197 protein-coding genes, 3 tRNA genes and 2 pseudogenes are annotated in these 224735 nt (G+C 60.4%); 86 read left to right on the forward strand and 116 right to left on the reverse strand.

Going from position 1 to position 224735, the window contains the following annotated elements; translation table 11 throughout:
* Positions 1 to 533: 533 nt before the first annotated feature.
* A complete protein-coding gene (gene rhtA, locus CYD26_RS02545) occupies positions 534 to 1421 on the forward strand; it encodes a threonine/homoserine exporter RhtA (RefSeq protein WP_102051734.1) in 888 nt (295 codons plus the stop codon).
* 183 nt (positions 1422 to 1604) lie between these two features.
* Positions 1605 to 1886 carry a hypothetical protein gene (locus CYD26_RS02550; protein WP_065759932.1) on the forward strand — a complete coding sequence of 94 codons (282 nt, stop codon included), beginning with the start codon at positions 1605 to 1607 and terminating at the stop codon, positions 1884 to 1886.
* A 61-nt stretch (positions 1887 to 1947) separates the two neighbouring features.
* Here the strand turns inward: CYD26_RS02550 and CYD26_RS02555 are convergent, their stop codons facing one another.
* The 4 genes from CYD26_RS02555 to CYD26_RS02570 all read right to left on the reverse strand — a co-directional run bounded on the left by CYD26_RS02555 (position 1948) and on the right by CYD26_RS02570 (position 7628).
* Complete coding sequence (locus CYD26_RS02555) at positions 1948 to 3756, reverse strand: aminopeptidase P family protein (protein ID WP_102051735.1); 1809 nt, start codon at positions 3754 to 3756, stop codon at positions 1948 to 1950.
* A gap of 57 nt (positions 3757 to 3813) precedes the next feature.
* Positions 3814 to 4974: an aminotransferase class V-fold PLP-dependent enzyme gene (locus tag CYD26_RS02560; protein WP_102051736.1), complete on the reverse strand. Its 1161-nt coding sequence runs from the start codon at positions 4972 to 4974 to the stop codon at positions 3814 to 3816.
* A gap of 173 nt (positions 4975 to 5147) precedes the next feature.
* Positions 5148 to 6569: an FAD/NAD(P)-binding protein gene (locus tag CYD26_RS02565; protein ID WP_102051737.1), complete on the reverse strand. Its 1422-nt coding sequence runs from the start codon at positions 6567 to 6569 to the stop codon at positions 5148 to 5150.
* A gap of 78 nt (positions 6570 to 6647) precedes the next feature.
* Positions 6648 to 7628: a GlxA family transcriptional regulator gene (locus CYD26_RS02570; RefSeq protein ID WP_102051738.1), complete on the reverse strand. Its 981-nt coding sequence runs from the start codon at positions 7626 to 7628 to the stop codon at positions 6648 to 6650.
* A 106-nt stretch (positions 7629 to 7734) separates the two neighbouring features.
* Here CYD26_RS02570 and CYD26_RS02575 point away from each other — a divergent pair, with 106 nt between their 5' ends.
* Positions 7735 to 8292, forward strand: coding sequence for a cysteine hydrolase family protein (locus CYD26_RS02575; RefSeq protein ID WP_102051739.1), 558 nt, complete (start codon positions 7735 to 7737; stop codon positions 8290 to 8292).
* Between the two features lie 15 nt (positions 8293 to 8307).
* Here CYD26_RS02575 and CYD26_RS02580 read toward each other — a convergent pair whose 3' ends face one another.
* The gene (locus tag CYD26_RS02580) at positions 8308 to 8871 is read right to left on the reverse strand and encodes a helix-turn-helix domain-containing protein (RefSeq protein ID WP_102051740.1); all 564 of its coding nucleotides are present in this window, start codon (positions 8869 to 8871) and stop codon (positions 8308 to 8310) included.
* An 82-nt stretch (positions 8872 to 8953) separates the two neighbouring features.
* Between CYD26_RS02580 and CYD26_RS02585 the strand changes: the two genes are divergently transcribed.
* The 7 genes from CYD26_RS02585 (at position 8954) to CYD26_RS02615 (ending at position 16100) form a co-directional block, all read left to right on the forward strand.
* The gene (locus CYD26_RS02585; protein WP_102051741.1) at positions 8954 to 9895 is read left to right on the forward strand and encodes a DMT family transporter; all 942 of its coding nucleotides are present in this window, start codon (positions 8954 to 8956) and stop codon (positions 9893 to 9895) included.
* A 150-nt stretch (positions 9896 to 10045) separates the two neighbouring features.
* Positions 10046 to 12958 (forward strand): monovalent cation/H+ antiporter subunit A, encoded by a 2913-nt coding sequence (locus CYD26_RS02590; RefSeq protein WP_102051742.1) that lies wholly within the window; start codon positions 10046 to 10048, stop codon positions 12956 to 12958.
* Entirely contained in the window at positions 12958 to 13302 is a 345-nt protein-coding gene (locus CYD26_RS02595) for a Na+/H+ antiporter subunit C (RefSeq protein ID WP_065759923.1), read from the forward strand. Before CYD26_RS02590 ends, CYD26_RS02595 begins: the two co-directional genes overlap by 1 nt.
* Positions 13299 to 14978, forward strand: coding sequence for a monovalent cation/H+ antiporter subunit D (locus CYD26_RS02600; protein ID WP_102051743.1), 1680 nt, complete (start codon positions 13299 to 13301; stop codon positions 14976 to 14978). Before CYD26_RS02595 ends, CYD26_RS02600 begins: the two co-directional genes overlap by 4 nt.
* The gene (locus tag CYD26_RS02605; protein WP_065759921.1) at positions 14975 to 15463 is read left to right on the forward strand and encodes a Na+/H+ antiporter subunit E; all 489 of its coding nucleotides are present in this window, start codon (positions 14975 to 14977) and stop codon (positions 15461 to 15463) included. Before CYD26_RS02600 ends, CYD26_RS02605 begins: the two co-directional genes overlap by 4 nt.
* Positions 15460 to 15738 (forward strand): K+/H+ antiporter subunit F, encoded by a 279-nt coding sequence (locus CYD26_RS02610; protein ID WP_065759920.1) that lies wholly within the window; start codon positions 15460 to 15462, stop codon positions 15736 to 15738. Before CYD26_RS02605 ends, CYD26_RS02610 begins: the two co-directional genes overlap by 4 nt.
* On the forward strand, positions 15735 to 16100 hold the full coding sequence (locus CYD26_RS02615) for a Na+/H+ antiporter subunit G (RefSeq protein ID WP_099775315.1): 366 nt from the start codon (positions 15735 to 15737) through the stop codon (positions 16098 to 16100). The genes CYD26_RS02610 and CYD26_RS02615 overlap by 4 nt, the downstream gene beginning before the upstream one ends.
* A gap of 4 nt (positions 16101 to 16104) precedes the next feature.
* Here CYD26_RS02615 and CYD26_RS02620 read toward each other — a convergent pair whose 3' ends face one another.
* Together CYD26_RS02620 and CYD26_RS02625 are read right to left on the reverse strand one after the other, a co-directional pair.
* Complete coding sequence (locus tag CYD26_RS02620; RefSeq protein ID WP_102051744.1) at positions 16105 to 16314, reverse strand: hypothetical protein; 210 nt, start codon at positions 16312 to 16314, stop codon at positions 16105 to 16107.
* Positions 16311 to 16778, reverse strand: a complete 468-nt coding sequence (locus CYD26_RS02625; RefSeq protein ID WP_065759917.1) for a hypothetical protein — start codon at positions 16776 to 16778, stop codon at positions 16311 to 16313. The genes CYD26_RS02620 and CYD26_RS02625 overlap by 4 nt, the downstream gene beginning before the upstream one ends.
* Before the next feature lie 318 nt (positions 16779 to 17096).
* On the opposite strand from CYD26_RS02625, the gene CYD26_RS02630 reads away from it, so the two are divergent.
* Positions 17097 to 17300 (forward strand): hypothetical protein, encoded by a 204-nt coding sequence (locus CYD26_RS02630; RefSeq protein ID WP_099775316.1) that lies wholly within the window; start codon positions 17097 to 17099, stop codon positions 17298 to 17300.
* 10 nt (positions 17301 to 17310) lie between these two features.
* Here CYD26_RS02630 and CYD26_RS02635 read toward each other — a convergent pair whose 3' ends face one another.
* The 14 genes from CYD26_RS02635 to CYD26_RS02700 all read right to left on the reverse strand — a co-directional run bounded on the left by CYD26_RS02635 (position 17311) and on the right by CYD26_RS02700 (position 32790).
* Positions 17311 to 17526, reverse strand: coding sequence for a hypothetical protein (locus CYD26_RS02635; RefSeq protein ID WP_065759915.1), 216 nt, complete (start codon positions 17524 to 17526; stop codon positions 17311 to 17313).
* A 114-nt stretch (positions 17527 to 17640) separates the two neighbouring features.
* Entirely contained in the window at positions 17641 to 19251 is a 1611-nt protein-coding gene (locus tag CYD26_RS02640) for a methyl-accepting chemotaxis protein (RefSeq protein ID WP_065759914.1), read from the reverse strand.
* Positions 19252 to 19418: 167 nt separating this feature from the next.
* Positions 19419 to 19823 carry a TraR/DksA C4-type zinc finger protein gene (locus CYD26_RS02645; protein ID WP_065759913.1) on the reverse strand — a complete coding sequence of 135 codons (405 nt, stop codon included), beginning with the start codon at positions 19821 to 19823 and terminating at the stop codon, positions 19419 to 19421.
* Positions 19824 to 20158: 335 nt separating this feature from the next.
* The gene (locus tag CYD26_RS02650; protein WP_102051745.1) at positions 20159 to 21826 is read right to left on the reverse strand and encodes a NahK/ErcS family hybrid sensor histidine kinase/response regulator; all 1668 of its coding nucleotides are present in this window, start codon (positions 21824 to 21826) and stop codon (positions 20159 to 20161) included.
* Positions 21810 to 22973, reverse strand: a complete 1164-nt coding sequence (gene ercA, locus CYD26_RS02655; RefSeq protein ID WP_065759911.1) for an alcohol dehydrogenase-like regulatory protein ErcA — start codon at positions 22971 to 22973, stop codon at positions 21810 to 21812. The genes CYD26_RS02650 and ercA overlap by 17 nt, the downstream gene beginning before the upstream one ends.
* 129 nt (positions 22974 to 23102) lie before the next feature.
* Positions 23103 to 23174, reverse strand: a complete 72-nt coding sequence (gene pqqA / locus CYD26_RS02660) for a pyrroloquinoline quinone precursor peptide PqqA (RefSeq protein WP_009394664.1) — start codon at positions 23172 to 23174, stop codon at positions 23103 to 23105.
* 259 nt (positions 23175 to 23433) lie between these two features.
* Positions 23434 to 24954 (reverse strand): aldehyde dehydrogenase family protein, encoded by a 1521-nt coding sequence (locus tag CYD26_RS02665; protein WP_102051810.1) that lies wholly within the window; start codon positions 24952 to 24954, stop codon positions 23434 to 23436.
* 204 nt (positions 24955 to 25158) lie between these two features.
* Positions 25159 to 25932: an enoyl-CoA hydratase gene (locus CYD26_RS02670; protein ID WP_065759910.1), complete on the reverse strand. Its 774-nt coding sequence runs from the start codon at positions 25930 to 25932 to the stop codon at positions 25159 to 25161.
* Positions 25933 to 25946: 14 nt separating this feature from the next.
* Positions 25947 to 27074: an acyl-CoA dehydrogenase gene (locus CYD26_RS02675; protein ID WP_065759909.1), complete on the reverse strand. Its 1128-nt coding sequence runs from the start codon at positions 27072 to 27074 to the stop codon at positions 25947 to 25949.
* Positions 27075 to 27082: 8 nt separating this feature from the next.
* Positions 27083 to 28276 carry an acetyl-CoA C-acyltransferase gene (locus tag CYD26_RS02680; protein WP_102051746.1) on the reverse strand — a complete coding sequence of 398 codons (1194 nt, stop codon included), beginning with the start codon at positions 28274 to 28276 and terminating at the stop codon, positions 27083 to 27085.
* Between the two features lie 16 nt (positions 28277 to 28292).
* The gene (locus CYD26_RS02685) at positions 28293 to 29060 is read right to left on the reverse strand and encodes an SDR family NAD(P)-dependent oxidoreductase (protein ID WP_102051747.1); all 768 of its coding nucleotides are present in this window, start codon (positions 29058 to 29060) and stop codon (positions 28293 to 28295) included.
* A gap of 11 nt (positions 29061 to 29071) precedes the next feature.
* Positions 29072 to 30724: an acyl-CoA synthetase gene (locus tag CYD26_RS02690; RefSeq protein ID WP_065759906.1), complete on the reverse strand. Its 1653-nt coding sequence runs from the start codon at positions 30722 to 30724 to the stop codon at positions 29072 to 29074.
* A gap of 115 nt (positions 30725 to 30839) precedes the next feature.
* Complete coding sequence (locus tag CYD26_RS02695; RefSeq protein WP_065759905.1) at positions 30840 to 31856, reverse strand: AraC family transcriptional regulator; 1017 nt, start codon at positions 31854 to 31856, stop codon at positions 30840 to 30842.
* Positions 31857 to 31926: 70 nt separating this feature from the next.
* Positions 31927 to 32790, reverse strand: a complete 864-nt coding sequence (locus CYD26_RS02700) for a LysR substrate-binding domain-containing protein (protein ID WP_065759904.1) — start codon at positions 32788 to 32790, stop codon at positions 31927 to 31929.
* A 112-nt stretch (positions 32791 to 32902) separates the two neighbouring features.
* Here CYD26_RS02700 and CYD26_RS02705 point away from each other — a divergent pair, with 112 nt between their 5' ends.
* Positions 32903 to 34012, forward strand: a complete 1110-nt coding sequence (locus CYD26_RS02705; RefSeq protein WP_099775320.1) for a 2-aminoethylphosphonate--pyruvate transaminase — start codon at positions 32903 to 32905, stop codon at positions 34010 to 34012.
* Positions 34013 to 34060: 48 nt separating this feature from the next.
* Positions 34061 to 34888 (forward strand): phosphonoacetaldehyde hydrolase, encoded by an 828-nt coding sequence (phnX, locus tag CYD26_RS02710; protein WP_065759902.1) that lies wholly within the window; start codon positions 34061 to 34063, stop codon positions 34886 to 34888.
* Between the two features lie 38 nt (positions 34889 to 34926).
* Here phnX and CYD26_RS02715 read toward each other — a convergent pair whose 3' ends face one another.
* Positions 34927 to 35481, reverse strand: a complete 555-nt coding sequence (locus tag CYD26_RS02715) for an NADPH-dependent FMN reductase (RefSeq protein ID WP_065759901.1) — start codon at positions 35479 to 35481, stop codon at positions 34927 to 34929.
* 147 nt (positions 35482 to 35628) lie between these two features.
* Here CYD26_RS02715 and CYD26_RS02720 point away from each other — a divergent pair, with 147 nt between their 5' ends.
* A complete protein-coding gene (locus CYD26_RS02720; protein WP_065759900.1) occupies positions 35629 to 35847 on the forward strand; it encodes a hypothetical protein in 219 nt (72 codons plus the stop codon).
* Positions 35848 to 35853: 6 nt separating this feature from the next.
* Here the strand turns inward: CYD26_RS02720 and CYD26_RS02725 are convergent, their stop codons facing one another.
* The 4 genes from CYD26_RS02725 to CYD26_RS02740 form a co-directional block, all read right to left on the reverse strand.
* The gene (locus CYD26_RS02725; protein WP_102051748.1) at positions 35854 to 38109 is read right to left on the reverse strand and encodes an arginine/lysine/ornithine decarboxylase; all 2256 of its coding nucleotides are present in this window, start codon (positions 38107 to 38109) and stop codon (positions 35854 to 35856) included.
* Between the two features lie 85 nt (positions 38110 to 38194).
* Positions 38195 to 38938, reverse strand: a complete 744-nt coding sequence (gene dnaQ, locus CYD26_RS02730; protein WP_065759934.1) for a DNA polymerase III subunit epsilon — start codon at positions 38936 to 38938, stop codon at positions 38195 to 38197.
* 145 nt (positions 38939 to 39083) lie between these two features.
* Positions 39084 to 39530 carry a ribonuclease HI gene (rnhA, locus tag CYD26_RS02735; RefSeq protein ID WP_065759898.1) on the reverse strand — a complete coding sequence of 149 codons (447 nt, stop codon included), beginning with the start codon at positions 39528 to 39530 and terminating at the stop codon, positions 39084 to 39086.
* A 42-nt stretch (positions 39531 to 39572) separates the two neighbouring features.
* Positions 39573 to 40331 (reverse strand): methyltransferase domain-containing protein, encoded by a 759-nt coding sequence (locus tag CYD26_RS02740; RefSeq protein WP_065759897.1) that lies wholly within the window; start codon positions 40329 to 40331, stop codon positions 39573 to 39575.
* A gap of 82 nt (positions 40332 to 40413) precedes the next feature.
* Here CYD26_RS02740 and gloB point away from each other — a divergent pair, with 82 nt between their 5' ends.
* The 8 genes from gloB (at position 40414) to fabI (ending at position 51024) form a co-directional block, all read left to right on the forward strand.
* Positions 40414 to 41193: a hydroxyacylglutathione hydrolase gene (gloB, locus tag CYD26_RS02745; protein WP_099775321.1), complete on the forward strand. Its 780-nt coding sequence runs from the start codon at positions 40414 to 40416 to the stop codon at positions 41191 to 41193.
* Positions 41194 to 41292: 99 nt separating this feature from the next.
* A complete protein-coding gene (locus tag CYD26_RS02750) occupies positions 41293 to 42702 on the forward strand; it encodes a transglycosylase SLT domain-containing protein (RefSeq protein WP_102051749.1) in 1410 nt (469 codons plus the stop codon).
* 124 nt (positions 42703 to 42826) lie between these two features.
* Positions 42827 to 44656, forward strand: coding sequence for an extracellular solute-binding protein (locus CYD26_RS02755; protein ID WP_178081683.1), 1830 nt, complete (start codon positions 42827 to 42829; stop codon positions 44654 to 44656).
* Positions 44653 to 46503, forward strand: coding sequence for an extracellular solute-binding protein (locus CYD26_RS02760; RefSeq protein ID WP_102051750.1), 1851 nt, complete (start codon positions 44653 to 44655; stop codon positions 46501 to 46503). The genes CYD26_RS02755 and CYD26_RS02760 overlap by 4 nt, the downstream gene beginning before the upstream one ends.
* Position 46504: 1 nt before the next feature.
* Positions 46505 to 47578: a microcin C ABC transporter permease YejB gene (locus tag CYD26_RS02765; RefSeq protein ID WP_065761185.1), complete on the forward strand. Its 1074-nt coding sequence runs from the start codon at positions 46505 to 46507 to the stop codon at positions 47576 to 47578.
* 1 nt (position 47579) lies between these two features.
* A complete protein-coding gene (locus CYD26_RS02770; protein WP_102051751.1) occupies positions 47580 to 48599 on the forward strand; it encodes an ABC transporter permease in 1020 nt (339 codons plus the stop codon).
* 1 nt (position 48600) lies between these two features.
* Positions 48601 to 50211 carry an ABC transporter ATP-binding protein gene (locus CYD26_RS02775; protein ID WP_102051752.1) on the forward strand — a complete coding sequence of 537 codons (1611 nt, stop codon included), beginning with the start codon at positions 48601 to 48603 and terminating at the stop codon, positions 50209 to 50211.
* Positions 50212 to 50229: 18 nt separating this feature from the next.
* Positions 50230 to 51024: an enoyl-ACP reductase FabI gene (gene fabI / locus CYD26_RS02780; protein ID WP_099775323.1), complete on the forward strand. Its 795-nt coding sequence runs from the start codon at positions 50230 to 50232 to the stop codon at positions 51022 to 51024.
* 188 nt (positions 51025 to 51212) lie between these two features.
* Here fabI and CYD26_RS02785 read toward each other — a convergent pair whose 3' ends face one another.
* The 7 genes from CYD26_RS02785 to CYD26_RS02815 form a co-directional block, all read right to left on the reverse strand.
* Positions 51213 to 53084, reverse strand: a complete 1872-nt coding sequence (locus tag CYD26_RS02785; protein ID WP_099775324.1) for a SurA N-terminal domain-containing protein — start codon at positions 53082 to 53084, stop codon at positions 51213 to 51215.
* A gap of 231 nt (positions 53085 to 53315) precedes the next feature.
* Entirely contained in the window at positions 53316 to 53588 is a 273-nt protein-coding gene (locus CYD26_RS02790; protein WP_065761180.1) for an HU family DNA-binding protein, read from the reverse strand.
* A 145-nt stretch (positions 53589 to 53733) separates the two neighbouring features.
* Entirely contained in the window at positions 53734 to 56130 is a 2397-nt protein-coding gene (gene lon / locus CYD26_RS02795) for an endopeptidase La (RefSeq protein ID WP_102051753.1), read from the reverse strand.
* A gap of 151 nt (positions 56131 to 56281) precedes the next feature.
* A complete protein-coding gene (gene clpX, locus CYD26_RS02800) occupies positions 56282 to 57565 on the reverse strand; it encodes an ATP-dependent Clp protease ATP-binding subunit ClpX (RefSeq protein WP_065761178.1) in 1284 nt (427 codons plus the stop codon).
* A gap of 105 nt (positions 57566 to 57670) precedes the next feature.
* Complete coding sequence (gene clpP, locus CYD26_RS02805; RefSeq protein WP_065761177.1) at positions 57671 to 58312, reverse strand: ATP-dependent Clp endopeptidase proteolytic subunit ClpP; 642 nt, start codon at positions 58310 to 58312, stop codon at positions 57671 to 57673.
* 91 nt (positions 58313 to 58403) lie between these two features.
* On the reverse strand, positions 58404 to 59714 hold the full coding sequence (gene tig / locus CYD26_RS02810; RefSeq protein WP_102051754.1) for a trigger factor: 1311 nt from the start codon (positions 59712 to 59714) through the stop codon (positions 58404 to 58406).
* 252 nt (positions 59715 to 59966) lie between these two features.
* Complete coding sequence (locus CYD26_RS02815; RefSeq protein ID WP_099775325.1) at positions 59967 to 60272, reverse strand: DUF6388 family protein; 306 nt, start codon at positions 60270 to 60272, stop codon at positions 59967 to 59969.
* A gap of 319 nt (positions 60273 to 60591) precedes the next feature.
* Here CYD26_RS02815 and CYD26_RS02820 point away from each other — a divergent pair, with 319 nt between their 5' ends.
* Positions 60592 to 61134 (forward strand): Hsp20/alpha crystallin family protein, encoded by a 543-nt coding sequence (locus CYD26_RS02820; protein WP_065760262.1) that lies wholly within the window; start codon positions 60592 to 60594, stop codon positions 61132 to 61134.
* Between the two features lie 134 nt (positions 61135 to 61268).
* Positions 61269 to 61760, forward strand: a complete 492-nt coding sequence (locus tag CYD26_RS02825) for a BCAM0308 family protein (RefSeq protein WP_065760227.1) — start codon at positions 61269 to 61271, stop codon at positions 61758 to 61760.
* Between the two features lie 160 nt (positions 61761 to 61920).
* On the opposite strand, the gene CYD26_RS02830 is transcribed toward CYD26_RS02825, so the two are convergent.
* From CYD26_RS02830 to CYD26_RS02840, 3 genes are all read right to left on the reverse strand, one after another.
* A tRNA-Leu gene (locus CYD26_RS02830) sits at positions 61921 to 62005 on the reverse strand.
* 54 nt (positions 62006 to 62059) lie between these two features.
* Positions 62060 to 62135 (reverse strand) — tRNA-His (locus CYD26_RS02835).
* 41 nt (positions 62136 to 62176) lie between these two features.
* Positions 62177 to 62253, reverse strand: a tRNA-Arg gene (locus CYD26_RS02840).
* A gap of 285 nt (positions 62254 to 62538) precedes the next feature.
* On the opposite strand from CYD26_RS02840, the gene folD reads away from it, so the two are divergent.
* The 8 genes from folD (at position 62539) to CYD26_RS02880 (ending at position 69510) form a co-directional block, all read left to right on the forward strand.
* Entirely contained in the window at positions 62539 to 63393 is an 855-nt protein-coding gene (gene folD / locus CYD26_RS02845) for a bifunctional methylenetetrahydrofolate dehydrogenase/methenyltetrahydrofolate cyclohydrolase FolD (RefSeq protein ID WP_065761832.1), read from the forward strand.
* A 223-nt stretch (positions 63394 to 63616) separates the two neighbouring features.
* On the forward strand, positions 63617 to 64534 hold the full coding sequence (ctlX, locus tag CYD26_RS02850; RefSeq protein WP_065761831.1) for a citrulline utilization hydrolase CtlX: 918 nt from the start codon (positions 63617 to 63619) through the stop codon (positions 64532 to 64534).
* Positions 64535 to 64558: 24 nt separating this feature from the next.
* Positions 64559 to 65605: an ornithine cyclodeaminase gene (locus CYD26_RS02855; RefSeq protein WP_102051755.1), complete on the forward strand. Its 1047-nt coding sequence runs from the start codon at positions 64559 to 64561 to the stop codon at positions 65603 to 65605.
* Between the two features lie 257 nt (positions 65606 to 65862).
* Positions 65863 to 66642 carry an ABC transporter substrate-binding protein gene (locus CYD26_RS02860; protein ID WP_102051756.1) on the forward strand — a complete coding sequence of 260 codons (780 nt, stop codon included), beginning with the start codon at positions 65863 to 65865 and terminating at the stop codon, positions 66640 to 66642.
* Positions 66643 to 66710: 68 nt separating this feature from the next.
* A complete protein-coding gene (locus CYD26_RS02865; protein WP_102051757.1) occupies positions 66711 to 67436 on the forward strand; it encodes an ABC transporter permease in 726 nt (241 codons plus the stop codon).
* A complete protein-coding gene (locus tag CYD26_RS02870; protein ID WP_102051758.1) occupies positions 67433 to 68146 on the forward strand; it encodes an ABC transporter permease in 714 nt (237 codons plus the stop codon). The genes CYD26_RS02865 and CYD26_RS02870 overlap by 4 nt, the downstream gene beginning before the upstream one ends.
* Before the next feature lie 3 nt (positions 68147 to 68149).
* Positions 68150 to 69004 (forward strand): ABC transporter ATP-binding protein, encoded by an 855-nt coding sequence (locus CYD26_RS02875; protein WP_065760109.1) that lies wholly within the window; start codon positions 68150 to 68152, stop codon positions 69002 to 69004.
* 11 nt (positions 69005 to 69015) lie between these two features.
* The gene (locus tag CYD26_RS02880; protein WP_102051759.1) at positions 69016 to 69510 is read left to right on the forward strand and encodes an Lrp/AsnC family transcriptional regulator; all 495 of its coding nucleotides are present in this window, start codon (positions 69016 to 69018) and stop codon (positions 69508 to 69510) included.
* Between the two features lie 55 nt (positions 69511 to 69565).
* Here the strand turns inward: CYD26_RS02880 and CYD26_RS02885 are convergent, their stop codons facing one another.
* From CYD26_RS02885 to CYD26_RS25765, 3 genes and pseudogenes are all read right to left on the reverse strand, one after another.
* On the reverse strand, positions 69566 to 71269 hold the full coding sequence (locus tag CYD26_RS02885; RefSeq protein ID WP_102051760.1) for a bifunctional diguanylate cyclase/phosphodiesterase: 1704 nt from the start codon (positions 71267 to 71269) through the stop codon (positions 69566 to 69568).
* A gap of 22 nt (positions 71270 to 71291) precedes the next feature.
* Positions 71292 to 72416, reverse strand: coding sequence for a methyl-accepting chemotaxis protein (locus tag CYD26_RS02890; protein ID WP_371917178.1), 1125 nt, complete (start codon positions 72414 to 72416; stop codon positions 71292 to 71294).
* A gap of 159 nt (positions 72417 to 72575) precedes the next feature.
* A pseudogene (locus CYD26_RS25765) lies at positions 72576 to 72740 on the reverse strand (PAS domain-containing protein); the annotation flags it as partial.
* Positions 72741 to 73044: 304 nt separating this feature from the next.
* Between CYD26_RS25765 and CYD26_RS02895 the strand changes: the two are divergent.
* Positions 73045 to 73359: a helix-turn-helix domain-containing protein gene (locus CYD26_RS02895; RefSeq protein WP_099775367.1), complete on the forward strand. Its 315-nt coding sequence runs from the start codon at positions 73045 to 73047 to the stop codon at positions 73357 to 73359.
* A 119-nt stretch (positions 73360 to 73478) separates the two neighbouring features.
* Here CYD26_RS02895 and CYD26_RS02900 read toward each other — a convergent pair whose 3' ends face one another.
* On the reverse strand, positions 73479 to 74933 hold the full coding sequence (locus CYD26_RS02900; protein ID WP_102051762.1) for a TrkH family potassium uptake protein: 1455 nt from the start codon (positions 74931 to 74933) through the stop codon (positions 73479 to 73481).
* A gap of 36 nt (positions 74934 to 74969) precedes the next feature.
* Positions 74970 to 75236: a hypothetical protein gene (locus CYD26_RS02905; RefSeq protein ID WP_099775369.1), complete on the reverse strand. Its 267-nt coding sequence runs from the start codon at positions 75234 to 75236 to the stop codon at positions 74970 to 74972.
* Here CYD26_RS02905 and msuE (CYD26_RS02910) point away from each other — a divergent pair.
* From msuE (CYD26_RS02910) to CYD26_RS02920, 3 genes are read left to right on the forward strand one after another with little or no spacing between them, the layout of a single operon-like run.
* Entirely contained in the window at positions 75235 to 75798 is a 564-nt protein-coding gene (gene msuE, locus CYD26_RS02910) for an FMN reductase (protein ID WP_065760116.1), read from the forward strand. The genes CYD26_RS02905 and msuE (CYD26_RS02910) overlap by 2 nt on opposite strands.
* Before the next feature lie 9 nt (positions 75799 to 75807).
* Positions 75808 to 76962: an FMNH2-dependent alkanesulfonate monooxygenase gene (gene ssuD, locus CYD26_RS02915; RefSeq protein WP_102051763.1), complete on the forward strand. Its 1155-nt coding sequence runs from the start codon at positions 75808 to 75810 to the stop codon at positions 76960 to 76962.
* Between the two features lie 44 nt (positions 76963 to 77006).
* Positions 77007 to 78194, forward strand: coding sequence for an acyl-CoA dehydrogenase family protein (locus CYD26_RS02920; RefSeq protein ID WP_099775371.1), 1188 nt, complete (start codon positions 77007 to 77009; stop codon positions 78192 to 78194).
* Positions 78195 to 78316: 122 nt separating this feature from the next.
* Here the strand turns inward: CYD26_RS02920 and CYD26_RS02925 are convergent, their stop codons facing one another.
* The 7 genes from CYD26_RS02925 to msuE (CYD26_RS02955) all read right to left on the reverse strand — a co-directional run bounded on the left by CYD26_RS02925 (position 78317) and on the right by msuE (CYD26_RS02955) (position 85432).
* On the reverse strand, positions 78317 to 79642 hold the full coding sequence (locus tag CYD26_RS02925; RefSeq protein WP_102051764.1) for an ABC transporter substrate-binding protein: 1326 nt from the start codon (positions 79640 to 79642) through the stop codon (positions 78317 to 78319).
* A gap of 84 nt (positions 79643 to 79726) precedes the next feature.
* Positions 79727 to 80794: a branched-chain amino acid ABC transporter permease gene (locus CYD26_RS02930; protein ID WP_065760120.1), complete on the reverse strand. Its 1068-nt coding sequence runs from the start codon at positions 80792 to 80794 to the stop codon at positions 79727 to 79729.
* An 11-nt stretch (positions 80795 to 80805) separates the two neighbouring features.
* The gene (locus tag CYD26_RS02935) at positions 80806 to 81687 is read right to left on the reverse strand and encodes a branched-chain amino acid ABC transporter permease (protein WP_102051765.1); all 882 of its coding nucleotides are present in this window, start codon (positions 81685 to 81687) and stop codon (positions 80806 to 80808) included.
* 70 nt (positions 81688 to 81757) lie between these two features.
* On the reverse strand, positions 81758 to 82549 hold the full coding sequence (locus CYD26_RS02940) for an ABC transporter ATP-binding protein (protein ID WP_065760122.1): 792 nt from the start codon (positions 82547 to 82549) through the stop codon (positions 81758 to 81760).
* A gap of 15 nt (positions 82550 to 82564) precedes the next feature.
* The gene (locus tag CYD26_RS02945) at positions 82565 to 83731 is read right to left on the reverse strand and encodes an AMP-binding protein (RefSeq protein ID WP_102051766.1); all 1167 of its coding nucleotides are present in this window, start codon (positions 83729 to 83731) and stop codon (positions 82565 to 82567) included.
* 13 nt (positions 83732 to 83744) lie between these two features.
* Positions 83745 to 84836, reverse strand: coding sequence for a dimethylsulfone monooxygenase SfnG (gene sfnG, locus CYD26_RS02950; RefSeq protein ID WP_099775376.1), 1092 nt, complete (start codon positions 84834 to 84836; stop codon positions 83745 to 83747).
* 32 nt (positions 84837 to 84868) lie between these two features.
* Positions 84869 to 85432 carry an FMN reductase gene (gene msuE, locus CYD26_RS02955; RefSeq protein WP_102051767.1) on the reverse strand — a complete coding sequence of 188 codons (564 nt, stop codon included), beginning with the start codon at positions 85430 to 85432 and terminating at the stop codon, positions 84869 to 84871.
* A 402-nt stretch (positions 85433 to 85834) separates the two neighbouring features.
* On the opposite strand from msuE (CYD26_RS02955), the gene CYD26_RS02960 reads away from it, so the two are divergent.
* Positions 85835 to 87079: an acyl-CoA dehydrogenase family protein gene (locus tag CYD26_RS02960; protein ID WP_065760126.1), complete on the forward strand. Its 1245-nt coding sequence runs from the start codon at positions 85835 to 85837 to the stop codon at positions 87077 to 87079.
* Between the two features lie 68 nt (positions 87080 to 87147).
* Here the strand turns inward: CYD26_RS02960 and CYD26_RS02965 are convergent, their stop codons facing one another.
* Positions 87148 to 88554 carry an LLM class flavin-dependent oxidoreductase gene (locus tag CYD26_RS02965; protein ID WP_102051768.1) on the reverse strand — a complete coding sequence of 469 codons (1407 nt, stop codon included), beginning with the start codon at positions 88552 to 88554 and terminating at the stop codon, positions 87148 to 87150.
* A gap of 684 nt (positions 88555 to 89238) precedes the next feature.
* Between CYD26_RS02965 and CYD26_RS02970 the strand changes: the two genes are divergently transcribed.
* From CYD26_RS02970 to CYD26_RS02985, 4 genes are all read left to right on the forward strand, one after another.
* Positions 89239 to 89565 carry a DUF485 domain-containing protein gene (locus CYD26_RS02970; protein WP_065760128.1) on the forward strand — a complete coding sequence of 109 codons (327 nt, stop codon included), beginning with the start codon at positions 89239 to 89241 and terminating at the stop codon, positions 89563 to 89565.
* Complete coding sequence (locus CYD26_RS02975; protein WP_178081684.1) at positions 89562 to 91229, forward strand: cation acetate symporter; 1668 nt, start codon at positions 89562 to 89564, stop codon at positions 91227 to 91229. The genes CYD26_RS02970 and CYD26_RS02975 overlap by 4 nt, the downstream gene beginning before the upstream one ends.
* 108 nt (positions 91230 to 91337) lie before the next feature.
* Positions 91338 to 92603, forward strand: a complete 1266-nt coding sequence (locus CYD26_RS02980) for an OprD family porin (protein WP_102051769.1) — start codon at positions 91338 to 91340, stop codon at positions 92601 to 92603.
* Between the two features lie 160 nt (positions 92604 to 92763).
* Positions 92764 to 93549, forward strand: a complete 786-nt coding sequence (locus CYD26_RS02985; protein ID WP_065760131.1) for a sulfite exporter TauE/SafE family protein — start codon at positions 92764 to 92766, stop codon at positions 93547 to 93549.
* A 151-nt stretch (positions 93550 to 93700) separates the two neighbouring features.
* Here CYD26_RS02985 and CYD26_RS02990 read toward each other — a convergent pair whose 3' ends face one another.
* From CYD26_RS02990 to CYD26_RS03000, 3 genes are read right to left on the reverse strand one after another with little or no spacing between them, the layout of a single operon-like run.
* Positions 93701 to 95023, reverse strand: a complete 1323-nt coding sequence (locus CYD26_RS02990; protein WP_102051770.1) for a TRAP transporter large permease — start codon at positions 95021 to 95023, stop codon at positions 93701 to 93703.
* Complete coding sequence (locus CYD26_RS02995) at positions 95020 to 95553, reverse strand: TRAP transporter small permease (RefSeq protein WP_065761740.1); 534 nt, start codon at positions 95551 to 95553, stop codon at positions 95020 to 95022. Before CYD26_RS02995 ends, CYD26_RS02990 begins: the two co-directional genes overlap by 4 nt.
* 6 nt (positions 95554 to 95559) lie before the next feature.
* A complete protein-coding gene (locus CYD26_RS03000) occupies positions 95560 to 96579 on the reverse strand; it encodes a TRAP transporter substrate-binding protein (protein ID WP_102051771.1) in 1020 nt (339 codons plus the stop codon).
* 332 nt (positions 96580 to 96911) lie between these two features.
* Here CYD26_RS03000 and CYD26_RS03005 point away from each other — a divergent pair, with 332 nt between their 5' ends.
* On the forward strand, positions 96912 to 98171 hold the full coding sequence (locus CYD26_RS03005; protein ID WP_065761739.1) for an OprD family porin: 1260 nt from the start codon (positions 96912 to 96914) through the stop codon (positions 98169 to 98171).
* Positions 98172 to 98215: 44 nt separating this feature from the next.
* On the opposite strand, the gene hpaR is transcribed toward CYD26_RS03005, so the two are convergent.
* From hpaR to CYD26_RS03070, 13 genes are all read right to left on the reverse strand, one after another.
* The gene (gene hpaR, locus CYD26_RS03010; RefSeq protein WP_102051772.1) at positions 98216 to 98638 is read right to left on the reverse strand and encodes a homoprotocatechuate degradation operon regulator HpaR; all 423 of its coding nucleotides are present in this window, start codon (positions 98636 to 98638) and stop codon (positions 98216 to 98218) included.
* A gap of 98 nt (positions 98639 to 98736) precedes the next feature.
* Entirely contained in the window at positions 98737 to 100002 is a 1266-nt protein-coding gene (locus CYD26_RS03015; RefSeq protein WP_256587942.1) for a serine hydrolase, read from the reverse strand.
* Between the two features lie 351 nt (positions 100003 to 100353).
* Positions 100354 to 101829: a TolC family protein gene (locus CYD26_RS03020; protein WP_102051773.1), complete on the reverse strand. Its 1476-nt coding sequence runs from the start codon at positions 101827 to 101829 to the stop codon at positions 100354 to 100356.
* A 50-nt stretch (positions 101830 to 101879) separates the two neighbouring features.
* Positions 101880 to 109670, reverse strand: a complete 7791-nt coding sequence (locus CYD26_RS03025) for a DUF4347 domain-containing protein (RefSeq protein ID WP_102051774.1) — start codon at positions 109668 to 109670, stop codon at positions 101880 to 101882.
* A gap of 288 nt (positions 109671 to 109958) precedes the next feature.
* Positions 109959 to 110513, reverse strand: a complete 555-nt coding sequence (locus CYD26_RS03030; RefSeq protein WP_102051775.1) for a phage tail protein — start codon at positions 110511 to 110513, stop codon at positions 109959 to 109961.
* Between the two features lie 79 nt (positions 110514 to 110592).
* Positions 110593 to 111147: a phage tail protein gene (locus CYD26_RS03035; protein ID WP_102051776.1), complete on the reverse strand. Its 555-nt coding sequence runs from the start codon at positions 111145 to 111147 to the stop codon at positions 110593 to 110595.
* A 57-nt stretch (positions 111148 to 111204) separates the two neighbouring features.
* Positions 111205 to 111759: a phage tail protein gene (locus CYD26_RS03040; protein ID WP_102051777.1), complete on the reverse strand. Its 555-nt coding sequence runs from the start codon at positions 111757 to 111759 to the stop codon at positions 111205 to 111207.
* 107 nt (positions 111760 to 111866) lie between these two features.
* On the reverse strand, positions 111867 to 112193 hold the full coding sequence (locus tag CYD26_RS03045; RefSeq protein WP_102051778.1) for a hypothetical protein: 327 nt from the start codon (positions 112191 to 112193) through the stop codon (positions 111867 to 111869).
* The gene (locus CYD26_RS03050; protein ID WP_102051779.1) at positions 112190 to 112690 is read right to left on the reverse strand and encodes a GNAT family N-acetyltransferase; all 501 of its coding nucleotides are present in this window, start codon (positions 112688 to 112690) and stop codon (positions 112190 to 112192) included. The genes CYD26_RS03045 and CYD26_RS03050 overlap by 4 nt, the downstream gene beginning before the upstream one ends.
* Before the next feature lie 118 nt (positions 112691 to 112808).
* On the reverse strand, positions 112809 to 114908 hold the full coding sequence (locus CYD26_RS03055; RefSeq protein ID WP_102051780.1) for a site-2 protease family protein: 2100 nt from the start codon (positions 114906 to 114908) through the stop codon (positions 112809 to 112811).
* Positions 114905 to 116224 (reverse strand): efflux RND transporter periplasmic adaptor subunit, encoded by a 1320-nt coding sequence (locus CYD26_RS03060; RefSeq protein WP_102051781.1) that lies wholly within the window; start codon positions 116222 to 116224, stop codon positions 114905 to 114907. Before CYD26_RS03060 ends, CYD26_RS03055 begins: the two co-directional genes overlap by 4 nt.
* Entirely contained in the window at positions 116221 to 116982 is a 762-nt protein-coding gene (locus CYD26_RS03065; protein ID WP_102051782.1) for an efflux RND transporter periplasmic adaptor subunit, read from the reverse strand. Before CYD26_RS03065 ends, CYD26_RS03060 begins: the two co-directional genes overlap by 4 nt.
* Positions 116983 to 117272: 290 nt before the next feature.
* On the reverse strand, positions 117273 to 117569 hold the full coding sequence (locus CYD26_RS03070; protein ID WP_102051783.1) for a DUF3077 domain-containing protein: 297 nt from the start codon (positions 117567 to 117569) through the stop codon (positions 117273 to 117275).
* A gap of 630 nt (positions 117570 to 118199) precedes the next feature.
* Between CYD26_RS03070 and dusA the strand changes: the two genes are divergently transcribed.
* The 3 genes from dusA (at position 118200) to CYD26_RS03090 (ending at position 122257) form a co-directional block, all read left to right on the forward strand.
* On the forward strand, positions 118200 to 119201 hold the full coding sequence (gene dusA, locus CYD26_RS03080) for a tRNA dihydrouridine(20/20a) synthase DusA (RefSeq protein WP_102051785.1): 1002 nt from the start codon (positions 118200 to 118202) through the stop codon (positions 119199 to 119201).
* 124 nt (positions 119202 to 119325) lie between these two features.
* A complete protein-coding gene (gene tal, locus CYD26_RS03085) occupies positions 119326 to 120252 on the forward strand; it encodes a transaldolase (RefSeq protein ID WP_065758486.1) in 927 nt (308 codons plus the stop codon).
* Positions 120253 to 120337: 85 nt separating this feature from the next.
* Positions 120338 to 122257, forward strand: coding sequence for an alkaline phosphatase D family protein (locus CYD26_RS03090; RefSeq protein ID WP_102051786.1), 1920 nt, complete (start codon positions 120338 to 120340; stop codon positions 122255 to 122257).
* Positions 122258 to 122302: 45 nt separating this feature from the next.
* On the opposite strand, the gene rssC is transcribed toward CYD26_RS03090, so the two are convergent.
* Both rssC and rssB read right to left on the reverse strand, forming a co-directional pair.
* Entirely contained in the window at positions 122303 to 122785 is a 483-nt protein-coding gene (rssC, locus tag CYD26_RS03095) for an anti-sigma factor antagonist RssC (RefSeq protein ID WP_065758484.1), read from the reverse strand.
* On the reverse strand, positions 122782 to 123966 hold the full coding sequence (gene rssB / locus CYD26_RS03100) for a two-component system response regulator RssB (RefSeq protein ID WP_065758483.1): 1185 nt from the start codon (positions 123964 to 123966) through the stop codon (positions 122782 to 122784). The genes rssC and rssB overlap by 4 nt, the downstream gene beginning before the upstream one ends.
* 270 nt (positions 123967 to 124236) lie before the next feature.
* On the opposite strand from rssB, the gene CYD26_RS03105 reads away from it, so the two are divergent.
* Entirely contained in the window at positions 124237 to 124536 is a 300-nt protein-coding gene (locus CYD26_RS03105; protein ID WP_099775387.1) for a PilZ domain-containing protein, read from the forward strand.
* Positions 124537 to 124689: 153 nt separating this feature from the next.
* On the opposite strand, the gene CYD26_RS03110 is transcribed toward CYD26_RS03105, so the two are convergent.
* Positions 124690 to 125394 carry a VacJ family lipoprotein gene (locus tag CYD26_RS03110; protein ID WP_065758481.1) on the reverse strand — a complete coding sequence of 235 codons (705 nt, stop codon included), beginning with the start codon at positions 125392 to 125394 and terminating at the stop codon, positions 124690 to 124692.
* Positions 125395 to 125592: 198 nt separating this feature from the next.
* Between CYD26_RS03110 and CYD26_RS03115 the strand changes: the two genes are divergently transcribed.
* Positions 125593 to 126177, forward strand: coding sequence for a phosphonoacetaldehyde phosphonohydrolase-related protein (locus CYD26_RS03115; RefSeq protein WP_065758480.1), 585 nt, complete (start codon positions 125593 to 125595; stop codon positions 126175 to 126177).
* Between the two features lie 123 nt (positions 126178 to 126300).
* A complete protein-coding gene (locus CYD26_RS03120) occupies positions 126301 to 126564 on the forward strand; it encodes a DUF4404 family protein (protein WP_065758479.1) in 264 nt (87 codons plus the stop codon).
* Positions 126565 to 126606: 42 nt separating this feature from the next.
* Here the strand turns inward: CYD26_RS03120 and queF are convergent, their stop codons facing one another.
* Positions 126607 to 127437 (reverse strand): NADPH-dependent 7-cyano-7-deazaguanine reductase QueF, encoded by an 831-nt coding sequence (gene queF, locus CYD26_RS03125; protein ID WP_065758478.1) that lies wholly within the window; start codon positions 127435 to 127437, stop codon positions 126607 to 126609.
* A gap of 68 nt (positions 127438 to 127505) precedes the next feature.
* Entirely contained in the window at positions 127506 to 128030 is a 525-nt protein-coding gene (locus CYD26_RS03130) for a plastocyanin/azurin family copper-binding protein (protein WP_102051787.1), read from the reverse strand.
* 154 nt (positions 128031 to 128184) lie between these two features.
* Between CYD26_RS03130 and CYD26_RS03135 the strand changes: the two genes are divergently transcribed.
* Together CYD26_RS03135 and CYD26_RS03140 are read left to right on the forward strand one after the other, a co-directional pair.
* Positions 128185 to 128865, forward strand: coding sequence for a heavy metal response regulator transcription factor (locus CYD26_RS03135; RefSeq protein WP_065758476.1), 681 nt, complete (start codon positions 128185 to 128187; stop codon positions 128863 to 128865).
* Positions 128862 to 130214: a heavy metal sensor histidine kinase gene (locus CYD26_RS03140; protein ID WP_102051788.1), complete on the forward strand. Its 1353-nt coding sequence runs from the start codon at positions 128862 to 128864 to the stop codon at positions 130212 to 130214. Before CYD26_RS03135 ends, CYD26_RS03140 begins: the two co-directional genes overlap by 4 nt.
* 213 nt (positions 130215 to 130427) lie before the next feature.
* Here the strand turns inward: CYD26_RS03140 and CYD26_RS03145 are convergent, their stop codons facing one another.
* From CYD26_RS03145 to CYD26_RS03155, 3 genes are all read right to left on the reverse strand, one after another.
* Positions 130428 to 131672 (reverse strand): lipoprotein-releasing ABC transporter permease subunit, encoded by a 1245-nt coding sequence (locus CYD26_RS03145; protein ID WP_065758492.1) that lies wholly within the window; start codon positions 131670 to 131672, stop codon positions 130428 to 130430.
* A 72-nt stretch (positions 131673 to 131744) separates the two neighbouring features.
* Positions 131745 to 132428: a lipoprotein-releasing ABC transporter ATP-binding protein LolD gene (lolD, locus tag CYD26_RS03150; RefSeq protein WP_176717400.1), complete on the reverse strand. Its 684-nt coding sequence runs from the start codon at positions 132426 to 132428 to the stop codon at positions 131745 to 131747.
* A 7-nt stretch (positions 132429 to 132435) separates the two neighbouring features.
* Positions 132436 to 133686, reverse strand: coding sequence for a lipoprotein-releasing ABC transporter permease subunit (locus tag CYD26_RS03155; RefSeq protein WP_065758473.1), 1251 nt, complete (start codon positions 133684 to 133686; stop codon positions 132436 to 132438).
* Between the two features lie 94 nt (positions 133687 to 133780).
* Between CYD26_RS03155 and CYD26_RS03160 the strand changes: the two genes are divergently transcribed.
* The gene (locus tag CYD26_RS03160; RefSeq protein WP_065758472.1) at positions 133781 to 134368 is read left to right on the forward strand and encodes a PilZ domain-containing protein; all 588 of its coding nucleotides are present in this window, start codon (positions 133781 to 133783) and stop codon (positions 134366 to 134368) included.
* A gap of 29 nt (positions 134369 to 134397) precedes the next feature.
* Positions 134398 to 135120: a glycerophosphodiester phosphodiesterase gene (locus CYD26_RS03165; RefSeq protein ID WP_065758471.1), complete on the forward strand. Its 723-nt coding sequence runs from the start codon at positions 134398 to 134400 to the stop codon at positions 135118 to 135120.
* 42 nt (positions 135121 to 135162) lie between these two features.
* Here CYD26_RS03165 and sthA read toward each other — a convergent pair whose 3' ends face one another.
* The 3 genes from sthA to CYD26_RS03180 form a co-directional block, all read right to left on the reverse strand.
* The gene (gene sthA, locus CYD26_RS03170; RefSeq protein WP_065758470.1) at positions 135163 to 136557 is read right to left on the reverse strand and encodes a Si-specific NAD(P)(+) transhydrogenase; all 1395 of its coding nucleotides are present in this window, start codon (positions 136555 to 136557) and stop codon (positions 135163 to 135165) included.
* A gap of 180 nt (positions 136558 to 136737) precedes the next feature.
* A complete protein-coding gene (locus CYD26_RS03175; protein ID WP_102051789.1) occupies positions 136738 to 137748 on the reverse strand; it encodes an FAD:protein FMN transferase in 1011 nt (336 codons plus the stop codon).
* Between the two features lie 71 nt (positions 137749 to 137819).
* Complete coding sequence (locus tag CYD26_RS03180) at positions 137820 to 139283, reverse strand: glyceraldehyde-3-phosphate dehydrogenase (RefSeq protein WP_065758468.1); 1464 nt, start codon at positions 139281 to 139283, stop codon at positions 137820 to 137822.
* Positions 139284 to 139463: 180 nt separating this feature from the next.
* Here CYD26_RS03180 and mfd point away from each other — a divergent pair, with 180 nt between their 5' ends.
* From mfd to CYD26_RS03195, 3 genes are read left to right on the forward strand one after another with little or no spacing between them, the layout of a single operon-like run.
* Positions 139464 to 142913 carry a transcription-repair coupling factor gene (mfd, locus tag CYD26_RS03185; RefSeq protein WP_065758467.1) on the forward strand — a complete coding sequence of 1150 codons (3450 nt, stop codon included), beginning with the start codon at positions 139464 to 139466 and terminating at the stop codon, positions 142911 to 142913.
* Positions 142914 to 142922: 9 nt separating this feature from the next.
* Positions 142923 to 143450, forward strand: coding sequence for a CsiV family protein (locus CYD26_RS03190; protein ID WP_099775392.1), 528 nt, complete (start codon positions 142923 to 142925; stop codon positions 143448 to 143450).
* A gap of 1 nt (position 143451) precedes the next feature.
* On the forward strand, positions 143452 to 145758 hold the full coding sequence (locus CYD26_RS03195) for a DEAD/DEAH box helicase (protein WP_102051790.1): 2307 nt from the start codon (positions 143452 to 143454) through the stop codon (positions 145756 to 145758).
* Between the two features lie 57 nt (positions 145759 to 145815).
* Here the strand turns inward: CYD26_RS03195 and CYD26_RS03200 are convergent, their stop codons facing one another.
* From CYD26_RS03200 to CYD26_RS03215, 4 genes are read right to left on the reverse strand one after another with little or no spacing between them, the layout of a single operon-like run.
* Complete coding sequence (locus tag CYD26_RS03200; RefSeq protein ID WP_102051791.1) at positions 145816 to 146553, reverse strand: S-methyl-5'-thioinosine phosphorylase; 738 nt, start codon at positions 146551 to 146553, stop codon at positions 145816 to 145818.
* A 9-nt stretch (positions 146554 to 146562) separates the two neighbouring features.
* A complete protein-coding gene (gene nagZ, locus CYD26_RS03205) occupies positions 146563 to 147561 on the reverse strand; it encodes a beta-N-acetylhexosaminidase (protein ID WP_176717401.1) in 999 nt (332 codons plus the stop codon).
* Positions 147562 to 147583: 22 nt separating this feature from the next.
* On the reverse strand, positions 147584 to 148108 hold the full coding sequence (locus tag CYD26_RS03210; protein WP_102051792.1) for a L,D-transpeptidase: 525 nt from the start codon (positions 148106 to 148108) through the stop codon (positions 147584 to 147586).
* A 36-nt stretch (positions 148109 to 148144) separates the two neighbouring features.
* Entirely contained in the window at positions 148145 to 148858 is a 714-nt protein-coding gene (locus CYD26_RS03215) for a TetR/AcrR family transcriptional regulator (RefSeq protein WP_065758461.1), read from the reverse strand.
* Between the two features lie 253 nt (positions 148859 to 149111).
* On the opposite strand from CYD26_RS03215, the gene lexA reads away from it, so the two are divergent.
* Entirely contained in the window at positions 149112 to 149720 is a 609-nt protein-coding gene (gene lexA / locus CYD26_RS03220) for a transcriptional repressor LexA (protein WP_065758460.1), read from the forward strand.
* Between the two features lie 12 nt (positions 149721 to 149732).
* Positions 149733 to 150206 (forward strand): SOS-induced cell division inhibitor SulA, encoded by a 474-nt coding sequence (gene sulA / locus CYD26_RS03225; protein WP_065758459.1) that lies wholly within the window; start codon positions 149733 to 149735, stop codon positions 150204 to 150206.
* 64 nt (positions 150207 to 150270) lie between these two features.
* Here sulA and CYD26_RS03230 read toward each other — a convergent pair whose 3' ends face one another.
* From CYD26_RS03230 to CYD26_RS03265, 7 genes are all read right to left on the reverse strand, one after another.
* Positions 150271 to 150504 carry a hypothetical protein gene (locus CYD26_RS03230; protein ID WP_102051793.1) on the reverse strand — a complete coding sequence of 78 codons (234 nt, stop codon included), beginning with the start codon at positions 150502 to 150504 and terminating at the stop codon, positions 150271 to 150273.
* 50 nt (positions 150505 to 150554) lie between these two features.
* The gene (locus CYD26_RS03235; protein ID WP_065758457.1) at positions 150555 to 151076 is read right to left on the reverse strand and encodes a DUF6586 family protein; all 522 of its coding nucleotides are present in this window, start codon (positions 151074 to 151076) and stop codon (positions 150555 to 150557) included.
* Positions 151077 to 151217: 141 nt separating this feature from the next.
* On the reverse strand, positions 151218 to 153830 hold the full coding sequence (gene topA / locus CYD26_RS03240; protein WP_102051794.1) for a type I DNA topoisomerase: 2613 nt from the start codon (positions 153828 to 153830) through the stop codon (positions 151218 to 151220).
* 100 nt (positions 153831 to 153930) lie between these two features.
* A complete protein-coding gene (locus CYD26_RS03245) occupies positions 153931 to 154182 on the reverse strand; it encodes a DUF1653 domain-containing protein (protein ID WP_065758455.1) in 252 nt (83 codons plus the stop codon).
* A gap of 79 nt (positions 154183 to 154261) precedes the next feature.
* Positions 154262 to 155437, reverse strand: coding sequence for an acetyl-CoA C-acyltransferase FadA (gene fadA, locus CYD26_RS03250; protein ID WP_065758454.1), 1176 nt, complete (start codon positions 155435 to 155437; stop codon positions 154262 to 154264).
* A gap of 31 nt (positions 155438 to 155468) precedes the next feature.
* Positions 155469 to 157616, reverse strand: a complete 2148-nt coding sequence (fadB, locus tag CYD26_RS03255; protein ID WP_102051795.1) for a fatty acid oxidation complex subunit alpha FadB — start codon at positions 157614 to 157616, stop codon at positions 155469 to 155471.
* A gap of 509 nt (positions 157617 to 158125) precedes the next feature.
* Positions 158126 to 158563 (reverse strand): hypothetical protein, encoded by a 438-nt coding sequence (locus CYD26_RS03265; RefSeq protein ID WP_065758452.1) that lies wholly within the window; start codon positions 158561 to 158563, stop codon positions 158126 to 158128.
* Positions 158564 to 158673: 110 nt separating this feature from the next.
* Here CYD26_RS03265 and CYD26_RS03270 point away from each other — a divergent pair, with 110 nt between their 5' ends.
* Positions 158674 to 159117 carry a universal stress protein gene (locus CYD26_RS03270; RefSeq protein ID WP_065758451.1) on the forward strand — a complete coding sequence of 148 codons (444 nt, stop codon included), beginning with the start codon at positions 158674 to 158676 and terminating at the stop codon, positions 159115 to 159117.
* Between the two features lie 42 nt (positions 159118 to 159159).
* Here CYD26_RS03270 and CYD26_RS03275 read toward each other — a convergent pair whose 3' ends face one another.
* The gene (locus tag CYD26_RS03275; RefSeq protein WP_065758450.1) at positions 159160 to 161079 is read right to left on the reverse strand and encodes an ATP-binding cassette domain-containing protein; all 1920 of its coding nucleotides are present in this window, start codon (positions 161077 to 161079) and stop codon (positions 159160 to 159162) included.
* A 210-nt stretch (positions 161080 to 161289) separates the two neighbouring features.
* Between CYD26_RS03275 and CYD26_RS03280 the strand changes: the two genes are divergently transcribed.
* Complete coding sequence (locus CYD26_RS03280; RefSeq protein ID WP_065758449.1) at positions 161290 to 163218, forward strand: transglycosylase SLT domain-containing protein; 1929 nt, start codon at positions 161290 to 161292, stop codon at positions 163216 to 163218.
* Between the two features lie 76 nt (positions 163219 to 163294).
* Here the strand turns inward: CYD26_RS03280 and CYD26_RS03285 are convergent, their stop codons facing one another.
* On the reverse strand, positions 163295 to 164098 hold the full coding sequence (locus CYD26_RS03285) for an MOSC domain-containing protein (protein ID WP_065758448.1): 804 nt from the start codon (positions 164096 to 164098) through the stop codon (positions 163295 to 163297).
* Positions 164099 to 164174: 76 nt separating this feature from the next.
* Entirely contained in the window at positions 164175 to 165110 is a 936-nt protein-coding gene (locus CYD26_RS03290; protein ID WP_065758447.1) for a chemotaxis protein CheV, read from the reverse strand.
* Between the two features lie 379 nt (positions 165111 to 165489).
* Between CYD26_RS03290 and CYD26_RS03295 the strand changes: the two genes are divergently transcribed.
* The 5 genes from CYD26_RS03295 to CYD26_RS03315 all read left to right on the forward strand — a co-directional run bounded on the left by CYD26_RS03295 (position 165490) and on the right by CYD26_RS03315 (position 171157).
* On the forward strand, positions 165490 to 165912 hold the full coding sequence (locus CYD26_RS03295) for a hypothetical protein (RefSeq protein ID WP_065758446.1): 423 nt from the start codon (positions 165490 to 165492) through the stop codon (positions 165910 to 165912).
* A gap of 502 nt (positions 165913 to 166414) precedes the next feature.
* Complete coding sequence (locus CYD26_RS03300; protein WP_065758445.1) at positions 166415 to 167305, forward strand: sensor histidine kinase; 891 nt, start codon at positions 166415 to 166417, stop codon at positions 167303 to 167305.
* Positions 167302 to 167961: a response regulator transcription factor gene (locus tag CYD26_RS03305; RefSeq protein WP_065758444.1), complete on the forward strand. Its 660-nt coding sequence runs from the start codon at positions 167302 to 167304 to the stop codon at positions 167959 to 167961. Before CYD26_RS03300 ends, CYD26_RS03305 begins: the two co-directional genes overlap by 4 nt.
* Positions 167962 to 168391: 430 nt before the next feature.
* On the forward strand, positions 168392 to 169846 hold the full coding sequence (locus CYD26_RS03310; RefSeq protein ID WP_065758443.1) for a mannose-1-phosphate guanylyltransferase/mannose-6-phosphate isomerase: 1455 nt from the start codon (positions 168392 to 168394) through the stop codon (positions 169844 to 169846).
* Between the two features lie 63 nt (positions 169847 to 169909).
* On the forward strand, positions 169910 to 171157 hold the full coding sequence (locus tag CYD26_RS03315) for a glycosyltransferase family 4 protein (RefSeq protein WP_099775401.1): 1248 nt from the start codon (positions 169910 to 169912) through the stop codon (positions 171155 to 171157).
* Here CYD26_RS03315 and glp read toward each other — a convergent pair.
* A complete protein-coding gene (glp, locus tag CYD26_RS03320) occupies positions 171146 to 172333 on the reverse strand; it encodes a gephyrin-like molybdotransferase Glp (protein WP_178081685.1) in 1188 nt (395 codons plus the stop codon). The two genes, CYD26_RS03315 and glp, sit on opposite strands and share 12 nt — an antisense overlap.
* A 22-nt stretch (positions 172334 to 172355) precedes the next feature.
* Positions 172356 to 172895, reverse strand: coding sequence for a molybdenum cofactor biosynthesis protein B (gene moaB, locus CYD26_RS03325; RefSeq protein WP_065758441.1), 540 nt, complete (start codon positions 172893 to 172895; stop codon positions 172356 to 172358).
* A 186-nt stretch (positions 172896 to 173081) separates the two neighbouring features.
* Between moaB and CYD26_RS03330 the strand changes: the two genes are divergently transcribed.
* Together CYD26_RS03330 and CYD26_RS03335 are read left to right on the forward strand one after the other, a co-directional pair.
* The gene (locus CYD26_RS03330; RefSeq protein WP_065758440.1) at positions 173082 to 173303 is read left to right on the forward strand and encodes a YgdI/YgdR family lipoprotein; all 222 of its coding nucleotides are present in this window, start codon (positions 173082 to 173084) and stop codon (positions 173301 to 173303) included.
* Positions 173304 to 173406: 103 nt separating this feature from the next.
* Positions 173407 to 173781, forward strand: a complete 375-nt coding sequence (locus CYD26_RS03335; RefSeq protein ID WP_065758439.1) for a bacteriocin — start codon at positions 173407 to 173409, stop codon at positions 173779 to 173781.
* Positions 173782 to 173902: 121 nt separating this feature from the next.
* Here CYD26_RS03335 and mqo read toward each other — a convergent pair whose 3' ends face one another.
* From mqo to CYD26_RS03350, 4 genes and pseudogenes are all read right to left on the reverse strand, one after another.
* Positions 173903 to 175492: a malate dehydrogenase (quinone) gene (gene mqo / locus CYD26_RS03340; RefSeq protein WP_065758438.1), complete on the reverse strand. Its 1590-nt coding sequence runs from the start codon at positions 175490 to 175492 to the stop codon at positions 173903 to 173905.
* A gap of 397 nt (positions 175493 to 175889) precedes the next feature.
* Positions 175890 to 176657: a methyl-accepting chemotaxis protein gene (locus CYD26_RS25770; protein WP_371917179.1), complete on the reverse strand. Its 768-nt coding sequence runs from the start codon at positions 176655 to 176657 to the stop codon at positions 175890 to 175892.
* Between the two features lie 117 nt (positions 176658 to 176774).
* A pseudogene (locus CYD26_RS25775) lies at positions 176775 to 177584 on the reverse strand (HAMP domain-containing protein); the annotation flags it as partial.
* Between the two features lie 165 nt (positions 177585 to 177749).
* Complete coding sequence (locus CYD26_RS03350) at positions 177750 to 179543, reverse strand: ABC transporter transmembrane domain-containing protein (protein ID WP_102051798.1); 1794 nt, start codon at positions 179541 to 179543, stop codon at positions 177750 to 177752.
* 234 nt (positions 179544 to 179777) lie between these two features.
* Here CYD26_RS03350 and CYD26_RS25205 point away from each other — a divergent pair, with 234 nt between their 5' ends.
* Positions 179778 to 179948: a PA1571 family protein gene (locus CYD26_RS25205; RefSeq protein WP_176717399.1), complete on the forward strand. Its 171-nt coding sequence runs from the start codon at positions 179778 to 179780 to the stop codon at positions 179946 to 179948.
* A gap of 54 nt (positions 179949 to 180002) precedes the next feature.
* On the opposite strand, the gene pdxB is transcribed toward CYD26_RS25205, so the two are convergent.
* Positions 180003 to 181145, reverse strand: coding sequence for a 4-phosphoerythronate dehydrogenase PdxB (pdxB, locus tag CYD26_RS03355; protein WP_102051799.1), 1143 nt, complete (start codon positions 181143 to 181145; stop codon positions 180003 to 180005).
* A 141-nt stretch (positions 181146 to 181286) separates the two neighbouring features.
* Here pdxB and CYD26_RS03360 point away from each other — a divergent pair, with 141 nt between their 5' ends.
* The gene (locus CYD26_RS03360) at positions 181287 to 182675 is read left to right on the forward strand and encodes an MATE family efflux transporter (protein WP_065758434.1); all 1389 of its coding nucleotides are present in this window, start codon (positions 181287 to 181289) and stop codon (positions 182673 to 182675) included.
* On the opposite strand, the gene tusA is transcribed toward CYD26_RS03360, so the two are convergent.
* Positions 182672 to 182926 carry a sulfurtransferase TusA gene (tusA, locus tag CYD26_RS03365; RefSeq protein ID WP_065758433.1) on the reverse strand — a complete coding sequence of 85 codons (255 nt, stop codon included), beginning with the start codon at positions 182924 to 182926 and terminating at the stop codon, positions 182672 to 182674. The genes CYD26_RS03360 and tusA overlap by 4 nt on opposite strands.
* Before the next feature lie 70 nt (positions 182927 to 182996).
* Positions 182997 to 184061 carry a 23S rRNA (cytidine(2498)-2'-O)-methyltransferase RlmM gene (gene rlmM, locus CYD26_RS03370; RefSeq protein ID WP_102051800.1) on the reverse strand — a complete coding sequence of 355 codons (1065 nt, stop codon included), beginning with the start codon at positions 184059 to 184061 and terminating at the stop codon, positions 182997 to 182999.
* A 255-nt stretch (positions 184062 to 184316) separates the two neighbouring features.
* Here rlmM and acnA point away from each other — a divergent pair, with 255 nt between their 5' ends.
* The 3 genes from acnA to CYD26_RS03385 all read left to right on the forward strand — a co-directional run bounded on the left by acnA (position 184317) and on the right by CYD26_RS03385 (position 189667).
* A complete protein-coding gene (gene acnA / locus CYD26_RS03375; protein WP_102051801.1) occupies positions 184317 to 187001 on the forward strand; it encodes an aconitate hydratase AcnA in 2685 nt (894 codons plus the stop codon).
* 100 nt (positions 187002 to 187101) lie between these two features.
* Positions 187102 to 187896 (forward strand): CPBP family intramembrane glutamic endopeptidase, encoded by a 795-nt coding sequence (locus CYD26_RS03380; RefSeq protein WP_102051802.1) that lies wholly within the window; start codon positions 187102 to 187104, stop codon positions 187894 to 187896.
* A gap of 205 nt (positions 187897 to 188101) precedes the next feature.
* Entirely contained in the window at positions 188102 to 189667 is a 1566-nt protein-coding gene (locus CYD26_RS03385; protein WP_099775412.1) for a PAS domain-containing methyl-accepting chemotaxis protein, read from the forward strand.
* A gap of 44 nt (positions 189668 to 189711) precedes the next feature.
* Here CYD26_RS03385 and CYD26_RS03390 read toward each other — a convergent pair whose 3' ends face one another.
* The 4 genes from CYD26_RS03390 to CYD26_RS03405 form a co-directional block, all read right to left on the reverse strand.
* Positions 189712 to 190599 (reverse strand): pseudouridine synthase, encoded by an 888-nt coding sequence (locus tag CYD26_RS03390; protein WP_065761174.1) that lies wholly within the window; start codon positions 190597 to 190599, stop codon positions 189712 to 189714.
* Between the two features lie 50 nt (positions 190600 to 190649).
* On the reverse strand, positions 190650 to 190961 hold the full coding sequence (locus tag CYD26_RS03395) for a transcriptional regulator (RefSeq protein ID WP_065761171.1): 312 nt from the start codon (positions 190959 to 190961) through the stop codon (positions 190650 to 190652).
* A 91-nt stretch (positions 190962 to 191052) separates the two neighbouring features.
* On the reverse strand, positions 191053 to 191484 hold the full coding sequence (locus CYD26_RS03400) for a D-Ala-D-Ala carboxypeptidase family metallohydrolase (protein ID WP_102051803.1): 432 nt from the start codon (positions 191482 to 191484) through the stop codon (positions 191053 to 191055).
* A gap of 120 nt (positions 191485 to 191604) precedes the next feature.
* Positions 191605 to 191841, reverse strand: a complete 237-nt coding sequence (locus CYD26_RS03405) for a glutaredoxin family protein (RefSeq protein ID WP_065761169.1) — start codon at positions 191839 to 191841, stop codon at positions 191605 to 191607.
* Between the two features lie 176 nt (positions 191842 to 192017).
* On the opposite strand from CYD26_RS03405, the gene CYD26_RS03410 reads away from it, so the two are divergent.
* Entirely contained in the window at positions 192018 to 193976 is a 1959-nt protein-coding gene (locus tag CYD26_RS03410; RefSeq protein ID WP_099775414.1) for a monovalent cation:proton antiporter-2 (CPA2) family protein, read from the forward strand.
* A gap of 6 nt (positions 193977 to 193982) precedes the next feature.
* On the opposite strand, the gene CYD26_RS03415 is transcribed toward CYD26_RS03410, so the two are convergent.
* A complete protein-coding gene (locus CYD26_RS03415) occupies positions 193983 to 195191 on the reverse strand; it encodes an ammonium transporter (RefSeq protein ID WP_102051804.1) in 1209 nt (402 codons plus the stop codon).
* A 284-nt stretch (positions 195192 to 195475) separates the two neighbouring features.
* Here CYD26_RS03415 and CYD26_RS03420 point away from each other — a divergent pair, with 284 nt between their 5' ends.
* The 7 genes from CYD26_RS03420 (at position 195476) to CYD26_RS03450 (ending at position 203757) form a co-directional block, all read left to right on the forward strand.
* Entirely contained in the window at positions 195476 to 195790 is a 315-nt protein-coding gene (locus tag CYD26_RS03420) for a YqjD family protein (protein WP_065761166.1), read from the forward strand.
* Between the two features lie 11 nt (positions 195791 to 195801).
* Positions 195802 to 196176 (forward strand): phage holin family protein, encoded by a 375-nt coding sequence (locus CYD26_RS03425; protein WP_065761165.1) that lies wholly within the window; start codon positions 195802 to 195804, stop codon positions 196174 to 196176.
* A complete protein-coding gene (locus CYD26_RS03430; RefSeq protein WP_099775415.1) occupies positions 196173 to 196505 on the forward strand; it encodes a hypothetical protein in 333 nt (110 codons plus the stop codon). The genes CYD26_RS03425 and CYD26_RS03430 overlap by 4 nt, the downstream gene beginning before the upstream one ends.
* A gap of 88 nt (positions 196506 to 196593) precedes the next feature.
* Positions 196594 to 197757: an EAL domain-containing protein gene (locus CYD26_RS03435; protein WP_065761163.1), complete on the forward strand. Its 1164-nt coding sequence runs from the start codon at positions 196594 to 196596 to the stop codon at positions 197755 to 197757.
* Between the two features lie 72 nt (positions 197758 to 197829).
* Positions 197830 to 199161: a deoxyguanosinetriphosphate triphosphohydrolase gene (locus CYD26_RS03440; protein WP_099776744.1), complete on the forward strand. Its 1332-nt coding sequence runs from the start codon at positions 197830 to 197832 to the stop codon at positions 199159 to 199161.
* 310 nt (positions 199162 to 199471) lie between these two features.
* Entirely contained in the window at positions 199472 to 200098 is a 627-nt protein-coding gene (locus CYD26_RS03445) for a response regulator transcription factor (RefSeq protein WP_065761162.1), read from the forward strand.
* Between the two features lie 35 nt (positions 200099 to 200133).
* Positions 200134 to 203757, forward strand: coding sequence for a transporter substrate-binding domain-containing protein (locus CYD26_RS03450; RefSeq protein ID WP_371917180.1), 3624 nt, complete (start codon positions 200134 to 200136; stop codon positions 203755 to 203757).
* Positions 203758 to 203823: 66 nt separating this feature from the next.
* Here CYD26_RS03450 and CYD26_RS03455 read toward each other — a convergent pair whose 3' ends face one another.
* Positions 203824 to 204168 (reverse strand): YggL family protein, encoded by a 345-nt coding sequence (locus CYD26_RS03455; protein WP_065761161.1) that lies wholly within the window; start codon positions 204166 to 204168, stop codon positions 203824 to 203826.
* Positions 204169 to 204417: 249 nt separating this feature from the next.
* Between CYD26_RS03455 and dacB the strand changes: the two genes are divergently transcribed.
* Complete coding sequence (gene dacB, locus CYD26_RS03460) at positions 204418 to 205881, forward strand: D-alanyl-D-alanine carboxypeptidase/D-alanyl-D-alanine-endopeptidase (RefSeq protein WP_065761160.1); 1464 nt, start codon at positions 204418 to 204420, stop codon at positions 205879 to 205881.
* A gap of 134 nt (positions 205882 to 206015) precedes the next feature.
* Here the strand turns inward: dacB and rlmKL are convergent, their stop codons facing one another.
* Entirely contained in the window at positions 206016 to 208211 is a 2196-nt protein-coding gene (rlmKL, locus tag CYD26_RS03465) for a bifunctional 23S rRNA (guanine(2069)-N(7))-methyltransferase RlmK/23S rRNA (guanine(2445)-N(2))-methyltransferase RlmL (RefSeq protein ID WP_065761159.1), read from the reverse strand.
* A gap of 542 nt (positions 208212 to 208753) precedes the next feature.
* Here rlmKL and rmf point away from each other — a divergent pair.
* Positions 208754 to 208969 carry a ribosome modulation factor gene (gene rmf, locus CYD26_RS03475; RefSeq protein WP_010223328.1) on the forward strand — a complete coding sequence of 72 codons (216 nt, stop codon included), beginning with the start codon at positions 208754 to 208756 and terminating at the stop codon, positions 208967 to 208969.
* Positions 208970 to 209063: 94 nt separating this feature from the next.
* Here rmf and CYD26_RS03480 read toward each other — a convergent pair whose 3' ends face one another.
* Complete coding sequence (locus CYD26_RS03480; RefSeq protein WP_102051806.1) at positions 209064 to 210089, reverse strand: quinone-dependent dihydroorotate dehydrogenase; 1026 nt, start codon at positions 210087 to 210089, stop codon at positions 209064 to 209066.
* A gap of 159 nt (positions 210090 to 210248) precedes the next feature.
* On the opposite strand from CYD26_RS03480, the gene CYD26_RS03485 reads away from it, so the two are divergent.
* The 4 genes from CYD26_RS03485 (at position 210249) to CYD26_RS03500 (ending at position 215119) form a co-directional block, all read left to right on the forward strand.
* Positions 210249 to 211463 carry a CmpA/NrtA family ABC transporter substrate-binding protein gene (locus CYD26_RS03485; RefSeq protein ID WP_102051807.1) on the forward strand — a complete coding sequence of 405 codons (1215 nt, stop codon included), beginning with the start codon at positions 210249 to 210251 and terminating at the stop codon, positions 211461 to 211463.
* 14 nt (positions 211464 to 211477) lie between these two features.
* Positions 211478 to 212053, forward strand: a complete 576-nt coding sequence (locus tag CYD26_RS03490) for an ANTAR domain-containing response regulator (RefSeq protein ID WP_099775420.1) — start codon at positions 211478 to 211480, stop codon at positions 212051 to 212053.
* Positions 212054 to 212229: 176 nt separating this feature from the next.
* Positions 212230 to 213441, forward strand: coding sequence for a NarK/NasA family nitrate transporter (locus tag CYD26_RS03495; RefSeq protein ID WP_099775421.1), 1212 nt, complete (start codon positions 212230 to 212232; stop codon positions 213439 to 213441).
* Between the two features lie 7 nt (positions 213442 to 213448).
* Entirely contained in the window at positions 213449 to 215119 is a 1671-nt protein-coding gene (locus CYD26_RS03500; RefSeq protein ID WP_102051808.1) for a bifunctional protein-serine/threonine kinase/phosphatase, read from the forward strand.
* Positions 215120 to 215184: 65 nt separating this feature from the next.
* Here the strand turns inward: CYD26_RS03500 and CYD26_RS03505 are convergent, their stop codons facing one another.
* From CYD26_RS03505 to ppsA, 9 genes are all read right to left on the reverse strand, one after another.
* On the reverse strand, positions 215185 to 216219 hold the full coding sequence (locus CYD26_RS03505; RefSeq protein ID WP_102051809.1) for an OmpA family protein: 1035 nt from the start codon (positions 216217 to 216219) through the stop codon (positions 215185 to 215187).
* A 109-nt stretch (positions 216220 to 216328) separates the two neighbouring features.
* Positions 216329 to 216919: an RNA polymerase sigma factor SigX gene (sigX, locus tag CYD26_RS03510; protein ID WP_176717403.1), complete on the reverse strand. Its 591-nt coding sequence runs from the start codon at positions 216917 to 216919 to the stop codon at positions 216329 to 216331.
* Positions 216920 to 217007: 88 nt separating this feature from the next.
* On the reverse strand, positions 217008 to 217832 hold the full coding sequence (locus CYD26_RS03515; RefSeq protein ID WP_099775423.1) for a mechanosensitive ion channel domain-containing protein: 825 nt from the start codon (positions 217830 to 217832) through the stop codon (positions 217008 to 217010).
* A 2-nt stretch (positions 217833 to 217834) separates the two neighbouring features.
* Positions 217835 to 218089, reverse strand: coding sequence for a CrfX protein (locus CYD26_RS03520; RefSeq protein WP_176717402.1), 255 nt, complete (start codon positions 218087 to 218089; stop codon positions 217835 to 217837).
* 84 nt (positions 218090 to 218173) lie between these two features.
* Positions 218174 to 219169 (reverse strand): zinc transporter ZntB, encoded by a 996-nt coding sequence (locus CYD26_RS03525; protein WP_065758606.1) that lies wholly within the window; start codon positions 219167 to 219169, stop codon positions 218174 to 218176.
* Positions 219170 to 219196: 27 nt separating this feature from the next.
* The gene (rraA, locus tag CYD26_RS03530; protein ID WP_065758605.1) at positions 219197 to 219685 is read right to left on the reverse strand and encodes a ribonuclease E activity regulator RraA; all 489 of its coding nucleotides are present in this window, start codon (positions 219683 to 219685) and stop codon (positions 219197 to 219199) included.
* A 92-nt stretch (positions 219686 to 219777) separates the two neighbouring features.
* Positions 219778 to 220080, reverse strand: coding sequence for a Rieske (2Fe-2S) protein (locus tag CYD26_RS03535; RefSeq protein WP_099775424.1), 303 nt, complete (start codon positions 220078 to 220080; stop codon positions 219778 to 219780).
* A 49-nt stretch (positions 220081 to 220129) separates the two neighbouring features.
* Positions 220130 to 221125, reverse strand: a complete 996-nt coding sequence (locus tag CYD26_RS03540; RefSeq protein ID WP_099775425.1) for an alpha/beta fold hydrolase — start codon at positions 221123 to 221125, stop codon at positions 220130 to 220132.
* Between the two features lie 111 nt (positions 221126 to 221236).
* Complete coding sequence (ppsA, locus tag CYD26_RS03545; protein WP_065758602.1) at positions 221237 to 223615, reverse strand: phosphoenolpyruvate synthase; 2379 nt, start codon at positions 223613 to 223615, stop codon at positions 221237 to 221239.
* Positions 223616 to 223792: 177 nt separating this feature from the next.
* Here ppsA and CYD26_RS03550 point away from each other — a divergent pair, with 177 nt between their 5' ends.
* Positions 223793 to 224611, forward strand: coding sequence for a pyruvate, water dikinase regulatory protein (locus CYD26_RS03550; protein WP_065758614.1), 819 nt, complete (start codon positions 223793 to 223795; stop codon positions 224609 to 224611).
* Positions 224612 to 224735 lie beyond the last annotated feature (124 nt).

Consider the following 224735-nt stretch of genomic DNA (forward strand, 5'->3'; position numbering starts at 1 on the left):
TGTAGTCACTTGTGATGCTGATAATCTTTTTGACTATCAGTCTGATTTCACAAGCACCCACACGAATTGCTTGATTCGATTGTTAAAGAGCGGTTGGTTAAGAGCTTTTCGTCTCAACCGAGGCGCGCATTCTACGCTTTCCTCTGTCTCTGTCAAGCGTTTATTTTGAAGTTTTTCAGAATTTTCCGTTCAACTTCAACCACTTGACTCGCTTCGATCTCTCGTTAGCGGGAGGCGAATTCTACAGCGTTTCAACTCGCTGTCAACCACCTTTTTCACCGCTGCCGATCTATTCGACCGAAGCACTTCCAGCACCCTCGTTAAACATCTAACTCGTTGATTACCAAGGAGTTTTCCGTTTCGACTGCGCCGGAAGAGGTGCGCATTATAGAGAGATGAAACGAGGCGTCAAGCCGTATTATTGAAAACAACCGACAAAAGAAAGATGCGCACTATATTGCTCATTGGCAAAGGGTTCGCGCATCATACGACGACTCCCTCAGCCTATATATAGAAAGGACATCGTCCGCAGCATGAATGCCCAACCCCGCAGCCTGGCGACAACCCTCTTCCCCATTGCACTGCTAATGATTGCCATGGCCTCGATCCAGTCTGGCGCTTCACTGGCCAAGAGCCTGTTCCCCCTTATCGGGGCACAAGGCACGACCACACTGCGCCTGATATTCGCCAGCGTGATTATGCTGCTGTTGCTGCGCCCCTGGCGCGCCAAGCTAAACGCCAGCACACTCAAGACAGTGTTGATCTATGGCGCGGCACTGGGTGGCATGAACCTCCTCTTCTATATGTCGCTGCGCACCGTGCCGCTTGGCATCGCCGTAGCCCTGGAGTTCACCGGCCCTCTGGCGGTAGCGCTCTACGCATCACGGCGCGCGGTAGACTTCCTCTGGATTGGTCTTGCCGTGCTAGGTTTGGCGCTGCTTATCCCGGTGGGCCAGACAGGCACGGGCATCGATATGGTCGGTGCCTGCTATGCATTGGGGGCGGGCGTCTGCTGGGCACTCTATATTCTGTATGGCCAGAAAGCCGGCGCCGATAATGGCATTCAGACTGCCGCGCTGGGGGTGGTGATCGCCGCTTTCGTCGTAGCGCCTTTCGGCATTGCGCATGCAGGCACCGACTTGCTATCCCCTGCACTCATCCCCGTAGCACTTGGCGTCGCGATCCTCTCCACCGCCCTGCCCTACAGCCTGGAGATGGTGGCACTGACAAGAATGCCAGCCAAGACCTTTGGCACGCTCATGAGCATTGAGCCAGCTTTTGGCGCGCTTTCCGGCCTGCTGTTCCTCAATGAGGTGCTCAGCCTGACCCAGTGGCTGGCCATCGCGGCGATCATCACCGCGTCTGCTGGCGCCACACTGTCCTTGCGTAGAGAGCCGCAACCCTTGGTTGCCGCCGACTGACATGAGAAATACTTTCATCTAAATCGATGCAGGTCATTGTGTCGAATACCTGCGATCTTTAAGCTGTAACCTGACGCCAAGCTTGAAGTTTTTCATTTATCAGACAAGGATGCTGTAGGCGCCAGGAAGGATGCATTGGCTATGTAGACGGCTCGAAGGCTCGGGCACGCAGTAAGGACAGGAATGAAACGAATTTTGCTCATCCTAGCCATTTTGGCCATCGCAGGCTGTGCCGCGACCGCCAAGACAGAGGTCAAGCGCGGGAAAAAAGGGCTGCACATCAATTGTTCCGGCCTGTCGTCATCGTGGAGCAAGTGCTACAGCAAAGCCGAAAGCTCATGCGGCAGCAAAGGCTATAAAGTCCTCGCAAAATCTGGCGATGATGAAGGAGAGCCTGGGGATTTTGTCTTTGGCATAAACCCGGCGGGATACACCAGTCGCAGCATGATCGTGATCTGCCGCTGACCCGAACACGGTAGAAGACTACCCTCAGGCAACCTTCTACCGTTGCTGCACGACCAATCAATCAGATTGCCGCCGTGCGCACCTGCAACCATTGCAGCGCATCGCCTTCGAGCAAAGGCGACAATCGCTGACACACCTCGTCGTGATACGCGTTGAGCCACTGCCGCTCCTCGGCGCTCAGCAACTCAGGCAGCAAGCAACGCGTATCAATCGGGCACAACGTCAGGGTTTCAAATTCGAGGAAGTCACCAAACGCGCTCTTCCCCGACTCCCGATTGAACACCAGGTTCTCGATACGGACGCCCCACTGCCCTGGCCTGTAGGTTCCCGGTTCAATCGAGGTAATCATGCCCGCTTGCATTGCCGTCTGCGGGGCAGGCGCAGCCTGATAGGCAATGACCTGTGGGCCCTCGTGCACATTCATGAAGTAGCCAACGCCATGCCCAGTGCCATGCCCATAGTCGACATGCTCAGCCCAAAGTGGCGCCCGTGCAATGGCGTCGAGCAGGGGTGAAAGCACCCCACGCGGAAACCGCGCACGTGAAAGCGCAATCATACCCTTGAGTACGCGCGTGCAGTCCTGCTTCTGTTCGACGCTTGGCGAACCGATGGGCACCATCCGCGTAATGTCGGTGGTACCGCCCAGGTACTGTCCACCTGAGTCGATCAACAGCAGCCCATCCCCCTCGATTGTTGCATGGGATTCCTCGGTTGCCCGGTAATGCGGCATGGCACCATTACTGTTGAAGGCGGCAATCGTCGCAAAGCTGGGCGAGACGAAACCGGGGCGACGGGCTCGAGCCGCGCCCAGCTTTTCGTCAACGGTCACTTCCGTGATGCGCTCACGCCCCAACGCCGACTCGAACCAGGCAAAAAACTCGCACAACGCCGCGCCATCCTGCTCCATGGCCTGGCGGACGTGAGCCAGATCAGCTTCACTTTTGCGCGATTTGGCCAGGGTCGTCGGATTGATCTCCTCCACAAGCCGCACATCGTTGTTCAGGTTCGCCACAAGACCGAGAGTGACCTTGGCTGGATCAATCAACAACGAGCAGCCTGGGGCAATTTCGGCCAAAGCCGCACCTGCTGTGGTGTAGTCCCGCAAATGAACACCATCGGCTTCGAGCACCTGACGCAGGTTTTCGTCGACCTTGTTCAGGGCCACGAACAGGATTGCCTTCTCCTGGCTGACCAAGGCAAACGACACAAACACCGGGTTGTAAGAGACATCACTGCCGCGCAGGTTGAACAGCCAGGCAATGTCATCCAGCGTGGCGAGGAAATGCCAGTCGGCGCCACGCGCCTGAAGCGTCTGACGCAGGTTTTCCAACTTTTGCACCCGACTGACCGTCGCATACGGTGGCAGATGTGGGTAAACCGGGTTGGCTGGCAATGGCGGGCGCTCATCCCACACATCAAGCAACAAGTCTTTATCTGCCAACAACCGCACATTGCGCAGTTTGAGTCGCGCCTCCAGTTGCCGGGCTGATGCCAATGCCATGACCGTACCATCGACAGCAACTGCACCGCCCTCAGGCGCCTGCTCAGCGAGCCAGTCCAGCGGGCCGGGCTGACCGGGCAGCAACTTCATCAGCGCTATACCACTGCCACTCAACGCTTTTTCGGCCTGCTCCCAGTAGCGGCTATCCACCCAAAGACCAGCGAAATCCGCTGTGATGATCAGCGTCCCCACCGAGCCATGAAAACCGGAGAGCCACTGCCGTCCCTGCCAATACCCTGGCAGGTACTCGGAAAGATGCGGGTCGGCCGACGGCACCAACAGCGCATCGACACCTTCCCGGCTCATCACGTCGCGCATACGCGCCAAACGCGTCGTTACTGCCACCTGCGTTGAAGACTGACTGTTCATGCTGACTCCTGCTACCACGACATCCATTGGTCTTGGTCGCAGATAATGGAACAGCCCTCAGCCCTGGGCAACTGCCCAGAAGGGCGCTGCCTGCGATGAGGCCTTGATGGCCGCTGCAGCCTGGTCGATGTCGGCCTCACTGGTGTAGCGCCCCAGGCTCAGGCGAAGGGTTCGGCGCGCGGCTTGCTCGTCATGCCCAAGAGCGAGCAGCACATGGGACGCTGCACTGCTGGCTGAATTGCATGCAGACGTGGAGGAGAACGCCAATCGCGTGGCCAGAGCGTGCAGATCGACGCTATTGTCGGCGAAGGTCAGGCTCAACGTATGAGCAATGCGCTGCTGGGGGCTTCCGTTCAAGCCAAGCCCCGGCACGCCAGCCAACTGCTCCAGCAAGCGAGTGCGCAAGCGCCTGATTCGCGCAAGCTCCTCGTCAAACAGTTCGCCGGCCAACGCGAAGGCCGCGCCCATCGCAACGATTTGATGGGTCGCCAACGTTCCTGAGCGCAACCCACCCTCATGCCCGCCGCCATGCATTTGAGCCTGAAGCGCTGGGCAAGCACGCTCACCGACATACAATGCCCCGATACCTTTCGGACCGTAGACCTTATGCGCAGAGAAGGACACCAGATCCACCGGCCAACGCGCTAGGTCAATCTCGACCTTGCCGGCAGCCTGTGCAGCATCGACATGCAGGAATGCACCATGACCACGCACGTGTTCGCCAATGGCCTGCACATCGTTGAGCGTTCCCAGTTCGTTGTTGACCAGCATCAGCGAAACCAGAAAGGTGTCGTCTCGCAGCGCACCTGCAACGGCCTGCGGCGTAATGAGCCCTTGAGCATCCGGCGCCAGCCAGGTGACCTCGAACCCGGCCAGCTCAAGTTGCCTGACACTATCAAGCACAGCTTTGTGTTCGATCAGGCTGGTGATGATGTGCCCGCCACTGCGCCCTTGAGCCAGGCCCTTGAGCGCCAGGTTGTTCGACTCGGTAGCGCCGGACGTCCAGACGATCTGCTCGGGTTGAGCGCGCACCAGACTGGCAACCTGAGCACGCGCTCGCTCCACCGCCTGACGGGCCTGCTGCCCATAACAATGCGAACTGGACGCGGGGTTGCCAAAATTTCCAGATACGCCCAAACACTCGACCATCACCTGAATGACCCGCTCGTCGACAGGTGTCGTGGCGGCGTAGTCGAAATACAACGGTAGATTGCTCATAGGTCAAGCCCTTGCTTGGCGCCGCGCCGCTGCAGAGCGAGCACTACGCCAATCCTTCCTGGTAAGTTCACCCGGATAGTGCCTCAAGACCTCTTAGAACAATAAATTATTAATTATTATATTTATATTCCAATATTGGCATCACTGACACCTGACAGCAAACCTCAGTGAGGTCACATCGCCAAGCGCTGCGCCAAGGCTTTCGCCTGCAGCGCCACATCAGTGACAGCAGTACTTTCCCACCACATACCGCGCAACGGCGGCCCAATGGCGAACAAGCGCTCACTGGCATGCCCTTGAGCATCCAGCACAGCGCCGTCCGGGTTGGCAGCAATGCCAAGCGCCAGTGGCCCGGGCTGAACAAGGCCACGCGCCAGCAGGTTTTGCGGCAGGGGCCGATCAACACGGCGCCAATCGTATTCGATACCCATTGAATTGATCAGTGCCGCCCCCGTCACACGCGTCGTCGCCTGCTGACCGCGGAAACGCAAACGAATACCCACCGCCTCGCCCTCAACAGCGTCGACGCCTTGCCAAGAGGCAGCATGAATGCGCAAGCGCCCCTCGTCACGCAGACGTTGGAGCAATGCCGCGCCAGGCGGCGCTGAACGGTGGTGATGACTCTCCCACCAGGGCCGTACATGACGCACAAACTGGCGCCGCTCACGATCGCTGGCCTGGCTCCAGAGCCTGGCGATATGTTGTCGGACGGTATCCAGCGGCGCCTGCCAGTCGACACCCTGAGCAATCGCCAAGCGGCATTGTTCACGTACAGCTCGAAGCAGTTGGCGGGGGCTGCGCAAGCCAGGGTCAGTTGCCAGGAAGTCGACCCAGGTCGGGGGCTGCCGACGGACATGGGGTAGCAGGCCATGGCGGGAAAACACCTCGATAGGTCCCCGATGCCCAGCCTGCTGCAACGACACCAACGCATCGATCATGGTCAGGCCGGAGCCGATGATCAACACTCGCCCTTGAGGATCAAGCCCACGCATGGCCGAGACATCCCAAGGGTCAAGGGTGGTCTGCTCCAACGCCTCTGCACCAAGGCGCGGGGTACGTGCGGCAGTAAACATGCCCGTAGCCAGCACAGCGCGCTCAGCCCGCAGCCGGCGCCCGTCGGCACACTGTATAAGCACGCCCTCGTTGTCGACGTGCAGGTCGTCTACCTCGCTACGCAAGTGCTCGACTCTGGAGCCTGAACGCGCACCCATGACCTCAGCGTCAGCCAGACGTTGGCGCGCATAACAGCCGAACAGGCCACGGGGCGGAAACAACTCGGCAATCGGTACCTGTTGCTCGGCAGACTCAGGCCAACCGCCCTCCCGAATACACTGCGTAAGCCACTGGGTCAGGTCATCGGGGTTATCTGGGTCGACACTCATCCGCGCGGCATTGCCATTGAGGGTATGCCCTGGTTCAGTCGCACTGTAGGCCTCGCCACGACCAAGCTCGGGCCGAGGTTCAACGACGACGATACGTCGTTGACCAGGCTGGCGTAGCAGTTGCGCAGCAAGCATCGCGCCACTGAGGCCACCCCCAACAATGAGTACATCAATGACTGTATCCGGGTACGTCGCAGCGTATGGTGCGTGCATTCGCGTCTCCTTGCGCAATTATCTGGATGATAAGCGGCAAACGGCGGCAAACGCAGCCACACCGGTACTAAAGTAGGTTCATGCCGACGGCGCGCCAAAGCGCTTGCGATAGTCGCTCGGCGCCAACCCCATGACCTTGTGGAACACTTTGCGGAAAGCCCCAGGGTCTTGATACCCGACACCCCAGGCAATCTGCTCGACATTGCGATTGGTGAACTCCAGCATGCGACACGCGCGCCCGACGCGAACCTGCTGGCAGTACTCGGTCGGTTTCAACCCGGTAGCACGACGAAAACGGCGCAGAAAGGTACGCTCCTCAAGGCCGGCATAACCGGCCATCCCTTCGAGGCTGACATCCTTGGCGCCGGTGCCTTGCAACCAGTGCTGAACCTTGAGAATCGCTTCGTCTCCATGGTCCAGGCAGGGGCTGAAGACACTGCCTGGACGCTGCCCGGTCACCACCCGTTCCACGGCCAGAAACCGGGCGGTTTCCGTCGCCAATGTAGCCCCCAGAAAGCGCTCGACCAGGTTCAAACCCAGCTCGGTCCAGGCCATCAACCCTGCGGAAGTAATAATGTCGCCGTCATCCAGCAACGGCAAATGGGTCTCGACCTTCACCTGTGGAAACCGCTGAGCCAGGGATGGCGCAAAGTTCCAATGCGTGGTTGCCGGGCGGCCGTCGAGCAAGCCGCTTGCCGCAATAAAGAACACCCCGACGCATACCGACACCAGCACGGCGCCCTCACGGTGCCACTGCCTGAGGTCGCCACAGAACCGCTCAAGCAACTCAGGATCCGGCGCCTGGGTGAGGCTTGGCGGAATGATAATGGCGCGCGGCTGGTGAGCGCGCTGCGGATGCGTATCAAAGCTGACCGCCAGCCCTCCGCCATCGACCTCACACCAGTGAGTGACACGCAACAACGGCCGCTCCAGCGCGCCGAGCTCGACGGACATGCGATTCGCGACCGCCAGCAAGTCGGTAACACCCTGCACGGCCGCCATCTGCGCGCCCGGGTACACCAGAATGCCGATCTCCAGCGTGTCGCGTACGGTAGTCATTGTCAGTTTTTCCAGCCAATTTGTCGGTTGCGCCAATCTGCAAGCCTGTCGATCAAGCCTATAACTATCGCCACGTCACAACCACTCCCAGTACAAGGAAAGCGACATGACCCGACACGCGCTGATCGTCATTGATATTCAGAACGACTATTTTCCCGGCGGCAAATGGCCCCTCGACGGTGTCGAGGCTGCTGCCGATAACGCAGCACAGGTATTGGCAGCAGCGCGGGCCCGGAACGACCTGGTGGTTCACGTGCGCCATGAGTTCGAGTCCGCGGACGCACCGTTCTTCACGCCCGGCTCAGAGGGTGCTCAGATACATCCCAAGGCAGAAAACCAGGCAAATGAACCGGTGGTTCTCAAGCACAAGGTAAATGCCTTCCTGGATACCGAGCTCAAGGCACTGCTGGATGATCACCACGTCAGCGCCATTACCCTGGTCGGCAGCATGAGTCATATGTGCATCGACGCGGCAGCACGCGCGGCGGCCGACTTTGGCTACGCGACCACAGTCATTCACGATGCCTGCGCTACCCGCGCACTGGTGTTCAACGATATGACAGTACCCGCTGAGCAGGTGCATGCCGCCTATATGGCGTCGCTGGCATTCGGTTATGCGCAGGTCGTGTCGACAGCCGAATACCTCGACGCCCAACGCGACTGACCTACCGGGCAGCGCTCAGATCACGACATTGCGTACAAAGCGTACCGCCACCTCACCATCGTTGCGATAGACGTGCATCCGGTTGCTGGCGAAGGTAAAAAAATCGCCAGCGGCCAGGCTGTGTACCTGATCCTCGATCAACAAGGTCAGGCAACCTTCAAATACGTAGAGTTGCTCGCTCCACCCGTCAGCATCGGCCTCAGAGGGGTACACTTCGCCGGGCTCCAGGCGCCACTCCCACAACTCGACCTCGCGGCTGGCCGCAGAGCTGGCCAACAGAATCGCCTTGCTGCCCGGATGAACGCCCGTCCAGGCCAGTTCGTTGATTCGACTGGGATCGCGATTGTCCGGTGCCTGGATCAAATCGCTGAATGCGACATCAAGTGCTTCGGCTATTCGATCCAGTGTCGTCAGGCTGACGTTCTTTTCGCCAGCCTCGATGGCAACCAGCATGCGACGACTCACACCCGATTTTTCCGCCAGTGCAGTCTGGCTGAGGCCGGCAGCATGACGCAGGCGACGGATGTTCTGACTGACGTGCTGCAACACAGACGCCCTGTGATTCGAATCTTTGTGCACTATATTGCTCGCAGGTAGAGTGTGCGCAGTATACTGCCCACTTTGGCGCATTGTGCGTCGCCCATCATTCGTGTGCAAGACCATGACCTCAAGCGCCCCGCAACACGCGACCGTGACCTTCCGGCCAAGCAAAGCCGAGTGGGTACTGATCTTCATCACTGTCCTCTGGGGCGGCACTTTTCTGCTCGTGCACAAGGTGATGACCGTCAGTGGCCCGATGTTCTTCGTGGGCCTGCGTTTTGCGGCTGCCGCACTGTTCGTTGCCATGGTATCGGCCCGCTCGCTGTCCGGCCTGACCACCACCGAACTCAAGGCCGGCTTCTTGATTGGCGTCTCCATCATGCTTGGCTATGGCCTGCAGACAGTTGGCCTGCAAACCATCAGCAGCAGCCAATCGGCGTTTATCACAGCCTTGTATGTGCCATTCGTGCCCTTGCTTCAATGGGTGATTCTGGGCCGTCGCCCCGGGCTCATGCCAAGCATCGGCATCAGCCTGGCATTCATCGGGCTCATGCTGCTGGCAGGCCCGAACGGCCGTTCGTTGCAGTTCAGTCCCGGCGAGATCGCCACGGTGGTCAGCGCGGTCGCCATTGCAGCCGAGATCATTCTGATCAGCCGCTTTGCTGGCAAGGTCGATGTGCGCCGCGTCACTGTCGTACAACTGGCAACGGCCTCGGCCCTGTCATTCCTGATGATTGTTCCGACCCAGGAAGCATTGCCAGACTTTTCCTGGCTACTGGTGCTCAGCGCCGTCGGCCTGGGTGCGATGAGCGCAGCCATCCAGGTGGCAATGAACTGGGCACAGAAATCGGTTTCGCCTACCCGCGCCACCCTCATCTACGCGGGCGAACCCGTGTGGGGCGGCGTCTTCGGACGGCTGGCGGGAGAGCGCCTGCCGGGCGCCGCGCTGGTCGGTGCATTGCTCATCGTCATTGCGGTAGTGGTCAGCGAATTGAAGGTCAAACGTCGAGAGGAGAAGTCCGTCGAGGAAGAGGTACGCGAACAAGAGCGCGAACCGGGTTGAGGCAGCAGGCTTCACGCCATCCCTGAAAAAAACTGTTATAAAAAAATAGTTTAATGCACCGTTCTTGTAGGATTCTGCGACAGCTTGTGGGTTGGTGATCGACGGTCCGGCACGTATGATCCCTTACAAACTCCTGCAGATTAGAAACCCATGTCCTTGATAGTTCTGCTGCTTCTGCCATTCATCGGCAGCTGTCTGGCGGCTGTCCTGCCGCATAACGCGCGTAACAGTGAGTCACTACTGGCAGGTCTTGTTGCACTTGTCGGCACCGTACAGGTGGCGCTGCTGTACCCTCAGATTGCCGATGGCGGCATAATTCGCGAAGAAGTGCGCTGGCTACCCAGCCTTGGGCTGAACCTGGTCTTGCGCCTGGATGGCTTCGCCTGGTTGTTCTCCATGCTGGTGCTTGGCATCGGCACGCTGGTTTCGCTCTACGCCCGTTACTACATGTCCCCTCAGGACCCGGTGCCGCGCTTTTTCGCCTTTTTCCTGGCGTTCATGGGGGCCATGCTCGGCCTGGTGATTTCCGGCAACCTGATCCAGATCGTATTCTTCTGGGAACTGACCAGCCTGTTCTCCTTCCTGCTGATCGGTTACTGGCATCATCGCAGCGATGCACGACGCGGGGCCTATATGGCCTTGATGGTTACCGGAGCTGGCGGCCTGTGCCTGCTGGCAGGGGTGCTGCTGCTCGGCCATGTGGTCGGCAGCTACGACCTGGACACGGTGCTGGCTGCCGGTGATCAGATACGTAGCCATGCCCTCTACCCGGTACTGCTGCCCCTCATCCTGCTGGGCGCCCTGAGCAAAAGCGCACAATTCCCCTTCCACTTCTGGCTTCCCCATGCCATGGCAGCGCCGACGCCCGTATCGGCCTACCTGCACTCCGCTACCATGGTCAAAGCCGGGGTGTTCCTGCTCGCAAGGCTTTGGCCGGCGCTGGCAGGCAGCGAACAATGGTTCTGGATCGTCAGCGGCGCGGGCGCCTGCACCTTGCTGCTGGGCGCTTACACGGCGATGTTCCAGAATGACCTCAAGGGCCTGCTGGCCTATTCGACCATCAGCCACCTGGGCTTGATCACCCTGCTGCTCGGGCTTAACAGCCCATTGGCGGCCGTCGCGGCAGTGTTCCACATTCTCAATCATGCAACTTTCAAGGCCTCATTGTTCATGGCGGCCGGGATCATCGATCACGAGAGCGGCACCCGTGACATTCGCAAACTCAGCGGGCTGTTTCGCCTGATCCCCTTTACCGCGACGCTGGCCATGGTTGCCAGTGCTTCGATGGCTGGCGTGCCATTGCTCAACGGCTTTCTATCCAAGGAAATGTTCTTCGCCGAAACCGTGTTCATTTCCTCCACTGCCTGGGTCGAAACGACCCTGCCGGTCATCGCGACACTGGCCGGTACCTTCAGCGTGGCCTACGCCCTGCGCTTCACCGTGGATGTATTTTTCGGGCCGCAGGCCACCGACCTGCCCCACACGCCGCATGAGCCACCGCGCTGGATGCGTGCACCGGTCGAGCTCCTGGTACTGACCTGCCTGGTGGTGGGTATTTTTCCAGCCCAGTCCGTAGGCCCCCTGCTTGCTGCGGCCGCCTTGCCTGTAGTCGGCGGCACCCTGCCCGAATACAGCCTGGCAATCTGGCACGGCTGGAATGCACCACTGATCATGAGCCTGATTGCCATGGCGGGCGGCATCGTGCTGTACCTGTTGCTGCGCAACCAGTTCAAGCTCGGCCGCATTGCCCATCCACCCTTCATCGAGCATTTCAACGGCAAGCGACTGTTTGAACGCTGCCAAGTACTGCTGATGCGCATGGCCCGCCGCGCCGAGCGCCTGCTCACGACCCGACGCCTGCAAAAGCAGTTGTTCATGCTGGTACTGGCAGCGTTCCTCGCAGGCCTGCTGCCCATGCTGCACAGTGGCCTGAGTTGGGGTGATCGGCCGAAGATCCCGGGCTCAGGTGTATTCGTGGCCCTCTGGCTGATCGCAATTACCTGCGCCCTTGGTGCGGCCTGGCAAGCCAAGTATCACCGACTGGCCGCCCTGACCATGGTCAGCGTATGTGGCCTGATGACCTGTATCACCTTCGTCTGGTTCTCGGCACCCGACCTGGCGCTGACCCAACTGGTCGTGGAAGTGGTCACCACGATCCTGATCCTGCTGGGCCTGCGCTGGCTGCCACGCCGGATCGAGGGCGTCTCGCCCCTGGGCAGCCAGGAGCGTGCCCGCCTGCGACGCCTGCGCGACCTGGTACTGGCAGTGCTGGTCGGTACCGGCATGGCCCTTCTGTCCTACGCCATGCTGACCCGGCCTACCCCCAACGACATCTCCTCGTTCTACCTGAGCCGGGCACTGCCCGAGGGCGGTGGCAGCAACGTCGTCAACGTGATGCTGGTGGATTTCCGCGGCTTCGATACCTTGGGCGAAATCACCGTGCTGGTTGCCGTGGCACTCGCGGTGTTTGCCCTGCTGCGACGTTTCCGACCGCCACGCGAAAGTATCGAGTTACCCGCACAACAGCGTCTGCTGGCGCCGGACGTGGTCACCGACCTGGTCAACCCACGGCACGCCGCCGATACGGCACTGGGCTTCATGATGGTGCCCGCCGCCCTGGTTCGCCTGCTGCTGCCGATTGCCCTGGTGGTGTCGATGTACCTGTTCATGCGCGGGCACAACCAGCCGGGCGGCGGCTTCGTTGCCGGCCTGGTGATGTCGGTAGCCTTCATCCTCCAGTACATGGTCGCCGGCACCCAGTGGGTCGAAGCGCAAATGAGCCTGCGCCCGCTGCGCTGGATGGGCACCGGCCTGCTCTGCGCCACCCTCACCGGGGTGGGTGCAATGCTACTGGGCTACCCCTTCCTGACCACCCACACCGCCCACCTTCACCTGCCGGTGATCGGTGACTTGCATGTGGCCAGCGCACTGTTTTTCGATATCGGCGTGTTCACGGTCGTAGTCGGTTCAACCCTGCTGATCCTTACCGCGCTGGCGCACCAGTCGGTACGTAGCCATCGCCCCGGTGGCCACGTGAAAAACCCTCAACCAGGAGCCGCCTGATGGAAGAAGTCATTGCAATTGCCATCGGTGTACTCGCCGCCTCAGGTGTATGGCTGATACTGCGGCCACGGACCTTCCAGGTAGTGATGGGCCTGTGCCTGTTGTCCTATGGCGTCAACCTGTTCATCTTCAGTATGGGCAGCCTGTTCATTGGCAAGGAGCCGATCATCAAGGACGGCGTACCGCAGGACCTGTTCAACTACACCGACCCGCTGCCCCAAGCCCTGGTACTGACGGCAATCGTCATCAGCTTCGCCATGACCGCCTTGTTTCTGGTCGTACTGCTGGCGTCACGTGGCTTGACCGGCACTGACCACGTCGATGGCCGGGAGCCGAGTGAATGAATGCGATGAACCAACTGATCGTCGCCCCCATCCTGCTGCCTCTGATGACCGCAGCGCTGATGCTGCTGCTCGGCGAAAAGCGACGGCCACTCAAGGCCCGTATCAACCTGGTTTCAACCCTGCTTGGCCTGGGCATTTCCGTGGTGCTACTGGTGTGGGTACACACACAGGGGCATGCCAGTTCGATGGGTGTTTACCTGCCCGGGAACTGGCCCGCACCGTTCGGCATCGTGCTGGTAGTCGACCGCCTCGCGGCAATGATGCTGGTGTTGACCGGCATTGTCGGGCTTAGCGCGCTGCTCTACGCCATGGCCCGCTGGGACAGCGCCGGAGCCAGTTTCCATGCCCTCTTCCAGATCCAGCTGATGGGGCTGTACGGGGCCTTCCTGACGGCAGACCTGTTCAACCTGTTCGTCTTTTTCGAGGTGCTACTGGCGGCATCCTATGGCTTGATCCTGCACGGTTCGGGACGGGCACGGGTCAAGGCCGGCCTGCATTACATTGCCATCAACCTCGTCGCGTCATCGCTGTTCCTGATTGGCGCAGCGATGCTCTATGGCGTTACCGGCACCCTGAACATGGCCGACCTGGCGGTCAAGATCCCACTGGTGCCTGAGGCCGACCGAGGCTTGCTGCACGCTAGCGCCGCGATTCTGGCCATCGCCTTTCTGGCAAAGGCCGGCATCTGGCCGTTGAATTTCTGGCTGGTACCGGCGTACTCGGCAGCAAGCGCCCCCGTGGCCGCACTTTTCGCAATCATGACCAAGGTCGGCATCTACACCGTGTTGCGTCTCTGGACCTTGCTGTTTTCCGGGCAAGCCGGCGACTCTTCATTCTTCGGTGGTGAATGGCTGGTGTACGGCGGCCTCGCAACCCTGGGTTGTGCCGCACTGTTGATACTCGCCGCCCAGCGTCTTGAACGTATGGCCAGCCTGAGCATCCTGGTCTCGGCAGGTACGCTGCTGGCCGCGATAGGCTTCGGGCAACCCGCCCTGACCGCAGCGGCGCTGTTCTATCTGGTCAGCTCGACGCTGGCGCTGTGCGCACTGTTCCTGCTTGCGGAACTGATCGAACGCTCTCGTTCGGTCAACGAGATTCCGCTGGACGACGACGGCGACACCCTGCCGGCGCCACCCGAGCCACCCCAACTGCCCAAAGGCATCAACCTGGACGATGATCAGAAGGCCGTTGTCGGCCAAGTCATCCCCTGGGCCATGGCGTTTCTCGGCCTAAGCTTCATCGCCTGCGCCCTGCTGGTGATCGGCATGCCACCGCTATCGGGTTTCATCGGCAAACTGAACCTGATCAGCGCCCTGCTCAACCCGCAAGGCCTCGGCATCACGACCGAACAGCCGTTGCCGATGACCGGCTGGACACTGCTGGCACTGCTGGTGCTCTCGGGCCTGGCCTCACTGATTGCCCTGGCGCGCGTCGGTATCAAGCGCTTCTGGACACCACAGGAACGCCCTTCGCCAGTACTAAGGCGCCTGGAATGCCTGCCGATTGTTGCCCTGCTCGGCTTGTGCGTACTCCTCAGCATCCAGGCCGAGCCACTGTTACGCTACACGCAGGACACTGCGAACGGCCTGCAGAACCCGCAGCAGTACATTTCTGCGGTGTTCGCTACACGGCCAGTGGCAGGCCCGCTGGCTGTACCTGAGGAGGTGCAGCCATGAAGCGCCTGCTCCCTGCCCCTCTGATATCGCTGGCGCTGTGGTTGCTGTGGCTGGTATTGAACCTTTCGATAAGCCCCGGCAACCTGTTGCTGGGCGCGCTGCTTGGCGTGCTCGCACCGCTACTGATGGCCCCCCTGCGACCACAGTCAGTGAGCATTCGCAAACCTGCGACCATCGTACGCCTGATCCTGCGGGTTGGTCTGGATGTGCTGAGCTCCAACCTGCAAGTGGCTCGCAGTGTCCTGACTGCCGGCCAGCGCCCACCACGGTCGGCCTTCGTGCGCATTCCACTGGACTTGCGCGATGCTCACGGGCTAGCAGCCTTGTCGATGATCACAACGGTGGTCCCTGGCACCATCTGGTCGGAGCTGGCGCTGGACCGCAGTGTCTTGTTACTGCATGTCTTTGATCTGGACGACGAAACGCAATTCATCGAGCACTTCAAGCACACCTACGAACGCCCGCTGATGGAGATCTTCGAATGACAGGCCTGCTCGCCAACGCCATTCTCGCCAGCCTGTTCATTTTCGCCATGGCCATGGCCTTGACCTTGGTCAGGCTGTTCCGAGGCCCATCGGCGCAAGACCGGGTACTGGCGCTGGACTACCTGTACATCCTGGCCATGCTGATGATGCTGGTGCTGGGCATTCGCTACGCCAGTGATACCTACTTTGAAGGCGCGCTACTGATCGCGCTGTTCGGCTTTGTCGGCTCGTTCGCCCTGGCCAAATTCCTGCTGCGCGGTGAGGTGATCGAATGAGCGAGTTCAATGCATTGCCATTCTGGCTTGAACTGGCTACCGCGGCACTGCTGCTAACCGGCAGTGTGTTTGCCTTGATAGGCGCATTCGGCCTGCTGCGCATGAAGACGTTCTTTCAGCGCATGCACCCACCAGCCCTTGCCTCGACGCTGGGGACCTGGTGTGTGGCACTGGCCTCGATCCTGTACTTTTCCGGTCTCAAGCACATGCCGGTTCTACATGCCTGGCTGATCCCGATCCTGCTTTCGATTACCGTACCAGTCACCACACTGCTGCTGGCGCGAGCGGCACTTTTCCGCAAACGCATGGCGAATGAGCCTGTGCCGGAAGAGATCAGTAGCGGGCGCGACAGGGGTAACTGATAGATCACGTGCTAAGGCGTTGCAGCTCACGTCGAACCATCGAAGCAAACTCCGGCGGGCTTAGTTGGTAGAGTTGCGCGGCAACCCAATCAAGCCAGGCGGCCTTAAGTTGTGCACGCTGCGCAAGCCATTGTTCAGCCAATTCGCGCGCCTGCGCCTGGTGCTGCGCATGAAACTCGGCCCGACCATGCCGTTCAGTGCCGACATCCGTCATTCGCTGGCCTTGAAGGTCATCTCGCCCTTGCGCCACTTGGCCGCTTTGGCGGTGGCCGCCTTGAGAATCTTGCTCAAGCCTTCCTGCAGTTGTGCATGGGCCGCGAATATCAGCACCACACTCTGCCCTTCACGTAACACGATTCCGTTGCCGTCCGGGGTCGATACGAAGGCATAGTCGCCCAGACCATAAACCGTATGTTTGATGTCACGGAATCGAACTTCCAACTTACCGCCCTCACGACTGGGCAGTACCGCCGCGCGAAAGTGGTCGCCGACCTTTAACTCCAGACGCTGCTTGTCATCAACGACCAACGCCTCTTCAGTGTCGATTTCGGCCATGTAAAGGCCTTCGGCACTTTGTTCAGTGACATAGACAAAACGCGATTGAAACTGTTTGACCAGCTTGGCCCGAAGATCGCCCAGCACAAACAGGGCCTGCATATCCAGATTGCTGACTGCCAATGAAAAATTCCTCAACGACTGATCACGCCCCTGCCAACGCTGGCAGCAATGCCGCGCAATGGCCAAGGCACGTTGTTTTGAATGGCTAAGATAGTAGTGGTTTAGCGAATGATTATCCCGTGCAGATAAACACCCAAGCCTGAAGGAAAGTTAACTATTTCCTGCCGGCATAAGCCTTTTGGCGAATTCTCAGCAGATTTCCTCAATCAAGGAAGCTTTTTCTGACAGCAATATTGCATCAGACATGCGATAGCTGAAAGAACAGCCCCATCAGCGGGGGTGTCCTGGCAATCACTCATGCACTACAGGAAGCTGAATATGCACGAAAACACTGAATTCCGTCGAGAGGCCAACGCGTATTGTGGTGTAGAAAGTCGAAACCCTGCCAAGCCTCCCCGCTTCGTCGTGGTACCTGCAGGTATCGGATTCTTTCACATAACCGAGTACACCACCGGGCGGGTCAAAGGCTTTCGCCGTCAGCACACGGAAGCCTGCGCACTGGCGCGTGACCTTGAGCGCTGAAGGCGTGCACTCAGCAGGCGTGGCGAGCCGCACCCACCCTGGCAGCCTTGTTCAACTGATCCAGCCACGCGGCGCGGCATTCCTGAGCCTCGCTGCGGCTGGCAAAAGCGGTGCCTCGACGCTCGCCATTGACCAGCACCACCCAACATACTCGCTTGCCAAGTGCCTGCATCGATGCAGGCACACCAGAACCGATCATCACGGCTACATCGACCTTGCTATGCATGATTCCCTCCGGAACGTCATTAGCAAACTAACGATAGGGCCATGATAAAACCCGTTCCTCTCGGGAAAAAGCTATCGCCTGCATAGCAGTTTTACATCAGCCGCAACAAAACACTCAGCCCACAGCCGCCACCTGCGGCTTGTAACCCAGGCGAAAGCCACCCCAATGACGCCCATGAACCTCAATGGGCACAGACAGATCATGCATCAGCTCACCGGTATCGCGGGTGTAGGTCTGCAACAAAACAGCCTGTTGGTGGCTGCCACATCGAATGCCTGTCGGGTCATCGAACTTGCGCTTGCTGCGATTATGCGCAGTATCAAGCGCTTCATCGCCGGTCAATGGCTGATTGAACGCTGCGTTGTGCGTTGGCACATAACCCTGTTGCGTGCAGGCAATGGCAAACACCAAGCCTTCGTGCTCTTTCAGCAAAGGCTCCTGGATGGCCGGCAGAACCTGGTCAGTGTACTGGTCAAAGCGCGTGCGATAACGCACGGGCCGAGTACCGGGGATCGCCTGATAGTGCCGATCAAACAGATCATCCAGACTGATACGGCCTTGTGCGACATCGGCCTCAAACTGCCTGGCCATTTTCTGCGCCCCCTCGCGCGCCAGGTCGTAGATGCGCTGGTGATACTCGTCCAGGCCGACCTCAGCCAAGCGCTCACTGATGCTCTCGGCCTGCCCTTCCATTTGCACCGCAGCCTTGGCCAGTTGCCGGGTCTGTTGGTCGCTGACCTGCAGGTCGCTGCGCATTTGCTCGACAGCGCGGAACAGGCTGTCGAGTTGGCCCAGGTTGGTTTCTGTACCTTGGGCAATCTCGCTGATCTGCTGCTCTACGCCCGCGGCCAGCCCGGCAATGCTGTCGAGTTGCTCACCGGTGTGCTCCACCTGATCGACCCCCGTGTGCAGGTCATCGGACAACTCACGAATCTGCTCCACGACCTGGGCCGTGCGTTGCTGGATATCAGCAACCATCAGCCCGACCTCTTCAGTCGCCGTTGCCGTTCGCCCGGCCAAGCCGCGCACCTCATCGGCAACGACCGCAAACCCGCGCCCATGCTCACCGGCGCGAGCAGCCTCGATAGCCGCATTCAGGGCCAGCAAGTTGGTCTGACTGGCAATGGTGTGAATCACCAGGGTGACCCGCGCAATGTCTTCACTGCGCTGATGCAAGGCCTCGATCAACTCGCGACTCTCGCTGGCACGGGCACTCAACTGATGCATCCGCTGGATCGACTCTGCAAGCACCGAACGCCCGGCAGCACTGCTCTGGTGTGCTTCACGGGCGGCAGCCAAGGCCTGCTGGCTGAGGTGCGAGGTCGCTTGCTCAGTATCGATCATGACGTGTGCGCTACTGACAATCTGAGCGGCTGAAGCAAGTTGCGATTGCAGCTTGCCGGCCAGTTGCTTCACAGAAAATGCCACACCCGCTGCCGACAAGGCGTTATGACTGGTAGTTCGCGAAAGATCACGGGTCAGCTCAGTGAGCGGATCGACTGCCCGATGCACTTCATCCGGTTCGCGCCGGCGAAAACGCGGCAGCACCAGGGTCAACAAGGCCAGTGGCGCGCAGACATAGAACGACAGCCCGGCAAATGCCATCGCGGCCAACAGCACCAGCAGTACCAGACTTTGCAGCGCGACCCCCGCCCACCCCTGCCTGGCAATGGGTGAATGGCGCGGTGTTAGCATGGCCTCTGGCAGAGATCCTTCTCGCATCATGGTTCAAGCTCCATAGACACTGTCGTTTTTGTGACGCCATTAAACGCCACTATAAAGCCATTATCTATGCTTCCTTGGACCTAATACGACTGTGCTTGATACAGGACAAGAAACGCAAAGGCCCCGGGGTTTGATCCCTGGGGCCTTGAGCTACACCCGTACTGACGTCAGATCTGACGCTGGTGCTTGTCGATCTGCTCGTGGCGTTCTTGCGCTTCGATGCAGTACTTGGTGGTCGGGCTGATAAGCAGACGCTTCAGGCCGATTGGCTCACCACTGTCATCGCACCAGCCGAAGCTTTCGTCGGCAATTCGGCCCAGTGCCATCTCCAGCTGTGGCAGCAGGCGCTGATCACGTTCGATGGCGTTGACCAGCCAATGGCGCTCTTCTTCGACCGAGGCAGCGTCGGCAGGATCGGCAGGCGAGTCCAGGCTTTCAATGGCTACACGGCTCTGTTCGATACGCTCCTGGGTTTCGATCTTCATCGACTGCAACAAGTCGGTGAAGAAGGCCAGTTGCTCGGCATTCATGTAGTCATCGGCCGGCATGGCCAGCAACTTTTCCTTTGTCATTGATTTCTCTATAAAAAATACGTGCATTAAGGCGAATCGGGTGCTGCTCGCGACGAGCGCGCTCAGCGGAATTCTTCAAGCACCATCCGGCACTCAATTTACAGGGGGCGGCAGTCTAAGGCCGAGATTCGTACTCAGCAACATAAAAGACAGTGGATGCACCCGAAAAAACCAAGGGTCATACTCACCTGATGGCCCGAGAGCGCAGGCTTTATAGCAAATAAAAGGGCTAGCCGGCGTACTGCAAGAGACAAACGGCAGCACCCGCCCCCGGCTCCCGGGAACCAACCGTTCAGATACTGTAACAATTTCTTGTGCATTCACGTGAATGCACACTACCCCAACAACTGACTCAACACTGCACGCAACTTGCCCGGTTTCACCGGTTTGCTCAACAACGGAGCCCCAAGGCGCTGCATCGCCAGACGGCTCTGATCGCTACGATCAGCAGTGATCATCACCGCGGCAATCGGCCGCCCAAAGTGCGCCCGCAGGTCCATGACCACATCACAGCCTGTTGTTCCGTGGTCGAGGTGGTAGTCCGCCAGGATCAGCTCCGGCTCACGCCCCTGAAGCACCTCCAGCGCGCTCTCACGGTCTGTAGCAGTCAGCACCTCACACCCCCACTGGCCAAGCAACGAGGCCATGCTCTGGAGAATGCTCAGCTCGTTGTCCAGCACCAGCAAACGGCGCCCCGGCAATGGATTGCCGATACTGGGTTGCGGCAACACGGCTGCCGCCGGTGGGCGTGGCAAATCGTGGGTCAGCGGTACATCAATGCTGAACACCGAGCCGCGCCCCGGCCAGGAACGCACACGCACCTGGCAGTCGAGTATGCGGGCAATACGCTCGACAATCGCCAACCCCAGGCCAACCCCCTTGCGATCAGCCGCACGACCAACGTCGAGCTGATTGAACTCCAGAAAAATCGACTCCAGGCGATCGGCTGCAATCCCCCTACCGCTATCCCACACCTCAAGTCGCAGGTAATGACCACATCGCCTGGCCCCCAACAACACACGTCCGTGCTCGGTGTATCGGCAGGCATTGCTGAGGAAGTTGCGCAGGATCCGCGTCAACAAGCGCAAATCGGTATGAATCACCCGCTGACCGCTACGCACCCGCAAGCTCAGCCCTGCCGCCTCCGCTACCGGCTGGAACTCCGACGCCAATGGGGCCAACACCTCATCGAGGCTATACAGGTCAAGGTCCGGCTTGATCGCGGCCTGGTCCAGCCGGGAGATATCGAGCAAATCGGTAAGCAGGTCTTCGGCGCCTTCCAGCGCCTGATGAGCGCGTTCGACCAACACCTGCTCGGTGGCCGGTAGAGGTCGCTCACGCAAGGTAGAAATCAGCAGCCGCGCCGCATTCAATGGTTGCAACAGGTCATGGCTGGCCGCAGCCAGATACTTGTCCTTGCTACGGTTGGCGGCCTGGGCCGCATCGCGAGCCTCAATCAATTCATTGGTACGCTCGGTGACGCGCTGCTCCAGTTCATCGTTGAGCTGTTGCATGCGCTCTTGAGCCTGCTTGCGCTCGGTAATATCGGCAACAAAGCCCTCCACCAGGCCCTCTTCATCCGGTCGACGCAGCAGGTTCATCAGCACGTCGATACTGCTGCCATCACGGCGACGCAACTGTGTCTCATAGCCCAGCAAGGCGCCGTCGCGCTGCAACACCTGGGTAATTTGCAACAGCTCCGTCGGCCCACCGACAAACAAATGCCCTCCCAGGTCTCTGCGAGCAAACAACACAGCCTGAGGGTCCGAGTAACCCAGCATACGTGCCAATGCCGGGTTCGCGGCACGCAGGCCATCGTCCAGGCTGGCCTGAAAAATCCCGTGTACCGCGTGCTCGAACAGCCACTTGTAACGATTGCGCTCGGCCTCCAGCTCCTCCAGCCGCACGGCCAACTCCGGGTAGTGGCTCTTGCGAACGGTGTGGTTGCTCAGCCCTAACAGCCCGGCAAGGGCATCGGCCCGAGGTTCAGAGGGCCTCGCCATACACCACCTCGACATCACGCAAGCTCGAGGCACGCGGGTTGGTCAGAATGCATGGATCATCCATGGCATGCTGCGACAGGAACGGGATATCCGACAGGCCAACACCGTGCAGGCCAAGGGTTTCATGGAAGCCCACCGCATGCTTGAGGGCAATCAGGTGCTCAACCAGCCGCTGGCGAATCTGGTTGTGGTTCAAACCGCGGCAATCAATACCGAGGGTCTCGGCGATCACTTTGAAACGCTCGGGGGCGGCGCTGTAGTTGAAGGCCACGACGTGCTCAACCAACACCGCATTGCACAAGCCATGCGGCAGGTCGAGAAAACCGCCCAGGCTATGGGACATGGCATGTACCGCCCCCAGGATGGCGTTGGAAAACGCCAACCCGGCCTGCATGCTGCCCAACATGATCTTCTCGCGCAGGGCGATATCGCCGGGGTTGGCGATCATCTGCACCAGGTGGCCGTTGATCAGGCGCATCGCTTCCAGGGCATGGGGATCGGTCAGCGGCCCGTGGCCGGTAGAGACAAAAGCCTCGATGGCATGCACCAACGCATCGATACCGGTGCAGGCGGAAAGGAATGGGTCCATGCTCAGGGTGGTTTCCGGGTCGATCAACGACACATCCGGCACCACTGCCTTGCTGACGATGGAGAATTTCATCCGTTCTTGCTGGTTGGAAATGATCACGAACTGCGAGACATCCGCCGAGGTGCCGGCCGTGGTCGGGATCAGGATCAGCGGCGGGCTCGGCACGCGAATGGTATCGACCCCTTCAAATTCCAGAATATGCCGCCCATGCGCGACCACGATGCCAATGCCCTTGGCGCAATCCATTGGGCTACCGCCACCGACGGCGACAATCACATCACACTGCTCACTGCGGTAACGCTCAGCGCCGGCCATGACCTCCTCGACCCGAGGATTGGGCGACACGTCACTGTACAGGCAGTACTCAATGCCTTGCTCACGCAGGCTGGCTTCGATATCAGCCACCCACCCCGCCACGATCACCCCAGGGTCGCTGACCAGCAACACCTTGCGTGCGCCAAAGGTCTTGGCGTAGTTGGCCACATGGTGCCGACAGCCGGCGCCGAAGATGATTTCCGGGGAGACGAACTTACGCAACTGGCTCAGGTTCGGGCTCATGCAACGCCTTCTTGTTTTTTTTAAGATAGCGCCAGCCTAAAGCATCGGACCGGGATTGCAATCAGACCGTCAAGGTCGTCGAAGATAAGCCGCGCCGGTCACTGCAACCAGTGACCGGCGGGAGAAGGATCAACGGTTGGCGAAGTACATCGTCACTTCAAAACCAATACGCAGATCAGTGAACGCAGGCTTTTTCCACATAGCTCGATCCTCTTCTAGCACCACAGGATTGCGGTGATTTCATTAAACACTTGCCCTGCAAACCACGCCTCCTACTTTGGGAGCAAATGGCGCAGCGCTTTGGTGCCATACCCTCAACAAGCCCTTCAGATACGCCGCGCACACGCGAGCGCCCTGCCAAGGGCAGATCCCGTCAAGCGAGCACTGAGTGGAGCACAAAAAAGCAGCCGCTGAACACTGACAGAAATGCCAGGTATCCAGCGGCTGAAAGGGACGTGAATTAGAAGAAGCCCAGCGGATTGATGTCGTAGCTCACCAGCAGGTTCTTGGTCTGCTGGTAATGGTCGAGCATCATTTTGTGGGTTTCACGGCCAACGCCAGACTTCTTGTAACCACCAAATGCGGCATGGGCCGGGTACAGGTGGTAGCAGTTGGTCCACACGCGACCGGCCTTGATCGCGCGGCCCATGCGGTAGGCACGGTTGATGTCACGGGTCCAGACGCCAGCACCGAGGCCAAACTCGGTGTCGTTGGCAATCGCCAGGGCTTCGGCCTCGTCCTTGAAGGTGGTCACACCAACGACAGGGCCGAAGATTTCTTCCTGGAACACCCGCATGCCATTGTGCCCCTTGAGCAGGGTCGGCTGGATGTAATAGCCCTGGGACAAATCACCGGCCAGACGCTCGCGGTCACCACCGGTGAGCACCTCGGCGCCTTCTTCGCGGGCGACCTGCATGTAGGAGAGGATCTTTTCGTACTGCTGTTCTGAAGCCTGGGCGCCGACCATGGTTTCGGTGTCCAGCGGATTGCCGCGTTTGATCTGGCCGATCTTCTTCATCACCGCGACCATGAAGGGCTCGTAGATCGACTCCTGAACCAACGCCCGTGATGGGCAGGTGCAGACTTCACCCTGGTTGAAGAACGCCAGCACCAGGCCTTCGGCAGCCTTTTCGATGAATGCAGGTTCGGCCTGCATGATGTCCTCGAAGAAAATGTTCGGCGATTTCCCGCCCAGTTCCACTGTAGACGGAATGATGTTTTCGGCAGCACATTTGAGAATGTGCGAGCCCACAGGGGTGGAGCCGGTGAAGGCGATCTTGGCGATGCGCTTGCTGGTGGCCAGGGCCTCACCCGCTTCACGGCCAAACCCCTGAACGATGTTCAACACGCCCGGTGGCAACAGGTCGCCAACCAGCTCGGCCAGCACTGTAATCGACAGCGGCGTCTGCTCAGCAGGCTTGAGCACGATGCAGTTACCGGCGGCCAGCGCTGGCGCGAGCTTCCAGGCCGCCATCAGCAGCGGAAAGTTCCACGGGATGATCTGCCCGACCACACCCAACGGCTCGTGGAAATGGTAAGCCGTCGTAGTGTCATTGATCTCGGCGGCGCCACCCTCCTGAGCACGGATGCAGCCGGCAAAGTAACGGAAATGGTCAGCGGCCAAGGGTACGTCGGCATTCAGGGTTTCACGGATGGCCTTGCCATTGTCCCAGGTTTCGCTGATGGCAAGCACTTCCAGGTGCTGCTCGATACGGTCGGCAATCTGCAGCAGAATCCGCGAGCGGTCCTGCACCGAGGTTCGCCCCCAGGCATCGGCAGCGGCATGGGCCGCGTCCAGGGCACGGTCGATGTCGGCCGCATTGGAGCGAGGAAACTCCGCAATCAGTTGGCCATTGACCGGCGAGCTGTTGCTGAAGTACTGGCCGCTCAACGGCGCAACGAACTCACCGCCGATGTAGTTGCCATAACGGGGCTTGAAACTGACAAGGGCATCTGGGGTGCCGGGTGCTGCGTAAATCATGCGCAAACCTCTGCTGATCGAGGCCTGCCGAAGGGCAGGCAGTGGTTCGATCTTAGCCAGCAGGTCGATAGCCGCGAATGAGCCGTTGGCAGCGGGCGGCTCATTATTTGGTAGTAGGTCTGGGAGGCGTCGTAGCACCTTGGCAAGGCCTGGCTCCCACCGCCCAATGTGTGCGGAAGCAGGCCTTGCCGGCGAGTTGGTGCCTTAACGGTCCTTGAACTGTGCTTCGCGCTTGGCGATGAAAGCCGCCATGCCTTCTTTCTGGTCTTCAGTGGCGAAGGCAGCATGGAACACGCGACGCTCGAAGCGCACACCTTCGGTGAGGTTGACTTCAAAGGCGCGGTTGACGCTTTCCTTGACCATCATGGTCATCGGGATCGATTTGCTGGCGATAACGGCAGCGACCTTCAGCGCTTCGTCGAGCAACTCCGCCTGAGGTACGACACGGGCAACCAGCCCCGCACGCTCGGCCTCTTCAGCGCCCATCAGGCGACCGGTCAGGCACAGTTCCATAGCCTTGGCCTTGCCTACGGCGCGCGTCAGGCGCTGCGTACCGCCCATGCCCGGCAGCACACCCAGGTTGATTTCCGGCTGGCCGAACTTGGCGTTGTCAGCGGCAAGGATGAAGTCGCACATCATCGCCAATTCACAACCGCCACCCAAGGCGAAACCGGAGACGGCAGCAATGATCGGCTTGCGGCGATTGGCGATACGGTCAGCGTCGCTGAACAGGTCATCGACGTAGATCTGCGGGTAACGCAGGTCGGCCATTTCCTTGATATCGGCACCGGCAGCAAAGGCCTTCTGGGAGCCGGTAAGCACCACGCAGCCGATGTTCGGGTCGCGTTCGAGCTGGTCCAGCGCCTGGTTGATCTCACTCACGATCTGCGCGTTCAGGGCATTGAGCGCCTGCGGCCGATTGAGGGTGATCAGACCGACCTTGTCACGGATGTCCAACAGGATGGTTTCGTACGTCATGCAAACGGCTCCCTTCAAAGATTACGCGCAATGACCATGCGCTGAATGTCGCTGGTGCCTTCGTAGATCTGGCAAACCCGCACATCGCGGTAGATCCGCTCCAGCGGGAAGTCGCTCAGATAGCCATAACCGCCCAGGGTCTGCAAGGCATCGGAGCAGACCTTCTCGGCCATTTCCGAAGCAAACAGTTTGGCCATCGAGGCTTCCACCAGCGCCGGACGCCCTGCATCACGCAAGGCTGCGGCATGATGCACCATCTGCCGCGCCACGGCGATGCGCGTTGCCATATCGGCCAGACGGAACGCGACAGCCTGATGCTCGATCAACGGTTTGCCGAAGCTTTGCCGCTCGCGGGCATAATCGCGTGCCACTTCAAACGCTGCGCGGGCCATACCCACCGATTGCGCGGCAATGCCGATGCGCCCGCCCTCCAGGTTCGCCAGCGCAATCTTGTAGCCTTCGCCCTCCTCGCCGAGGCGGTTGGCCACCGGCACGCGGACGTCATCGAAAACGATCTGGCAGGTGTCGGAGGCATGCTGGCCCAGCTTGTCTTCGACCCTGGCGACTTGGTAGCCCGGTGAATCCGTCGGCACGATGAAAGCGCTGATGCCGCGCTTGCCGGCTGCCGGATCCGTCACGGCAAACACGATCACCACACCGGCATTTTGCCCGGAGGTGATGAACTGCTTGCAGCCATTCAGTACGTAATGATCGCCATCACGGCGGGCGCGGGTTTTCAGGCTGCTGGCATCGGAACCGGCCTGCGGCTCGGTCAGGGCGAACGCACCGAGCATGGCGCCACTGGCCAGCGGGGTAAGGAACTGGGCTTTCTGCTGGTCATTGCCAAACTTGAGGATCGGCACACAGCCCACCGAGTTGTGCACGCTCATGATGGTCGAGCAGGCGCCATCACCGGCAGCGATTTCCTCAAGGGCCATGGCGTAAGCCAGGTAACCGGTGTCACAACCGCCCCACTGCTCCGGCACCAGCATGCCGAAGAAGCCCAGTTCAGCCATTTCGACCATGGCTTCTTTCGGGAAGCGGTGCTCACGGTCCCACTGTTCAGCAAAGGGCCGCAGACGCTCTTGGGCAAACTGCCGGGCGGCGTCGCTGATCTGCTGTTGTTCGTCATTCACTAACATGGTGGACCTCAATACAGGCATTCAACGGCCATGGCCGTGGCTTCACCGCCGCCGATGCAGATCGCCGCCACACCTCGGCGCAGGCCTTTCTGGCGCAGGGCCGAGAGCAGCGTGACGAGAATCCGCGCACCCGACGCACCGATCGGATGGCCAAGGGCGCAAGCGCCACCGTGGACATTGACCTTGTCATGGGGCAATTCGAGCGCTTGCATGGCAGCCAGGGTAACCACGGCAAAGGCTTCGTTGATTTCAAACAGATCGACTTCACCGAGGTTCCAGCCGGTGCGCTTCATCAGCTTTTCGATGGCGCCAATCGGTGCAACCGGGAACAGCGATGGCGTGTCAGCGAACGCTGCGTGACCATGGATCACTGCCAGCGGCTTGAGGCCACGTTGCTCAGCCTGGGAATGGCGCATCAGCACCAGCGCGGCTGCGCCGTCGGAGATCGAACTGGAGTTGGCCGCCGTTACGGTACCACCGTCACGAAAGGCCGGTTTGAGTTGCGGGATCTTGTCCAGGCGCGCCTTGGGCGGCTGTTCGTCATCACTGATCAGACGCTGTTCCTTGCCCACGGTGACTTCGACCGGAACGATCTCGGCGGCGAAGCTGCCGTCCTTGATCGCCTGCTGGGCGCGGGTCAGCGAGGCAATGGCAAAATCGTCCTGGGCTTTGCGACTGAAGCCATTCTTCTCGGCGCAATCCTCAGCGAAGGTGCCCATCAAGCGGCCCTTGTCGTAGGCATCTTCCAGGCCATCGAAGAACATGTGATCGATGATCTTGCCGTGCCCCATGCGATAACCGCTGCGGGCCTTGTCCAGCAGGTACGGCGCGTTGGACATGCTTTCCATGCCGCCGGCCACCACCACATCGGCGCTGCCGGCCAGCAGCAGGTCATGGGCCATGATCGCGGCCTGCATGCCCGAACCACACATTTTGTTCAGGGTTGTACAGGTAGTGCCCTTGTCCAGGCCGGCACCGAGGGCTGCCTGACGGGCCGGCGCCTGACCAAGACCGGCAGGCAATACACAGCCGAACAGCACCTGCTCGACGCTATCGCTGGCAATACCGGCGCGCTCTACGGCCGCACGGATGGCTGCAGCGCCGAGTTGCGGGGCCGTCAGGCTTTTCAGGTCACCCTGCAGCCCACCCATGGGGGTACGCACGGCGCTGACAATGACAATTGGATCGTTGGCGAGGGTCATGATGGTTACTCTCTGATTACTTGGCAGCCATGCGCAGCGCACCGTCGAGACGGATCACTTCGCCGTTGAGCATGCTGTTCTCGATAATGTGACGGGCGAGCGCCGCGTATTCCTGCGGACGCCCCAGGCGTGGCGGATACGGCACACCTGCAGCCAGCGAATCACGCACTTCCTGAGGCATGCCCGCCATCATTGGGGTCTCGAAGATGCCTGGGGCGATGGTCATCACGCGGATACCAAACCGCGCCAGTTCACGGGCCGCCGGCAACGTCAGGCTGGCGATGGCGCCCTTGGAGGCAGCATAGGCTGCCTGGCCGATCTGGCCATCATAGGCAGCGATGGATGCAGTGTTGATGATCACTCCGCGTTCACCCTCGGCACCGGCCTCAGTTTCAGCCATGGCCGCCGCAACCAAACGCAGCAAATTGAAGCTACCGACCAGGTTAATGTTGATCACCCGACTGAAGCTGTCCAGGCCGTGCGGGCCCTGTTTACCGAGGATCTTCTCGGCACCGACCACGCCGGCACAGTTGACCAGCCCGTGAAGGCTACCAAAGGCTTCAACTGCGGCATCCACAGCAGCCTTGGCGGCGGCTTCCTGGCTGATATCGGCAACCGCGTAACGTGTCTTGGGGCCAAGGGCCTGCGCCTTGGCCGCTACAGCCTCGGCATTGAGGTCGACCAGCATGACCTGGGCACCGGCCTCGATGAGCATTTCGGCGGTGGCCGCGCCCAGCCCGGAGGCCGCGCCGCTGACGATGAAGTTTTTATTGGCAATGTGCATGTTCGGGTTCCTCAGGCGCTGGCGGTCTGACCCAGCGCGGCTTGTTGTTTGGCGATTTCCTGATTGCGCAGGATGAAGCGCTGCAGCTTGCCGCTCGGGGTTTTCGGCAGCTCGCTGACAAATTCGATTTCACGTGGGTAGGCATGGGCATACAGGCGTTGGCGCACGTGCTGGCGCAGGGTTTCGGCCAGTTCGGGGCTGGCGCTGTGGCCATTCCCCAGCACCACGAACGCCTTGACCAGCTCAGTGCGCTCTGGGTCGGGTTTGCCGATCACCGCGGCCTCGACCACCGAAGGGTGTTCGATCAAGGCGCTCTCGACGTCGAACGGTCCAACCCGGTAACCGGAGGTGGTGATCACGTCGTCACTGCGGCCGACGAAGCTGATGCTGCCGTCGTCGTTCAACTCGACGGTGTCGCCACTCAGGTAGTACTTGCCGACAAAGGCCTTGGTTGGCAGGCCGTGATAACCCGCGAACCAGCACAGTGGTGACTGCTCACGGTCCACGGCGAGAATGCCTGGCTGCCCGGCAGGCAGTTCACGCTGCTGCTCATCCAGCACGACAATGCGATGCCCTGGAACGGCAAAACCTGCGGCGCCCATATGCACCTTGTGCGCAAGACCATGGTGATTGCACAGGACCATGCCCAGCTCGGTCTGGCCATAGTGGTCATGGATAGGCACATTCAACTGCTCGGCGAACCAGCGGATCACTTCTGGGTTGAGCGGCTCCCCAGCGCTACTGACCACCCGCAGGCAGCCCTTGATCGGCGCCGAAAAGTCCTCACCGGCAGCAATCAACATACGGTAGGCGGTCGGCGAACCGGCGAGGTTGGTAATGCCGTATTTCTTGATCACCTTGCAGGTGCTTTCAACGCTGAACGGGCCATCGAAGAAGGTCGTCGCGTGGCCCAGCGACAGCGGGCCGGTAACCGCATAGTAGAGCCCGTAAGCCCAACCCGGGTCGGCCAGGTTCCAGAAAGCGTCTTCCGGGCGCAGGTCGATGGCGTCGCGCATGTACCCCTGGAACGCGACGATCGCGCGCAGCGGCACTTCCAGCGGCTTGGCCGGGCCGGTGGTGCCGGAGGTGAACATCAGCAGAAACGGTGCGTCGGCGCTCAGCAGCACAGGCTCGCATTCACTCGCCGCAGCATTGAGTTCGGTATGGAAGTCGAGGTCGCCGGAGTCAGCCTGAGCGAGCACCGAGATAATCCGCGGGCAACCCTCGACGTCATCGAGCTTGCTGCGGTTGTTGCGGTCGGTGATCACCACCTTGGCACCGGAGCTTTCCAGTCGGTGCTCGATCGCCTTGGGGCCAAATGCGGTGAACAGCGGCTGGTACACCGCACCCAGGCGCCAGGTACCGAGTATCGTCACCAGCAGTTCTGCGGTACGTGGCAACAAACCCGCCACACGGTCGCCGGGGCCTACACCCTGAGCCTTGAGCACGTTGGCAAACCGCGCGGCGCGGGCCTGCAGATCGGCAAAACTGTAGTGCGTGCTGTTACCGTCACGGTCTTCGCAGTTCAACGCAATACGCCCGTCCTGGGCATGTCGGTCACAGCACTCAACACAGGCGTTGAGCGCCTCAAGGTTACCTGCAAGGGCCTCGTCGGCGGCCTGCTGATAGTTGAAGCTGCCCGCAGCCACGCTGTATTCACGCATCACCAGACTCCTCGTTTCTTATTTTTGGAATAAACGAATGATCTGTTGATAGTCGCGCTGGTCACTGCCTGCGGCAATGGTCAAAGCGCGCAATCTGGATGACTGGTTTGGCCACTCAGTCGGTCGGCAGAAGAATCAGGCTGCGGTAGTGCCCCGGGTTACTGCCGGTCCATTTGCGGAATGCCTTGTAGAACGAGCTGGTATCGGCAAACCCCAGGCGCGCGGCAATGTCAGCAAAACTGACGTCGGCTTCGGCCAACCAGGTGATCGCCAGTTCCCGGCGCACACTGTCTTTCAAGCCCTGATAGGTCTGCCCTTCATCGGCCAAGCGCCGCCGTAACGTCGAGGCGGAAATGCACAGGCGCTGGGCCAAGGCTTCGGTCTCGGGCCAGGCAGCAGCGGGCAGCGCGCGCAGGTCGTGGCGAATACGCCGCGCCAGGCTGGCCGGGTCGCGGTACTTGACCAGGATGTTGGCGGGCGCTTCGGCCAGAAAGCGCTGCAACTCATCGACGCTGCGCCTGACGGGAAGATCAAGGCACTCGGCCGCAAAGATCATCCGCGTGCGCGGGCGACCGAACTGCAGGTTCTCGGAAAACATCACCCGGTAGTCGTCGCAGAAGTCCGGCTCGGTACAGCGCAGTTCGATAGCCAGGATCGGAATACGCCGCCCTGCCAGCCAGCAGGCGACACCATGAACGATCATCCAGAAGGTGAAGTAGGTAAACGCCCGACGAGGTGCATCTTCAGGTTCGCCGACCACGATTTCGGCCAGGCTCTGCTGGCGCACCAACACCGGTTGCAGGTGCTCCAGCATCAATGACAGGAAGCTCAGCGCCGACTCCAGCGCGGCGCCCAGCGTGGGCTGCGCCATGGAAGAACGGCACAAAAATGCCAGGCTGCCGCTGCGCAAGCCGCGCGGGTCCATGCAGAAAAACTCATCGTGACAACGTCGCGCCAACAGCCGCCATAGCTGCGCATAGGCACTGGCCGGCACACGGGCATCGAGCTGGCCCAACTGCTGCGGGTCGATGCCGACCCGTTTGAGTACCTCGCTCGTGGCGCTGCCTGCTGCACAACTCTGCAACAGGGCCTCACGCACCAGTTGCATGGAGATCGTGTCTTTCTCCGTCATCGCTTGTACTTCACCTTCCCTTGAGGTTGCCGGTCGACATCTTAGAGCTCCGCCAGCGAAAACGCTCGTTTCAGCCCTGCTGTGCCAGGTCCAGAAATGCCCGTATCAGCCGAAGCTCACGGCGCCGTTCCAGACAACCCAGCATATGCTGGTTGATCAGCCCCGGGCCGGCAATCGGCCGGGCCACAACACGCGGGTCGTGGCTGACTTCGACCGAGGCGACAATGCCGATACCCAGCTCTGCCGCCACGGCTTCGGTCACTGCTTCGCGGCTATCCAGTTCCAGCAGGACCCTGGGCTGCACCTGCGCTTCGCTGCACGCCTGATCGAAGGTGCGCCGGGTAATCGAACTGGGCTCGCGCAGCACCATGATCTGTTTATCCAACTGGTCAATGGGCAACTGCGCAGTACTGGCAGCCCATTCATGCCCGGCCGGAATCAGTGCACAGATATGCGACGGCCCAAGGCTCTGCAAATACAGCCCCTTGCGCGGTTCCACCTCGGTCAGTACCGCCACATCGGCATGTTCGGACAACAACGCCGCAAGGGTTTCCTGAGCATTGCCCAGGCGCAGGTTGACCGTAATGCCCGGGTAGCGGGCGCGCAATTGCGCGAGCATCGGCATGACCCGGTGCGGGCCGTCTGCGGCCACTTCCAGGCGCCCGGTCAGCAACTGCCGGTTGGCTTCAAGCATCGCCTGGGCCTCTTCAGCCAGGCTGAACATGGCACGGGTGATCGCCGCCAGGCGGGTGCCCTCCTCGGTCAGTTCCACCCGGCGCGCCGTACGGCGCAACAAGGTGATCTGGTAATGCTCTTCAAGTGCCTTGATATGCCCGGTGACCGCTGGCTGGCTGATGAACAAGCGATTGGCGGCCCGGGTAAAACTGCCTTCACGGGCCACGGCATCAAAGGCGCGGAGCTGGAACAGGTTCATCAGTATCGGCCCCACTTATAGTTGGCATAACAACAAACAATTTGATTGATGGCGCGCGGAATTGCAACTTAAGCCCCGTACCTTCAGCCCACAGTTTGTGAGGACCACCACCATGAGTACTGCCGCTCCGATCCTGCTGACCCCTGGCCCCCTGACCACTTCGGCCCGTACACGGCAAGCAATGCTGGTGGACTGGGGCTCGTGGGACCGTGACTTCAACCAACTGACCGCCAGCCTGTGCCAACAACTGCTGGCCATCATCAACGGCGCCGGGACACACCATTGTGTTCCCCTGCAAGGCAGCGGCACTTTCGCCGTGGAAGCAGCCATCGGTACCCTGGTACCGCGCGACGGTAAAGTGCTGGTACTGATCAACGGCGCCTACGGCCAGCGCCTGGCAAAAATCTGCGAAGTACTAGGGCGCGCCTACAGCACGTTCGAAACCGCAGAAGACGAGCCGACCACGGCTGCCGATGTCGACCGCCTGCTGCAGGCCGACGCCAGCATCACCCACGTGGCGCTGATTCATTGTGAAACCAGTACCGGCATTCTCAACCCGCTGCCCGACATCGCCCGGGTCGTCGCCAACCACGGCAAGCGCCTGATCATCGATGCCATGAGTTCGTTCGGAGCCTTGCCGATCGACGCCAGCGAAGTGCCCTTCGATGCCTTGATCGCCGCTTCCGGCAAGTGCCTGGAAGGTGTGCCAGGCATGGGCTTCGTATTCGCCAACCAGGCATCGCTGGCCGCTGCCGAAGGCAACTCGCATTCCCTGGCAATGGACCTGCACGATCAACACAGCTACATGGCCAAGACCGGCCAATGGCGCTTCACCCCGCCCACCCATGTGGTCGCGGCCCTGCATGAAGCCCTGCTGCAGTACAACGAGGAAGGTGGCCTGCCCGCTCGTTATCAGCGCTACGCCAGCAACTGCAAAACCCTGCTCGATGGCATGGCCGCCATTGGCCTGCGCAGCTTCCTGCCGGCAGACATCCAGGCACCGATCATCGTCACCTTTCACGCCCCTCGTGATGCACGCTACGCCTTCAAAGACTTCTACGAGCGGGTCAAGGCCAAGGGGTTCATCCTCTACCCTGGCAAGCTCACCCAAGTGGAAACCTTCCGCGTCGGTTGCATCGGCTGTGTTGGCCCGGACGGCATGAGCGCCGCCGTCAACGCCATTGCCGAAGTGCTGCGCGAAATGGAAGTGCTGGATATCTGAAGCCGTTTTCAATCCGCCCGATGGCATGACCGATCAAGGAATTCACCGATGAACTACAAAAACCCAACACACCTGCAAGCCGCGATCCTCGACTGGGCCGGTACCGTGGTCGACTTTGGCTCCTTTGCACCCACGCAGATCTTCGTCGAAGCCTTTGCCGAGTTCGACGTCGAGGTTTCTATCGAGGAAGCCCGCGGCCCGATGGGCATGGGCAAATGGGACCATATCCGCACCCTCTGCGACCAACCGCAGATTGCCGAGCGCTACCGCAAGGTGTTCGGGCGCACCCCGACCGATGATGACGTGACCGCCATTTACCAGCGTTTCATGCCGCTGCAGATCGAGAAGATCGCCGTGCATTCGGCACTGATCCCCGGCGCGCTGGACACCCTCACCGGCCTGCGTCAGAACGGCCTGAAGATCGGCTCGTGCTCGGGCTATCCGAAAGTGGTGATGGACAAGGTGGTCGAACTGGCGGCAAAGAACGGCTATGTTGCCGACCACGTAGTGGCCACCGACGAAACCCCTAATGGACGCCCTTGGCCGGCGCAAGCGCTGGCCAACGTGATTGCCTTGGGCATCGACGACGTCGCTGCATGCGTCAAGGTCGATGACACCGTGCCAGGCATCCTCGAAGGCCGCCGCGCCGGCATGTGGACCGTCGCCCTGGTCTGTTCCGGCAACGCCCTGGGCCTGACCTACGAAGGCTATCGCGCCCTCGACCCGAACACGCTGGAAGCCGAGCGCAAACGCATTCATGCGATGTTCGAAGGTTCGCGCCCGCACTACCTGATCGACACTATCAATGAGTTACCCGGCGTGATCGCTGACATCAACCAGCGTCTGGCCCGAGGTGAGATGCCGCAAGCGGTTTGACTGCGCAGTGCCGGCTCCTGAAAGGAGCCGGCCTCACCTCAACGCTGATGCAGCGCGACCCAGCGCGCATAGCTGTCAATGAACCCCTGCAGAAACGGCCGGGTTTTCTCCGAAAGCTTGCCATGTTCATCGAACAGGCTCCCCGCCCCGCCTACATATGCCTCAGGCTGCTGCATGCAGGGCACGTCGAGGAACACCAGCGACTGGCGCAAATGATGGTTGGCACCAAAGCCCCCCACCGCACCCGGCGACACACTGATTACGGCGCCCGGCTTGCCGCTCCAGGCACTCTGCCCGTAGGGCCGTGAACCCACATCAATGGCGTTTTTCAGCACACCTGGGACCGAACGGTTGTACTCAGGTGTCACAAACAACAGTGCATCGCTGTTGCGAATCTGCTCACGAAAAGCCGTATAGGCAGCGGGTGGCGTGCCATCAATGTCTTCGTTGTACAGCGCCAGCCCGCCAATTTCGACAATACTCAATTTGAGACTGGGGGGCGCCAACTCGGCAAGCGCGCGAGCAACCTTGCGATTCAAGGACTCCTTACGCAGGCTGCCCACCAGCACCGCAACTGAATAGACCGGACTCATAGCGCTCTCCAACCTGAAAAACATAGGGAATTTTAGGTATAGACGATCAGTGCAGCTCCTCAGTTTTTTTCTACACTGGCAAAACTCCCCGCAGTTACAGCGGTCTATGGCTGACAGCGCATTTTTATTTCAGAGGTTGCACGTTAAATGACAGCAGTACTGGTCGGACAATTTCATGCACGGGATGCTGAAGGACGTATCTACCCTGTACATGAGTTCCAGGAATCTACCCTGCAGGCCGATGGAACTGCCGCCTCGCTCCCCGTTACCACCTACCGCCTGGCGATCGGTGACCGGGTCAACCACCTGGGTGAGGACCGCTTTGAACTGGTGCAAAGCGGTGTGGAGATCATCCGCATCCCCTGAGCCCATTCAGGGCGTAATGCAATCGACGGTATAGACCCGCCCCTGGGCGGTGTCTTCATGCTGGAGCCCATGCACGTCCGCGACAAAGCCGGGAAAACCGGTGTCGAAAGCCCGCGCGAAGGCCAGGTAGTCGATGATTGAGCGTGTCGCCTCGGTGAAGCGCTCACCCGGCATGATCAAGGGTATGCCCGGCGGGTACGGCACCAACATGACGGCGGCAATACGCCCGATCAATTGGTCGATGGGCACCGCCTCCACCTCCCCCCTGATCAGTTTGTCGTAGGCATCGGCCGGCTTCATGACCACCTCCGGCAACCGGGTATACAAACGTTTGAGTTGCTTGGCCGTGGCATTGCTGCGGTAACAGTCGTGCAACTGGTCACACAGGTCACGCAGGCCCAACCGCTGGTAACGCGACGGGGCCAGGTTTGCCACGCACGGCAGGCTTTCGAGCAAGTCGGTATTGGCGTCGTAGTTGCGCTTGAACTCCAGCAGCTCGGTCAGCAAGGTGCTCCACTTGCCCTTGGTAATACCCATGGAAAACAGCACCAGGAAGGAATAGAGCCCGGTCTTTTCCACCACCAGCCCTCGCTCCCAGAGAAACTTGCTGACCACGGCCGCCGGAATCCCGTGCTCGCCCAGCGCACCGTCCGCAGTCAGGCCCGGCATGACCAACGTGACCTTGATCGGATCGAGCAGCACATAGTCATCGGCCACCTCGCCAAACCCGTGCCATGCGGCCTGCGGCTGCAGCAGCCAGTCAGCAGTAGCCACCGCCCGCGCACCTTCGACCCGTGGTGGTTGCCAGACACTGAACCACCAGTCATCGGCGGCGATATGCGTGCGCAGGTTGGCCAGGGCCCGCCTGAAGCTCAACGCTTCATCGAACATTTCCTGTAGTAAAGAACGCCCGGCCGGGCCTTCCATCATCGCCGACGCCACGTCGAGCGACGCCAGGATGCTGTATTGCGGCGACGTGGAAATATGCATCATGAACGCTTCGTTGAAACGGTCTCGGTCCAACTGCCGAGCCCCGCCATCCTGCACATGGATCATCGAAGCCTGGCTGAAGGCTGCCAGCAATTTGTGGGTCGAATGGGTGCTGAACACCAGCGGGCTGTCCGCACTGCGTGACGTTCCCATGGCGAAACGCCCGGCGAAAAACTCATGAAACGCCGCATAGGCATACCAGGCTTCGTCGAAGTGCAGCACCTCGACACTGTTGCCGAGCATCTGCTTGATCAGCTCGGCGTTGTAGCACAGGCCGTCATAGGTCGAGTTGGTCACCACGGCCATTCTCACCTTCGGCGCGCGGCCCTGCGCCAGCGGGTTGGCGTCGATCTTGGCCTGAATCGACTCGCGGCTGAATTCACTCAGCGGGATCGGCCCGATGATGCCCAGTTCGTTGCGTTCAGGGCACAGGTACAAAGGGATTGCACCGGTCATGATAATGGCGTGCAACACTGACTTGTGACAGTTGCGGTCAACCAGCACCAGATCATCGCGAGCGACCATCGCATGCCAGACAATCTTGTTGGCCGTAGAGGTGCCGTTGATCACAAAGAAGGTGTGGTCCGCACCAAAGTTGCGCGCAGCCCGCGCTTCAGCGTCAGCCAGTGGCCCGGTGTGATCGAGCAGCGAGCCAAGCTCCGGCACCGACACCGAGAGATCCGAGCGCAAGGTGTTTTCACCGAAAAACTGGTGGAACGCCTGGCCCACCGGGCTTTTGCGATACGCCACGCCGCCACCGTGCCCCGGCGTATGCCAGGAGTAGTTGGACTGCGCAGTGTGTTGCACCAATGCCTTGAAGAACGGCGGCAACAGCCCGTCCAGGTAATTGTGCGCAGCCCGTGCCACCTGCCGCGCCAAAAACGGTACCGTGTCTTCAAAAAGGTAGAGGATACCGCGCAGCTGGTTCAGCTCGCTCATGGCTTCTGCCGGCGCATTCTCCAGCGTCACTTGCTCGCCCAGGGCAAAGATCGGCAGGTGTGGCGCACGCAGCCGCGCCAGGCGAATGAGCTCGACCATGTTCTGCAGCAGGTGAGTATTCTCCCCGGCACCCTCGGCAGCGATCAGCATGCACGCCAGGCCATGGTGAGTGGACGCCACCAAACGTCCTTCGGCGTAATCCACTGCCGAAAGAATCGCAAAGCCGTCTTGCGTCAGCTCCTGGGCAATGGCGCGTACGCGCTCGCCAGCAACCGTATCAGCCTTGATATCGCGGTGAACGATCAGAACGGGAAACTTAAGATCCTTGTACATGCGCCACCCCACCCCGGAAACGACAGGCCCGAAGAGCCTTTCACTTCACAGGTTAGAAGGTTGCCGCCAGTGTGCAGGAACGACTTCAGTTCGCCTCGTTCATCTGTTGCCACAACGACGGACCACCCGCGGACTTGGCGATCGCTTCCAGGCGGGCAAGATGGGCTTCAAGCTCGCTGGCGTTAGCCCGAATGATTCGTCCAGGCTGACGATCAGCCGGCAACCGGCGAATTTCGCTGCCCTGAATGCTGTTGCCGTTACTGTCTTCGGCACCGTCGGCAGCCAACGAAAGGCTGGTCTGCCCGCCGGTCATGGCCAGGTAGACGTCTGCCAGCAACTCGGAGTCGAGCAACGCGCCGTGCAAGTCGCGACCGGAGTTGTCGATACCGTAGCGTTTGCACAAGGCATCAAGGCTGTTGCGTTGCCCTGGATGACGTTCCCGCGCCATCATCAGGGTGTCGAGCACGTCGCAGTATTGGGTGATGTCAGTGCGGTCGGCGTAACCGGCCAAGGCGAATTCGTTGTTGATGAAACCAACGTCGAACGCCGCGTTATGGATGATCAGCCGCGCACCCTTGATGTATTCATAGAATTCATCGGCGACTTCGGCAAAGCGCGGTTTGCCAATCAGGAACGCATCGGTGATGCCGTGAACGCCGATAGCGCCCTCGTCACTCTCCCGATCCGGTTGCAGGTAAACGTGGAAGTTGCGGCCCGTCAGACGCCGACCAATCACCTCGACACAACCGATCTCGATGATCCGGTGACCGTCGGTAACCGGCATACCGGTGGTTTCGGTATCCAGCACTACCGACCTGTTGTTATGCATCTCCACGCCGGTGATCTCCTGCCGCGCACATCTAGAAAACCGCACCCCGTCACTGATCCGGCCAAGCCGACAGTGACAGGGTGCTCAATTGGGAAAGCCGGGAATTCTACCTCAGCTCCCAGGCATTTGCCGGACCGATTTACGCTCAGCGCAGACCGCGCACTTCATCGACACCGCGGTTGGCCAACTGGTCGGCCCGCTCGTTGCCGTCATGGCCAGTGTGGCCGCGCACCCACTTCCAGGTCACCTGGTGCCGACCGACCTGTTCGTCAAGCTGCTGCCACAGGTCGGCATTCTTCACCGGTTGCTTGGCAGCGGTTTTCCACCCGCGTTTCTTCCAATTGACCATCCACTCGTTAATGCCCTTCATGACATATTCCGAGTCGGTGACCAACAACACTTCGCAACTGCGCTTGAGGGCTTCCAGCGCACGGATGGCGGCCATCAACTCCATACGGTTGTTGGTCGTCTCGCGCTCGCCCCCCCACAACTCCTTTTCCACACCCTTGCAAATCAGCAGGGCGCCCCAGCCACCGGGGCCAGGGTTACCCTTGCAGGCACCATCGGTGTAGATCTCGACGCTTTCGCTCATGTACAGCCTTTTTCATCAGTAATTGCCCCCGAGCCTGCACGCTCAGGGTTCGGAATTGCGTCGGTTGACCTTGGCCATCGGAAGGGGCAGCAACTTGCCCATGGGTTCGCGACGCTCCTGGCGCAGCGGCCGCAGGCCAACCACCATTTTGCGCGCTACCAACAGGTAGACACCACCGCCGACACCCTGCCATCGGCCGGCCAAGCGCTCCCAGCCTTCCAGGCGCTGTTGCCAGGCGGCGGAAGCGAGCGGCGGACGATAGCACCCGAAGCGGCGTTTCTCCAGCGCGAAGCCCAGCAGGTTCAACCAGTCGCCGACGCGAGAGGGCGAGATGCAGCGCGCCTTGCGCAAGGCATCATGGGCAAAGAAATGACGCACTCCCCAGGTACTCCAGGGGTTGATACCGACGATCAATAAATGCCCACCAGGGCGCACGCTGCTGGCGGCCTCGCGCAGCAGGCCATGCGGCGAAAGGCTGAAGTCCAGCCCATGCTGCAGCACGACCACATCAGCGGCGTGCTCACTCAACGGCCAGGCCTGCTCTTCACAGACAATCTCCACCCCTGGCAACGGCGCGCCCAGGCGCACATTGCGTTGCACTTGCGGCGCATTGGGCGGAGCCTCGGCACAAGGGCCGTAATGCACCAGGTAGCCACCGAAGTAACGCCCCAGTTCCTCCTCCAGCAGCCGCTGCTCTTCTTTGAGCAACAACTGCCCCAATGGCCCGCCGAACCAGTCTCTCGCCAGACTGATCAGCTCAAGCCAGTCCGGATCAGCCTGAGCGAACGCTTTGTCGGTCATAGCCCTCTCCCGCTTGCCGGGTTCTCGTGGAACCCCATAGCCTCTAAGATGCACCAATGTCCCACGCTTGGCGAATCGCACCATGATACAGATCGATGCCCTGCCCGCTTTCTCCGATAATTACATCTGGCTGTTGCAGGACCCTGCCAGCCGCCGTTGTGCGGTCGTCGATCCGGGGGACGCCGGCCCCGTGCTCACCTGGCTCGACCATCACCCTGGCTGGCAGTTGAGCGACATTCTGATCACCCACCACCACCACGATCATGTCGGCGGCATCGAAACGCTCAAGGCGACCACCGGCGCCCGGGTGTGCGGCCCGGCTACAGAGCCAATCCCGGCCCGCGACCTGGCCCTGAACGACAACGACCGCCTGCACGTGCTGGGCCTGACGTTCCAGGTGCTGGCAGTGCCCGGTCATACACTGGGGCATATTGCTTATTACAGTAGCCAGACACCAACACCGCTACTGTTCAGCGGCGACACGCTATTCGCCGCAGGCTGCGGTCGCCTGTTCGAAGGCACTGCAGAGCAAATGCACCAGTCACTGCAACGCCTGGCAGCCCTGCCAGCCGAGACGCTGGTCTATTGCACACATGAATACACCCTGAGCAACCTGCGCTTTGCCTGTGCGGTGGAACCACAAAACCCGCATATTGCCCAACGCTTCGCCGACGTTACCCAGTTTCGCGCACACGATCGCATCACATTACCCTCCACGCTGGCACTGGAGAAGCTGACGAACCCCTTTTTGCGCACCGGCGAAACATCCGTTAAAGAAAAAGTGGACGAACGGAATGGCACCCCAAGCGCCTCTCCAAGTACTGTTTTTGCTGGCTTAAGGGCTTGGAAAGATACGTTCTAAGCAGACGCGGCTGGGCACCAAAAGTTCTGAGAGGTTGACCACCCCCCGGCTGCTTTCTAGAATCGCCCGACATTTTTGCCAGGAACTTACTTCCAGCCAATGTCGTCCCTTAGCCGCAGAACCCTCAATTCCGTCACCCTGACGCGCGTCGCACAAGCTGTCGCGCTGGCTCTGACTGCCACGCTCGTGGGCTGCCAGAGCACCAGTCATATGGGTGACTCCGAGAGCGTTCGCGCGCACAACTACCAGGCCCGACTGAAGCAAAAACCGGTCTTCATCCACGACAAGCCTGCACAACAGGCACCGGATGATGTCTGGGAGCGCATGCGTCAGGGCTTCAAGTTGCAGGACGATATCGGGGTCAACCCGCGCATCGAGCAACAGCGCCTGTGGTTTGCCAGTAACCCTTCGCACCTGGAAACAGTCGGTGACCGCGGCAGCCTGTACATGCATTACATCGTCGAGCGTCTTGAAGAGCGCGACATGCCGCTGGAACTGGCACTGCTACCCGCGATCGAGAGCGCCTACAACCCCCTGGCGTATTCACGCGCCCATGCGGTCGGCCTATGGCAGTTCATCCCCTCGACCGGGCGGCACTTCAACCTGCGCCAAACGCGTTTCTATGATGGTCGGCGCGACATTACCGCGTCGACCAACGCAGCGCTGGACTACCTGTCACGCCTGCACGACATGTTCAACGGCGACTGGCTGCTGGCACTGGCGGCCTACAACGCCGGCGAAGGCACCGTGAGCCGCGCCATTGAGCGTAACGAACGTCTCGGCCTGCCGACCGACTACTGGAACCTGCCGCTCCCCAAGGAAACCCGCGACTACGTGCCCAAGCTGCTGGCACTCTCGCAAGTTGTGCTGACACCACAGGCTTACGGCGTAAACCTCAACCCGATTGCCAATGAACCCTACTTCGAGGCCATCGAGATCAAGGACCGCCTGGACCTTTCGCGCGTGGCGGCCCTGGCCGAAATCGACGAAGACGAGATGTATCAGCTCAACCCGGCCTTCAAGAAACGCATGACGGTCGATGGCCCACAGCAACTGCTGGTCCCCACGGCCAAAGCGCAACTGCTCACGACCAGCCTGTCGAACATGAAGCCCGAAGAGTTGCTCAGCTTGCAGCCCAAGCCGGCCGTGTTCAAAGCCGCCTTGGCAGAAGAGGAACCCAGCACAGCGGGTACCGCACGTAGCTACCGGGTCAAGCGGGGGGACAACCTCGCCAGCATTGCCAAAGCCAACCGTGTCAGCGTCAACGATCTGCAACGCTGGAACAAGCTTTCCGGGCGCAACGTCAAGGTCGGCCAGACCCTTGCCTTGCGCGACACCAAAGGTGCCGTGAAGCAACGCTCCACCCAGTACAAGGTGCGCAAAGGTGACTCGCTGTACATGGTCGCCAAACGCTTCAACGTCGAAATGCAGCACCTCAAGCGCTGGAATCCGAGCACCGCGCACGCACTCAAACCAGGCCAGACACTGACCGTCTATCTGCCTCATTGAGGCCGCACGGCACATCAACTCGGTGCCGCGCCGCCCCTGTGCGACCCGGTACTCTTTTTCCTGTCGATACAAGCTGTTACTGTAGCCAGACCAAAGCCCAAGCCGCCTGGAATGGATCCCCGACTTGATACGCCCCCTCCTGCTGTCAATCAGCCTGGCCTTGAGCTTTCCTGCGGGCGCAACAATCATCGAAAGCCATGGTTACGCCCAGTTTGGCACGCTCAAGTATCCAGCCAAGTTCACCCATTTTGACTGGGTCAATCCGCAAGCGCCCAAGGGCGGTACGTTGCGGGCCATGGCCTTTGGCACATTCGATACGCTCAACCCCTATACCTTCAAGGGCAGCAGCCCGGTAACCACGCCGAACTTCCTGCAGTATGGCGTGAGCGAGCTGAACGAAACCCTCATGGTCGGCACCGGCCAGTACGATCCTTCCGGCGATGAGCCGACGTCCAGCTACGGCTTGATCGCCCGCTCGGTCGAGTACAGCGAGGACCGTAGCTGGGTGGTGTTCAACTTGCGTCCTGAAGCGCGCTTCCACGACGGCGTCCCGATTACCGCGACAGACGTCGCGTTTTCCTATCGCACGCTTCTCAAGGAAGGTCATCCGCTTTACCGCACCAACCTGCAGGAAGTACAACGGGTCGACATCCTCAGCCCTCAGCGGATTCGTTTCGTGTTCAAACGCGCTGGCAATCCACTGTTGATCCTGCGCCTGGGCGAGATGCCGGTACTGCCGCAGCACTACTGGAAAACACGCGATTTCAAGGCCACAACCTTCGAACCGCCCTTGGGCAGCGGACCGTACCGCATTGTTCAGGTACAGCCCGGCAGAAGCCTGGTGTTCGAGCGGGTCAGTAACTATTGGGGCAAGGACCTGGCGGTCAATCGTGGCAAGTACAACTTCGACCGGGTTGAGTTCGAGTTCTACCGCGACAGCGATGTTGCGTTTGAAGCCTTCAAGGCGGGCGAATTCGACATCTATATCGAACACCAGGCGAAGAACTGGGCCAATAGCTATACCTTCCCTGCCGTACGTCGCGGCGAGGTGATCAAGGCGCAGATCCCGCACCAGATTCCAACCCAGACCCAAGGCCTGTTCATGAACAGCCGCCGGGCGACCTTTGCCGACACCCGGGTTCGCCAGGCACTGGGCCTGATGCTGGATTTCGAATGGACCAACCGCACCCTGTTCAGTAGCGCCTACCAGCGCGCGACCAGTTTCTACCCAAACAGCGAGTTCAGCGCCACTGGCTTGCCTGTCGGGCAAGAATGGCTAATGCTTTCGCCCTACCGCAACCAACTGCCGCCAGAACTGTTCACCCAGCCGTTCAAGGTCAGCAGCACCGAAGGCCGGGGCATTGGCCGGGATACCTTGCGCCAGGCCCTGACACTGCTCAACCAGGCGGGCTGGAAACTGAGCGGACAACGCCTGCTCAACGCCAAGGGGCAACCCTTGAAACTGGAGATCCTGCTGGTCAACCCAAACCTGGAGCGGATTCTGCAACCTTATGTCGAAAATCTGGCGAGCATCGGGATCGATGCACGCTTGCGCACCGTTGACCGCGCCCAGTACAAACAGCGGCTGGACCAGTTCGATTTCGACATGATTCTGATGACGCTCAACCAGACCCTCAGCCCGGGTCTTGAACAGTGGCAGTATTTCCATTCAAGCCAGGCCGCGGTCAAAGGCAGCAAAAACTATGCAGGGGTCAAGGACCCGGTGGTCGACCACTTGCTGGAGGTACTGCTCGCCGCAAAAAGCCGGGACGAGCAGGTCGCGGCCACTCGCGCACTGGACCGGGTACTGCTCTGGCAGCACTACATGACTCCCAACTGGTACCTGAACAATCACCGCCTGGCCTACCGCAATCGGTTCGCCTTCGTCGCCACACCGCCCTATACCCTGGGCCTTAACAGTTGGTGGCTCAAGCCTTCGGAGAATGCCCAATGACGCCATTGCCCGGCTTTCGCATACTGGCTGGCCTGTTGCTTGCTGGCCTCAGCCTGCAGACCCTGGCCGCGCCGCAACATGCGCTGACCCTGTACAACGAAGCGCCGAAGTACCCAGCCAATTTCAAGCACTTTGATTACGTCAACCCGGACGCGCCCAAGGGCGGCACCTTCCGCCAGAATGGCTTCGGCAGCTTCGACAGCCTAAACCCATTCATCAACAAGGGCGTCTCGGCGGACAACCTCGACCTGATCTACGACACCCTGGCCCGCGCCAGCCTGGACGAACCGTTCAGCGAATACGGCTTGCTGGCACAACAGATCGAAAAGGCCCCGGACAACAGCTGGGTGCGCTTCTACCTGCGCCCGGAAGCCCGCTTCCACGACGGCCACCCAGTACGCGCCGAGGACGTGGTGTTCACCTTCAACATGCTGATCAAGCACGGCGCCCCACTTTACCGCGGCTACTATGCCGACGTTGCGGAAGTGGTCGCCGAAGATCCGCTGCGGGTGCTGTTCAAGTTCAAGCACAACAACAACCGCGAGCTGCCGCTGATTCTCGGGCAGATCGCCGTATTGCCCAAACACTGGTGGGAAGGTCGTGACTTCACCAAGGGCAACCTGGAAATCCCGCTGGGCAGCGGGCCTTACACCATCGCCGAGGTCAAGCCCGGGCGCTCAATTCGCTACGTGCGCGACAAGAACTACTGGGGCAAGGACCTGCCGGTCAACCGTGGTTTCTACAACTTCGACCAGATGACGGTCGATTACTACCGCGACAACACCGTCGCACTGCAGGCACTCAAGGCAGGGCAGTTCGATTATTGGCTGGAAAGCAGCGCCAAAAACTGGGCAACGGCCTACGACACGCCAGCGGTACGCGAAGGTCGCCTGATCCGTGAAGAAATCCCCAACGGCCTGCCCACCGGCATGCAAGGCTTCGTCTTCAACCTGCGTCGTCCTGTGTTCCAGGATGTGCGGGTACGGGAAGCCCTGAGCCTGCTGCTGGACTTCGAGTGGACCAACAAGCAGTTGTTCAACGGCGCCTATACCCGCACCGGCAGCTACTTTGAAAACTCCGAGATGGCTGCCCGTGGCCTGCCTGATGCCGCCGAACTGAAGATCCTTGAACCCCTGCGCAGCAAGGTTCCCGAGCAAGTCTTCACCCAGGCCTTCGCCAACCCGGTCACCGATGGCAGCGGCATGATCCGTGAACAGCAGCGCAAGGCCTACAAGCTGCTGCAGGAGGCCGGCTGGAGCATCAAGGATGACAAGATGGTCGATGCCCAGGGCAAACCGCTGAAAATCGAATTTCTGCTGGCCCAGACCGAGTTCGAGCGTGTCCTGCTGCCCTACAAACGCAACCTGGCCGACCTTGGTATCGATCTGACCCTTCGCCGGGTGGACGTTGCCGAATACGTCAACCGCCTGCGCTCACGTGACTTCGACATGATCGTCAGCGGCTTCCCGCAATCCAACTCCCCGGGCAACGAGCAGCGTGAGTATTGGCAAAGCGCCAGTGCCGACAACCCGGGCAGCCGCAATTTCATGGGCCTGAAAGACCCCGCCGTGGATTCGCTGGTGGAATCGCTGATCAACGCCGAATCGCGGCAAGACCTGATCGCCCATACCCGCGCACTCGACCGCGTATTGCTATGGGGTTACTACGTGGTACCCAACTGGCACATCAAAACCTGGCGCGTGGCCTACTGGAACCATATCGGCCATCCGCAAACCCCGCCCAAGTTCGACATTGGCATCAACACCTGGTGGATCAAACCCAGTACTACCCCTGTGATGCCCGTAGCAGCACCGACCGAGACTGCATCGACGAGCGGAGCACACTAGTATGCTGGCCTATACCCTACGCCGCCTGCTGCTGATTATCCCGACCCTGCTGGGCATCCTGGTCATCAACTTCATCATCATCCAGGCCGCCCCCGGTGGCCCGGTAGAGCAGATGATCGCCAAACTCGAAGGTTTCGAGGGGGCCACCAGCCGGATTGCCGGCGGCGGCGCCGAAGTGTCGGTAGCCGGTTCCAACTACCGCGGCGCGCAAGGCCTGGACCCGGCCCTGATCAAGGAAATCGAGCGCATGTACGGCTTCGACAAGTCGGCGCCGGAACGCCTGTGGATCATGATCAAGAACTATGCCCGGCTCGATTTCGGTGAAAGCTTCTTCCGCGATGCCAAGGTCATCGACCTTATCGCAGAAAAGCTCCCGGTCTCGATTTCCCTGGGGCTGTGGAGCACCCTGATCATGTACCTGGTCTCGATCCCCCTGGGCATCGCCAAGGCCACCCGCCACGGCAGCCATTTCGACGTCTGGACCAGTTCGGCGATCATCATCGGCTACGCAATCCCGGCGTTTCTGTTTGCCATTCTGCTGATCGTATTGTTCGCAGGGGGCAGCTACTTCGACTGGTTCCCGCTGCGCGGCCTGACGTCGAACAACTTCGATGAACTGAGCACCACCGGCAAGATCCTCGACTACTTCTGGCACCTGGTACTACCGGTGACCGCACTGGTAATCGGCAACTTCGCGACCATGACCCTGCTGACCAAGAACAGCTTCCTTGACGAGATCAACAAGCAGTATGTGGTCACCGCCAAGGCCAAGGGCCTGAGCAATAACCGTGTGCTTTACGGGCATGTGTTCCGCAATGCCATGCTGCTGGTGATTGCCGGCTTCCCTTCGGCTTTCATCGGCATTTTCTTCACTGGCTCGCTGTTGGTGGAGGTGATTTTCTCGCTCGACGGCCTGGGCCTGATGAGCTTCGAGGCAGCCATCAACCGTGACTACCCGGTGGTGTTCGGCACGCTGTTCATCTTCACCTTGCTGGGGCTGGTCGTGAAACTGATCGGCGACCTGACCTACACCCTGGTCGACCCACGTATCGACTTTGAAAGCCGGGAGCAATGAGATGAAACTGTCACCGCTCAATCGCCGGCGTTTTGAACGCTTCAAAGCCAACCGCCGTGGCTGGTGGTCGCTCTGGCTGTTCCTGATCCTGTTCGGCCTGAGCCTGGGCGCGGAACTGATCGCCAACGATAAACCCCTCGCCGTGCGCTACGACGGCCAATGGTACTTCCCGGCGGTCAAACGCTACCCGGAAACCACCTTTGGCGGCGAGTTTCCGCTGGAGCCCAACTACAAGAGCCCGTACATCCGCGAACTGCTGGCCGCCAAGGACAGCTGGGTACTCTGGGCGCCCATTCCTTTCAGCTACCAGAGCATCAACTATGACCTGAAAGTCCCCGCCCCCGCGCCACCCTCGGCACAGAACTGGCTGGGCACCGACGACCAGGGGCGCGATGTGCTGGCGCGGGTAATCTATGGCTTTCGGATCTCGGTGCTGTTCGCACTGACCCTGACAATCCTGAGCTCGATCATCGGCGTGATCAGCGGCGCCCTGCAGGGTTTCTATGGTGGCTGGGTAGACCTGGCCGGGCAGCGCTTCCTGGAGATCTGGTCAGGCTTGCCAGTGCTTTACCTGCTGATCATCCTGGCCAGTTTCGTGCAGCCGAACTTCTGGTGGCTACTGGGCATCATGCTGTTGTTTTCCTGGATGAGCCTGGTCGACGTGGTGCGTGCCGAATTCCTGCGCGGGCGCAATCTGGAGTACGTGCGTGCGGCGCGAGCCCTCGGCATGCAAAATGGCGCGATCATGTTCCGGCATATCCTGCCCAACGCCATGGTCTCGACCATGACCTTCATGCCCTTCATTCTCACCGGCGCAATCGGCACCCTGACCGCACTGGACTTCCTCGGCTTCGGCCTGCCGCCTGGCGCTCCATCGCTGGGTGAACTGGTCGCACAGGGCAAGTCCAACCTGCAAGCACCGTGGCTGGGTATCAGTGCGTTTGCGGTACTGGCGCTGATGCTTAGCCTGCTGGTGTTCATCGGTGAATCCGCCCGCGATGCCTTCGACCCGAGGAAATAAGATGAATCAGGACAATTTGATCGAAGTCCGCGACCTTTCCGTCGAATTCGTCGTCGGCGACCAGATACAACGGGCCGTCGAACATATCAGTTTCGATGTTCGCCGCGGCGAGACGCTGGCCCTGGTGGGCGAAAGCGGCTCAGGCAAATCGGTGACGGCTCACTCGATCCTGCGCCTGCTGCCCTACCCGATCGCCCGCCACCCCTCCGGCAGCATCCACTATGAGCAACGCGACCTGCTGAAACTGGACGAAAAGCAAATGCGCCACATCCGTGGCAACCGCATTGCGATGATCTTCCAGGAACCGATGACCTCGCTGAACCCGCTGCACACCATCGAAAAGCAGATCAACGAAATACTGCTGCTGCACAAAGGCCTGACGGGTAAAGCCGCCACCGAGCGCACCCTGGAGTTGCTGGACCTGGTGGGAATTCCCGAACCGGTCAAACGCCTCAAGGCGCTCCCGCATGAGCTTTCTGGTGGCCAACGTCAACGGGTAATGATCGCCATGGCCCTGGCCAACGAGCCGGAGTTGCTGATCGCCGACGAACCAACCACCGCCCTGGACGTGACCGTCCAACTGAAAATTCTCAACTTGCTCAGGGAGCTGCAGTCGCGGCTGGGCATGGCCATGCTGCTGATCAGCCATGATTTGAACCTGGTAAAAAGAATTGCACATCGCGTATGTGTCATGCAGCGCGGTTGCATCGTCGAACAAGCGTCGTGCAACGAATTGTTCAGTGCTCCACAGCATCCGTATACCCAGATGCTGCTGGGCGCAGAGCCCAGTGGGCAGCCTGCGAACAACCCGATCGGCAAGCCGCTACTGGAGGTCGAAGACCTGCGTGTGTGGTTCCCGATCAAAAAAGGCCTGATGCGACGAACAGTCGATTACGTCAAGGCGGTGGACGGCATCAATTTCAGCCTGCCTCAGGGCCAAACCCTAGGGATTGTTGGCGAGAGTGGTTCCGGAAAGTCCACGCTGGGTTTGGCGATTCTGCGGTTGCTGCACAGCCAAGGTGCCATACGTTTTCAAGGAAAGGCGCTAGACTGCCTTTCTCAGCAACAGGTTCGGCCGTTCCGACGGCAGATGCAAGTGGTCTTCCAGGACCCTTTCGGCAGCCTCAGCCCACGTATGTGCGTGAGCGATATCGTCGGTGAGGGCCTGCGCATCCATCGGATTGGCACGGCAGCAGAACAGGAACAGGCGATCATAGAGGCACTCAAGGAGGTAGGGCTGGATCCGGAAACCCGGCACCGCTACCCTCACGAGTTCTCTGGAGGCCAGCGACAACGAATTGCCATTGCCCGGGCATTGGTATTGAAACCGGCACTGATACTGCTGGACGAGCCCACTTCGGCGCTCGACCGGACCGTTCAGCGCCAAGTGGTGGAGCTGCTGCGTTCGCTGCAGACCAAGTACAACCTGACCTACTTGTTTATCAGCCATGACCTGGCGGTGATCAAGGCGCTAAGCCACCAACTGATCGTGGTCAAGCAGGGCCAGGTGGTTGAACAAGGTCCGGCGGCAAGCATTTTCGCTGCACCGCAACATACTTATACACAGCAGCTGCTGGAAGCGGCCTTTTTGGCCCCAACAGCTGTCGATTAACCTGAAGAGGAACAACACATGGGTTTTCTCGCCGGTAAGCGCGTACTGATCGTCGGTGTCGCAAGCAAACTGTCCATCGCATCCGGTATTGCTGCCGCCATGCATCGCGAGGGCGCAGAACTTGCCTTCACCTACCAGAACGAAAAGCTCAAGGGCCGCGTCGAAGAGTTCGCCGCTGGCTGGGGCTCCAGCCCTGAGCTGTGCTTCCCCTGTGACGTTGCCAGCGACGAAGAGATCGCCAAGGTCTTCGAGGAACTGAGCAAGAAGTGGGACGGCCTGGATTGCATCGTGCACTCGGTTGGCTTCGCCCCGGGCGACCAACTGGATGGCGACTTCACCGAGGTCACCACCCGCGAAGGTTTCCGCATCGCCCACGACATCAGCGCCTACAGCTTCGTCGCCCTGGCCAAGGCCGGTCGCGAAATGATGAAAGGCCGTAATGGCAGCCTGCTGACCCTGTCCTACCTGGGCGCAGAGCGCACCATGCCGAACTACAACGTCATGGGCATGGCCAAGGCCAGCCTGGAAGCCGGCGTACGCTACCTGGCCGGCAGCCTGGGCCCAGAGGGCACCCGCGTGAACGCCGTTTCCGCTGGCCCGATCCGTACACTGGCTGCCTCCGGCATCAAGAGCTTCCGCAAGATGCTGGCTGCCAACGAAGCCCAGACCCCACTGCGTCGTAACGTCACCATCGAGGAAGTCGGCAACGCTGGCGCCTTCCTCTGCTCCGACCTGGCGTCGGGCATCAGCGGCGAAATCATGTACGTAGACGGCGGCTTCAACACCACCGCCATGGGCGATCTCTCCGAGTAAGCCACAGCCGTAGTTGCAAACAAACCCCCGCTTTTTAGCGGGGGTTTGTATTTGTGGGCCAACGATACAGACGCCAAGCCTGCATCCCACAGGAAGCTGTAGGCCGTGGCACTTGCCCCAAACAAAAGCCCCTGGCCTTTCGGTCAGGGGCTTTGTCGGTTGCCGTTGCTGCTCTAGAGGAACGTCACTCAGTAGCGAGTGATGTCCGCCTTGGCTTCCAACTGCTTGCGGTAGGCTGCAAAGTCTTGCTGGCCAGCACGCGACGCCAGGAAGCGACGGTAGGCCGACTTCTCTTCGTCAGTGGCCGCAGAACCTTCGTTGACGCCATCCAGACGCAGTACAACGAAGCTGCCATCGGCCAGGCTGACACTGCCGAAGAGCGGCTTGTCCTTGGCTTCAGGCTTGCCCATGCGGAACAGGGCTTGCAGCTCTACAGGATCAATACCGTCCTGATTACGCGTCACTGCTTCCTGTACCTTCCAGCTCTGGCCCTCATACGCCGCTGTCGGCGCGATCTTGCCGTCACGCAGGCCGGCAATCAGGGCTTCGCCTTTAGCCTTCACAGCAGCACTGGCGTGCTCCTTGGCCAGGTGCTTGCGAATGCTGTCGGCGACCGCTTCCAGCGGCAGCTGGGCCGGCTTGCGATGCTCTTTGACGCGAATGACCACGACCGTTTCAGGGTCCAGCTCGATGGACGAACTGTTAGCGCCCTCTTCCATGACTTCAGGGCTGAACGCCGCCTGAATCACAGCACGGTTAGCCGTCACGCCTTCGCCACCTTCACGACCGAAAGGCTCGGACGTCTTGACCTTCAAGCCCAGCTCCTGAGCTGGCTGGCTCAGGTCGGAGGCCTCGAATGCGGAGTCAACCAGTTGCTTGGTCGCCTCGACAAAGCGCTGCTCGACCTGCTGCGTCTTCAACTCTCGCGTCAGCTTGTCTTTCAGGCTGGCGAAACTTGGCACCTCAGGTGCTTGCACACCCAACAGCTTGATCAGGTGAAAGCCGTAGTCGGTACGAACCGGGGCCGACACTTGATCCTTGTCCAGCGCGTACAGCGCCTCTTCGAAAGCCGGGTCGTAAACGCCCTGACCCGCAAAGCCGAGGTCACCGCCATTGCTGGCCGAGCCCGGGTCCTGCGAAAACTCCTTGGCCAGCGCGGCAAAGTCTTCACCTTTGGCCAGGCGCTGTTGAATCTCTTCGATACGAGCCTTGGCCTGCGCTTCATTCACCTTGTCGTTGACTTCGATGAGGATGTGCGCGGCATGACGCTGCTCGGCGAGGCCGGAAATTTCTTTCTCATACAGCGCCTGAAGCTCATCTTCATTGACACTGACCTGATCGAAGAACGCGGACTTCTTCAGCTCCAGGTAGTCGATGACCACTTGATCCGGGCTCATGAACTCCTTGGCGTGCGCGTCGTAGTGAGCCTTGATCTCGTCGTCGCTCACCTTGCTCGCAGCAACATCTGCCTTGAAGGTGATGGAGGCGAAGTCACGGGTCTGTTTTTCCAGACGGGCGAATGCTTCAACCTGCGAGTCGGTCACAAAACCGCTTCCGGCAAGGCCGGTACGCAGTTGGCCAATGAGCATTTCCTGCGCCAGCATTTCGCGGAACTGCAGACGGCCGTAACCCATCTGCCGAATGACCTGGTCGAAGCGCTCGGCACTGAACTTGCCGTCAACCTGGAACTCCGGCGTCTGCAGGATCAGTTGATCCAGCGCCGCTTCGGAGAACGCGAACTTGGCATCGTGGGCCCCTTGAAGCAGCAACTTGCGATCGATCAGCCCCTTGAGTGCCGCTTCGCGCAACATGTTTTCATCCAACAGGGAGGCGTCGAAATCCTTGCCCAACTGTTGCATCAGCTGACGACGTTGCATGTCGACCGCTTGGCTCAGCTCGTTCTGGCTAATGGCATCGCCATTGACCTTGGCAGCGTCCTGGCTGTGGCTGGTGGCCTGGAAGATGGCATCGACGCCGGTCAGCGCCATCAAGGCTACGATGACACCGATGATGGTCTTGGCAATCCAACCTTGTGAATTGTCCCTGATATTCTGCAGCATGCGTCCCCCAGAAACGGTTGTACTGATAAAGCAACCGTGGAGCGTGGGTAGAGTCCTGATAGAAGAAAGGCGCATCCGAGGATGCGCCTTCTCGTAGCTGGCGAAGCGGTCGAAAGCCGGATATCTAAGCTTTCGGAGGAGACGCCTCTCGAGAGGCTTGCCCCCTTTGCGCTTCGCTGTCGAACCAGGCCATGGCCTTATTCGACGAGGCGTAAGCCCGAAAGAAGCGACTTAGTTGACGGCTTCTTTCAGTGCTTTACCAGCTTTGAAGCCTGGCTTCTTGGCAGCAGGGATTTCCAGAGTCTTACCGGTTTGCGGGTTACGGCCGGTACGCGCAGGACGGTCGGTCACGGAGAACGTGCCGAAGCCTACCAGTACAACCGAGTCACCTGCCTTCAGGGCGCCGGTGACGGAGTCGATTACTGCATCCAGCGCACGGCCAGCTACAGCTTTCGGGATGTCAGCAGATGCAGCGATAGCGTCAATCAGTTCCGACTTGTTCACTCTAAGTCCCCTTATATCTCTATTGAGTTTGTTTCTAAGTATGTAATCAAAGCAAAACGATGCTGGGTGGCCAGTTGGCATTTAAGTGCCGCCCTATAACAAAGGCTCTAACTGCCGCCAACCAAGCCCCCCAACCAAATACGTATTAATGCGTGCTGATTCTTTCCTTGGAATCACCGTCGCGCTTTTCATCCTTTGCGACAATCTCGGGAGCCACATCTGGCAAGGGCTCCGGGGCGTATTGCAGCGCAATTTGGAGGACTTCGTCAATCCATTTCACGGGTTTAATCTGCAGATCCCGCTTAATATTCTCAGGAATTTCTTTCAGATCCCGCACATTCTCTTCCGGAATGATCACCGTCTTGATTCCGCCACGGTGTGCGGCCAGTAGTTTTTCCTTCAAACCACCAATCGCCAATACCTGACCACGCAGGGTAATTTCACCGGTCATTGCCACATCGGCACGCACCGGAATCTGGGTCAGTGCCGACACCAGCGCGGTGCACATACCGATACCTGCACTTGGACCGTCCTTCGGCGTGGCCCCTTCCGGCATGTGGATATGGGTGTCACGCTTCTCGTGGAAGTCTGCAGGAATACCCAGGCTGCGGGCCCGGCTACGGACGACGGTCTGTGCAGCGGTGATCGACTCAACCATGACATCGCCCAGCGAACCGGTCTTGATCAACTGGCCCTTGCCTGGCACCACAGCCGCTTCGATGGTCAGCAATTCGCCACCCACCTGAGTCCAGGCCAGCCCCGTAACCTGGCCAACCTGATCCTGCTGCTCAGCCAGACCATAACGGAACTTGCGAACGCCGAGGAAATGCTCGAGCTGATCGCCACTCACCTTGACGGCCACCTGCTTGTGCCCGGTGTGTTCCTTGACCACCTTGCGACAAACCTTGGCAATCTGACGCTCAAGGCCACGCACACCGGCTTCACGGGTGTAGTAGCGAATGATGTCGCGAATCGCCGTGGTGTCGATATCCAGTTCGCCTTTCTTCAAGCCGTTGGCCTTGATCTGCTTCGGCACCAGGTACTTGACAGCGATGTTGATCTTTTCGTCCTCGGTGTACCCCGGCAAACGGATGACTTCCATACGGTCCAGCAGGGCTGGTGGAATGTTCATCGAGTTCGAGGTGCAGAGGAACATCACGTCCGACAGGTCGTAATCGACCTCAAGGTAGTGATCGTTGAAGTTGTGGTTCTGCTCTGGATCCAGCACTTCCAGCAGCGCCGAAGCTGGGTCGCCACGCATGTCGCTGCCCATCTTGTCGATTTCATCGAGCAGGAACAGTGGGTTGCGTACACCAACCTTGGTCATTTTCTGGATCAGGCGACCCGGCATCGAGCCGATGTAGGTACGCCGGTGGCCACGAATCTCGGCCTCGTCACGCACGCCGCCCAGCGCCATGCGCACGAACTTGCGATTGGTCGCAGCCGCGATCGACTCCGCCAGGGACGTTTTACCGACACCGGGCGGGCCCACCAGGCACAACACCGGACCACGGATCTTTTTGACCCGTTTCTGTACGGCAAGGTACTCAAGGATGCGCTCCTTGACCTCTTCCAGGCCATAGTGGTCGGCATCGAGGATTTCTTCGGCCTTGGCCAGGTCCAGGCGGACCTTGCTCTGAGCTTTCCACGGTACCTGAACCAGCCAGTCCAGATAGGAGCGCACCACGGTCGCTTCAGCAGACATCGGAGACATCTGCTTGAGCTTGTTCAGCTCGGCTTGCGCCTTGGCGTAGGCATCCTTGGGCAGGCCCGCCTCGTCGATGCGCTTTTTCAGCTCTTCGACTTCGTTGTGACCTTCTTCGCTATCGCCCAGCTCTTTCTGAATGGCCTTCATCTGCTCATTCAGGTAGTACTCGCGCTGGCTGCGCTCCATTTGTTTCTTGACCCGGCCGCGGATGCGCTTCTCGACCTGCAACAGGTCGATTTCGGCATCCAGCAAGGCCAGGACATGCTCAACCCGGGCACCCAGGTCGATGATTTCGAGGATTTCCTGTTTCTGCTCGATTTTCAGCGCCATGTGTGCAGCCATGGTGTCGACCAGACGACCCGGCTCATCGATGCTGTTCAGCGACGACAGGACTTCAGCCGGGACTTTCTTGCCCAGCTGGACATATTGCTCGAACTGCGACAGCAGCGTGCGCACGAACACTTCGGATTCGCGGTCAGCGGCTCCCGACTCGTCGATCAGTGCGACTTCGGCACGGATGTGCCCGTCAACTTCGTTGAAACGCTCGACAGCACCACGCTGCTCACCCTCGACCAGCACCTTGACGGTGCCATCAGGCAGTTTCAGCAGCTGCAGAACGGTAGCGATGGTGCCCACACGATACAGGGCGTCTTCGCCTGGATCATCGTCGGCTGGATTCTTCTGGGCCAGCAGGAGGATCTGCTTCTCGCCCGTCATCGCGGCCTCGAGGGCCTCGATGGACTTCTCGCGCCCCACAAACAGCGGGATAACCATGTGCGGATAGACGACAACATCACGCAATGGCAAAAGAGGCAAGTCGAGGGTTGTCTTCATGATTTCGCCTCTACAGCGGCCTTGTGGCCGTAAAACCGATGGAATTTGAGCTTGAACCTAATGTGGGGGCAGCCCCGGAAAAAAACAAGCTCTACGACAGGAAAAGCAAAGGGGCCCGAAGGCCCCTTGCTGATTCGAGCCGGTGAAGGGCTCAGGCATCAGGTGCAGCTTTGGCTTGCGGCTCGCTGTTCTCATAGATCAACAGCGGCTGCGAAGAACCATCGATGACACTCTCGTCGATCACCACCTTGCTGACATCCTTCTGCGAAGGAATCTCGTACATGGTGTCGAGCAGGATGCCTTCGAGAATGGAACGCAGGCCACGTGCGCCGGTCTTGCGCTCCAGTGCCTTGCGGGCAACTGAACGCAGCGCGTCGTTGCGGAACTCCAGGTCCACGCCTTCCATCTCGAACAACTTGGCGTACTGCTTGGTCAGGGCGTTCTTTGGCTCGGTCAGGATCTGCATCAAGGCAGCCTCATCCAGCTCGTCGAGGGTTGCCAACACGGGCAAACGACCGACGAACTCAGGGATCAGGCCAAACTTGACCAGATCGTCCGGCTCGACTTCACGCAGCGACTCGCCAACCTTCTTGCCTTCCTGCTTGCTGCGTACTTCGGCAGTGAAGCCGATGCCGCCGCGGGTGGAACGGCTCTGGATCACTTTTTCCAGGCCAGAGAACGCACCGCCACAGATAAACAGGATGTTGCGCGTATCGACCTGCAGGAACTCCTGCTGCGGGTGCTTGCGGCCACCTTGCGGCGGAACGGAAGCGACCGTGCCTTCGATCAGCTTGAGCAGCGCTTGCTGCACGCCCTCACCCGACACATCGCGGGTAATCGACGGGTTGTCCGACTTACGCGAAATCTTGTCGATTTCGTCGATGTAGACAATACCCATCTGGGCTTTTTCGACGTCGTAGTCGCACTTTTGCAACAGCTTCTGAATGATGTTCTCGACATCCTCACCGACATAGCCCGCTTCAGTCAGCGTGGTGGCATCGGCGATGGTGAACGGCACATTCAGCAGGCGCGCCAAGGTTTCAGCGAGCAGCGTCTTGCCCGAACCAGTCGGGCCGATCAGCAGGATGTTGCTCTTGCCAAGTTCGACGTCGTCGTTTTTCTTGTCGCGTTGGTTCAGGCGCTTGTAGTGGTTGTACACCGCTACGGCCAAGACCTTTTTCGCGCGCTCCTGACCAATGACGTACTGGTCCAGGATGGCGCTGATTTCTTTCGGCGAAGGCAATTTATGCGCACTGCTCTCGGCCTGGGCTTCCTGCACCTCCTCACGGATGATGTCGTTGCACAGGTCGACGCACTCGTCGCAGATAAATACCGAGGGGCCGGCAATCAACTTGCGCACTTCATGCTGGCTTTTGCCGCAGAAGGAGCAATAGAGCAATTTGCCGTTGTCCTCGCCGTTACGGGTGTCAGTCATTCGATCGATCCAATCCGGTAGGCTTGCAACACAAGATGAAGGCAATTGCGGGCTTTTTCAAGTCCGCAGGTGGCTGGGCGGGCCCAGCACCTGCTTTTGAGTCGATCAAGCAGTCATTTGACGCTTGTCGAACACCGAGTCGATCAGGCCGTACTCGGCAGCGCGTTGAGCGCTCATGAAGTTGTCACGGTTGGTGTCACGCTCGATGGTTTCGATCGACTGACCGGTGTGGAACGCCAGCAGTTCGTTCAGACGCGAACGGATCGAAAGAATTTCCTTGGCATGGATGTCGATGTCCGACGCCTGACCCTGGAAACCACCCAGCGGCTGGTGAATCATCATCCGCGAGTTCGGCAGGCAATGACGCTTGCCCTTGGCACCACCGGCCAACAGGAACGCACCCATGCTGCAGGCCTGGCCGATGCAGATGGTGGAGACGTCTGGCTTGATGAACTGCATGGTGTCGTAGATCGACATGCCCGCAGTCACCGAACCACCCGGCGAGTTGATATAGAGATGGATATCCTTGTCCGGGTTTTCCGCTTCAAGGAACAGCATCTGCGCCGCTACCAGGTTAGCCATGTAGTCCTCTACCGGGCCAACCAGGAAGATGATCCGCTCCTTCAAGAGGCGCGAATAAATATCGTAGGCACGTTCGCCACGAGCGGATTGCTCGATAACCATCGGGACCAGGCCGCCTGCGGCCTGGATGTCAGAGCTCTGCTGATAATAAGAATTGCGGGACATGTCCTGCACTCACTCCCAAATAGTCATGTCTTGAATACGCATAAGCCAGCACGAAGGCTGGCTTATGGTGTTTTCCTACGAGAGAAGGAAATCAGTCGGCAGTTGGTGCTTGCGCCGGCTTGACAGCTTCTTCGTAAGAGACCGATTTATCGGTCACAGTCGCTTTCTGCAGAACAGTATCCACAACTTGTTCTTCCAGCACAACCGAACGGACTTCGTTCAGTTGCTGGTCGTTCTTGTAGTACCACGCCACGACTTGCTCAGGCTCCTGGTAGGCCGAAGCCATTTCCTGGATCAGCTCACGTACGCGGTCTTCGTCCGGCTTCAGCTCGTTCTGCTTGACCACTTCGGCGACGATCAGGCCCAGCACGACGCGACGCTTGGCTTGCTCTTCGAACAGCTCAGCAGGCAGTTGCTCTGGCTTGATGTTGCCACCGAACTGTTGAACGGCTTGAACGCGCAGGCGGTTCACTTCGTTTTCCAGCAGGGCCTTTGGTACTTCGATCGGGTTGGCAGCCAGCAGGCCGTCCATTACCTGATTCTTGACCTTGGTCTTGATCGCCTGACGCAGTTCACGCTCCATGTTCTTGCGAACTTCGGCGCGGAAACCATCGACACCGGCTTCCTTGATACCGAACTGGGCGAAGAACTCTTCGGTCAGCTCAGGCAGCTTGGGCTCGGAAACGCTGTTGACGGTAACGGTGAACTCGGCAGCCTTGCTGGCCAGATCCAGGTTCTGGTAGTTCTCAGGGAAGGTCAGGTTCAGAACGCGCTCTTCACCGGCCTTGGCACCGACCAGACCTTCTTCGAAGCCTGGGATCATGCGACCGGAACCCAGCACCAGCTGAGTGCCCTTGGCCGAACCGCCGGCGAAGGCTTCGCCATCGATCTTGCCAACGAAATCAATGTTCAGTTGGTCTTCGTTCTGAGCAGCACGCTCTGCCACTTCGTAACGGACGTTCTGCTTGCGCAGTACTTCCAGCATGTTGTCCAGGTCGGCGTCAGCCACTTCGGCGCTCAGGCGCTCAACGGCGATCGACTCGAAACCGGCAACGGCGAACTCAGGGAATACTTCGAAGGTGGCAACGTATTCCAGGTCCTTGCCCTTTTCGAACACTTTTGGCTCGACGGCAGGGGCGCCAGCAGGGTTCAGCTTCTGCTCAACCACAGCTTCATAGAACGTGGCCTGGATCAGGTCGCCCAGGGCTTCCTGACGTGCTGCGTCTTCGTAACGCTGACGAATCACGCTCATAGGCACTTTGCCAGGACGGAAGCCTGGGACCTTGGCGCGACGGGCAGTCTGTTGCAGACGCTTGTTGACTTCGGTCTCGATGCGCTCGGCCGGAACGCCGATGGTCATGCGGCGCTCGAGAGCGGAAGTATTTTCAACAGAAACTTGCATGGATATTCCTCGTTGCACAGACGTTAGCCGGCGATACCCGACTCCAGAATCAAGGGCAAGCATTCTAGTAGCTCAAACACCAGAAGTCACCCCGTTCAAGACGACGGGAAACCACACCGGTCCTTTTATATGAAGGGGTATCGGCCAAAATGGCCAGACACCCGCAAACCAAGGCGCGCCGGGCACTACGAAACGGTGCTCGATTTTGCCCACACCCTCGGCAAATCTTTTCAAAACACTACACGACGCTCATCACGGCGCAGTTTCATCGAGCTCATTAAGCCCGCAGTACTCTTCCCAGCTCATGCCCAATGCCTCGGCCACTTCACGATGCACTTCCAGGCGCATGGCCTGCAGCTCCTCGGGAGATGCTGCAATCAGCTGCAGCGCCAGTTCCCAGGGCTGGAGCCCCTGCGTCTCGGCTTCATCTTCGAACGCCCACTGGATCTGTTGCGCCTGATCATGCTCGCTAAGCTGGGCAATTTCAGCCAGCAACTGCGGATTGGCCTCGGCGAAACGCTCCAGGGCAACCGCCTGGCGGAACTCTTTTGCGATCATATAGCTCTTCCTTCCTGCAGCCGACAGCTCGACCACTACCTCAACCGCCTGAAATCTATCAGCTTTCAGGCCATTGTCACCACCCGTGCGCACGCTGAACACCTTGACGCCACGGGTCTTTGCAACGCCGACGATCAGATAGTGCTCATCTGATCCAGATCAAACCCGGCCAGGCCTTTTGCGATTCAATTGAAACCTGAGCATCAAGACAGCCCCTCGCACACCAACCCCAGTGCCTGGCTCGCGCCCATATTCCGGGCAAATCACCGCGCAAACAAAGACAACAACTGTCGAAAATCACTGTAAAGGAGATATGAAAATGGCTAACTCCGTAAAAAAAATGCCGGTCCAGCAAGAAGAAAAACCCGGCCAGCACTTGGCCACCTCAGATATGTGGCGCCCCTTCGAAAAACTCCGTCAGCAGGTTGATCACCTGTTCGAGGATTTCAACCGAGGCTCGCTTTCCACCCCATTCGGCCGAGGCCTGTTTGACGCCGAACCCTTCTGGCGCAGGGAACTGATCAGCCGCAATGTACCCGCCGTGGACATTTCCGATAAAGAAAAAAGCTACGAAATCACGGCCGAACTTCCCGGCATGGATGAAAAAAACATCGAGGTCAAACTGTCCAATGGCAGCCTGATCATCAAAGGCGAAAAGAAAGAAGACAAGGAAGAGAAAAGAAAGGGCTACTACCTCTCCGAGCGCCACTATGGCTCGTTTGAACGGGTATTCAACCTGCCCAAAGAGGTCGACGCCGACAAAATCGAAGCCAGCTTCAGTAAAGGCATATTGACCATATCGCTACCGAAAAAGCCTGAAGCCATCAAGCCAGAAAAGGTCGTGCCCATTAAAAGCAGCTGATGCTGCACCCTTGCCCCTTGTCGCGCCCACGGCAAGGGGCGTCTGGGAAAATGCCACAGACCCTAACAGGGCAACCACCTCGATTCTTGATGCGTCACCGACCGCTGCACCTCAGTACGCATCGGAGAGCAGCAATGGACAAATACCAGCACAGCCAGAAAGACAAGCTGTTCAAAACAGACAAAACAGATCCATACCTGGAAGCGCACCGACCTGGTGGCTCAGCGCAATGTCCGGAATGTGGCGCCAAATACCATGCAGGTCAGTGGTCATGGCATGCTGATGCGTCCCACGTTTCAGTCGAAAATTTTGTCTGCCCGGCCTGCAGGCGTATCGCCGATCGCGCAGTAGCGGGCCAAGTGCGGCTGGCAGGAGCATTTCTGCAAAAGCACCGCGAGGAACTTGTTCATCTTGTCCGCAATACAGAAGCGAGGGAAAAGGCCGAGCACGCCTTGGAACGACTGATTGATGTAACAGAGGATGGCGATGAGGTTCTGGTTACCACGACCGGCCTGCACCTGGCCAATCGCATCGGCCACGACCTGGAAGCTGCTTATGACGGAGACACCAGTTATCGTTACAGCGACAGCGAGTTCTACCTCAGCGTGGACTGGCGTCGAGACTGATTCGGCACAGATCAAACCCAGAAGTAAAAATCAGCAGCCAGAAACAACAAAGGGCAGCCACATGGGCTGCCCTTTTCGCCTGTTCATTCCTAAAGTGTTCCCAAAACGCTCCCATTTGAAGGGGAATTTTGAAAAACGCCTTTAAAAACAAACGCTTAGATGGTGCGGACGAAGAGACTCGAACTCTTACAGCTTGCGCCGCTGGAACCTAAATCCAGTGTGTCTACCAATTTCACCACGTCCGCGTAAAGCGTTTAAAGCAAAGGCGCCGGACTATTCATCGGGCGCCTTTTAGAATATGGGGTGGACGATGGGGATCGAACCCACGACAACAGGAGTCACAATCCTGTGCTCTACCAACTGAGCTACGCCCACCATATTACGTTACTGCTTCACTTGTGCCAAAGCTGCCTTAATGGCGCACCCGGCAGGACTCGAACCTGCGACCATCCGCTTAGAAGGCGGATGCTCTATCCAGCTGAGCTACGGGCGCATATTTAATCTGCTTTCGTTTAAGATTACAAACTAACTTTTCAGTCCCGCCAAACGAGCTTAAAATCCGCTCATTCTGCCTGACCTTGCTAACCAGTGCTAGGCTCTGCCCGACAAGTGCGACGAATGTTATAGACGAGTGGCAGGGTCGTCAACTCTTTTTTGAAAAAAATTCATTTTATTTAAGGGCTTAGAGCATTTGCCAGACCAAGCGCCTTTGCCCTAGGGCTGTGTCATGCGAGAATGCGCGCTCATTTTATTCCCTCTCGATGGTTAATCACGCGTCATGACTGCACAACTTATCGACGGCAAGGCGATCGCCGCCAACCTGCGCCAGCAGATCGCCCAACGTGTCGCGGAGCGCCGCCAGCAAGGCCTGCGCACTCCTGGCCTGGCAGTGATCCTGGTCGGCAACGACCCCGCCTCTCAAGTCTATGTTTCGCACAAGCGCAAGGATTGCGAAGAGGTCGGCTTTATCTCCCAGGCCTTTGACCTGCCCAGCGATACCACGCAGCAAGCCCTGACCGACCTGATCGATCGCCTTAATAACGACGCGAACATCGACGGCATCCTGCTGCAGTTGCCGCTTCCGGCACACCTGGATGCATCGCTGCTGCTTGAGCGCATCCGCCCAGACAAAGACGTCGACGGCTTCCATCCTTATAACGTCGGTCGCCTGGCTCAGCGCATTCCCCTGCTGCGCCCTTGCACGCCGAAAGGCATCATGACCCTGCTGCAGAGCACCGGTCAGGACCTGTACGGCATGAATGCCGTAGTGGTGGGGGCTTCGAACATCGTTGGCCGCCCAATGGCCATGGAGCTGCTGCTGGCAGGCTGCACCGTGACCGTCACCCACCGTTTCACCAAGGACCTGGCAGGCCACGTCGGCCGTGCCGACCTGGTAGTGGTTGCCGCCGGCAAGCCAGGCCTGGTCAAGGGTGAGTGGATCAAGGAAGGCGCGATCGTCATCGACGTCGGCATCAACCGCCAGGAAGATGGCAAGCTGGTCGGCGATGTGGTTTATGAAACCGCCCTGCCACGCGCAGGCTGGATCACGCCGGTTCCAGGTGGTGTAGGCCCGATGACCCGTGCCTGCCTGCTGGAGAACACCTTGTATGCGGCAGAAACGCTGCACAAATAAGGCATCAGGCAACTGAACGTACGGCACCTGCGAAGGTGCCGTTTTTGTTGGCACCCGAAAAACCTGATCGCCCTTCCCCCCCTCGACGCCCTCACCACAGCCGATTCCGCTGCACCGCGACCGCATTCAGCTTTCCCGGCTGAGCACCACACCGGCTTCAGCCGGGATTTACACGGCATCCCACGGACAATAGGCACATAGCCAACCCTGGATGCGTGCCTCGATGCAAACCACCAATACCGTCTTGATGATCCGCCCGGCGCGGTTCGCCTTCAACCCGGACACGGCCTTCAACAACCGCTTTCAGCAACCCTTTCTCGCCCCCGAACAGGCACAGCAGAAAGCGCTGGAAGAGTTCGATGGCTACGTCGACACCCTGCGCCAGCACGGCGTAGAAGTACTGGTCGTGCAGGACACCCCTGCCCCTCACACCCCGGACTCGATCTTCCCCAACAATTGGTGGAGCAGCCACGCGGACGGCAGCCTGGTGCTGTATCCGATGGAAGGCCAGAACCGTCGCTTGGAGCGCAACAAAGGCGTACTGCGCGTTCTGGAAGAGCGCTTTGCAATTAACACCACCGTCGACCTGAGCCCGCTGGAGCAGCAAAGCATGTTCCTCGAAGGCACCGGCAGCATGGTGCTGGACCGCGAGCACCGGATCAGCTACGCCTGCCACTCCGGGCGCACCCACAGCGAAGCGCTGCGCCAGTTCGCCGAACAACTTGATTACCGCCTCTGCGTGTTCCATGCCGTCGACCGGCACCACGCGCCGATCTACCACAGCAACGTGATGATGAGCGTTGGCACTGAGCTCTCGGTGGTGTGCCTGCAAGCCCTGCCCGATGCGAGCGAGCGGCAGGCACTGGAGCGCTCCCTGCGCGACACTGGCAAAGACATCCTGGCACTGGACTTCGACCAGCTTGAAGGCTTCGCCGGCAACATGCTCGAAGTCCACGACAAGCAAGGCCAGCCGCTGCTGGTGATGTCGCGTAGCGCCTGGGCTTCGCTGAAGCCCGACCAACGCGAACAGGTCGAACAGCACAGCCGCCCGGTGGTGGTGAACATCGACAACATCGAACGCATTGGCGGTGGCAGCGCCCGCTGCATGCTCGCCGAAGTCCACCTGCCCGTGCGCAACTAAACTGATTATAAGAAGGAGAACAGCATGACCCGTTATCTGGATGTCACCGACCTGAGCCACTTGGTCACTCGTAAGGGTTTGAGCACCTGCCTGCGCGAGATGGCCGAGTACATCCGCCAGGACTACCTGCGCTGGCACGACTTTGAAAAGTGCGCGCGCCTGGCCAACCATTCGCCCGATGGTGTCATCGAATTGATGCCGGTATCCGATGCGAACCTGTATGCCTTCAAGTACGTCAATGGCCACCCCAAGAACACCCAGCGCGGCATGCTCACCGTCATGGCGTTTGGCGCGCTTGGCGATGTCGATACGGGCGCCCCGGTACTGCTGAGCGAGATGACCCTGACGACCGCCCTGCGAACCGCCGCAACCTCGGCCCTGGCCGCACGCTACCTGGCGCGCCCGGGCAGCCGCAGCATGGCGCTGATCGGCAACGGCTCGCAGAGTGAATTTCAAGCCTTGGCATTCCATGCCCTGCTGGGCATCGAAGAGATCCGTCTGTACGACATCGATCCGCAGGCGACCGCCAAGCTGATCGCCAACCTCAGCACCTTCCCGGCACTGAAACTGATTCAGGCCAGCTCTGTGGCCGACGCCGTTCGCGGCGCCGATATCATCACCACAGTCACCGCCGACAAGGCCTACGCCACCATCCTCACCCCGGAGATGATCGAGCCAGGCATGCACCTCAATGCTGTCGGTGGCGACTGCCCAGGCAAGACTGAGCTGCACCGCGACATCGTCGAAAACGCCCGGGTGATTGTTGAGTACGAGCCACAAAGCCGTATCGAAGGCGAGATCCAGCAGATGCCGGCCGACTCACCGACCACCGAGTTCTGGCAAGTCGTGAATGGCCAGGCAGCAGGCCGCGAAAATGACACCCAGGTCACCCTGTTCGACTCCGTCGGATTTGCCCTGGAGGACTATTCGGCCCTGCGCTATGTACTGGACGAGGCCACAGCACTCGGGATAGGCCGCCAGATCGAGCTGGTGCCCGAACTCAGCAACCCGAAAGACCTCTTCGCCCTGCTGCGTAACCCTGCCGAAACCCTGGCAAAAAAACGCGCCTGAATCCGCCAAACCTGCTGCGCCCAGGCGCGGCAGGTCGGAAACGGCTGTGCAAAAGCCAAAACAGGCAACACCACAGCCGAATCGGCTGCATGGCAATCGTTAACAGCAAATTACGGTCGCCATGGCCGACTGAAACGACACAAAAAAAAACCGCTCATCGCGCATTCTGAGGCCAGACCGAAGAGTCACTTCAAGACCAAGACAGCCTCACGATTTTTTACTGCCCTAAATCAATTACAAAACCAAGGGATACCCTCATGACTTCGTTTCGAAAGCCCCTTAGCGTGTTGCTCCTTGCGCTGTGCGCAAGCGCGGTTCAGGCTCAAGAATGGAAAGAAATCCGTTTTGGTGTCTACCCTGAGTACCCGCCGTTTGAATCGGTAGCGGCCGACGGCAGCCTGCAAGGCTTCGACATTGAACTGGGCAATGCCATTTGCGCCAAGCTGCAGGTCAAGTGCACCTGGGTCAACAACGAGTTCGATGGCATGATTCCGGCACTGCGTGCGCGCAAGTTCGACGCGATCATGTCCTCCATGGCCGTGACCCCGGCACGGCAGAAGCAGATCGACTTCACTGACCGCCTGTTCCTCAGCCCGACATCCGTGATCACCCGCAAAGGTGCTGATTTCGGCGACACACCGGAATCGCTCAAGGGCAAGCAGGTCGGCGTGCTGCAAGGCTCTCTGCAAGAGGCCTACGCCCGCGCCAAGCTGGCGCCGCTGGGCGCACAGGTCAAGGCCTACCAGGCCCAGGACCAGAACTATGCCGACCTGATGAACGGCCGACTCGACGCCACCCTGACCGACAAGCTGGAAGCCCAACTGAACTTCCTGGCCAAACCCGAAGGTGCCGACTTCAAGACCGGCCCGGCCATCAAGGACCCCACCTTGCCGCTGGACATCGCCATGGGCTTGCGCAAGAACGATAGCGAACTGAAGGCTTTGCTGAACAAAGGCATCGCTGAGGTCCTTGCCGATGGGACCTTCGTCGAAATCCAGAAAAAGTACGTCGGCGACCTGGATATCTACAACGAGTAAATCTGTCTGCGGCCAGCCATCCTGCTGGCCGCAGCGGTCTCCACTCCAGCTTCTGACGAGACTCTCCCGTGAATGACTTCCTCCACTCAATCGGCCTGCAGGCCCTGAGCCTGCAGGGCTTTGGCCCGCTGTTGGCGCAAGGGACCTGGATGACCCTGAAACTGGCGCTGCTGTCGCTGACATTAAGCCTGAGCCTGGGCCTGATCGGCGCCTGCGCCAAGTGCTCACCGCTACGCTTGCTGCGCGCTCCGGCCACACTTTACACCACGCTGATACGCAGCGTGCCGGACCTGGTACTGATCCTGCTGATCTTCTACACCCTGCAATTGTGGCTCAACGATTTCACCGAAATGCTGGGCTGGAATTACGTCGAAATCGACCCGTTCATGGCCGGTGTGATCACCCTGGGTTTCATCTACGGTGCCTACTTCACCGAGAACTTTCGCGGTGCCATTCTCAGCGTACCGGCGGGCCAGCTTGAGGCTGCTACCGCCTACGGCCTGAGCCGCGCCCAGCGTTTTCGCCTGGTGCTGTTCCCACAGCTGATGCGCTTCGCCCTGCCAGGGCTGGGCAACAACTGGCTGGTACTGCTCAAGTCCACGGCACTGGTCTCGATCATCGGCCTGGCCGATCTGGTCAAAGCCGCGCAGAACGCCGGCAAGACCACCAATAACACCCTGTATTTCCTGATCCTCGCCGCACTGGTCTACCTGGTGATCACAACCCTTTCAAACCGGCTATTTAAACGCCTGGAACGGCGCTACAACACGGGCATCAAGGGGCTGGCATCATGATCGAACTGCTTGAGCAATATGGCCTGGCCTACCTCTACAGTGATGGCGCCGGTTTTTCCGGGCTGGCGATGACCCTGTGGTTGTTTATCGTGACGACCGTCCTGGGTTTCCTGCTGTCGCTGCCCTTGGCCCTGGCCAGGGTTTCACGCCAGCGCTGGCTGCGCTGGCCCGTGGAGTTCTACACCTATGTCTTTCGCGGCACACCGCTCTACATCCAACTGCTGATTTGCTACACCGGCTTGTACGGGTTGGAGGTCGTACGCGACAACGCCTTGCTCGACGCGTTCTTCCGCAACGCACTGAACTGCACCCTGCTGGCCTTCGTCCTCAATACCTGCGCCTACACCGTGGAGATCTTCGCCGGGGCGATTCGCAATATCCCCCACGGCGAAATTGAAGCGGCCCAGGCCTATGGTCTGTATGGCTGGCGCCTGAACCTGTTCGTGATTCTGCCAGCCGCCCTGCGCCGTGCGCTGCCGGCCTACAGCAACGAACTGATCCTGATGCTGCACGCCACCTCCCTGGCCTTCACCGCAACCATCGCCGACATCCTCAAGGTCGCGCGCGACGCCAATGCCGCGACCTTCCTGACCTTCCAGGCCTTTGGTGTCGCGGCCCTGCTGTACATGCTGCTGTCCTTCGTGCTGGTCGGGCTGTTCCGCCTGGCCGAACGCCGCTGGATGCGTTTTCTTGTTCCTGTCCGAGGCTAAACCATGACCCTTTCTGCACACGCCTTGTCGTCCCATCACGAGCCACTGACTGAGCCACTTACGACAGCACGCCAGGCCAACGTCGCCCAGACAGCGGCGGTCAAACTGACCGTCGAAGACCTGCACAAACACTACGGCGATCATCAGGTACTCAAAGGCGTCTCGCTGCAAGCGCGCAAAGGCGATGTCATCAGCCTGATTGGTGCCAGCGGCTCGGGCAAAAGTACAATGCTGCGCTGCATCAACTTCCTTGAACAACCCGACGCGGGCGCGATTACCCTCGATGGCCAAACCATCGAGATGCGCCAGGGTCGCGCGGGCGTGCGCGCACCGCACCCTGCCCAATTGCAGAACCTGCGTACACGCCTGGCCATGGTGTTCCAGCACTTCAACCTGTGGAGCCACATGACTGTGCTGGAGAACATTTGCCTGGCCCCTCGCCGTGTGCTTGGTGTCAGCGCACAGGACGCAGAAGCCCGCGCTCGCGCCTACCTGGACAAGGTCGGGCTGCCATCGCGCGCAGCCGATCAGTACCCGGCGTTCCTCTCCGGTGGACAACAACAGCGGGTTGCCATCGCCCGCGCACTGGCCATGGAGCCGGAAATCATCCTCTTCGATGAACCCACCTCGGCGCTAGACCCAGAGCTGGTGGGCGAGGTGCTCAAAGTCATACAGACGCTGGCCGAGGAAGGTCGTACCATGCTCATGGTCACCCACGAAATGGGCTTTGCCCGGAAGGTGTCCAGCCAGGTGTTGTTCTTGCATCAGGGCCGGGTCGAGGAACAAGGCAGCGCCGCGATACTCGACCACCCGCAGAGCGAGCGCCTGCAGCAATTTCTATCCAACCGTTTGAAGTGAAGCAGACCCGCATGGAAAACAAGGCCAACAGCCCCCACTGCGCGCCCCCTCTGGACCGGATCGATGAAGCCATCATTGATGTACTGCGCCATAACGGGCGGATCACCTATGAGAAGCTTTCATCACTGGTGCATCTGACGCCCCGCCCGTGCCTTGAGCGGGTGCGCAAGCTGGAAAGACGCGGCGTGATTCGAGGCTACGGCGCGATCATCGACGTGCAGATGGTTTCGCCGGGGCTGTCGCTGCTGGTGCTGGTTGCCCTCTCCAACCAGAGCGGGCGCGCAGCGCAACGCGCGTTTGAGGCCTGCATTCGGGCCTGCCCACAGGTTTTTGAATGCCAGCTGATCAGCGGCCACTTCGATTACAGCCTGCGCATGCGCTGCCGGGACATGGAGCACTACCGGGTGCTGACCGAGACCTGGATGAACAACGACGAACTGCACATCGACAAATTGGTCGCGCACCCAGAGCTGGCCGTGGTGAAAAACACCGCAACCCAACTCTAGGCACCTGCGATGCAGGCGATGCCATCGGCGCCTGCATCGTCAACACCGCTGACGCCTATACCGTCAGCGGTGCCAGTGCAGCCCACTCCGCGGGCTGCACATAACCCTCGACCCACAGCGTCACATCGGCAGCGGGCATTGGCCGGGCAATGCAGTAGCCTTGCGCCATGTCACAGCCCAAGTCCATCAACAACTGACCATGTTCAACCGTTTCCAGGCCTTCGGCGATCACCTGACGGCCGAACGCCCGCGCCAGGCTAATCACCGCGCGGGTCAAGGCCAGGTCATCCTGGTCGTGGAGGATGTCACGAACAAACGACTTATCGATCTTGATCGTCTGGGTTGGCAGCCGCTTGAGGTAACTCAGCGATGAGTAACCTGTGCCGAAATCATCCAGGGAGAACTGCACACCCAGCTCCTGACAGGCATCCAGGCATTGGCTGACCCGCTGAATGTTCTCGATGGCCACCGATTCGACGATTTCCAGATCCAACATGCTTGGCGCCACCGCTGCGTGGCGGGCCAGCAGTCGTTTCAACCGCTCGACAAAGTCCGAACGCTGGAAATGCCGGGCCGCAATGTTCACGCTCACCGACCAGCAGAAACCCTGCAGTTGCCATTGATGCATTTGCGCCATGGCCTGATCGATCACCCATTCACCGATATCGACGATCAGGTCAGTCTGCTCTACCAACGGTAAAAACTCCGCTGGCGACACCAGCCCCTTGACCGGATGCTGCCAGCGCAACAACGCCTCAAAGCCAATCACCGCACCGGTGCGCATATTGACCTTGGGCTGGTAGTACAGGCACAACTCACCCTTGGCCAACGCCTGGCGCAAGCGCTCAACGGTCTGGTGGGTGGCCTTGACCTCCTTGTCCAGCGAGACGTCAAACACGTGGTAGCGGTTACGCCCACTTTGTTTGGCCACATACATGGCCTGGTCGGCATGACGCAGCAAGGTGTCGGCATCGTCATTGTCGAGCGGAAACAGCGTCACTCCGATGCTCGCGCTGACTCTCAAGTCCTGACCGTTGATGGCGTAAGGCGATGCAACGGCGGCGAGTACCCGCTGCAGGGCAATGTGCAGACGATAGTGGTCGTGAACGTCACGCAGAATCAGCACGAACTCATCGCCTGACAACCGCGCCACGGCGTCACCGCCGCGCAGGATACCCTTGAGACGGGCGGCCACCTCGACCAGCAACAAATCACCACTGGCGTGACCATAGCCGTCGTTCACCGCCTTGAAACCATCCAGGTCAAGCATGCACACTGCCAGCTGCGTGCCCTCTTGCCGGGAAAAATCCAGTGCCTGGGTCAACAGGTCAGACAGGTAGGCTCGGTTGGGCAAACCGGTGAGCACATCGTGGCTGACCCGCCATTGCAGGGTGCGCAGCAACTGGCGCTTCTCGCTGACATCGAAACGAATCGAGACATACTTGCGTACCTTCCCGCTCAGCGGGTCCATCAATGGCACCATCGTACTGTCGACCCAGTACAACGAGCCGTCCTTGGCGCGGTTGCAGATCTCGCCTTTCCAGACCTTGCCCATTACCAGGGAACGCCACATCTCCTGGAAAAACTCCGGATCATGCAGGCCCGAATTGAGGATACGGTGGTTGGCCCCAAGCAGCTCTTCGCGGCTGTAGCCGGAAATGCTGCAAAACTGTTGGTTTACGTAGGTAATCCGACCCGTCAGATCGGTTTCGGAAAAAATCGCGGCCGCATCGACGGCCGCGCGGTAGTTATCGTCCATGACGTCCTCTGCACCCTGCCGGCTATCGATTGAATCGCTCGACCAGAGCGCGCAGGCCCGAAGAAATGCGCTCCAATTCACCGCCCCGTGTCGCCGCGGCATTGGCATTCTGCGCGGTTTTCTGCACCGTGCTGGCTACCGTATTGATCTGCCGCGAGACATCTTCGGCGACATTTGACTGTTCCTGAGAAGCAGCAGCCATCTGATGGCTCATGTCACTGATACGCTCTACGGCTTCGCGGATACCTTGCAAGGCACGCTGTGCTTCCAGCACCTGCGCAACCCCCTGCTCAGCTTCCTGAATACCCAGGTTGGCGATGCTCACGGCCTCCTCCGCACCCGTACGAAGGCTTTCAATGACGCCCTGAATTTGCAGGGTCGACTGACGGGTCTTGCCGGCCAATGCCCGCACTTCGTCAGCCACCACCGCAAAGCCGCGCCCTTGTTCGCCGGCGCGAGCGGCCTCAATGGCAGCGTTGAGCGCCAACAGGTTGGTCTGTTCGGCAATCGAGCGGATCACGCTCGCAGCCATCATGATGTCCTGGGTCTGCCCGGCCAGGTTTCCGACTGCCTGGTTGATCTGGGTGACCGTACTGGCCAGCAACTGGATCGCTTCGCGGGTAGTACCGGCCACCTGACTGCCCTGATCGGCCAGGAGGTTGGCGGTTTGCGCTTCACCTGCCGTTTGCTGCACATGCTGGGCGACCTCAGCGATGGACGCGGCCATCTCGGTCATGGCCGCTGCCGTCATGTCGGTTTCGGCACGCTGTTCGAGCAACGCCGACTCCGTGCTGCTGGACAACCGACTGGAATCGGTCGCTGCCTCAGCCATCTGCCTGGCCAGATCGCTCAAACGTGTGAGGGCTGTTTTCAACCGCGCCTCTTCACTGATCAGGATCATCTGCAATTGAGCGCTCGGCCCCACGGCATCGGTATAGGTCAGTGCCACGATCGGGTCGGCAAAGGTATTGGGCGTAGACTGCACGATCTGTTTAAGCTCGCGCCCAAGGCGGCTGTGGCCATAAAGACCAACCAGCCCGAAAAGCCCAAGCGTGGCGCCCTGGCCAAGCAGACCGGGAGCGGCCTGGTTTACCGCAATGCAAACCCCGGCAGCCAGCACCGGCAACGCCAGTACCTTGCCGATCACCGCAGCGCGGCGCAGCACTGGCACGGCGGGCTTGCCTTCACGCAAGCGCGCATACAGCGTCTCGGCACGCTGCACCTGCTCGCGGGTTGGCTTGACCCGCACAGACTCGTACCCCACCAGGCGCCCATCCTCGAGCACCGGCGTGACGTAGGCACTGACCCAGTAGAAGTTGCCGTTCTTGCAGCGGTTCTTGACGATCCCCATCCAGCTCTGGCCGGCCTTGAGGTACTGCCACATCTGCTGGAACACCTCTGGCGGCATGTCCGGGTGACGTACAAGGTTGTGGGTACTACCGATAAGTTCTGCCTGACTGAAGCCGCTCATGGCGGCGAATTCGGCATTGCAGTAAGTGATCTTACTGGTGGTATCGGTTGCGGAAACAAGGCGTTGATGTTCCGGAAACGTCTGTTCGACAGAGGTTACCGGCAAATTGAGACGCACGTTAGAACTCCGTTAGTGGCGGTCGTAATCCTGGATCCAGTCCATGTTGAACCAGGCATTCAGACTCTTGTCTGACAATCCAATTCTACGAATTACATCACGTTTATGACAGTAATGTTACAGAATCTGGCGTTGCCTAGCTCGACCAAATACCGTTAAGTTCTTGATTCTAAATGGGAATTAAGCGATGACAATTTCAGGTTTGGGTTCAGCCATAAAGCGCTACCGCAAGGTGGCAGGGCTTACTCAGGCTGAATTCGGCGAGAAAACCGGTTTTGATCCCAAAACCATCAGCCGCTTTGAAACCGGCTCCTACACCCCAAGCGTTGAAGCACTGTTCAAATTTGCCGAAGTGCTGGGTATAAAGCTGAAAGCTTTTTTCTCGGAGTTGGGCGATGAAGACGAGCAAAGAGCCTATCTGTTCAACGTCGTACACAAAGCCCCCCCAAAAGACCTGGGAAAGCTGATCGCGGCGGTCGATATGGCCCTGTCCAGGCGTTAACGCCAGCAACAGCAAGCAGACAGGCTTATCGCTAAGCAGCGCTGCCCCATTTTGGGGGCGCGGAGTATATCTGATTCAGCCCCCGGATGGGGGCTGAGGCTTGGCAGCGCCCCGCGTTTCTAGAAGCGCCAGAACGACGGTGTGAACAGCACCAGAACGGTGAGAATCTCCAGGCGCCCCAGCAGCATGCCCACGGTCAGCAGCCACTTCGCAGCATCGGGCAGTGAGGAGAAGTTACCGGCCGGCCCGATCACCGGCCCCAACCCAGGCCCCACATTGCAGACGGCCGTCGCCGCTCCGGTCAGTGCAATGGTCCAGTCCAGGCCGATCAGGGCCAGCCCCAGCGCAATGGCGGCGATGGTGGTGGTAAAGAAAAAGCAGAAGGTCAGCAGCGAACGCACAATGTCTTCATCCAGCGGATGGCCGTTGTACTTGCTGCGAATCGTTGCGCGCGGGTGAATCAGTTGCGACAGGCTGCTATGCAGTAACTGGCCGGCGACCTGAAAACGAAAGATCTTCAAACCACCGGCGGTTGATCCCGAACAACCACCGACGAACGTCAGGTAGAAGAAGAACAACACCGAAAATGTGCCCCACAGGGTGTAGTCACCCAGCGCAACGCCCGTTGTAGTGACCACCGATGTGACGTTGACTGCCACCAGGCGCACCGCCTCCCACCATCCACATGGCCCGTTGAAATGCAGCCAGGTGCCGACCAGCAGCCAGGTCAACACCAGAAAGCCAATGAAGCCACGTACCTGATGATCCTTGAACAAGGCGCCTCTATTGCCCCGCAGCACCGCCACATACAACGTAAAGGGCAAGCTGCCGAGGATCATCACCCCTACCGCGACCCAGTGAATGGCCGGCTGCGACCAGTGCGCCAACGAACTGTCCGAGGTCGAGAAGCCACCGGTGGATATCAGTGACATTGAGTGGTTGATCGCCTCGAACGGCGTCATCCCCGCCCACCAGAACGCCAGGTAGCCAATCCCGGTCAACACGACATAGACCAGCAGAATGTATTTCGCCATGACATGGGAGCGTGGCAGCACTTTGTCCGACCAGTCCGACGACTCGGTCTGGAACAAGCGCATCCCCCCGACGCGCAGCAACGGCAGAATCGCTACCGCCATACCGATAAAGCCGATGCCGCCCAACCAATGCAACATCGAGCGCCAGATCAGCAAGCCCGGAGACGCGGTGTCCAGCCCGGTCAGCACGGTCGAACCGGTGGTGGTGATACCCGACATCGTTTCAAAAAACGCATCCGTGTAGCTGATATCCCGTATGAACACCATCGGCAGCGCCGCAAAGGTACAGACCACGACCCAACTGGCCGTCGTCAGCAAATACATGTCTCGCGGGCGTAAATGAGCGTCCTCGGGACGCCCTTGTGCGACCAGCGCAATACCGGTGAGAAAGGTGATGACACCTGAACGGACAAATGCAGAAAGCCCGTCCTGCTGCTCATAAAGCATCAAGGTGAACAGAGGGATCGTCATGCTCACCGCAAGGGTGATGAGGAAGACACCGAGGATGAAACCAATCAAGCGGATTCTGGCAACTGACATGTATGGGCTCTGACTGAATGGCGCGCGCAAGTATCGTTATAGCGCAGCACACAGACGCGTAAAGAATCCGTAAAATTCAGTGGCTTCACGCCTCATACTGCCACCGCCCGCGCAGCCACTGTTGCGCCAACAACAGCAGCGAAACTGTTGGCCCAGCAACAGCCATTCAACAGGGCGCACTTCAAGCAACACTTGAGCACCCCGCAAAAAGCTCATAACAAGCTGATAAATAAAGACTTTCAACACATGGAACAACTCTTGCTCCTGCCCCTGCACCTTCAACAGCAACGGGCCTGTAGCCATGAGCACTCCAATCAAAGTCGTCGCCGTTTCCGGTGGCACGTTCCGCCCTTCGCGCACACTGGTTCTGACCCAGGCCATCCTGGCTGAACTGGCGCAACAACTGCCCATCGAGAGCAAGGTCATTGAACTGGGGGATATCGTCCGCCCACTGGGTGGCGCGCTCTCGCGTAAAGAGCTGCCGGAAACCGTAGAGCATGAGCTGCGCGCAATCGAGTCCGCCGACCTGCTGATCGTCGCGGCGCCCGTCTACCGTGGCACCTACCCCGGCCAGTTCAAGCACCTGTTCGACCTGATTGGCCAGGATGCCTTGATTGATACGCCAGTACTGCTCGCCGCAACCGGTGGCAGTGAACGCCATGCGCTGGTCATCGACCACCAACTGCGTCCGCTGTTCAGCTTCTTCCAGTCGGTCACCCTGCCGATCGGGGTCTACGCCGCCGAAGCCGATTTCAGCAACTACCAGATCACCAGCACGGCCCTGCAGGCACGTATCCGCCTGGCCGGGGAAAAAGCCGCCGAGCAGCTCAACGGCCACCGCGCTGTTCTACGTAAAATTGCCTGAGGCGCCGACATGAATGTTTTCTGGTTTCTGCCCACCCACGGCGACGGCCATTTGCTGGGTACCAGTGAGGGCGCCCGCCCCGTCACCCTGCCCTACCTCAAACAGGTAGCCCAGGCCGCCGACAGCCTCGGTTACTACGGCGTACTGATACCCACTGGACGCTCCTGCGAAGACTCCTGGGTAGTGGCCTCTGCCCTGGTACCGCTGACCGAACGCCTGCGTTACCTGGTAGCGATCCGCCCCGGGATCATTTCGCCGACGGTCTCTGCACGCATGGCCGCGACCCTTGATCGCTTGTCCGCAGGTCGCCTGTTGATCAACGTGGTAACCGGCGGTGACCCGGACGAAAACCGTGGAGATGGCCTGCATCTGAGCCACAGTGAACGCTATGAGGCCAGTGGCGAGTTCCTGCATATCTGGCGGCGTGTGCTGCAGGGCGAAGCCGTGGACTATGACGGCAAGCACCTGCAAGTACAAAACGCCAAGGCGCTCTACCCGCCCGTGCAAAAACCCTATCCACCGCTGTATTTCGGCGGCTCTTCCGACGCAGCCCACGAACTGGCCGCCGAGCAGGTGGATGTCTACCTGACCTGGGGCGAGCCACCGGCGGCTGTCGCCGAAAAGATCGCCGATGTCCGTGCCCGCGCAGCCAAACATGGGCGCACCGTGAAGTTCGGCATTCGCTTGCATGTGATTGTCCGCGAGACCGCCGAACAAGCCTGGCAAGCAGCCGACAAGCTGATCGCCAACATCAGCGACGAAACCATTGCCGCCGCGCAGCAGTCCTTCTCGCGTTTCGATTCCGAGGGGCAACGGCGCATGGCCGCGCTGCATGGTGGTCGGCGCGACCAACTGGAGATCTACCCGAACCTCTGGGCGGGCGTTGGCCTGGTGCGTGGCGGTGCAGGCACGGCCCTGGTCGGTGACCCGCAACAAGTGGCCGGGCTGATCAAGGAATATGCCGACCTCGGCATCGAGAGCTTCATCTTCTCCGGCTACCCGCACCTGGAAGAAGCCTATCGCTTTGCCGAACTGGTCTTTCCGCTGCTGCCGGATCCCTATGCGAGCCTGGCAGGCCGCGGTGTCACCAACCTTTCAGGCCCCTTTGGCGAAATGATCGCCAACGACGTGCTGCCCACCCAGGCAACCGCGCAACCAGCCTGATGGACGCGCCTCAAGCCCCCCCTACCCCCCGATGAGGACAGCCTGTGACTGCTATTCATCAATCCGCACGCCTGACGCCACTGCAGATTGCCCAAGCGCTGGCCAGCACCTTCGCCGAAAGCGCCGCGGAACGTGACCGCCTCGGCGGCACACCGAAAGCCGAGCGCGATGCACTGCGCCAGAGCGGCTTGCTGGGCTTGATCATTCCGACGCAATACGGCGGCCTGGGCGCCAACTGGACAGAGACGCTGAACATTGTTCGCGAATTTGCCAAGGTCGACAGCTCGATCGCTCACGTCTTTGGCTTCCAGCACCTGATGCTGGCTACTGTGCGCTTGTTCTCCCGGCCAGACCAATGGCAACCGTGGTTCGAGCTGACAGCACGCAACAACTGGTTCTGGGGCAACGCCCTCAACCCGCTGGATACCCGTACCGTCTCGAAAAAACTCGCTGGTTGGCGTGAGTTCTCAGGGCGCAAAAGCTTTTGCTCGGGCTCGGCCGACTCGGAAATGCTGATTGCCTCGGCGCTGGATGAGTCCACCCAGGGCAAACTGCTGATTGCCGCCATCCCAAGCGGGCGCACCGGCATTACCCTGCACGGAGACTGGGACAACATTGGTCAACGGCAAACCGACAGTGGCAGTGCGACCTTTGAACGGGTACGGGTCGAGGAAAACGAGTTGCTGCTCGAGCCCGGCCCCTTGAGTACGCCCTTCGCCTGCCTGCGCCCGCTGATCGCGCAGCTCACCTTCGTCAACATGTTCCTTGGCATTGCCGAAGGCGCCTTCGTCGAAGCCCGCAACTACACCCTCAAGGAAACCCGCCCGTGGTTCAAGGCCAAGGTTGAACACGCCAACGAAGACCCTTACATCCTCGGCCACTATGGCGAGTTCTGGGTCGGCCTGGAAAGCGTGCGATTGCTCACCGAACGGGCGAACGCGCTGCTCGATCAGGCCTGGCGCAAGGAGCATCAACTGCATAGCGTAGAACGCGGTGAACTGGCCGTCGCCATCGCAACCGCCAAGGTGGCGGCAACACGCATCGGCCTGGACCTGACCAGCCGCTTGTTTGAAGTGACCGGTGCCCGTTCCACCCACGCGGCCCTGCGCCTCGACCGCTACTGGCGCAACCTGCGCACACAGTCTCTGCATGATCCTGTGGACTACAAACTGCAAGAGCTGGGTGACTGGGCGCTGAATGCTCAACTGCCAACCCCGACGTTCTACTCCTAGGGTGGTGGCCTCGCGTCTTCGCAGCGGTTCATCAACGGCGACCCGGTCGTTGCCCCAGACAACACCGGGACAACACCACCGGAACAACACCGGGGCACATGTGCCCCGGTGTCGATGCAGCATCAGGAGTCTTTGCTGCAGTCGCGCGGGATGATGCCTTTCTCCTTCGCGTACTTTTGTGCAGAAGCTTCGATGATTGGCCGCAGTAGTGCGCGGTCGGCCTGCACCCAATCGCTGATCAGGTTCCACTTCTCCCCATCCCACTGCTGGAAGCGCACGGCACCGCCGCCCTCATGGTCGGAGCAGGACAGTTGCAGGGGTTGCACCAGGCCTAGCGCGCCCAGTTCCTTGAGCCGCGCCTCATCCAGCTTCAGGTGCTCAAAGCCCCAGCGCACCTGCTCGCCGCTCAATGGCTTGTGGCCGTACTTTTCCTGCGCCAGGCGTACCGCCTCGACGTTGAGGATGCCGTTCACCACACCCAGGTTGTAGTAGACGGTCCCGAAGCGTTTTGGATCGGCGAGGTCGCCATGACCGGCATCGATAACGTCCTTCTTGATCCCTTGCGTCACCGGGAACGTGGTCCCGGAGGGGTGCGTGGTAATCGAGATAAAGCCCTTGGCTGCAGCCCCTGCCGGTGCGGCGTCTTCCTCGGAGTTACTCCAGATGTTGCCGATGATTCGGTCCGCCGGGAAGCCGACCTTCTGCGCGCTCTTCAAGGCAACCGGGTTCATGACACCCCAGCCTCGCAGAATGACCCAGTCCGGCTTGGCGCGACGGATGTTCAGCCACTGCGATTGCTGTTCGTTGCCAGGGTGCGGCACCTCCAGCAAGGTCAGGGTAAAGCCATACTTGTCGGCCAACGCCTGCAGCACCTCATTGGTCTCCTTGCCATAGGGTGAACCATGGTAGAGCGTGACGATCTTCTTGCCACTCAACGTGTCCAGGCCACCCGACTGCTGGCCGATGTAGTTGATGATCGCCGACACTTCGGAATACGGGTTCAGTTGCAACGGGAAGGCATAGGGGAACACGCTGCCATCGGTAGAGTCCGTGCGCCCGTGGTTGATGGTGATCAAGGGCAATTTGTCTGCCGTCGAGCGGTCCAGGGTGGCGTAGGCAATGCCTACCGAGAGCGGGTTGGTCGCAGCGGCCGGCGCCCCGTTCAAACCGTTCTTCAGGCGTTCATAGCACTCAACGCCCTTCTCCACCACGTACTCGGTTTCGCACTCGCTCCAGGTCAACTTGACGCCATTGACCCCACCATTGGCGTTGACGTACTTGAGGTAATCGATAAACCCGCCAAAGAACCCGGTACCGCCTGCCGCGTAAGGGCCAACACGGTAGCTTTGCAGCGGGAAGTACTGCTCGCCATCGGCCTTGGCGATGAAGGCAGTGGCACTCAAGCTCACGGCCAGCGCGAGGCTGCTGAGCAAAGATCGTTTGAACATCGCGTGTTTCCTTGTCGAATCGTTGAGCTATGGCTTGCGCCTGAAGGGTGAACTGCGGAGCACGCTCCGCCTGCAGGGATTCGCTCAGTAGCGCAGCGGCCATCGCCGTGCGCGCTCGCGAAAGCGTTGCCAGAGGCGCGCCAGCCCCTCTGGTTCCTTGATCAGGAAAAGGATGATCAGTGCGCCGAACACCATCTTTTGCAGGTTCTCGACCTGCCCGGCATCGATCAGGCCCGCAGGCAACAGCCCGGCCAGGTTCGAGAGCAGGATCGGGAACAGCACGATGAACGCTGCACCGAGGAAGTTGCCGAGCAAGCTGCCCAGGCCACCGATAATGATGATGAACAACACCTGGAATGAGCGGTTCAGGTCGAAGCCATGCGGCTCTACCGTACCCAGGTAGGTGAAGGCCCACAGTGCGCCGGCAATGCCGAGGAAAAAGCCGCTGATGGCAAAGGCCAGCAGCTTGGTCTTGAGCAGCGGAATACCGATGACTGCAGCGGCAGTGTCCATGTCGCGCACCGCCATCCAGTTACGCCCCAACTCACTGCGCACCAGGTTTTTGCCCAGCCAGAACAGCACCACGACCACCCCAAGCGTGAACAGGTAACGGCCCGCCGGCGAACTGAAATCGACCCCCATGAGGTGTAGCGGCGGCGCACTGATCACCCCAGAGGCGCTGTCATTGGAAAACCAGCTGAACTTGGTCAACGCCCATTGCACGAAAAACTGCGCAGCCAGGGTGGACACCAGCAAGTAGAAGCCTTTGATGCGAAGGCTGGGCAAACCGAACAGCAACGCCGTCAGGGCCGCACAAACGCCGCCCAGCACAAGGCTCAGCAGTAGCGGCAAACCCGGTACTCGCAGTTCGATGTTGTAGGTAGCAAAGGCCCCTACCGCCATGAAGGCCGCCGAACCGAGGGAGAGTTGCCCGGCATAGCCCGTCAGCAAATTCAGCCCAAGCCCGGCCAGCGACAACACCAGAAAAGGAATCAGGATGGCACTGAACCAGTAGTCATTGCCCAGGTAAGGCACCGCCACAAAGGCAAACAGCAGCAGCGCCAGCAATGCGTGGCGATCCTGACGCAAGCGGAACACTCGACGATCCTGGGCGTAACGGGTACTGAACTGACCGGCTTCGTTGTACAACATGGCACTCTCCCTCAAACCCGCTCAATGGCACGTTCGCCAAACAATCCGGCTGGACGCACCAGCAAAAACAGCAACGCCAGGACATAGGGGAACCAGTTCTCGATCCCCCCGCCCACGAACGGCCCGAGGTAGACCTCGGCAAGTTTCTCGCTGGCGCCGATGATCAAGCCGCCGACAATCGCCCCACTGATCGAGGTGAACCCGCCAATGATCAGCACCGGCAAGGCCTTGAGCACGATGAGCGAAAGGGAGAACTGCACGCCCAGGCGAGCGCCCCAGAGCAGCCCGGCGACCAGGCCGACAAACCCTGCCACGGCCCACACCACGGCCCAGATGTGCTGCAAGCGAATGCCCACGGCCAAGGCTGCGACGGGATCGTCGGCCACGGCCCGCAACGACAGGCCAATACGGGTCTTGCTGAACAGCAATGACAGCACCAGTACCAGCAGCGCTGCCGTGGCTGCCGCAAACAGGTCGAACGAAGACAGCAACATGCCGCCCAACGCCAACGGCTCATCACTGATGCCCAGGTCAAGGCCGTGCACCTGCGCGCCCCACAGCGCCTGGGCAAAACCTTCGATCATGTACGACAGACCGAGCGTGGCCATGAACAGGGTGATCGGTGAGCGGTTGACCAACGGCCGCAGCACCACCCGCTCAACCGCCAGGGCCAACAGCACCATCGCCGCCAGGGTCACCACAAACGCCAACCAGAACGGCAACCCGCGCTCCAGCAAACTGACAAAGGTCAGCGCGGAGAACAGCACCATCGCGCCCTGAGCGAAATTGAACACGCCGGAGGCCTTGTAGATCAGCACAAACCCGATGGCCACCAGGGCATACATCACCCCGGCCAGCAAACCGCCGATCAGTACTTCAAAGAAAAAATACATGTCGTTTCCTGCTTTTCGGGCAATACGAAGCCAACCGCCCAACGCAGGACGGCAAACACGTAAACGCGCGTTAGTGTCGGGTACCGAGGTAAGCAGCAATGACCTCAGGGTCTTGCCGGACCTGATCCGGCGGGCCATCGCCAATCTTGCGGCCGTAGTCCAGCACCACCACATGGTGCGAAATGCCCATGACCACGCCGATGTCGTGCTCGATCAAGACCACGGTGGTACCGAATTCGCGGTTGATGTCGACGATGAAACGGCTCATCTGCGCCTTCTCTTCGGCATTCATTCCGGCCATTGGCTCATCCAGCAACAGCAAGGTAGGTTCCGCGGCCAAGGCACGGGCCAACTCAACCCGCTTTTGCAAACCGTAGGGCAAGGTGCCGACAATCGCATCACGCCACGGCTGGATCTGCAGAAACGCAATGACCCGTTCTGCCGCAGCGCGCTGAAGGTCATCTTCAGCCGCGACTCGCCCCACCCGCAGCACTTGCTCCAACCAAGTGCTACGCCGTTTCAGGTTGCGCCCGGTCAGGACGTTGTCGAGTACCGTCATGCCCTTGAACAGCGCGATGTTCTGAAAGGTCCGGGCGATACCGCGTTGCGCCGCGTCGTGAGGACGCATGCGGCGCCGCACCTGGCCGGCAAAATGAATGTGACCTTCCTGTGCCTGGTACACACCGTTGATCACATTCAACAACGAACTCTTGCCGGCACCGTTAGGCCCGATCAAGGCGCAGATCTCACCGGGCGCGACCGAAAAGCTGATGCCGGTAACCGCCTTGACGCCCTTGAAGGACAGGGAAATATTGTCCAGCGCCAGTAGCGGCGCCGGAACAGCAGAGTGGCTTGTGGACATCGTTCGCTCTCCTCATCAAGCCAATTGTGGATGGTCGTCAATCCAACCACTGATACGGCTGGCAGGCTCACTCGGCGCCACCTGCCAACGTGCGGGGTCTGGCCAGGCACGCACACGAATGTCCAGCGCGGCAAAAAAGGCCTGCGCTGGTTCTGCCAACGGCTCCCCGACCAACAACGGTGCCTGTATGCGGCTGAAGCCAAGGATGTCGCGCAGCGCACGCCGCACCAGCCAGTAACCGAGCACACGCCTGAGTACGCCCGGATGCGCCGCCAGCGCCCAATCCACCAGCCGCCGCTGCCAGGTGCCCTCATCCGGCAGACGTGCCAGCACCTCCTGGTGCAAACGGCCATAGGTCTCCCGGGTCCCGGCCACCAAGGTTGGCCCCAGCTCACGGCGATCGCGGTCACGGTCACGGGTGTGCAGGCTCTCGGGGAAGTTCAGGCGAAACCCGGCAATCAGCCACGGCGCCAGCAAGTAGCGCGCCTGACCACTGGCGGCAAAGGCCCGGGCGGCCAGTGCTTCCTCGCCCGGCCCAAGGTGTTCAAGCTGTACCAGACGCGCCCCTTCGCGCACCAGCTCTGCATGGCTGATGCGCTGCAATTCGATGTGCTGGCCCTCATGCAAACGGTAAAAGATGAAGGCGCTGCGCTCCGTGCGCGCCTTCAGCTTGAGCGCCGGGTCGGCCGCCCGTGCCACAAGCACGGCATAATCGAGCGCTGTTTCTGCATGCTCGGCGGCCAAGCCTCGACCATCGGCATAAAACAGCAGAGCAGCATTCAGATTCGCCGCACCGACCTGCGCCAGTTCCTCAGCGCCTTCAGCAAAGAAGTAACCAGGGTTCAGCTCACGCAACAACTCAACCTGAGCAGCACCGCCCTGCAACGGATCGAACAACACCGCAACACCGCCCAACCATTGCGCAGCGAGTGCCGCGATCAGGGCTTCCGGGCGTGGACGGCTCAACACCACGAGGGTATTCGCCTCGGTAAAACCACGCAGTTGAAGCGCCGAGGCCAAGCGACGGACTTCATCTGCCAACTGCTGCCAGGTACGCACCTGCCAGACACCCAGATGCTTGTGCCGCAGGGCCAGACGTGTACCGTGGTCAGCCGCCTGTCGCTGCAACCATTCAGGCAAGGTGCCAGGGGCATCAGGGCTGTGTTGCGCAAACTGAACCATAACGACTCCCGCCTCAGGCTACGGCCTTGTCGACCAAACGCCGGGCTTCCAGTTCACGGACCAATGGCAGTACCTTGCGCCCGAAGTACTCGACTTCCTCCTGGAAGTGCAGGAAACCACCCAACACCAGATCCACCCCCACGGCTTTCAGAGCGACGATGCGTTCGGCGATCTGCTGCGGCGTACCAATCAGGTTGGTCTTGAAGCCATCGTTGTACTGCACCAGGTCCTCGAAACTGGACTTGGCCCAGTTGCCTTCGCCTTCCGGGCTGGCCTTGCCGGCTTGCCGCGCCGCATCGCCAAAGGCGTTGACCGCTTCCGGATCGGCCTTGTCGATGATCTCGGCGAGCACCGCGCGGGCCTCTTCCTCGGTGTCGCGGGCGATGATGAATGCGTTCACACCGACCTTGACCGTATGGTTGTTCGCCGCAGCCTTGGCCTTGATGTCATCCACCTGAGCCTTGATGCCGTCTACGGTATTGCCGTTGGTGAAGTACCAGTCAGACACCCGTGCCGCCATATCGCGAGCGGCCCGCGAGCTGCCACCCTGGAAGATCTCTGGATGCTGCTGCAGTGGCTTGGGCCGCAAGGTGTAGTTATGGAAGCGATAGAAGTCACCGCGCTGGGTGAAGTTGTCGGTGGTCCAGATACCTTTGAGTGCAGTGATGAACTCTTCCGAACGACGGTAGCGTTCATCGTGTTCCAGCCACGGTTCGCCGATCGCGGTGAACTCACCCTTGAACCAGCCCGACACCACGTTGATGGCCACCCGCCCACCCGTCAGGTGATCGATGGTCGCAATCTGCTTGGCCAACAACGCCGGAGTCCAAGGCCCTGGCAGTACCGCAGCAATCACCTTCAGGCGCGTGGTGGCGGCGAGCAGTGCATGGCTGAAGGTGACCGATTCATGCTGGTACTCCGCGCCATAACCGGCGGTGAAGCGGATTTGCGACAGCGCATACTCGAAGCCGGCGTTCTCGGCGATTTGCGCGAGCTTGCGGTTGTAGTCGATGTCCCAGCTGGTGCGCTGTTCGATCTTGCTGACCACCAGACCACCGCTGACGTTAGGCACCCAATAGGCAAACTTGATCTGTTCTTGGCTCATTGCAGGTACTCCATTGAGTTGAAAGGGCTGAATCAGGCTGCGCTGGCGTTGCGCTGAAAACGTGGGCCGAGGCTTGCGACCGCAGCCTCGACCGCCCGCTCGATACGCTCGCGCAGCTGCGTGTTACTGATGTGGTAGTTATCGAAATCGGCTTCTGCGGCGTACACGCCAACTGGCAGGCTGAGCGCCTGGAAAAAGCCGAACAACGGTCGTAGCTGATGGTCGATGATCAGGGCGTGGCGCTCCGAACCACCGGTGGCGGCCAACAGCACGGGGACCTGCTTCAAGGCCTCGTGATGAACAAAGTCGAACAGGTGCTTGAACAGGCCGGTATAGGACGCGCGGTACACCGGGGTTGCCGCAATCAGCAAATCGGCGCTTTCGATGGCCTGCAGGTCTGCCTGTACCGCGGCGGGCAAATCCTCACGGCGCAGCACACCGGCGAATTGCGGGCCGACCTTGGCCAGCTCAATCAGTTGCAGCTCAATGGGCAACTGTTGCGCCAGCTCTGCCACCAGCGCGTTAAGCAGCACCAAGGTGCGTGAGGGCTGTTGCACGCTCCCCGAGACTGCGACGACTTTCAGTATTCTGCTCATTGATCGACCCCTGCCTGGACATGCCACCGCGGCATCCACACAAGGGCTATAGCAGCAACTGTGCCATCGTATTAATTACTTATATTTCAATGACTTAACAGAAATCAGCGAACATCGCTCGATGTACCGCAGCAGGCAAGCTGCTGATCATCTGTTGCCGGGCAAACACTTGCGCGCAGCAGGCCATTGCCGACATGCCTGCACAGCCTCCTGACGCAGCTGTTGCCTGGGCAGCAGCAGTTCCACAACGTGCCCGCCAGCCGACATCAGAAAGCAGCCAGAACGTGCCAGACACCACGGATTACGGGCCCTTCCATGCTGGGCATGGCCTGTGCATTACACCGCAGGACAGCGACCAGACCGGTTCGCGGCTTTGTTTAATGCCCTCACAGGAGCGACAGCATGACTGCCCAGCAACAGCACATTCCGCACCCCCTCTCCACCGGAACCGACTATGAGCAACTGGCTGCGCGATTCCGGCCGATTTTCACCCGCATCGCCGCCGGCGCCCTCGAACGCGAGCGCACCCGCAGCCTGCCCTACGAGCCAGTAAAATGGCTCAAGGAAGCCGGCTTTGGCGCCGTGCGCGTACCGGTGCAATACGGTGGCGCCGGCGCCTCATTGCCACAATTGTTCCAACTGCTGATCGAACTGGCCGAAGCCGACTCCAACCTGCCGCAAGCCCTGCGCGGCCACTTCGCCTTTGTCGAAGATCGCCTCAACGCTCACGCCAACACGCCACAGGACGTCTGGTTCAAACGTTTTCTCGACGGCGACCTGGTGGGCAATGCCTGGACCGAAGTAGGCGCCGTGAAGCTGGGGCAGGTGATTACCCGTGTCTCGCGCCAAGGCGATCAGTGGCGGGTCAATGGCACCAAGTACTACAGCACCGGCAGTATCTTTGCCGACTGGATCGACCTCTATGCCCAACGTGACGACACTGGCGGTGATGTCATCGCTGCGGTTCGTGTCCAGCAACCCGGCATTACCCTCAGCGACGACTGGGACGGTTTTGGCCAGCGCACCACTGGCAGCGGCACCTCGGTGTTCGATAACGTTGTGGTCGAAGACGAAAACCTGTTCGACTTCGCCACCCGCTTCAAGTACCAGACAGCGTTCTATCAGTTGGTACTGCTGGCGGTACTGGCAGGCTCCGGTCGCGCAGCCGTGCGCGACATCGCCGAAGAAGTGCGCAAACGCACGCGCATTTTCAGCACGGGCAATGCTGCCGCGGCCAGTGACGATGCCCAGGTTCAGCAGGTGGTCGGCAAGGCTTCGGCCCAGGCCTATGCCGCCGAAGCCACGGCACTGCGTGCTGCCGCTGCCGCGCAGCGCGCCTACGAGAGCCACTTTGGCAATGATGCTGAAGCTGAGCGCGCAGCCAACATCGCCGCCGAACTGGAGTCGGCTCAAGGCCAGGTCGTCATTGCCGAGCTGGTCCTGCGCGCCACCAGCGACCTGTTCAACGCCCTCAGCGCTTCAGCCACCAGCACCAGCAAACTGCTCGACCGTCATTGGCGCAACGCCCGCACCGCCGCCTCGCACAACCCGCTGATCTACAAGGAACGGATCATCGGTGACTGGGAGATCAACGGCACCGAACCACCGTATGTCTGGCAGATCGGTGGTGGTGCTAAACAGGGCTGAAGCAAACGCCCCCTCGTCACATCGACGAGGGGGCGGCTCAATCATCGTGGCCTGTTATCCCGCCGGGATCAGGCCAGTACTGAAGCGTCTTCTTCACGTGCCGCCAGCGCGGCGAGATCGCGGTAATCGGCAGCAGGATGGTTCTGCGGCAAACGCGAGCCTTCGCCGAAGAGTTTTTCGCGCAAGGTGCCGGGAGCGTACTCCGTCTTGTAGACACCACGCTTCTGCAACTCTGGCACCAACAGCTCGACCACATCGGCGAAGGTTTCATGAGCCAGGGCATAGGCCAGGTTGAAACCATCCACGTCGGTTTCCTCAACCCATGCCTGCAACTCATCCGCCACCGTTTGCGCACTGCCCACCAATAGCGGGCCGAAGCCGCCAATGCCCACCCAGTCGGCCAACTCTTTTACGGTCCATTGCTTGTTCGGGTCGGCCGTGGAAAACGTTTCGACCGCCGACTGAATAGCGTTGGTATGGATGTGCTTGAGGACCTGATCCGGTTGGTACTCGGAAAAGTCGATGCCGGTCCAGCCCGAAATCAGGGCCAAAGCGCCTTCATAGCTGGTGTACGACTTGTAGTCCTGCCACTTGGCCTGGGCCTGGGCATCGGTTTCGCCGACGATCACCGTCAGCAGGTTGAAGACCAGCACCTTACGCGGATCGCGACCGGCTTCGGCAGCACGCCGACGAATGTCCGCCACAGTCTTCTTCAGCAAGATTTTCGACGGTGACGCAACAAACACACATTCAGCATGCTCAGCCGCGAACTGCTTGCCACGGCTGGAGGCCCCCGCCTGATACAGCACCGGAGTGCGCTGTGGAGACGGCTCGCAGAGATGAATGCCCGGAACCTGGAAATGCTTGCCGGCATGCTTGATGCCATGGATCTTGCTCGGGTCACTGAAAATACGCCGCTCACGATCACGCTGTATCGCACCCTCCTCCCAACTGCCCTCAAACAGCTTGTAGAGCACTTCAAGGTACTCGTCGGCATAGTCGTAACGGGCATCGTGATCGCTTAGGGCTTTCTGCCCGAGGTTACGCGCACCGCTGTCCAGGTACGAGGTGACAATGTTCCAGCCAATACGCCCCTTGGTCAGGTGGTCGAGGGTGGAAAGGCGGCGGGCAAACGGATAGGGGTGCTCGAAACTCAACGACGCGGTCAGACCGAAACCCAGATGCTCGGTCACCAGCGCCATCGGGGTGATCAGCGCCAGCGGATCGTTGACCGGTACCTGGGTCGATTGACGGATCGCCGCATCGCCATTGCCGTTGAACACATCGTAGATACCGATGACATCCGCGATGAAAATGCCGTCGAAACGGCCACGCTCCAACAACTTGGCCAGGTCGGTCCAATACTCCAGGTCCTTGTACTGCCAGGAACGGTCCCGGGGATGCGCCCAGAGGCCAGGAGACTGATGACTGACGCAGTTCATCTCAAAAGCATTCAAACGAATTTCACGGGGCATGGGAGTTCTCCAGTACGCAACAGGTTCTACGCCACATCAGGCGCTCTTGCCGAGTACGTCTCACAAACCATGCCAGCCACTTAGTTCTTTATTATCAATAACTTATACAAACAAAACGATCGAATGCCTGTGCAATCGGCGACACCTTGTTGATCCACTGTACGTGAGACAACAGCAAGCCCATGTGTTTGCAGCAAGACAGCACATGCCGGGCGGAAGCCGTAAACCCTGAATTTTCGAGGCAAAATATATAGTACTAATACTATACAACGCAGGTAGTACTTCCATAACTGACCGACATTGTTATATAAGGTGCGCGGAGCCATCTGCGCTGCTTCCCTCCGACAAGGGTGCAGCAAACATCAAGAGCTAATAATCAGCCACCGGGTGCCAGTTATGTCGATCTTCACACAGGGACCAGTCCCTGCACGCGCGCGTCTTATTACCTTCAATACGCTCTACCCGAGCGAACCTAGCGCCGGCTTTCCCCACATTCCCCCGTTTTGATCAGTCGATTCCGAGTGAGCTGAAACGCTGCGCGACATGATTCCGCCGGCGTAACACAGCACTCGACGCTTACCCGTTTTTCCTGGCGAAAGGCTGCTGCCCATCGCCACGACGCCGTGCACCCAAAAAACGGCTGCAGGGCACACCAGGCAATAAAAAAAACAAGGAGCCACACCGATGAAAAACGCTGAGCTGTCCCATGCGCAGAGTTGCGACCGCATCCGCGCCAACCCCAAATTCCAACGCCTGGTACGCAGCCGTTCGCGCCTGGCCTGGTCATTGAGTGCCGCCGTGCTGGGCGCCTACTACCTGTTCATGCTGGTGGTCGCGTTCTACCCGCACGTACTGCATGCCCCTCTGGCCGAAGGCCGCCAACTGACGGTAGGGATCCCGGTCGCGGCCGCAATCATCGTGCTGTCCTGGCTGCTCACCGGCTGGTACGTGCGCAGCGCCAACACCCGCTTCGACGCACTGAGTGCCGACCTGCTGGAGGAGTTGAAATGAGCCGTCGCCTCGCCTCCCTTGGCCTTGCCAGCCTGCTGCTGGCACCGGCCGCCGCTTTCGCCGCCCCCCTCGTCGTGGCGGAAAAACAGCCGATCAACCTCCACGCCATCGGTATGTTCTTCGTGTTCGTCCTTGGCACCTTGATGATCACCTGGTGGGCTGCACGGCAAACCAAGTCGACCTCGGACTTCTACACCGCTGGCGGCGGCATCAGTGGTTTCCAGAACGGCCTGGCGATTGCCGGTGACTACATGTCGGCGGCCACCCTGCTCGGCTTGTCCAGCCTGGTCTTCGCCAAAGGCTATGACGGCTTCATCTACACCGTGGCGTTCTTCGTCGGCTGGCCGATCATCACCTTTCTGATGGCCGAGCGCCTGCGCAACCTGGGGCGCTACACCTTCGCCGACATCGTCTCGTACCGTCTGGACCAGACCAAAATCCGCACCTTCGCGGCGTTCGGCTCGCTCACCGTGGTGTGCTGCTACCTGGTCGTGCAGATGGTCGGCGCGGGTCAGTTGATCAAGCTGCTGTTCGGCCTGGACTACTCCACCGCCGTGATGGTGGTTGGCGTGCTGATGCTGGTCTATGTGATCTTCGGCGGCATGATCGCCACCACCTGGGTACAGATCATCAAGGCTGTACTGCTGCTGGCCGGCGGCACGACCCTGGCCCTGCTGGCCATGGCCGAGTTCGGCTTCAGCTTTGAAACCCTGGCAACCCGCGCGGTTGAAGCCCACGCTACGGGCTGGAACATCATGGGCCCCGGCTCGATGCTCGCCGACCCGATCAACGCAGCTTCGCTGTCGCTTGGCCTGGTGTTCGGTATTGCCGGCCTGCCGCATATCCTGATGCGCTTCTTCACCGTGCCGAACGCCAAGGAAGCCCGCAAGTCGGTGTTCTTTGCCACCGGCTTCATCGGTTTCTTCTTCCTCGTGGTCATGGTGCTGGGTTATGCCGCGATTGTGATCGTCGGCACTGACCCGCAGTTCTATGTCGGCGGCGACCTCAAAGGCGCCCTGATCGGCGGCGGCAACATGGTTGCCATGCACCTGGCCAAGGCCGTGGGGGGCAACCTGTTCCTCGGCTTCCTCTCGGCCGTGGCTTTCGCCACCATCCTGGCCGTCGTGTCGGGCCTGGCCCTGGCCGGTGCGTCGGCGATCTCCCACGACCTGTATGCCACCGTACTGAAGAAAGGTACCGCCAGCGAAAAAGACGAGATGCGCGTAACCCGTATCGCCACGGTCGGCTTGGGCATCATCGCCATCCTCCTGGGCATCCTGTTCGAGAAGCAGAACGTCGCCTTCCTGGTGGGCCTGACCTTCGGCATCGCCGCCTCCACCAACTTCCCGGTACTGATCATGGCCATGTACTGGAAAGACCTGACCACCAAGGGCGCCCTGGCCGGTGGTTTCGTCGGCCTGGTCACCGCCCTGACGCTGGTGATCCTGTCGCCTGCGGTCTGGGTGTCGGTGCTTGGCAATGCCCAGGCGATCTACCCGTATGACCACCCGGCACTGTTCTCCATGCCACTGGCCTTCCTGGTGATCGTGCTGGTGTCCAAGCTCGACCGCAGTGCGCAAGCCGCCCGCGAACGTGCCGCATTCGACGACCAGTTCGTACGTGCCCAGACCGGCCTGGGTGCCGCCACGGCAGTCGCCCATTGATCCGCGTAAACCGCTGACCGTATCACCTGCAACCACCTGCACCGATCGCAACCGCGACCGGTGCAGGCCATGCCGTACCCCATTCAATAACAATAAAAGGGCTTTACCATGTACCGCACGCATCCCATCGCTACCCGCCTTTTGGTTTCGGCAACGCTGGCCGGCCTCTGCGCACCTGCCAACGCAGAGTTTCTCAAGGACAGCAAAGCCAACCTGGAGCTGCGTAACTTCTACTTCAACCGCGACTTTCGCCAGCACAACGCGCCTCAAAACAAGGCTGAGGAATGGGCCCAGGGCTTTCTGCTACGCTATGAGTCCGGCTTCACCGAAGGCACGGTCGGCTTCGGCGTCGATGCCATCGGCCTGCTCGGGGTCAAACTCGATTCAAGCCCGGATCGCAGCGGCAGCGGCCTGCTGCAACGTGACCGCGAAGCACCACACCGCGCTCAGGACGAGTACGGCGAACTGGGCATGACCGCCAAAGTACGCGTCTCCAAGAGCGTACTGAAAGCCGGCACGCTGCTACCCAAGCTGCCAGTGCTGATGGCCAACGACTCTCGACTGCTGCCGCAAACCTTCGAGGGCGGGCAACTGAACTCGCAGGAAATCGACAAGCTGAACGTCGACCTCGGTCAGGTGCGCCAGGTGAACCAGCGCGACTCCACCGACTATGAAGACATGGCCATCACCACCGGTGGGGCGAAGAACATCAAGGCCCGCAGCACCAACAGCGACCAGTTCAACTTCGCCAACCTCACCTACAAGTGGAGCGACAGCCTGAACACCACCTATGGCTACGGCGGGCTGGACAACTTCTACCGCCAGCATTTCCTTGGCCTGAACCACGTACTGGCACTGGGTGAAGGGCAATCGCTGAAAAGCGACCTGCGTTTCGCCCGCTCCCTTGATGAGGGTGGCAGCAACGTCGACAACAAGGCATTTGGCGCGATGTTCACCTACGGTATCCAGGGCCACGCCTTTGGCCTGGGGTACCAGCGCATGAGCGGCGACACCGGTTTTGCCTACATCAACGGCGCCGACGCGTACCTGGTGAACTTCGTACAGATCGGTGACTTCGCCAACAAGGACGAACAGTCCTTGCAGGCACGCTACGACTTCAACTTCGCCAGCGTGGGCATTCCCGGCCTGACCTTCATGACCCGCTACCTGCAGGGCGACAACATCGACCTCGGCGCCGGCAAGCCTGAAGGCAAGGAATGGGAGCGCGATACCGATATCGGCTATGTGGTCCAGAGCGGTACGCTGAAAAACTTCGGCATCAAATGGCGCAACGCTACCGTGCGCACCAACCACTTTGGCAACAAGCTGGACGAGAACCGCCTGATCCTGAGTTACAGCATCGCGCTGTGGTAACGGCCGCGGCCATCACCTGACGCAGCAACAGGGGCATTGACTCCAATGCCCCACTCAACATCTGGTTATAATCTAATAGCACATAATTATATTTGGCTATAAAAAAAGCCGTTATGCTTCTCGCGCCCCGCTCACAGCTCGTCTGGTGCTTAGATAGATTATGGATGCAGGTTACTTAGGTTTTTCCGTTGCAGGCTTGGTTGTCGGTTTCATCGTCGGCATGACCGGCGTTGGTGGCGGATCGCTGATGACTCCGATCCTGCTCTGGTTCGGCATCAACCCGGCTACGGCGGTAGGCACCGACCTGCTCTACGCTGCCATCACCAAGGGCAGTGGCGTCTGGGTTCATGGCAAGAACAAGAACATCGACTGGAAAATCACCGGCTGGCTCGCGCTCGGCAGTGTTCCAGCCGCAGCGCTGACACTCTGGTTCCTCACCACCCTGCACACTGACACCCAGGCCTTGAACGCGGTGATCAAGCAGGGCCTGGCCGTGGTACTGGTACTGACGGCACTGGCGATTCTGTTCAAAAGCCGCCTGCAGGCCTTCGCCAGCAAACACGCCGGCGACCACTACCACCTCAGCGACAAGACCCTGAACATCCTGACCGTGATCACCGGCATCGTGCTTGGCATCATGGTTTCCCTGACGTCCATCGGCGCTGGCGCCTTGGGCACCGTGGCACTGTTCCTGCTCTACCCGTACCTGGCTACCCGTCGCCTGGTCGGTACCGAAATCGCTCACGCCGTGCCCCTGACCCTGGTCGCCGGCCTCGGCCACGCCAGCATGGGCAACATGGACTGGACCCTGCTGGGCTACCTGCTGCTTGGCTCGCTGCCCGGGATCTACATCGGCAGCCACCTGACCGGCCGTATCTCCGACAACGTACTGCGCCCGTGCCTGGCCTGCATGCTGCTGCTGATTGGCTACAAACTGGCCTTCTGATCACGATCCAAGCGCCGCCATCGCAGGCAAGCCTGCTCCAGCAGAACCCGCGCCAGCTGTAGGAGCGGGTCTTGCCCGCGATGCAAACACCGCGCACTCACTGACACCCCGCCGACGCCATCGCAGGCAAGCCTGCGCCAACAGGTAGCCGTTAGAAACTCAACAACCACAAGCTGAGAGCGGGGAACGCGACCAGCAACACAATGCGCAGTAGGTCCGAACACAGGAACGGGACGATACCTATCGCGGTTTCACTGTAAGGCACGTCGCGCGCGGTGCGCTGGACGATGAACAGGTTCATGCCCAGCGGAGGGTGAATCAGCCCGATCTCCACCACCATCAAGGCCAGAATGCCAAACCAGATCGATTTTTCCGAGGCGTCCAGGCCATAAAAATCCAGGCCCATGATCATCGGATAGAAGATCGGGATGGTCAGCAGAATCATCGCCAACGAATCCATCACACAGCCCAGCAGCAGGTACAGGCCAAGGATGACGGCCAGCACCAGCATCGGTGCAAGACCACTGTTGATCACCCACGCGGCCAACTCCGTGGGCATCTGGGTCAGGGCCAGGCCGGAGTTGAGCAGGTCTGCGCCCAGCAGCACGAGAAAAATCATCGCCGAGGTTTCTGCCGTACCCAACAGGCTCGCCCGAATACCGTCCCAGCGCATGCCACCTTGCTGAACCGCAAGGATGCCGCAGGCCGCCGCACCGATCGAAGCCGCTTCGGTGGGGTTGGCCCAACCACCATAGATGCCGACGATCACCACCAGGAAAACGCCAATCACTGGCGACACCTGAACCAGTGCCTTGAGCCGCTCCACCCGCGTTGCCTTCGGCGACACCGTGGCCTGGCTTTCGTCACGGGAGACCATGATCCGCAACACGATCATGTAACCGATGATGGCAACAACCCCCGGCACGATCGCCGCCACAAACAGCTTGGCAATCGATTCCTGGGTCAGCACGGCATAGATGATCAACGGCACCGACGGCGGAATCAGGATACCCAGGGTGCCACCGGCAGCAACGGTCGCGGTCGCCAGACGACCGGAATAGTTGTGCCGGCGCAACTCGGGCAATGCCACATGGCTCATGGTCGCTGCCGTGGCCAGGGACGACCCGCAAATCGCCCCGAAACCTGCGCAAGCACCAACCGCCGACATGCCCATGCCGCCCTTCCAGTGGCCGATGAACGCCGACGCACAGCGAAAGATCGAACGTGACAGGCCACCGTGGGTGGCGAACTGGCCCATCATCACAAACAGCGGGATGACTGCCAGGTCGTAGTTGGACAGGCGCGAATAGGCCAGATCATTGAGGGTGAACAACAGGCTCGACAGATCGCCGTTGTTCACCGCCCAGAAACAGGCCGCGCCACCGATCAGCATGGTGATGCCGATGTGCACACGCAGTAACAACAGCACCATGGTAATGGACAGCGCAATCAGACCCAGGCTCAGACCGCTCATGCGCGACCTCCCATACGGTGGAAAATGTCGGCAATACGCGCCAGCGCGCACACACCCAATAGCACCAGGCTAGGCACGATCAGCATTAACGGAATCCACAGCGGGAACGACAGCAATGTGGTGACATCGCCGTTTTCATGGTTGTCGAACATCTGCTGTGTGGTGCGCCATGCCATAATCCACGCCACGGCGCAGCAAAGCAGGTGCGCCAACACATCCAGCAGGTCACGCACCCGTGCTGGCAACCACTGGGTCAGCGCATCGACCTTGATGTGCTGACCGCGCAGCTCGCACAACGGCAGGAACGCAGCGATGGCAAAGGAGGCACCCACCTCCATCAACTCCATGTCCCCCCGGATCGGCGCCGAAAACAGCTTGCGCCCGACAATGGACACCAGCGACATGCCGATCAATGCCATGAACGTCAGCCCGCCGGCCAGGGCAAAGCCCTGGGCCAGCTGCATCAAGGCCCTTCGGCCACTCCCCTGTGTTACGTCCGAGGCGACGTTGAAGTCCAAGGATTCGTTCATGGGCGGTTACTGCGCTGCGCGGGAGAGCTTACGCACACCGTCCACCAGCGCCTGGCCGTTGAGCCCTTTGCCGGCCACTTCCTTGACCCATTGATCGACCGCCGGCGCAGCCGCCGCCTGCATGTCGGCGTAGGCCGCACCATTGATTTCGACCAGGCCTTCAGCCGGGGTAGCGTCGTGGGCGCGGTCCATGGCGTTGTCCCAGGAGTTGGCAAAGCGTTCGGACAACGCCTTGCCGCTGTTGCGCTCGATGATCGCCTGCAGGTCCTTAGGCAGGCTGTCGAACTTGCGCTGGCTCATCAGCATGGCCAGTACGGTGTAACCGAAGGCTGGCTGCCCGGCCGGCGTGGCGCTGTGGTACTGGGTGACTTCGTTGAGCTTGGTCGCCGGCACCACTTCCCAGGACGCCAGGGCGCCATCCACCACACCTTTGGAAATGGCTTCAGTCATCTGCGCGGGCGGCATGCTGACTGGAGTGGCACCCAGGCTTTCGATGGTCTTGGCGGCGGTACGGCTGGAGGCGCGCAGCTTCAGGCCTGTCAGATCCGCCAGGTTCTGCACCGCCTTGCCGCGCGTGTGCAGGCTCATGCCGCCGTCACCGTGGATCACCAACACCTTGTAGTCCTTGAAGTCGTCCTTGGCGTACTGCTCGTAGTAATCCCAGATGATCTGGTTACCAACCTTGCCGCCGTAAGGCAGCACGAACGGCAGTTCCAGCGCCTCGACCCGCGGGAACTTGCCGGCGGAGTACGACGGGCCGGTCCAGACGATATCGGCAACCCCGTTACGGGCCATATCCGCGAGCTTGGCCGGCGTGCCGCCCAACTGCATCGACGGATAGATCTGGCATTGCAGGCGGTCCTGGGATTCCTGGCGCAGCTGATCGCACCACGGCTGAATGATGTTGACCTGAGCGTTGGAGGTGGACGGCAGGAAATGCGCGACCTTGAGGGTGTAGGTCTCGGCATGAGCCGACAGGGCACCTGTCATCGCCATGCACAGGGCGGCAGCTTTGATTTTCTTCATTGTGGTAGCTCCGTTTTGTTTTTGTAGTCGTGTGCGCAGCCGTGGTTCGTGCCGGCATGGGAGGCATTGATACGTTAACAGGTTAATTTTATCAACCGGCTCGTCATGCCTGAAAATGAGCTGAAGCTACCAAAAATCCCGACAAAAAATTTAATAACTCTTAAAAATCAGTTAATTAGCATGATTACTCTGTTTTTCAAATGAAGCTCCTTCGGCTAAAAATCTAAAAAAATGTTGTTAACAGCTTAACAAGTAGCTAACTTTCAGCTGCAAGCCCCTACCGCGCAAAGGGGCCTTCACTCCAAAAACAAAAATGCCTAGAGATAACAATAATGATAAGGAAATTGGGCTCACTGCCCCTGCTCTCCTGTGCAATCGCCAGCAGTTTCAGCGGCGTCGCACTGGCCGATTTCATCGGTGACAGCACCGCACGCATCGAAGCGCGCAACATGTACATGAACCGCGACTTCCGCCAGGACAATGCCCCTCAGGCCAAAGCCGAAGAGTGGGCACAAGGCTTGACCGGCCGCTTCGAGTCAGGCTTCACCGAAGGCACGGTGGGTTTTGGGGTGGATGCACTCGCCCAGGTCGGGATCAAACTCGACTCCAGCCGTGACCGCCGCAACACCGGCCTGCTGCCCTATGGCCGGCAAAGCCTGGAGCCGGAAGACAACTACAGCGAACTGGGCATGACCGCAAAACTGCGGGTATCGAAAAGCGTGCTCAAGGTGGGGACCTTGCAGCCCCTTCTGCCCGTAGTCTCGTATAACGACACGCGCCTGCTCTCCTCCACCTACTCCGGCGGCCTGCTGACCTCGCAGGAAATCGACGGCCTGACCCTCAACGCCGGGCGCCTGGACAAGATCAACCTGCGCGACTCATCCAGCAACGATGAGATGAACTACGGCGGCGTGGAAAGCGATCACCTCGACCTGGCCGGCGGTAGCTACAACCTCACCCCGAACCTGACGGCGAGCTACTACTTCGCCAAGATGGAAGACATCTACCAGCAGCACTTCGCCGGCCTGGTACACACCTGGAAACTGGGCGAAGGCGTCAGCCTGAAAACCGACCTGCGCTACTTCAGCACCGGCGAAGACGGCGAGAAACGCTTTCGCAGTGCGGCACGGGTCAATGGCGGGCACATCGACAACCGCTTCTTCAACGGCATGACTACCCTGGCGGTGGGTGCGCATAAATTCGGTTTGGGCTACCAGAACCTGTCGGGAGATGGCGACTTCGCGTTCCCGGGCGTAGACCCGTACTCGGTCAACCTGGTGACCTACAACGCCTTCACCAAAGCCGAGACCGACGCCTGGCAAGCCCGTTACGACTATGACTTCGCGGGCCTGGGCATTCCCGGGCTGGCTTTCATGACCCGCTACGTCAACGCCAAGAACGTCGAGACTGCCGCCGTGCAGGGCGGCACAGAGTGGGAACGCGATACCGACCTGGTCTACACCTTCCAGGACGGCTCACTGAAAGGCCTGAACATACGCCTGCGTAACGCGACCTTCCGCTCCGGTGACGGCCTGAAAACCGCAATCGACGAAAACCGCATCATCCTCGGCTACACGCTGGCACTGTTCTAAGCTTGACGCGCACCTGCCCGCAACCCTGGGCAGGTGCGACACACTCAGGGCTTGATCTGCTTGAGCTCTTCCAGCAAGCCAAGCAGTTGCTGCAGCTTCTCCTCGCCCATCTGCTGCTGAATGCGCCGATAGTTCGCCTCCACCTCGTCAATCATGGACACGAAGCACTGCTGCCCCTTTGCCGTCAGATTGATCATGACCCGCCGCTGATCATGGGCAAGCTTGCGCCGGCTGACGATACCGTCGCGCTCCAGACGCCCCAGCACCCCGGTCATGCTCGGCTTGAGAATGCAGGCCTGCTCCGCCAACTGATAATTTTCCATCTCGCCCTGCTGACGCAGAATGCGGATGACCCGCCATTGCTGCTCGGTGAAACCGTGCTGGTTGAGCAATGGCCGAAAGAACGCCATGGCTGCTTCGCGGGCCTGTAGCAGGGCGAGCGTGAGAGAGGGGCTGGTAACGGGCATGAGGGGTAATGGGCTCCGACGTGTTATGAGTTATTCAACGGCGCTGACACCAGACTGCCCAACAGAGGGTGCAGCGTCAATTGAATAGCGGCCTGGCGCTACCGGCTCATCAGGTACTTGGCCACGGCATGGTAGGCCGGCAACGATGTCGCATCGTTGGCCGCGTTGGCGGCGACGGGATGGCTGGCGAACCGTGCGATCACCACCTCGGCCTTTGGATCAATATAGAGTGCCTGGCCATAGACTCCTCGCGCCATGAAGGCACCATGCTCGTTATGGGTGTTCCACCACATGTCGTGGTAGCTCCAGCCGGCCAATGTGGCGTAGCCGGCCTTGGCAAAGGCCTCCTTGCTGGCACCGCGGCGAATGTCATCCACGGCAGCCTTAGGCACGACCTGCTGCCCGTTGTACCGCCCTTCGTTGCGGATCATTTCACCGAACCGGGCCAAATCACGCAGCCCCGCATTGAAACCACCACCCGCAAACGGCGTACCCGTCGAGTCGACCGTCATGTAGGCATCCTGCTCCGCCCCCAGCTTGCTCCAGATACGCTCGGAAAGCAGCTGCGCGACGTTTTTACCACTCACCCGCGCCAACACCCAGCCCAAGGCATCGGTATTGGCCGTGCGGTAATGGAACGCCTCACCGTGAACACCTTCTGGCTGCACGGTTTGCAGGAACTCGTAGTACGAACGCGGGCCGGTGTAGTCTTTCGGCTTAGGCAGAGGGCTACCGGCGGCAGCATGCGCCCATACTTCAGCCTTGGGGTCGGCGTAGTTCTCGCTGAAGCGTATGCCCGCGGTCATGTCCATCAACTGGCGCACGGTCGCACTGCCAAAGGCCGACTTGCCAAGCTCTGGCACGTACTCAACCACCTTGCGCTCAGGATCAAGCGAGCCCTCGGCCACCATCATCGCCGCCAGCGTGCCGATGAACGTCTTGGTCACTGACATCCCTGCATGCTGCCCTTCGGGCTTCAATACACCGAAATAGCGCTCGTACACGACGCGCCCTTTGTGCAGCACGACGATGCCATCGGTGTAGTTCGCCAACAACGAATCGCGCCAGGTCATCGAGCGGTCGATACCCATCGGGACAAAACTTACCTCATCAATACCCGCCTGCAGCTCACGCTCGAGCGTGTTGGGTGCACCAATGCCACGCGACACATTAATCGTCGGCATCAACTCCCTGAAGTGCGCGACACTCCAACGCCACTGCGGATACTGGAAGTAACTGCCATCTTCGAAGCGAATAATACGCTCGGGAGGGGGTGGCGACCCGACCATCCAGCCCATTTTGGCCGGATCACTCTCCAGCGCATTGGGGGTGGGTGGGCTACTGAATGCAGCACTCGGCATCATCAATGCCAGCACTGCACACACGAGGGGAACACGAACAGCGCGTTGCATCCGACCAAGCTTCATAGCTCAACTCCCTTTTGGCTTATCGCCACCATACCGATAACCGCCTAAAGCCGCTCGCTTTAGCGTGCCATGATATGGCGCCGTACCGCGATCAAAACGCGGCCGTTTGGAGTAGGTATGCAGATGCTGAAGTGTCATGCGTTCTCTGCGGGATACAGGCTTGCCTCGATGGCGCCAGCGCGGGTTTCAGCACGTACCCGGCACATGCTTTAACAGGGGGCAGCGCAAGAGCCCCTTGCGGGGGGGCGCTTGCTCGCTAAGGGCCGCAAAGCGGCCCAGAAACAGCGATCAACGATTCCAGTTGGCCTCGTTGTTCTGCAGTGCCGTGGCGATGGTCTGCAGGTTGTTATCCGGCAGGGTGTCCGGCAGCGGATCGCTACCTGAGCTGACATACAACTGGGCGTAGGCATTGCGCAGCTCGGCGTAGGACAGGTCGCGCTTGAGCTGGGTCTGCAGGTTGTTCAGTTCACCCTGGATCAGCTCCAGTTCACCAATGTTCTGCGTCTGGTAGCGGTTACGCAGCTGTTCGGCGATCTGGCCATCGAGGCTGGCCAGTTCTTCGCTGGTGTGGAACTGACGCACGGCTTCGTTGAAGTTGGCGTTAGCCACATACAACTGTGCCAGCACCGCCATGGACATCGCCTGGCGACGGGCTGCAACAACATCCTGGCCGGCCTCGGCCACCTTGATCGCCGTCGGTGCCGAGAGCACGTTGAACAGGTTCCAGGTGATCTTCACCCCGTAGTCGGCCCAGCTCTGGTTGGTCAGGAAGGTGTTGCTGTCGTAATGACCGCCAGCGGAGAACTCCAGGCCCGGCAGCATGCGCAGCATGGCCTTGCGGGTTTCCGCGGCGCTGATGCGCGCCTGGTAGTCCTGCTCGCGCAGTTCAGGACGGCTGGCCAGGGCCTGCTGTTCGAGCGCCTGCAGGTCACCTTTGAACTGCGGCACCACGTAGCCTTCTTCCGGCGCCAGGGTGAAGTTGGTATTGAGCGGCAGGTTGATCAGCGCCGCCAGCTCGGTCTTGGCCAGCGACAGTGCGCGGCGCTGCTCTTCCAACTGACGGGTGGCTTCGATCAGGGCCCGCTGGTAGCTCAGGGTCTGCACCGGATCACCGACGCGCTGGGCAGCCATATGCTGGCTGTTGTCCCGGGCCTGGTGGATGCGGCTCATCAGGCCGTCGATCTGGGTCAGCAGGCGCTGCGCCGCCACCGCACGCCAATACGCTGAACGTACGTCCTGGGTGATGGTGTGGATCACTTTGCGCCGGCGCTCTTCGAGGATCAGACGCTGGTCAGCCTGCTGTTTGGCGCTGACGTAGCTGACACCGAAGTCGAGCACGTTCCAGACCATGGTCAGGTCTGCCACTTCGCGGTCACGGTCCTGAGAGGTCGAAGGTTCCAGCGACTGGGTGCCGGTCCGGATACTCTGGCTGCTCGACGCACTGGTGTTGTTGCGGCCTGCATAACCGGCCGCAAGGGCCATGCGTGGAAGCATATCAAAGCGGGCCAGGTCGACCTGGCGCCTTGACAGGGCTTCTTCCATCACTTTCAGGCGTGCTTCAAGGTTGTACTTCACCGCGCGAGCCATGGCCTGGTGCAACGTCAGCGGACCGTTGATCGGCTCCTGATCCTTGAACATGGACACCAGGTCAGTGCGTGCACGTTCCTCGCTGGCGCTGCGCTCGATCGGCTGGCTGGTCACGGCGCAACCGCTGATTGCCAGCGCAAGCAAGCTGGCACCGAACAGTTTCTGGCTATTCTTCATCCTTGAGCCGCCCCCTGGTACGGCTTTATTTTGTAAGTGAGTGCTGTACTTCATGCCCGCTTCCCGATCTGTGCCGGTTGAGCCAGGGCCATGGCCAACTCGCGCACGTGGCGCTGGTCGGCTTCGTTGATTTGATTCAGTTGCTGGCCGAAGGTCGGTGCTCCGAACACGCCGCGCAGCCCCTGGTTGAGGTCGCTCTGTTTCCACTGGCTGCCGTTGAACACGTTCATCTCGCTGACACCCGGTACATCGCGACTGAAGATGCCGGCGAAGGTGCTGCTACCGAACACGCTGCCCTCCCCTCCACCAAAGCTGCCCTGGCTGCCGCCGATGCCGCCGTCGCTGCTGCCGAAGACCTGCGCGATGAAGCTCGGCGCGCTGCTGCCGTTACCGAGGAAAATGGTGCCCAGCGGCTGCAGGCTGCCGCCCACGGTTCGGACATCGAACAGACCTGGAGCGGCCAGTGGCGACACCACCTCAGTGGCCACGAAGCCCGGCAACTGCGGTTGTAACAACGGGCCTTGCGGTGTATCGAGCGTCTCCGGTGGATTGGTCCGATAGTTCAGGTCGCCCGCACCCTGCGGCTGGATGGTCTGTGGTTGGAGCGTCTGCGACTGGCCAACCAGCGACACCACAAGGTCGTTGCCGACCTGGTCTTGGATGCCGCTGTTCAGCGCATTCAGGCTCAAGGCCAGTGTGCCCGCTCCACTGATGCTACCGACAGTGATGCGATAGGTTTTGGCGTCGATTTGCTGGACCGACTGCAACGTGCCGCTGGCACTGCCGGTACTGATTACGCTGAAGTCGTTCAGGTCGACGCCACTGACGGCCTCGTCGAAGGTCAAGGTGAAGTTCAGCGTGCGGTCGGTCGGTTGTACCGGGCCGTCGACAACGATGCTGGAAGGACGCGGTGCCTTGGCATCGACGAGAATGCCGCGAGTGTCGCCGACGTTGTTCAGAACGGCATTGGCGTCGTTGCCGCGGGCATCGCGGATGCTGCCGCCATTGAGGTCGATGGACGGCGCCACGGCGAAGGTGGTGTTACCGGACATGCCGCTGGTGACGTTCAAGCGGAACACCAGGTCATTGCCGCCAGAACCCGACAGGTAATCGGCGTAGACCACACGTCCGTTGTCGAGGGTGATGGCCAGGCGCGGGTTGCCGTTACCGTTGTCCACCAGCACCGCTTCGTCGGTGTTGACCACGAAGTCCAGTTGCGCACCGGCCACGTAGGTACCCGCTGCCGGAACGCTGACGGACGCCACGCTCGGCGCGTCGCGGTCGATGCTGTAGCTCACGCCCACATGCCCGCCAGGAACCAGGTTGCCGGCGGCATCGGCGATATCGGTGCCGGGCCTGAGGTCCAGGCGTACGGTACCGGTGCCAGTCAATCCGCTGACTTTCACGGTGAAGGTATGACCGTCCACCGCAGTCACGCTTTCGATGCTGCCAGCGACACTGCCGCCGAAGATCAGGTTGAAGTCCGTTGCATCGACGTTGCGGACGTTCTCGCTGAAGGTCACGGTGTAGCTGACCGAACCGCTGTTGGTCGGGGTGGCGTCGACACGGGTGATGTTGGTGGCATACGGCGTGGTGGTATCCACCAGCACGTTGCCGGTATTGCCCAGAGCGCCGAGATTGAGGTTCAGGGCGTTGCCGGCCGTGTCGTTGACTTGGCCGCCGTTGAGATCCAGGGTGCCATTGACGCTGATGCCGCTGGCGGCGGTGTCACCGGACTGCACGGTGTACTGGAACACCAGCTCGCCGCTGGCTGCGCCGGACACATAGGTGGCGTAACGGGTCACGCCACCGACGGTAAGCACCAGCCGCGGGGTTCCACCGATGGTATCGACCACCACGTCTTCGCTGGTGTTGACGGTGAAGCTCAGCACGTCGCCGGCCTTGTAGCTGCCGTCGATTGGCGGAATCACGTTGACCACGCTCGGCGCGATGCCATCGACCTTGACGCCCGCCGTGCTTGCCACGCCGCTCAGGGTGGTCACGGTAGCGTTGCCGGCCGTGTCGGTGATCACCCCGCCGTTGGTGTCGATGCTGCTGCCCAGGGTAATGCCATTGCTGTCCAACTGGCCGCTGGCGACCACCAGGCGGAACACCAGGGCGCTGGTGCCGTTGCCGGAGACGTAGTCGGCATAGGCGGTACCACCGGTGTCGAGGGTCACTGCGATACGCGGGGTGCCGCCGGTGGTGTCGACGCTGACCGCCTCGCTGAAGTTGACGGTGAAGTCCAGGTTCTGGCCGGTGATGTAGGTGCCGTTCACGGGTACGGAGACGCTGCCAACCACCGGCACCACGCCATCGACGACGATATTGCTGCGCCCGCCAAGGGAGTCCGCGCCGCCCACGGTCGGCAGGGTCAGGATCGCCGCGTAGCCCTGAGTGCTCTGCATGACCGCGCCGTTCAGCGATAGCGCCGCGGTGCTGGCGTAGTCGAGGTCGGCACTGACGTCGCCGGCCTGCACGATATAGCGGAAGGTCAGCTGGTTGCTGCCCGAGCCGCCAACGTATACCGCCTGACGGTCGATTACGCCAGTGTCCAGGAGCAGGGTCGGGCTGCCGGAGGTCTGATCGACCACCACAGCGTTGTCGAAGTTGACCACGATGTCGATCGTGTCACCAACCTTGTTCGCACCATCGCTGCTCGGTGTCGCCACCACGCCGGTGACTTTCGGGTTGATCGGGGCGATGGTGATCAAGAGGGTATCGACGTCGCTCTTGACACCCCCGCTGCCGCTGTAGCCCTGATCGTTGCTCTCAATGGTAATCGCGCCGGTACCGTTGTAGCCGGCCTGCGGCGTGAAGGTCAGGCCGTTCAGGGCTGCATTGATTGCAGCCAAGGTGCCGGTGAAGGTCATTGACGTGTCGTTGGTGCCGTCGCCTGTGGAGAAGCTCAGCCCGACGATCGAGCCAAGGGTCATCTGCCCCTGGGCGGCGTTCAGGGACAGCGTCATGACGTTGCCGCCGACATCCACGTCGGTGATGGTAATCAGGTTGCCGTTGGCGCTATTGAACACCAGCGAGCCATCCTGCGGCACGCTCTGTGGACCCGGCAGGTTGTTGACCGGCGCGTCGTTGACCGAGGCGATCACCAGCGAGATGTTGGCATTGACCTGCAGTGCGCCGCCGCTGCCGGTGTTGCCGTTGTCGTTGATCGAGATCGACATGGTCTTGACCCCGGTGGCGTTCAGCGCGCCGAGGTAGGTCAGGCGACCGTTGCTGACCATGGTGTTGATGTCGGCGACGGTACCTTCCAGGGTGATGGCGTTGGTGCCGTTGTTGGTGATGGTCACCCCGCTGCTGGCGGTACCGGTGAAGGTGCCGTTGCCGTTGGCCACGCTGAAGATCACCCGGACGCTGCCGGTACCGGCGTCGACGTCGCCGAAGGTGATGCCGGCCATGGACTTGGCCACGTCCTCGGTGACGTTGATGCTGACCGGGCCGCTGATGGTCGGCGCGTCGTTCACCGGGGTGATGTCGAGGGTCAGGTTGCGCGTGTCGGTGCCGACGCTGGCGGTGTCCAGGCTCAGACCGAGGGTCACGCTGGTGTTGGAGTTCAACGCCGGCGTGTACTTCAGGCTGCCGGCGGCAATGAAGTTGTTGATCGCAGTCAGGGTGCCGCTCAGCGTCAGCGCCGAGCCGGTGCCGCCCACGGTGACGCCGCTACCGCTGGTGCCGCTGAGGGTGCCCGCGCCGACAGTCAGGGTCAGGGTGCCGCTGCCGGAGTCGACGTCGCTGAGAATGATGCCGGTGACCGGCGACTGGCTGTCCTCGGTCACGGTGACGTTGGTCGGCGCGCTGATCACTGGCGCGTCGTCGACCGTGGTGAGGGTGACGTTGCGGGTCACCACGTTGGAGTCCAGGCTGCCGTCATTGACCTTGAACGACACCGTGCGGGTGGTGGTGGTCGGGGTGTCCGAGTCGTTGGTGTAGATCACCGCGCGCAGCGCTGCCTGGAACTGCGCCTGGGTCGCGCCACCGGCGGAGGTCAGGGTCAGGACGCCCGTGATGGCATCCCACGTGCCACTGATGTTGCCCATGGTCGCCGGGTTGTTGGTGAACGCCAGGGTATCTTCGCCAAGGATGTAGCTGCTGCCCAGGCTCACCGTGGCCGAAGCGATGCTCGTGCCGTCCGGGTCGGTAATGACGATGGCGTTGTCGACCGTCACTGGGGTGGAGGTGACGTTGTTGCCTTCGGTCCAGGACACGCTGCCAGCGCTGCCGGTCACGATCGGCGCATCGTTGACCGCGGTGACCTCCACGCTGGCGGTGTCGGTGCCAATAGAGTAGGCGTTGCTGCCACCAGTGAGGCCGGTGACATTCGATTTGGAGCCCTGAAAGCCCGAGGTACCGCCGGTCTGGTCCCAGGCGCGGTAGGTAATGGTGGCGATCTCGCCATGGATGCCATCCGGCACGAAGCGCACGCGGTCGGCCGGGCGCAGGAGCAGCGCGGCGGCGTCCGAGGCGGTGCCGATATTGCTCCAGCTTGTGCCGTTGTCGGTGCTGTACTGCCATGTGCCGTAGGTACCGGTGGTGCCGGTGACGGCGATGCCCTTCAAGGCGCCAGTGTCGGGGTCGATGATACCACCGACCAGCGTGCTGACCGCATCGCCGCTGTTGCTGGTGGAGCTGTCGGTCAGGCCGCTCAGGGTCGGGCTGATCGGGGTCATGATCGGTGCGTCGTTCACCGGGGTGACGACCAAGGTCGCCATGGCCGTACCAGTGGAATACGCGGTAGTGCCACCATTGGCGGTGGTGTTGCCGGTGTTGATCGAACCGTTGGTGGACGCCGCACCGCTGGTTCCGTCCCAGGCGCGATAGGTGAAGCTGACGTTCTCGCCGTTGGCGCCATCCGGGATGTAGCGGACCTGGCTGGTCGACGCCAGCAACAGGGCGCTGCTGGTCGAGACCGTGCCGAAGGCGGTCCAGGTGGTGCCATCGCTGGAATACTCCCAGGTGCCGCGACCCACGGTGCCGGTGATGGCAATCCCTGAGGCGGCGCCTGCGTCCGCGTCCGAATAGGTGACGCCGGCCAGCACCGTGGAGACGGAAACGGCGGCGCTGGTGGTATTTTCGTCGGTGCTGGGGATCACGTACGGACCGCCACTGAGGGCCGGCGCGTCGTTGACCGCGACCAGGGTGACGACGCTGACCACGTTCGGCGAAGTGGTGTTATTGCCGCCGTTGGCGGTGCCGCCACTATCGCGCACGTTGCTCAGGGTGACGGTACGCGAGGTGCCGCTCGGCGCATTGCTGTCGTTGCGATAGGCGATGTTGTTGACGATGGTCTGCGCGGTCGCCGTCGACAGTCCGGCGTGGGTCATGGTCACGGTGGCGGTGCCGGAGGTGACCGAGACCGTGACGGTCATGCCGTTGTTGAGGGTGACGAAACTGGAACCGTTGGTCAGGGTCACGTCGGTGCCGTCGATCACCAGCTTCTCGGAAGCACCGTTGGCCAGGTTGGTGACGCGAACAGTCATCACGATGATGGCCTGCCCAGCCTCCACGGAGTTGATGCTGGTCCCGTTGAACAGGGAGACGGCCGAACCCTCCTCGGTGAAAGTCGGGTTGGTGCCGGTGGTGCTGACCACCGGCGCGTCGTTGACCGCCAGGATATTGACCGCGACCGCGGCCGCCGTGCTGGTGGTGCCGGTCTCGTCGGTAACCGTGATACTGACGGTGCGCGCAGTGGTGGTCGGCGTGGTGGTGTTGCTGTTGCTGTACTGCAGGCTGCGCACCAGCGCGGTGACCGCGGCGGCATCGGCGTTGGCATTAAGGGTGATCACCAGGGCGTTGCCGCCGGTGCCACCGGTGAGCGCACCGATGGCGACGCCACCGTACAGCACGGTGCTGCCGGCGACGGAAATCTGCCCGGCGGCGGTGCCGAGGCTGAGAACCGACAGCACGTCCTCGCTGGAAACCGCCCCCCCGGTGACCGAGACCCGCACGCTGCCACCGCTGAAGTTGCTCGAGTCGGCATCGGTGACCACGGCATTGGTGCCCTGGTCGAGGATGACACCGCTGCTCTTCTCGGTGTAGTTGACGGCGTCGCCGTTGAGGTTGGCGATCACCGGTGCTGCACGCGTGCCGCCGCTCTGGTAGTAGACGCTGAAGTTCTGGCCGGCGGCAGTGCCGACCACATCCATGTCGCCATCGCCGTCCATGTCGGCGACGCGCACGTTCTGGTTGGCGAAGTCGGTCATGACGACGGCGTCGAACGGCGATGCGTGCTGCGCCACCGCCGCGGCGAAGGTATTGTTGCCGAGGTTCTCGGCGTACAGCCACGGCGAGCCGGCGGCACTGCCGTTCTGGTAGAAGATGTCGGCATCGCCGTCGCCGTCGAAGTCGCCGATCAGCGCCCGGGCCGCGAACGGCGGGGTCGGCGCGCTGGTGATGCTCTCCGAGCTGAACGATGTGCCGTTGTTGCGCAACAGGGTACCGAAGGCGTTGTTGGCGAAGGCGAAGATGTCCAGGTCGCCGTCACCGTCGAAATCCACGACCCGGTAGTTGTAGGTGGTGAACGCAGGCAGGACCAGGCCATTGAACACGGTGCCGGTCAGCGAGGTGTCGGTGAAAGTGCCATCGCCATTGTTGCGCGCATAGCGCCAGGTGTTGCTGGCATCCACGGAGCCCGGTTGGTAGAGAATGTCGGCGGCGCCATCGCCGTTGAAATCGCCGACCACCAGGCGCACGCCGTACTGGGCGCCCCCGAAACCAGCGGCAGGTTCCCGGGTGAACGCGTTGCTGGTGTTGCGATACAGGTAGGCCGGCCCGGAGGCGGCACTGACGCCGAGCAGGTCGATATCGCCGTCGCGGTCGAAGTCGGCGGCATAGTAGTTGTAGCCCGCCCCCGCCGCGTCGATCAGGGTGACGTTGGCGAAGGGTGAGGACGACTGGGCCACGGCGGCCTCGAAGGTGCCATCGGAGCGCCCGGCGGAGAACACCCAGGGACTGCCGGCGGCGGTGCCGTTCTGGTAGAGAATGTCGTTGATGCCATCATTGTTGAAATCGCCGACGACGTACTTCATCAGCGTGCCGGCGGCGGTGGTCGGCGTCATGCCGTTGATGCCGCCACTGAAGTTCACCGCCATCAGGCTCTGGTAACCGTCCAGTTGCGCACCCAGGGCGGTGGTTTCAATCGCCCCGCTGCTGCGTTCCAAGGTCCAGTTGCCGCCCAGGGCCGCGGCGCCGGTATCGTCGGCGGAGGCAGCGACATCGGCACCGGTAAGGGAAGCCAGGTTGTCGAGGAAGGTCTGGCCTTTGGCGCTCTCGCCGACGCGGCAGCCGTACAGCAGCAGGTCACCGTCGGCCTTAAGCGCGGCACCGATGCTCTGCAGGGCCTCGCTGTGCTGGGCGAGGTTGTTGCTGGCCAGCCACACGTTGCCCAGTTGCACAGTGCCGTCGGCACCGTGGGACAGCAGGTGGATGGCGTCGAGGTTTTCGCGGCCCTTGAGGTAGTCGGCCATCTGCTGCAGGCCATCCTTGCTCGGGTCGAGGATCACCACTTCGGCATTGCTGCCCAGGCCCGCAACCAACTGGTCGACATTGGCCACCTGGCCATCGATGAACACCACCTCGTGGCGCTCGCTCTGCGTGCTGCGGGTATCCGCCGTGGAGGCGGCCGGGCTGGCGGCCTCGGTGGTCTTGGAGGTGCTGTCCTTGGCCGCGTCGGCAGTGGTCTGCGCCGCGGCATCCTGGGCCACCACACCCACGGACGCATCGAACATGATGCGTGGTTCCAGCGCCATCAACAGCGGTGCGCCAGCGGGATCGGCTGCTTGCGGTTGTGGAGCGGACCTACGCGAAAAGCGTTCGATGAATTTCATGTTGCACCTCCTGGTGTGTCACCACGCCGCGGGCCTCTGTGCGACGCGGCCAAAAAAGTGGTGGTGCCCCGGTGGGCACCACCAGTCGTTGCGATCAGTTGCGGCGCTGCGCCGCGCCTGTGGTCGCGATGATGAAGCTGGCGGTTATGTACGGGTTGCGCAGATTGAACGGCGCGGGCGGATTGTGGCCCTCATAGAAATTCCTGGGGCATGGAGCAGGAAAGTCTTGTTGAGGCGGGTCTTCATGTTGGAATGATCGCCTTACACACCACTGATACGACGCCCGCCTTAGTTGCGCGACGGGAAGATGCCGGACAGCGCGATGATGAACGATACCGCCAGGTACGGGTTGCGCACGGAGAGTGGCACTGAATTGCCAGCATGGCCAATAGCCTGCGGAGCCAATTGAGTGTCCATGGGAGTAACCGGATTGCCATACTCACCATAGATGTTCAGCGGCGAGCCCGCTGCATCGACCGCCGCAGCCAGGAACGAAGTGGTGGTTGGTGCGTTGACGACACCGTCGTCGGTACTCGCGCTCAGCAGGTGGGTGTGAACCGGCAGGTTGTTGACGCTCAGGGTGACCGTTTCCGCGCCACCGACATCGCCGACCGTGAAGACGGCTCCGCCGTTCGGGGTCGGGCCCTGGCCGATCGGTGTGGCACCGACAAAGTTGGGCAGCGCGAAGTTGTTCGGGTAGGTGCCACCGTAAAGGTTGCCGATCAGCGCGAACAGGGCCTGATTCTGCTGCACAGCCATCAACTGGCCTTGGCAGAAGGCATAACCCTTGGGTGCATAGTTGCCCGCGAACATCTTGATTTCTGCGAGATAGGGCTCACTCATCGAACACTTCCTTTGTTGCGTAATTAGGTAAGTTGCTGAAATTTCGCAATGACGACCTGAACGAAGCCTAGTCGCGGCCTCACGGACGAGTCGGGTATTCACCCCAAAGCGCGATGATGAAAGAGATGGCCACATAGGGGTTGCGCAGCGAGAACGGCTGTTGGCTACCGGCAACACCCACCGACTTCGGCAGCACGTTGACGTTGATATGGGTGTTGCTGTCAGTGGTGCTGCCATAGATGTTCACCGGCGTACCCGCCGCATCGGTCGCCGCCGCCAGGAAGGTGTTGTTGGACGGCACGTTGGTGCTGCCGTCAGCCAGCGAGCCGCACACCTGGTGCGAGTGGTTCGGCATGTTGGCGGTCAGCAGGGTGACGTTTTCCTGGCCACCGGTTTCACCGGGCACAAAGCTCGCCGACACACCCGGCGCCTGGCCCTGGCTGAGGGGTACCGTGCCGCAGAGGTTGGGCAAGCCGAAGGTGGAACGGCCATCTCCGCCGTACATGACACCCAGGATCGCGAACAGCGCGTTGTTCTGCGAAATCGCCACCAGTTGGCCCTGGCACAGGGAATAGCCATAAGGGGCGAAGTTGCCCGCGAACATCTTTACTTCACCTACAAAAGGGTCACTCATTGAACACTTCCTATGTATGCGGTGGATGGCATTTTCAGCGACGATCGCTGCACACGATCACTGATGAGGCGGGAAAATGCCTTCGATGCAGATGATGAAGGACAGGGTCATGTACGGGTTGCGGACGCTGACAGGAATACTGCCACCGGTGGGGCTGACGATCTGTGCCGCCAGTGCCGTGTTCACAGGCGTCGCCGGGTTGCTGACCTCGCCGTAGATATTGATCGGCGTTCCGGCGGCGTCGAGCGCAGCTGCCAGATAGGTGTTCGCGCCCGGCTTGTTGGTCACGCCAGGCTGGGTGGAAGCCCCCAGCGCATGGGTATGCGCCGGCATGTTGTTGTTGAGCACGGTGACAAGTTCGTTGCCAGCGGTCTGCCCGACGTTGAACAACCGGCCGCTACTGGCCAGGGTACCGGTACCGACCGGCATGCGACCACCGAAGTGCGGCAGGCCGAAGGTGGTCACGCCGTCACCGCCGAACGCGGTACCGATGACCGTGTACAACGCAGTGTTCTGCGCGATCGATAGCAGTTGGCCTTGGCACAGCAGCCAGCTCCGGGGCGCGAAGTTGCCCGCGAATATCCTGATCTCACCAACGTATGCGTCACTCATTCGAACACTTCCTTTGTTGCTTTGGGTTGGAGTTCTTTCCACTGGGTGCCGGAGCGTTAAACCGCGGCCCAGAAATCGAAATGATGGCGAAGACGGCCAGGCAAGGATCAGGCAACCTCGCGCTTGCGGTGGATCACCGCCTCAAGGGCAAAGCGACCATCGGCCTCCGGCATTACAGGAGTCATCAGCAGCAACCAGGACTTACCTTCGGGACTACCGACGCGGAAGACCGCCTGCGGCAGCTCGATACCTTCCGGCAAGGCGAAGATGACGGCATAGCACTCGTAAGCGGGACTCATTGCCGCACCGGTGCGCAGCACCGAACGGGTCACCGGGATATGCTGCTCCGGGCCGACCTGAAGGGTGAAGCCGTCGGCAGGCGCGCTCTCCAGTTCGGCGTAGGTGGGCATAGGGTAGTCGAGCGGTTCGTTCATACGGACATCCTGCTGGAGTGGCTCGGGACCTCGCGACGCATGCGCAGGTAGACCCCGGTCTGGTTGATGACCTGGAAGCCGAAGCGCTCGTAGAGCTTCAGCGCCGGGTTGTATGGCTCCACCGACAACTCGATCGGCAGCTCGCTTTCGTCGGCACGGCACAGCAGGTCTTCGAGCAACTCGGAGCCGATGCCGTTCTTCTGGAATTCGGGGAGCAGGGCGATGTCGATCAAGGTCACGCAGGTCTTGCCGAACCAGGTGTAGATACGGCCGACACGCTGCGCCTCGACCTCGATGATGAGGAAATCGGAACCGGCGAAATGCTCCTGGTAGTACACATGCTGGGCATGGAACTGCATCTTCAGGAAGGCAGCGATCTGCTCGGCGGGCCAGCCGCTATGGGACATTTCGTCGGCACGGCTGGTGGCGTACAGATGTTCGATGAAATCCATGTCATCTGCTTCCAGGGCACGCAACTTCACAGCGTACTTCGACATCAAAGCAAACTTCCCTGTATTGATAACTTTGGGGACTAACTTTTTACGTGACGGATGTCACAGTCAAAGTTATGGCCAATTGACAGCAGAATACTCCAACCACCTTACAATCGCACGACTAAAACCCACTTTCTCGCACACCGATCGCCGCCAAGCGTCGCCATGCCGCCGACAGCAGCGATTCGCCCTCTCCGTCAAGCACGACAAGGCCTCGGAGCGGATGACCGATCGCCTCCGACGCCCCGTTTTCGAGCACGAATTGCGCGCCGTACTGAGCTTGCAAGGGCTGCGCTCTTTTCTCTTCGTCACGCCTTATCGCAATGGGTCCCTTTTGATCGGAAACCAGGGCTTCCTGGTCGACAAAAGAAACGCCATTGGCATCGACTTCTTTAAGGCTTACTGCAATTGAATTGCGCAGTACATCGTCAGCGACAAAGTGTCCGGTAGTTCCCGGCGCCACCCGCCATAAGTCCGCCTCGGCCACATAGCCACGCAGGCGCAGGCCCGCCTCGGCTACCTGCGCCAACGGCAACTCGGCACTGACCCAACGTCCAGGCGTGAGATTGTCGGCCAGGTCGCGCACGGTACCGGCATGGGGCGCACGCAGATTGAGGCGTTCGCGCTGAGCAGCCAGCCCCCGGTACTCCGCCACCGACTCGGCGAGGCGCTGTTCGAGAATGCCGCTGTCGGCCGCCGTGGTGCTGCGCCCGGACTGACGGCGCAACTGCAGTTGCAGGATCTCGATTTCGCGCCGGGTGATGCTCATACGCGACGCCAGGTCCGGGGACTCCAGTTCCATCACCACCTGGTTCTCGGTGACCTGCTCGCCGTCCTTGACCAGCACCCGCTGGATCCGCACGGGAGCCGGTGCATGCAAAGCGCTGACCCGCGAAGCCTCAAGCATCGCCGGCACTTCGACGCCGCTGCGCCATGGCACCAGCAGCAGCGCAAGGAGGCTCAGTACACCACCGCCCAGGAACAGCACCTTGCGCGGCTGAGCCTTTTCGCGGTGCTCCCACCAGTGCCCCATCTCCTTGTAGATCGGCAGGAAGATGAACCAGACCAGTTCGACAAGCATCAGGAAGATGCCAAGCACCTTGAAGAACATGTGATAGACCGCGAGGGCGATGCCGAAGAACAGCGCCGCGCGCCAGATCCACGAGGCGTAGCTCCAGCACAGCAGGCGGCGGCGCAACGCTGGCGACCAGCGCTCGGGCATCGGCTCGCCGTACCCGAAGAGTTTTTCCCGCAGGTGCCAGCGCCCCAGGGCGAAACCGCGCCCTTGCAGGTTGTCGACGCCCCACAGGTCGCTGAGCAGGAAGTAGCCATCGAAGCGCATCAGCGGGTTGACGTTGATCGCCAGGGTGGTGATCCAGGTGGCGCTGGCCAGCATGAAGGCTGCCGTGCGCCCTGCCCCGTCCGGCAGCAGCGACCAGGCGAACAAGGCGATGCAAGCCAGAATCAGTTCCGCCAGGACTCCGCCAGCGCCGATCAGCAAGCGCGTGCGCCGGTCCTGCACGCGCCAGGCATCGCTAACATCGGTGTAGAGCATCGGCAGCAGGACCATGAACGCCACGCCCATGCTCGGCACCCGGCAGCCAGCGCGCTTGGCCATGTAGGCATGGCCGAACTCATGGCAGAGCTTGGCGAAGCCGAGGGCAATGGCGAAGGCCAGTGCGCCGCCGAGGCTGAGCAATTGCGGGAAGGTGGCGAGGAAGCGCTCCCAGTCGCGCATCACCAGGAACAGACCGAGCAGCAGCAAGCTAGGCAGACCGTAGCGCAGCAGGTTGCGGCCGTTGCGCTCAAGCCAGGGCCAGGTGCGATTGAGGAATGCGTCCGGACGCCACAGCGGAATGCGGAAAAACAGGTACTTGTGCAGGATCTGGGTCCAGATGCCCTGGCGCTGGGCGGCGGCCTTGGCCGCGTAGCTGGCACTCTGCTCAGGGTCGCCGCCGCTGATCAGGTCATGGCCGCGGAGGAACTTGATCAGCTCTTCCAGCGCTTGCGGCGTCACTGGCGCGCCAGGCTCGCCGTTGGCCGCCTTGAGCACCTGCAGGGCGTCCCCCAAAGCCCAGTGGCGCAGCAGGCGCATGGCCGGCGAGCCGAGCTTGAAATACTTGCCGCGCAGCGGGTCGGCCAGGGTCCATTGCGGCGAGCCGTCCAGCCCCGGCGTGGCCACCGAGAGCTGCAGGTCCGGGCGCAGTGCCGGGAGGATCACAAGCCTACCGCCTGGCGCAGGGCCGCCAAAGGCCGGCGCAGCACGTACAGGGCCAGCGGCGCGCGCTCGCCGAACAGCTTGGCGGTGCCGCGCAGGCCGATGCGCGGCGGCGCTGCGTCGAAGGCGGCGTCGAGGCGGTAGGCCAGCTGGCCGGCGGCGGTGCCTTGCGCCTGGTAGGCGGCGCGCTCCAGTTTGGCGCTATGACGATGCAGCGGATCGCTGTCGAGAAACAACGCCACTTCGGCGCCCTGTTCGAGGCCAATGGCGTCGGCCACCGGCAGTTCGATACGCAGTTCAGCCTGGGTCGGGTCGGCGATCTCAAGCAGGCGTTCGCCCGTACGCACCGGCTTGCCTATCCAGCGCTGGGCATCGGCGAATACCGCGAGGCCGTCGCGCTCGGCGCGGACTTCGCTGCGCGCCAGCAGCTCACGAGCGTAATCACGCTCTGCGCGTTTTTGTTCGACGCGCGCGGCCAGCAGATCGAGCCGGGCACTGGAATCGGTATCGGAAAACGCCCGCTGGGTATTGGCCTTGAGTTCGGCCTCGGCAACCCCAAGGGTGCGCTCGGCAACATCGGCCTGGGCCTTGAGGCTGGTAGCGTCGAAGCGCACCAGCGCATCCCCGGTCTTCACTGGCTGGTTGGGCTTGACGAGGAATTCGGCGACCACGCCATCCAGCGGCGCGGCCACGACCTGACCATTGCGCGGCACCACTTCGGCCGGCGCCAGCACCGACTGGCGTACCGGTACCAACAGCACCAGCAACAAGGCAGCGGCAATTGCCCAGCGTGTCCGCGCCGGCCAGCGCAGGCGCCACGGTTTGCCCGGTTGCAGAGCACGCCAGGCGTGGCTGTAACAATCGCCCAACTGCGCCAGCAGGGCTTGTTCAGCGTCATTCCAGGGATTGTCGCGGGCTAGCCAGAGACCGCCGAACACCTCGCCCTCGCGGCTTTTCAGCGGCAGCCAGAAGGCATGCGGCGCCGACAGTGCCTGCCAATCGTCGCGGCTGGCCTGGTCGAGGTCTTCTGGAGGCACAACGCCGGGCAAGGCGAAGCGCTCACCCGCGGCAAGGCGCGAGGCAATGCGCTCTATGAACACCACGAACGGGGCGTTCGGCTCGACCGCGCTGATGCCGGTGAGCGCACGGACCTTGCCCGTAATCAGCAAGGCCGCGTGGCGGAAGCCGAACAGCGCCTGGCTGTCGTTGACCATACTGAACGACAACACCTCCACGGCAGCGGCAGACCGCGCCTGACGCTCCAGCTTCAGGTAATGCGCCAGCAGTTGTTCAAGGGCGCCGGGGACGGGAGCGTTCATTGTGGCTCCGCGAAATGCGCCGTGCCGCTCATTCCGGCCAGCAGGCCCGGGGTATTCGCCGGGACACTGCCGATCAGCAGCAGCGTCTGGCTGCCCTCATCGATCCGAGCACCGAGACGCTTGACCACAGCATTGATCGGCATACCGGTTTCATCGGGAACAAAACTGAAGGCCTGGTCGGGTTTGAGCTTGCCGAGCCAGCGCGACGGCACCAACAGATGAATTTCCAGGGAGCGGTTGTCGACGATTTCCAGCAGCGGCGTGCCGCTGGCGACGCTTTCGTGCGCTTGGACGCGGCGCACCACGACCTGCCCATCGAACGGCGCCTTCACCTGGCAGCGCTGAACCTGCACCTGATACACCTGCGACTCGGCCTGGGCCTGGGACTGGCGAGCCTCGGCCAGGGCCACTTCAAAGCGGCCGACTGAGTTGAGCGCCGCCAGTTGCTGCTTGTTGCGCAACTCTTCACGGGCGGCGCGGACCGCTGCACCAGAGGCATTCGCCTGTGCCTGGTAGGCACTGCAGTCGAAGCGCACAAGCACATCGCCCTTGCTGAACGACTGGCCTTCAGCGAAGGGGATTTCAGTGACGCGGCCAGCTAGTTCGCTGGCCAACACGGCCTGGAAACGAGCTCGCAGCACGCCCCGGACCTCGCTGGCAGTGGAGGTGGCGTCATCGAGCAACGGATCACTTTCGGTCGCAGCCAGCGCCACGCCACTGATCAGGGTAAACAACGCGCACCACGCAACCTGCTTCATCTCGCTACGTCCTTGTAAGAGGTGGAATATTTCAATTTGAGTATCGGCTGAGTTGCGCCGAACCCGACACCGCTGGTCAGCGGCGATGATTTCCGGCCCAATTGGCAGCACGGAGCAACAGAAACAGTGTCTGGGCCAGGGAAAGTACGAGAACCACGTCACAAAACCCGGCATTCAACAGAGTGGCCGGATGCTATCAACCTTTTATCAAACGAGGAAGTAGGCCGACCATCGGTTCACGAGAATCGGCCCAGAACCCCGCAAGGCAAACGCTGGGCGCGATCTTTGGCTTAAAAAGCCTCGTCGCAACCCTCGATCAACGCATCGACAACCGCCTTGGCGCTGCTCAAGGTATGCCGAAGCAGCCAGGCAGCATTGCCCTGCAGCGGCACGTCCCCCATCGCCGCGTCATACAGCACGCCCTGCATCGTACCGAGCAATTCAGACACACTCTCCAGCGCATCAGGCATGGCGACACCGGGCACAACAGCGAACAACTTGCCCTGCTTCGCCGCGTCGCCAGTGCCATGAAACAACGCACCTGGGCCGGTACTAATAACGAACCTCTGCCGCTCGTCAGGCGTCATTGGGCACCGCCTTGCCTGGCAGGCGGGCAAGCGTTGGGCATGAGGGTGTGGGGATGGGTTTTGGATGAGTTTGGAGTGGACACAGGTGAGGCTCCTTCTGCTGTAGAGGAGCTGCCACGATCCTTCCTACGGGATTGGGTGGCAGCTGTGCACGGGGTAGGAATACCGGGGCAAAAGGAACCCGGCCAGGCCGAAGCCTGCCCGCACACAGCCGCCATAGCACTGCGCTGCAGGCGAAAACACCTGCAGCCAGGTATGTGGGCTGTTGCACCTTTTGCTTATCGGGTTCCTACGCCCGGCCACGGGATTGACCGTGACTTTCGCTGACGAGTCAGCGACGGGCGAACCATACCGAGCCTGACCGCAGGCTGCAACCCGGTTTACAGCACGAGTTCTGCACACCTCGCCATGACCGCACATGCTGCACAAGGGATGGTGCAGCGTGACAAAGAGCACCCAAAACACATCGCCTTCTCGCATTTCTGCGCTTTACCAAACTCGTCAGGCCGCATTGCCCAGTAGCTCAGAGCTTCCTGCTCAGACTGTCCTTGCGCAGCCGAAACCACCCTTTTCCTGATAAACTCCACGACAGCCGCAATCGCCCCAATCCGCACCCCTACAGACGCCCCCATGCCCTCGAACACCGCCAAAGCCATTACACCAGAGCCTTCTCGCCGCTTCAGCGTAGCGCCGATGATGGACTGGACTGACCGCCATTGCCGTTTCTTCCTGCGGCTGCTGTCGCAAAACGCCCTGCTCTACACCGAGATGGTCACCACCGGTGCGTTGCTGCACGGTGATGCGGAGCGTTTTCTGCGTCATGACGAGGCTGAGTACCCGTTGGCGTTGCAGTTGGGCGGCAGTGTTCCGGCGGACCTGGCGGCCTGTGCGCGCCTGGCGCAGGGCGCGGGCTATAACGAGGTGAACCTGAACGTCGGCTGCCCGAGCGACCGTGTGCAGAACAACATGATCGGCGCCTGCCTGATGGGGCATCCGGCACTGGTTGCCGATTGCGTGAAGGCGATGATCGATGCGGTGGATATTCCGGTAACGGTCAAGCACCGTATCGGGATCAATGGCCGCGACAGTTATACCGAGCTGTGCGATTTCGTCGGCCAGGTGCGTGAGGCCGGCTGCCGCAGTTTCACGGTGCATGCCCGTATCGCGATTCTCGAAGGCCTGTCGCCGAAGGAGAACCGCGAGATCCCGCCACTGCGCTATGACGTGGCGGCGCAGTTGAAGCAGGACTTCCCCGACCTGGAGCTGATCCTCAACGGCGGGATCAAGACGCTTGATGAGTGCAAGGCGCACCTGCAGACGTTCGACGGGGTAATGCTAGGCCGCGAGGCGTATCACAACCCTTACCTGTTGGCCGAAGTCGATCAACAGTTGTTCGGCAGCACGGCTGCGGTGATTTCGCGCAGTGACGCGCTGGCCAAGCTGCGGCCGTACATCGCGGCGCACCTGGCGGCAGGTGGTGCGATGCACCATATCACCCGGCATGTTCTCGGCCTCGGCCAAGGCTTCCCCGGGGCGCGCAAGTTCCGCCAGTTGCTGTCGGTGGACATCCACAAGACCCAGGATCCTCTGGGCCTGCTCGATCAGGCCAGCCAGCTTTTGCAAGGGCGCTAAGCCGGGAACCTGTAAACGTTTTACGACTCGAAGGGTTATCGACCTCCTGCCTGCCAGCACGGCCCTTGAGCGGCTGGCAGGGCTCGGGTAATGTCGTAGGAATCGCACAGGACAGAGCACGCTCATGACTTCCAAGCTGGACCAACTCAAGCAGTTCACCACCGTGGTTGCCGATACCGGCGATATTGATGCAATCAGCCGCCTCAAGCCCGTCGATGCCACCACCAACCCGTCGCTGCTGCTCAAGGCAGCGGCGATGCCCGGTTACGCCGAGCTGCTCGACCAGGCCGTGCGTAACAGCAAGGGCGACCTGGGGCTGGCCTGCGATGCCTTCGCGGTGGCCGTCGGCAGCGGTATCCTGAAAGTCATTCCAGGGCGTATTTCCACCGAAGTGGATGCACGCCTGTCATTCGATGAGCCGGCCCTGCTGAGCAAGGCGCGCCAACTGATCGAGCTGTACGACAAGGCCGGCGTTGGCCGCGACCGCGTACTGATCAAGCTGGCTTCGACCTGGGAAGGTATTCGCGCTGCCGAAAAGCTCGAACGCGAAGGCATCCAGACCAACCTGACCCTGCTGTTCTCTTTCGCCCAAGCCGTGGCCTGCGCCGATGCCGGGGTGTTCCTGATCTCGCCATTCGTGGGCCGGATCTATGACTGGTACAAGAAGTCCACCGGCAAGGAGTATGTCGGTGCCGAAGACCCGGGCGTGCAGTCGGTCACGCGCATCTACAACTACTACAAGGCCAACGGCTACGACACCGTGGTCATGGGCGCCAGTTTCCGCAATATCGGCCAGATCGAACAGTTGGCCGGCTGCGACCGCCTGACCATCAGCCCGGAGCTACTGCAGCAACTGACCGACGACCAAGGCGAACTGGTGCGTAAACTCAGCCCGGGCCATGCTGGCGAGCCGCGCCAGCACCTGAGCGAGAGCCAGTACCGCTGGGCCATGAACGAAGACGCGATGGGCACCGAAAAACTGGCCGAAGGCATTCGCCAGTTCGCCCGCGACCAGGAAAAGCTTGAAGCCTTGCTGGCCGCAAAAGCCTGAGGCAATGCGCTGTCGAAGCGGGTTCGCCTGCTTCGACGCCCTCCCCGCGCATGCCCCTCCCCGCCTGAGTTGACCTGAGTTGCCGATGCCCGAAAACCCTACCTTGCCGCTGGTGCTGGCTGGCCCGTTGTTACGCCGCCTGGAACCTTCGCGGTTGGTGATGTGGCTGGTCGCTTCACAGCCGCTACAGCCTGATCTGTTGTTGTACTGCACGGGCACAACCCCTGTTGAACTGCCCCTGGAAGGCGAGCGTTGCCGCATTGTGCCGATTGGCCGCCATGCCTTTGTGCACTTGATCGACGTGAAGCTGGACACCCCCTTGCCCGTCGATGAAGCGATCGGCTATGACCTGATCATTCACGGCGCCAGCAAGCCGCAGCGTATCGCCGACTGGGCACCGCACCTGCTGTATGACGGCAAGCAACGCCCTGACTTCGTCTTGCGTGCACAACTGGACAACGTGCTGCATGGCTCTTGCCGCAAACCGCACTTCGACGCGGCAGACGGCCTGCTCTGCGCCGACCGACTGCTGGCAACCGAGCACACTGCGCAGGCACGCCCGGCACTGCTGATGATGAGCGGCGACCAGATCTACGCCGACGATGTCGCTGGGCCCATGCTGCGTGCTATCCATGCCTTGATTGCTCGCCTGGCGCTGTTCGAGGAGCGTTTGGAGGGCGCGGTGGTCGAGGACAGCACCGCGCTGTACGAGCACCCTGCCAGTTACTACCACCGCGCTGACCTGCTGCCGGAAATCAAGAGCAACGAAACCCTGCGCGAGCGGTTTTTCGGCGGTGCCAGCAAACCTATTTTCACCAGCAGCAATGCCGACAATCACTTGGTCACCTTCGCTGAAGTCATGGCCATGTACCTGCTGGTGTGGTCGCCCGTCTGCTGGACGCTGATCGATCCGCAACCGCCAGCACTGACGCCTGAGCGCCAGCAACGTTACGACGATGAGCAAGCCGTGATTCGCAGGTTCGTCGCAGGCCTTGGCCAGGTTGCCCGCGTGCTGGCGCACCTGCCGAGCCTGATGATCTTTGACGACCACGACATTACCGACGATTGGAACCTGTCGGCGCAGTGGGAGGAAAGTGCCTATGGCCACCCCTTCTCGCGACGCATCATCGGCAATGCACTGATCGGTTACCTGCTTTGCCAGGGCTGGGGCAACAATCCGGACGCATTCACGCGGTTACTGGCAAGCTGGCGGGGCCTAGCCGACGGCGCCATGAACGACCGCTACCTGAACAGGCCGCAACAGGATGCGCTGATCGGTGAGTTGCTGCGTTTCCAGAACTGGCACTATGCGCTGCCCAGCACCCCAGCGCTGCTGGTACTCGACACCCGCACCCGCCGCTGGCGCAGCGAGAGCAACCTCAAGCGCCCTTCAGGCTTGCTTGACTGGGAAGCCCTCAGCGAACTGCAACAGGCCCTGCTTGACCACCCTTCAGCGATTATCGTCTCGCCGGCGCCGATCTTCGGCGTCAAGCTGATTGAAACCGTACAACGGGTATTCAGTTGGCTAGGCTATCCGCTGCTGGTGGATGCCGAGAACTGGATGGCTCATCGGGGCGCGGCGCAGGTCATCCTGAATATTTTCCGCCACTCTCGCACACCCGGGCATTACGTGATCCTCTCGGGTGATGTGCATTACTCGTTTGTCTACGAAGTGCTGATTCGTCACCGCCAACGCAGCCCACACCTCTGGCAGATCACCAGCAGCGGTATCAAGAACCAGTTTCCACGGCGCCTGCTGGAGACCTTCGACCGCCTCAACCGCTGGCTGTATTCACCCCGTTCGCCACTGAACTGGCTGACCAAGCGTCGGCGTATGGAAGTCATTCCGCGCACCCCGACACACAGCAAGGCTGGCGAGCGACTGTGGAACAGCGCAGGCCTGGGTCAGGTGTTTTTCAACGCGCAGGGGCAGCCGGAGCGAGTTTTCCAGCTCAACGCAGACGGCTCGCCGCCCACAGAGTTTCCTCGCGGGCAACGCCAGTAGTCAGGGAAGTTACCAGGGAGCGCAGAAACGCGCCCCTGGGCACGATCAGGTTCGCTCGAGGGCGTTGACCAGGTCGTGGAAGGCTTCGCGATTGGAATCGTTCAGGCCCATGAGGATCTTGTGCGCCTCAAGTACCTTGGCCCGTACCACGTCCTCACTCTGGTCCTGAGACGGCAGGTCGGTGAGACATTCCGGGCACGGGATCGGCCGGTCGACGATGTTGAATACCTGATCGAAACCCATCGACTGCAACAGCCGGGTGATGTCGGCGTGGGTGGTGACCACGGTTGGCAGCAGCCCAACCTTCTGCCGCGAGAGAATCGACAGCTTGGCCAACAGGCCCAGGGTGGTGCTGTCGATGCTTTGGGTTTCGGTCAAATCAATCACGATCGCCGAAAAATTCAGCGCGGTGAAGATTTTTTCAATAGTCGCATCCAACGCCGAACACAGGGTAAGGCGTACTTCACCGACGAACTTCAGAACGAAGGTGCCATTCTGCTCGGCGAACTGGATTCTACCAGTACTCATTGAAGGTTCCTGCTCAACACCAATAGGGCGATATCATCCGGCATCTCCCCAAGCGTAGCCAATCCGAATCGTTGCCGCAGCCCATCCAGGCTGCCGCCCGCTGCCTTGACGATTTCCGGCAAGGCGGCTTCTTTATCTTTGAGTGTGCTGCCAGGCAAAAGGTCCAGAATGCCATCAGATAGCAGCGTAAGGCTGAATGCTGGTGGCAACTCCATGACCTGATCCTGATAGGTGGCTTCCTCGAACAACCCCACCGGCAGCCCGCGACCCTCGAGGTAGCGGCTCTGGCCTGGGGTATACAACACCGGCAACGGCAAGTGCCCGCCAATACTGTAGGTCAGAAGACCGGTGTCTTCGTCAATCACGCCACCTACCATAGTGACATGTTTGCCCAGCTTGCAGTTGATCAACCCTCGGTTGATGTGCCCGAGCACTTCCGAGGGTTTGAAATCACGCAGGGTGCCACTGCGCTTGAACTCGAACAACAGGCGCGTGGTCATGAACTTGAGCAGCACCGTGACGAAGGCGGACGACGCCCCATGGCCGGAAACATCCGCCAGGTAAAAGGCAATACGGCGCTCGTCGACACGGAAGTAATCGGCAAAATCGCCCGAGAGGTAGAGCGACGGAATGATCTGGTGCTCGAATGAAAAGTCACCAGCCACCCAGGGGCTTTCCGGCAACATGTTCATCTGCACCTGACGACCCGCTGTCTGGTCCTCCTGCAGCAGGTGCAGGCTGGCTTCCAGTTCGCGGTTGGCCGCTTCAAGTTTCTCCCGGTAGCGCTGGTTTTCCAGTACCAGTTGCGCACGGTCCAGTGCTCGACGCACCGAGTGCTCAAGTACTGCAAGGTCTTCCAGAGGCTTGATCAGGTAATCGGCAGCACCCAGCCGCAGCGCTTCGACAGCGTCATTCATGACCCCGGCGCCAGACACCACAATGACCGGCAGATCAGGCGTGCGCTCAGTCACCTGGCGAATCAGCTCCAGGCCACCCATCTGCGGCATGCGCAGGTCGCAAATCACGAGATCGGGCTGGTTCTGCTCGAAGACTTGAAGACCCTGCTGGCCATTACTCGCTTGCAGGACATTGAAACCGCTGTCTTCGAGGTAGGCGGCGAGACTGGCACGTACTACGTCGTCATCGTCGATTATCAGCAGCGTTGCACTGGTTTTCTGCATGTGGGCAAACGGCGCCAGAAATAGGTTGGGGTAGGCGGCTCGGTCGGGCCGGAGCGCACTTACTGGATTCACTTCTAGCCTCTCTTCTATGAGTTGTAGGACAAGATGACCTGCCCAGCAAATATCAGAGGTGCCCTGTAAGGCGCAGACGGTACTCCCATCTGCCGGGTGTTTCAAGCTCACGCCGATGGTCGCTGACGCTCTTTACAGCGCAAAGAGCCGGGAGTTATAAAAACGGCTTTGACCGCAACCCAATGGAAGGATGCAGGTATGAGTCGAATCCACGCAGACTACAGCGAAAAGCGCGATTTCATTCGAATGAAAGTGGACAAGGATGTCAGCCTGATCCACGCCGACCAGGTCATCGCTGCTGTATGTCTGGATCTTTCAAGCAGCGGCCTGCAGGTACAGGCCCCCCGCTCGTTCAAGGTCGGTGACGCGCTTGAGGTGCGTATCGAGTCTGATCACCCCGCCCTCAAAGGGCTGGAGGCCAGTACCCGGGTCGTGTGGATCGCCGATCAGGCCGAAGGCCAGCAGAAACTGGGCCTGCGCATCATCGAAATGCACTGAGCCGCGCCCATGAAAGAGGTGCACGTTTGCTGAGCAGCACCGATGCCATCGCAGGCAAGCTTGCTCCCGAGGTGCAGGAGCGGGTCTTGCCAGCGATGCATGCGCTGCGTATCGGCTGACAGCAGCCGGGACGCCCTTTAGCGCTTCTGAGGATCAGAAGTCGTCTTCGACCTGCCCATCCTTGACCTTGAACTCACGGTTTTGCAGGTAGGCGTTGCGGATGAAGGTGTACTTGTCGCCACGAATCATCTTCTCGGCTGACAACAGGCTGGCACGGGTATCCACTACATCAACGCCAATACTGGTGTTACGGGTCGGGATATGGCCCATGTAACGGAAGGGTTCGGTGTAAGTGTCCGGGTACTTGGAAATGGCATCACGGACGTTGCTTGGGCCCAGGAATGGCAATACGACGTATGGGCCGCTGCTTACGCCCCAGTAACCCAGCGTTTGGCCGAAGTCTTCATCGTTGCGCTCCAGCCCCATCTTGGTGCCCACATCGAAGAAACCGACAAGGCCAAAGGTGGTGTTGAAGATCAGCCGTGCGGTATCGACCCCGGCAGCACGAGGCTTGAGCTGCAGGACATCGTTGGCCAGGTTGCCAACATCACCGATGTTGCGAAACATGTTGTGGATACCGTCTTCCAGAAACTGTGGCGTGACGGTCTGGTAACCCTGCGCCAAAGGCTTGAGCGCATAGGTGTCGATCGTATCGTTGAAGCGGAAGATGGGCCGGTTGATGCTCTCCCATGGGTCTTCCTCGGTTGCCGCCTGGGACGCCAGGGGCCCCAGCAGCAGCCCGGCACAGACGCAGACACGGGTCATCCGATCAATCAAGCCTGTACCAATCCTGCGCATACACTCACTCCTCGACAATCACAAGGCGCTATCCGCGCCCCAAACTCAAAAATGAAACCAGTATAAAGGGTATGCCTCAGATTAGTCAGCGCGACATGGTCGGGATCAGCAAAATGTAAACAATTGCCACATTGTTTGATCGTCATCTGGCTGTCACCCTCTGTGCGTAGCCTGCAAGGTTATTTCAGGGACGATGCCATGCCCCAATCACCTGCTTTAACCGCACTGCTATTCGGACTACGCGGCTGCCTGGTTGACTTTGGCGCACGTAGCAATAGTTTCGAGCATTCGCCACAGGCGACTCCCGGCGCACTGCCGGCATTGGCACGCCTGCGCAGGCAAGCCGTGCCCTGCGGCTGGATCGATGAAATCCCGCTCGCTGTGGCCGAACACTTGAGCCGCCCCTTGCCCGATTGGCTCAAGCCGCACAGCAGTATGCACGACACGCCCTGGCCGGCACCGGACGCGTGCTGGCATGCATTGATGGCGCTGAAAGTAAACCAACTGGATGGCTGCGTGCTGGTCAGCGGCGAACCCAGGCTGCTGCAATCCGGGCTCAACGCGGGTCTCTGGACCATAGGCCTGGCGGCATGCGGCTCATTATGTGGTTTGAGCAGCAGCCAGTGGCAGGCCTTGAGCCCGCAAGAACAGGCACACAAACGCGGCAAGGCGACACTGCAGCTCTATGCCTTGGGCGTGCATTCAGTCATCGACCATCTGGAAGCGCTCGACGATTGCCTCGCCGATATTGGCCAGCGTCGACTCAAAGGCGAGAAGCCCTGACACACCACCGTTGATCCGGGTCATGCAAAGCAACGCCGAGTGGATTACCCTGTCAGACATGGCATGGACCTTTCGCCAGTGGCGGTGGTCCATGGCTGTGCCTATTCATAAAGGGAGATCACCATGCCTGCCCGCGAACTGCAACAGCAAATCGAGGCCCTGCGCGAGCAACTGGAGCAAAATCCACCGCTCTCACTGGAAGAGCGTGAAAACCTGCAACAGCTGATGCAACAGATCGAAGCCGAGCTCAAACTGGAGCAATTCTCCACAGAAAACAACTTGGTAGACGGGGTGAACCTGGCGGTCGAACGCTTCGAAGTCGACCACCCTGGCCTGACAGCCACCTTGCGCAATATCGTTCAGAGCCTGCAAAGCATGGGTATCTGAGAGTACCAGAGCCAGCACCTGCAGCCCTGCAGGCGCTGGCGCTTACTGGCGTACCAACCGCGAATTGCCCAGGCTGATCGTATCGGTACTGCGGTAGGGGTTGATGTCCAGCCCGCCACGGCGCACATAGCGCGCATATACCGTCAGCGTCTCAGGCTTGAGCAGACGCTTGAGGTCGAGGTAGATCCGCTCTACGCACTGTTCATGGAAGTCCGCATGCTGGCGGAAGCTGATCAGGTAGGCCAACAGGCTGGCAGGGTCGAGCGCCGGGCCACGGTAATGCACGGTCACGCTACCCCAGTCCGGCTGGCCGGTGACCGGGCAGTTGGATTTGAGCAAATGGCTGTGCAGGGTTTCTTCGACCACCCGCCCAGTATCGCAGCGCAGCAACTCCGGCTGAGGATGCTCGTACTGGCTGATGCTGACATCCAGGTCATCAATACAGACACCCGGCAACGCCGCTACGCCCTCCCCTTCGACCTCAGACAAGGTACGCACGCGCACACCGACCGGCTTGCCGGCGGCGGCCGAAAGGTCTTTTTCCAGGCAGGCCTGCAGCGCTTGCACCGAGGCGAATACAGTCTGGTTCAGCGAATTGAGGTAGAGCTTGAACGACTTCGACTCAATGATGTTCGGCGAATCGGCCGGGATCGCAAACTCACCGATGGCCACCACCGGCTTGCCGGACGGCAGCAGCCAGGACAACTCAAAGCAGTTCCAGTAGTCGACACCCTGCCAAGGCAAGGTGTCAGCGCTGACACCCAGCTCAGCCCACTTCGCCGCACGCGGGATCGGGAACAACAGGGACGGGGTGTAAGTGGCGATGTATTCGCTGGACTTGCCCAGCGGGGAATGTTCGGCGGCGGGATGCATGGCTCAAACCTGAAGGACGAAATACGCCTAGTTTATCGGGTTTGTGCCATGCGTTGGGCAATCACCTGTCACTGAGCGATGGTCAGCTTGCCCACCATGCCGGCCTGGTAGTGGCCCGGAACGTTGCAGGCGAACTCGATCGGGGTCGACTGGGTGAACGTCCAGGTCAGTTCTGCGGTCTTGCCGGGAGCGACCATTACCACATTGGCATCGTCATGGGACATCCCGCCCCCGTGCATCATCCCGCCATGATTCATCGTCATGTGGCTCATGTTTCCATGGTCCATTTTTGCGTGATCCATCCCACCCGGCATGACGAGCATTTCCTGTTGATGCCGAGCATGCATGGCCGCATCACCGAGGTTGAACTCGTGTGGCAACTGGCCCTTGTTGATCAGCACGAAACGTACGGTCTCACCCGCCTTGACCTGCAGCGCACGCGGGGCAAAGTACATGTCGCCAAGTTCCACCTCGACAGTACGGGTTGCCTGGTCTGCGGTAGCGGGATGACCGAAGGCAAAGGGTTGCGCCGGCGCAGCAAACAGCGGCAGGCTGAACAGCGCCAAGGCGCCGGCAAGGATAAAACGTGACATGGTCGGTTTACTCCGGGGTTGTCTCGACATGACAGCCACTCTAGCGAGGTGCCACTGGCAACCAGCTGACGAAAAGATTACAACTTCGTCAGCTTTGCCTTTTGCCATTCACACCACGGTATAACGCCCTGCCCACCCATACTATGAGCACCCCATGAAACTGCTGATCGTCGAAGACCAGGCCAAGACCGGCCAGTACCTGTGCCAGGGCTTGAGCGAAGCCGGGTTCAGCGCAGAGCTGGCCACCGATGGCAATACGGGCCAGCACCTGGCGCTCAGCGGCGATTACGCGCTGTTGATTCTTGATGTCATGCTGCCAGGCCGTGATGGCTGGCAGATCCTGCAGGCGGTGCGCGCCGCCGGGCTGGATACCCCGGTGCTGTTCCTGACGGCGCGCGATGCCGTGGAAGACCGCGTGCACGGCCTGGAACTGGGTGCCGACGATTACCTGGTCAAGCCGTTCGCCTTCTCCGAATTGCTGGCGCGGGTACGCACCCTGCTGCGTCGCGGCAGCAGCCCGACACAAGAAACCCTGCTGGGTGTGGCAGACCTGAGCCTTGACCTGATCCGCCGCCGGGTGGAACGCGCCGGGCAACGCATCGACCTGACCGCCAAGGAGTTTTCCCTGCTTGAACTGCTGCTGCGCCGCCAAGGCGAAGTACTGCCAAAATCGCTGATTGCCTCGCAGGTGTGGGACATGAACTTTGAAAGCGACACCAACGTGATCGAGGTCGCTATCCGCCGCCTGCGCCTCAAAATCGACGACGCACACGACAACAAGCTCATCCATACCGTGCGCGGCATGGGCTACGTCCTCGAAGAGCGGACGGCCTGATGCGCCGTCTTTCACTCGGCAACCGCTTGGCGCTGCTGTTTGCGGCCTGCACGGCGGTGGTCTCGCTGTTTGCTGGCGTACTGTTCAGTCGCGCCAGCGAAACTCATTTCATCGAGTTGGACCAGCAATTGCTCAGCGGCCGCCTGTCGTTGATGCGTCAGCTACTTGAGGGCGTGCATGACCCTGCAAGCCTGAACACGCGGCTGCCTGCGCTGCAGACGGAGCTAAGCCATCAGGCCGATCTGGCCGTGCGCATCCGCGGCAATGACGGACGCCTGTGGTTCGATAGCCAGCCCGGCCTGCCGGACTCGCCAATGTCGCCCGGCCTGAACACCCTGACGAGCGACGGCGCCGATTATCGCAGCCTCAGCGAACCCCTCGACGGCGACGGCACACCGAACCTGACACTGTTCCTCGACATCACCCATCACCAGCACTTCCTGCAGCGCATGCAACGGCTGATCTGGCTGACCGTAGGCCTCTCGGCACTGGCCACCGCCCTGCTCGGCGCCTGGGCCGTACGCAGTGGCCTGCGCCCCTTACAGCAGATGGGTGAAGTGGCGGCCGGGGTTTCGGCCCGATCGCTGACCACTCGCCTGCCGGTAGCACAGATGCCGATTGAGCTCGCGGACCTGGCGAACACCGTCAACGCCATGCTTGAGCGACTGGACGATGCCTTCCAGCGCCTTTCGGCATTCTCTTCCGACATCGCCCATGAGCTGCGTACGCCGCTGTCCAATCTGCTGACCCACACCCAGGTCACCCTGACCCGTCCGCGCAGCCTGGAAGAGTACCGCGAGGCCCTGCACGGCAACCTTGAAGAGCTGCAGTGGATGGCTCAACTGGTCAACGACATGCTCTACCTGGCCAAGGCCGATAACGGCCTGCTAATGCCCAGCCGTCAGCCGCTGGCATTGGAAGATGAGGTTGGCGCACTGCTGGAGTACTACGCACCATTGGCCGAGGACGCTCAGGTACGCTTGAGCCATATTGGCCAGGCGCGACTGGAAGGCGACCGCCACATGTTGCGCCGGGCACTGTCCAATCTGCTGGACAATGCCTTGCGGTTTACCCCGGCTGGCGGCGAGATCCGCCTGAAGATTGAGCAGCAGGATGCGGGGGTGAGGCTGGAAGTGGCCAACAGCGGCGAGCCGATTGACCCAGCGCTGATACCGCGGCTGTTCGACCGATTCTACCGCGTCGACCCGGCGCGCCATGAGGGCAACAGTGAGCACGCAGGTTTGGGCCTGGCGATCACCCAATCGATCATCAAAGCGCATGGCGGAACCATTCATGGCGAATCAGCGCAGGGCTGGACGCGCTTCGTGATTGAGTTGCCGACAGCGTAGGGGGCTGCAGCCCATCTTGTAGGAGCCGGGCTTGCCCGCGATGGCATCAACGCGGTGCCAGCAAGTTCGCGGTGCTTGCATCGCAGGCAAACCTGCTCCAACACACCCTGCAGGAGCCGGGCTTGCCCGCGATGGCATCGGCGCGGTGTCAGCAGGTTCGCGGTGCTTGCATCGCAGGCAAGCCTGCTCCAACACATCTTGCAGGAGCCGGGCTTACTCGTAACGCAGGGCGTACGCTGGCTCTACTTGCGAGGCACGCCACGCCGGATACAGCGTCGCCAGGAAGCTCATCACCAGCCCTGCACTGCAGATCAACGCCACATCGCCCCATTGCAGTTCCGACGGCAAGGTACTGACGAAGTACACGTCGGAGGTGAAGATATGCTGCCCGCTCACACGCTCGAGCCAACCGACCAGTTGGCTGACATTGATCGCGGCGATCACCCCGAGCACGCCCCCGATCAGCGTGCCGACGATACCGATCAATGTCCCCTGCACCATGAACGTGCCCATGATCTGCGCGGGCGTGGCGCCGATGGTGCGCAGGATCGCGATATCCGCGCCCTTGTCATTCACGACCATGATCAGGGTGGCAATGATGTTGAACGCCGCCACCGCGATGATCATCATCAACAGCAGGCCAATCATGGTCTTTTCCATTTTCATGGCACTGAACAGGCTACCCTGGGTGTGGGTCCAGTCATCGGCGCGGTACTGGTCACCCAACTGACCGACAATCGCTGCCGACACTTGAGGTGCGCTGTACAGGTCCTGCACCTTGATTCGTACACCCTGCACCTGGTTCGGCGCCCAATGTTGCATCTGCGCCGCATCGGCCATGTGGATCAGGCCCATGGAGCCATCAAGCTCGGCACCAACTTTGAACACGCCCACCACGTTCAGGCGCTGCATGCGCGGGGTAATACCGCCTGGCGCGGTGCTGACTTCCGGCACGATCAAGGTGAGCTTGTCACCGACATTCAAATGGAAACGCCGCGCTGTAATCTCACCGATCACCACGCCGAACTCATCCGGTTTCAAGTCATCCAGGCGGCCCTGAACGATGTGACTGGCAACGATCGACACCTTGGCTTCCTGAGCCGGGTCGATACCACTGATCTGGATAGGCTGCATCATGCCCTTGTAGGACAGCATGCCTTCAAGCTCTGTCAGCGGTGCTGCGGCAATCACCTGCGGGTTCTTCAGTGCAGTAGCGGCCACGGCTTGCCAGTCATCCACCGGCTTGACGCCCAGCAGGGCAGCATGGGGCACCATGCCGAGAATCCGTGCGCTCATTTCACGCTGAAAACCGTTCATGACCGACAGCACCACGATCATCGCCAGCACGCCCAGGGCCAGGCCGATCATCGAGGTCATGGAGATGAACGAGATAAAGTGGTTACGGCGCTTGGCGCGGGTGTAGCGTGCGCCAATGAAAATAGACAAGGGTCTGAACATGAACTGAAGCACCCGGAAAAAGAGAAAGAACACGGTGCCGGACATTCACGACCGGCACCCTGTACGGCCAGATCAGATCGGCACCAGACGCCCTTCTTCCAGGCGCAGTACGCGGTCCATCTGCCGGGCCAGGCTGAGGTCGTGGGTCACCACCAGAAAGGCGGTCTGCGACGAACTGCTCAGCTCCTTCATCAGCTCCTGGATACCTTGGGCGGTATGCTGGTCGAGGTTGCCGGTCGGCTCATCAAGCATGACCAGGCCAGGGCGATTGACCAGCGCTCGCGCAATGGCCACGCGCTGACGTTCACCACCAGACAGTTCAGACGGTTTGTGGCTCAGACGATGCCCCAGCCCTACCCGCTTGAGCAGCGCTTCAGCGCGCTCGCGCGCTTCAGGAATGGCGGTACGACCAATCAGCAGCGGCATGCAGACGTTCTCCAGCGCGGTGAACTCTGGCAACAGGTGGTGGAACTGGTAGACAAACCCCAGCGCACGGTTGCGCAACAGGCCTCGGGCCCGCTCACCCAGCGCCGAAAGCTCTTCACCAGCCAGCCAGACACTGCCCTCGGTAGGCGTATCCAGGCCACCCAGCAGGTTGAGCAAGGTACTCTTGCCCGAGCCGGAACTGCCGACAATGGCAATCCGCTCACCCGGGTGCAGTTCCAACTGCAGGCCCGAGAGCACCCGAACCGACTCCGGGCCCTCTTCATAGGACTTGCCCAGGTTGCGGCAACTCAGCACAGCTTTATTACTCATGCCCAACTCACTCATAACGTAGCGCCTCCGCTGGCTGGGTGCGTGCCGCACGCCAGGCCGGATACAGGGTGGCGAGGAAACTCAGGACCAGTGCCGCGCCACAGACCATCCAGACATCCTCGGCCATCACCTGGGACGGCAAGTAGTCGATGAAATAGACGTCGGCATTGAGGAATTTGTGGCCGATCAACGACTCAAGGCCGGCGATCGCAGCACTGACGTTCAGGGCAGCGGCAATGCCGATCACCGCACCGATAAGCGTACCGACCACGCCAATGACCGTACCCTGGACCATGAAGATTGCCATGATCTGCCCCGGGGTTGCCCCCAGGGTGCGCAGAATGGCGATATCGCCCTTCTTGTCGTTCACCACCATCACCAGCGTGGAGATGATATTGAACGCAGCGACAGCGACAATCAGCAGCAGCAACAGGCCGATCATGGCTTTTTCCATGCGGATGGCCTGGTACAGGTTGCCGTGGCTGCGGGTCCAGTCGCGGGCGTAGAACTCCTGGTCACCCAGTTTCTGGGCGATGCTCCAGGCCGTGCGCGGCGCCTGGAACAGGTCATCGAACTTCAGGCGCAGGCCTTGCACCTGGTCGGCTTTCCAACGGTGCAAGCGCGACAGGTCGGAGAGGTTGGTCAACCCGAGGTAGCCGTCGATCTCGCCAGCGCCAACATGGAAGATGCCGACCACGGTGAAACGCTTCATGCGCGGGAACATGCCAGCAGGCGTCACGGTCACTTCAGGTGCTACGAAGGTCAGCTTGTCGCCAATGCCGACGCCCAACTTGGTCGCCGCCTTGTCGCCGATCATGATGCCGAACTCGCCGGGCACCAGGTCATCAAGCCGGCCCTGGCGGATAAAGTCATCGATGATCGAGACCTTGCGCTCCTGACCTGGGTCAATACCGTTAAGCAAGACTTTCTGCACCTTGCCATCGTGAGTCAGCAATCCTTGCATCTGGGTGAACGGTGCCACCGCCACCACCTGCGGGTTCTGCTTTACTGTATCGGCAAGTGCAGGCCAGTTATTGATGGGCTGGCCGGTTTCAAGCGTGGCATGGGGCACCATGCCCAGTACGCGGGTACGCATCTCATGATCGAAGCCATTCATGACCGAAAGCACCACGATCATCACCACCACGCCCAGGGCGAGGCCGATCATCGAGGTCAGGGAAATGAACGAGACGAAGTGGTTGCGGCGCTTGGCACGGGTATAACGCGTACCGATGAATACGAAGAGAGGTCTGAACATGTCGGGGCTTGTTCGGATGAAAGAGGAACGTCCTTGTGGCGGGGCTTGGACAGCAGCTTTACACTCAGACCACCGCCGCTACCATGGGTTCGCCATGTCGACATTAGATGAAGAAGATCGCCGCGAATACTACCGTATCGAGGATAGGATCGCACTGGAAATTCGCCCACTGAACGTTGCCGATGCGTCTGGCACAGAGTTGTTGCAAGATGCGTCACCACTGTTCAACCTGCTCAGCGAACTGCACCTGAGCGAGTTCGAGTCACAGCACCTGTTGCGCCAGCTCAGCGAAAAGGACCGCACCCTCGCAGCCTTTCTCAAAGCCCAGAACAAACGCATCGACTTGCTCAGCCAAGTAGTCGCCCAGAGCCTGCTCGGGCAGATCGGCGAACCGCACGCCGTAAAACTCTCCGAAGGCGGCATCGAGGCCCGCCAGCGCCAGGCGCTGGCTGTGGGCAGCCGCGTCGCGGTGAAAATGGTGTTGATGCCGCAAGCCCTGGGGTTGCTGCTACGCGCCAAGGTCACGCATTGCGACAGCAAGCCTGACGGGCTGTTCGATATTGGCGCCGAGTTCATCGACATCACCGACGCACAACGCCAGCTACTGGCGCGCTATATCCTGCAACGCCAGGCGCAACAACGGCGCCAGGCACTGGAGCAGAACAGCGCAACGCCCACCTGAGTTTCACTCTTTACCTTGAAGGAACAAACGTGACCCAGATCTACGGCCACCGTGGCGCCAAGGGCGAAGCGCCCGAGAATACCCTGACCAGCTTCCAGCAGTGCCTGAGCCATGGCGTGCGGCGTTGCGAACTCGACCTACACCTGTCTGCCGACAATGAACTGATGGTCATTCACGACCCGACACTCAAGCGCACCACGGGTCGACGCGGCAAGGTGGTTGAGCACAACGCCAGTGATCTGGTGACCTATGACGCACGCAAGGGTGGACCGGGCTGGGTGCACCCGTGCCCCATCCCGCGCCTTGAGGAGTTGTTCGAGAAGTGTGATTTCGAGCACTGGCAACTTGAGGTCAAGAGCGCCTCACGCATGCGTGCCGCCACCACGGTACTGGCTATCCGCGAAATGGCACTGCGCTTTGGCCTGCTCGACAAGATCACCATCACCTCCAGCTCACGGGAAGTGCTCGCTGCCGCCCTGGAACTGACCCCGGATATCTCGCGCGGCCTGGTAGCCGAATACGCCTGGCTCGACCCACTGAAGGTCGCCCAGAACTATGGCTGTGAGATGCTTGCGCTGAACTGGACACTGTGCAGCCCGGAACGCCTGGCAAAAGCTCAGCGCCAGGGCTTGCACGTGTCGGTGTGGACAGTCAACGAACCGGCGCTGATGCGCAGGCTCGCTGACTTCGGCGTAGACAGCCTGATTACAGACTTTCCCGGTTTGGCCACTGCCACCCTCGAGAATTGCTGAAATCGGTCTCCCCGGCCGGCTCAGGCCACCGGCCGGAGCCGCTCAAAAAAGCCGGTTGAGGCCGTCGTAGGCCGCTACCCGATAGGCTTCAGCCATGGTCGGGTAGTTGAAGGTGGTGTTGACGAAGTACTTCAGGGTATTGCACTCACCCGGCTGGTCCATGATGGCCTGGCCAATGTGAACGATCTCCGACGCCTGATAACCGAAGCAATGTACGCCGAGGATTTCCAGGGTCTCGCGGTGGAACAGGATCTTCAGCATGCCCTGGGGCTCACCGGCGATCTGCGCACGCGCCATGCTCTTGAAGAACGCCTTGCCGACTTCGTAAGGCACCTTGGCCTGGGTCAGCTCCTGCTCGTTCTTGCCGATCGAGCTGATCTCAGGAATGGTGTAGATACCGGTCGGCACGTCGTTGACGAAGCGCCAGCTGCCGTTATCAACGATGCTGCCCGCTGCCGAACGACCCTGGTCGTGAGCGGCACTGGCCAGGCTCGGCCAGCCGATCACATCGCCCGCGCCGTAGATGTTCGGCACACAGGTGCGGTAGTTCTCGTCCACTTCGATCTGGCCACGGCTGTTGACCTTGATACCGATGTTTTCCAGGCCCAGCTTGTCGGTGTTGCCTGTACGGCCGTTGCACCAGAGCAAGGCGTCCGCCTTGATCTTCTTGCCCGACTTCAGGTGCAGGATCACGCCGTTATCCAGCCCTTCAACACGCTCGTAGTCTTCGTTGTGACGTACGGTGATGTTGTTGTTGCTGAAGTGATAGCTCAACGCCTGGGAGATTTCCGAGTCGAGGAAGCTGAGCAACTGACCACGGTTGTCCACCAGCTCAACCAGTACACCCAGACCACTGAAGATCGAGGCGTATTCGCAACCAATGACACCGGCACCGTAAACGATCAGCTTGCGCGGCGTATGGCCGAGGCTGAGGATGGTGTCGCTATCGTAGATACGCGGGTGATGGAAATCGATATCGGCCGGGCGATAAGGACGCGAGCCGGTAGCGATGATGATGTGCTTGGCTACCAGTTTCTCGACCACGCCGTTGGCGCAGACCACTTCGACGGTCTGTTCGTCAGCGAAGCTGCCGGTACCGAAGAACACGTCAACGCGGTTACGTGCGTAGTAGCCGGTGCGCGAAGCCACCTGCTTGGCGATTACCTTCTCGGCGCTCTTGAGCACGTCCGGGAACGAGAACCAGCGCGGCTCACCAATGGCCCGGAACATCGGGTTGGTGTTGAACTGCATGATCTGGCGCACCGAGTGACGCAGGGCCTTGGACGGGATGGTGCCCAGATGGGTGCAGTTGCCGCCGACCTGGCGACGGCTATCGACCATCGCCACCTTGCGCCCTGCTTTGGCGGCATTCATTGCCGCCCCTTCTCCTGCCGGGCCGGACCCCAGCACCACTACGTCGTAGTTGTAGACAGCCATGCGTACTCCTTCAGAACAGGCCCGCTCGCCACGCCGGCGATCGGGGCTAGATCATGCCGCCAAGAGCGTCATGAAAATATTCGGGTGCAGTCTAATCAAGCGTGAACGCCGCGCACATTAACCCTTGGTCGCGTCGTAGGCTATTTTTCTCTGCACTACATCTCACACTGCAACAGTCTGTTACTGCGCGTGCATCAGTCGCTCAAATGCAGGCGTCGAATGGGAGACGAAGCCTGTATCGGCACGGGTCACGAAAACTGCTGCTACATTGTATTTCAAGGCAAACGCCCAGCCCTGTTCAGGGCCGAGGATCAGCAACACCGTGGACATGCCATCGGCCATCAGCGTTGAGGGATCAAGCACCGTGACCGAAGCCAGACGATGGCTGACCGGTGCGCCAAGCCGCGCATCAAAGACATGCGAAAAACGCTGGCCATTCTGCTCGAAAAAATTGCGATAGTCTCCTGATGTAGAAACACCGTAACCCTCAAGCGCCAGCACTTGCTGAGCGACCTGCTGATCGGTACGCGGCCATTCCAGCGCAATGCGCCACGGATTGCCATCCGGCTTGCGCCCCACCGCCTTGAGTTCACCTGTCACTTCAACCAGGTAGCTGCTCACGCCCAGCGCACGCATTCGCTCGACCAGCAAATCGACGGCATGGCCGGCAGCGATGCTGTTGAAGCCCAGCTCCAGCGGGGCATCCTTGCACAACTGCAGCCCGTCGATCTGCAGGTGTTCGTGGCCAACACGCCCGCGGGCTGCAGCCAACGCCTGCGCACCGGGCACCTGTTCACCCCGGGACTGCGGGCCAAAGCCCCACACATCAAGCAATGGCTCAACGGTCAGGTCAAAGGCGCCCTGGCTTTGCCGCGACAACTGCTCACCCAACTGCACCAGTTGCAGCACGTCTGCCGGCATGACCTGACAACTGTTGGCCGGCAAACGGTTGAACTGCGCAATCAGTGAGTCGCTGCGGTAGGTAGAAAACGTATGGTCGATCTGCTGGAGAACCGCCTCCACCGCAAACCGGACCTGTTCCGGCGCCGGGCCCTGAGCCGTACGCACATACTGCACCGTGTAGGTACTGCCCATGGTCGGGCCACTGATGCGCTCCAGCGAAGGCGTACGGTCGCAACCGCACAGCCACAACGCCAGAATCACCAGCCCCCCACCTGCCCACCGCGCCATTACGCCTCCTTGAGCCCAGACACAAAAAACGGGAACCCTGGGGTTCCCGTCTTGTGCAACCTGATGACCGTTTAGTGCGGGAATGCAGGCGGGTTGACCCCGGCCATGTCTTCCATCACACGCACGACCTGGCAGCTGTAACCGAATTCGTTGTCGTACCAAACGTACAGGACAACGCGGTTATCGTTGCAGATAGTCGCTTCGGCATCGACGACGCCTGCGTGGCGCGAACCAACGAAGTCGGTGGAAACCACTTCCTGGGAGCTCACGTAGTCGATCTGCTTGTGCAGGTCCGAGTGCATGGCCATCTGGCGCAGGTACTCGTTGATCTCTTCGCGAGAAGTCGCCTTCTCCAGGTTCAGGTTCAGGATAGCCATCGAGACGTTAGGCGTCGGAACGCGGATAGCGTTGCCGGTCAGCTTGCCCTTGAGCACTGGCAGTGCCTTGGCGGCAGCGGTGGCAGCACCGGTCTCGGTGATCACCATGTTCAACGGAGCGCTACGACCACGGCGGCTGCCTTTGTGGAAGTTGTCGATCAGGTTCTGGTCGTTGGTGTACGAGTGAACGGTTTCGACGTGGCCGTTGACGATGCCGAACTTGTCATTCACAGCCTTGAGCACCGGCACGATGGCGTTGGTGGTGCAGGAGGCCGCCGAGATGATCTTGTCTTCAGGGCTGATTTCGCCGTGGTTGATACCGTGAACGATGTTCTTCAGGGCACCTTTGCCAGGCGCGGTGAGGATCACACGGGAAGCACCCGGGCAGGCCAGGTGTTGACCCAGGCCCTCGGCATCACGCCATACACCGGTGTTGTCGACGATCAGAGCGTCCTTGATGCCGTACTGGGTGTAGTCGACTTCACTTGGGCTCTTCGCGTAGATCACCTGGATCAGGTTACCGTTGGCGGTGATGGTGTTGTTTTCTTCATCGATGGTGATGGTGCCATCGAATGGACCATGTACCGAGTCACGGCGCAGCAGGCTGGCGCGCTTGACCAGGTCGTTGGTAGCACCTTTACGCACGACAATGGCGCGCAGGCGCAGGCCGTCGCCACCACCGGTCTTCTCGATCAGGATACGGGCCAGCAGGCGACCGATACGACCGAAGCCGTACAGGACCACATCAGTGCCCTTGCGTGCAGAAGCGTTCTGCTTGCCGACCACGTCGGCCATTTCTTCGCGCACGAACTGCTCGGCGGTACGGCCGTTGCCTTGTTCCTTGAACTTGACAGCCAGCTTGCCCAGGTCGACCGAGGCGGCGCCCAGCTTCAGCTCGCTCATGGCCTTGAGCAGCGGGAATGTCTCGTGGACAGACAGTTCGGATTCGTCGGACTGGCGATGACGCGCAAAGCGGTGGGCCTTGAGGATCGCAATCACTGAACGGTTGATCAGGCTACGGCCATAGATCGAGCTCACCACGTTGTTATTGCGGTAGAGCTGACCGATAAGCGGGATCATCGCTTCTGCAAGCGCTTCACGATCAATCCACTCACCAAGACACTGGTCGGGCTTCTGAGTCACGGGAACCTTCCACATGTAGGGACAGAAAAAAGGGGCTACATTATGACGCCCCGAGGTGTTTCGAGCAATGCGCGCCTGTCGCTCCTCATATCGAAGCATGACATCCGTGGTTTTTTGCCCCCTTCGCGCCTGACAGGCCGCCCCCAGGCCCGGTACAATCGACCCTTTGTCGCAACGCTTGGAGCTCGACCGCCCGTGCCAGTTCTGCGTCTTCCGCACCTGCCGGCCACCGCCGGCAAACACACCTGGAGCAACCTGCCGGGCGCCGCCCTGAGCCTGGCTATTGCCGAAGCCGCCAGCGCCGCCAAGCGCTTCACCCTGCTGCTGACCGCCGACAGCCAGACGGCCGACCGCCTGGAGCAGGAACTGCGCTTCTTCGCACCGCAGTTGCCGGTACTGCCCTTCCCCGACTGGGAAACCCTGCCGTACGACCTGTTCTCGCCGCACCAGGACATCATCTCTCAACGCGTGGCCAGCCTGTACCGGCTGCCGGAGCTCGACCACGGCATTCTCGTGGTACCGATCACCACCGCCCTGCACCGCCTGGCGCCAACACGCTTCCTGCTGGGCAGCAGCCTGGTGCTGGATATCGGTCAGAAGCTCGACGTCGAGCAGATGCGCCTGCGCCTTGAAGCCAGTGGCTACCGCTGCGTCGACACCGTTTATGAACACGGCGAGTTTGCCGTGCGCGGAGCCCTGATCGACCTGTTCCCGATGGGCAGCAAGCTGCCTTACCGGATCGACCTGTTCGACGACGAAATCGAAACCCTGCGCACGTTCGACCCGGAGACCCAGCGCTCGATCGACAAGGTCGATTCGGTACGCCTGCTGCCCGCGCGCGAATTTCCGCTGCAAAAGGACGCCGTGACCCAGTTCAAGGCGCGCTTTCGTGAACGTTTCGACGTCGACTTCCGCCGCAGCCCGATCTTCCAGGACCTCACCAGCGGCATTATTCCCGCAGGCATCGAGTACTACCTGCCGCTGTTCTTCGAGGAAACCTCGACGCTGTTCGACTACCTGCCGCAGGACACCCAGGTGTTTTCCCTGCCGGGTATCGAGCAGGCCGCCGAACACTTCTGGAGCGACGTGCGCAACCGTTACGACGAGCGCCGCATCGACCCGAACCGGCCATTGCTGCCCCCCGTCGAACTGTTCATGCCGGTAGAAGACTGCTTTGCCCAACTCAAGCGCTGGCCGCGCATCGTGGTCAGCCAGGATGACAGCGAGGGCGGTGTTGGCCGCGAGCGCTTCGCCGCGCAGACGCTACCGAACCTGGCCATCGAAGCCAAGGCCAACCAGCCGCTGGCCGCACTGTCCAGTTTCCTTGAGCAGTTCCCGGGCCGCGTCTTGTTCACCGCCGAATCGGCGGGGCGCCGCGAAGTGCTGCTGGAGCTGCTCGAACGCCTGAAGCTGCGCCCACAGACCCTCGACAGCTGGGACGACTTCGTTCAAAGCAAAGAGCGCCTGGGGATCACCATCGCGCCACTGGACGACGGCCTGCTGCTGGAAAGCCCCGCCCTGGCACTGGTCGCCGAAAGCCCATTGTTCGGCCAGCGCGTCATGCAGCGTCGACGCCGCGAGAAGCGCAGCGACGGCACTAACGATGCGGTCATCAAGAACCTCACCGAACTGCGCGAAGGCGCGCCGGTGGTCCACATCGACCACGGTGTTGGCCGCTACCTGGGCCTGGCGACGCTGGAGATCGACAACCAGGCCGCCGAGTTCCTGACGCTTGCCTACGCCGAGGGCGCCAAGCTCTATGTACCGGTCGCCAACCTGCACCTGATCGCGCGCTACACCGGTAGCGACGACGCCCTGGCACCGCTGCACCGCCTGGGCTCGGAAGTCTGGCAAAAGGCCAAGCGCAAAGCCGCCGAACAGGTCCGCGACGTAGCCGCCGAACTGCTCGACATCTACGCCCGCCGCGCAGCGCGCAAGGGTTATGCCTTTGCCGACCCGGCAGCCGACTATGCCACCTTCAGCGCCGGCTTCCCGTTCGAGGAAACCCCGGACCAGCAAGCCGCCATCGAAGCGGTACGCGAGGACATGCTTGCCGCCAAGCCGATGGACCGCCTGGTCTGTGGCGACGTCGGCTTCGGCAAGACCGAAGTGGCCATGCGGGCCGCGTTTATCGCTGTGCATGGCGGACGCCAGGTGGCCATCCTGGTGCCCACCACACTGCTCGCCCAGCAGCACTACAACAGCTTCCGCGACCGCTTTGCCGACTGGCCGGTGACTGTGGAGGTGATGAGCCGCTTCAAGTCAGCCAAGGAAATCAACGCCGCCGTCCAGGACCTGGCCGACGGCAAGATCGACATCGTCATCGGCACGCACAAGCTGCTGCAGGACGACGTCAAGATGAAAGACCTTGGCCTGGTGATCATCGACGAAGAACACCGTTTCGGCGTGCGCCAGAAGGAACAGCTCAAAGCACTGCGCAGCGAAGTCGACATTCTTACCCTCACCGCCACGCCGATCCCGCGGACGCTAAACATGGCGGTGTCCGGCATGCGCGACCTGTCGATCATCGCAACCCCGCCAGCGCGACGACTGTCGGTGCGCACCTTTGTCATGGAGCAGAACAAAAGCACCATCAAGGAAGCGCTGCTGCGTGAGCTGCTGCGCGGCGGCCAGGTCTACTACCTGCACAATGATGTGAAGACCATCGAAAAATGTGCTGCCGACCTCGCCGAGCTGGTGCCGGAGGCGCGTATCGGCATTGGCCATGGGCAAATGCGCGAGCGTGAACTCGAACAGGTGATGAGCGACTTCTACCACAAGCGCTTCAACGTCCTGATTGCCTCGACCATCATCGAGACCGGTATCGACGTACCCAGCGCCAACACCATCATCATCGAACGCGCCGACAAATTCGGCCTGGCGCAGCTGCACCAGCTACGTGGACGCGTGGGGCGCAGCCACCACCAGGCGTATGCCTACCTGCTCACACCGCCACGCCAGCAGATCACCGCCGATGCGGAAAAGCGCCTGGAAGCCATCGCAAACACCCAGGACCTTGGGGCAGGTTTCGTCCTGGCGACCAACGACCTGGAAATCCGTGGCGCGGGCGAACTGCTCGGCGAAGGCCAGAGCGGCCAGATCCAGGCCGTCGGCTTCACCCTGTACATGGAAATGCTCGAACGTGCGGTCAAAGCCATTCGCAAGGGCACGCAACCCAACCTCGATCAACCACTCGGCGGCGGCCCGGAAATCAACCTGCGCGTGCCAGCACTGATTCCCGAGGACTACCTGCCGGATGTCCATGCACGCCTGATTCTCTACAAACGCATTGCCTCGGCTACCGATGAAGACGGCCTCAAGGACCTGCAGGTGGAGATGATCGATCGCTTCGGCCTGCTGCCGGAGCCGACCAAGAACCTGGTGCGCCTGACCCTGCTCAAACTGCAGGCCGAGCAGCTCGGCATCAAGAAAGTCGATGCCGGCCCACAAGGCGGGAAGATCGAATTCGCCGGGGAAACCCCTGTCGATCCACTGGTACTGATCAAACTGATCCAGAGCCAACCCAAACGCTACAAGTTCGAGGGCGCAACGCAGTTCAAGTTCATGGTTCCCATGGAGCGTGCAGAAGAACGCTTCAATACCCTCGAGGCGCTGTTCGAGCGCCTGACCCCGACATCCGCTTAAGGAAAACCGATGCGCCTGATTCGCTCCCTGGCCCTGCTGGCCGCGCTCTGCTCCACCAGCGCCTTCGCTGACGGCCTGTATCAGATCGAGATGATTCTGGTTCGGCAAAACAGCGTGCCGGCCATTACCAGCCAGTACGCCCCGGAAGACTGGGCCGCCGACGCCAAGACGTTAAGCAGCACCGACGAAAGCAAACCCGCAATGAACGACGAAGCGGCAAAGCTGCAGGCCGACAGCCAGTACACCATCCTGCTGCACAAAGCCTGGCAACAGAACCTGAGCGCAGAACCGGGCAAGGTCGCGATCAGTGACGGCAAGCGGCACTTCGGCCACTTTCCCGTGGAAGGCAACCTGAGCCTGAGCGACGGCCGCTTCATCAGCGCTGACGCCAGTTTCTGGGTCAACCGTTTTGCGGCCGACGGCAGCATTACCCAGACCGAACAGTTCAAGCAGAGCAACAGCAACATGCGCCTTGGCGACCTGAACTACCTTGACGGCGGCCATCTGGCACTGCTGCTCAAGGTCACGAAGCTTTGAAATGCCCGACCGTGTGATAGCCCCGCTTCTACCCCAGCCACGCCTGTGGCTGGGCAGCATCGAGTTCAGCGCCTTCGAGCCTCGCAACGGGCGCATGCAGCGTTACACCCAACACCGTGCCGCACTCGCGTTCGGCTATGCCGGCGACTATGTCAGCGGCACCCTGCATGCACGTCAGGCGCAACCCCTGCAGCGCCACCTGAGCGCCGAGCAAAGCCTGCGCGAAACACTCCTGAGCCTGGGCTTCAAGGTTGCCACCCGGCAGAGCAAAGCCTTGCCGGAAAGTGCCGGCGAGCCGTTCGAGCTCCCCAGCGAGGCAGCCTGGTTACGTTTTGTCCTCAATGACCTGCCACACTTGCGCGAGCAAGGCTGGCAAATCATCTGCGCTGACGACTTCGCCTTTGTCCTCACCCCGGTCGACGACTGGTACGCCCAGGTCGTCGAGACACCCGAACGCGACTGGTTCGACCTCGAACTGGGCATCGTGGTCAATGGCGAGCGCTTGAGCCTGTTGCCGATCCTGCTCAACCTGCTGCGTACCCACCCGGAATTGCTCAACAGTGCACACCTGGCCAAACGCCGTGACGACGAGCAGATCCTGGTGCCCATCCCCCACCCTCATGCACCGCGCAAGACGCTTCAGATCGCCCTGCCGTACGGGCGGCTCAAACCGGTATTGGCCACCCTGGGGGATTTCTACCTGCGCGAGCCGGGCGAGACCACCGTGCGCCTGGCCAGCCCTGACGCGGCGCGCCTGAACGCCCTGCTCGAGCTGCCACTGACCTGGGAAGGCGGTGAGCGGGTTCGCGCTTTGGGCGAACGCCTGCGCGATATTCGCACCCAGGCCGTCACCACCCCTGAAGGCCTGAAAGCTACCCTGCGCCCCTATCAGCTTGAAGGCCTGAGCTGGATGCAGGCGCTGCGCGAACTGGACGTCGGCGGCATCCTGGCTGACGACATGGGCCTGGGCAAGACGCTGCAAACCCTGGCCCACCTGCTGACTGAAAAAAACGCAGGCCGTCTTGATCGACCGGCAATGGTGGTAATGCCCACCAGCCTGATCCCCAACTGGCAGGATGAAGCCGAGCGCTTTGCTCCGCAGTTACGGGTACTGGCATTGCAAGGCATTGGTCGCCGACAGTACTTCGACAAGCTGGCGGACTACGACCTGCTCCTGACAACCTATGCGCTGCTGCCCAAGGACCTTGACCACCTCAAGCACCTGCCACTGCACGTACTGATCCTGGACGAAGCCCAGTACATCAAGAGCCCCACCAGCAAGGCCGCTCAGGCTGCGCGACAGCTGGAGGCGCGGCAACGCCTGTGCCTGAGTGGTACGCCACTGGAAAACCACCTGGGCGAACTCTGGTCACTGTTCCACTTCCTGCTGCCGGGATGGCTGGGCGACAACAAGGCGTTCAACCGCGATTACCGGGTGCCTATTGAGCGCCAGGGGGACGAAGAACGCTTGCAGCACCTGAATGCACGGATAAAGCCCTTCCTGCTGCGCCGAACCAAGGAGCAGGTGGCAACCGAACTGCCGGCCAAGACCGAAATGATCCACTGGGTCGACTTGACCGAAGCACAGCGCGACGTCTATGAAACCATGCGCCTGGCCATGGACAAGAAAGTCCGCAACGAGATCAGCCGCAAGGGTGTTGCCCGCAGCCAGATCATCATTCTTGAGGCACTGCTGAAGCTGCGCCAAGTCTGTTGCGACCTGCGTCTGGTCAAATCCGAGGCAGCCGGCCCATCACGCAGCGCGAACTCGGGCAAACTCAACAGCCTGCTGGAGATGCTTGAAGAATTGCTCGCCGAAGGCCGTCGAGTGCTGCTGTTCTCGCAGTTCACCAGCATGCTTTCGCTGATTGCCGAGGAACTGCAACAGCGCGGTATCGACTATGCGTTGTTGACGGGTGACACCCGCGACCGACGCGCACCGGTTGCAGACTTCCAGAGCGGCCGGCTGCAGATCTTCCTGATCAGCCTCAAGGCCGGTGGCGTCGGACTCAACCTCACGGCAGCCGACACCGTGATTCACTACGACCCATGGTGGAACCCGGCAGCCGAACAGCAAGCGACCGACCGTGCATACCGCATTGGCCAGGAAAAACCGGTGTTCGTCTACAAGCTAATTACCCGCGGCACCGTGGAAGAGAAGATCCAGCAGCTGCAGCAGGAGAAGTCTGCACTGGCAGCCGGTGTACTGGATGGGCGCCAGGCCGGAGACTGGAAACTGGCCGACGACGATATCGACGCACTACTGGCACCCTTGCCAGGCCGTCGTCACCCGCCTAAAAGCGGGTGAGCCCGGTATTAACGCGGGTGTCAGCGGGGCGCCAGCACGATCAAAGCAGCGGCACCATCAGCCCGCCAACACTCGCGCCAAGGTCGACTTCACCTTGCCCATGCCATCGTGCAGTGCCTGCTCGATTTCGGCCATGGTGATCACGGCGGTTGATTTACCCGCCGCCGGGTTCACCACCAATGCCAGGCAGGCATAGTCCAGCTCCAGCTCGCGTGCCAATGCGGCTTCCGGCATGCCGGTCATGCCGACGATGTCGCAGCCATCACGCTCAAGACGGGCGATCTCGGCAATGGTTTCCAGGCGCGGCCCTTGGGTGCAGGCATAAACACCATGACTGCTGTAACCGACACCTTCGGCTGCCAGAGCGGCAATCAACCGGGCACGCAGCGGCTCGCTGTAGGGGTAGCTGAAGTCGATGTGCGTGACCTGCTCCAGATCATCGGCAAAATACGTGTGCTCACGACCGCTGGTGTAGTCGATCAGTTGATGCGGCACACAGAAATGCCCGGTCCCCATCGCCGCATGAATGCCACCCACGGCGTTCACCGCCAGGATTGCCTCAGCACCCGCCTGCTTCAATGCCCACAGGTTGGCACGGTAGTTGACCTTATGCGGTGGAAAGCGGTGCGGATGGCCATGGCGGGCCAGGAACAGCACTTCACGACCGGCATACTCACCCACCAATACGTCAGCCGACGGCCGGCCATAGGGCGTGTCCATCGGCAGCGCCTGACGAATGTTCAAGCCCTCAAGCTGGGTCAGGCCGGTACCGCCGATAATGGCGTAAACAGTCATTGTGTGTCCTTAATCGATCAACTGGGCTTCTTGCAAAGCCCCTAAAGCCGCTAGCCACCGTGGCTGTTGGCGATACTCGGTAGTGGCAAAGCCTTGCCCGCGCATGCGCGCGATACGTGGCGAGGGCTTTACCTTCATGCGCTGGGCTGCCGACAACGCAAGCTCTGCCGCCGCCCGATCGTTGCACACCAGCCCCATGTCACAGCCTGCACTCAAGGCGGCCTCGATTCGACTGGCAGCGTCACCAACGACGTGCGCACCGGCCATCGACAGGTCATCACTGAAGATCACACCGTCAAAACCCAGTTCGCCACGCAGAATGTCCTGCAGCCAGCGCCGCGAGAACCCGGCAGGCTGATTATCGACCTGCGGATAGATCACGTGCGCCGGCATCACAGCAGCCAACTGCCCGCTCAGGCGAGTGAACGGAATCAGGTCGGCGGCGCGGATCTGCGCGAGGCTGCGCTCATCGGTCGGGATCGCCACGTGCGAATCCGCCTCGGCCCAGCCATGGCCAGGGAAATGCTTGCCGCAGGCTGCCATGCCGGCCGCGTTCATGCCACGGATGAAGGCACCGGCCAGCACGGTAGCGCGCTCGGGGTCACCTTCAAACGCACGGCTGCCGACCACCGCACTGCGCTGATGATCGAGATCCAGCACTGGCGCGAAGCTGAGGTCCAGGCCTACCGCTAGCACTTCGGTCGCCATCAGCCAGCCACATTGCTCTGCCAGGTACTCGGCATTGTCGTTGTCGGCAATGGCGCGCATGGCCGGCAAACGCACAAAGCCCTGACGCAGGCGCTGCACCCGGCCCCCCTCCTGGTCGACCGCCAGGATCAGGTCGGGGCGAATGGCGCGAATGGAGGCGGTCAGTTCTCGCACCTGGCGCGGGCAGTCGATGTTGCGGGCAAAAATGATCAGGCCCGCCACTTCGGGCTGGCGCAGGAGTTGACGATCTTCGGCGGTCAACCAGGTACCGGCGACGTCCACCATCAGGGAGCCTTGCAGGCTGGCACTCATAAATGATCCTTCAGTTGAGGGAGGCCGTGGCCCACTCGGGGCACGAGGCTTCTTCGATCTGCACAGGGCAATGCACCGGTACCTGCTCGAACAGGCTCACCAGGTCGGCATTGCGTAGGCGCACACAACCATGGGACAGCGGAACGCCCATGGGTTCCGTGTCCGGCGTGCCATGCAGGTAGATATAGCGGCGGAAGGTATCGACCGGCCCAAGGCGATTGCGCCCTGGCTCACAGCCACTGAGCCAGAGGATGCGCGAAAGAATCCAGTCACGCCCGGGAAACTGCTCATGCAGTGCCGGCGTCCAGGTTTCACCCGTCCAGCGTCGCCCCCTCAGCACCGCGCCGCACGGCAAGCCCGCGCCAATTTTTGCGCGAACCTGATGGCGACCGCGAGGGGTACATCCGGAACCACTGGTTTCCCCCGCACCATTGAGCGCGGTAGACACTGGAAGACGCACGACCAGGCGCCCCTGGGCAAACCCATAGAGGCATTGATCGGCGATGGAAATATGCAGTAAATCGAGAGTAGGCATGGGGCGCTAGCTTAGCTGAAGCGCCCCGCCGTTGCATCAGGCCTTGGCAGGCATTGACGCACTGCCCGACTTGCTCCGCGGACGCAATTGCGCAGCGGCCATGGCTTCGTCGGTCACACCGCTTTCGGCGCGCATGCCAGCCGCCAGGAACGGCACCATGAGGCGCATGACCTGCTCGATCGAGGTGTTGACCCCGAAATCGGTTTCGGCAATTGCGCGCAACGCCTTGATGCCGGACATGCTGAACGCGGCGGCACCGAGCATGAAATGCACGCGCCAGAACAGTTCGATTGGCGGAATACGCGGCGCCGCTTCGTTGACCAGCAACATGTAGCGACGGAACACCTTGCCGTACATGTCTTCCAGGTAACGCCGCAAGTGCCCTTGGCTCTGGCTGAACGCCAACCCCAGCAGGCGCATGAAAATGGACAGGTCGTTGCCACTGCGCGGCTGCACCGCCAGCGCCTGCTCGACCAACATTTCCAGCAGCTCTTCGAGTGTCGGCTTTTGCTCCGGGCGCGCCTGACGACGCTCCAGCTCACGCTCCAGGCTGGCACAGAACGGGCCAAGGAAACGCGAGAAGACGGCCTGGATCAGCGCCTTCTTTGAACCGAAATGGTAGTTCACCGCCGCCAGGTTGACGCCGGCCTTGCTGGTAATCAGCCGCAATGAGGTTTCGGCAAAACCTTTTTCCGCGAACAACTGTTCTGCTGCATCGAGAATGCGTTCAACGGTTTCCGACTGGGCCATGACTACTCCGCCTGACAAACACTTGTTTGAAACATACGTTTCAAGCCAGGGTATTGTCAAGTCTGGGCGGCCGTTTTCTGGCTCACGGGTCACGTATTTAATCACAGCTTCAAGGCGCAGGCTTCAGACAACAAGGCCACGCAAGTCGACGTCGTTGCAGCGCCAACAGCCCGTCAGGTGAAGCTTATGTATTGCCAACCCTCTTCCACTGTATATAATCCCAGTCACTGTATAAAAAGACAGAGCGATCGACATGCTAAAACTGACGCCACGCCAAGCTGAGATTCTGGCTTTTATCAAACGCTGCCTGGAAGACAACGGCTTCCCGCCAACACGTGCGGAAATCGCCCAGGAGCTGGGCTTCAAATCGCCCAACGCTGCCGAGGAACACCTCAAGGCACTGGCCCGCAAAGGCGCGATCGAAATGACCCCAGGCGCCTCTCGCGGCATCCGCATCCCAGGCTTCGAGGCCAAGAGCGACGACAGTGGCCTGCCAATCATTGGTCGAGTCGCTGCCGGTGCACCCATTCTCGCCCAGCAACACATTGAGCAATCCTGCAACATCAACCCAAGCTTCTTCCACCCCAAGGCCGACTACCTGTTGCGCGTTCACGGCATGAGCATGAAGGATGTCGGCATTCTGGACGGCGACCTGCTGGCCGTTCACACCTGCCGCGAAGCCCGTAACGGCCAGATCGTCGTTGCCCGTATCGGCGACGAAGTCACGGTCAAGCGCTTCAAGCGCGAAGGCAACAAAGTCTGGCTGATAGCCGAAAACCCTGAGTTCGCGCCCATCGAAGTCGACCTCAAAGAGCAGGAACTGGTGATCGAAGGCTTGAGCGTCGGCGTCATTCGCCGCTAATTAGGAGGCGTTATGCAGTTCCCCCATGTACCTCAGCAAGCCCAACTGCCGTTGTTCGAGGCGTTCCTGGCCCAGCCGATCCTGCCCCGCCTGAAGCCGGCAGAACCTGTGCGACCGAACAACGATCCCGAGGTATTCAGTGAGCTTTCGTTCCGAGGCGCACTGGGGAACTGCCAAAGCCTGCTGGCCCCAATGCTTCGTGAACTGAGCGAAGAACAGGATGCCCGCTGGCTGACCCTGATCGCACCGCCTACCAGCCTGACTCAAGCCTGGCTACGCGATGCAGGCCTGAACCGCGAACGCATCCTTCTGCTACAGCCACGCAACACCCAGAGCGCCCTGCAACTGGCCTGCGACGCCTTGCGCCTGGGCCGCAGCCACACCGTAGTGAGCTGGTTAAACCCGGTCAGCACGTCGGCCCGCCAACAACTGATCAATGCTGCACGTGCCGGGCACGCGCAAAGCCTGAACATCCGCCTCGGCTGACGTTCAGCAGGTCAATACATCTGCAGGCGAGGCTTCTCCAGAACGGGGAAGCCCTCAAGGGCGATTAATGCAGAACCCGTGGGCCGTCTTCACGATCGATCTCGCCTTCAACCAGCTTGCCAGCCATCTGCACGCCCACGCTGAGCATGGCCTTGGCCACTTCGACGTGCTGCCCTTGCAGAAAAGCCTTGGCGTCCTCAGAGAAATCCAGGGTAACCAACGACCCTTCGTCCTCGGCGCGGCGCAGTTCGATCCGGCCGTCAGGTAACTCGACAATTTCTAGAAAGGACGTTGGCATAAAAGGCTGTTCTCCACGAAAGGCTGGCATTGTACCAGCCACCGATGAACTCAGCACTCACTCAAGCCCTCACGGAAACGAACGGTCAGGCTTTTGAGATTCTGCCGCCAGAGCTCCAACGCCTCCCTCGATAGCGGCTCAACCTCAGGCTCATCAAGGCTGACCGCCTGAATCAATGGCTGAGTAACGTCGGTTTTCGGCTTTTTTGCCGCGACAGGCGGTCGGAACAAATTGGCATAAGCACTTATCAGTTGCGCCAGCCAGGTTTCCGGCTGACGCGCCAACTCGATCAGCTCGGCCATCTCGGGGATGGCCACCGCCTCAAGCACTTCAGGCGTCAGCAACAGCTCGACACGCGATGCGCCGGCTTGCGGCAAACGGTAGAAGCCCGCAATTTCGTGGCACAACCCCAGCAACGCCCCATAGAGATGGAAGAGTGCCGACTCACGCTCGGCCTGAACCAGCGCCTGGGCATTCATTGCCCGACTCTCCTGCGCCTTGCCAAGCGCCTCAAGGGCCAGGCCAGCGAAATAGATCTTCTGATTGGTGCGGGTATAGAGTTCCTGGGCCATCTGGATGCCCTCCGAAAGGCTGCAAGGCGGGCCTGCCAGTTTCAGGGATGCCCTGCCCGACCGCAAGCAGTGTCTGGCCCTGAAATGAAAAAGGCCGCATCCGACACACGTCGGATACGGCCCTCGACTGCGCCAGAACGATCAGCGCTTGTCTTCGACCTTCCAGGCATTGCCATCGTAGAAGGCACGCCAGCCGGTAGGCTTGCCGTCCACCTCGGTCTGCACGTATTGCTCCTTGGTCTTGCGGCTGTAACGGATAACCGCAGGACGACCCTCAGGGTCTTTCTTGGGCGCTTCGCACAGGAAATGGTACTTCGGATCAATCTCGTCCTTGTGCGGAACGATCTCGATCACCAGCGGCGCACGGGTCTCACGGTTTTTCGGGAACTGGCTGGCGGCCAGGAACAAGCCCGAGGCACCGTCGCGCAGCACGTAGGTGTCATCGACCTTCTCGCACTTGAGCTCTGGCATCTTCACCGCGTCCATCTTCGGCGGCGCCGCCTCACCACTCTTGAGCAGCTTGCGGGTGTTCTTGCATTCGGCGTTGGTGCAACCGAAGAACTTGCCAAAACGGCCCGTCTTCAACTGCATCTCGCTGCCGCACTTGTCGCACTCGAGGCTCGGGCCTTCATAGCCCTTGATACGGTAGTTGCCCTCTTCGATTTCGTAGCCGACGCAATCCGGGTTGTTACCACAGATATGCAGCTTGCGCTTCTCATCGAGCAGGTAGGCATCCATCGCCGTGGCACAGATCGGGCAACGGCGCTTGTTGCGCAGCACCCGCGACTCGGACTCACCCTCGTCATCGGCAGCAATCTCGTCACCCGGCACCAGGTTGACCGTCGCCTTGCAGCGCTCTTTCGGCGGCAGGCTGTAACCGGAACAGCCGAGGAACACGCCGGTCGAGGCGGTACGAATCATCATCGGACGACCGCAATCACGGCACGGAATATCGGTCAGCGTCGGCTGGTTGGCGCGCATGCCGTTTTCGCTCGACTCGGCCGCCTGCAGCTTGCTGCTGAAGTCGCCGTAGAATTCGTCGAGAACGCTCTTCCAGTCACGCTCACCCTGGGCGACGTCGTCGAGGTTTTCTTCCATCGCGGCGGTGAAGCCGTAGTCCATCAGGTTGGAGAAGCTCTCAGACAGGCGCTCGGTGACGATATCGCCCATCTTCTCGGAGTAGAAACGGCGGTTGTGCAACGTGACATAGCCGCGGTCCTGGATGGTGGAAATAATGGCGGCATAGGTCGACGGACGACCAATACCACGTTTTTCCATCTCCTTGACCAAGCTGGCTTCAGAGAAGCGTGCCGGCGGCTTGGTGAAATGCTGGCTAGGGTCAAGCTGGATCAGCTTGAGGCTTTCGCCCTGCTCCATTTCCGGCAGCACGTCGTCGTCGCCCGGCTTGCTCTGTTGCGGCATGACCCGGGTGTAACCGTCGAACTTCAGGATACGGCCCTTGGCACGCAGTTCGAACTCACCGGCCTTCACACTGACAGTGGTCGACAGGTACTGTGCCGGCGGCATCTGGCAGGCCACGAACTGACGCCAGATCAGCTCATAGAGGCGCTCGGCGTCGCGCTCCATGCCACTGAGCTTGCTCGGATGTGTATTGACGTCAGACGGACGAATCGCTTCGTGAGCCTCCTGAGCGCCCTCCTTGCTGCCGTATACAATCGGCGCATCAGGCAGGTACTTCTTGCCGAACTCGCTTTCGATGTAGCTGCGCGCCATTTCCACGGCATCGACCGACAGGTTGGTCGAGTCGGTACGCATATAGGTGATGTAACCGGCTTCATACAGACGCTGGGCCATCATCATGGTTTTCTTCACGCCGAAGCCCAGGCGGTTGCTGGCTGCCTGCTGCAGGGTCGACGTGATGAACGGTGCCGACGGCTTGCTGCTGGTCGGGCGGTCTTCGCGCTTGACGATGCTGTAGCTGGAGGCCTTGAGCTTTTCCAGCGCAGCCATCGCCTGGGCTTCGTTGAGCGGCTTGAACGTTTCACCGTTCTCACGTGCCACTTCAAAGCGCACTTTGGCGTTCTTGGCGGTGCCCAGGTCGGCGTGGATCTCCCAGTACTCTTCCGGGATGAATGCACGGATCTCGCGCTCGCGCTCGACCACCAGCTTTACCGCGACGGACTGCACACGACCGGCCGACAGGCCACGGGCAATTTTCTGCCACAGCAGCGGCGAGACCATGTAACCCACCACACGGTCAAGGAAGCGACGCGCCTGCTGGGCATTGACCCGATCGATATCCAGTTCGCCCGGCTGGGAGAACGCTTCCTGAATAGCCTTCTTGGTGATCTCGTTGAACACCACGCGCTTGTAACGATCGTCATCACCACCAATGGCTTCGCGCAGGTGCCAGGCAATGGCTTCCCCCTCGCGATCCAAGTCGGTTGCGAGGTAGATGGTGTCAGCATCCTTGGCCAGACGGCGCAGTTCCTCGATGACCTTTTCCTTGCCGGGAAGGATCTCGTACTTGGCTTTCCAGCCGTGGTCCGGATCGACACCCATGCGCGCGACCAATTGCTTGCGCGCCTTCTCCTTGGGCGTGAGTACCGGCCCCTCTGCCGCGGCAGCCTTGCCGCGCTTGGCAGCAGGCTCCTTGCTGGCGCTGGCCGAACCGCTGGTGGGCAGGTCTCGGATATGGCCGATACTCGACTTCACCACGTACTGGTTGCCCAGGTACTTGTTGATGGTCTTGGCCTTAGCCGGGGATTCCACAATGACCAGCGATTTGCCCATGGATCGGAAAATTCCTGAATACTGAAAATAAAAACACGGCAGGTACCTGACGTGGCACCGCTATATATAGTGGCAACAGAGTGAGGTCAAGCGCAGTGAACTAGCCTGCTTCGGCATCGCCACGGGTAAACAACGTCTCTTCGGCCTTGACCAAAGCAAAGCGTGGCACCTGCTCGCCGTCAACCTCGACCGACTCGAGGAACATCGAAAGAGGCCGCACCCACAGGCCGAACTCGCCATAGAGCGCTTGATAAAACACCACCCACTCCTCGGTTTCGGAGTGTTGGGCGACACTGAATACACGATACTCAGGCCCTTTGTAATGCCGGTATACGCCTGGTTGTATCTGCATGCTGCCTGCCCTCTTGAGAAAAATATCCTGCACAAACAAAAACCGGGGCACAAGGCCCCGGCTTCCTACCACCCAACGCTTAGACGCGTTCGAAAACAGTGGTAATGCCCTGGCCCAGGCCAACGCACATGGTCGAGACACCGAAGGTACCGCCATTCTGCTTCATGACATTGAGCAGCGTGCCGGAGATTCGAGCGCCGGAACAACCGAACGGGTGACCCAATGCGATCGCGCCGCCGTGCAGGTTAACCTTCTCATCCATCTTGTCGAGCACTTTCAGATCCTTCAGCACGGGCAGGGCCTGTGCCGCGAAGGCTTCGTTCAGCTCGAAGAAGTCGATATCGGTAATTTTCAGGCCGGCGCGCTTGAGCGCTTTCTGCGTAGCCGGCACCGGGCCGTAGCCCATGATCGCCGGGTCCACGCCAGCCACCGCCATCGAACGAATCACCGCCAACGGCTGAATGCCCAGGTCCTTGGCACGCTGCGCCGACATCACGATCATGCACGAGGCACCGTCGGTGATCTGCGACGAGGTACCTGCCGTCACGGTGCCGCCCTTCGGATTGAACGCCGGCTTGAGTGCAGCCAGGCTTTCCAGGGTGGTGTCCGGACGAATGGTTTCATCGTAGTCGAAGACTTTCAGAAAACCATTTTCGTCATAGCCCTGCATCGGGATGATCTCATCCTTGAACTTGCCTTCGACCGTCGCCTTGTGGGCGAGCTGGTGCGAACGCAGACCAAAGGCATCCTGCTGCTCACGGCTGATGCCATGCATCTTGCCGAGCATTTCAGCCGTCAGGCCCATCATGCCCGAGGCCTTGGCCGCATACAGCGACATGTGCGGGTTCGGATCGACCCCGTGCATCATGCTCACGTGCCCCATATGCTCGACGCCGCCGACGACGAAAACGTCACCATTGCCGGTCATGATTGCCTGGGCGGCGGTGTGCAGCGCGCTCATCGAGGAACCGCACAGACGGCTGACCGTCTGCCCGGCAGCGGTGTGCGGGATCTGGGTCATCAGCGAAGCCATGCGGGCGATGTTCCAGCCCTGCTCCAGGGTCTGGTTGACGCAGCCCCAGATGACGTCCTCGACTTCGCCCGGATCAACCTTGGCGTTACGCTCCAGCACTTTGCTGATCAGGTGCGCCGACATGTCTTCAGCGCGGGTATTGCGGTGCATGCCACCCTTGGAGCGGCCCATCGGGGTGCGACCGAAGTCGACAATCACCACGTCTCTTGGATTCAGGCTCATAAATTCATTCTCGCTCTATATCGTTGGGCGCTTAACCGAAGAAGCTCTGGCCGTTGCGGGCCATTTCACGCAGCTTCGCGGTGGGGTGATACAGCGGCCCCAGATCGGCGTACTTATCGGCCAGGGCAACGAACTCAGCCACCCCGATCGAGTCGATGTAGCGCAGCGCACCGCCACGGAAGGGAGGGAAACCAATGCCGTAAACCAGGCCCATATCCGCTTCGGCAGCGGTTTCGACAATGCCATCTTCCAGGCAGCGCACGGTTTCCAGGCACAGCGGGATCATCATCCAGTTGATGATGTCTTCATCACTCACGTCGCGCTGTTCATAGATGATCGGCTTGAGTACTTCCAGCACCGATGCATCGGCGACTTTCTTCGGCTTGCCGCGCTTGTCGGTCTCGTAGGCATAGAAGCCCTTGCCATTCTTCTGACCCAGGCGCTTGGCCTCATACAGCACATCGACGGCCGAACGACGGTCGTCCTTCATGCGATCTGGGAAGCCTTCGGCCATCACGTCACGACCGTGGTGGCCGGTGTCGATACCCACTACGTCCATGAGGTAGGCAGGGCCCATTGGCCAGCCGAACTTCTCCATGATCTTGTCGATGCGAACGAAGTCGACACCGGCGCTGACCAACTTGGCGAAACCACCGAAGTAAGGGAACAGTACGCGGTTGACCAGGAAGCCCGGGCAGTCGTTGACCACGATCGGGTTCTTGCCCATCTTCTTGGCGTAGGCCACGGTGGTGGCAACGGCAACATCACTGGACTTCTCGCCACGGATGACTTCGACCAACGGCATCATGTGCACCGGGTTGAAGAAGTGCATGCCGACGAAGTTTTCCGGACGCTTGAGCGCCTTGGCCAGAAGGTTGATGGAAATGGTCGATGTGTTGGAGGCCAGGATCGCATCCTCCTTCACCTGACCTTCCACTTCAGCCAGCACCGCCTGCTTGACCTTCGGGTTCTCGACCACGGCTTCGACGATGATGTCGACGTTGGCAAAGTCGCCGTAGGACAGGGTCGGGCGAATCGCGTTAAGCGCTTCAGCCATTTTCGCCGGGGTCAACCGGCCTTTTTCGACGCGATTGCCGAGCAGCTTGGAGGCTTCGTTCAAGCCCAGCTGAATGGCTTCCTCGCGAATATCCTTCATCAGGATCGGCGTACCCTTGACCGCCGACTGATAGGCGATACCGCCGCCCATGATGCCGGCGCCGAGTACAGCGGCCTGCTTCACATCACGAGCGATTTCGTCATGGGCCTTGGCCTTGCGCTTGAGCTCCTGATCGTTCAGGAACAGGCCGATCAGGCTCTGGGCAACCGAGGTCTTGGCCAATTTGACGAAGCCGGCAGCCTCAACTTCCAGAGCCTTGTCACGCCCGAAGTTGGCCGCTTTCTGAATGGTCTTGATCGCTTCGACCGGCGCCGGGTAGTTCGGGCCAGCCTGGCCCGCAACGAAGCCCTTGGCGGTTTCAAAGGACATCATCTGCTCAATCGCATTGAGCTTGAGCTTATCCAGCTTTGGCTGACGCTTGGCCTTGTGATCGAACTCGCCACTGATGGCACGCTTGATCAGGTCCAGAGCCGCAGCCTGCAGCAGTTCAGGCGCAACGACAGCATCGACGGCCCCTACTTTCAGTGCATCTTCAGCCCGGTTTTCCTTGCCGGCGGCAATCCACTCGATAGCGTTGTCGGCACCGATCAGGCGCGGCAGACGGACCGTACCACCAAAGCCCGGGTAGATCCCCAGCTTGACTTCCGGCAAGCCGATCTTGGCGCTGCTGGCCATGACGCGGTAGTCCGCGGCCAGGCACATTTCCAGGCCGCCACCCAGGGCGATGCCGTTGATCGCGGCCACAGTCGGCACCGGCAGATCTTCGAAATCGCTGAAAATACGGTTGGCTTCCAGGTTGCCGGCGACCAGTTCGGCCTCGGGCAGCTTGAAGTTATCGACAAACTCGGTGATATCCGCGCCGACGATGAACACGTCCTTGCCACTGCTGACAATTACGCCCTTGATCGATGCATCGGCCTTGATAGTGTCCACGGCCTGACGCAGTTCGTTCAGGGTAAGACGGTTGAACTTGTTGACGGACTCACCCTTGAGGTCGAACTTCAGTTCGACGATGCCGCTTTCAAGAGCCTTAACCGTGATGGCTTTACCTTCGTAAATCATCAACTGATCTCCACGATATGGAAGCTGAACAGTACACGCCGATCGCTGAAGAAAGGTTCGACAGGCCACAAGCCTGCGTTTATCGGACCCTTGCTCCAGGCACACCCGTCAGCGCGATAGTCGGGATTCTGTAAGCGCGTTCTTGTAATACAAACGCTCAATTCATACGCCCGTTTGATTGGGTGTGCACACATTCTCCGAAATCCTTTCGGTTGTCAAATGCACAAAAGTGTCGTGAAAACGCGACTTTCCGGTCATTTTTCCTGGGCGACAGGAAAACCACGGTCAGGTTGATCGACCATCATTCATATCAACGATAGTCGTCGCAGCCCTGCCGCGATCAGTGGACATTCAGCGTATGAGAGAAAAGAAAAATCAGAATGTGCATGCCTGAGACGACAGCACAGCTACACTCGAACCATCACGAACGATAGCCGGCCTGCCTGGCCTGTAGCCCGATCACGAATGGATCGGGCTTTTTTCTTGAAGGGCTTGAAGGGCTTGAAGGCTCACGCCAGGGTGCGGAGCACTTCGGCAATATCTTGCAATACAGCCGACTCCCCCTTCTCGCCCCAGTACAGCGCGATCATCTGCGGCCCCGCCTCGACCTTGTAGACGCTGTCGGGCAACTTGGTGAACTGCTCCAGTAAGTGAGGATCGGTACAGGGTTCGCGCCACTGATTCTGCCACTGCCCGGCCTCGACCTGCCAATAGCACCAACTGTCCACACGCCCTTTGCGCCGGGCCCGATGGTACTGCGCACACGTGCTGGGAGGCTCCTGCGGCAGCCAGTGCGGCCAGGTTTGCGGCGACAGTTGCATGGCCAGACCCATACGCCGGGCCTCCATGCGCAAGGCCATGCGCCCACTCTGCCGATGGGACGGCAACAGCCATGCCATGGGGCTGAGAATCAGCGCAAGGATTGACACCACCAGCCAGACCGTCATATCTGTTGTTCCTAATTGAGCCTTAAAGACGAACTGATTGATCTCAGTCCAGAACAATCAGCCTGAAACCGACCATACTTTAACCATTGTGATTGCCAGGAGAGCCTCTCATGTCGTACGAACACATACTGGTCGCTGTAGACCTGACCGAAGAGTGCGATCCGGTCATAAAGCGTGCCCGCGAACTCGCCAGCACCGACGAAACCAAAATATCGCTGGTGCATGTCATTGAGCCCATGGCCATGGCCTTTGGCGGCGACGTGCCGATGGACCTGTCGCAACTGCAGCAGCAACAAATCGATCAGGCCAGGGAGCGCATGCATCGCGTCATCAACAAATACCCTGAACTGAGCGAGAACAACGTCCACCTGCCCTATGGCCAACCGCGCCAGGAAATCCATACGTTGGCCAAGGAACAGGGTTGTGACCTGATCGTGGTTGGCAGCCATGGCCGCCATGGCCTGGCCCTGCTACTGGGCTCGACCTCCAATGACGTCCTGCATGGCGCTCCCTGCGATGTGCTTGCCGTACGCCTGATGAAAAAAGCCGAGTAAAACACCAGGCCCGGCGTGCAATCGCATGCCGGGCCCGCCGCCTCAGCTGTCGAGCTCAGCCCAGCGCTCTACCAGCACATCCAGCTCACCCTGCAGGGACTCCAGCTGCGCCAGCACCTTCGAGGTCTCGTCGATCGGGCGCTGATAGAAACCAGCGTCGGCGATTTGTGCCTGAACAGCAGCCATCTTCTGCTCAAGTTCATCGATCTGCCCCGGCAAGGCATCCAGTTCACGCTGCAGTTTGTAGCTGAGCTTCTTCTTCGCCTCTACCGGTTGAGCAGCCGGCGCGGGCTCAGGCTCAGGTGCGCTGACCACCGCACTGTTGAGTTCAGGCTTGCCAGACTTGTTCTCGGTTACACCGAGCAGTTTCGGCGAACCACCTTGGCGGATCCAGTCCTGATAGCCACCGACATACTCACGCACACGGCCCTCACCCTCGAACACCAAGGTGCTGGTGACCACGTTGTCGAGGAACGCCCGGTCGTGGCTGACCATCAATACCGTACCCTTGAAGCCAGACAGCACCTCTTCGAGCAGTTCGAGGGTTTCCACGTCCAGGTCGTTGGTCGGTTCGTCGAGTACCAGCAGGTTGGCCGGCTTGCTGAACAGCTTGGCGAGCAACAGACGCGCACGCTCGCCACCCGACAGGGCCTTTACCGGGGTGCGGGCGCGTTGTGGGCTGAACAGGAAATCACCCAGGTAGCTGAGCACGTGACGGCTCTGACCATCGATATCGATGAAGTCGCGGCCTTCGGCCAGGTTGTCGATAACGGTTTTTTCCAGATCCAGTTGGTGGCGCAACTGGTCGAAATAGGCCACTTCCAGGCGGGTACCGGACGACACCGTACCGCTGATGGGCTGCAAGTCGCCCAGCATCAGCTTGAGCAGGGTGGTCTTGCCGGTACCGTTGGCGCCGAGCAGACCAATACGGTCCTCGCGCTGCAGCACCATTGAAAAGTCATTCACCAGCTTCGGGCCACCGGGGTGAGCAAAGCTGACATTTTCCAGCACCATCACCTGCTTGCCGGATTTCTCGGCGGTATCGAGCTGGATGTTGGCCTTGCCCTGACGCTCGCGACGCTCACTGCGCTCGACGCGCAAGGCCTTCAGTGCACGCACACGGCCTTCGTTACGGGTACGCCGGGCCTTGATGCCCTGGCGAATCCAGACCTCTTCCTGGGCCAGGCGCTTGTCAAACAGCGCATTGGCGGTCTCCTCGGCGGCCAGCATGGCTTCCTTGTGCACCAGGAAGCTGGCGTAGTCGCCGTTCCAGTCGATCAGGCCGCCACGGTCCAGCTCAAGGATGCGGGTCGCCAGGTTCTGCAGGAAGGAACGGTCGTGGGTAATGAACAGGACTGCGCCGCCAAAACCGCTCAAGGCATCTTCAAGCCAGGCAATGGCGCCGATGTCCAGGTGGTTGGTGGGCTCGTCGAGCAGCAACAGGTCGGGTTCGGACACCAGCGCCTGCGCCAGGAGAACACGACGACGCCAGCCGCCGGAAAGCTCGGCGAGGGTCTTGTCGGCAGGCAACTGCAGGCGGCTCAGAGTGCTGTCGACCAACTGCTGCAGGCGCCAGCCATCACGCGCCTCAAGGTCATGCTGAACATGCATGAGCTTTTCCAGGTCGGCATCATTGGTGATGTTCTGGCTCAGGTGATGGTACTCGGCAAGCAGCGCACCGACACCGTCCAGGCCTTCGGCGACGACGTCGAACACGGTCCGTTGGTCGGCGACCGGAAGCTCTTGCGGCAGTTCGCCGATCTTCAACCCTGGCGAGCGCCAGATTTCACCTTCGTCGGGTTTCTGATCACCCTTGACCAGGCGCATCATGCTCGACTTGCCAGTACCGTTGCGGCCGATGATGCAGACCCGCTCGCCACGGGCGATTTGCCAGGACACTTTGTCCAGCAACGGCATCGCGCCGAAAGCCAGGGACACATCGCTGAATTTGAGCAGGGTCATGATCTTCTCCAAAAACCGGGCGCGCATTCTACCCGGTTTGCGACACACTCACATCAAGGAAGCACCTTCTATGCGCCAAGCCCTTCATTACAACTCGATACAAGCACAGTGCTTTGATCAGCCCCCGGCAACCGGCTAAGCTTAACCACGTAATACCCATCAGTGCTGGCGACGCCGACACTTGTTCTGGTCAAACTGTTCGGAAGTATCATGCGCCGTCGCCTGTACACCCTCGTTTCATGCATTGTTCTCTCTGCCTCTGCGGTCAGCGCCGCACAGGCGGCCGATATCACGCTGCAGCGCCAGTATTACGATGAAGCCAAGCGCGCCCTGGCCAAGGGCGACAGCGGCCCGTATCGGCGTTACGCCCAGGCGCTGAGCGATTATCCGCTGGAGCCCTACCTGGCGTATGACGAACTGACCGCTCGTCTGAAGACGGCGAGCAATGCCGAAATCGAGAAGTTCCTTGCCGAACACGGCGACCTGCCGCAAGCCAACTGGATGAAACTTCGCTGGCTGCGTTGGCTTGCCGATCGCGGCGAGTGGGACACCTTCGCCCGTTACTACGACCCCAAGCTCAACTTCACCGAGCTCGACTGCCTCAACGGCCAACACCTACTGATTCAGGGCAAGCGCGCCGAAGGCTATGCCAGCGCCGAGAAACTCTGGCTGGTCGGCAAGTCACAACCCACCGCCTGCGATGCCCTGTTCGACCGCTGGGCCGCCGAAGGCCAGTTGACCGAGGAAAAACGCTGGCAGCGCCTCAAGCTGGCCGCCCAGGCGCGCAATTACGCCCTGGCGAACAACCTGGTCAAGACCTTGAACAGCCTCGGCCCGCAAGGCCGGCTGCTGATCGACGTCGCGCAGAAGCCTGAACTGCTGAATCAGCCTGGCCGCTTTGCCCCAGCCAACGAGGCAATGGCCGACGTGGTCAGCCTCGGCCTGCGGCGCCTGGCTCGCCAGGACCCGGAGCGGGCCATGGCCCTGCTCGACGACTACGCCAACCGCATGCACTTCTCGCGCGACGAGAAGGTTGCGATTGCCAACGAAATCGGCCTGACCCTGGCGCGCCGCTATGACCCGCGCGCGCTCGAGCTGATGACCCGTTATGACCCGGAGTTGCGCGACAACACGGTCACCGAGTGGCGCCTTCGCCTGCTGCTGCGCCTGGGCCGCTGGGAGGATGCCCATGAGCTGACCAAACGCCTGCCACAAGACCTGGCCAGCAGCAGCCGCTGGCGCTACTGGCAGGTTCGCAGCCTGGAATTGGCGCAGCCGAAGAACCCACAAGTCCCGCTGCTGTACAAGAACGTCGCCCGTGAGCGCGATTACTACGGGTTCCTTGCTGCCGACCGCGCACAAACGCCTTATCAGCTCAACAACAAGCCGTTAATGCTGAGCCAACAGGTCATCAACAAGGTTCGCAATACCCCAGGCATACGCCGCGCACTGGAGTTCCATGCCCGCGGACAAATCGTTGACGGGCGCCGCGAGTGGTATCACGTCAGCCGCCACTTCAACCGCGACGAGATGGTTGCCCAAGCCAAACTGGCTTATGACATGCGCTGGTACTTCCCGGCCATTCGTACCATCAGCCAGGCGCAGTACTGGGATGACCTGGATATCCGCTTCCCCATGGCCCACCGCGACACCCTGGTACGTGAAGCGCAAGCCCGCGGACTGCATTCGAGCTGGGTATTTGCCATTACCCGCCAGGAAAGTGCCTTCATGGATGATGCGCGCTCCAGTGTTGGCGCCAGTGGCCTGATGCAACTGATGCCCGCCACCGCCAAAGAGACAGCGCGCAAGTTCAGCATTCCCCTGGCATCCCCAGCGCAGGTATTGAACCCGGAGAAGAATATCCAGCTGGGCGCCGCCTACCTGAGTCAGGTACACGGCCAGTTCAATGGCAACCGGGTACTCGCTTCAGCCGCCTACAACGCAGGCCCGGGCCGTGTCAGACAATGGCTGCGAGGCGCCAATCACCTGAGCTTCGACGTCTGGGTCGAATCGATCCCCTTCGACGAAACGCGCCAGTATGTGCAAAACGTGCTGTCCTACTCGGTGATCTACGGGCAAAAGCTCAACTCACCGCAGCCCATCGTGGACTGGCACGAACGCTATTTTGACGATCAGTAAGCCACACGCCTGCGGCGACATGGAGCCCTGACGGGTTCCATGCCAGCAGGCTACCCAGCCCGAGGGAACAGCAGGGTTACTCCAGCACCGTCACCGGCATCCCCACCTCGAGCACACCGTCGCCGTCGGCCACCAGGTTTTGCCCGAACATCACATCGCCATCCTTCTGCCGATACGTCTTCAACGTAGTCAACGGCTCACGGTCGGCGCTGCGCTCACCCGTCAGTGGATCAATCGTGGTCAGGATGCAGCGGGTGCACGGCTTGAGCACACGAAATGCCTGTGTGCCGATACGAATGCGCTTCCAGCCGTCCTCGGCAAACGGGGCACTCCCCTCAATCACCAGATTGGGCCGAAAACGCTGCATTGCCAGCGGTCGGCCAACGCGCTGTACCAGGTCATCAAGCGAGGCCTGGCCAATCAACAGCAAGGGAAAACCGTCAGCAAAGGCGACACGGTCGCTGTTCTCGCCATACCCGGCAGGCAGGTAGCGGGTTCGCTGTTCAGGCACATGAACCAAGCGTACAGCGGTACCCATGAATACGCTCAACCAGTCCGCCGCCGCATCACCGGCGTCCGGAACGCGCAAGGTATCGCGCCAGACCGTTACACCGCGCAAGGCGTCATCGGGACTCGGTACCGAAACGTGAAGTGCATCCTGGCCAGCCGCGCTCAACACCAAGCCCCCCTCGGCATCATAAAGGGCCGACAACTGACTCATCCGGGGATACGCACGCTGGGTCAGGAAGCGTCCGCTCTCACGCTCCACCAGCATCCAGCGCCGGTCTCCAGTCAGCCCCAACAGCCCACAAGACGACTGCTGCAACGATTCTCCCTGGGCTGACTTGAGTGGGTAACGGTATAACGCGCTCAACTGCATGTGGCCTGCTCCCTGAGATGTCAAAGGCAGCAAGCTTACACCGACAGCCGGGCTGGCGCTGCCCGGCTTGCTCCCGTCAGGCGGTGGCCGTGTCCAACATCAGACGCTCGCGCACCACGTCGACCAGCTTGTCGGGCTGAAACTTGGAGAGGAAGTTGTCACAGCCGACCTTCTTCACCATCGATTCGTTGAAACTGCCGGACAACGAGGTATGCAAGACCACATACAAACCACGCAAACGCGGATCGTTGCGGATTTCCGTGGTCAATCGGTAACCGTCCATCTCTGGCATTTCAGCATCGGTGAACACCATCAACAGCTTCTCGCAGATGTCTTCACCGGCGTCGGCCCAGGCCTTGAGCATGCGCAGCGCCTTCAGCCCGTCACTGGCCACATGCATTTTCACGCCAAGTTGAGACAGTGTGTCGCGCAGTTGGGCGAGCGCCACCGTAGAGTCATCCACCAGCAACACCTCACGACCAAAAGCACGCGCCAGCAAGGGATCCTCGAGCTTGTCGCGGGATACCTTGGCACTGTACGGAACGATTTCCGCCAACACCTTCTCAACGTCGATGACTTCGACCAGTTGATCGTCAACCTTGCTGATGGCCGTCAGGTAATGCTGCCGGCCCGCACTGCTGGGCGGCGGCATGATAGCCTCCCAGTTCATGTTCACGATCCGGTCGACACCGCCGACCAGGAAGGCCTGTACGGAACGGTTGTACTCGGTGACGATAATGGTGCTGTTCGGCCCGGGCTGCAGCGGGCGCATGCCGATCGCCTGAGAAAGATCGATCACCGGCAGTGTCTGCCCACGCAAGTTGACGACACCACAGACAAAGGGATGGCGCTGAGGCATCAGCGTCAACTTCGGCAGTTGAAGCACCTCTTGAACCTTGAACACGTTGATGGCGAACAACTGCCGACCTGCCAGACGGAACATGAGGATTTCCAGGCGGTTCTCGCCTACCAGCTGCGTCCGTTGGTCTACCGTGTCGAGAATGCCAGCCATTAGAAGAACCCCTGTTTCGCAAATTAAATGCATTAACCGTATATCGGCCGTTTTTCGCCCAGCTTGACCCCTCAAATAAAATGCTGGGCACCCCATTGATGTCACTTTAGCATCATGCTTTACTGCGCTCATCCTCTTCATGCCCTTCCACGGGCACCTCAGACAGCATCAGGGAAACCCCTAGCAGCAATCGGGTGAGACCTGATGTTCGCAATATCCATTAGCCATTAATGTGACGCCATTCTCATTGCATGAATGGAGTCAGGCTTTTGTTTGCTATCGCTCGGTTGTGGCCAGCTTCTGCTCCGGCACTGCAAAACGTCCGCTGCCAGGCAGATTATCGGCACTTCGCCAACCTGCGCCCTGCGGGAGCCGCATAATGCAAGACGACTCACCCAACACGAGCGCGCTACAAGACTTTCTGATTGATGCCGAGGTTCTGCTGACCAAGACCCAGGAATGCCTGACGCATCTGGAACTGATCGGCAACGATCCGGATGCCATCGACTGCATGGTCGACACACTGGGCTCCCTCGCTAATCGCGCACAGGCCCACGACCAATCCGAGATTGCCGAATTCTGCCTTCAACTACGACTTCTGCTTGAGCCAGAGCGATACCGCAATCGTTTGCACGGTGAGGCGCTAACCGTGCTTTCGGACTGCCTGACACTGCTTTCCTGGCAACTGGAGTTGATTGATCCGCAAACCGGCATTCTCAGCCTGGATAACCAGGAGCAACTCGAGCTGATCGGCAACCTGACCAACACCCTGGACCCGCAAGAGGCGAGCCGCGCAGAATGAGCCGAGTCGCCCCATGCCAGCCGCTGTTTTCCAAGGCCAACTAGCCTGAATTAAAGTCAAACTAAGCCCGCAATAGAGCCGTTACCTGAACGGTACAAGAAACACACTAAGCCATAACTTTGAGCGCGTTCGACTAGTTCCAGGTAAAGCGCTTAAACCCCACCCGACCTTGATGTAAGGGAAGGTATCTTTCCTGCATCAGTGATAGCGAAGTGCTACAATCCCTCAAAAGCGGAACGACCGTACCACCCAGTAAAATCTGACCATTCAGACACCTTCGGTACCCGCGACCAAATGTATGTGAAGTGCTAATATGCATCACTGCGGTCGACACACAGCATCGCAGTGCTTAATTCATGGCATTGCCTGTTGGTTGAAAGCGTGGCCACCATGCCAATGTAAAACCAACAATCAACAAGTTGTTTAAGGCAATACGACCAATACCTCTTGTTCGACCTTTGACAGGCTTTCAACAGCGATATATTCAGTGGCTTCATTCCCTATGCTCCTACGCCTCATGACGTTCAAGCGCTGGTCACCCGGAGCCGCCCTATTACGCTGGTTGACCGCTGGGCTTTGCCTGAGCTCGATTGCCGCAAACCTGTACCTGTACCTGCATTCGATGCCCATGCCGGGCAGTTTGCTGGCACTGCAGGCCTTGGCCATGCTGTGCATTGCATGGCAATTGCTGCGAAGCGCGCGCTCAATCGCCTTGCGCCCGCAGGAACTTGCCGAGCGCATGCTGAAAGTGCAGGAAAGTGAGCGCCAACACCTGAGCCGCGAGTTGCACGACGATATCGGCCAGTTGCTGACCGCCGCCAAACTTCAAGCCGACTGGCTCTATCGTCGCCTGCCGGCGGAGTTGCAGGAACACTGCACAACCCTGCGCAAGACACTGGACGATACATTGGCCAATGTCCGCGATGTCTCAGCGATCCTCAATCCTCGGCAACTGACCAGCCTTGGCCTGGAAGCAAGCCTGCGCGCGCACCTGCTGCGCACGCTGGAGAACACCGATGTGCTGTGGAGCCTCGATTGCAGACAACGCATGGACGGCATCCCGCAGGAAACCGCAATCGCCGCCTTTCGGATTACCCAAGAGGCCGTCACAAACATTTTGCGACACGCACGCGCCAGCAATCTGGTCGTCTGCATTCAACGCCTTCCTGAAGGCCTGTCACTCTCGATCACCGATGACGGCCAAGGTTTCCTGGCCACAGACAACCCTGCCGAGGGCGGCCAGCGCGGCTTGGCCGGCATGCTCGAACGCGTGAACCTGCTGGGCGGCAGCCTTTCGGTAGACAGCCAGCCCGGCCACGGCACAAAGATCCAGGCATTGTTCCCATGGGCACCACGAACCCTCGAACGCGCCAATGCAAGTAAGACCCCATGACCTGTAAATTACTGCTAGTAGATGACCATTCACTGATTCGAGCCGGCGTACGCGCACTGGTATCCGACATTCCGGGCTACACCGTGATAGGCGAAGCCAATGATGGCAACCAGTTGCCAGAACTGGTTCGACGACTTGACCCGGATATCATCCTGCTGGATATCTCCATGCGCTCAACCAGCGGCCTTGACGCCCTGGCACAGCTGCGCGCAACCGATAGCCGCTGCAAAGTCTTGATTCTGTCGATGCACACTGACCCGGAGCTGATCATGCGCGCCCTGGAAACCGGCGCCCACGGCTACCTGCTCAAAGACACCACTGCCACCGAGCTTGAACAAGCACTTGCCGCACTGCGTTGCGACGAACGCTACCTGAGCCCGGCCATTGCCCATACGGTCATCAATCAGGCATTGCTCAAAGCCAAGGCGAACAAGCCGGAAGCGGCCGATAATCACAACCTCACGGCACGCCAACTGGAAATTTTGCGGTTGATTGTGCGCGGAAAGTCCACCCGGGAGATTGCAAACGGCCTGGGCCTGAGTATTAAAACCGTAGAAACCCATCGCTCGCAGATCATGAAGCGCCTGCAGATTTACGACGTGGCCGGCCTGGTTCTGTTTGCCGTACGTGAGCAAATCATCAGCCTGGACGACTGAGCACTGAATACGCCTCGGGCAGACGCACTCGCAATGCCCCTCAGCAACACCGTGAGCCGCAGGCTTGCCACCCAAAGCGCCCTGCCATCCCGATTGAACGCTCCCTGCGTACGCCTGACACACCCAGGCGCTAACATGCCCCTCGCGCCAAGGTCTATCGACATTCCAGCTGCAACGTCACGCAGCACCGATATCGACCTCGGCACAGCAAGAGCGGGGTACGATCAGCGGTCGGAAAACACCCGCATTCATGGAAATGCCATTGAAAGCGTGCCGCCTAACGTGCATTATTCGACAAAATATTGGCAATCAAGGACGACGCCGGTGAAAAAAGTCGGTTTATTGACTCATTGTGCAAGCGCCTGCCAGGTACCTGTTCCTTCCTGTCGCGCTGCACGATCGCAGCGCCCTTGCTTCGAGGCTATGTGAGATGAGTGTACTGATTCCCTGCATCATCGCTGGCGGCGCTGGCACAAGGCTCTGGCCGGTTTCCCGCGAAGCCATGCCCAAGCCATTCATGCGCATGCCAGATGGTCAGAGCCTGCTACAGAAGACCTTCATCCGGGCCAGCAACCTGAAGGATGTCGAGCGGGTGCTGACCGTGACCAACCGCGATGTTTTCTTCCGCACCCTGGATGAGTACCGGGCACTGAACCAGGCCCGCGTCGCAATGGACTTCATTCTCGAGCCTTGTGGCCGCAACACCGCGCCCGCCATTGCCGCCGCCGCCCTGCATTGCGCACGCCACTACGGTGAGGACGCGCAGCTGCTGGTACTGCCAGCCGACCATCTGATCAGTGATCTGCAGGCCTTCGAAACCGCCGTTGGACATGCCAGGGAACTGGCCGAACAGCACTGGCTAACCACGTTCGGCCTGGTCCCCAGCCGCCCGGAAACCGGCTTTGGCTATATCGAGAAGGGCCAACCGCTGGGCGCTCACGGCCATCAGGTTGCGCGCTTCGTTGAAAAGCCTGACGCAGCCACCGCACAACGCTACCTGGACGAAGGCCAGCACCTGTGGAACGCCGGCATGTTCTGCATGCGCGTGGATGCCATCCTGCACGAACTGGAGGTGCATGCACCGCAGTTGCTCGCGGCCGTAAGCGCATGCCTGGAACGCAGCCAGAGCAAAACCGGTCACGGTGAGTTGCAACTGGAACTGGATGCTGACAGTTTTGCGCAAGTCCCGGACATCTCCATCGACTACGCAGTGATGGAGCCCTCAAAACGGGTTGCGGTACTTCCCAGCGAACTGGGCTGGAGCGATATCGGATGCTGGCAAGCCGTACGCGAACTGAAGGAAAGCGATCACAACGGCAACCAATGCAACGGCGAGACCGTACTTCACGACGTGAGCAACTGCTACATCGATTCGCCTCGCCGCCTGGTCGGAGGCCTTGGCCTGGACAACCTGATCATCATTGATACGCCCGATGCGTTGCTGATCGCGGACGCGCAGCGCAGTCAGGAGGTCAAGTTGATCGCCCAGGAGCTCAAGCGCCAAGGCCATGACGCCTATCGCCTGCACCGCACCGTGACGCGTCCTTGGGGCACCTACACCGTGCTGGAGGAAGGTCCGCGCTTCAAGATCAAGCGCATCATGGTTCGCCCGGAAGCGTCGCTGTCGCTGCAGATGCACCATCACCGCAGTGAACACTGGATCGTGGTCAGCGGAATGGCGATGGTGACCAACGGCGAAGAAGAATTTTTGCTCGACACCAATGAGTCAACCTTCATCAAACCCGGCTGCACCCATCGCCTGCGCAATCCGGGGGTCATCGATCTGGTGATGATCGAAGTACAAAGTGGCGAATATTTGGGCGAGGACGACATCGTACGCTTTACTGATATTTACGGACGCGCCCCAGAGCCGATCATCGGCTGACTCAGGCAGGCGCGCCTTTCATATCGGCCAGCGTTACCCGCCCGGCGATAGAGGAAAGGCTTCATGCGCGTACTCTGGACACTGCCCAACCTGCCCTGGCCAACCACCAGCGGTGGCAAGACCCGGCAATACAACCTGCTACGCGGTCTGGCCCAACGGGGCCACCGCATCACCTTGTTGGTGCAATCGAAGGTCCCCCTCGGGGACGCGGCACGGCAAGCGCTCGAACCCTGGGTCGAGCGCTTGATCGTACTGCCCAGGCGCCCGCTGCGCAGCCCGCTCAACCTGCTCGCAGCGTTCTATGTCAGCTACCCGATGCGGGCCAGTATCAACGGCCTGGCGCCCCACCTGCGGCATTGCTTCGAGCACTTGCTGCAAGAACACTGGGACGTGATACAGATCGAGCACAGCTACAGTTTTCAACCCTTCGAAAAGGCCCTGCAATCGAGCGGACTGCCGTTCATTGTCAGTGAGCACACCGTCGAATCCATTGCCGGTGCCGCCCGCCAGGACCGACTGCCCTTGTGGCTGCGCCCTTTCAATACATTCGACCGCTGGCGCTACCGGTACTGGGAAACACGGGTACTGCGCCAGGCCAGCGAAGTGATTGCGGTCAGTGAAGACGACGCCGGCCTGATCAGCCGAATGACTGGCCGCACCGCCCGTGTGGTCATCAATGGCGTCGACTGCGAGTACTACCAGTCTGTGAGCCCGGCACTGCACAGCCAACGCCTGTTGTTTGTCGGCAATTTCGAGTACGGCGCCAACCTCAATGCCATTGAGTGGGCCCTCGACGACATCATGCCGAAAGTCTGGCTGAGCAACCCGGCGGTTCGCGTGGCAATCGCGGGCCATGCCCTGCCGGAACAATTGAAATTGCACTGGAATGACCCGCGTATCGAGTGGATCGGCTACCTGCCCGACCTGCGCGACATACAACGTCACTCGGCGATTTTCCTCGCCCCGCTGCGCCATAAAGGTGGCTGCAAGGTCAAGGTGCTGGAAGCCATGGCGGCCGGCCTGCCCGTGGTCACTACCCGCGATGGCGTCGCCGGCCTGACCGTAAACAATGGCGAACACTACCTGGGCTGCGACGACAGCGATGGCCTGGCCTTGATGATTACCCAACTGCTCAACCAACCCTGGCGCATGCGACAACTGTCGGACGCTGCTCGCCAGTTCGTCAGTACAACGCACGACTGGAGCGTTGCAGCGGCACAACTTGAAGCAGTACACGCGCGCCTCAGCGCGCTGTCCAGAACAGGTGGTGCCGATCTGGACAGCGCACTGCTAAGCCGCTCAGCCGAGTAATTCGCTCAACGGAATGAACTGCAGCATGTCGCCTGGCACGAGCGTCTGGCCCTCACGAACCTCGACCAGTCCCTCTGCCCAGGCGGCACTGCGCAGCACGCCAGAACTCTGGTTTTTGTAGATCCGCGCCTGCCCGTGCTCCATTCGCCCACGCAGGTATTCCCGGCGACTGCCGGCCTTGGGCCATTCAAAGCCGGCTGGCACGGCAAACTGCAGAGGCGCGACGTCCTGAACACCCTGGCGGCGCAACAGGTAGGGACGGGTCAACAGGCCGAACGTCACCAGCGTCGACGCAGGGTTACCGGGCAGCCCGACCACCGGCACACCGCGGTAATGCCCGAAGGTCAGCGGCTTGCCTGGCTTGATTCCCAGCTTCCAGAGCCCCAACTCGCCTTCCTCGCGCAAGGCGATACCCAGGTAGTCGGCTTCACCGACCGAAACACCGCCGGTAGAGAGGATCAGGTCGACGTCAGAGAGACGCCCCAGGCATTCGCGGGTCTTCTGCAGGTCATCCTCAAGAATGCCGACGTCGACCACTTCACAACCCAAACGCTGCAACCAGGCCGCCAGCAGCCGTCGATTGCTGTTGTAGATCTGCCCGGGGCCCAACGGCAAGCCAGGCTCAACCAACTCATCACCGGTGGACAGCAACGCTACCCGCACACGCCGAACCACCGTCAGCTCAGCGCAGCCCAATGAGGCTGCCAAGCCCAACTCGATAGGCCCCAGGCGTGTGCCGGCAGCCAGCACCTGCTCACCGGCGCGTGTTTCCTGGCCTTGAGGACGAATGTTCTGACCAACGCGCAACGACTGGGTGAAGCGCACCCGCTGATCGGCCAGAACCTCGGCATTTTCCTGCATTTCCACACAATCGGCGCCCGCCGGCATTGGCGCACCGGTAAAGATACGCGCACAAGTGCCGGGCTCCAGTGGTGCGGGCGCATGACCGGCAAATATCCGTTGGCTCACCACCAGCGGCTCACCCTGCCAATCGGCCAGGCGCAAGGCATAACCGTCCATGGCGCTGTTCGGCCACGGCGGCAGGTCCAGGCTGGCAACCAGTTCACGGGCCAGTACGCGGCCTTCAGCCTCAGCCAGGCAGACCTGTTCATACTCACGAACAGGCGTGCTATCGGCCAACGCCAGCAGGCGTTCAAGGGCCTGCTCGACGGACATCAGCGGCTTCACCGCCGCGGCCTCAGCCACGGCTCTGGCAGGGTTCGGCCTGCTTGAGGTGGGTGACAAAATTGCACGGGCGATGACGGGCATCCAACTGCTCGGCCAGGATGCCGTCCCAGCCGGTACGGCAGGCATTGGTCGAACCCGGCAGGCAACACACCAGCGTGCCATTGGCCAGGCCCGCAAGCGCGCGCGACTGTATGGTGGAGGTGCCGATATCGGCCAAGGAAATGTGCCGGAACAGCTCACCAAAACCATCGACCTGCTTGTCCAGCAAGCACGTCACCGCTTCGGGCGTGCTGTCGCGACCGGTAAACCCTGTACCACCGGTAATCAGCACCACTTGAATCTGCTCATCGGCAATCCAGGTCGCGACCTGAGCCCTGATTTTGTAGAGATCGTCCTTGAGCAATACACGCGCCGCAAGGACGTGCCCGGCCGTCGTCAGGCGTTCGACAAACACCTCACCCGAGGTATCGGTTTCAAGCGTACGGGTATCACTGACGGTCAACACCGCGATGTTAAGCGGCACAAAAGGTACATCAGCCTTGGCTTTCATGGGACCTTGAATCCATTGGTAGGAACACATGCCCGGTGTTATATCACAGGCCACATCAACTCGCGCCCAGCACTACCCTGACCACGATCAGCCCCTGACAGCTATGCTGCAATCAACAAGGAACTTGCTGTAAAGGTATGCATCTCAAGAACCGTACAGCGTCCCATCCATGACTGGAGATACACGATGATCCAACGAACACTCCCTGCGCTCCTCCTCGCACTGGGCCTGGGCACCTTGGCAGGCTGCTCATCGCCAGCCGTGATCACCCTCAACGACGGACGCGAGATCCAGACCATCGACACGCCAACGTATGATGATGAGTCCGGTTTCTACGAATTCGAGCAACTGGACGGCAAGCGCAACCGCGTCAACAAAGACCAGGTCCGCACGGTCCAAGACCTCTGAAACAGGGCGGCTCGCGTGCTACGCCGATGGTCAGTGTCGATTGCCGGCATCGAAGAACACCCTCAGAATACGCGCCCTTTTCTCCTGTTTGAGGTTGTTTCACATGCGTAAGACTCTTGCCGCCATTACTCTGGGCCTGCTGTGCGCACAAGGCGCAGTGGCGGGCGATGGCACGACGGCAATCGGCGGCGGCCTGGGCGGCGTTCTGGGTAACGTTGTCGGGCAAAAACTGGGCGGCAGCACCGGTGCAGCTGTCGGTGCCGGCGTTGGCGGTGCAGCGGGCAGCGCAATGGCCGCGAAAAAGGGCAACAAAGCCGAGGCAGCGCTGGGTGGCGGCCTGGGGTCGGCAGGTGGCTCGCTGATTGGCGGCAAGCTCGGTGGTAGCACCGGCTCGGCCATCGGTGCAGGCCTGGGCGGTGCAGCCGGTGGTGCTCTGGGCAACAACCTGGCCGACGGCAACAAGAAGCGTCGCCACTGATTCAACGCCTGCGATGGCATCAGCAGGGTGCCCGCGGGTTCGCGGCGCCTGCATCGCTGGCAAGCCCCGCGCCAACAGCCTTGTGCGACCGTTGTTGGAGCGGGCTTGCCAATGATGTGCCTTACATCGCAGCCTGGGTAGGCGCTTCCTCAGGCAATACCGGTACGAAATTCAGCTGCAAGCGCTCGCTGCTCCAGGCACGGGTCTTGTTGGTCAGCTCAAGGTTGTTGTTGAGCTTCTGGCCATAGGTTGGAATGATTTCCTTCAGCTTGGCCTGCCACGCAGGGGTCTTGATACGGTCCTTGAAGGTCTTCTCCAACACACTCAGCATGATCGGCGCAGCAGTCGAAGCACCAGGTGACGCACCCAGCAGTGCCGCGATGGTGCCGTCCTCGGACGCAACCACTTCGGTACCGAACTGCAGGATACCGCCGTGCACAGGGTCTTTCTTGATAACCTGAACCCGCTGACCGGCCTGAAGCAGTTTCCAGTCGTCGTTCCGGGCGTTCGGGAAATACTCACGCAGGGCTGCCATGCGGTCTTCGAAGCTCAGCATCAACTGGCCCATCAGGTAGGTGCTCAGGTCGATGTTGTCGATACCGGCGTGGGTCATTGGCATGATGTTGTGGCGGGTCAGCGCAGCGAACATGTCAAGCAACGAGCCATTCTTGAGGAACTTCGTCGAGAACGTGGCGAACGGACCGAACAGCAGCACTTCCTTGCCATCGATCACTCGGGTGTCCAGGTGCGGAACCGACATCGGCGGCGCACCGACCGAAGCCTTGCCGTACAACTTGGCCTTGTGGCGCGCAACGATGTCCTGGTTGTCCGTCATCAGGAATTGACCGCCGACCGGGAAGCCTGCATAGCCTTCGGCTTCAGGAATACCCGACTTCTGCAGCAACTTGAGCGCACCACCACCGGCACCAATGAAGACGAACCTGGCCTTGACGCTGGTTTCGACGCCTTTGTTGGCCAGGTCGGCAACGACCACGGTCCAGGTGTTGTCTGCATTGCGAACAATGTCGCGGACTTCATGCTGAACGTGCAGTTTGACGTTATCGTGTTGGGTCATCGACGCGAACAACTGGCGGGTAATCTCACCAAAGTTGACGTCGGTGCCGATCGGCATGCGTGTGGCTGCGATCTTCTGGTCGGCGGCACGACCTTCCATGACCAGCGGCACCCACTGCTCGATCTGCTTGTGGTCTTCGGTGTATTCCATGCCGCGGAACAAAGAGCTGTGTTGCAGGGCAGCATGACGCTTCTTCAGGAACTCGACGTTCTTGTCGCCCCAGACGAAGCTCATGTGCGGCACATTGTTGATGAACGACTTAGGATTGTTCAGCACATTGCGCTCGACCTGATAGGCCCAGAACTGCTTGGAGATCTCGAACTGCTCATTGACCCCGACAGCCTTGCTGATATCGATCGTTCCGTCGGCACCTTCGCTGGTGTAGTTCAGTTCGCAGAACGCCGAGTGACCGGTACCGGCGTTGTTCCAGGCGTTGGAGCTTTCTTCGGCAACCTTGTCCATGCGCTCATAGATGTCGATGGACCATTCAGGCTCCAGCTCGTTGAGATAGGTCCCAAGGCTTGCACTCATGATACCGCCGCCGATCAGCAGCACGTCTACGGTTTTCTCGGGCTCATTGGGCTTGGAGCAACCGATGACGCTCAGGCACAAGAGCGTCAGCAGGATTTTTTTCATAGTTCAATCCAATTGAAGTGAAGTAATTGGCAATGACCGCTCGCCCCGTTGTGCACGCCCGATTTTTGTTTTTGCTCGCGCAGGCCAACGCAGAGGGCGACCCGGTACTCAGGCAGCAGGCCTGGACACCGGCGCGATGGCTGGCGGCTGGGGTTGTTCGATGGATCGGGGAACAGTCGTCACGCCGTGCGGTCATCTGAAGCGGCAACCGCCGGGTGCTTGCATGGCCTAAGCCAACGCCGCCTTAAAGCAGGAAGCGGGCCAACTGCGCTCACACCAACGCCCAATGGCTAAAACGTGTCAGCTCGCGCATATTTGGGGGTTTTCATGGCGACAATCCGCCACATTGCCACGCCTCAGCGGCTGGCAAGTGGCGGATTTCCCCCGCCTGTGGCGATCAGGCGCTGAGGCGAGCGGTAACGGCGCCCAGTTGCCCGGACAGCTCGTGCAGGCGACCACCGGCCTGCTCGGTATGTTCCACCGCTTCCTGGTTGGCGGTCGCAATCCGCGTGATTTCCACCAGGTTGCGCGAGATATCATCGGCCACGCTGGTCTGCTCCTCCGCAGCCGTGGCGATCTGCCGGTTCATGTCGCGGATCGCTTCCACTGCCAAGGTGATGCGCTGAAGCATTTGCCCCGCACGTTGAACTTGCGCGGCCCCCTCCTCACTGCGCACCTGACCGCTCTCAATGGCCTTGACCGCCTCCATGGCACCCGACTGTACAGCGCTGATGATCTGATTGATCTCGGCAATCGACGCGCCGGTGCGCTGAGCCAGGCTGCGCACTTCATCGGCAACGACCGCAAAACCACGGCCCGCTTCGCCGGCACGCGCCGCCTCAATGGCCGCGTTGAGTGCCAGCAGGTTAGTCTGCTCGGCGATACCGTGAATGACCTCAAGCACTTTGCCAATCCGCGCACTGTCGTGTTCCAGATTGCGAATAACGCCTGCGGTACCGACAATTTCCTGATTAACGGCGGCAATCGTATCGATCGTCGCCTGCATCACCTGCTCGCCTGCCTGGGCATTGTGATCTGCCTCGTCGGCGGCACGCGCCGCTTCAGCTGCATGGCGTGCGACCTCCTGCGCCGTGGCAGACATTTCATGCATGGCCGTCGCGACCTGATCGGTGCGCTGAAACTGGTCATCCGTGCCACGAGCCATGCCGCCGGCGATGGTCCGCAATTCGCCGCTGGCCGACTCAAGGTCTACCGCGTTGCTCTGCAGACGCCCAAAGGTATCGGCAAGGAAGTCACGCAAGGTATTGGCAGCTAACGCCAGGCGCCCAAGCTCATCCTGACGGTCACTGGCAACACGCGCATCGAAACGGCCATGACTGAGGTTCGCCACATACTCAATCAGCTTGCGGATTGGCTCGACAATGTTGCGGTTGACCAGCGACACGCTAAGCAGCCCCACGAGCACAGCCGAGCCGAACATGATCAACAACCCCAGCCAGACCGTGCGCTGCGCCGCGTCACTGATGTGTGTAGCGCGCGCCTTGGCATCCGCGCGCAACTGGCTGACCAACTCACTCATCTGCTCACTGGTTGCCCGGTCGACACCCTTTACCGCCTGATCGCCTGCAACAGGATCACCGCCTGCTGCCAAAAAGGCTTCACGCCCTTTGGCATAGGCCGCACCCAGTTGACGATGGCTGTCCTTGAGTTGCACAAGGCGCGCCTGGAGCTGAGATTCTTGTGCGTTGCTGTTGATCAATTGCGCAAGAATGTCCTGCACTTGCTGCTCGCGCGCCTGGAACTGCTGCCAGTACTTGTCCAGTTCCGCAGGTTGTTTGCCACGTAACAGGACGTTTTTCCACTCCTGAACCTGGACCTTGAATTGCAAGTTGGCCTCATCGATCAGCTGTGAGGCCTGTAGCGGCCCATCGACCAACTCACCATATCCACGCACGCTGGCAGAGAGAAACTGGAAGCAGACCAGAGCAATCAGCAGCATTGCCAATACGCTTCCGCCAAGCAGAGCGAGGATTTGCATCCGTAGAGATTTACGCAGGAACATCGGGCAGGGTCTCACAACAAGGTAGAGGTGTGTGTACCAATGCAAGACGCATCGGCCACGTAGAGACATCCTTATCTCCCTTGGCAAGCAGCCAGCATCAGCAAAAAACGGTCATCCGTGACGGCCGGCAAGCATTCAAGTGCTACGCAACAACGGGTTACGATAGTCTCAGGGGATTACTACAGAAATGTGACAGACGGTATTAGAGCTGTCATAAAACTGTAAAAACCTGGCTTACACCTTGTTATCGGCTTCATGTGGCGTATCTGCAGCACTGAACTGCAACGCCGCCAGCCGGGCATACAGCGGGCTTTCGGCAATCAACTGCCGATGAGTGCCGACCGCCACCAGCCGGCCCTGATCAATGACAGCGATCCTGTCGGCATGCTGCACGGTTGCCAGGCGGTGAGCGATCACCAGCGTGGTTCGTCCGGCCATCAACCCTGGCAAGGCTTGCTGGATCAAGTGCTCGCTCTGTGCGTCCAGCGCACTGGTCGCCTCGTCGAGCAAGAGGATCGGCGCATCCACCAAGAGCGCCCGGGCAATAGCCAAACGCTGGCGCTGACCGCCGGAAAGCCCAAGCCCAGACTCGCCCAGGTGGGTTTGATAGCCTTGAGGCAGCTGCAGGATGAACTCATGGGCGTAGGCACTGCGTGCGGCGGCCTCGACCTCGGCGCTGCTGGCATCGGCACGGCCATAGCGGATATTGTCCTCGACCGTGCCGTAGAACAACGCCGGGTTCTGTGCAACCAGCGCGAAGTTTCGCCGCAACTCCTGAGGATCCAGTCGATCAACGGGCTGGCCGTCGAGCAGGATCTGACCGGCTTGCGGATCGTAAAAGCGCAGCAACAGATCAAACAGCGTTGATTTACCAGCACCCGACGGCCCGACCAACGCCAGGGTCTCGCCGGGCGCCACCACCAGGCTCAAATGATCAATAGCGGCCGGGTTCGGTCGCGACGGATAGGCAAAGCACACCTCACGCAGTTCCAACTGGCCGCTGACCCTTTCCGGCAAGTGCATCACGCCGTGCTCCGGCGAAACGATCTCACTGCGTGCGGCCAACAGCTCAGCAATCCGTTCCGCCGCGCCCGCAGCACGCTGAAGCTCACCGATCACCTCACTCAAGGTGCCAAACGCACTGCCGACGATCAGGCTGTAAAAAACGAACGCAGCCAGCTCACCGCCGGAAATACGCCCCGCGATCACGTCCATGCCGCCCACCCAAAGCATCACCCCCACCGCACCGAGCACCAGCACAATGACCAGGGTAATCAACCAGGCGCGCTGCAGAATGCGTTTGCGCGCGGTGTCGAACGCCGCTTCGACCGTCACAGCAAAACGACGCTGGTCGCTGGCCTGATGGTTGTAGGCCTGCACGGTCTTGATTTGCCCCAGGGTTTCGGCCACATAACTGCCAACATCCGCTACCCGGTCCTGGCTCTGACGCGACAGGCTACGCACCCGCCGACCGAAAACCAGAATCGGCACCAGCACCAGGGGCAACGCCAACACCACAATGCTGGTCAGCTTCGGGTTGGTCACGAACAGCAGCACAACGCCACCCACCACCATCAAGGCATTGCGCAGAAACAACGAAAGCGAAGAGCCGATCACCGATTGCAGCAACGTTGTATCGGCGGTCAGCCGCGACTGAATTTCTGAACTGCGGTTACTCTCGAAAAAACCGGGGTGCAGGTAGACCAAGTGATCAAACACCTGCTGACGGATATCGGCAACAACACGCTCGCCGATCCACGACACCAGGTAGAAGCGCGTAAAGGTGCCAACCGCAAGGGCCAGCACCAGCAACAAGAACAACCCGATAGACTGATTCAGCAGTGTTGGCGACTGCGTCATGAAGCCCTGGTCAACCATCAAGCGAATCCCCTGCCCCATCGACAGGGTAATCGCCGCCGTCAGCACTAGCGCGACCAGCGCGGCGATTGCCTGTTTTCGATACGGGCGGATAAAACGCCATGCCAGTTGAATGGCCTGGCGTTGCCGGGAAGACACGCGGAGGATCATGACAATGCCACTTTCAGTCGATTTGCAGCAGCCTACACCCGAGCAGCAGCATGAGCACAGCACTTAAGCCGCATCCCAGCAGTGCCTAGTAGATTTCGTTCTAAAGTGCTACTGGCAGTTTGTATGGCTTTCTGGTGGACTTGGCACATGCGCGGCGACTCGCGAAGGACCTTGTCACACGGCGGTCATCGCGCCTATCTAGGCTGAGCTTGCAACCTGATGAGGAGACAGGATATGAGCTTGCAGAACAGCAGCACATCGCAACAAGCGTCGCCCCACGCCAACCCGGCCTGCGGCGCGATCATTGATGCTCAGGGTCGTGAAATCCCGATCACCGAGCAGATGATCCAGAAGGCTTGCCAGGACCTGGAAAAGAGCCGGGAAAAAACCGCCAAAAAAGCCTGATCGGTATCGACTTCCTGAACCCGGCGCCAGCGCCGGGTTTTTATTGCCTGCCGTTCAGACCTGCACAGCCCCCAGTGCAGCGATTATCTGCCGCAAGGCCGGCGATTCGCCATTGACCTTTACGGCAAGGCCTTCGATTTCACGACGCGCCGGGTACTGCTTGCGCAAGAGGTCGAAGGCTGCTCGCTGCTTACCCGGGTCACGGCTAAGGCTGCGGCGAAAATCCGCATCGTCACGGCGCGGGTCATACACGGCACGGCACAGCGTGGCCAAGGCCCAGGCCGGATCGGTTTCGGCCTCAAGGCTCAGTTGCGCCAGCCATGGCCGCGGCAACAGATCGACCAGTTTCACCTGCTCGGGCTCGCCTCGCCAGGCGCAGAATGCCTGATAGATCTGCGCGGTACCGCGCTGCTTGCCGTCCAGGCTGTAGCCAGCAATGTGCGGCGTGGCCAGAATACACAGGTCGGCAAGTGCCAGATCAACCTGTGGTTCGCCCTCCCAGACATCCAGCACGGCCTGGACATCGTCACGGGCGAGCAACAGCTCACGCAGGGCGCTGTTATCCACCACGGGGCCTCGGCTGGCGTTGATCAGCCAGGCACCTGGCCGCAGGCGCGCCAGTCGCTCGCGATCGAGCAGATGCCAGGTTGCGTCCTCACCGCTACGGGTCAGCGGCGTGTGCAGGCTGATCACGTCGCACTCGGCGAGAATACGCTCCAGGTCGACATAATCCCCACCCTCGCGAGCCTGCCGCGGCGGATCACAGACCAGCACCGACCAACCCAGCCCGCGCAGCACCTCGACCAGCCGACGTCCGACTTCACCAGCCCCCACCACACCATAGGTACGCTTGGCCAGATCAACGCCATCCAGTTCGCCCAGCGTCAGCAGGCTTCCCAGTACATAGTCCACAACGCCGCGGGCATTGCAGCCGGGTGCACTGGACCAGCGAATGCCTGCCTGCTCGAAATAGTCCAGGTCAAGGTGGTCCGTACCAATGGTGCAGGTACCGACAAAACGCACCGTGCTGCCTTCCAGCAAGGCCCGATCAACCTGAGTCACCGAACGCACCAGCAGGACGTCGGCGTCCCGCACACAGGCGCTGTCGATGGCTCGCCCCGGGTAACGGCGAATTTCACCGAAGCCGGCAAAAAAAGCATCGAGCAGCGGAATATTTTCGTCGGCAACAATAAGCATGGCGATCTCCTGTCGGGGAGCGCAGTTTAGGCGCATCGGCCCCGGCCAATCCAGTCACAGGTTATTTCCTGACCGATCCGTCAACGGTTAGACTAAGCAATTTTCCACACCTTCAATGGGGACACCTGCCTTGTGACACTCATGACCACCGACACCACTCCGCTCTCCCGCCCCGCTCGTGTTCGCGCCGAATTGAGCACCCTGATGCGCCTGGCCACCCCCATCATCATCGCGCAACTGGCAACGACCGCCATGGGCTTCGTCGATGCGGTGATGGCCGGACGGGTCGGCCCGCGGGACCTTGCCGCCGTAGCGCTGGGGAACTCCATCTGGGTGCCGGTGTTTCTATTGATGACCGGCATTCTGCTGGCGACCACGCCCAAGGTTGCCCAGCGCTTCGGCGCTGGCCAGCCTGCCGAGATTGGTCCGTTGGTGCGCCAGGCGCTGTGGCTGGCACTGGCGGTCGGAATTGCCGCCAGCCTGTTGCTGATCAGTGCCGAGCCAATCCTGCACGTGATGAAGGTCGACCCGGAGTTGATCGCGCCCTGCATGGGTTATCTGAAGGGTATCGCTTTCGGCCTGCCGGCCGTAGGCATCTACTTTGTGTTGCGCTGCTGCAGCGACGGCCAGGGGCTCACACGCCCGAGCATGGTGCTGGGGCTTGCCGGGCTCATGCTGAATATCCCGTTGAACTACATCTTCATCTATGGCCACCTGGGCCTGCCGGCCATGGGCGGTGTCGGCTGCGGCTGGGCCAGCGGCATCGTCATGTGGTTCATGGCCCTGTGCATGGCGGTCTGGATCGCCCGGGCGCCGGTCTATCGCCCAAGTGAGGTGTTTGCCCGCTTCGACTGGCCCCAGTGGGCCCTGATCAAGCGCCTGCTCAGTATCGGCCTACCAATCGGCATCGCGGTATTTGCAGAGTCGAGCATCTTTGCGGTGATTGCCCTGCTGATCGGCAGCCTCGGCTCAACTGTGGTTGCAGGGCACCAGATTGCCCTCAATGTCAGCTCCCTGGTGTTCATGATCCCCTACTCGCTGGGCATGGCCGTCACCGTGCGGGTCGGCCAGGCCATCGGCGCCGGCGAGCCACGCCAGGCACGTTTTGCTGCGGGCGTCGGCATGGCCACGGCGTTGGCCTACGCCTGCTTTTCAGCAAGCCTGATGCTGCTGATGCGCGAACCGATTGCCTCGATCTACACCGCCGACAGCGCAGTCATCCAGATTGCCTCGATGCTGATCGTCTACTCGGCGCTGTTCCAGTTCTCCGACGCGGTCCAGGTCACTGCCGCCGGTGCACTGCGTGGCTATCAGGACACGCGGGTCACCATGATCCTGACCCTGTTCGCGTACTGGGGCATTGGCCTGCCGGTGGGTTACCTGCTCGGCCTGACCGACTGGCTGGGCACGGCCAGCGGGCCAAGCGGCCTCTGGGAAGGCCTGATTGTCGGCTTGACCTGCGCCGCATTGATGCTCTCGGTGCGCCTGGTGCGCAGTGCACGCAAACGCATCCGGCAGGCAGCGGCTTAATCGAGCTTCTTGCGGATCCAGTACAGGTAAGTACCCGACAGCTCCTGCTGCTCGACCAGTTCATGGCCGAGGAACACGCAGAACTTGGGAATATCGCGACGGGTCGAAGGGTCTGTCGCGATGACCTTGAGCAGGCCACCCGCGCCAAGATCGCGCACGTACTGATGCAGCATCATCACAGGCTCAGGGCAGTTCAGACCACTGGCATCAAGGACCGCATCGGCGGTCAGGGTAGAATCGGTGTCAGTCATGCTTTTCTCCGAAGACTAGGTAACAACTGTCTTGCACTGCCTGGCTGAGCCAGTGCGACGTGCAACAGCCTCAACGTGGTTTCATATCCAGTCGGCGCAGATGGCAGGTGACCTCTTCACGGTCGTGATACAGCTGCTTGCAGCCAATCGATACCTTGACCTTGCGCGCTTTGAAGCCTTCTTCGATGCGCTCCAGCAAACGCCGAACCTCGGCATAGCGCTGCTTCATCGGCAATTTCAGGTTGACCACCGCTTCGCGGCACAGGCCCTCGCCCAGCCAGGTTTCCAGCAGTGCTGCACTACGCGCCGGCTTCTCGACGATGTCACAGACCATCCAGTCTACGGTCTGCTTGGGCTTGTAGGTAAAACCATCGGCCATCAAGTGCTGGACCAGCCCGGTGTCCATCAAGCTTTCAGCCATTGGCCCATTGTCGATAGCCGTCACCAGCATACCGCGCTTGACCAGTTGATAGGTCCAGCCACCCGGTGCGGCACCCAGGTCGACCCCGGTCATGTCTTCAGACAGGCGCTGCGGCCATTGATCGCGTGGAATAAAGTGGTGCCAGGCTTCTTCCAGCTTCAGGGTTGAGCGGCTTGGGGCTTCACGCGGGAATTTCAGCCGCGGGATCCCCATCGGCCACATGGCCGAATTGTCCGCCGCGGCCAACCCGACAAACACCCGCCGGCCACTGACAAAGGTCAGCAGCAAGCGCGGCTTGGCAGCGTCGTCCACCAGCCGGCCAGCGTTGAGCAACGCCTTGCGCAGCGGCCCCTCGAACTTGCGGCAGAACGTCGACAGTTCCTTGCCGTCGTTACTGTCCATGACCTCCAGCCAGAGGCTGCCGCACACCGGGTACTCGGCCAGAGTCTCCAGCAGCAAGCTGATCCGGTCGGTTTCAGGCAGTTCGACAAAACTGCCACGGGCCCATTGCCGAGGGAAAATCAACTGCGAGAAACGCAGTTCACGCATCAGCCGCTCGGCACCTTCGGCGTCGTTGCAAATGAACTCGGCGCACGCGCTTTGCGGTTTGGCCTTGGCATAACCGGCCACATTCAGCCGTGCGGCATGCTCGGCGATTTCGGAACAGACTTCGCCCTCGAAACCGGGTCGGCAATGCATAAACAGGGTATTCATCAATCACTCCAGGACGGTCGGCAGCACACGCAGCAGACCCTGGCCGAGCGCACGGCGCAACGGCGGCAAATCGGCGAATGATAAAGGAGTTTAGGAACCAGTGACACGTCCCGCCGGTCCAGTATTTAGCCAGGCCCGGCAATCAGGTCTAACCTGACCCTTCAGCCAGGTCCGTGCGTTGCGGACCGACACCTTGACGGTGAGTTCGGCGACCGCAGGGCGATTGCCGATCACCGGCCCAGAAGGAGTTGACCCATGCCCTCGCTCGACAGCCTGAATACCCTCAAGACCCTGACGGTAGGCAACTGCCTCTATCACTATTACAGCCTGCCTGAGGCCGCCCGCAGCCTGGGCGACCTGAGCGCACTGCCCCTGTCGCTCAAGGTACTGCTGGAAAACCTGTTGCGCTGGGAGGACGGCAAGACGGTCACCGGCAGCGACCTGACCGCCCTGGCCAAATGGCTTGAAAATCGCCGGTCCGACCGCGAAATCCAGTACCGCCCGGCGCGGGTACTGATGCAGGATTTCACCGGGGTACCCGCGGTGGTCGACCTGGCGGCCATGCGCGCTGCCATGGCCAAGGCCGGGGGAGACCCTCAGCGCATCAACCCGCTGTCACCGGTGGACCTGGTGATCGACCACTCAGTGATGGTCGACCGCTACGCCAGCCAGCAGGCGTTCAGTGAAAACGTCGACATCGAAATGCAGCGCAATGGCGAACGCTATGCCTTTCTGCGCTGGGGGCAAAATGCGTTCAACAATTTCCGTGTGGTACCGCCAGGTACCGGCATTTGCCATCAGGTCAACCTCGAGTATCTGGGGCAGACCGTCTGGACCCGCGAGGAGGACGGCCGTACCTACGCCTTTCCCGACACACTGGTTGGCACTGACTCGCACACCACCATGATCAACGGCCTGGGCGTACTGGGTTGGGGGGTGGGCGGCATCGAAGCAGAGGCAGCCATGCTCGGCCAGCCAGTTTCCATGCTGATCCCCGAAGTGATTGGTTTCCAATTGACCGGCAAACTGCGCGAGGGCATCACGGCCACCGACCTGGTGTTGACCGTCACCCAGATGCTGCGCAAGAAAGGCGTGGTCGGCAAATTCGTTGAGTTCTATGGCGACGGCCTGGCCGACCTGCCCTTGGCCGACCGCGCCACGATCGCCAACATGGCCCCGGAATACGGTGCCACCTGCGGCTTCTTCCCGGTCGACGACATCACCCTGGATTACCTGCGCCTGTCGGGTCGGCCCGAGGCAACCGTGAAACGGGTCGAGGCCTATTGCAAAGCGCAAGGCCTATGGCGCCTGCCCGGCCACGCGCCCGCCTTTACCGACACCCTGGCACTGGACCTGAACAGCGTCGAAGCCAGCCTTGCAGGCCCGAAACGCCCGCAGGACCGCGTGGCGCTTTCGCAGGTCCGCCAAGCCTTCGATGACTTCATGAGCCTGCAACCCAAGGCGAGCGCGCGCAATGGCAGGGTGACTACTGGCAGCGATTATCCGGCTCTGCAAGAGGGGGCGGTGGTCATCGCCGCCATAACCTCCTGTACCAACACCTCCAACCCCAGCGTAATGATGGCTGCCGGGCTGGTGGCCAAAAAAGCCGTGGAGAAAGGCTTGCAACGCAAACTCTGGGTGAAGAGCTCGCTGGCACCCGGCTCAAAAGTGGTGACTGACTATTACCAGGCAGCAGGCCTGACCCCTTACCTGAATGACCTTGGCTTCGACCTGGTGGGCTATGGCTGTACCACCTGCATCGGTAACTCCGGCCCTCTGGACGCGCCCATCGAAAAGGCGATTACCGAGCATGACCTGACCGTAGCGTCGGTACTCTCCGGCAACCGCAACTTTGAAGGCCGTGTGCACCCTCTGGTGAAAACCAACTGGTTGGCTTCGCCGCCGCTGGTGGTGGCCTACGCCCTGGCCGGCAGCGTACGTATCGACCTGAGCAAAGAACCGCTGGGCACTGGCCGGGACGGCCAACCCGTCTACCTGCGCGACATCTGGCCCAGCCAACAGGAAATTGCCATGGCCGTGGCCAGCGTCGATACGGCGATGTTCCATAAAGAGTATGCCGAAGTCTTTGCAGGAGACGCCCAATGGCAAGCCATCGAGGTACCGCAGGCTGCCACCTACGCCTGGCAGAACGACTCGACCTATATTCAACACCCACCGTTCTTCGATGACATCACTGGCCCGCTGCCACAGATTCAAGACATTCACGGCGCACGCATCCTGGCATTGCTGGGTGATTCGGTGACCACCGACCATATCTCGCCAGCCGGCAACATCAAGGCTGACAGCCCGGCCGGGCGCTACCTGCGCGACAAGGGCGTGGCCCCGCCTGATTTCAACTCCTACGGCTCTCGTCGCGGCAACCATGAGGTGATGATGCGCGGCACCTTCGCCAATATCCGTATCCGCAACGAAATGCTCGGTGGCGAAGAAGGCGGTAACACCGTGCATATTCCCAGCGGCGAGAAACTGTCGATCTACGATGCCGCCATGCGCTACCGCACCGACGGCACGCCACTGGTGGTGATCGCTGGTCAAGAGTATGGCACCGGGTCCAGCCGCGACTGGGCTGCCAAGGGCACCAACCTGCTGGGTGTGAAAGCAGTACTGGCGGAAAGCTTTGAGCGTATCCACCGCTCCAACCTGGTGGGCATGGGCGTACTGCCCCTGCAATTCAGGCCCGGACAAAATCGCAAGACCCTGGGGTTCAAGGGGGATGAGCGTATCGATATCCTTGGCCTGAGCGGGACTGTCCTTTCACCGGGAATGGCGCTGCGCCTGCGTATCACCCGGGACAACGGTCGCGAGGATAGCCTGGAGGTCTTGTGCCGCATCGACACCCTGAACGAAGTGGAGTACTTCAAGGCAGGCGGCATCCTGCACTACGTGCTGCGGCAGCTGATCGCCGGCAAGGGGGCCTGATGGATGGCCCTGCGGCCATCGTCGTTGCCCCGTAAAAAGGCGTGTCTTTTACCGTGCAGTTCAAGTCCAACATCGCGGACTTCACCGTAAGGTAATCGACATGCCATCACCTCGTGGGGTTGCCCTTGCCCTGCTCTGCCTCGGTTACGCCTTCGCGCTGAGCCAGGGCCAACTGACACGTGCCGCCCTACCCGGGTTAATCCTGCTGCTGTGTGCGGCAGCGCTTGTGCAACGACCTCGCAGCAGCTGGTTGAAGGCCTGCGGCCATGGGTTGTTCGTGCTGCTCGCGGCGGGGCTGGCCCTGCATTGGCTTCCCGGCTTCAACAGCGCCAAAGTCATCGACGCGCAACGCTTCAGTACCGACGCCGCACCCTACTCGATGTACCTGAACCTGGATAAGCCGCTGATCGCGTTCTGGATACTGCTGGCTTGCCCGTGGATGCTGGCCGGCACACGCAACACCTCCACCGGCGTCCCCATGATTGCAACCATGACCGCCATGATCGCTATGGCCTGCCTGGGCAGTGCACAATTGCTCGGCATGGTCGCCTGGGCACCGAAATGGCCAACACAGGGCTGGCTATGGCTGGCCAACAACCTGCTGCTGGTGAGCGTGACCGAGGAAGTGCTGTTTCGCGGGTACATTCAGGGTGGCCTGCAACACCTGCTCAGGCACCGTGAGCATGGCCAGCGCCTGGCGCTGCTGTTGGCCGCAGGCGTATTCGGCCTGGCCCACCTCGGTGGCGGTTGGCAATGGGTGGTACTGGCAAGCATTGCAGGCGCAGGTTACGGCCTGGTTTACCGCCATGGCGGGCTGCTGGCAGCAGTTGTCAGCCACTTCACCCTGAACCTGCTGCATTTCAGTTTGTTCACCTACCCAATGCTGAATAAATGAGCCAAAGTGTGAACGACTGGTCAGTTGCTGACTTTTATGTCAAAAGCATGAAAGAATGCTTGCAATTTTCTAAAATCTACAGCTTTTTTCGCATAACTCAGGTCATGATTGAAAACCCTGCGCTCGATCAATGGCTGCAAAAATCGACTCAATAAAAACAACTCGCTGCCGATACCCCTCGAAAGCCTTCCGGATTGAACAGCTAATGCGTAATAACCAGCCGATTACCCAGCGCGAACGGACGTTTCCAGATCAACAACGTTTGATTTCGACTACCGATGCCAAAGGTCTGATTACCTACTGCAACGATGCCTTCGTCGAAATCAGCGGTTTCTCGCGAGAGGAGCTGTTGCGCGCCCCACACAACCTGGTTCGCCATCCGGACGTGCCGCCGGCGGTATTTGCTCACATGTGGGGCACCCTGAAACAGGGACTGCCATGGATGGGTATCGTCAAGAACCGCTGCAAGAACGGTGATCACTACTGGGTCAACGCCTACGTGACTCCTGTTTTTGAAAACAATCAGGTCGTCGGCTACGAGTCCGTGCGGGTAAAACCGACGGCTGAACAAATACGCCGCGCCCAAGGGTTGTACGAGCGAATCAACCAGGGCAAGTCGGCTATTCCAAAGCGTGACAAGTGGCTGCCGGTGCTGCAGGACTGGCTACCGTTCATTCTGGTCAGCCAGATCGGTTTCCTGATCGGTAACTGGCTCGGCCATTCGTGGGGCTTTGCCCTGGCCGCTGGCTTGTCCGTGCCACTGGGCCTGATGGGCCTGACCTGGCAACAACGCGGCCTCAAGCGCCTGCTGCGTCTGGCCGAGCAGACCACCTCTGACCCGCTGATCGCCCAAATGTACAGCGACAGCCGTGGAGTTCAGGGCCGCCTGGAAATGGCAATGCTCAGCCAGGATGCACGCCTCAAGACCTGCCTGACCCGCCTACAGGACACCGCTGAACACCTGAACGAACAGGCGCGTCAATCCGACACCCTGGCGCATAACAGCTCCTCGGGGCTGGAGCGCCAACGCGTTGAAACCGAACAGGTCGCCGCTGCCGTCAACCAGATGGCCGCCACCACTCAAGAAGTGGCCAACCACGTTCAACGCACCGCCGATGCCACCCAGGAAGCAAATCGCCTGACTGGACGCGGCCGGGATATCGCAGGGGAAACCCGCGAAGCCATCCAGCGCCTGTCCCAGGCCGTCGGCGAAACCGGGCAGACCGTGACGCAACTGGCACGTGACAGTGACGAAATCGGCGGCGTGGTTGATGTGATCAAAGGCATTGCCGACCAGACCAACCTGCTGGCACTGAACGCTGCAATCGAGGCTGCCCGTGCCGGCGAAATGGGCCGCGGCTTCGCGGTCGTCGCGGATGAAGTTCGTCAACTGGCACAACGCACCAGCGAATCGACCGGCCAGATCCACGGGCTGATCGCCAAGCTGCAGCAAACTGCCAGCAACGCCGTACAGACCATGGAAGCGGGCCATCGTCAGGCCGAAGAAGGCGTGGCTCGGGTCATGGAAGCCGACCAGGCACTGCTGGGTATCAGCGAAGCGGTGGCCAACATCACCGACATGACCACCCAGATCGCTGCCGCCACCGAAGAGCAGACTGCCGTGGCCGATGAGATCAGCCGCAATATCAGCACCATTGCTCAACTGGCCGATCAAACCTCCGAGCAGGCCCAGCACTCTGCCCTGCTTAGCGAAGAGTTGACCCGCACCGCCACCAGCCAGTACTCGCTGGTCGAACGCTTCAACCGCTGAACCGGTCAGGCGCACAGCCACAAGGCTGTGCGCCGACACCCCATCTACCAGTCGAGCGTCAGCTCGCTCTCGAAGTAGCGCTCTTCACCACTTAACGGGTCCTTGAAACGCAGGCTATGCGCCAGCAGTTTCAGCGGCTTGCTGTAATCGTCATCCTCGTGACGCACCTCTGGGTAGAAAGGATCGTTACAGATGCTCGCCCCCAGCGCAGTCATGTGCACGCGCAACTGATGCGTCTTGCCGGTCACTGGCGACAGGCCATACCGCCAGAACTCGCCATTTTTTTCCAACACGTCGGCCAGCGTCTCGCTGTTACTGACCCCGTCTACTTCCTGCATGCGGAAAAATGGCTCCCCACTGACCAGGCGGCTTTTATGCACCAAGGGGAACGCCAGTGCTGGCAAGGCAGGGGCAATAGCCTGATAACGCTTGTCGATCTGCCGATTGGGAAACAATGATTGATACGCGGAACGGCTCTGTGGATTGGCAGAAAACAGCACCAGGCCTGCGGTGTGCCGATCGATGCGATGCAACGGCACCAGGTTCGGGTTATCCAGACGACGGATCAGCCGCCGCAGCAGGGTCTGCTCGACATACTCGCCCGTGGGCGTTACCGGCAAGAAATGCGGTTTGTCGGCCACCACCAGGTGCTCATCCACATGCACCAGGGTTTCCTGCACGAGAATCGGCTTTTCGTTAGGCACTTCACGAAAGTAATGGATGCGCAGCCCTTGGCGATAGGGCAGGTCGACCGGGATCGGTGCACCCTGAGCATCCAGCACACGGCCCCGGGCAATACGGTCAAGCCATTGTTCACGCCCGATGGCCTTGAAGTGATCACACAGGCAGTCCAGTACCGTTAACCAGGCACCTGGAGGGAGACAGACGGTGCTGGCTTGATGCTGTGCCGGATCGAATGAAGCGAAGGCCATGGGAACACCCAGAGGATAATGGCCGACCATTATCCCGCATGGCACTCAGCTCAGCCAGCCTGAACCGCTGCCGCTTCGGTGAACTCCTTGAGCCAGCGCAGTACATCGACGGCGTCCCAGCGCGTAGGGTCATACAGCGCATACAGCAACCCCTGATAACCGACCACATCCAATGGGCGGTGATAGCCGGCACGTTGAAACAAGGCTTCTATTTCAGCGAAGCAGGTGTTGAAGTGCAGTTTGTTGAAGGGTGTCTTGCCCTCAAGCACAAGCCCGTCAAGGCGCAGTTCAAGCACCGCCTCACTGACCATCTCGACCGACATGCGATTGACGGTGTACTTCAGTTGTTCGACGTTGACCATGTTTCGAGTCCTTGGGCGTAACCGCCCGCAAATACTGTATCTATATACAGCATATTGAGTGACCTGCACGCCGTCAATGACAGCGCCTCACTTACTGCAGGCCAGGCAGGTAACCGGTGCCCTTGCGAATCGTCAGGATCTGCCGGCGCTCGGCAGAGGCCGATAACCCCAGGTGCACCCAGCTGTCGAACTCCAGTATCAGTTGATCAAACGCCAGCGTGCTTTGCGCTATCAACTGCGCCAGCTCCAGCGGAGCCATGCCCGCAACACTGATGTCTGCCGCCAACCCCAACCTGTGTGTACTCTTGGGCGAGCCACCCACTGCGCGGTTGAGTGCGGGTGAACGGTAACCGCTGCTGACCAGCACGGGCCGGCCAACCAGGCTGCGCACCTGCTCCAGCGTGGCGCAAAGGCGCTTGAGATTGAGCAAAGCCTCATCGTTCGGGGTGTTATCGATACCCAGGCGACTGGCGGTCCGGGACGCGGTCATCTCGGATAGGGTGAAGTGTTTGGAAAGGTTCATGGATGCCACTCCTTTGGCTGAATAGGTCACACACGCTGCCGCTCCCGAGGCAACGGAGTAGAGTGTGAACCCGTCCAGGCCCGGTGTGCGCCAGGAAAAAGCCACCGGGAAGAAACGACATCAGCGCAGAAAGGCGACGACCTGCTCGGCATCAAAAGGCCAGTTCAACTCGGCACCGCTGTCGCAACGACGCAGCACGGGAATTCGCAGCCCATAACGCTCGACCTGCATCTCGTCCTCGGCAATATCCACCAGTTCGACCAACAGGCCATGCTCGACAAACGGCATCAACAGGGCTTCTGCCACTTCACACAAGTGACATCCCAGGGTGCCGAACAGCTGGCATTCAGGAAGCATTGACAGTTACCGATAAAGAGAATGAATGGGTATTTTAGGTCGAGGGTACGAGGCCGTCGAGGCACTTGCCCCACGCCATCCCTGACGCCTGCGATACTGATTCGAATCAAGGAGCCACGCAGCACCTGGCGCTATGCTTTTGTGTTTTTTTGCTGTTTTCGTACATGGAGTATGTTGTGTTTGCAAACCTGCTGATCATTCTGGCGTCATCGCTGGTCGTCATTGCCATCTTCCGCCGCGTACAGCTACCACCTGTGCTCGGCTATCTCTGCGTTGGCCTGTTCGTTGGCCCAACCGCGCTGGACTGGGTCAATGAAAGCGAAGAACTGCCGGACCTTGCCGAAATGGGCGTGGTGTTCCTGCTGTTTTCCCTCGGCCTGGAATTTTCCCTGTCGAAAATGATGGCGCTGCGCAAAGTGGTGTTCGGCCTCGGCAGCCTTCAGGTCATTTGCTCCACGTTTGTACTGGCCGGGCTACTCGCCCTGCTCGGCATGCCGACCAACGCAGCATTGCTGCTGGGGGGTGGCCTGGCGCTGTCGTCCACCGCGATCGTCAGCAAGGAGCTGACCAGCCTCGGGGAGATTTTCAGCAGCCACGGGCAGAACGCGATCGGTGTATTGCTGTTCCAGGATGTCGTGGCGGTTCTACTACTGACACTGGTACCGGTGTTTGCCGGGCAAAGCGGCCAGGCGTGGTACTTCGCACTGCCACTCACGCTGGGCAAGACGGTGATCCTCTTCGTCGGCCTGCTGATGGCCAGCCGCTGGTTGCTGCCCCGACTGTTCCACGAAGTGGCCAACTCTCATTCGGCGGAACTGTTCGTTCTGTTGGCGCTGGTCATCGTGCTGCTGACGGCCTGGCTGACACACCTGCTGGGCCTGTCTCCGGCACTGGGCGCGTTCCTGGCCGGCATGCTGCTGGGTGAAAGCCATTATCGCCATCAGATCGAGGCGGACATTCGCCCCTTCCGCGACATCCTGCTGGGGCTGTTTTTCGTCAGTATCGGCATGCTGATCGACCTGCAATTGTTCGCCAGCCATGGCCTGGAGATCCTCGCCTTGACCCTGGCCCTGCTGGTTATCAAGGGCGCGGTGGTGGCCGCCCTGGTTCGCGTTCGTGGCAGCGACAGCGAGACCGCATGGCGCAGCGGCCTGGCACTGGCCCAAGGCGGTGAATTCTGTTTCGCCCTCATGGCCCAGATGCAACACAACAAACTGCTGCCCGAGGCGCTCGGCGACCTGCTGCTGGCGGCAACGTTCTGCTCGATGCTGGTCACCCCCCTGCTGCTGCGCGCGGCGCCCTCTATCGCCGCACGCCTGCACCGCAAACCCAACCAGGAAGTTCAACTGGAAGAAATCGGCGCACAGAGCGCTGCCCTGAGCGGCCACGTACTGATTTGCGGTTATGGCCGGGTTGGCCAGTCGATCGGACGCTTCCTGCGCCAGGAGCAGCTCGCCTTCATCGCCCTGGATGACGACCCGGTGCGCGTGCAGGAAGCTGCAGCGGGGGAACACAACGTCCATTACGGGGACTCACGCCGCGGCGAGCTGCTGGCGGCGATCGGCCTGGACCGGGCACGCCTGCTGGTCATTGCCGTGGACAAGACAGAAGTTGCCTTGAATGTGCTCAAGGCCGCACGCCAACTGAACCGTGACGTTCCAATTCTCGTGCGTACCCGTGATGACAGCCAGCGCGAAGAACTACGCGCCGCCGGTGCCAACGCGGTGGTACCGGAGTTGCTGGAGTCCAGCCTGATGCTGGCCTCCCATGCACTGGTCATGCTCGGCCTGCCGCAGGACCAGGTGCAAAAGCGTGTCGACGAAGTACGCAGGACCCGCTATCGCCTGCTCCATGGCTTCTATCATGGTGCGCAGACCAGCCTGATCGACAGCGAAGGGCAACCCAAAGTGCTGCTGCACGCTGTGAGCCTGGGGGCCGACGCCTATGCCTGTGGCCGTCCGCTGGGCGAACTGGCCCTTGAGACACTGGGTGTCGAGCTGCAATCCGTACAGCGCCAGGGTAACGATTTGAAACTCAATGCCAGTACCTGCCTGCATGCGGGCGACGCCGTGGTGCTCAGCGGCCCGCTGGAAGCGATAGAAGCCTGCGAATCACTGCTGCTGGGCGGTCGCTAGTCGGCCTCAGTCCTGGCTGGTGGCGCCGATCTTGTGAATCGACAAATCGGCGCCGTAATACTCCTGCTCCTGACTCAGGCGCAAGCCATGCACACGCTTGATCACACCATACACGCTGAAACCACCAGCCAGCGCCACCAACACCCCCGCCAGGCTGCCAATCAACTGGCTGATCAGACTGACACCGCCCAATCCACCCATGGCACTCTGGCCAAAAATGCCACAGGCAATACCGCCCCAGACCCCGCAGACGCCGTGCAGTGGCCAGACACCCAATACATCATCAAGCTGCCAGCGGTTCTGCGCCGCGGTAAAACACCAGACAAACAGCGCACCGGCAATTGCACCGGTTGCCAGCGCACCAACGGGGTGCATGAGGTCCGAACCCGCACAGACAGCCACCAACCCGGCAAGCGGTCCGTTGTGCAGAAAACCAGGGTCGTTACGCCCCACCAGCAGCGCTGCCAACGTTCCACCAACCATCGCCATCAGCGAGTTGACTGCCACCAGGCCGCTGACGGCCTGCAAGGTCTGCGCACTCATGACGTTGAAGCCAAACCAGCCGACGATCAGAATCCACGACCCCAAGGCCAGAAACGGGATATTGGAGGGTGCAAAGGCCACCAGGCGTCCCTCACGGTAACGACCGTTGCGCGGCCCCAGCAGCAACACTGCGGCCAAGGCCAGCCAACCGCCCATGGCATGCACCACCACAGAGCCGGCAAAGTCATGGAAGCCTGCCCCGAAACGCACCTGCAACCAGGCCTGGACACCGAAATTGCCGTTCCAGACAACCCCCTCGAAAAAGGGATAGACAAAGGCAACGATCAGCGCGGTGGCACACAACTGCGGCACAAAGCGTGCACGCTCGGCGATACCACCGGAAATAATCGCCGGGATCGCTGCCGCGAAGGTCAGCAGAAAGAAGAACTTGACCAATCCATAGCCATGATCGGCACCCAACGTGGCGGCCGGATGCATGAAGCTGACACCATAGGAAATCCAGTAACCCACGAAGAAATAGGCCAAGGTCGAAATGGCGAAGTCACTGAGGATCTTCGACAAGGCGTTGACCTGATTCTTGTGCCGCACAGTTCCCACCTCAAGGAAGGCGAAACCGGCATGCATGGCCAGGACCATCACGGCCCCCAGCAAGATGAACAAGGTGTTGGAGCCATGAACCAGTGTGTCCACGGCGCTTTGCAAGTTTTCCATGTAAAGGCAGGCCTGCAAGGGGAGAAAAAGCACCAAAGCAGTTCGCACACCCCTTGCGACGCCCCGATTTGGCGCACCTGCAAGGCCGAACGCAGTACCTGCTTGAGTTTTTTCTGGGGTTTGTCTTGGATTGGGTTAAGGTTTATCCACTAGCCTCGGGCCTTACGCCCACATTCAGCGCAAGAACGAGCCCGGATGCACCACAGCACAGCAAAAGCTGTACCAGTGAACCTTTGATACCGCTGCACACTCGAACTATTCACATGCCTCTGAGGGAAACGCCGATGACCAGCAAAATGGCAAAGAATGCTCAAGAAACCCTGATGGCCGATTTCCAGACCCTGGTGCGTGACACCGAAAAACTGCTGGAACATACCGCGACACTGGCCGGCGACCAGGCGGATGAACTGCGCACCCAAATCCACGACAGCCTGCTGCGCGCCCGAGAAACCCTGAAATTGACCGAAGACTCTCTGCGCGAGCGCGGTCAGGCAGCCTTGGGCGCCACCGAGGAGTATGTACAAAGCAACCCATGGCGCTCGGTGGGTATCGCGGCGGGTGTCGGCCTCCTGATTGGCCTGCTGGCCAGCCGTCGCTGAGGCCCTGCGGTATGGAAACCGAAACAACCAACAACGGGCCGTCTTCCCGACGGCTCGGTGCCGCCGTTCTGGGCCTGCTGCACGGCCATGTGGAACTGTTCGGTATCGAGTTGCAGGAACAGAAAACGCGAAGCCTAGGCCTGCTGCTGCTGGCCGGGCTGGCCTTGGTGTTCACACTGCTGCTGCTGGGCGCATTGTCCGTGCTGGTACTGATCCTGCTCTGGGACAGCTACCGACTGGCCGGGATCATTGGCCTGTGTGTGTTCCATGGATTGGCGGCGCTGTTTTGCGGCTTGCGCCTGAAGGCGCTGATATCCGACGAGACCTCCCCCTTCAGTGCAACCCTTGAAGAACTGGCCAAAGACCGGGAGCGCCTGTTGCCATGAGCCTGTCCCAGCTACCCCACAAACCTAACCGCCATGACCTGCGCAAGGCGCTGGTGCGCTTGCAAATGGAAATGCACCGCCAGGAAATCCGCCAGGCCTCGGGTGAGCTGCTCGAGCCACTGACTCGCCTGAAAAAAATGACGGGCAACCTGCAGGATGGCCTGGGTATCAAACACGCGCCGCTCTGGGGGCTGGGCGCCGTTGTCGCCTTGGGTTTCCTCACCGGCAAGGGCGCCAGAAGCGGCAATCTTGCTCGCCTGATTCGCCTGGGCAGCAGCCTGATTCCCTTGATCAGGGTATTCATGCAGCCCCCCTCTGGCAGACCCTGAGCAAACTGGCTGCATTCTTGCAGCGTCGGCCAGCAGGCCTTGCACTGGCAAGGCCTCGTTGCCAACCCACTTCACCTGAGGAGCCGCCGTGTTCGACGGGCAACCGCTCGCCTGCTTTCAGCCCTTCATCGATACTGCCACAGGCCGTATCGCCGGCGTGGAAGCCCTTGGACGCTTGCGCCAAGCCGACGGCTCGCTGCAGAGCGTCGGCGCGCTGTTCAACGATCCTTCACTGCCCATAGACAACCTGCGCGAACTTGATCGACAACTGCGTCAGCATGCCCTGCGACAGTTCCATCTTGCCCCTGAGGACTGGTTTCTCAGCCTGAATATCTCCCCACGCTGGGTCAGTGAGCTGGCGACCGGGCAACCACTGCCAAGCTTGATGCAGTTAGAAAAAGAGGGCATCGATCCACAGCGGGTGGTCTTCGAGATCACCGAACTCAGTGGTGACCCGCAACGCCTGGCCGAGGTGGTCAAGCGCTATCGCCAAGCCGGAGCACGGATCGCCATTGATGATTTCGGTGCTGGCTACTCCCAATTGGACCGGGTGCTGGCGCTGCAGCCCGACATCCTCAAACTGGACATGCGCCTGTTTCAGGCCGCCGCTCGAGGCGGGCCCAGTAGCGAAGTGGTAAAAGCCCTCGCGCAGATGGCGGAAAAGACCGGCTGTTGGATCATCGCCGAAGGGGTCGAGACTGAAGCGGAGCTGAACTTCGCGCTCGAGTGCGGTGCACGCTTCGTCCAAGGGTTTCTGTTTGCACAGGCCGAACTCGAATTCTTCCCGGCCGAGGCTTTTGTCGAACGTTTTGCTCATCTGCGCCAACAGTACGTCCATGGCAAGCTTGACGAGCGCAAACGCTTGATGGACATGCGCCGCAAGCTGAGCACCCTGATGCCACAACTGCACGCCTGGGCCATGGCGAAGGCACCGCTCAAGCAGCTGCCACAGCTGGACGCCTATCCCTGGGTATTACGCTTTTTTCAATGTGACCGCCATGGTACCCAACTGACCCCGAATCTGGAGTGGCGGGAGCGTCGCTGGCATAGCGATGCCAGCTATCTGGGCCACAACTGGTCATGGCGCCCCTACTTCTATCAACTGCTCGCCGAAGGCTGGGAAGAACGTCGACTGATCCTCTCGACCACCTACCGCGATGCCACTAGCAACCAGTATTGCCTGACGGCAGGACAGTTTTTCGATGAAGGTCGACGCTTGTTGTTGATCGATGTCGACGCAGCCGGGCTGTAAGGCTTGCAGCCGAGCGCTCGACACAGGAAGCTAGGGCAATGACTGCCTTGCACCTGACCTGGAGAAATGGCCTTGGATTGGCACACCCTGCTTACCCGCGAACGCCTTGGTAAAACCCTGCACAGCCCCGAAGAGCTCGGGCGTAGCCCGTTCCACAAAGACCATGACCGCATCATCTTCTCCGGCGCCTTCCGCCGCCTGGGGCGCAAGACCCAGGTCCACCCGGTGTCAAGCAACGACCATATCCACACCCGCCTGACCCACTCCCTGGAAGTCAGTTGCGTGGGCCGCTCACTGGGCATGCGCGTCGGCGAAACCCTGCGCGATAGCCTGCCCCAATGGTGTGAACCCAGTGACCTGGGCATGGTGGTTCAGTCGGCCTGCCTGGCCCATGACATTGGTAATCCACCGTTCGGCCATTCGGGCGAAGACGCCATACGCCACTGGTTTCAGCAAGCGGCCGGGCGCGGCTGGCTGGATGCAATGAGCGACGCCGAGCGTGCCGACTTCCTCAACTTTGAAGGCAATGCCCAGGGCTTTCGCGTGCTGACACAACTGGAATACCACCAGTTCGATGGCGGCACCCGTTTGACCTATGCAACGCTGGGCACCTACCTGAAATACCCGTGGACCGCGCGCCATGCCGACGCGCTTGGCTACAAGAAGCACAAGTTCGGCTGTTATCAGAGCGAACTGCCGCTGCTTGAGCAGATCGCCCGAAAGCTGGGCCTGCCGCAACTGGAAGAACAGCGCTGGGCGCGCCATCCACTGGTCTACCTGATGGAGGCAGCAGACGACATCTGCTATGCCCTCATCGACCTTGAAGACGGCCTTGAGATGGAGCTGCTGGACTATGCCGAAGTCGAGTCACTGTTGCTTGGCCTGGTCGGCGATGACCTACCGGAAACCTACCGCCAACTCGGCCCCGCTGATTCGCGTCGACGCAAACTGGCGATCCTGCGCGGCAAGGCCATCGAGCACCTCACCAACGCCGCGGCCCGCGCCTTTGTCGAGCAGCAACCCGCGCTGCTCGCTGGCACGCTGCAGGGGGATCTGGTCGAACATATGCACGGTCCGGCCAAGCGTTGCGTACTCCAGGCCAAAGACATGGCGCGCAAAAAAATCTTCCAGGACAAACGCAAGACACTGCATGAAATCGGCGCCTACACCACACTGGAAATTCTCCTCAACTCGTTCTGTGGTGCAGCCTTGGAACAGCATGGTGGGCGCACGCCCTCGTTCAAGCACCGCCGCATTCTCGACCTGCTCGGCAACAATGCGCCGAACCCGGCAGGCTCCCTGCACAACTCATTCATGCGCATGATCGACTTCATCGCCGGGATGACCGACAGCTATGCCAGCGAGATGGCGCGCGAAATGACCGGGCGTTCGAGCCTGGTCTGAGCCGACGCCCGCCCACAAGAGTCCTGCCCGTCAGGACTCTTGTACAGCAGAAGCTTACATACCAAATTAACTCGCTCTGCAAGAAACAACCTACAAATACAACAAACAACTTAAACAGTTCGTAAAACGCGCAACAAATTGATTAAAAAACAGCATTGACACAACAAGTATCGAGCTAAACGCGTAGTCCTACACTGTTTAAATTGTAGGAATTATCCCATATTGGCCACTCTCCCCCCTGTATGCCTGCGCACCGGTCTACATCTGAGCTAAGGTGCGCCCTCCTATTGGTTCCCACCGGAAGAGGCCTATGTATTCTGTTTTTATTGTTGATGATCACCCGGTCATACGTTTAGCCGTGCGCATGCTGTTGGAGAATGAAGGCTACCAGGTAGCCGGCGAATCGGATAACGGCGTAGATGCCATGCAAATGGTTCGAGAATGCCAGCCAGACCTTATTATTCTGGACATCAGCATCCCGAAACTCGACGGGCTGGAAGTGCTTTCACGCTTTCATGCCATGTCGCTCCCCTTCAAGATACTGGTGCTGACGGCCCAGTCCCCAACACTGTTTGCCATGCGCTGCATGCAGTCGGGCGCCAGCGGGTATGTGTGCAAGCAAGAAGACCTCAGCGAACTGCTCAGCGCCATAAAAGCGGTACTTTCGGGATACAACTACTTCCCTAGCCAAGCTCTTACTCACGCCCGGGATGCTGAAAACACCAACAACGAGATTGATCTCTTCAAACACGTCAATGACCGGGAACTTATGGTGCTGCAACTCTTTGCCCAAGGCAGGAGTAACAAGGAAATTGCCAAAGGCATGTTTCTCAGTAACAAGACCGTGAGCACTTACAAGAAGCGCCTGATGCAAAAGCTCAGGGCAAACTCGCTGGTGGAATTGATTGAAATGGCAAAACGCAATGCACTGGTATGAAGAGCGCCATGGTGAAGCACTTCACTGCCGCATGCATGCTGGCGATATCCGCCTGTACCTGGCACTCGGCAATGGCCGAGGTCGACCAACCGGGTCAGTATGCCCTGCTTAGCCGCTCGGGCCCGGTTCGGATCAACATCACCCTGACACCAGAGCAGACGGAATGGCTCAATGACAAGCACGAACTGATACTGGGTACCTCAGCGCCGGATTACCCCCCGTTCGACATGACCGCCAGCGGCCGTGACTACGAGGGCCTGACGGCGGACTACGCCGGCTTGCTGAGCAATACGCTCGATATCCCGATTCGCGTCGAACGTTTCGCCAACCGAGAGGATGCCGTTCGCGCACTGACCGAGGGCAGGATCGATCTGCTGGGCAGCGCCAACGGCTACGAGGCCGGCGCCCAGGGCGTCGTACTCTCACACCCCTACGCGATTGATCAACCGGTACTGGTCACCCGCGAAGACGAGAGCAGGCCGCTCAACACCGGCCTGGCCAATCTGCGCTTGAGCATGGTTTACCATTACTTGCCACTGGACGAGGTACGCACCACCTACCCCAAAGCGACCACCCACACCTACGTGTCCTACCAGCACGCACTCAATGCCGTGGCGTTCGATCAGGCCGATGTTTTTCTCGGCGATACCATCTCGACACACTACATGATCAACCAGGGCTACTTGCAGAACGTCAAGATGGCCAACTTCGGCAAACACGAACCCGTGGGCTTCAGCTTTGCCCTGCGCAGCGACAACCAGATGCTGCTGGGGATGGTCAACACGACACTCAGTGCGGTATCCAGCGCCACACGGGAGCGCATCTTCCAGCGCTGGAGCGCGGGCAGCGGGGTCTTGCTGAGCGACCGCAAACTGCAATTGTCCAAGCGTGAAGAACGCTGGCTGGGTGAACATCCCGTGGTGCGCGTGGTGGTCAACGAAAACGCTGCACCACTGACCTTCTTTGACAGTTCCGGCAATTTTCGCGGCATCGCCGCCGACCTGCTCGAACTGATTCGCTTGCGCACAGGGCTGCGCTTCGAGGTGCAACGCACCACGGGCATCAGCGACATGATCCACCGTATCGACAACAACAATGCCGATGTGATCGCCGCCATTTCGCCCAGCGCCGAGCGCGATGCCACACTCGCGATCAGTCGGCCCTACCTGGAAAACTCCTATGTTCTGGTGACGCGCAAGGGATCGGATCAGCCAACCAGCCTGGAGCAATTGCAAGGCAAGCGGGTAGCACTGACCCGAGGCAGCACGGTCATCAACCTGCTGCGCCAACGTTTTCCAACGATTCAACTGGTCGAGACAGAAAGCACCTCAACATCAACCTCGCTGCTCGCCCAAGGCCAGGTGGACGGTACGATCACGGCATTGATCAATGCCAATTTCAGCATGGCCTCCGAGCCGGATCTGATCATTCGCTCGACGGTCGGCGCCGAGCCGTCAAACTTTTCGATGGCCACGGCCAAAGGCGCCCAGGAACTCAGTTCGATTCTCGACAAGGCCTTGCTGAGCATCACCCCCGAAGAGCTGGGCGTCATCAACAGCCGCTGGCGTGGCTACAGCGCCGGTGGTGACTCGTACTGGCGCAATCATCAGCGCCTGATCGTGCAGATCATTCTCGGTACCGCTGCGCTACTGCTGCTATCGCTGGCCTGGAACGCCTGGATGCGTCGGCAGATCAAACAGCGTGAAGCGGCTGAGCGCGCCCTCAACGACCAGTTGGCCTTCATGCGTGCAATGGTCAACGGCACCCCACACCCCATCTATGTCCGGGATCGCCAGGGGCTGCTGCAAACCTGCAACGAAAGCTACCTGGAGGCGCTTGAGGCCAAAGCGGAAGCGGTGCTCGGCAAGCCGGTGCCATCCGGCGGAAAAGGTGGAAAGCGCCAGGCGCGAAAGATCCATGCGGACTACGAGATGGTCATGAAGCAGGGTACACCGCTGATCGGCGATCGCCCCCTGCTGCTCAAGGACCGGCAATTGACCATCTATCACTGGATCCTGCCGTACCGCGACTCGCTAGGTGAGGTTCAGGGCATCATTGGCGGCTGGATCGACATCAGCGAACGCCGCCAACTGATCGAAGACCTGCGCCTGGCGAAGAAACAGGCCGACGAGGCCAACCGTGCCAAGAGCACCTTCCTGGCCACCATGAGCCATGAAATCCGTACCCCCATGAATGCGGTGATCGGCATGCTTGAACTGGCGCTCAAACGCGCCGAAAAGGGTCAGCTCGACCAACTGGCCATCGAAGTCGCACACAACTCGGCGACCGACCTGCTGGCATTGATTGGTGACATTCTGGACATTGCCCGCATCGAATCCGGCCACCTGAGCCTGGCGCCGGAGCGCGTCAATCTGGCCGAACTGGTGGAGTCAGTAGGACGGGTGTTCGACGGGCTGGCTCGTCAGAAAGGCCTGCGCCTGAACATGGACATCGCCATCAATGCTCAACGCGATGTATTGCTCGACCCGCTTCGCTTCAAGCAGATCCTGTCCAACCTGGTCAGCAACGCCATCAAATTTACCGAACGTGGCCATGTCACTGTACATGTGTCCCTGTACCCGAACCCGGGTGGCAGCGGGCTGACCCTGGAAATGTCAGTGCAGGACACCGGCATTGGCATCAGCCAAAGCGACCAGCAACGCCTGTTCCATCCCTTTGCCCAAGTCTCCCCCGAGAGCCAGTTAGCCCGCAGTGGCACCGGCCTGGGGCTGGTGATCAGTCGCAACCTGTGTGAAATGATGGGTGGCCGGCTGATCCTTCACAGTCAACCGGGGCACGGTACCGATGTTCAGGTCAGCATGCCGCTGACCGGGCTTGAGGCCTGCACCGAAACCCAGGCACCGGAACCGGAAACACCCGCAGTGCCGGCGGAACTGAGCGTACTGGTCGTCGACGATCACCCGGCCAACCTGTTGTTGATGGCTCAGCAACTGGATTATCTGGGCGTGCGCCATACCAGCGCCGAGGACGGCCTGAGCGGGCTGCACGCCTGGAAGCAGGGGCATTTCGATGTGCTTATCATCGATTGCAACATGCCGCGAATGAACGGCTACCAGCTTGCCCAGGCCATTCGCGAGCACGAGCAGCAACACGGGCTGACTCGCTGCACCCTGTGGGGTTACACCGCCAACGCCCAGCCAGAGGCTCGTGGGCAGTGCCTGCAGGCCGGCATGGATGACTGCCTGCTCAAACCGATCAGCCTCAGAGCCCTTGGCCAGCGCCTGGCACAAGCACCGCTGCTGCCCCATGCGCCACATGTGGCACGCGTCGCCGAACTGGACCTTGAGCGCCTGGAACCTGTGGTAGGTAGCTCTCGCAGCGATCTGCGCCGCCTGCTCGAACAACTGCTGCAAAGCAATCAGCGCGACCGGCAGACATTGCTGGAGCTCGACACACAGGGGTCGCCAGAAGCCTTGATGGACCATGCCCACAAGGTACTTGGGGCGGCACGTATCGTTCAGGCATCAGCCTTGATGGACGCCTGCGAACAGTTGCAGCACGCGTGCAGCAAAAATGCCCAGGAACCGGTAATCCGGCGTCGGCGCCAACGGCTGTTGCGGGAAATGCAGACGTTCGAACTGGCCTTGCAGGAAAAAATTACAGAGCTGAGCGCTGTAACAAGCCTGCAGGAGGAGTGAGGAGAAAGCAAAACAAGGCAGGCAAAACTGAAAACGGCAGCCCTGAGGCTGCCGTTTCACTGGATATCAAGCAACCGGATTGATTTCGTTTTCCGGGTACCAGGCATCGAGCAGCGGGCTGAGCTCGATCTTGGTCAGCTCGTTGCGAGCCTTCAACCAAGCCTCGACAGCAGCGCGTTGCGCTTCAGTCACCGAGCCGCGCTTGGCCGAGCAGACCAGGCCGAAGTCATCGCCGCCGACATAGTCCAGGCCGTTGGCATCCATGGCTTCTACAAGAAAGGCATCGAGGAAGGCATCGACAGCTTCTTCGGTCAGATCTTCCTTGAACTCCAGGTTCAGTTCGAAGCCCAGCTCCTGGAATTCACCCACGCAGAGCTTTTTACGCAAACGGCGGGAACGGTTGGTCGCCATGAAACAATCCTCTTAAGTAATAACGCGCCGCACTCTATCAGTTTTGCCTCCCCGGTGCCCGATTAAAACGCCACGGCAGGAAAACCGACTGCCATGAACAGCAGGCTTTCAAGTCAAAACCAAGGTCGATGAAGCCGCCCATCGCTGCGCAGCTTGGGGCATAATGCACGCACTATTTTTGTCATACCGGGGCGTCCATCTTATATCGCCTCGTTTTTTTCACCCCTCGCTCGCAGGGTTCTACCTCAGATGATCAAATCACTACGCCCTCTTCTTGTTGCCGGCCTTTTACTGCCACTGGCATTGCCAAGCCATGCGGCTGCCGTCAACACGACCCTTTCGCCGAAAGTCGAACAGGCCCTGAAGACCAACAAACTGCAGGAATCGGCCCTGTCGCTGGTGATGCTGCCGCTCAATGGCCCCGGAACGCCTACCGTGTTCAATGCCGATGTCTCGGTCAACCCGGCCTCGACCATGAAACTGGTCACCACCTATGCCGCACTGGAGATGCTCGGCCCCACCCATCAGTGGAAAACCGAGTTCTACAGTGACGGCCCGCTGAGCAACGGGGTGCTGCAAGGCAACCTGTACCTCAAGGGTGGCGGCGATCCCAAGCTGAACATGGAAAAACTCTGGCTGCTGATGCGTGACCTTCGCGCCAATGGCGTTCAACGCATTACCGGCGACCTTGTGCTCGACCGCAGCCATTTCGTCCAACCCCAACTGCCCCAGTTCAATGACGACGGCGGCGATGAGAACAAGCCGTTTCTAGTCAAGCCCGACGCGTTGATGATCAACCTCAAGGCCCTGCGTTTCGTTGCCCGTAACGATGGCGGCAAAGTGCTGGTGTCGGTCGAACCACCGATCGCCACCATCCACATCGACAATCAGGTCAAGGCCGTAGCCGGCAAGCAGTGCACGGGCGATGTGCGCTACAACCCGATAACACGGGCCGATGGCATCACCGTGGTCGTCAGTGGTCAATTGGGCGAAGGTTGCAACTCTCAAACCTACCTCTCCCTGCTTGATCACCCCACCTATGCCGCCGGCGCAGTGCGGGCAATCTGGAACGAGCTGGGCGGCAGCATCGACGGCCGCGACCGGGTCGACGCCCTGCCGAAGAATGCCCGCCTTCTGGCTCGGGCATTCTCCCCGGACCTGGTCGAGATCATTCGTGATATCAACAAGTACAGCAACAACACCATGGCCCAACAGCTGTTCCTCAGCCTGGGCGCGCAATACCGCACCGACGCCGATGGCGATGATGCTCGCGCAGCTCAACGCGTGGTCCGTCAGTGGTTGGCGAAAAAGGGCATTACTGCGCCGCACCTGATCATGGAAAACGGCTCAGGCCTGTCGCGTGCCGAACGGATCAGCGCGCGCGAAATGGCGACGCTGCTGCAAGCCGCCTGGAAGAGCCCCTATGCCGCCGAGTTCATCAGTTCGATGCCGCTGACCGGCATGGATGGCACCATGCGCAAGCGCCTCAAGCGCACCGCCATGGCCGGCGAAGCCCACATCAAGACCGGTACCCTGAACACCGTACGCGCCATTGCGGGCTACAGCCGCGACAGCAACGGCAATACGTGGGCCGTGGTAGCGATCCTCAACGACCCAAAACCTTGGGGCGCTTCGGCGATTCTTGACCAGGTGCTGCTGGACCTGTATCGCCAACCCAAGCTGGTGAACAGCACAGCGGCCGTACAACCTTGAGGCCAAGGGCCTAACAGGGACAGATAGGCACAGAAGGCTGTACAGGTAGCGCACCTGGACAGCCTTCGGCGGTTTTGGGGCACCCTCACCGAGGCTTGATAACCACGGCGTTGAGCACCCCACATCAAACGGACTCAGCGCGCCTGAATCTTCCAGGCACGGTGGATCTTGCTGTTGCGTGCAAAGTCCGGGTCCAGTGTCTGGGCGCTGATTTCCTCTACGGCATACCGCTCGCTCAGACGCTCATCCAGCTGGAACTTGCGGAAGTTGTTCGAGAAGTACAACACACCGCCCGGCGCCAACCGTGCAACCGCCAGGTCCAGCAGCTCGACATGGTCACGCTGAACGTCGAATACACCTTCCATCCGCTTGGAGTTGGAGAAGGTTGGCGGGTCGATGAAGATCAGATCGTACTCGTCGCGACACGCCTGCAACCAGGCCATCACATCGCCCTGCTCCAGGCGGTTCTTGTCCGAGAAGCCGTTGAGCGAGAAATTGCGCCGCGCCCAATCCAGGTAGGTGCGTGACAGGTCGACACTCATGGTGCTGCGCGCACCGCCCTTGGCCGCATGCACGCTGGCCGTGGCGGTGTAGCAGAACAGGTTGAGGAAACGCTTGCCGGCTGCTTCACGCTGGATGCGCATCCGCATCGGGCGATGGTCGAGAAACAGGCCGGTGTCCAGGTAGTCAGTCAGGTTGACCAGCAGCTTCACCCCGCCTTCATTGACTTCAGTGAACTGCCCCTGAGTGTTCTGCCGTTCGTACTGGCGAGTACCGGACTGCCGCTCGCGGCGCTTGACCACCACACGGCTCTGATCGATACCGAGGGCTTGAGGAATGGCTGCCAAGGCGTCGAACAAACGCGCCTGCGCCTTTTCCGGATCGATCGAACGGGGTGCCGCGTACTCCTGCACATGCACCCAATCCTGATAAAGATCGATGGCCAGTGCGTATTCCGGCATGTCAGCATCATAAAGGCGGTAGCAACTGATGTTCTCGCGCTTGGCCCACTTGCCCAGTTGCTTGAGGTTCTTCTGCAGGCGGTTGGCAAACATCTGCCCGCCTTCACTCAGGCGTGCAGGTTCGCTGGCCGATGCGGCGGTCGGTTGCGCGGCGTCATTGCCATCGCGCTCAGGCTGACGACGCTCACCCGTGACGAACTGATCCGGTTGCACCTTGATCAGCAGCAGCTTGCACGGCAACGCGCCATTCCAGAAGGCATACTGCTTGTGGCTGCGAATGCCCATGCGCTTGCCCAGATCCGGCGCACCGGTGAACACCGCCGCCTCCCAGTTCAGGCAGGCCTGACGCAGGCGCTCGCCCAGGTTCTGGTAAAGGTAGAGCAGGCTGGCTTCATCACCCAGACGCTCGCCGTAAGGCGGGTTACAGATGACCAGGCCTTTCTGATTCTGGTCTGGACGCGGCTCGAACGAACCCACCTCGCCCTGATAAATCTTCACCCAATCGCTCAGCCCTGCGCGCTCGACGTTATTGCGCCCCGGCTGAATCAGTCGCGGATCGGCTTCATAGCCACGAATCCAGAGCGGTGGTCGCGCCAGGCCAGCCTCGGCACGCGCCAGGGCTTCGTCATGCAGCTTGCGCCACAGCGCCGGGACGTGGCCCAGCCAGGCACTGAAACCCCAGCGCTCGCGCTTGAGGTTCGGGGCGATGTCGGCAGCGATCATTGCCGCTTCGACCAGGAACGTACCAACACCACACATAGGGTCGGCCAGCGCGCCGCCTTCAGCGGCAATGCGCGGCCAACCGGCACGGATCAACACCGCAGCGGCAAGGTTTTCCTTCAGTGGCGCAGCGCCTTGCTGCAAACGATAACCACGCTGGTGCAGGCTGTGCCCGGACAGGTCCAGCGAAAGAATCGCTTCACCGCGGTCCAGGCGCAGGTGCACACGCAGGTCCGGGTTGAGCTTGTCGACCGACGGGCGCTCACCACTTGAAGTGCGCAGCTTGTCGACGATGGCGTCCTTGACCTTCAGGGCACCGAAGTGAGTATTGTCGATACCCGAGCCATGACCGCTGAACTCAACGGCCAGTGTTCCGGCGGCATCCAGATGATCGGCCCACTCGACGTCATGCACGCCGTAGTACAGGTCGTCGGCGTTCTTCATCGAGAAGCGCTTGAGCACCAACAGCACGCGGTTACCCAGGCGCGACCAGAGGCACAGGCGATAGGCGGTTTCCATGTCGGCCACGCCGCGAATGGCGGAAGTGTGCTCGCGCACCTCTTCAAGGCCAAGCCCGCGCGCCTCCTCGGCTAGCAGGCCTTCCAGGCCCTTGGGGCAGGTTAGGTAAAGTTCGAAACGGTCCGACATGAGTTTTCCAAGCCTTGAGCAATAAGTGAAAGGGCAAGCGCATCGCCCTTTCGATGTTTGATCGAACGCCCTTCCATCAAGCATTCGAGTGGTACCCGAGCGGGGTACCGGACCACCCGGAAGAACAGACCTGTGCATGCGACAACGCAGCACTGATCACCGGGCAGAGTGAAAATATCCGTTACAAAAGAATCGTGATGACCCTTCGTCGTTTTCCTGGTTCAACTGAAGGTGACCTTCAGCACTGGCCAACTGACGTCATCTACGGGCAAAGCCTGATGATAGCGGCCTTTTCCGAGAATCCATCGCAGTAGCAAATTTTTACTTATCCTTGTGACCCTATGAAAGGTTACGTCCTTATGACAAATCGATCATTCACAGTGTGTCGTGCATTGGTTAGAAATCAAACTATGTTGTCACCGCAACGGGGCAACACTTACTGCTCGCCACGCCGGCAGCGAGCGCACACCGGCAGAACGATTCTGCCCGGCCTCAGACGAGGCCGACGGGACATTACAGTCAACAAGTGAGGGCAACACCCTATGAGAAGACTTAAGCGTGATCCGTTGGAACGAGCATTTTCACGTGGCTACCAATATGGGGTCACCGGCAAATCCCGCGAGCTTTGCCCTTTTACTCTACCGTCGGTTCGCCAAGCCTGGATCAACGGCTGGCGTGAAGGACGAGGCGACAACTGGGACGGTATGACCGGCACTGCGGGTATCCACAGACTCAACGAACTTCACGCCGTTGGCTGAACGAGGATCGAATTCGATTAACCATGCCAGCCCTATCCGGGCGGCGGGCTAAGGCCCAAGGGCCCCTGACGGGGCCCTTTTTTATGCCTGCGGTTCAGCGGCCTGGTAACGCGGCAATCGCGTCTACTGCTTCGCGAATCAGCGCAGGTCCTTTATAGATGAAGCCCGAGTAAATCTGTACCAGGCTGGCGCCAGCAGCGATTTTTTCTGCTGCATGCCGCCCCTCGGTAATACCACCTGCGGCGATGATAGGCATTTTACCGGCCAACTCACCGGCAAGAATCTTCACCGTATGGGTACTCTTCGCCAACACCGGCGCGCCGGAAAGACCGCCCGCCTCGTCAGCATGCGGCAAGCCTTCGACCCCTTCGCGACTGAGGGTGGTGTTGGTTGCGATCACCGCATCCATGCCCGACTCCAGCAACGTTGCAGCCACCAGCGCAGTTTCTTCGTCGCTCATGTCAGGCGCGATCTTGATGGCCAGCGGCACACGCTTGCCGTGCTGCATCACCAGTTGCTCACGACGCTCGGCCAGGGCTTCAAGCAATTGCTTGAGCGAGTCACCGAACTGCAGGGTGCGCAGGCCGGGCGTATTCGGCGAGCTGACGTTGACCGTCACATAGCTGGCATGGCTGTAGACCTTGTCCAGACAGATCAGGTAGTCATCCACTGCACGCTCGACCGGCGTATCGAAGTTCTTGCCGATATTGATGCCGAGCACACCGCGGTATTTGGCGGCCTGCACACGGGCAAGCAGGTGGTCGACCCCAAGGTTGTTGAAACCCATGCGGTTGATGATTGCCTGGGCTTCAGGCAAGCGGAACAGGCGCGGCTTGGGATTACCCGGCTGCGGCCGCGGGGTGACGGTACCGATCTCGACGAAACCAAAGCCCAACTGAGCGAAACCGTCGATGGCCGCGCCATTCTTGTCCAGGCCAGCGGCAAGACCGACCGGGTTGTCGAACGACAGCCCCATCACGGTCACCGGCAAACGGGCCGGCGCCTTGGTCAGCAAACCGTTGATACCCAGACGACCACCGGCACCGATCAGGTCCAGGGACAGGTCGTGGGAGGTTTCCGGGGAAAGCTTGAACAGCAGCTGGCGGGCCAGGTTATACATGGGCGGGCTTAGCTCGACGGAAATAAAAGCGCGATTATAGCGGCGGCACAGGCCCGAGGACAGCGCCACGACCCCGGTCTGGCATATGGGTTGCTTTGTCACCTCCACGAAACCTGTCTGCATTCGGGCAGGCAAGAACGACAGAGCGGTCAACATCACGTGAACACTACACTCCCGGCAAACCCACTGGCCTGGGTCAATGGCAGCGATGCGCCAGAAAAGCACAGCCTGGATATCGGCTTCATGGCCCTGACCGACTGCGCCCCACTGGTCGTGGCCGCCACCCAGGGGTTTGCCCAGCCCTACGGCCTGACCCTCAACCTCAAGCGCCAAAGCTCATGGGCCAACCTGCGCGACAAGCTGATCAGCGGCGAACTGGATGCCGCTCACAGCCTGTACGGCCTTATCTATGCTGTGCACCTGGGCATCGGGGGTGGCACCACCACCGACATGGCAGTGCTGATGGGGCTTAATCAGAACGGGCAGAGCATCAACCTCTCCAAGGCCCTGCAAAACCTGGGTGTGACCGATCCTGAAGCATTGGAGCGCCACGCGCACCAAAACCAGACAAAACTGACCTTCGCCCAGACCTTCCCGACCGGCACCCACGCCATGTGGCTGTACTACTGGCTCGCCAGCCAGGGTATTCATCCATTGGAAGACGTCAACAGCGTGGTGATCCCGCCAATGCAAATGCCCGCGCACCTGCAGGCCGGCCGGATCGACGGTTTTTGTGTAGGTGAGCCCTGGGCAGCCAGTACTGTCGAGCAGGGGTTGGGCTTCACGCTGGCGACCAGCCAGTCGATCTGGCCAGACCACCCGGAGAAAGTACTCGGCTGCACGCTCGCCTTCGTCGAGCGCTACCCGAATACAGCACGGGCACTGGTGATGGCGGTGTTGGCTGCCAGCCGGTTCATCGAACAAAGCCCTGAAAACCGCCGCAGCACCGCGCAACTGCTCAGCGGCCGCAGCTACCTCGACACCCCGGTCAGCCACATTGAACCGCGCCTGCTGGGCGACTACCACGATGGCCTCGGCAACCACTGGCACGACCCGCATGCCTTGCGCCTGCACGATAACGGCCGCGTCAACCTGCCCTACCTGTCAGACGGCATGTGGTTCATGACCCAGTTCCGCCGCTGGGGCTTGTTACGTGACGACCCGGACTACCTGGCGGTTGCCCAACGCATTCATCAGTTGACGCTGTACCGCGAAGCCGCCGGCGCATTGGGCGTACCTTGCCCGGAATCGGCCATGCGCAGCAGCCAACTGATCGATGGAACGCGCTGGGACGGCACCGACCCGTATGGATATGCCCGCAGCTTTCGCCTGCATGCCCTGGCCGACGCGCCCGTGGCGCGCGCCCAGCACTGAGAGGAAAGGCCCCTATGCTGCGTATCCTGCTGATCGACGACACCGAGAAAAAAGTCGGCCGACTCAAAGCTGCGCTGATCGAAAGCGGGTTCGAGGTTATTGAAGAATCCGGGCTGACCATAGACCTGCCGTTGCGCGTCGAAACGGTGCGCCCGGACGTCATTCTGATCGATACCGAGTCACCCGGCCGCGACGTGATGGAACAGGTGGTATTGGTCAACCGTGATCTTGCCCGACCGATCGTGCTGTTTACCGACGAACACGACCCCAAAATCATGCGCCAGGCCATCCACGCCGGCGTCAGCGCGTATATCGTCGAAGGCATTCAGGCCAGCCGCCTGCAACCGATTCTCGAGGTGGCCATGGCCCGCTTTGAAAGCGACCAGGCCCTACGCGCTCAGCTGCAGGCCCGTGACCAGCAACTGGCAGAACGCAAGCGCATCGAACTGGCCAAGGGCTTATTGATGAAGATGAAGCATTGCAACGAAGAAGAGGCCTACACCTTGATGCGGCGCCAGGCCATGAGCAAGCAACAGAAACTGATTCAGGTTGCCGAGCAGGTCATTGCCATGAACGACTTGCTTGGCTGATCGCCATTCTGGCCCGGCTCTTGCTAATTCGTAGTCACAGGTAGCCAACGGCGGTTGCCACACATTTCCGACAAAGACGTCGCTCGCCCTCCAGCTCAGGCTGGTCGGGCAGCGGCGTTTTTTTCGTTTCGCCCTCCGGGGTACGACTTCCGTTGCAATGCTGACCGAGGTGTTCGATGAATACGAGCTTCTGGAAATCCGGCCATATCCCAACCCTGTTTGCCGCCTTCCTGTATTTCGACCTTAGCTTCATGGTCTGGTACCTGCTGGGCCCGCTGGCCGTGCAAATCGCCAGCGACTTGCAGTTGACCACCCAACAACGCGGCCTGATGGTGGCAACACCGATTCTGTCGGGTGCCATCCTGCGCTTCATCATGGGCGTGCTGGTTGACCGATTGTCGCCGAAAACCGCCGGACTGATCGGCCAGGTGATCGTCATCACCGCACTGTTCTGCGCCTGGCACCTGGGGATTCACAGCTACGAACAGGCGCTGCTGCTTGGGGTTTTCCTCGGTGTGGCCGGCGCTTCCTTTGCTGTCTCCCTGCCACTGGCATCACAGTGGTACCCGGCCCAACATCAGGGCAAGGCCATGGGCATTGCCGGTGCAGGAAACTCCGGCACCGTGTTTGCCGCCCTCTTGGCTCCGGTGCTGGCCGCCGGCTTTGGCTGGAGCAACGTCTTTGGTTTCGCCCTGATACCGCTGATCCTGACCCTGGCACTGTTCACCCTGCTGGCGCGCAACGCCCCGCAGCGCGCGAAACCCAAAGCCGTAGCGGATTACCTCAAAGCCCTCGGTGATCGTGACAGTTGGTGGTTCATGTTCTTCTACAGCGTCACCTTCGGCGGCTTTATCGGCCTGGCCAGTGCCCTGCCCGGCTACTTCAACGACCAGTACCATCTGGACCCCGTCACCGCCGGTTACTACACCGCGGCCTGCGTCTTCGGTGGCAGCCTGATGCGCCCGCTTGGCGGCGCATTGGCTGACCGCTTCGGCGGCATCCGCACACTGCTGGCCATGTACAGCCTGGCAGCCATCTGCATCGCCGCGGTCGGCTTCAACCTGCCCAGCGCCGTGGCCGCACTGGCGTTGTTCGTCAGCGCCATGCTGGGCCTGGGTGCGGGGAACGGCGCTGTGTTCCAGTTGGTTCCGCAGCGCTTTCGCCAGGAAATCGGGGTAATGACCGGGCTGATCGGCATGGCCGGAGGCATCGGCGGTTTCCTTCTGGCAGCCGGCCTGGGGACAATCAAGCAACACAGCGGCGACTATCAACTGGGGCTGTGGTTGTTCGCCAGCCTGGGCGTACTGGCCTGGTTTGGCCTGCACGGTGTTAAACGCCGCTGGCGCACCACCTGGGGCTCGGCGGCGGTCACCGCCGCCCGCGTCTGAGGTAGCCATGGGCCTGCAATTGAGTGTTGCCCAAGCCAGCGCCATCGGCCCGCGCGAGGAAAACCAGGATGCGCTGCGCCTGGTAACCCCCGCCCCCGAGCTGGCAGCCTGCAAGGGCTACCTGTTCGCCCTGGCCGACGGCGTCAGCCACTGTGCCGACGGCGGCCTGGCTGCACGAGCCACCCTGCAGGCCCTGGCCATGGACTACTACAGCACCCCGGCAACCTGGGGTGTCGCCCAGGCGCTGGAGCGCCTGCTACTGGCGCAAAACCGCTGGCTGCGGGCCAACGGCGGCGGCCAACCGCTACTGACCACACTGACCGCCCTGGTGCTACGTGGCCGACGCTTTACCCTCGCGCATGTCGGCGACTGTCGCGCCTACCGCTGGCATGCCGGTCAATTGCAGCGCCTGAGCCAGGACCATGTCTGGGATCAGCCCGGTATGCAGCACGTACTCAAACGCGCCCTCGGCCTGGATGAGCATCTGCTGGTGGACTTTCTCGAAGGTGAGCTGCAGGCCGGTGAATGTTATGTGCTACTGAGCGACGGCGTCTGGGCCAGCCTGAATGAGCAGCAGATCGCCGCCCATTTGCGCGAGCAGCCAGACCTGGACCAGGTGGCCCAGACACTGGTCAGTGCCGCCCATCATGCAGGCAGCCAAGACAATGCCAGCGCCTTGCTGGTGCGTATTGAGGAACCGGGGGCGGCCAATCTGGGCGACAGCCTTGCTCAATTGCAAGACTGGCCATTGCCTCCCAGCCTGCGCCCAGGGCAGGTTATCGATGGCTGGACCGTCGACAGTCTGCTCGCCCACAGCCGCCAATCACTGCTCTATCGCGCACATGACAACCAGCACCAGCACTGGCTGCTGAAAACCCTCCCAGCCACACGTCAGGACGACCCAGGAGGACAACAGGGCCTGCTGATGGAGGAATGGTTCCTGCGCCGGGTTGCCGGACGCTATTTCCCCGAGGTGCACACTGCTGGGCAACGCCAACACCTGTACTACCTGATGCGCGAGTACAACGGCCAGACCCTGGCCGAGCTGTTCCAGCGCGAAGGCCCCTTGCCATTGGAGAAATGGCAGAACGTCGCCCGCCAACTGCTGCGGGCGGTCGGCCAACTGCACCGACGCAACATCCTGCACCGCGATATCAAACCGGAAAACCTGCACCTTGCCGGGGACGACCAACTGCGCCTGCTGGACTTTGGTCTGGCCTACTGCCAAGGGCTGTCCGAGGCACCTATGGAGGACTTGCCCGGGACACCTTCGTTCATCGCTCCAGAAGCCTTCCAGGGCTGCCCACCCAGCGCACAACAAGATCTCTATGCAGCAGGCGTAACGCTCTTCTACCTGCTGACCGGTCAGTACCCCTATGGCGAGATCGAAGCCTTCCAGCACCCGCGCTTTGGCACACCCACCAGCGCAGCGCGCTTGCGACCCGATGTGCCCGACTGGCTGGAACGCAACCTGAGCCAGGCCATTGCTGCCGACCCACAGCAACGTTATGAAACGGCCGAACAATGGCTATTGCAGCTTGAGCAGGGCGACCAACAGTCGTCAACACTGCGGCCTCGGCCACTGCTTGAGCGTGAACCCTTGAAAGTCTGGCGCGGCCTGGCGCTGCTGTCCCTGCTGCTCAACCTGATTCTGCTCCTGCACCTGCTGAAATCTTGAAATGCTCACTAAATCGCAGGCAAAAAAAGCCCGGCCTAAGCCGGGCTTTTCAAGCGTCAGACCAATTACTTGGCTTGAGCTTCAACCTGCGCTTCTACGCGACGGTTTACAGCACGACCAGCGTCGGTAGCGTTATCGGCAACCGGACGGGTCTCACCGTAACCAACGGACTGAACGCGGCTCGACTCAACACCGTACTGCTGGGTCAGAACCTGCTTGACGGCGCCAGCGCGACGCTCGGACAGCTTCTGGTTGTAAGCGTCAGGACCGACGGAGTCAGTGTGACCTTCAACAGTGGTGGTGGTCTGTGGGTACTGCTTCATGAAGTCAGCCAGGTTCTTGATGTCGCCGTAGCTGTTTGGCTTCACAACCGACTTGTCGAAGTCGAACTTGACGTCCAGCTCTACACGAACGACTTCAGCAACAGCTGGGCAGCCGTCAGCGTCAACGGTAACGTTGGCTGGGGTGTCAGGGCACTTGTCGACGTTGTCGCAAACGCCGTCGTTGTCGCTGTCGGAGCAGACTTCAGCAACAGGTGCTGGAGCTGGTTCAGCTTTCTTCGAGCTACCGCCGAAGTTCAGACCGATACCGACGCTTGGCGCCCACTCGGTGTCGCCCTGGTCGATGTTGTACTGAGCTTCAACGCCAGCACGGGCGTAGAAGTTTTCAGTGAAGTACAGCTTGGCACCGCCGCCCAGGTTGGCGAAGGTGGAACCGTTACGACCGCTACGACCGTTCTGGCCGATGCTCTGGTCCGAGAAACCAGCGGAAACGTAAGGACGCAGCAGGTCACCTGGGTTGTTGAAGTGGTACAGAGCATCCAGGGCAGTGTTGGAGCCCTTGATGTTACGACCGTCTTCGGCACGAGCGTTGTGGACTTCGTCATAACCCAGACGCAGTTCAACGTCGTCGGTCAGGAAGTAACCAATCGAGCCGCCGAACAGGTTGCCGTTGTTTTTGAAGTCACGAGCGCTGTCGAACATCTCTTTCTTGGCGAAACCTTCCACCTCGACTGCGCCTTGGCCTTGTGCCAGAGCGCCGAACGAAGTTGCGGCTACAAGAGAACCAATGGCAATGCCCAAGGTGTTTTTCAATTTCATCCGTTAAATCCCCATCTGGTGATTGTTAAGCAGTCCCACCAAATCCGGGGGACAACTCGCGGGCAAGTTTAGCAGAACTTGCCCGTACGTTAGAGATATTTGCGTGCTACTAAGTTTCGGAAATGCCCGCAAATTTCTCACGTAGCTTGTCGAGCGCCCGCTTGTACCGCATTTTCGTGGCGCTCAGACCCATGTGCATGATGTCGGCGATTTCCTGAAATTCCAGCTCTGCGACAAAACGTAGCACCAGGATTTCACGGTCAATCGGATTGACATGCACCAGCCATCTGTCCAGTCCGCCCTTTTCTTCCGGTTTCGGGGCCTTGTCGTCCGAGGCCTCCTCGACCGGATCAAGACTCAGGGCATCCATCAAGCGACGCTTGCGTCGCTCTTTGCGGTACTGGGTAATGCACTCGTTGTAGGTAATGCTGTAGAGCCAGGTCTTGAACTTGGACTTACCCTCGAAGTTCTTCAGGCCATACAGCACCTTGAGCATGACTTCCTGACAGACATCGTCGGCATCCCGATCGTTCCCTAAATAACGCGCACAGACGTTGAACAGGGTCCGCTGGTAGCGCCGCATGAGCTCTTCATAGGCGCGGGTAACATGAAACAGCTCCTCATGCGAACGCGCCACCAACTCTTCATCAGTGAGCTCGCGGGGGTCGTAACGCATGGACAGCGAGTGAACTTTATTCAAAACAGATCTGGCCGAGAGTCAGGTCAAATGCCCCACAAAATAGCCCGAGGCCATTTTGCGGCGGCATACATTAGCAGAAATTGCCCGATCAGCGGCTACTGACTCGCTGTTCCAGCAGAATCCGATTGGACAAGGACACCAATTCACCATCATCTGTCAGCAGGGTCGTCTTGACCGTACCGATCTCCTCGATCTGCCCCTCGACCTCGCCAACCCGCACCTGCTGGCCAACCTGATAGAGTTCACGCACGTAAATTCCGGCCAGAATCTGCCCGGCAATCTCGCGGCTGCCGAGCCCCATGGCCAAGGCAACGGCCAGACCAACGGTTATCAAACCAATCACAATCACGTGGTTGAGCAGGTCAGTCTTGACTTCCAGCTGGCTGATCGCAACGGAGATACTGATGATGATCACCAGCCCCTGAACGATCCGCCCAACGCCGGCGGCGTACTCCAGGCCTATGCCTTCTGCCGCACCGCGCACCAGGCCATTGGCAACCTGGGCCAGCAGCACACCAGCCAGCAGCACCAAGGCCGCACCAAACACTTTAGGCAAGTACAGGGCAAGCATGTCCAGCGTAGCTGAAACCCGCTCCAGCCCCAGAGATTCAGCTGCAGAAACCAGGAAAATCAGCAATACGAACCAGTAGACGATTTTCCCGACCAGGGTAGAAATCGGCACCTGGATACCCACCCGACCCAGCATCTTGGTCAGCCCGGTACCCGCCATAAGGCGATCCAGGCCAACCTTGGCCAGCAGTTTCGACAACAGGGTGTCGAGCAGCTTGGCGACGACGAAGCCAAGCAGCACCACCACCAGGGCACCGAACAAATTGGGAATGAAGTTCGCCACTTTGGTCCACAACGCCGTCATGGCGGTGACCAGGCTCTGGGTCCAGAGATCTAGTTCCATATTCAATCGGCCTTATCAGCTTTACGGGCAGAAGCACTGCGGCGTACCGGCGCAACATGCGCCGAGCCATTATTGAGGGCAATCATCAGCGCCTGGATCCAGCGACCCAGCAAGCTGAAAAGATCACCGGCACCGACCTGGCGGTTGGCGGTTTTCAGGACACGGCCCAGGCAAGCGTCATCGTCACGCTCGCGGCCGGAAGGCGAAGCCTTTAGCAGGTCTCGCAGGGATTCTTCAAACGGATCGTGCATAGGCACCTCGCGCAGTATCTGTCAAAGACGAGGCCGCCGTGGCATCGGTCACATGGGCCACACCGGGCACCTGCATCATCATGTGACGCCTCAGACCCAACGCAAGCGACGAAACAACCACCACTGCCCCAGGGCCAACGCGATCAGCAGGACACTGGCGAACAGAAAGCCGTAGGGGCTTTCGGAACCCGGAATACCGCCAACATTGATCCCCAACAGGCCTGTCAGAAAGCTCATGGGCAGGAAAATACAGGTAATGATACCGAAGCGGTACATGGTTCTGTTCATCCGCTGGCTCAAACGCCGGTCTTCGTTCTCCAGCACCAGCGCGACACGCTCACGGGTCAGCTCCAGCTCTTCGAGGTAACGAATCAGGCTGTTGTTCAGTTCGTTCCAGTAATCGGCGTCTTCTTCGGCGAACCACGGTACCTTGTTACGGGCCAGTTGCGCGTAGATTTCCCGCTGCGGCGCCAGGAAACGGCGTAGCCCGGCAGCACGACGACGCATCTGCAGCATGCTGCCATGCTCAGGCGCATACCGTTCGTCGGTTTCCAGCTTCTCTTCCTCGCCGTCCACCTCTTCGGATAGATCACTGACCAGCGCCTGAACCTTTTCGGTCAGCAACTGGGCTAGCGCCAACAGCAGTTCCGATGCCGATTTCGGGCCGCGGCCCTCTGCCAACTGCTGCAACACTTCATCGGACGCGCGCAGCGGCCGCAGACGCAGGGAAATAACCCGCTGCGCCTCGGCAAAAATGCGTACCGAGACCATATCTTCCGGCTCGGCACCCGGGTTGAGATTGACGCCACGAAGAAACAACAGCATCTGTGCGTCGGGCAGCGGCAGCAAACGAGGCCGCGTGTTTTCCTCAAGCAACAGGTCACAGGCGAACTCGTTCAAGCCGCTGTCGCGACGTAGCCAGGTCTGGGTCTGCGGGTGACTGCGATCCCAGTGCAACCAGAGGCTTTGCTCGGACTGCAGTTGAAGATCATCCAGCTCAGTCCGGGCAATCGAACGCGCACCGCCTTTTCCATCCAGCACCAGGGCATGCACCAGCCCCCATTGCGCGTTTTCTTCCTCGAACATCCCCACCCCACAGACCAGCTTCAGAACTTACTCAGGCATTTTCAACGGGCTTGGCGAAACGATCACACCGTTGTTGTCGGCGTAGATGTATTCACCTGGACGGAAGGTCACACCAGCAAACGTCACGACCACATTGAGGTCGCCAATGCCGCGCTTGTCGGTCTTCTTCGGGTGGCTGGCCAGGGCCTGAACGCCGATATTGGTCTGGGCAATGGCATCGACATCACGGATGCAGCCATAAATCACCAGGCCTTCCCAGCCGTTTTTAGCTGCCTTTTCCGCGATCATGTCCCCCAGCAGGGCACAACGCAGGGAGCCGCCACCATCAACCACCAGTACTTTGCCCTTGCCATCAAGGTCGGCCTGCGACTTGACCAGGGAGTTGTCCTCGAAACACTTGATGGTGACGATCTCGCCACCAAAGGAATCACGACCACCGAAGTTACTGAACATCGGCTCCAGCACCTGCACCAGCTCAGGGTAGGCGTCGCACAAATCGGGCGTAAGGTAATGCATGGGAAACTCCTGTCACTTGCCAAGACAATGGATGTCGGAACTCACAGTTTCTTGCGGTTGACGAGACATGGCGATCCGGCTTTAGGCCAAGGCTACACGTCGATGCCGATTCGGTCACCCTCATAGGCGAGGCTGAACACCTTCAAACTGGTGCAGGCAGCCTGCTGTACCGGCTGCCCACACGGCAAACGAAATTCAATGCCGTGTCGCTGGCAGCGCAACACATTCCCTTCCAGGGTCGCACTGTGCAGGGGCGCGCCCTGATGCGGGCAGCGGTTCTCAATCAACAACGGCTGATTGTCGACCACCAGCAGCAACAGCTGCTGACCACTCACCTGAAAGGTCTTGCGGTAGCCCTCCTGCAGATTGATCAGACGCTCTAGTGCAACAAACATAACCCTAACTCAAACACAAAGTGACCGAAACGACGACAATCGTCACATATTAGCCGTAACCAGGCTCTGAAGAAATGTTCTGTTCGCGACTGTCCAGCGGCAGCAGCGGATCGCGCAACCAACGCTCGACCATTGGCCAGACTTGCACTTGAGCCGGTTTGCTCACCAGCATGTCGACATGCCCGAAGTTGTCAAAACCCTCCTCCGCGCCCAGCCGTACGAACTGCTTGTGCTCACTGCCCATTTGCTCGAACAGCTTGCGACAGGCCCAGACGGGGTCCTGGTGATCCCCTGCCCCTGCCACCGCCAGTATGGGCACCTGAACATCGGCAAGGCCGGCCCACCAGTCCTGCTTCTTGTCACCGAAGCGGCCGAACAGCCCATGCCAGCGCATGCTTTCCAGCGCCAGGCCGATCGGTTCGTCCTCAGGGCCACGCCCCAGCCTGGCACCGGACAAATGCACAAAGCGCTTGAGCAATAGCCGAGAGGTCCATTCCACCGGTGGAATCTTCAGCGGCCAGTAAATGCGACTGACCTGCGTGCCAAAGAATGCCGCGCTGGCCACCTCTTCAGCGCCCAGCCAACTGCCCCCCAGTGCCGCCGCCAGGGTCGTCCCTCCCAAGGAGTGCCCCAGCCAATGCGGCACCTGACCCGCCTGCTCACGCACAAACGCGGCAATCGCCGGCAGGTCATAGCGAGCATAGTCGGCCACGCGGTTTTGCCGGTACTCGCGGTTACGCGGCGACAGGCCATGCCCACGCATTTCTGGCATCCAGACATCGAAACCGGCCCGAGCCAGATGGGCACCCAGGCCGATACCCCGCGGCGAGTACCAAAAACGCCGGTTGGAAAAACTGCCGTGCAGAAGAATCACCGGCACACCACGAACCTGCTCCTGATCAGCCAGGCCCAGTCGTGTCACCGCCAGTTCTACCGTGCGGTCAGGGCTGTTGCCAGCCTTGAGGCGGTAGACATCTTCGCTCAGGTCTCCCCGGCGCTCGGCACTGAGCAAGGCCACGGGGAAAAGGCTACTGCTGCTTTGCATAGATCTCTTGCACAAAAAAGGGCGAGCACCATCACTGGAACACGCCCTGAAAAATTCGGTGGAAGCGCTCGAACACCAAACTCCGGCGATCGAGCGCTTCATTTCAGCGCATCAGTTTGCTGCGCCTTGCCCCTCGGCCAGGAAGAACCAGGTCTCAAGCACGGAGTCAGGGTTCAGCGAGACGCTCTCGATCCCCTGTTCCATCAGCCATTTGGCCAGGTCCGGATGGTCGGATGGGCCTTGGCCACAGATACCGATGTACTTGCCGGCCTTGTTGCACGCCTGGATGGCATTGGCCAACAGCTTCTTGACCGCAGGGTTACGCTCATCGAACAGGTGGGCGATGATCCCGGAGTCACGGTCCAGGCCCAGGGTCAGCTGGGTCAGGTCGTTGGAGCCGATGGAGAAACCATCGAAGTACTCCAGGAACTCATCGGCCAGGATGGCGTTGGATGGCAGTTCGCACATCATGATCACGCGCAGACCGTTCACGCCACGGCCCAGGCCGTTTTCGGCCAACAGGTCGACCACCTGGCTGGCTTCGCCAAGGGTGCGGACGAACGGTACCATGATCTCGACGTTGGTCAGGCCCATTTCGTTGCGCACACGCTTGAGCGCACGGCACTCGAGCTCGAAGCAGTCGCGGAACGACTCGCTGATGTAACGCGAGGCGCCACGGAAGCCCAGCATCGGGTTTTCTTCTTCCGGCTCGTAGAGCTTGCCGCCGATCAGGTTGGCGTATTCGTTGGACTTGAAGTCCGACAGGCGCACGATCACCTTCTTCGGCCAGAACGCTGCTGCCAGGGTGCTGATGCCTTCGACCAGTTTCTCGACGTAGAAGCCCACGGGGTCATCGTAGCCGGCGATGCGCTTGTCGACGCTGTCTTTCAGCTCTTGCGGCAAACCGGCGTAGTTCAGCAGTGCTTTCGGGTGCACGCCGATCATGCGGTTGATGATGAACTCCAGGCGCGCCAGGCCGACACCGGCGTTGGGCAACTGGGCGAAGTCGAATGCACGATCAGGGTTACCGACGTTCATCATGATCTTGAACGGCAGGTCAGGCATGGCGTCGACCGAGTTCTGACGCACATCGAAGCCCAGCTCACCTTCGAAGATGAAACCGGTGTCGCCCTCGGCGCAGGAAACCGTCACGCCCTGGCCGTCTTTGAGCACCTGGGTGGCGTTACCACAACCTACGACAGCAGGAATGCCCAGCTCACGCGCAATGATCGCGGCGTGGCACGTACGGCCACCCCGGTTGGTAACGATCGCGCTGGCGCGCTTCATGATCGGTTCCCAGTCCGGGTCGGTCATGTCCGATACCAGCACGTCGCCTGGCTGGACCTTGTCCATTTCGGCGATATCGTGGATCACGCGCACCTTGCCAGCGCCGATGCGCTGACCGATGGCACGGCCTTCCACCAGCACTTTGCCGGTTTCCTTGAGCAGGTAGCGTTCCATGACATTGGCACTGGAACGGCTCTTCACCGTTTCAGGACGGGCCTGAACGATGTACAGCTTGCCGTCATCACCGTCCTTGGCCCACTCGATGTCCATCGGGCGCTGGTAGTGCTGCTCGATGATCATGGCCTGCTTGGCCAGCTCGGTGACTTCGGCATCGCTGAGGCAGAAACGGGCGCGGTCGGCACGATCAACATCGACGACCTTGACCGAACGACCGGCCTTGGCCTCGTCGCCGTAGATCATCTTGATTGCCTTGCTGCCCAGGTTGCGGCGCAGGATGGCCGGACGGCCTGCCTGCAGGGTGTTCTTGTGGACGTAAAACTCGTCCGGGTTCACCGCGCCTTGCACCACGGTCTCGCCCAGGCCGTAGGCGCCAGTGATGAAGACCACGTCACGGAAGCCCGACTCGGTGTCGAGGGTGAACATCACACCGGCGGTACCGGTTTCGGAGCGGACCATGCGCTGCACGCCGGCCGACAAGGCGACCAGCTTGTGGTCGAAGCCCTGGTGCACACGGTAAGCAATGGCACGGTCGTTGAACAGGGAGGCAAATACCTCCTTGGCGGCGCGGATCACGTTGTCCACGCCACGGATATTCAGGAAAGTCTCCTGCTGACCCGCGAACGAGGCGTCTGGCAAGTCTTCGGCAGTGGCCGAGGAACGCACGGCGACGGCCATGTTCGGGTTGCCTTGGGACATTTCAGCAAAAGCGGTGCGGATTTCGGCATCCAGACGCGCCGGGAACTCTGCGTCCATCACCCACTGACGAATCTGCGCACCGGTTTTTACCAGGGCGTTGACGTCGTCCACGTCCAGCGCGTCGAGTGCGGCGTGGATACGCTCGTTCAGGCCACTCTGCTCAAGAAAATCACGGTATGCCTGAGCCGTAGTGGCAAAGCCGCCAGGAACCGATACACCGGCGCCGGCAAGGTTACTGATCATCTCGCCGAGGGATGCGTTCTTGCCCCCCACATGCTCCACATCATGGACGCCGAGCTTATCGAGGGAAACTACGTACTCTACCAAGGTGATCTCTCCACTAACTGTATTGGAAAAGCTCAGGACGCCGGCGATTTCGCTAGGAACGTGCCGGGCGCTTGTGGCCTGGACCTGGAAAATAAGTGAGAATGCCGACAAGGGTTGTTCGGCAAACCGAACCTATCATATCCAAGATTCGTCACCAGCTTAAGGCCCATGGCGCAAATGAAACGATCTGCTTTCTTTATTTCCGATGGCACCGGCATCACCGCCGAGACCCTGGGACAAAGCCTACTAGCGCAGTTCGAGAACATTCCCTTCAATAAATTCACGCGACCGTACATTGATAGCGTGGAAAAAGCGCACACCATGGTACAGCAAATCAATGCTGCCGCAGAACGCGACGGGGCGCGTCCGATCATCTTCGATACCATCGTCAATCAGGACATTCGCGAGGTGCTGGCGACCTCCAATGGCTTCATGATCGATATTTTTTCAACCTTCCTCTCCCCTCTGGAACAAGAGCTGACCGCGCACTCTTCCTACTCAGTGGGCAAATCCCATTCGATCGGTGGCAACTCCAACTACATGGAGCGTATCGAGGCGGTGAACTTCGCGCTGGACAACGACGACGGCGCGCGCACGCACTACTACGACAAGGCCGACTTGATTCTGGTGGGTGTATCCCGTTGCGGCAAGACCCCGACCTGCCTGTACATGGCCATGCAATTCGGCATCCGCGCAGCCAACTACCCGCTGACCGAAGACGACATGGAACGCCTGCAGTTGCCCACGGCGCTGAAAAAACACCAGCACAAGCTGTTCGGCCTGACCATCGACCCGGACCGCCTCACCGCGATCCGCCACGAGCGCAAGCCCAACAGTCGCTATGCCAGCTTTGCCCAGTGCGAATTCGAAGTGCGTGAAGTGGAAAACCTGTTCCGCCGCGAGAACATTCCGCACATCAACTCCACCCACTTCTCGGTGGAAGAGATCTCCGCGAAGATCCTGGTGGAAAAAGGCGTAGAGCGGCGCTTCAAATAACACCCAGGAACGCGTGGGCGTAAGGTCGGATGCATGGCCTCGGTGCGGTGCCCGTGAGATCGCGGCGCCTGCATCGCGGGCAAGACCCGCTCCCACAGCTAGCGCGGACTCTGTTGGAGCAGGC

The organism is Pseudomonas sp. FFUP_PS_473 (genome assembly GCF_002858665.1).
GTDB classification, from domain to species: Bacteria; Pseudomonadota; Gammaproteobacteria; order Pseudomonadales; family Pseudomonadaceae; genus Aquipseudomonas; species Aquipseudomonas defluvii.

Bases quoted from the DNA above. Each gene is read 5' to 3' on its own strand.
- CYD26_RS02760 (WP_102051750.1), top strand. From the start codon at position 44,653: ATGACGCCATTGCCCGGCTTTCGCATACTGGCTGGCCTGTTGCTTGCT.
- CYD26_RS03515 (WP_099775423.1), bottom strand. From the start codon at position 217,832: ATGGAACTAGATCTCTGGACCCAGAGCCTGGTCACCGCCATGACGGCG.
- CYD26_RS03045 (WP_102051778.1), bottom strand. From the start codon at position 112,193: ATGAACGAACCGCTCGACTACCCTATGCCCACCTACGCCGAACTGGAG.
- CYD26_RS03000 (WP_102051771.1), bottom strand. From the start codon at position 96,579: ATGAAGAAAATCAAAGCTGCCGCCCTGTGCATGGCGATGACAGGTGCC.
- clpX (WP_065761178.1), bottom strand. From the start codon at position 57,565: ATGACTGACACCCGTAACGGCGAGGACAACGGCAAATTGCTCTATTGC.
- CYD26_RS03110 (WP_065758481.1), bottom strand. From the start codon at position 125,394: ATGCGCAGGATTGGTACAGGCTTGATTGATCGGATGACCCGTGTCTGC.
- phnX (WP_065759902.1), top strand. From the start codon at position 34,061: ATGAACTACAAAAACCCAACACACCTGCAAGCCGCGATCCTCGACTGG.
- CYD26_RS02820 (WP_065760262.1), top strand. From the start codon at position 60,592: ATGGCTAACTCCGTAAAAAAAATGCCGGTCCAGCAAGAAGAAAAACCC.
- CYD26_RS03360 (WP_065758434.1), top strand. From the start codon at position 181,287: ATGACCACCGACACCACTCCGCTCTCCCGCCCCGCTCGTGTTCGCGCC.
- CYD26_RS02750 (WP_102051749.1), top strand. From the start codon at position 41,293: ATGTCGTCCCTTAGCCGCAGAACCCTCAATTCCGTCACCCTGACGCGC.
- CYD26_RS03115 (WP_065758480.1), top strand. From the start codon at position 125,593: ATGCCCCAATCACCTGCTTTAACCGCACTGCTATTCGGACTACGCGGC.
- rssC (WP_065758484.1), bottom strand. From the start codon at position 122,785: ATGAGTACTGGTAGAATCCAGTTCGCCGAGCAGAATGGCACCTTCGTT.
- CYD26_RS02870 (WP_102051758.1), top strand. From the start codon at position 67,433: ATGATCGAACTGCTTGAGCAATATGGCCTGGCCTACCTCTACAGTGAT.
- CYD26_RS02715 (WP_065759901.1), bottom strand. From the start codon at position 35,481: ATGAGTCCGGTCTATTCAGTTGCGGTGCTGGTGGGCAGCCTGCGTAAG.
- CYD26_RS03540 (WP_099775425.1), bottom strand. From the start codon at position 221,125: ATGCAAAGCAGCAGTAGCCTTTTCCCCGTGGCCTTGCTCAGTGCCGAG.
- CYD26_RS02935 (WP_102051765.1), bottom strand. From the start codon at position 81,687: ATGTATTTTTTCTTTGAAGTACTGATCGGCGGTTTGCTGGCCGGGGTG.
- CYD26_RS02930 (WP_065760120.1), bottom strand. From the start codon at position 80,794: ATGTTGTACAACGAAGCCGGTCAGTTCAGTACCCGTTACGCCCAGGAT.
- tal (WP_065758486.1), top strand. From the start codon at position 119,326: ATGACTTCCAAGCTGGACCAACTCAAGCAGTTCACCACCGTGGTTGCC.
- CYD26_RS02680 (WP_102051746.1), bottom strand. From the start codon at position 28,276: ATGACCCTCGCCAACGATCCAATTGTCATTGTCAGCGCCGTGCGTACC.
- CYD26_RS03425 (WP_065761165.1), top strand. From the start codon at position 195,802: ATGGAAACCGAAACAACCAACAACGGGCCGTCTTCCCGACGGCTCGGT.
- CYD26_RS02875 (WP_065760109.1), top strand. From the start codon at position 68,150: ATGACCCTTTCTGCACACGCCTTGTCGTCCCATCACGAGCCACTGACT.
- CYD26_RS03305 (WP_065758444.1), top strand. From the start codon at position 167,302: ATGACCTGTAAATTACTGCTAGTAGATGACCATTCACTGATTCGAGCC.
- CYD26_RS02925 (WP_102051764.1), bottom strand. From the start codon at position 79,642: ATGTTCAAACGATCTTTGCTCAGCAGCCTCGCGCTGGCCGTGAGCTTG.
- CYD26_RS03430 (WP_099775415.1), top strand. From the start codon at position 196,173: ATGAGCCTGTCCCAGCTACCCCACAAACCTAACCGCCATGACCTGCGC.
- CYD26_RS02985 (WP_065760131.1), top strand. From the start codon at position 92,764: ATGGATGCAGGTTACTTAGGTTTTTCCGTTGCAGGCTTGGTTGTCGGT.
- CYD26_RS03285 (WP_065758448.1), bottom strand. From the start codon at position 164,098: ATGCAGTTGAGCGCGTTATACCGTTACCCACTCAAGTCAGCCCAGGGA.
- CYD26_RS02970 (WP_065760128.1), top strand. From the start codon at position 89,239: ATGAAAAACGCTGAGCTGTCCCATGCGCAGAGTTGCGACCGCATCCGC.
- CYD26_RS03120 (WP_065758479.1), top strand. From the start codon at position 126,301: ATGCCTGCCCGCGAACTGCAACAGCAAATCGAGGCCCTGCGCGAGCAA.
- CYD26_RS03105 (WP_099775387.1), top strand. From the start codon at position 124,237: ATGAGTCGAATCCACGCAGACTACAGCGAAAAGCGCGATTTCATTCGA.
- CYD26_RS03060 (WP_102051781.1), bottom strand. From the start codon at position 116,224: ATGAACGCTCCCGTCCCCGGCGCCCTTGAACAACTGCTGGCGCATTAC.
- sfnG (WP_099775376.1), bottom strand. From the start codon at position 84,836: ATGAGCCAAGAACAGATCAAGTTTGCCTATTGGGTGCCTAACGTCAGC.
- CYD26_RS03420 (WP_065761166.1), top strand. From the start codon at position 195,476: ATGACCAGCAAAATGGCAAAGAATGCTCAAGAAACCCTGATGGCCGAT.
- CYD26_RS03040 (WP_102051777.1), bottom strand. From the start codon at position 111,759: ATGAGTGACGCATACGTTGGTGAGATCAGGATATTCGCGGGCAACTTC.
- CYD26_RS02700 (WP_065759904.1), bottom strand. From the start codon at position 32,790: ATGAACCTGTTCCAGCTCCGCGCCTTTGATGCCGTGGCCCGTGAAGGC.
- CYD26_RS03030 (WP_102051775.1), bottom strand. From the start codon at position 110,513: ATGAGTGAGCCCTATCTCGCAGAAATCAAGATGTTCGCGGGCAACTAT.
- CYD26_RS03275 (WP_065758450.1), bottom strand. From the start codon at position 161,079: ATGACCCTGCTCAAATTCAGCGATGTGTCCCTGGCTTTCGGCGCGATG.
- CYD26_RS03020 (WP_102051773.1), bottom strand. From the start codon at position 101,829: ATGAAGAATAGCCAGAAACTGTTCGGTGCCAGCTTGCTTGCGCTGGCA.
- clpP (WP_065761177.1), bottom strand. From the start codon at position 58,312: ATGTCCCGCAATTCTTATTATCAGCAGAGCTCTGACATCCAGGCCGCA.
- rmf (WP_010223328.1), top strand. From the start codon at position 208,754: ATGAGAAGACTTAAGCGTGATCCGTTGGAACGAGCATTTTCACGTGGC.
- CYD26_RS02895 (WP_099775367.1), top strand. From the start codon at position 73,045: ATGACAATTTCAGGTTTGGGTTCAGCCATAAAGCGCTACCGCAAGGTG.
- CYD26_RS02940 (WP_065760122.1), bottom strand. From the start codon at position 82,549: ATGTCCACAAGCCACTCTGCTGTTCCGGCGCCGCTACTGGCGCTGGAC.
- rraA (WP_065758605.1), bottom strand. From the start codon at position 219,685: ATGCATTACCTTACGCCCGATTTGTGCGACGCCTACCCTGAGCTGGTG.
- CYD26_RS02555 (WP_102051735.1), bottom strand. From the start codon at position 3,756: ATGAACAGTCAGTCTTCAACGCAGGTGGCAGTAACGACGCGTTTGGCG.
- CYD26_RS03175 (WP_102051789.1), bottom strand. From the start codon at position 137,748: ATGGCGCGGTGGGCAGGTGGGGGGCTGGTGATTCTGGCGTTGTGGCTG.
- CYD26_RS02960 (WP_065760126.1), top strand. From the start codon at position 85,835: ATGACTGCCCAGCAACAGCACATTCCGCACCCCCTCTCCACCGGAACC.
- CYD26_RS02785 (WP_099775324.1), bottom strand. From the start codon at position 53,084: ATGCTGCAGAATATCAGGGACAATTCACAAGGTTGGATTGCCAAGACC.
- gloB (WP_099775321.1), top strand. From the start codon at position 40,414: ATGATACAGATCGATGCCCTGCCCGCTTTCTCCGATAATTACATCTGG.
- CYD26_RS02765 (WP_065761185.1), top strand. From the start codon at position 46,505: ATGCTGGCCTATACCCTACGCCGCCTGCTGCTGATTATCCCGACCCTG.
- CYD26_RS02670 (WP_065759910.1), bottom strand. From the start codon at position 25,932: ATGACGTACGAAACCATCCTGTTGGACATCCGTGACAAGGTCGGTCTG.
- CYD26_RS02620 (WP_102051744.1), bottom strand. From the start codon at position 16,314: ATGACGGATGTCGGCACTGAACGGCATGGTCGGGCCGAGTTTCATGCG.
- CYD26_RS03015 (WP_256587942.1), bottom strand. From the start codon at position 100,002: ATGATGCCGAGTGCTGCATTCAGTAGCCCACCCACCCCCAATGCGCTG.
- CYD26_RS25205 (WP_176717399.1), top strand. From the start codon at position 179,778: ATGAGCTTGCAGAACAGCAGCACATCGCAACAAGCGTCGCCCCACGCC.
- CYD26_RS25770 (WP_371917179.1), bottom strand. From the start codon at position 176,657: ATGGCTCGTGGCACGGATGACCAGTTTCAGCGCACCGATCAGGTCGCG.
- CYD26_RS03535 (WP_099775424.1), bottom strand. From the start codon at position 220,080: ATGTTTGTTGCACTAGAGCGTCTGATCAATCTGCAGGAGGGCTACCGC.
- CYD26_RS02855 (WP_102051755.1), top strand. From the start codon at position 64,559: ATGACCCGTTATCTGGATGTCACCGACCTGAGCCACTTGGTCACTCGT.
- CYD26_RS03415 (WP_102051804.1), bottom strand. From the start codon at position 195,191: ATGGAAAACTTGCAAAGCGCCGTGGACACACTGGTTCATGGCTCCAAC.
- CYD26_RS02575 (WP_102051739.1), top strand. From the start codon at position 7,735: ATGACCCGACACGCGCTGATCGTCATTGATATTCAGAACGACTATTTT.
- CYD26_RS02635 (WP_065759915.1), bottom strand. From the start codon at position 17,526: ATGCATAGCAAGGTCGATGTAGCCGTGATGATCGGTTCTGGTGTGCCT.
- CYD26_RS03130 (WP_102051787.1), bottom strand. From the start codon at position 128,030: ATGTCACGTTTTATCCTTGCCGGCGCCTTGGCGCTGTTCAGCCTGCCG.
- CYD26_RS02665 (WP_102051810.1), bottom strand. From the start codon at position 24,954: ATGATTTACGCAGCACCCGGCACCCCAGATGCCCTTGTCAGTTTCAAG.
- mqo (WP_065758438.1), bottom strand. From the start codon at position 175,492: ATGAAAAAAATCCTGCTGACGCTCTTGTGCCTGAGCGTCATCGGTTGC.
- CYD26_RS02900 (WP_102051762.1), bottom strand. From the start codon at position 74,933: ATGTCAGTTGCCAGAATCCGCTTGATTGGTTTCATCCTCGGTGTCTTC.
- CYD26_RS03035 (WP_102051776.1), bottom strand. From the start codon at position 111,147: ATGAGTGACCCTTTTGTAGGTGAAGTAAAGATGTTCGCGGGCAACTTC.
- CYD26_RS03230 (WP_102051793.1), bottom strand. From the start codon at position 150,504: ATGCCAACGTCCTTTCTAGAAATTGTCGAGTTACCTGACGGCCGGATC.
- CYD26_RS03245 (WP_065758455.1), bottom strand. From the start codon at position 154,182: ATGCAGATACAACCAGGCGTATACCGGCATTACAAAGGGCCTGAGTAT.
- lon (WP_102051753.1), bottom strand. From the start codon at position 56,130: ATGAAGACAACCCTCGACTTGCCTCTTTTGCCATTGCGTGATGTTGTC.
- CYD26_RS03300 (WP_065758445.1), top strand. From the start codon at position 166,415: ATGCTCCTACGCCTCATGACGTTCAAGCGCTGGTCACCCGGAGCCGCC.
- fadB (WP_102051795.1), bottom strand. From the start codon at position 157,616: ATGATTTACGAAGGTAAAGCCATCACGGTTAAGGCTCTTGAAAGCGGC.
- dacB (WP_065761160.1), top strand. From the start codon at position 204,418: ATGATCAAATCACTACGCCCTCTTCTTGTTGCCGGCCTTTTACTGCCA.
- CYD26_RS03445 (WP_065761162.1), top strand. From the start codon at position 199,472: ATGTATTCTGTTTTTATTGTTGATGATCACCCGGTCATACGTTTAGCC.
- CYD26_RS03335 (WP_065758439.1), top strand. From the start codon at position 173,407: ATGCGTAAGACTCTTGCCGCCATTACTCTGGGCCTGCTGTGCGCACAA.
- CYD26_RS02645 (WP_065759913.1), bottom strand. From the start codon at position 19,823: ATGACAAAGGAAAAGTTGCTGGCCATGCCGGCCGATGACTACATGAAT.
- CYD26_RS03025 (WP_102051774.1), bottom strand. From the start codon at position 109,670: ATGAAATTCATCGAACGCTTTTCGCGTAGGTCCGCTCCACAACCGCAA.
- ercA (WP_065759911.1), bottom strand. From the start codon at position 22,973: ATGAGCCCGAACCTGAGCCAGTTGCGTAAGTTCGTCTCCCCGGAAATC.
- lexA (WP_065758460.1), top strand. From the start codon at position 149,112: ATGCTAAAACTGACGCCACGCCAAGCTGAGATTCTGGCTTTTATCAAA.
- CYD26_RS02565 (WP_102051737.1), bottom strand. From the start codon at position 6,569: ATGCACGCACCATACGCTGCGACGTACCCGGATACAGTCATTGATGTA.
- CYD26_RS03505 (WP_102051809.1), bottom strand. From the start codon at position 216,219: ATGAAATTGAAAAACACCTTGGGCATTGCCATTGGTTCTCTTGTAGCC.
- CYD26_RS02975 (WP_178081684.1), top strand. From the start codon at position 89,562: ATGAGCCGTCGCCTCGCCTCCCTTGGCCTTGCCAGCCTGCTGCTGGCA.
- CYD26_RS03195 (WP_102051790.1), top strand. From the start codon at position 143,452: ATGCCCGACCGTGTGATAGCCCCGCTTCTACCCCAGCCACGCCTGTGG.
- CYD26_RS03315 (WP_099775401.1), top strand. From the start codon at position 169,910: ATGCGCGTACTCTGGACACTGCCCAACCTGCCCTGGCCAACCACCAGC.
- rhtA (WP_102051734.1), top strand. From the start codon at position 534: ATGAATGCCCAACCCCGCAGCCTGGCGACAACCCTCTTCCCCATTGCA.
- CYD26_RS03490 (WP_099775420.1), top strand. From the start codon at position 211,478: ATGCTGCGTATCCTGCTGATCGACGACACCGAGAAAAAAGTCGGCCGA.
- CYD26_RS02605 (WP_065759921.1), top strand. From the start codon at position 14,975: ATGAAGCGCCTGCTCCCTGCCCCTCTGATATCGCTGGCGCTGTGGTTG.
- dusA (WP_102051785.1), top strand. From the start codon at position 118,200: ATGCCCTCGAACACCGCCAAAGCCATTACACCAGAGCCTTCTCGCCGC.
- CYD26_RS03480 (WP_102051806.1), bottom strand. From the start codon at position 210,089: ATGTATAACCTGGCCCGCCAGCTGCTGTTCAAGCTTTCCCCGGAAACC.
- rlmM (WP_102051800.1), bottom strand. From the start codon at position 184,061: ATGAATACCCTGTTTATGCATTGCCGACCCGGTTTCGAGGGCGAAGTC.
- CYD26_RS02990 (WP_102051770.1), bottom strand. From the start codon at position 95,023: ATGAGCGGTCTGAGCCTGGGTCTGATTGCGCTGTCCATTACCATGGTG.
- rnhA (WP_065759898.1), bottom strand. From the start codon at position 39,530: ATGAGCGAAAGCGTCGAGATCTACACCGATGGTGCCTGCAAGGGTAAC.
- CYD26_RS03310 (WP_065758443.1), top strand. From the start codon at position 168,392: ATGAGTGTACTGATTCCCTGCATCATCGCTGGCGGCGCTGGCACAAGG.
- CYD26_RS03385 (WP_099775412.1), top strand. From the start codon at position 188,102: ATGCGTAATAACCAGCCGATTACCCAGCGCGAACGGACGTTTCCAGAT.
- tusA (WP_065758433.1), bottom strand. From the start codon at position 182,926: ATGACTGACACCGATTCTACCCTGACCGCCGATGCGGTCCTTGATGCC.
- CYD26_RS02725 (WP_102051748.1), bottom strand. From the start codon at position 38,109: ATGTACAAGGATCTTAAGTTTCCCGTTCTGATCGTTCACCGCGATATC.
- CYD26_RS03050 (WP_102051779.1), bottom strand. From the start codon at position 112,690: ATGTCGAAGTACGCTGTGAAGTTGCGTGCCCTGGAAGCAGATGACATG.
- CYD26_RS02630 (WP_099775316.1), top strand. From the start codon at position 17,097: ATGCACGAAAACACTGAATTCCGTCGAGAGGCCAACGCGTATTGTGGT.
- ssuD (WP_102051763.1), top strand. From the start codon at position 75,808: ATGAATGTTTTCTGGTTTCTGCCCACCCACGGCGACGGCCATTTGCTG.
- CYD26_RS02965 (WP_102051768.1), bottom strand. From the start codon at position 88,554: ATGCCCCGTGAAATTCGTTTGAATGCTTTTGAGATGAACTGCGTCAGT.
- CYD26_RS03525 (WP_065758606.1), bottom strand. From the start codon at position 219,169: ATGTTCGAGGAAGAAAACGCGCAATGGGGGCTGGTGCATGCCCTGGTG.
- CYD26_RS02550 (WP_065759932.1), top strand. From the start codon at position 1,605: ATGAAACGAATTTTGCTCATCCTAGCCATTTTGGCCATCGCAGGCTGT.
- msuE (WP_065760116.1), top strand. From the start codon at position 75,235: ATGAGCACTCCAATCAAAGTCGTCGCCGTTTCCGGTGGCACGTTCCGC.
- CYD26_RS02615 (WP_099775315.1), top strand. From the start codon at position 15,735: ATGAGCGAGTTCAATGCATTGCCATTCTGGCTTGAACTGGCTACCGCG.
- CYD26_RS02685 (WP_102051747.1), bottom strand. From the start codon at position 29,060: ATGCACATTGCCAATAAAAACTTCATCGTCAGCGGCGCGGCCTCCGGG.
- CYD26_RS02675 (WP_065759909.1), bottom strand. From the start codon at position 27,074: ATGTTAGTGAATGACGAACAACAGCAGATCAGCGACGCCGCCCGGCAG.
- sulA (WP_065758459.1), top strand. From the start codon at position 149,733: ATGCAGTTCCCCCATGTACCTCAGCAAGCCCAACTGCCGTTGTTCGAG.
- CYD26_RS03330 (WP_065758440.1), top strand. From the start codon at position 173,082: ATGATCCAACGAACACTCCCTGCGCTCCTCCTCGCACTGGGCCTGGGC.
- acnA (WP_102051801.1), top strand. From the start codon at position 184,317: ATGCCCTCGCTCGACAGCCTGAATACCCTCAAGACCCTGACGGTAGGC.
- CYD26_RS03270 (WP_065758451.1), top strand. From the start codon at position 158,674: ATGTCGTACGAACACATACTGGTCGCTGTAGACCTGACCGAAGAGTGC.
- CYD26_RS02695 (WP_065759905.1), bottom strand. From the start codon at position 31,856: ATGACGGAGAAAGACACGATCTCCATGCAACTGGTGCGTGAGGCCCTG.
- CYD26_RS03005 (WP_065761739.1), top strand. From the start codon at position 96,912: ATGATAAGGAAATTGGGCTCACTGCCCCTGCTCTCCTGTGCAATCGCC.
- folD (WP_065761832.1), top strand. From the start codon at position 62,539: ATGACTGCACAACTTATCGACGGCAAGGCGATCGCCGCCAACCTGCGC.
- CYD26_RS02570 (WP_102051738.1), bottom strand. From the start codon at position 7,628: ATGACTACCGTACGCGACACGCTGGAGATCGGCATTCTGGTGTACCCG.
- CYD26_RS03135 (WP_065758476.1), top strand. From the start codon at position 128,185: ATGAAACTGCTGATCGTCGAAGACCAGGCCAAGACCGGCCAGTACCTG.
- CYD26_RS03350 (WP_102051798.1), bottom strand. From the start codon at position 179,543: ATGATCCTCCGCGTGTCTTCCCGGCAACGCCAGGCCATTCAACTGGCA.
- CYD26_RS02600 (WP_102051743.1), top strand. From the start codon at position 13,299: ATGAATGCGATGAACCAACTGATCGTCGCCCCCATCCTGCTGCCTCTG.
- CYD26_RS02650 (WP_102051745.1), bottom strand. From the start codon at position 21,826: ATGGCGAGGCCCTCTGAACCTCGGGCCGATGCCCTTGCCGGGCTGTTA.
- CYD26_RS03395 (WP_065761171.1), bottom strand. From the start codon at position 190,961: ATGGTCAACGTCGAACAACTGAAGTACACCGTCAATCGCATGTCGGTC.
- CYD26_RS03295 (WP_065758446.1), top strand. From the start codon at position 165,490: ATGCAAGACGACTCACCCAACACGAGCGCGCTACAAGACTTTCTGATT.
- fabI (WP_099775323.1), top strand. From the start codon at position 50,230: ATGGGTTTTCTCGCCGGTAAGCGCGTACTGATCGTCGGTGTCGCAAGC.
- CYD26_RS02610 (WP_065759920.1), top strand. From the start codon at position 15,460: ATGACAGGCCTGCTCGCCAACGCCATTCTCGCCAGCCTGTTCATTTTC.
- CYD26_RS02880 (WP_102051759.1), top strand. From the start codon at position 69,016: ATGGAAAACAAGGCCAACAGCCCCCACTGCGCGCCCCCTCTGGACCGG.
- CYD26_RS03215 (WP_065758461.1), bottom strand. From the start codon at position 148,858: ATGGCCCAGTCGGAAACCGTTGAACGCATTCTCGATGCAGCAGAACAG.
- topA (WP_102051794.1), bottom strand. From the start codon at position 153,830: ATGGGCAAATCGCTGGTCATTGTGGAATCCCCGGCTAAGGCCAAGACC.
- CYD26_RS03180 (WP_065758468.1), bottom strand. From the start codon at position 139,283: ATGTGGAAGGTTCCCGTGACTCAGAAGCCCGACCAGTGTCTTGGTGAG.
- CYD26_RS02690 (WP_065759906.1), bottom strand. From the start codon at position 30,724: ATGCGTGAATACAGCGTGGCTGCGGGCAGCTTCAACTATCAGCAGGCC.
- CYD26_RS02590 (WP_102051742.1), top strand. From the start codon at position 10,046: ATGTCCTTGATAGTTCTGCTGCTTCTGCCATTCATCGGCAGCTGTCTG.
- rlmKL (WP_065761159.1), bottom strand. From the start codon at position 208,211: ATGTCGGACCGTTTCGAACTTTACCTAACCTGCCCCAAGGGCCTGGAA.
- ctlX (WP_065761831.1), top strand. From the start codon at position 63,617: ATGCAAACCACCAATACCGTCTTGATGATCCGCCCGGCGCGGTTCGCC.
- CYD26_RS02905 (WP_099775369.1), bottom strand. From the start codon at position 75,236: ATGGCTACAGGCCCGTTGCTGTTGAAGGTGCAGGGGCAGGAGCAAGAG.
- CYD26_RS03235 (WP_065758457.1), bottom strand. From the start codon at position 151,076: ATGGCCCAGGAACTCTATACCCGCACCAATCAGAAGATCTATTTCGCT.
- CYD26_RS03090 (WP_102051786.1), top strand. From the start codon at position 120,338: ATGCCCGAAAACCCTACCTTGCCGCTGGTGCTGGCTGGCCCGTTGTTA.
- CYD26_RS02640 (WP_065759914.1), bottom strand. From the start codon at position 19,251: ATGATGCGAGAAGGATCTCTGCCAGAGGCCATGCTAACACCGCGCCAT.
- CYD26_RS03290 (WP_065758447.1), bottom strand. From the start codon at position 165,110: ATGGCTGGCATTCTCGACACGGTAGACCAACGGACGCAGCTGGTAGGC.
- CYD26_RS02595 (WP_065759923.1), top strand. From the start codon at position 12,958: ATGGAAGAAGTCATTGCAATTGCCATCGGTGTACTCGCCGCCTCAGGT.
- CYD26_RS03405 (WP_065761169.1), bottom strand. From the start codon at position 191,841: ATGCTTCCTGAATGCCAGCTGTTCGGCACCCTGGGATGTCACTTGTGT.
- CYD26_RS02585 (WP_102051741.1), top strand. From the start codon at position 8,954: ATGACCTCAAGCGCCCCGCAACACGCGACCGTGACCTTCCGGCCAAGC.
- CYD26_RS02945 (WP_102051766.1), bottom strand. From the start codon at position 83,731: ATGGTTCAGTTTGCGCAACACAGCCCTGATGCCCCTGGCACCTTGCCT.
- CYD26_RS03160 (WP_065758472.1), top strand. From the start codon at position 133,781: ATGTCGACATTAGATGAAGAAGATCGCCGCGAATACTACCGTATCGAG.
- tig (WP_102051754.1), bottom strand. From the start codon at position 59,714: ATGCAAGTTTCTGTTGAAAATACTTCCGCTCTCGAGCGCCGCATGACC.
- CYD26_RS03200 (WP_102051791.1), bottom strand. From the start codon at position 146,553: ATGACTGTTTACGCCATTATCGGCGGTACCGGCCTGACCCAGCTTGAG.
- CYD26_RS03550 (WP_065758614.1), top strand. From the start codon at position 223,793: ATGAAACGATCTGCTTTCTTTATTTCCGATGGCACCGGCATCACCGCC.
- CYD26_RS03380 (WP_102051802.1), top strand. From the start codon at position 187,102: ATGCCATCACCTCGTGGGGTTGCCCTTGCCCTGCTCTGCCTCGGTTAC.
- dnaQ (WP_065759934.1), bottom strand. From the start codon at position 38,938: ATGCATAACAACAGGTCGGTAGTGCTGGATACCGAAACCACCGGTATG.
- fadA (WP_065758454.1), bottom strand. From the start codon at position 155,437: ATGAGCCTGAATCCAAGAGACGTGGTGATTGTCGACTTCGGTCGCACC.
- pdxB (WP_102051799.1), bottom strand. From the start codon at position 181,145: ATGCTTATTGTTGCCGACGAAAATATTCCGCTGCTCGATGCTTTTTTT.
- lolD (WP_176717400.1), bottom strand. From the start codon at position 132,428: ATGAGTAATAAAGCTGTGCTGAGTTGCCGCAACCTGGGCAAGTCCTAT.
- CYD26_RS03495 (WP_099775421.1), top strand. From the start codon at position 212,230: ATGAATACGAGCTTCTGGAAATCCGGCCATATCCCAACCCTGTTTGCC.
- CYD26_RS03210 (WP_102051792.1), bottom strand. From the start codon at position 148,108: ATGCCTACTCTCGATTTACTGCATATTTCCATCGCCGATCAATGCCTC.
- queF (WP_065758478.1), bottom strand. From the start codon at position 127,437: ATGCATCCCGCCGCCGAACATTCCCCGCTGGGCAAGTCCAGCGAATAC.
- CYD26_RS03500 (WP_102051808.1), top strand. From the start codon at position 213,449: ATGGGCCTGCAATTGAGTGTTGCCCAAGCCAGCGCCATCGGCCCGCGC.
- CYD26_RS03070 (WP_102051783.1), bottom strand. From the start codon at position 117,569: ATGACGCCTGACGAGCGGCAGAGGTTCGTTATTAGTACCGGCCCAGGT.
- CYD26_RS02995 (WP_065761740.1), bottom strand. From the start codon at position 95,553: ATGAACGAATCCTTGGACTTCAACGTCGCCTCGGACGTAACACAGGGG.
- CYD26_RS02720 (WP_065759900.1), top strand. From the start codon at position 35,629: ATGACAGCAGTACTGGTCGGACAATTTCATGCACGGGATGCTGAAGGA.
- CYD26_RS03455 (WP_065761161.1), bottom strand. From the start codon at position 204,168: ATGGCGACCAACCGTTCCCGCCGTTTGCGTAAAAAGCTCTGCGTGGGT.
- CYD26_RS03280 (WP_065758449.1), top strand. From the start codon at position 161,290: ATGCGCCGTCGCCTGTACACCCTCGTTTCATGCATTGTTCTCTCTGCC.
- CYD26_RS02740 (WP_065759897.1), bottom strand. From the start codon at position 40,331: ATGACCGACAAAGCGTTCGCTCAGGCTGATCCGGACTGGCTTGAGCTG.
- moaB (WP_065758441.1), bottom strand. From the start codon at position 172,895: ATGAAAGCCAAGGCTGATGTACCTTTTGTGCCGCTTAACATCGCGGTG.
- CYD26_RS02775 (WP_102051752.1), top strand. From the start codon at position 48,601: ATGAATCAGGACAATTTGATCGAAGTCCGCGACCTTTCCGTCGAATTC.
- CYD26_RS02860 (WP_102051756.1), top strand. From the start codon at position 65,863: ATGACTTCGTTTCGAAAGCCCCTTAGCGTGTTGCTCCTTGCGCTGTGC.
- CYD26_RS02770 (WP_102051751.1), top strand. From the start codon at position 47,580: ATGAAACTGTCACCGCTCAATCGCCGGCGTTTTGAACGCTTCAAAGCC.
- CYD26_RS02560 (WP_102051736.1), bottom strand. From the start codon at position 4,974: ATGAGCAATCTACCGTTGTATTTCGACTACGCCGCCACGACACCTGTC.
- sthA (WP_065758470.1), bottom strand. From the start codon at position 136,557: ATGGCTGTCTACAACTACGACGTAGTGGTGCTGGGGTCCGGCCCGGCA.
- CYD26_RS03265 (WP_065758452.1), bottom strand. From the start codon at position 158,563: ATGACGGTCTGGCTGGTGGTGTCAATCCTTGCGCTGATTCTCAGCCCC.
- rssB (WP_065758483.1), bottom strand. From the start codon at position 123,966: ATGCAGAAAACCAGTGCAACGCTGCTGATAATCGACGATGACGACGTA.
- CYD26_RS03390 (WP_065761174.1), bottom strand. From the start codon at position 190,599: ATGGCCTTCGCTTCATTCGATCCGGCACAGCATCAAGCCAGCACCGTC.
- CYD26_RS02885 (WP_102051760.1), bottom strand. From the start codon at position 71,269: ATGGACGATAACTACCGCGCGGCCGTCGATGCGGCCGCGATTTTTTCC.
- CYD26_RS03065 (WP_102051782.1), bottom strand. From the start codon at position 116,982: ATGAAGCAGGTTGCGTGGTGCGCGTTGTTTACCCTGATCAGTGGCGTG.
- glp (WP_178081685.1), bottom strand. From the start codon at position 172,333: ATGTCCGTCGAGCAGGCCCTTGAACGCCTGCTGGCGTTGGCCGATAGC.
- hpaR (WP_102051772.1), bottom strand. From the start codon at position 98,638: ATGCCCGTTACCAGCCCCTCTCTCACGCTCGCCCTGCTACAGGCCCGC.
- CYD26_RS03190 (WP_099775392.1), top strand. From the start codon at position 142,923: ATGCGCCTGATTCGCTCCCTGGCCCTGCTGGCCGCGCTCTGCTCCACC.
- CYD26_RS02825 (WP_065760227.1), top strand. From the start codon at position 61,269: ATGGACAAATACCAGCACAGCCAGAAAGACAAGCTGTTCAAAACAGAC.
- CYD26_RS02705 (WP_099775320.1), top strand. From the start codon at position 32,903: ATGAGTACTGCCGCTCCGATCCTGCTGACCCCTGGCCCCCTGACCACT.
- msuE (WP_102051767.1), bottom strand. From the start codon at position 85,432: ATGAGCAGAATACTGAAAGTCGTCGCAGTCTCGGGGAGCGTGCAACAG.
- CYD26_RS02815 (WP_099775325.1), bottom strand. From the start codon at position 60,272: ATGATCGCAAAAGAGTTCCGCCAGGCGGTTGCCCTGGAGCGTTTCGCC.
- CYD26_RS02980 (WP_102051769.1), top strand. From the start codon at position 91,338: ATGTACCGCACGCATCCCATCGCTACCCGCCTTTTGGTTTCGGCAACG.
- CYD26_RS03400 (WP_102051803.1), bottom strand. From the start codon at position 191,484: ATGAACCTTTCCAAACACTTCACCCTATCCGAGATGACCGCGTCCCGG.
- CYD26_RS03155 (WP_065758473.1), bottom strand. From the start codon at position 133,686: ATGTTCAGACCTCTCTTCGTATTCATCGGTACGCGTTATACCCGTGCC.
- CYD26_RS03145 (WP_065758492.1), bottom strand. From the start codon at position 131,672: ATGTTCAGACCCTTGTCTATTTTCATTGGCGCACGCTACACCCGCGCC.
- CYD26_RS03450 (WP_371917180.1), top strand. From the start codon at position 200,134: ATGCTGGCGATATCCGCCTGTACCTGGCACTCGGCAATGGCCGAGGTC.